Consider the following 227211-nt stretch of genomic DNA (forward strand, 5'->3'; position numbering starts at 1 on the left):
TGGGGTTATAGCTCAGCTGGGAGAGCGCTTGCATGGCATGCAAGAGGTCCGCGGTTCGATCCCGCGTAGCTCCACCATCTTTCGCAAGAAAGCACCAAGGCCACCGCATCGCGGTGGCCTTTTTGTTTGCCTGTCATTTGGATTTCCCATGATCTCGCCCTTTGCATTTGTCTGGCAAATGGCGCTTCACCCTGTCCGCGAAGGCATCAGCGGCCCTGGCCGCCGCTGACGGGGGTGAGGGGGGGGGATTGGCGCCGATGCCGCCATGGCCATGGCGCGGGCTGCACGATGCCATCCTCTGCCGCGTGGCGGTTGGCTCGTTCGGCAGCCTGCGATGGTGCTTCACCCTGTCCGCGAGGGCGTCAGCGGCCCTGGCCGCCGCTGACGGGGGGGAGGGTGGGGATTGGCGCCGATGCCGCCATGGCCATGGCGCGGGCTGCGCGATGCCATCCTCTGCCGTGCGGCGGTTGGTTCGTTCGGCAGCCTGCGGGATACGCTATCCGGCCCCTGGTGTCAGCACCGGGTTTCCCCGTCGGCAGGGTGCCAGCCCCTCGGGAAAGGGGTGAGGTGGGGCAACAGGGTATTTATTCATCCCATGATGTGGCCCTTTGCATTTGTTTTTCAAATGGCCCTGGCACAAAAAAAGCCCGCGATCATCGCGGGCTTTGCACCTGGCATCGAAGATGCCGCGTCTTAGCGACGACGCCGCCAGGCGAGCGGCAACAGGGCCAGCAGCAGGGCGCCCATGGCGCCGCCACCCCCCTTGCTCGCTTCCTTGAGCTTGAGGTCGACGATGACGGGGTCGTGGTCCGAGGCGCTGAAGGGGTTGTCCGACTTGATGAGATCGCCGGTGTAGGCGCTGCCATATTCGAACAGGTTGCTCTCGAAGGAGTTGATGTGCCAGTCGGCCACCGCCACCACCTTGTCAGCCAGCGCCGGGTTGGCGAGGGCGTAGTCCAGGGTGCCGAGCTCGGCCTCGTAGCTGTAGGAGATGGCCTTCTCCTGGTTGAACTTGACGTTCAGATCCACCAGGCCGTAACCCTTGGCCACCGTCTGGCCCATCTGTTCATAGGGCTTGTCGCCGATGTAGGTGTGGGAGGCGGAGCGGATCTGGCGCTCCCCCGCGACCGGCGCATAGTCGGTCAGCACCCGGATGGGATCCTCCTTGGCGTAGGAGTTGAAGTCCCCCACCAGCAGCACCTGGCCCGGCATCTTGCTCACCGCCTCCCCCAGCACCTTGGCGGCGCTCACCCGAAACTCGGTGCATTTGCCCTGCAGATCCGCAGGCTCCGTCTTGCCATCCCCGTTCTCATAGCAGCCCGACCCCTTGGACTTGAGGTGGTTGACCACCAGGGTCAGGGGGGCGTCGCTGCCCGCCACGGTGAAGCGCTGGACCAGGGAGTCCCGCTGACCGGCGCTCTTGGTGACGCCACCCGTGGTGTAGCGCTGCTGGGGCAGGGGGATGACGTCGGCATCCCCGCTCGGGGTGAGCAGGGCGGGGCGGTAGATCATGGCCACCATGATGGCGTCGCCGCCAAAGAAGCGATCCTCCGTGAGCAGGGCCTTGGGCAGGGTGACGAAGGCGTAGTGCTTGCTCGCCTCCTTCTGCCTGGCGTTGAGGCTCTCCACCAGATCGTGGAGGGCGGCGTGCTCGTCAAAGCCGTTGTTCTCCATCTCCATCAGGCCGAGCAGGTCGGCGTCCATCTCGGTGATGGCGTTGACGATCTTGGCGCGCTGCAACTGGAACTCCTCCAGGCTCTTGGCGCCGCGGTTGCAGCCCTTGGCGCTGTCCGCATCCGCCTGATCCGCGCAGAGCACGTTGAGGGCGCCCCCCACGCTGGAGTGGCTGGTGAAGTAGTTGAGCACGTTGAAGCTGCCGATGCGAAGGTCAGTGCCATCCAGACGGGCTGGGGCGCTCTGGCGATCGTTGTCGCTGGTGCGCAGCAGATCCCCCGCGGTGATGGTCTGATCCCGGGGCACGATCAGGCGGTACTCGTTGTAGCTGTAGCCGACCATGGCCTCCAGATTGACCGGGGCATCGCCGATGCGCAGGTAACCCTGCTCCGGCTCCCAGGCGGGCAGCCAGGGGAGCTTGCCGTCCCCCGCCTTGACGTCCGACTCGAGGAAGACGCGGTTGCTGGCGTTGGCCTCGGCCAGCGCCACGGCCTCGGGGCTGCTTGCCACATGGAGCTGGGTCGGCTTCATCAGCGGGGCGCCGTGAGCGAGCACCAGGTTGTTGCGCCGGGCGGCATAGTCGTAGCTGAAGTTGCGGCTGATCTTGAGGGCGCTGTCGGCGTCAAGGCGTACCCGCATCCCTTCGTGACGCTCCAGGGCCCGGGCCAGGGTTTCCCCCTCCAGTACCCGCAGCGCCGTGGCGGCCGGGGCGGCGCCCTGGGCCAGGGTCGTCAGGCGCGGCGTGCTGCCGTCAAACAGGGGCTTGAGCTGGGTGTGGCCGTAATACTCCTCGACCTTGGCCTCCAGACAGACCAGGGCGCCCGGCTGGATGTCCGGGTACTTGCTGGCGAAGTTCTTGTCGTTGAGGTAGACGAAAATGCCGTCCGACGTCTCGGGGTTGCCGTCCCCCTGCACATCCAGCAGGTAGAAGCCCTTGTTGAGGCTTTCCCCCAGACCCGAGACCACCGCCTTGACCGAGACGCTCTGGGCGCTTTCGAACTGATCGTCCGGGACGAGGGGGCTCTTGTCGCCGCTGCCCTGGATGGCGGGGATGGGGGTGAGGGCACTGTCGGCCGGGCAACTGAAGCCGGCGGCGTAGAGAGACGGGGACGCGAGCGCGAGCCCCACGGCCAGCGACAGCAGGGTAGGTGTTCCTTTCATGGGTATTCCTTTTTTTATTTTTGCCAGTGTTTCCATAGCCTTGGCATCGTGGCCAAGGGCGCGCATTGTCACATTTCTGGCAGCTCTGACCAGTGAACCAACGCACATTATGAGGAGACAAAGGAGCCCATCTGCCATTTTTTGACGTGGCTAACAGTTTGATATTGATGATCTATTTGTCATCAGGTGGGAGCGAAAAGTGTGAGGCGGCCAGCATTCACATATTTTCCTTCGAGAATAAAGATTGAGCAGTGGTCACTTGCTTCCTATACTCGAGCCGTTCCTCACGGAACCCAGGCAAAGGGCAAACCGGCAGTGATGCCGGGACGCAAAGCCTCCGATCTGTCCCATCCGGGCCAGACAGCGGGGTTACCCAGGGTGACTTGAGGGTTTGTGGCCCGTCCATGGCCTGTTGTCGCTCCCTTGTTCCCTGTTGCGGTTGCGCTTTTCCCGGTATTGAAGCCAAGACAAAACAAGGAAGATAACAATATGCAACAGATCTTGAGGCCCAGCAGGCTTGCCATGCTGGTCGCCCTTGCGGCCGTCCCTGCCTGGGCGCAGGCCGCTTACCCCGCCTATCAGGCCGGCACCGCCTACAAGGCTGGCGACATCGTCAGCAACGCAGGCGCCCTCTATGAATGCAAGGAATTCCCTTACTCCGGTTGGTGCGGCGCGTCCCCCTATCACTATGCCCCCGGGGTGGGTGTGGTCTGGGCCGATGCCTGGAAGCTGTATGGTGGCGAGGTGCCGCCACCGTCCCTGGTCGTCGCCATCGGCTCCCCCGCCGTGGGTGCCAGCGTCAGCGAGGGGGCCAGTGTGGCCCTGGCGGTGACGTTGAGCGGCCCGGTCACGGCGCTCGCCCGAGTGGAATACCTCATCGACGGCACCCTGGTCGCCACCGCCACGGCTTCTCCCTGGAGTGCCAGCTGGTCTGCCGCCGGTGCGGGCAATCACGCCCTCAAGGCCCGGGCGCTGGATAAAGACGGCAAGGTGCTGAGCGAGGCGGATTCGAGCTTCAAGGTCGCCGCCGTGGTGGCGCCAGAGGCGCCCAGGGTGAGCATCGCAAGCCCGGCCGCCGGTGCCAGGGTGACCCTGGGCCGCGCCCTCACCGTGAGCGGCAATGTCACCGACGCCAATGACGACGTCGCCAAGGTCGAGCTCTTCGTGAATGGCCAGAAGGTGGGCGAGGACACCAGCGCCCCCTGGCAACTGAGCTGGACGCCCCAGAACAAGGGGCTGACCGGCCTCAAGCTGGTGGCGACCGACAAGACCAACCTCTCTGGCGAGTCGGCCCAGGTGGACGTGCAGGTGGAAGAGGCGGCCCTGCCCCCCACCGGCGGCAACCTCTCCTGCGACGTGCGCCAGATCTACCGCGCCGACGGCAGCGAGTGCATGGGGGATGACCACGGCCGCCGCGTCATCGGGTATTTCACCTCCTGGCGCACCGGCAAGAACGGCTTGCCCGCCTACCTGGTGAGCGACATTCCCTGGGACAAGATCACCCACATCAACTACGCCTTCGCGGCGGTGGACGAGCAGAGTCACACCATCAAGGTGGATGACGCCGCCACCAAGCTGACCTGGAACGGGGTGCCGGGCGCCGAGATGGATCCGGAGTTTGCCTACAAGGGTCACTTCAACCTGCTGTCCAAGTACAAGAAGCAGTACCCGGACGTGAAGACCCTCATCTCCGTCGGGGGCTGGGCCGATACCCGCGGCTTCTACGCCGCCACCACCAAGGGCGACTGCTCGGTCAACACCGCCGGCATCAACGCCTTTGCCGACTCGGCCGTGGGCTTCATCCGCCAGTACGGCTTCGATGGGGTGGATATCGACTACGAGTACCCCACCTCCATGAAGGATGCGGGCAACCCCAACGATTTCCCGCTCTCCAACCAGTGTCGCGGCAAGCTCTTTGCGAACTATGAAGTGCTGATGAAGACCCTGCGCAACAAGCTCGACAGCGCCGGCACCGAGGACGGTCGCAAGTACATGCTGACCATCGCCTCGCCGGCCTCGGCCTACCTGCTGCGCGGCATGGAGAACTTCCAGGTCACCCAGTACCTCGACTACGTCAACCTGATGACCTATGACTTCCACGGTGCCTGGAACCACTTCGTCGGTCACAACGCCGCCCTGTTCGACAACAAGGCGGATCCCGAGTTGTCCCAGTGGGGTGTCTACACCCAGGCCCAGTTTGGCGGCATCGGCTATCTCAACTCCGCCTGGGCGGCCCACTACTTCCGTGGTGCCATGGCGGCGGGCAAGATCAACATAGGGGTGCCCTATTACACCCGTGGCTGGCAGGGGGTCACCGGTGGCACCCACGGTCTGGGTGGCAAGGCGGCGCTGCCGAGCCAGAGCGATTGCCAGCCGGGCACCGGTGGCAGCACCATTCCGTGCGGCAACGGGGCGGTGGGCATCGACAACATCTGGCATGACCTTGACAAGAACGGCAAGGAGATTGGCGGTGGCGCCGTGCCCATGTGGCATGCCAAGAACCTGGAGCACGCGGCCAGCCTCGGCATCACCACCCTGCCGAGCTACGGCCAGGCCTGGGGTCTGGATCCCAACAACCCGGCCCACGTGATGCAAGGCCAGTATGTGCGTTACTACGACGACAAGGCCCATGCGCCCTGGCTCTGGAACGAGCAGAAGAAGGTGTTCCTCTCCACCGAAGATGAAGAGTCCATGGGTCACAAGCTCGACTACATCGTCAAGCGGGGCCTGGGGGGCGTCATGTTCTGGGAGATGGCGGGGGACTATGACTTCGACGCGGCCAAGAACGAGTACGTGATGGGCAGCACCCTCACCAGCCTCGCCTACGAGAAGTTCAGCAAGGCCGACAAGGCTGCCCTGAAGCAGAATGATCTGCCGGCTCCGGCCGCCCAGCTCGACATCGGCGTGAGCCTCTCCGGCTTCAAGGAAGGGGACTCCAACTACCCGATCAACCCGACCCTCAAGCTCACCAACAAGTCGACCCAGACCATTCCGGGCGGCACCCGCATCGAGTTCCTGGTCCCCACCTCCACCTCAGACACCATCACCGACCAGAGCGGCATGGGGCTGAAAGTGGTGGAGAGCGGTGGCAACCAGAACTCGGACGGCATCGCCAATGAGAAGGACTTCCACAAGGTGGCTCTGACGCTGCCGGCCTGGAAAGCCTGGACGCCGGGCACCGACGTGGAAGTGGCCATGACCTACTACCTGCCGGCCGCCGGCGTGCCGAGTGGCATGCGCCTGATTGCCGGCAGCCAGACCATAGGCCTGAAGTCCGACTTCCCGGCCCTGGCCGAGGCGGTGCTGGGCAGCAGTGGCGGTGGTGACGGCGGCAGCGGTGGCACCACCTGTGCCAGCCAGAACGTCAACCCGGCGGACTACAATGCCTATCCGACCTGGCCGCGCGGGGATCACGCCAATGGCAACGACCGCATGACCAACGGCAAGGCGGTGTGGCAGGCCAACTGGTGGACCAGCAGCGAGCCCAAGGCGGGCGATGGCAGCTGGAAGCTGGTGTGCAGCTACTGAGTTGTCCCGGCTGCTGTACCAGCAGCGAACTCAGAGTGGGCGACGGCAGCTGGAAGCTGATGTGCAACTACTGAGTTGTCCCGGCTGCTGTACCAGCCGCGAGCTCAGAGCGGGCGACGGCAGCTGGAAGCTGGTGTGCAGTGACTGATGACCTGTTGAAGGGGTTGCCCCCTCCCAACGCAACGATCCAATCCGGAGCCCAGGCTCCGGATTTTTTTGTGCCTTGTATCAGGAGAAGGAGGGGGAAAAGGGCAGGGGAGTGACCATAAAAAAGACCGCTCCGAAGAGCGGCCAATTGCCACCAAGGCAATCTGCGGGGTGACCCCCTTGTCGATGTGTCGCGGCCCGGATGCCGAGTCGGGGAGATCCCCGCCCCGCCAGCCGGGCCGCGCAGCTTTATTGGGTGACGGCGCCGCCCTGCTGCTCTTTCAAGAAGCTGATCCAGGGGGAAGCGCGACCACTGACGTTGCCGTTCTGGGCGGCCTGAGTGAAGGCGGAGAGCGCCTCCTTGGGCTTTTGCTGCTCAAAATAGGCGACCCCGGTCAGGAACTTCAGGTCCGCCCGCTGCTCGCCGCTGGCGTTGGCGGCAGGTTTGGCGGCGAAGGCCACCAGATCCTGGTAGCGCTTGCTCTGGATCATCATGCGCGCCATCTTGAGCTGCAGCTCGGCATTGGGGGCCAGCTTGTAGGACTTGGCCAGGGTGTCGATGGCCGGGTCCAGCTCCTTGGCCTGATGCCAGTAGTTGGCCAGCGTCTTGTAGTTGGCCGCGGTGCTCTCGATCTGCCCCTCCTTCATGGCTTTCTCCATCACACGGGCGGCGCGGTGGGGAATGCCGGCGAAGGCGAGGTAGTTGGCGAGCCGCTGCAACTCGTTGGCTTCGGTCAGCATGCCGAGGTTGTAGGCCCCTTCCAGTGCCGCCAGGGCCTTGGCATCGTTGCCCGCCTGCATGTGCATGGCCGAGAGCTGGGTCCAGTACTTCTTCTTCTCCGGGTAGCGGTCCACCAGGGCGGTCAGCACCTCGGTGGCCGGCTTGTACTGTTTCAGCTCGTAGTGGGCCGCCATCTTCAGCAGGTACCAGGACTCCGGCGCCTTGCCTGCGGAGAGCTTGATCGCGTTGTCCACTGCCGGAATGGCTTCCCGGTACTGCTTGAGCTGCACATGGGCGTTGGCCAGGGTGATGTAGGCGTGCGGGGTCGGCTTCTCGTCCTTGCCGAGGTTTGCGAACCACTCCTTCATGGTGTTGATGGAACCCTTGAAGTTCCCCTCCGCCATGTAGAGCTGGGCCAGGTTGTAGCGCACCTGCTGGGCCACCGGGGGCGGCAGGCCGCCGGTGGCGATGGCGTCGGCGAAGTACTTGGTCGCCTGACCGTACTTCTCCTGCTGCGCCGCCACGAAGCCCAGGGTCTGCAAAATGACCCCCTTGTCGTAGACCCGCTCGCCGGCGCCGGACAGCGCCTCCTGCAGCTTGGCATTGGCCTCGCCGTATTTCTTCTCGGTGATCAACGCCTGGGCCTTGTTGACCGCGCGGTAGGCGCGGTCAGACAGGGCGGGTTGTTCGGCGGCCCAGGTGGCGGTGCTGAGCAGCACCGCCATGGCCACCGGGGCGAGGATCAGGGTATGTAACTTTTTCATCGCCACCCTCCTTAGTTGGTCGCAAACTCGATCTCTTGCTGCATGCGACTGGCCTGCGGCTTGCCGTCCACCATGGCCGGCTTGAAGGTCCACTTGGCGATGGTCTGGCGCGCCGCCTTGCCGAGGTCATAGCTGCGGGGCTCTTCCTTGACGATGCGGATGTTGCTCACGGTACCGCGCTCGGTGACGGTGAACTCCACCAGCACCTTGCCGGACGCGAGACCGGCCAGGGCCGCCTTGCGGGGCATCATGGGCTCGAAGGTCGCCATCGGGATGGCGCCGTTGTTGCCACCCATGCCGCCGCCACCGCCGCCGGTGCTGTAGGCACCGAGGGCGTTGCCGCCACCGATGTTGACCGGGATGTCGAGTTTGGGCATGTCCATGGGGGAGCTCTCCATCTGCGGCCTGTCCGTGCTCGCCACCTCCATCTCGGGCGGGGGAGGCGGGCGGTTCGGGGGCGGCGGCTTGGGCAGTTCCCGTTGTTTCTCTTGCAGGGTCTCCTGAGGCTTGAGGCGGATGAAGTCGGTCATGGTGACGTCCTCCCGCTCCGTCAGCTCCCGGTGATCCGGCGTGATGAGCTTGTTCATTCCCAGAAACAGGAAGAACACCACCACGCAGGAGACCGCCAACGATATCAGGTATCTCATAGGGCTCGCTCCGGCATCAGCTGCTCTTGCTTGCCGCGATGGAGATGTTCTGGACACCGGCCATGCGGATCTGGTCCATGACCTGCACCACCAGCCCGGAACGGGACTCGGTATCGGCCTGAATCACCACGGCGCTCTCCGGGTTCTCCGCCCGCAGCCGCTCGATGTTGGCGCGCACGGCACCCACTTCGACGACCCGTTTGTCGACCCAGACCTGACCGTTCTCGCGGACCGCGACCATGATGTTCCCCTTCTTCACCGTCTCGGCCGTGCTGGCGCTCGGGCGGTTGATCTCCACGCCGGACTCCTTGACGAACGAGGTGGTGACGATGAAGAAGATCAGCATGATGAACACGATGTCCAGCATGGGGGTCAAATCGATGGCCGCCTCGTCAGCACCGCTGTCGCTGTGACGTTTTCTCATGGCAAAAAACTCCTTGCTTGTTCTGTGCCCCGGCGGGCATGGCCCGGCCGGGGATGTGCATCCTGCATCAGCCGTGTTTCAGGTTATCTTCCAGCTTCTGCACCGCCAACTTGGCCTTGTGATCGAGCTGGTTGACAAAAAACAGGCCGGAAAGGGCGGCAATCATGCCCGCCATGGTCGGTACCGTCGCCTTGGAGATCCCCGAGGCCATCGCCCGCGGTGAGCCGGTGCCGGTAATGGCCAGGGTGTCGAACACCTGTACCATGCCCACCACGGTCCCGAGCAGCCCCATCAGCGGGCAGAGGGCGATCAGCACCTTGATGACCGGCATCCCCTTGTCCACCGCCATGGCCACCCGCGAGACCAGCTCGCGGCGGATCTGCCTGGCGGACCAGGAGAGGTGATCGCTGCGGGCCAGCCAAGTAGCCTTGGTCTGCTTCACCTGCTGGGGATAGACCGCCATGAAGTAGAACCAGCGCTCCAGCAGCAGGGCCCACATCATCAGGGTCAGGAAGAACAGGGCGACCAGCACGTCGCCCCCCAATCCCAGAAACCGGCGGACCGACTCGACTTCTTCAATCAACCAGAACCACATGGGTGACTCCTTAGGCTGCGGCTTTGGCGGCGTGCAGACGTTCCTGGTAGCGGGCGACGAAACCGGCGCTCTGCTCTTCCAGCACCTGGATCAGACGACGGCTCTGGGTCTGCACGATGGTGTAGAGGAACAGCATGGGCACGGCGACCACCAGACCCTGCATGGTGGTGACCAGGGCTTCGGAGATACCGCCCGCCATCAGCTTGGGATCGCCGGTACCGAACAGGGTGATGGCCTGGAAGGTGGCGATCATCCCGACCACGGTACCCAGCAGACCCAGCAGCGGCGCGACCGAGGCGATCAGCTTGATGATGCTGATGCCCTTCTCGAACTTGGGCACGTTGCGCAGGATGATCTCGTCGAGCTTGGACTCCAGATCCTCGATGTTGTCGCCACGATGGCTCTGGTAGGCCCCCAGCATCTCGCCGATGGGATTGCCCTTGATGATCTGATCGGATTTGAGCTGCTTGCGCATGGATCCGCCGATGAGGGAGAGGCGAGCGCCGCAGAACAGGGCCAGCAGGGTACCTAGCACGCCGAGCACCATGATGACATAGCCCACTTCACCACCCTGGTCGATCCGCTCCTTCAGGGTCGGCGACTGCACCAGCAGGGAGAGGATCACGCCGCGGGACGGGTCGACGAAGATCGGCTTGACGCCGCCGCCACCCTGTTCAAAGTCGGCGATGGGTTCCAGCACCCCTTTGTCGGGTTGGCGGGGCAGCTGCTCGAACTTGCCGGTCTCCGGCACGAAGGTGAGGTACTTGCCTTCGGAGACGGTGTTGAACTCGCCGATCTGGGTCACGGTCTTCTGGGCCTGGTTGCCCTCGCCATAGACCACGGTGGCCGGGATCTGGCTCACCTTGCCACCGTCGACCATGCGGCTGAGGGTGGTGGTCCAGAAGGCGGTCAGGTCATCGCTGGAGGGCAGCTCCTTGCTCTCGGCCAGGCGGGTCAGCAGGGCGGTCTGCTCCGGATGCTCGACCCGGCGGGCAGAGGCGTTGAAGATCCCCTTGAACTCGCCGGCGAACTGGCGCAGCACGCCAAACATCTCGCCCATGTTGCCGGAGCGCTGGCGCAGGGTTTCGGTCAGCTCGGTGAGCTGCTTGTCGTTTGCATCGAAGGTGGCCTTGAGCTTTTCGCCCCTGGCGACTTCGGCGGCGAGATCCGCCTTGGCCTTGGCGAGCAGGGCCCCTTGTTCGTTCTTGTCAGCCAGGAAGCGGGCTTCCCGCTCCTTGTTGAGCTGGGATTCGCTGGTGCTGGCGGCCTTGACCTGATTGAGCAGGGCGTTGAGATCCACCGGCTTCTCGGCGGCGGTCACCGGCAGGGTGACCAGGGTAGCGCCCGCGATCAGCGAGGCGATGGCAAGTTTGATTCCTTTCATGATGCTTTCTCCGCAGTTTGAACCGGCAGCTTGATGAGGGCGGGGGGCGCCTGCTTCTTCGCGATGCGAAGGCCTTGTTCAACCGCACTGCGATACTCCTGGGGCAGTACTTCCCACTGGCGGGTCTTCTTGTTCCACATGCCGGTCTCGTTGCCATCCGGGGACTGGTAGAGCAGGGCGATGCGCCCGACCCGCAGGAACTCGTAGGTCTTCTCGTCCCCATCCTTGTCCAGGCTCGCCTTGTAGGCTTCGATGGTGCGGCTGAAGCCCTCCTCGATCTGGTAGGCCTCGAGGATCTTGCGGTACTTCTCGGAGATGGTGACATCGGCCCGGTTCATGAGATCGGTCAGGGCCGCCACGCGGTCCTCACGCTCCACCTTCTGGAACGGCAGGTCCAGGGAGACGAACTGCTCGAGGGAGTCGATCATCTTGAGCATCAGGGGCACCACTTCGGTGCTGGTCTGGTCGATCTGGGCGATCTGCTTTTGCATGGAGGCGAGTTCGGCACTCTGGGAGTCGACCATCTTGCCCACTTGCTCGTTGTAGGTGCGCAGGCTGTCCACCTGGCGCAGGGCGGCCTTGTACTGGGCCAGGGCAGACTCGGCAGACTCGGCGTAGCTGTCGATCTTCTGCTGGGAAACTTTGGATGCATTGTCGGTGGCGGCTTGAGCGTCCACGGCCTGGCTGGCAGAGGCGGCACTCAGATTGAAGCTGGTCAGCAAGGCAGCCGAAATCAGGCTGCCGAGGAGCGCTTTCTTCATTGTAGTTGTCCTTGTTTTCATAGGATTACCCTATCTCCGTAACTTCCTTGGGACCTTGGGCAAAGCCGGCCCGAGCGGGCCGGCTTGTGGTTTGCTGGTGGATTAGAACTTCTGGCTGTAGTCGAGGTAGTAGATGCGACCGTCGATGCTGTAGAGCTCGTCGTCATAGGTGAAGCCATCGCTCTCGAGGGACGGGCCCACGTTGAACATGTTCTTCACGCCGACCTGGATCTTGCCGTTCCAGGGCGCTTCCACGCCGACGTTCAGGTTCCAGGTGGTCTGGGACGCGATGTGGCCCACTTCCTCACCGGTATCGGCGATGTAATCCTGGCTCTGGGAGTCGATGTAGTTCGCGCTCAGGTAGGTATCCATGTTCCACCATTGGGGAACGTTGACACCCACACCGGAGCTAAAGCGCATCTGGGGCAGACCGTTCTGGCCGATCTTGTCGATGATGGGACCACCGGCGTACAGACCTTCCTTGTATTTCAGGATGTAGGTACCGCCCAGGTCATAACGCACGGTGGCGTAGTTCAGGTCGTAGGTGTAATCCACCTTCAGGTCGAGGCCGGAGGTCTCGAGGGTCCCCAGGTTGACCATGGGTGCGATGGCGTTGCTGATCTTGCCCTGGCTGTTGCGGGTGATGCTGCTGGAGCTGCCGCTGTTCAGTTCGTCATAGATGAGAGACTGCAGGGAGTTCAGCTGGATCACGTCCTCGATCTTGATGGTGTAGTAGTCCAGGGAGAGGTTCAGGTCATCCACCGGGCTGTAGGCCACCCCGAAGTTCCAGGTGTCCGCGGTCTCTTCCTTCAGGTCCTCGTTGGAGGTACGGGTGGTGTCGTACTGGCGGTTCGGGCAGTCAGCCGCGGAGATGCCGTTGGCCTCGCAGTAGACGTAATCCTTCGCCCAGTCGGCAGAGAAGGAGTCAGCCGAGTAGAGATCGCTCAGGCTGGGGGCGCGGAACGAACGGGACCAGGAGGTGCGCAGCATCAGGTTGTCCAGCGGCTGGTAACGCAGGCTCGCCTTGGGGGAGAAGGCGCTGCCGAAGTCGCTGTACTTGTCGAAGCGACCGGCCACGTTCAGCTCGATCTGCTCGGTGATGGGCACCAGGGACTCGATGTAGGCGGCAGTCACGTCACGCACGCCACCGGAGGAGTTGCCGGAGGAGCCGATGATGTTGCCGGCTTCGGACTGGGCGTCGTATTTGTCGGCATAGACCCAGTCGTTGTACTCGGCACCGGCGTACCAGCTGACCGGACCGGCCGGCAGTTCACCCATGTCCCACTGGACACCTGCGTACCACTGGTAGAAGTCCATGGTGGAGCGGCGGCTGGTGTCGGCGGCCATGGAGGCCGTGGTGGAGGCGTCGAACTCGCCACCGACGAACTTGCCGTCGGCGACCGCCTGCTGGGCGGCGGACTTCAGCACGTAACCGGTGCCGTTCTCCTTGTTGTCGGTCTTGGAGTACATGTAGCCGGCGTTCCACTGCATGTCGCCGACGCTTTCGGTGGCGATGGTGCCTTCGAAGCCGAGGTTCATGCTGCCGGTGGTGTCGGTGACATAGTTGTCACGGGGACCGACGTTGCTGAAGCGGTAGTAGGCGTAGGCAGCCTCACCCAGACCCTGGGTGGCGGCGGCATCCAGGCCGTTGTCGGCGAAGAACTGGGCGTTCTTCGGGTTGGCCGGGTCAATGGTGAAGGCACCGGCGGCCGGGGCGAAGCGGCCAAAACTTTCGACTCGGGAGCCGATGATCTGCGGCACGAAGTCCACGTTGTCGTTGATGTGGTAGCGACCGTTCACGTACAGGGTGTCACGGCTGCGGGAGGCCGTGGTGGCCGCGACCTGGCCGTAGTTGAAGTTACAGCCGCCCTCGAACCCGACGAAGGGCTCCTTGCATGAACCGTCGGCATTGGTGGCGCCGGCCAGGGGGCCGTATTTCCAGATGGGGTCGCCGTTGCCGTCAAGACCCGTGATCCCTTCCACGTTGCGGCCGTAGGGGCTGGGAGAGTCGTTGCCCTGTTTGGAGAGATAGTCACGATCCCGGGCGTAGATGACGTCCTTCTTGTCGTGCTCGTAGACCGCCATCAGGGAGCCCTTCTCGCCGGCCACCCCTGCCACGATGGAGCCGCTCTTCTCGTCGCCGCCCTCTTCGCTCGGGGAGCCGATGCGGCCCTGGAAGTCCAGCCCTTCGTAGCCCTCTTTGAGCACCACGTTGATCACGCCACCGATGGCGTCGGAACCATAGATGGCGGAGCCGCCGTCCAGGTTGACCTCGACCCGCTCAACGGCGGCCATGGGGATGGTGTTGAGGTTGATGGAGGTGCCGCCCATGGTGGGGGAACCCGCTACCCGCTTGCCGTTCAGCAGAACCAGGGTACGCTCGGAACCCAGGCCGCGCAGGCCGACGGTGGATTGGGACTGGAAGGAGCTGCCGGAGGCAGGGGAGACGCCGCCAAAGGAGTTGTAGGAGGCTTGCTTGAGGTAATCGGCGACGGTCTGCTGACCGGATTGCTCGATTTTCGCCTTGGTCACGGAGACGACCGGGGTGGCGCCTTCCACATCGACCCGGGAGATCCGCGAGCCGGTGACCTTGATTTTTTGCAGTTTTTCTACGTTCTGGCCCTCTTCGGCCAGGACAGGGGTGGCCACAACTGCCGCGCTCGCCAAGGCAAACGCTATGGCAGCAGAGAGTCTGCTTTTCCTAAGCATCGCTAGTATCCTTCCTGATTGTTTATTGTTTGCTTCCATTACCGCCCTCGTTGGAGCGGTGCGTAAGGCTTATCAAGGTTTGGTGATGGACGTCAAATGGAGCGGCGGGGATGGGGGCAGTAGAGGGAATTAGATGGGAATGTGCATTTGATGGAATATTTTTGGCGTTTTATTCCACAAATGTTGCGTCAACTTATGTAAAGATGTTGTTAAGTTCGATTTTTACAATTTTATTGATTATTTTTGAACTTATCGATAAGTCGCTTGTCACTCCGGTGTCGATATCGAGAAAATGGTTTTTTGCAGTATTTTCATCTGCTTTTATGGCGAGAGCGTTTTCCGGGGAACGGATGGTGTGGGCAGCTATCCCTCTTCTTCTATAGGTAAATAAGAAAGCAGTCAGACTTATCCTTAACTTGTTGATTTTATTCTGTTTGATATGGATTAAAACACCTGTGTAATTAAATTTTTAATAATTAAAATCGAGTTGGACGGGTAGGCGTAGCAGTTTTTTATATTGAAGTTGGTTTTTTTGGAAAAAATCATCCGCGGGATATGCTGCGGGGGGACATTCCTGGTCGCAGACAGGGTTCTACTTGATTTTTGTTGCAGAGCTTTTACAGTGACCGAGCCGGATTGTCTGCCAATGCCAGTCAATTCAGTGAGTAATGCCAGGTAAGGATAGGCCCGTCACCGGATGTGACTGGCCATAAAAGAACAACAAGGACGAGGTTCCACCATGCTGTCGTATTTCCTACGTCGGATGCTTTTGATCATCCCGACGTTTCTCGGTATCACCCTGCTCGTCTTCACCATCACCCGCTTCGTGCCGGGCGGCCCGGTCGAGCGCATGCTGCTGCAGGCGCAGGTCTCGCAAAACGAGTCCGGCCGCTCCAGTGGCAGCAAGGGGGCGCAGGCACTCTCCGACGAACAGATTGAAGAGCTCAAGGCGTTCTACGGCCTCGACAAGCCCATGCTGGTCGCCTACTGGGATTGGTTGCAGAAGCTGGCGGTGCTGGATCTCGGGGAGTCGACCCGTTATTACGAGCCGGTGTGGGATCTCATCAAGGAGAGGTTGCCGGTGACCGCCTTCTTCGGGCTCGCCACCTTTCTGCTGAGTTATGCCGTCTCCATCCCGCTCGGGGTGGCCAAGGCGCTCAGGCACAACAGCCGCTTCGATTCCCTGAGCTCCATGCTCATCTACATGGCCTATGCGCTGCCCGCCTACGTGGTGGGGATCTTCCTCATCACCGTCTTTGCGTTCCATCTGGAGTGGCTGCCCATGGGGGGCTTCCCGGGGGACGAGTTTGACGGGATGGAGAGCAGCTGGGATCAGATCCGCACCGTCTTCGCCCACGCCCTGCTGCCCCTCATCGCCTACGCCATCGGGGATTTCGCCATCCTCACCATGACCATGAAGAACAGCCTGATGGAGAACCTGTCGGCGGATTATGTGCGCACCGCCGTGGCCAAGGGGTTGCCGTTTCGCAAGGCGGTGACCGATCACGCCATGCGCAACAGCCTGATCCCCATCGCGAGTCACCTGGGGTCTGTGCTCACCGTCTTCTTCGGGGGCTCCTTCCTCATCGAGACCATCTTCAACATCGACGGCATCGGCCTGCTCGGTTACGAGGCCATTGTCGAGCGGGATTACCCCACCGTCATGGGTATTCTGGCCATCACCTCCATGCTGATGCTGGTGGGCAACATTGTCTCCGACATCTGCGTTGCCCTGGTCGATCCTCGCGTGCGGTTTGGAGAGTGAGCATGAACCTGAATCCGGTAACTCTGAAAAAACTCAAGCGCTTCAAGTCGATAAAGCGCGGCTACTACTCCTTTGTCATCTTTTCGGTCCTGGTGGTCATCTCTCTGCTGGCGGAATTGCTGGTCAACAGCCGGGCCCTGGCGGTGAGCTATCAGGGGGAGCTCTATTTCCCCACCTATGGGGATGTGATCCCGGGCCAGCACTTCGGGCTCGACTACGAGTACGAGACCAACTACCGCCAGCTCAAGAGCCAATTTGCGAAGGAAGGGAAGGGGGACTGGGTGTTGCTGCCCCTGGTCCCCTGGAACCCCTATGAGCAGGACTTCAAGGAGGAGGCCTATCCGCCCTATGCCCCGAGCCTGGTGGAGCGCCACTTCCTCGGCACCGACACCAGCGGTCGCGACGTATTGGCACGGCTGGTCTACGGCTTTCGCATCGCCATCGGCTTTGCCTTCATCGCGCTGGTGGCGAGCTATGTCATCGGGGTCAGCATCGGCTGCATGATGGGGTTCCTCGGCGGTCGGTTCGATCTCCTGATGCAGCGTTTCATCGAGATCTGGTCCCAGGTGCCCTTCCTCTACGTCATCATGATCCTGGTCTCCCTGGCCAAGCCGAACTTCGGCCTGTTCGTCGGCATCAACGTGCTGTTCGGCTGGATGGGGATCACCTGGTACATGCGCACCCTCACCTACAAGGAGAGGGCGCGGGACTACGTGATGGCGGCGCGGGCCCAGGGGGCGAGCACCCGGCGCATCATCTTCAACCACATTCTGCCCAATACCCTGATGATGATCGTCACCCTGGCCCCGTTTGCCGTGGTGGGCAACATCTCCACCCTGACGGCGCTGGACTACCTGGGCTTTGGCCTGGCGCCGCCGACCCCGAGCTGGGGGGAACTGCTCTCCCAAGGGATCAACAACCTCGACGCCATCTGGATCGTGAGTTCGGTGGTGGCGGCGGTGAGCCTGGTGCTCATCATGGTCTCCTTCATCGGGGAGGCCATCCGGGAGGCGTTCGATCCGCGCAAATTTACCCGTTATCAGTGAGCGGTGGCGCCTTGCCAGGGCACATCGACAGGACCCTTAATGAAGACGCCCCCAGTGCAGGGGCATGACCAGGAAGTCAAACATGAACAATAAAATCAAATGGACAGGTGCTCTCTTTCTGCTGTTGAACGGATCCTGGGTGTGGGCGGCCAGTCTGCCCGCGGATCTGACGTGGGAGACCAACGACACCGACCCCGTGTTCGCCTCTCCCAAGGCGCTGCCCGGCGGCAACCTCAATCTCTTCGTCGACAGCTTCCCGCTGACGTTTCGCACCGTGGGGCCGGATTCCAACGGCTCGTTCCGCTCCTTCATCCTCGACAACCAGATGAGGCTCATCAGCTTCCATCCCAACACGGGCAACCCCATTCCGGCCCTGGCGAATGCCTGGGCCATCGCGCCGGACAGCCAGACCGTCTATTTCAGGCTCGACCCGCGCGCCAAGTGGTCCGACGGCAAGCCGGTCACCGCCGATGACTACACCTTTGGCTACGAGATGATGCGCTCCAAGGACATCAAGGGCCCCTGGTTCAACAACTACTACACCACCGAGGTGGTGGCGGTGGAGAAGATTGACGACCACACCATCCTGGTCAAGGCGGGCAGCCGCAAGGCCAAGCTCGATCTCCTCAACACCACCGAGCTGTGGCCCCAGCCCAAGCACTACTACAAGATGGGCCCGAACTGGGTGAAGCAGTACAACTGGGCCGTGGTACCCACCACGGGCCCCTACGTGATGAGCGACGTGAAGAAGGGCAAGTCCGTCACCTTCAGCAAGCAGAAGGAGTGGTGGGCAAAAGACGATCGCTACAACCAGCACAGGTTCAACCTCGACACCATCAAGGTGCAGGTGATCCGCGACCACAACATCGCGTTCCGCCACTTCCTCAAGGGAGAGCTGGACACCTTCGAGATGATCCTGCCCAACTGGTGGCATGAGAAGGCGGTCACCCCGGAGTACAAGCAGGGATACGTGCAGAAGGTGATGGCCATGACCGACACCAAGCAGGGGGGGCAGGGGGTTCACCTCAACGTGGCCAATCCCAAGCTGGCGGATCTCAACGTGCGGCTCGGTATCCAGCACGCCTTCAACATCGACAAGATGATAGAGACGGTGCTGCACGGCGACTATGACCGCGCTACCACCTTCGGGTCTGGCTTCGGGGCCTTCACCGACATCGCGCTGCCAGAGCGGGCCTACGACATCGCCAAGGCACGGGAGTACTTCGCCAAGGGCGGTTACGGCAAGCAGGGACCGGACGGCATCCTGCAAAACGACAAGGGAGAGCGGCTCACCCTGGCCCTCACCTACACCAGCCAGGAGCACTCCAAGCGGCTGACCGTGCTCAAGGAAGAGGCCAAGAAGGCGGGCCTGGATCTGGAGCTCAATCTGGTGGATGGCGCCACCGGCTTCAAGGTGATGCTGGAGAAGAAACACGAGGCGGCCTGGCTTGGCTGGGGGGGCGGCGGTCTCTATCCGCAATACTGGGAGTCCTTCCACTCCGACAACGCCAACAAGCCCCAGACCAACAACCTGTTCAACGTGGCTGACAAAGCGCTCGACAGCCTGATCGACGCCTACAACGTCGAGTTCGACATGGACAAGCGGGCCGCGCTTTCCCACCAGATCCAGCAGCGCATCTATGATCTCGCCATCTTCGTGCCCGGCGTCCAGCTCAACTACGTGCGAGCCAGCAGCTGGCGCTATGTGATGTTGCCGGAGGTGCCCGCCACCCGCAACACCCCGGATCTGCTCTACTGGCCCATGGATGGCTACCCCCACAGCAGTGGCGGCCTGCTCTGGATCGATCCCAAGGTGAAGGAGGAGACCCAGAAGGCCAAGGCTGACGGCAAGGCGCTGGCCCCCATCACCCTGATCGACAAGACCTATGCACACCATTGATGTGGCCCAGAAGGGAGCAGCAGTCATGCCCAACACACAGGCCACCGCCCCCGGCACCAGAGATCATGAGGGGCAGTCTCTATCCCCCATCCTCGAGGTGCGGGATCTCGAGGTGGAGTTCGCCGTCGACGACGGCAAGATCAAGGTGCTCGACGGGGTCAGCTTCCAGGTCGCCCCGGGCAAGACCCTGGGGATAGTCGGCGAGTCCGGCTGCGGCAAGAGCGTCACCTCGCTGGCCATCATGGGGTTGCTGCCAAGGCCCCACGGTCAGGTGGTGGCTGGCTCCATCCGCTTTCAGGGGGAGGAGCTGCTCAATCTGCCGCCGGAGCAGATGTACAAGGTGCGCGGCAACCGTATCTCCATGATCTTTCAGGAGCCCATGACGGCCCTCAACCCGGTGCAGACGGTTGGCGATCAGCTGATGGAGGTGTTTCGCCTCCACCGCCCCGATTACAGCAAGGCCCAGCGCCGTGACGCCGCCATCGCCATGTTGCAGAAGGTGGGGATCCCCGAGCCTGCCCAGCGTTTCGCGGCTTATCCCCACAATCTTTCCGGCGGCATGCGCCAGCGGGTGATGATCGCCATGGCGCTGGTCTGCGAACCTGCCCTGCTCATCTGCGACGAGCCGACCACGGCGCTCGATGTGACCATCCAGGCCCAGATCCTGGATCTGATGAAGGAGCTGCAAGCCCAGACCGGCATGGCCATCATCTTCATCACCCACGATCTCGGGGTGGTGGCGGAGCTGTGCGACGAGGTGGTGGTGATGTATGCCGGGCGTGCGGTGGAGCGGGCCGATATCTATGAACTGTTTGACCACCCGCGCCATCCCTATACTCATGGTCTGATGGCCTCGATCCCGCGTCTGGAAGATGTGCCAAAGAGCCTGCTCAAGACCATCAAGGGTCAGGTGCCCGCCCTGCACGAAATGCCGGCGGGGTGCCGTTTCTCCAACCGCTGCCCCCATGCCACGCCCCTTTGCGTGGAGACCATACCGGTGACCGAGCAGTTGAGCGAACGCCATGGGGTGGCCTGCCACCACTGGAAGGAGGTGAGCCTATGAACGGTCTGGTGTTACGGGGTGTCGCAGGGCAGCCTGGCGGCGGGAAGGCGACCAGGTCGTCTGCTGCCATGAATCGTCGGGGATGGAAGTCATGACCAGCTTGTTGTCGGTAAGCAATTTAAAGCAGCATTTCAAGATGGGTGGCGGTTTCTTGCGCAAGCAATACACCGTCTACGCGGTGGATGGCATCAGCTTTGATCTCAAGCAGGGGGAGACCCTTGGCCTGGTGGGAGAGTCGGGATGCGGCAAGTCCACCCTGGGGCGTTCGTTGCTCAAGCTGTTCGAGCCGAGCGCCGGTTCCATCACCTTCGAGGGGCGTGACATCACCCACCTCTCGCCCAAGGAGATGCGATCCCTGCGTCAGGAGATGCAGATCGTGTTCCAGGATCCCGCAGAATCCCTCAACAGCCGCCACACGGTGGGGCAGATCCTGGAGGAGCCCTTCATCATCCACGGCAAGGGCAACGCCGAACAGCGCCGGACATGGGTGCAGGAGCTGCTGGAGAAAGTCGGTTTGCCCGGCAGCGCGGTGGATCGCTATCCCCATGAGTTCTCTGGTGGCCAGCGCCAGCGCATCGGCATCGCCCGCGCCATCGCCCTCAAGCCCAAGCTGCTGGTGTGTGACGAGGCGGTGTCGGCGCTCGACGTGTCGGTGCAGTCCCAGATCGTGAACCTGCTGCTCAATCTGCAGCGGGAGATGAACCTCGCCATCATCTTCATCGCCCATGACCTGTCGGTGGTCAAGCACATCTCGGACCGGATTGCGGTGATGTATCTGGGCCGGATCGTCGAACTGGCCGAGGCCCAGGCACTCTACCTGGCACCACGCCATCCCTATACCCAGGCTCTCATCTCCGCCATTCCGGTGCCGGATCCACGGCGGCGCAGCCAGCGCATCCTGCTGACGGGGGATGTGCCGTCCCCCATCTCGCCGCCGAGTGGCTGCCACTTTCACCAGCGCTGCCCCCATGCAACGGATCTGTGCCGCACCCGCTCGCCCGCCCTTGAGGCGTGCGGCGGGCAGGGGCATCAGGTGGCCTGCCACTTCCCCTTACCCGTGCAGGAGGCGGTGCCGTTGGGAAAGGCGATATGATGCCGGCGCCCGCCACGTCGCGACCGGCATCGCTGCAAGGTGGCACCGAGAAGGCGCAATAGAGGCGGAAACGGGATAAAAAAATGGGGCCTGCGGGCCCCATCTTCATGGTTGGAGTTCAGGTTTGGCCGTGGGAATTCTGGCCCGGGCAGGACAGCGCCCCGATGGGGGTGGCTGCTGTGTGGATTGCTGAGTTGTTTTGTAGTTTTATTACGTTGCTAATTTCAACTTCCGGACAGGCGATATCAGGCGCCATAACGGAAGTAGTAATTGCGGGTTGCAGGCGCATAAGTGTCTTTCTCTTCAGCACCTTTCTTGCTGGTTGCACCCTTCAGGTGGAACAGCACTGCCAGATTCTCGAACATATGATGACCTCGTTTCTCTGTGGTTCATGGGTTGTGTGACCTTGGTCACGTTCTGATCCTAGGAGGATATGTGAGCTAGATCAACTTTTTGTGTTGTAAATTTACATAAATCATGGAAAAGGTTTTCAAATGCAGACCTGTTCATGGATACGATTTCAAGCCAGGGCCGCGCGTGGAATCGGGGATATGAGAGAGGTGGCCGAGGAGGGTGCACAAAAAAGATGCCCCGCACGGGGCGGGGCATCGGTATGGTCGTGAGTTGGCTTACTTGGCCGGGATATGTTCCAGCACGTGAACCAGCAGTTGCCAGAAACGCTCGACCGCCGGGATGTGTACCTTCTCCCCCGGTGCATGGGCGCCACGGATGGTCGGGCCGAAGGAGACCATGTCCCAGTCCGGGTAGGCGCTCTTGAACAGACCGCACTCGAGGCCTGCGTGGATCACCATGACGTTCGGCATCTCGCCAAACAGGGTCTGGTAGCTGCTTCGCACCAGTGCCATGACCGGTGAGTCGACGTTCGGGGCCCAACCCGGGTAGGCGCCGGTGAACTCGCAGCTGGCGCCGGCCAGGGTGAACAGGGAGCGGGTCATCTGCTCGATGTTCTCGCGACCGGAATCGATGAGGGAGCGGATCAGGCACTGCACATAGACTTCCCCCTCGAGTGTCTTGATGACACCCAGGTTGGTGGAGGTCTCGGTCACGCCCGGGATGGCGTCGCTCATGCGCATCACCCCGTTCGGGCAGGCCATCAGGGCATCCAGCAGGCGGCTTTGCAGGGACTCGCTCATGAGCTGGGCCGGTTTCTCCCGGGCGGTGAGCAGCACGGTGAGGTTGGCCTCGGTGGCGGCCAGCTCGCTCTGATAGATGCCGGCGTAGCGGTCCACCAGGGCCTTGAAGTCAGCCACGCTGGCGGCGGGCACCAGCAGGCTGGCACGGGCCTCGCGGGGGATGGCGTTGCGCAGGGTGCCGCCGCTGAGATCGCCAAGGCGCACCCCCAGCGGTTCGGCGGCCTTGAGCAGACGGACCAGCAGCTTGTTGGCGTTGCCGCGGCCGCGATGGATGTCGACCCCGGAGTGGCCGCCGCGCAGGCCCTTGACCTGCAGCTCGAAACCTTCACCCTCGGTGGCAGCGACCCGCTCCAGGGGGAAGCGGATATTGGCATCCACCCCGCCGGCGCAGCCCATGTAGACCTCGCCATCCTCTTCGGAGTCGGTATTGAGCAGGATCTCGCCCTCCAGCCAGCCCGCTTCCAGACCGAAGGCGCCGGTCATGCCGGTCTCCTCGTCGGTGGTCAGCAGCACTTCCAGCGGGCCGTGCTTGATGGTCTTGTCGGCCAGCACGGCCAGGCAACCCGCCATGCCCATGCCGTTGTCGGCACCCAGGGTGGTACCACGGGCGGTGACCCATTCGCCGTCGATGTAGGCATCGATGGGATCGGTGGTGAAGTCGTGCTGGGTGTCGGCGTTGGCCTGGGGCACCATGTCGATGTGGGCTTGCAGCACCACGGCCTTGCGGTTTTCCATCCCCGGCGTGGCCGGTTTCTTGATGATGATGTTGCCGACGGCATCTTGCTTGACCGCCAGGCCTTCTCCCTGGGCCCACGCCACGATCCAGGCGCTCAGCTGGGCTTCGTGCTTGGAGGGGTGGGGGATGGAGCAGATCTGCTCGAAGAATTGCCAAATCAACTTGGGAGACAGAGAACTGAGCTGTGCCACGTCGGGACTCCTTACCAGCATGGAAAATGTCGGGCCCCACTCTGCGGGCCGGGGAAGAGGATAACGATAATACAGTCAATCACGCAAAAATGTGAGCGATCAGCGCAAATGACGCTCTGCTTGTGCTGGGAAAGGGAGCATGGATGGCGAACTTCACTGCCTGCCTTATTCGTGTCAGCACAACATCAAATTTGTGATGCTGGTCACAAAAATATTGTCTTTTCGGCGCCGGGTGGTAAATTAGCCGCTGTGGCCAGCCCACTTGTCAGGATGACAATCAATGCCTCCAGGGAACCGAAGCAAAGCAAGTGCGCCTCCATGGAACCGAGTGTCAGTTCAAGGATGTGAACCCGCATTAAGGTACGTAACTTGTTAAGCAATCAGGAGTTTATGATGTCAGGCAGCAATTCAACCTATTGGTTTGCCCAATCTCTCTATACCCAGGGCTTCAACTACCCGAATCCCTACGCCACCCGCCGTTAAGGCTCGCAGGCGTCACAGGTAACAGCAGCAGGTGTGTGAGGAACCTCTCCTCCCCCTGCTATTTTTTTGCCCGAATGTCATGGAGTGTGTGTCAAACGGCTAACCTGTCGGTGTCGCCGGAGCCCTCCCAAAAGGGCGACAGAGCGGAAGTTGACGGACATTTCCTGTTTTTCGCATACGTTTGCCGCTCAATTTATCCATAAAGAGTGCTATCATACCGGCCCAACAGCCGGGCCGAGATCGGGAGTCCACCCGAGATGGCCGCCAGCTACACCCCATCCCTGTTCGCATTGCATCCGTTTTTGCCGCCGAGGCGTCAGCCCCGAGGCCGAAAAAGTGCAAGCAAAATTCGGGAAACGGGGTGCCAGAATTGACCTGAACCCGTCTCTTTGCCGGGTTTCGCCTCATAAGTGATTGCTTTATAACTCGTTGAGATCGATAGCATGCCAAAAAAGTTCTATGTATCGTGGGATAACCTGCAACGCGAAGCGCGCCGTCTGGCCCGTCGTCAACTGCCTGTCAGCCAGTGGAAAGGGATCATCGCCGTCAGTCGCGGTGGTCTGGTGCCTGCGGCCCTGATGGCCCGCGAACTTGGCATTCGCAATGTCGAAACCCTCTGCATCTCCAGCTATGACCACGACAACCAGCGCGAGCTGGTGGTGGTGAAGGCTGCCACCACCGCAGGTGACGGCGAAGGCTGGCTGGTGGTGGACGATCTGGTGGACACCGGCGGCACCGCCAAGGCGATCCGCGAGCTCTACCCCAGAGCCAAGTTCATCACCATCTTCGCCAAGCCCATGGGCGAACCCCTGGTGGATGACTTCGAAGTCGCCATTCCGCAGGATACCTGGATTGAACAGCCCTGGGACATGGCGCTGGAGTTCGCCAAGCCGATCTGCGACGAAGCGTAATCGCCGCACCGGTCGCGACCAGTGACTCCCCGGCATTCGGGAGCAGACTGATCCGTCGTGATGCAAGGTTGACCACATTGAGCCCCTTTTGGGGCTCAATGTGTTTCTGGTGTGGCTGCTCGATGTGAAAAGTGGTTAAGATGGGACATTGTTTGAGACAGAAGAGCCACCATTTTGGAACCAAACGACGATACCAATCTGACGGAAAAGCTGTTTACCCGGGTCAAAAAGGTATTGGAAACTTCCGAAGTCTCCAACTCGAGCCCCGTCGACGAGCAAGACAGCGTACTGTCTGACAGCTTCATCGATGGCGCCCTGTCGCCCCGCTGGTATCGCCTGCTGCGCAGACCGACCTGGGCCTGGCAGGGGGCCGATCCCGTCGAGGTGGAGCAGACCCTGGCGCACATCGCCATGGGGCAGGGGGAGCGCAGTCACGAACGCTATCTGGACACCATCAAGGGCTATGTGCCCGGCAACTGGGTCTATGAGTGGAGTCAGCTCGCCGGCCGTTATTTCAATACGGGGAGGACGCTGCTGGGGGAAGGGGATCGCGCCGCGGCGCTGAAGAGCCTGCTCAAGGCAGTGCGCTACTACTCCATCGCAAGCTACCCCCACCTCAAGCACGACGAGCTGGCGGATCAGGCCCAGTTGCTCGGCAACATGGCCTATCGCGAGGCCGGACGCCTGTTCAAGGTGCCCCTCAAGGAGTTGCAGGTCCCGTTTCGGGGCAAGACCATCCAGGGCTACCTGCATCTGCCCACCACCGAGAAACCTGTGCCCCTGGTCATCGTCAGCGGTGGCATCGATTCGCTTCAGGTGGACTTCCTCAACTTCTATTCCAAGTGTCTCGAGCCCCACGGCATCGGGATGCTCTCCCTGGACATGCCGGGCACCGGCTATGCCGAGCACTGGCCCCTGGTGCAGGACACCAGCCGCCTGCACCAGGCGGTGCTCAACTACCTCTCGGAGGTGGCCTGGGTCGATCACCAGCGCATCGCCATGGTGGGGTTCCGCCTCGCCGGCAATGTGGCGGCCCGTCTCGCCTTCGTCGAGCCATTCAAGCTTCGGACTGTGGTCTGCATCGGTGCCGGCATCAACCAGGTGTTCACCAATCAGGAGATGTTCGCCCGCTGCCCGCGCATGATGCGCGACGGGCTGGCGAACCGGCTGGGGGCGGACGCGGCCCAGTGGGATCTGCTGCGCACCAAGTGTCAGGTCTTCTCCCTCAAGACCCAGGGATTGCTGGGGAGTCGCACTTCCGTGCCGATATTGAGTATCGGGCACAAGAAAGATTTTATTTGTCCCGAGCAGGATGTCCGGGCATTGGCCGCTGCGAGTCGCAACGGCAAGGCGGTGGTGTTTGACAAGCAGCCGTTGCTCGAGGTCTATGACGAGGCACTGAAAGAGACGGTAGATTGGCTCAAAAAGCACTTATGTACATGATATAAAACTAAAAATGTAACATCACCATGTGATGGTATGGCTTGTTCAACAGGGAGGTTAGCATGTCAGAAAGAGTGACTTACAAGCGATTGCTGCGGCAGTTCGCGGCCATTGGCCCCTATTTGCGTGAAGACCTGTGCGAGGAGGGCCGCTACCGCTTTGACTGCCTGTCCGTCTGCGTCAGCGCCAAGCCTGCCCCGGACAAGCGGGAGTTCTGGGGCTGGTGGCTGGTGCTGGAGCAGGCGGATCACAGCTTCAGCTACCACTATCAGACGGGGTTCTACAACGCGGACGGGGAGTGGATCGACAAGGCGCTGCCCAAGAAGCATCAGGCGGAAGTGGAACGCACCCTGCAACATTTCTACAAGCTCATCAGCGGCAAGTTGACCCAGCTGGAGTGTACTCTCTCCCCCGCGAAGCAGGTGACTGCCGAACTGAGCGTGACGGCAGCCTGATCCCCAAGCCCCGCATCTTCCCGGTGCGGGGTACCCCGATGCTTTGTCACCGAGCCCGCAACTGCCTGGCGAGGCTTAATTGCCTTGCAGGGCAGGGGGGCCGTGGGTATAAAGGGATTCCTTACTTTTCTAACCCTTCGTTCCCATGGAAAACAGAACCATAGTCGTCAAACTGGGCACCAGCGTGCTCACCGGGGGATCTGCCCGCCTCAACCGTGCCCACATGGTCGAGCTGGTCAGACAATGTGCCGCCTTGCATCGACACGGGCACCGTGTCGTGCTGGTCACGTCGGGGGCCATCGCCGCCGGTCGTGAGCATCTGGGCCACCCTCCGCTGGCGCCTACCCTGCCGAACAAACAGATGCTGGCGGCGGTGGGTCAGACCCAGCTCATCCGGGTATGGCAGGACCTGTTCAACCTCTACGGGCTGCACATCGGCCAGATGCTGCTGACCCGCGCCGACCTGGAAGACAGGGAGCGCTACCTCAATGCCCGCGACACCCTGCGCACTCTGCTCGATCACCGCATCATCCCCGTCATCAACGAGAACGACGCCGTGGCCACCGCCGAGATCAAGGTGGGGGACAACGACAACCTCTCCGCCCGTGCCGCCATCCTGGCGGATGCGGACTTGCTGATCCTGCTCACGGATCAGAAGGGGCTCTTCACCGCCGACCCGCGCACCAACCCGGATGCCCAGCTCATCGAAGAGGTGCAGACCATAGACGACACCCTGCGCTCCCTCGCCGGTGACAGCGTGAGCGGCCTTGGCACCGGTGGCATGGCCACCAAGTTGCAGGCCGCCGACGTGGCGCGCCGCGCCGGGGTGGACGTGGTGATCGCCACCGGCCAGATCCCGGAAGTGATCGGCCGACTCGCCGCCGGGGAGCGGGTGGGGACCCTGTTCCCGGCCCTGGCATCCCCCCTGGAAGGGCGCAAGAGCTGGATCCTGGCAGGGCCCCCTCCTCACGGCGAAGTGCAGGTGGATCAGGGGGCCGTGGCCGCCATGCAGGAGAAGGGCTCCAGCCTGCTGCCCAAGGGCATCGTCGCGGTGAAGGGAGATTTCGTGCGTGGCGACGTGGTGCGTATCCTGGATCCCAAGGGAAGCGAGCTGGCTCGCGGTATTTGCCGTTACGACCATCTGGAGCTGGATCGGCTGCGGGGTGTCCACTCGGATCAGATTGAACAGGTATTGGGTTACGGCTATGGGGCCGTGGCCATCCACCGTGATGACATGGTGCTGCTCTGAACAGGGCGGCACCGCATGAACAAAAGGGAACTGTGATGAGTCTGGAGAAAATGGGGCAGGCGGCCCGTGAAGCCGCCTATCAACTGGCCACCGTCAGCACGGCACAGAAGAACCGGGCGCTGGCGGCCATCGCCGATGAACTGGAAGCACGCAGTGCCCAGATCCTGGCGGCCAACGAGAAAGACATCGCCGCCGGGCGCGAGGCGGGGCTCACTGAAGCCATGCTGGATCGCCTGCTGCTCAACCCGGCGCGCCTGGCCGGCATAGTGGCGGATGTGCGCAAGGTGATCACCCTGGACGATCCGGTCGGGGCCGAAATCGACAGCCGGGTGCTGGAGAATGGCCTGCGCCTCTCCCGTCGCCGGGTGCCCATCGGGGTCATCGGCGTCATCTACGAGGCGCGCCCCAACGTCACCATCGACATCGCCAGCCTCTGCCTCAAGACCGGCAACGCCAGCATTCTGCGCGGCGGTCGCGAGACCTTCCACTCCAATCTGGAGCTGGTGCGGGTGATCCAGCATGCCCTGGCGGCGTCCGGCCTGCCCGAGGCGGCGGTGCAGTACATCGACAACCCGGACAGGGCGCTGGTGGCCGAGTTGCTGCGCCTCGACCGCTACGTGGACATGATCATCCCCCGCGGCGGCGCGGGTCTTCACAAGATGTGCAAGGAGAACAGCTCCATCCCCGTCATCATCGGCGGGTTCGGTATCAGCCATATCTTCGTGGACGAGAGCGCCGATCTGGCGCGTTCCCTGGCGGTCATCGAGAACGCCAAGGTGCAGCGCCCCTCCGCCTGCAACGCCCTCGATACCCTGCTGGTACACGAGAAGGTGGCGGCCACCTTGCTGCCGCAACTGGTGGCTCTGATGAACGAGCGCAAGGTGACCCTGGTGGGCGCGCCCAATGCCATGGCGCTGCTGGCTGGCAGCGACAACCTGTGCGACGCGGGGCCGGAAGATTTCGACACCGAGTGGCTGGGGTTGACCCTGGGGGTCAAGGTGGTGGCGGACGTCAACGAGGCGCTCGCCCATATGCGCGAGCACAACGCCGGCCACTCCGATGCCATCCTGACCAACTCCCTCGCCAATGCCGAGCGTTTCGTCAACGGGGCCGGTTCGGCGGCGGTCTATGTCAACGCCTCCACCCGCTTCACCGACGGCGGCCAGTTTGGCCTCGGGGCCGAGGTGGCGGTCTCGACCCAGATGCTTCACGCCCGTGGCCCCATGGGGCTGACCGAACTCACCAGCTACAAGTGGGTGGGGCAGGCGGATTATCTCAGCCGTGCCTGATCCAGGCACGCTCAGCAAGCAGGACAATGCCGACTCAGGTCGGCATTTTTGTGCTTTTTTATTGCTCGCAATCAATGGCTTGCATATAACTATCCAGCAGGATGCGGTGTCACCCGGGGCATCAGGCCAGCGACAGCAAGGGGAGCAACTTCAAGGATGAAGGGACAGGATAGGAGTGCGTGGTGGGGCAGCCTCTGGCTGAGCCTGCCACTGCTGCTGGGGGCGCTCTGTTTCAGCGGCGCCAGCCACGCCAGCTGGGACCAGGATCTCTATCGTCAGCTCGGGCTGGCGGGCAAGCTCGACAGCCGCGTGTTTCGCAAGGCCCTGGACGGTTACCAGAGCGTGCGCCACAAGCGAAAACCCATTCTCACCATCATCGACTACAGCAAGCCCTCGACCATGCGCCGGCTGTTCGTCATCGACGTCAAGCGCCACAAGCTGCTCTACCACACCTGGGTCAGCCACGGCCGCAATTCGGGGGAGCTGGCCGCCCGCCAGTTCTCCAATCAGATGAATTCCCGGCAAAGTTCCCTCGGGGTCTACCGCACCGCCGAGACCTATCAGGGCAAGCACGGTTACTCCCTGCGTCTCGACGGCCTCAGTCCAGGCAAGAACAGCAATGCCCGCAAGCGCGCCATCGTGGTGCACGGGGCGGACTACGCCAGCCCCAGGCATCTGCAGAAGTTTGACAAGCTGGGGCGCAGCTGGGGATGCCCGGCCCTGCCAAGGGAGCAGTCCAGGGCGATCATCGACACCATCAAGGGAGGGAGCGTCATCTATGCCCATGGCTGAGACCCTGCTGCTAGGGCGTTACCAGGGCTGGTGGGTGGCGCTCTACCTTGCCGACGACCTCTCGTTATCCCTCGTGCACCGGTTCTGAGATGAGCATCCCATGGCAATCAACAGCAAAAAGGCCAGCATATGCTGGCCTTGGCGCATCAGGCGGGGATTATTTGCGGACCACCAGCACGGGGCAGGGGGCGTGGCGCACCACGGATTCCGCCACGCTGCCTACCAGCAGGTGGCTGATGCCGGAGCGGCCATGGCTGCCCATGACCACGAGATCCACCTTGTCTTCCTTCGCCTGGAGGACGATTTCATCGGCGGCGCGGCCAAAACGGACCTCGAATTTGGCCGGAATGGGCAGGCAGGCGACCAGTTCCTTGAGCTGGCTCTTGGCCTGACGCTCCATCTCGTGGGTGATCTCGATGGCCGTCATGTGCAGGATCTTGTAGCTGTCGAAGCCGTGCAGCTGATCCACCACGTGGACCAGTTTGAGCTCGGCCTGGTGGGTGTTGGCCATGAAGACGGCGTAGTCGAGTACCGCTCTGGACATCTCGGAGAAATCGACGGGGCAGAGCAGGGATTTGATGGTTGGCATGAGAATCTCCCCTCAAGTTGGGCTACTAATGAATCTTGTTTGCCATGATACGCTGTGGGGCGACAATAACTCTCGACCCGCTCGCAAAATGGGGAAAATGTCGGCCGGGACTCTGTTTTTCTATGCTATCTGTATGCCTGAACGGGCCGTCCGGCGGTGAGCATCTGCCGAGTGCCATATCACTGAGGATATTCATGGTTCGTCTTTTTCTGTTCTGTTGCCTGCTGATCACCTCGTTCGTGCGGGCAGACACCATACACGTCTATTGCGACGACTGGCCCGGCTTCTGTCACCGGGACGGCAAGGGGGTCTATCTGGATGTGGTTCGAGCCATCTATGAACCCCTGGGGCACGAGGTGAAGCTTCACATGGTGCCTTACAAACGGGCACTGGCGGTGGTGTCGCAAAAGGAGGGGGACATGGCGATGGGGGTCTATCGGGGAGAGGTGCCCGGGGTCCATCAGCCCGACTACCCCGACTCGGCGGACTACGTGAGCGTGGTGATGCAAAAGCGCTGGCTGCCGCACTGGGCAGGGGAGCACAGCCTCAAGGAGCAGGAGGTGCTCTGGCTGAGGGGGTGGGCCTTTGACAAGTTCATCCCGGAGCCGATGCGCTGGTTCGAGATAGACAGCCACGAGATGGCGCTGCAATTGCTGATCAAGGGGCGTTACCGCTACTACCTGACCGACGGCGCCCTCTACCCCGAAGGCTCCCTTCCCCCCGAGCTGGTACAGGTATTCCTGCGCTGGATCCCGACCTACCCCATCTTCGCCGATACCCCGAAGGGCAGGCAGTTGCACGGGCTCTGGGATCCCGGCATGCGTACCCTGATAAGGCAGGGCAAGCTGGCGGAGATCTATCGGCAGAACAAGCTCTACGACTACTACCAGGACTTTCTCAGGGAGCAGGTGGTGCGGGCGAACAAGCCACAGCCCTAGCTGTCGGGCCTGATGCCGTCATCGGGCCCCGCTTGTCCTGCCTCAGCCTTTGGCGCTGAGCGTCTTGGCCAACCGATCATAGAGGATGACGTTGACCGAGGCGGCCAGGTTCATGCAACCCTGAGTCGGCACATAGATGACCTCCTTCACCGCCGCGAAGCGGGCGGGTTCCAGGGTGCCATCCTCCGGGCCGAAGATGTAGAAGGCTCTCTCGGGGTGCACGTAATCCGGCAGGGGCGTGGCCCCCTCGATCAGATCCACCAGCACAGGGGTGCAGCCCTCGGGCACGAAGTCCAGCAGCTCCTCGACCCCGAGCAGGGGGATCTTCTCCACCATCTGCTTGGTGTCGGTGACAAAACGGCGTGCCAGCTCGAAGCGCTGCCCCGTGTAGTAGACCTCGTCCGCCCCGTAGCAGCCGGCGGCCCGCATCACGGCGCCCACGTTCTCCGGGGATTTGGGATTGACCAGCCCGATGGCGCAATAGTCCCCTCTCTCCCGGGTATCTGCCCGGTGCTGCCCGGCAGCGCCTTCATCTGACACTTTCATCTCTCTCTCCTGTGTGGCGGCGCATTATACCCCCGGTGGGCCCCTTTCCCAGCGTGCGGGGCGGATTCCCGCAAGGCGGGCCCAACAAGGGGGCGGCTGCACCGTGGCGGCGCAGCCCGACCCCCTGATGCGCAATGGCGGCGCCCCTTGCATCCTGGCGCGGGGTTTGCAGTCATTTCCCCATACAAGACGATGAGGCATCCGGACAAAGGCGTCCGTCCCCGCAGGGGGGCGGACGCTTTTTTTATGGGCCCTTCGTCAGACACATGACAAGGAGCAAGGGAATGAAGACCACCTGTGCCTATTGCGGAGTGGGGTGCGGCATCCGGCTTAGCCGGGAGGGTGACAACTGGCAGTTGCAGGGGGATGAGCAGCATCCGGCCAACGGCGGCGCCCTGTGCGTCAAGGGGGCCAGCCTGCTGGAGAGCCTGGCCTTTCCCGATCGCCTGCTCTATCCGCGCTGGATGGGGCAGCGCATCGGCTGGGAGGAGGCCCTGGACACCCTGGCGGAGCGTTTTGCCGCCATCCTGGCCGAGTCCGGGCCGGGTGCCATCGGCATCTATCTGTCCGGCCAGCTCACCACCGAGGATTACTACGTCGCCAACAAGCTGATGAAGGGGTATCTGGGCAGCGCCAACGTGGACACCAACTCCCGGCTCTGCATGTCGTCGGCGGTGGTGGCCCACCAGCGCGCCTTCGGGGAGGATCTGGTGCCCGCCTGTTACGAGGATCTGGAGCTCGCCGATCTGGTGGTGCTCACCGGTGCCAACACCGCCTGGACCCATCCCGTGCTGTTTCGCCGCCTGCAGCAGGCCAGGGCGCGGCGCCCCGAGCTCAGGCTGGTGGTGCTGGATCCCCGCCGCACCATGACGGCGGAGCAGGGGGATCTGCACCTGGCGCTCAAACCCGGCAGCGACGTGACGCTCTGGAACGGCCTGTGCCGTTACCTGCTCGATGTCGATGGCTGGGACAAGGCCTATGTGGCGCAGCACGTGAGCGGCTTCGAAGCGTTGGCGGCGGCGCTGGACGATCCGGCCTGGCAGTTGGACGAGGTGGCCCGCAGCTGCGGCCTCTCCCGCAGCGATCTGATCGGTTTCTACCAGCTCTTTGCCCGTACCCCCAAGACCGTCACCCTGTTCTGCCAGGGGATCAACCAGTCCAACCAGGGGGTGGACAAGGCCAACGCCATCATCAACGCCCACCTGATGTGCGGTCGCATCGGCAAGCCGGGGGCGGCTCCCTTCTCCATGACGGGGCAACCCAACGCCATGGGAGGGCGCGAGGTGGGAGGGCTCGCGACCCAGCTCGCCGCCCACATGGGCTTTGGCGAGGCCGAGTGCGATCGGGTACAGCGCTTCTGGGGAAGCCCGACCATGGTGCGCGGGCCGGGGCACAAGGCCGTCGAGCTGTTCGAGGCGGTGCACCGGGGGGAGATCCGCGCGCTCTGGGTGCTCGGCACCAACCCGGCGGTCTCCCTGCCGGACGGCAACCGGGTGCGCGAGGCCCTGAGCCGCTGCGAGCTGCTGGTGGTCTCCGAGGTGACGGCCAACACCGACACGGCGCGCCTCGCCCACCTGCTGTTGCCTGCCGCCGCCTGGGGGGAGAAGAGCGGCACCGTCACCAACTCCGAGCGCACCATCAGCCGCCAGCGCGCCTTCCTGCCCCTGCCGGGGGAGGCCAGGCCCGACTGGTGGGCCCTGACCCGGCTCGCCCGTCGGCTCGGCTTTGGCGAGGGGTTCGCCTATGAGCACGAGCACGAGATCTTCTGCGAGCATGCCGCCCTCTCCGGCTTTGAGAACGACGGATCCCGCCAGTTCGACATCTCGGGCCTGGCGGGTCTCACCCGCGCCGAATTCGAGGCCCTTTCTCCCCTGCGCTGGCCCGTCAACGCCCGCTGGCCCAAGGGGCGTGACCGCCTGTTCGAGGATGGGCGCTTCGCCACCCCGGATGGCCGGGCCCGCCTGCTGCCCCTGGCCCAGCGCTTCCCCGAGCAGCCAGCAACGCCCCCGCTTGCAGGGGCTGTCTCCCTGCTCCTCAACAGTGGCCGCCTGCGGGATCAGTGGCACACCATGACCCGCACCGGCCACGTGCCCCGGTTGCAGGAGGCCGAGCCCTGGCCCAGGGTGCGAATGGGGGCCGCCAGCCTGCTGGCGCTTGGCGTGAAGGAGGGGGATATGGTGCGCCTTTGCAACGGGCTCGGGGAGGCGCTGCTGCTGGTGGGGCTGGATGAGGGGCTCAGGGAGGGGGAGGCCTTCCTGCCCATGCACTGGACCGACAGCCAGTGCAGCCAGGGGGCGGTCAACCGCCTCATCGCCCCCGTGGTGGATCCCCTTTCCGGCCAGCCCATGTTCAAACAGGGGCGGGTGCAGGCCAGGGCGCAGCTCACCCGCTGGCAAGGGCTCTGGTGTGGCCGGGGTGAGTGGCGCGAGCCGGTGGACTGGTGGGCCAGGCGTCCCCTGCCCGAGGGGAACTGCACTCTGCTGGCCTCCTGGTCAGAGAGCACAGAGAGCCTGTGGCAACGGCTGGGGGCCGAGGGGCACTGGCTCAGGCTGCCCATGAAGGAGGGGTGGCTGGCCGTGGCCCTGGCAGGGGATCGCATCGAGGGCATCTTGCTGGTGGGGGTGCGGCGCCCGGACATCAAGGTCGACCTGCTGGCCAGTCTGCTCGGCACGCCGCTCCAGGCGGGGGCCCTGAGCCAGACCCTGAGCCAGGCCCTGGCCGGGGAGAGCCGGCTGGTCTGCTCCTGCCTGCGGGTCTCGGAGCAGCGCATCGTCGATGCCATCACCCGGCAGGGGGTGAGCGAGCTGGCGGGGCTGCAGGCCCTGCTCGGCTGTGGCAGCAACTGCGGCACCTGTCTGCCCGAAATCGACAAGCTGTTGATCAAACATGTTTTCCTGGCATCCGCTTAGTGCGGTGCCAGGACACAAGGAGCCTGAGATGAGCCAAATCAGTCTGGTGGGAGCGGGCCCCGGGCCCCTCGAATTGTTGACCCTGCGCGCCCTGCACCGTCTGGAGGCGGCAGAGGTCGTGGTCTATGACCGCCTGGTGGGGAGCGAGATCCTGGCCCGCATTCCCCACGGGGCGGCCCGCTTCGACGTGGGCAAGCGCTGTGGTGAGCCGAGCCCGACCCAGGAGGAGATCAACGCCCTGCTGCTGGCCCTGGCCCGCACGGGCAAGCGGGTGGTGCGCCTCAAGGGAGGGGATCCCCTGGTGTTCGGGCGCGGTGGCGAGGAGGCGCTGCACCTGGCCCGGCACGGCATCGAGGCCGAGCTGGTGCCGGGGATCACGGCGGCCCTGGGGTGCGCCGCCAGCAGCTTCATTCCCCTGACTCACAGGGGGCTGGCCCGCTCCCTGACCCTGGTGACGGGGCACCTGATGGACGAGCGCGACTATCAGGGCTGGCAGGGGCTGACCCGGGCGGGCCACACCCTGGTGTTCTACATGGGGCTGGAGCGGGCGGCCCGCATTCGGGAAGGGATGTTGAGGGCGGGGGCCCCGGGCGCGCTGCCGGTGGCCCTGGTGGTGGCTGGCTGCAGCCACCGCCAGCAGGTGCACGAGGTCACGCTCGATGGCCTGGAGCAGGCCGCCCGTGCCCTGCTGGGCCAGAGCCCGGTGCTGATCATCATGGGGGAGGTGGTGCGGCTGCGCGCCGAGCTGCATGGGCTGCTGACGGAGGCCCTGGAACGGGTCGCCTGAGGGGCGATTTCCCCTCTACCCCCACTACCTCCTGATAGATAAAAAGGAGGTAGATTCAAAGAGTTGGCCTTCATGTTGCGGCATTTTCGCCAGACAGAACGCGATCGTTGCCGGCAAGGAGCGCCATGACCACTTTTTCCACCCGGGGCCAGGGCGGCCCCGCTTCCCGGCTGTTGATCCACGCCGATGACCCGGGCCAGGCGAACCGCCTGGCCCTGCTGGTCAGTCACTACGGCCATCAGCCCGGGATCCTCGATACCCGCCAGTTGCTGACGCCGACGCAGAGGGGGGATGCCCTGCTCGTCAGCTGCCGCCAGTTCAGCGCCGAGGTACGCCTTGGCCTCTCCCTTTGGCCCGACATGCCGCGGCTCTTGTTCTGCGAGCGGCTGGGGGGCGATACCCAGCTCGCCCTGTTGCAGCAGGGGGTGTTGCTGGTGCCCCACCCTTGCGGCGAGCGTGAGCCGGTGGAGCAGTGGCTGCGCCTGGCCCGCAGTCAGCTCGCCATGGTGCAGGCCCTGATGCAGACCGAGAGCGAGCTGCGCCAGAAGCTGGAGGATAGGCGGCTCATCGAGCAAGCCAAGGGACGCTTGATGCGCCATCAGGGGCTGGACGAGGATGAGGCCTATCGCCTGATGCGCAGCACCGCCATGAGTCGTCACCTGAGCCTGGGGGAGCTGGCGCGGCAACTGCTGCAGGCTTTGCCCGCCTGAGCGCTCCCGTGGCCAACCGTTTTGGTGCAACTGCGCCTAATTGAGGCAAATTTGAGGGAGGATCTGGGCATCACAGGCCGCAAAGGGCCGCCTGATGCACCCTGGACGAGCTGGCACGGAAAGTGAATAACAAAAACACGATAGCAATGAAGTAACGATGCGCAGTGAGGGGCCGGTCAGGTCACTCACCCGCAACAGGGCAAAGAAGCCCCGCCGATCCCGGATCGGCGGGGCTTTTTTTTGGTCGCGACGCACCTTGGGTCGCAGCGCTGCAACGAGGTGGCACTGCGATTCCAGGCAGCCTGGCGCCATGGCCCTGACCCGGAACCGAGGGAGGAGATGCAATGAACGGACGACAAGGATGTGCGGGACTGCTGCTGGCGGCGTTGTCGCTGCCGGTGCTGGCACTGGGAGCCCCGGAGCAGGAGGAGCTCAGGCTCGGCTTCATCAAGCTGACCGACATGGCGCCGCTGGCGGTGGCCTACGAGCGTGGCTATTTCGAGGATGAGGGACTCTACGTCACCCTCGAAGCCCAGGCGAACTGGAAGATCCTGCTGGATCGGGTGATAGACGGCGAGCTGGACGGTGCCCAGATGCTGGCGGGCCAGCCCCTGGCGGCCCACATCGGCATCGGCACCCAGGCCGAGCTGGTGACGGCGTTTGCCATGGATCTCAACGGCAACGCCATCACGGTGGCCAATAGCGTCTGGGCCGCCATGGCGCCCCAGTTGCCCAGGCCGCAGGCGGGCCAGGTGCCGCCCCCGGTGAGCGCCGCCGCCCTCAAGGCCGTGGTGGCGGAGTATCGCCAGGGGGGTAAGCCCTTCAACATGGGGATGGTCTTCCCCGTCTCCCCCCACAACTACGAGCTGAGGTACTGGCTGGCGGCAGGCGGCCTGCACCCCGGTTTCTATGCACCCAAGCTTGGGGACAACTCGGGCCAGCGCCAGGCGGACGTGCTGCTGTCGGTGACGCCGCCCCCCCAGATGCCCGCCACCCTGGAGGCGGGCACCATAGCCGGCTACAGCGTGGGGGAGCCCTGGAACCAGCAGGCGGTCGCCAGGGGCATAGGGGTGCCCGTCATCACGGATAACGAGATCTGGCGCAACAACCCGGAGAAGGTGTTCGGCGTCACCCGGCAGTGGGCCGAGCGTCACCCCAACACCCATGTGCGGCTGGTGAAGGCGCTGCTGCGGGCGGCCTGGTGGCTGGATGCAGACGACAACGGCAACCGGCGCGCGGCGGCCAAGCTGCTGGCCAAACCCGAGTACGTGGGGGCGGACGAGCAGGTGATCGCGAACTCCATGACGGGCACCTTCGAGTACGCCAGGGGGGACAAGCGCCAGGTGCCGGATTTCAACGTCTTCTTCCGCCACCACGCCACCTATCCCTACTACTCCGACGCCATCTGGTATCTGACCCAGATGCGGCGCTGGGGCCAGATCCCCGAGGCCAAGCCGGACGCCTGGTTCGAGCAGGTGGCCAAGGCCGTCTATCAACCGGACGTCTATCGCCAGGCCGCCGAGGCGCTGATCGCCGAGGGCAAGCTCAAGGCCAGTGACTTCCCAGACTTTGCCAGCGAGCAGGGCTATCGCGGCCCCCAGGATGGCTTCATCGACGGCCTCATCTACGACGGCCGCCACCCCAACGCCTACCTGCAACAGTTCGCCATCGGCCTCAAGGGCGATGAGCGGGTGCAATGAGCAAGGAGATCCCGATGAAACGACACACATGGCCCCTCATCCATTTAAAAGCCATCAACTGGAAAATCATGGTGCAGCCCCTGCTCGGCGTGCTGCTCTTCCTCGGCCTCTGGCAGTGGGGGGCGAGCCAGGTGCAGACCAGTCTGGGCACCCTGCCGGGGCCGCTCGCCACCGCCAGCCAGCTCTGGTCCCTCGGGCAGGAGCATCTGCAGGAGCGGGAGAAGGCGGCGGCCTTCCTCGAACGCCAGCAGGTGCGCAATGCGGCAAGGCTGGCGGCGGATCCGGCGGCCGAGGTGAAGCTGCGTCCCTACACAGGGCGTCCCACCTTCTTCGATCAGATAGCCACCAGCCTGCTCACCGTGCTGTGCGGCTTCGCGCTGGCGACCCTGATCGCCATTCCGTGCGGGGTGCTGCTCGGCATGAATCAGGGGCTCTATCGCGCCGCCAACCCGGTGATCCAGCTGCTCAAGCCGGTGTCGCCGCTGGCCTGGCTGCCCCTCATCACCCTGGTGGTGAGCGCCCTCTACGCCAATCCCGCCCCCTGGCTTGCCAAGTCCTTCCTCACCTCGGCCCTGACGGTGACCCTCTGCTCCCTCTGGCCGACCCTGATCAACACGGCGGTGGGTGTGGCGGGGCTGGATGGGGATCTGCACAACGTCAGCCGGGTGCTGCGCCTCTCCTTTGTGACCCATGTGCGGCGCATCGTGCTGCCCGGGGCCCTGCCCATGATCTTCACCGGGCTGCGGCTCTCCCTGGGGGTGGCCTGGATGGTGCTGATCGCGGCGGAGATGCTGGCCCAGAACCCGGGGCTCGGCAAGTTCGTCTGGGACGAGTTCCAGAGCGGCGGCTCTGCGTCCCTGGCCCGCATCATGGTGGCGGTGATCACCATAGGCCTCATCGGCTGCGCCCTGGACAGGGGCATGCTGGCCCTGCAGCAGTGGTTGTCCTGGGACAAGCGCCAGGTGCTGCGTTAATCACATTTCTATTCAGGCAGGAGAAGAGCCAATGAAGAGTTATCTGGAGATAAGCGACGTCGGCATCTCGTTCGAGACGGAGCAGGGCAGCTTCGAGGCCTTGAGCCGGGTCAACCTGCGCATCGAGAAGGGGGAGTTTGTCTCCCTCATCGGTCACTCGGGCTGCGGCAAGAGCACCGTCCTCAACCTGGTGGCCGGGCTGCTGGAGCCGACCCTGGGGGGCATCATTCTCGATGGTCGCGAGGTGGCGGGCCCGGGGCCCGAGCGGGCCATGGTGTTCCAGAACCACGCCCTGCTGCCCTGGCTCAGCGTCCAGCAGAACGTGGCGCTGGCGGTGGCCCAGGTGGAGTCTGACAAGCGGGCGGTGGCGGAGCGGGTGGACTACTACCTCTCCCTGGTGCAGATGGATCACGCCAGCCAGAAGATGCCCCACGAGCTGTCGGGGGGGATGAAGCAGCGGGTCGGCATCGCCCGCGCCCTCTCGCTCTCCCCCAAGGTGCTGCTGATGGACGAGCCGTTCGGCGCCCTCGATGCCCTGACCCGGGCCCATCTGCAGGATGCCCTGATGGCGATCCAGGTGGAGCTTGGCAACACCGTCATCATGATCACCCACGACGTGGACGAGGCGGTGCTGCTCTCCGATCGCATCGTCATGATGACCAATGGCCCCAGCGCCACGGTCGGAGAGATCCTGACCGTCGACCTGCCAAGGCCCAGAGACAGGGTCGCCCTGGCGGACGATCCCCACTACCACAAGCTGCGCCAGCAGGTGCTGCGCTTCCTCTACGAGAAGCAGCGCAAGGTGACCCCCCTCAAGGCAGCCGGGCAGGTGCGCAGCAAGCTGCGCGCCTGAGCCCGCCGGATTCAAGGAAGAGAGACATGACTGACAAAGAGCAACAGTGGGTGACAGAGGACGGCATGGGCCTGCTCGGTCGCCAGAACAGTGGTTCCGCCGAACAGACCGCAAAGCAACGGCTGCTGGTGGTGGGCAACGGCATGGTGGGTCATCACTTCGTCGAACAGCTGGCGGCGGCCGGTGGCCTCGAGCGGTTCGACGTGACGGTGTTTGGCGCCGAGCCTGACGCCGCCTACGACAGGGTGCACCTCTCCGAGGTATTCGGCGGCAAGGCGCCCCAGGCCCTGCGCATGGCCGACCCCGCCTGGTATGAAGAGAGCGGCATAACGCTGCGGCTGGGGGCCGAGGTGGAGGTGCTCGACCGGGCCACCCGCACCCTGACGCTGGCCAACGGCGAGCAGTTCCCTTACGACCGTCTGGTGCTGGCGACCGGCTCGGTCCCCTTCGTGCCCCCCATCCCCGGTCATCAGCGGGAGGGCTGCTTCGTCTATCGCACCCTGGGGGATCTTGCCGCCATCCGCGATGCCTGCGCCCAGGCACGCAGCGGCGTGGTCATCGGCGGCGGCCTGCTGGGGCTGGAGGCGGCCAACGCCCTGCGCCTGCTCGGCCTCAAGACCCAGGTGGTGGAGTTCGCCCCCAGGCTGATGCCGGTACAGCTCGACGAAAGCGGCGGCGCCGTGCTGCGGGACAAGATCCAGGCCCTCGGGGTCGAGGTGCTGGTGGAGAAGGCCACCGAGTACATCGAGCAGGGGGAGCAGGCCCGTCATCGCCTGCGTTTCAAGGACGGCACTCACATTGAGACCGACGTGCTGCTGTTTTCGGCGGGGATCCGCCCCGCCGATACCCTGGCCCGGCAATCCGGGCTGGAGGTCGGGGAGCGCGGCGGCATCTGCATCGACGACGGCTGCCACAGTTCGGATCCCGCCATCCTCGCCATCGGCGAGTGCGCGCTCTGGCAGGGCCGCATCTTCGGCCTGGTGGCTCCCGGCTACCAGATGGCCCGGGCCGCCGTGGCCAGTCTGTGCGGCGGCGAGACCCGCTTTATCGGGGCCGACATGTCCACCAAGCTCAAGCTGATGGGGGTGGACGTGGGCTCCATCGGCGATGCCCACGCCAACACCGCCGGCGCCCAGGAGTTGCTGCTGCTGGACAGGGTCAACGGCATCTACAAGAAGCTGGTGACCGACGGCGAGGGCAATCGCCTGCTCGGCGCCATCCTGGTGGGGGACGGGGCCGATTATGAGCGGCTGCTGCAGTACTACCAGAACGGGGTGGCGCTGCCCCAGCCGCCGCTCTCCCTGCTGGTGGGGGAGGTCGGGGCCGCCCCCGCGCCCCTGGTGCTGCCGGACAGCGCCATCCTCTGCTCCTGCCACAACGTCAGCAAGGGGGACGTGGTGGCCGCCGTTCGGGCGGGCAATCACGAGCTGTCGGCGGTGAAGAGCTGCACCAAGGCCGGCACCGGCTGCGGCGGTTGCAGCAACCTGCTCAAGCAGGTGGTGGATCAGACCCTGGCGGACCTTGGCGTCGAGGCGGACAAGGGGTTGTGCGAGCACTTCGCCTACGGCCGTCAGGAGCTCTATCACCTGGCACGGGTGGGCGAGCTGAAGAGCTTCGAGGCGCTGCGGGACAAGCATGGCCAGGGGCTGGGGTGCGACATCTGCAAGCCGACGGTGGCCTCCATCCTGGCGTCGCTGTGGAACGAGCACGTGCTGGAGAAGCCCCACCGCGCGTTGCAGGATACCAACGACGCCTTCCTTGCGAACCTGCAAAAGGACGGCACCTATTCGGTGGTGCCGCGCATCCCGGGGGGGGAGATCACCCCGGAGGGGCTCATCACCATCGGCGAAGTGGCGCGCAAGTACGGCCTCTACACCAAGATCACCGGCGGCCAGCGCATCGATCTCTTCGGCGCCCGGGTCGACCAGCTGCCCGCCATCTGGGGCGAGCTGGTGGCGGCGGGCTTCGAGACCGGTCAGGCCTACGGCAAGTCGGTGCGCACCGTGAAGTCCTGCGTGGGCTCCACCTGGTGTCGTTACGGGGTGCAGGACTCCATGACCCTGACCCAGACCCTGGAGCACCGCTACAAGGGGCTGCGGGCACCACACAAGCTGAAGTTTGCGGTCTCAGGCTGCACCCGGGAGTGCGCCGAGGCCCAGAGCAAGGACATCGGCGTCATCGCCACCGAGCGGGGCTGGAACCTCTATGTGTGCGGCAACGGCGGGATGCGGCCGCGCCACGCCGACCTGTTCGCCACGGATCTCGACGAGCAGACCCTGATCCGCTACATCGACCGGCTGCTGATGTTCTATGTGCGCACCGGGGACAGGCTGCAACGCACCTCGGTCTGGATGGAGAACATGGAAGGGGGGCTCGACTATCTCAGGTCGGTGATCATCGAGGACAGGCTCGGCATCGGTGCCGAGCTGGAGGCCATGATGGAGGGGATAGTCGGCACCTGGCAGTGCGAGTGGAAGAGCACATTGGCGGATCCTGACAAGCTCAAGCTGTTCGAGGCCTTCGTCAACCGGCCCGAGGACGAGACGCCGCCGCGCCGTGAGGAGCGGGGGCAATGGGTGCCGGATATCGCTATCAAGGAGGTGGTATGAGCGACATAAAAGAAGAGACCTTACAGTCAGAACCTGGAGCCTGGCATAGGGTATGCGAGCTGGCGGCGCTGCCGGAGCAGGCCGGGCGCAGCGCCTGGCTGGAGGGGCGGGTACTGGCGCTGTTTCGCCTCGGGGAGCATGTCTATGCCCTGGACGGGGTGGACCCCCTGGCCGGCGTTGCGGTGCTGGGGCGTGGCCTGGTGGGGGATGCCGGTGGGGAGCCCGTGGTCGCCTCGCCGCTGTACAAGCAGCGCTACGCCCTGATGGACGGTCGCTGTCTGGACGATCCTGCCCTGAGCGTCGCCTGCTGGCCGGTGCGACTGGAGGGGAGCGAGGTCTGGGTACAGCTGGGGTGAGTGGCCCATCTGAAAACCATGTTGTGATCGCCGGGCACTGCCCGGTGATTTTTTGTGCGCGACCCGACATTTCTTGTACGAGAGGATGGCGGGAAAACGTTTTTCGGAAATAATGGACAAACGTTTGTAACTGGATGTTTGTCTATGACGGAACGTGAGCAAGAGATCCTCGCCCTGCTGCGCCAGGATCCCATGATTGCCCAGCAGGAGCTGGCGGACAGGCTCGGCATCAGCCGCTCCGCGCTGGCGAGCCACATCTCCAGCCTGATGCGCCAGGGCTATGTGCAGGGGCGCGGCTATGTGCTGCGCGAAGGCCCCTACGCCGTGGTGATAGGCGGCGCCAACATGGATATCTGTGGCAGCAGCCACGACAACCTGCGCATCGGGGATTCCAACCCGGGCCGGGTACGCACCTCCGCCGGCGGGGTGGGGCGCAACATCGCCGAGAACCTGGCGCGCCTTGGCACCGATACTCGCCTGCTGACTGCGGTGGGCAACGATCAATACGGCCACCACCTGCTGGAGGTGAGCCAGCGCGCCGGGGTCGATGTGCGCCAGGTGCTGGTACTGGAGGGTCAATCGACCTCCTGCTATCTCAGCCTGCACGATGGCTGCGGCGAGATGAGCTGCGCCGTCAACGACATGGGGATCATCGAGCAGCTCACCCCGGCCCGGCTCACCCCCCTGAGCGGTTTTCTTGGCGCGGCCCGGCTCTGGGTGCTCGACACCAACCTCGCCACCCACACCCTGGACTGGCTGTTCGAGCGCCAGGGGGAGCACATCATCTTCGTGGACACCGTGTCGGTGGCCAAGGTGGAGAAGATCCGCCCCTGGCTGCACCGCATCCACACCCTCAAACCCAATCGCACCGAGGCGGAGCAGCTGTGCGGCTTCACCATCGGCGGGCCCGACACCTGGCCCATGGCGGCGGCCTGGTTCCACCGCGCCGGGGTGCAGCGGCTCTTCCTGAGCCTCGGCGATCAGGGGATCTTCTATAGCGACGGGGCCTGCCAGGGCCATCTGCCCGTGCTCGGCAGCCCGGTCGTCAACGTGACCGGCGGCGGCGATGCCTTCATGGCAGGGCTGGCCCACGCCTGGTTGCAGGATCAGGGCATCATGGAGACAACCCGGTTCGCCCTCGGTTGCGCCGCCCTCACCGTCAATTGTTCCGATACCGTCTTTTCCGGCCTATCCAAGGCCGCCGTTGAACGCATGCTGGAGGAGTACCCATGTTGAACGCTTACCTCGATATCCAACCTGAAGTTGCCGCCGCCCTGGCCGCCGGCAAGCCGGTGGTGGCCCTGGAGTCCACCATCATCTCCCACGGCATGCCCTATCCCCAGAACGTGGAGACGGCGCGCCAGGTGGAGCAGGTGGTGCGGGACAACGGCGCCGTGCCGGCCACCATCGCCATCATCGATGGCCGCCTCAAGGTGGGTCTGGATGCGGGGGCCCTGGAGGCGCTGGGCCGTGCCGGGCACGCCGCCACCAAGTGCAGCCGTCGCGACATCCCCTTCGTGCTGGCCAACAAGGGGCTGGGGGCGACCACGGTGGCCTCCACCATGATAGTGGCCGCCATGGCCGGGATCCGGGTGTTCGCCACCGGCGGCATCGGCGGCGTGCATCGCGGCGCCCAGGAGACCTTCGACATCTCGGCGGATCTGCAGGAATTTGCCCAGACCCCGGTGGCCGTGGTCTGCGCCGGTGCCAAGTCGATCCTCGACATCGGCCTGACCCTGGAGTACCTGGAGACCCAGGGGGTGCCGGTGATCGGCTACCAGACCGAGGAGCTGCCCGCCTTCTACACCCGTGAGAGCGGCTTCAAGGTGGATTACCGCCTCGACACCCCGGCGGCCATCGCCGAGGCGCTGCGCCTCAAGTGGGAGCTGGGCCTGGCCGGTGGCGCCGTGGTCACCAACCCGATCCCGACCCAGTTTGCCATGCCCAAGGCCGACATCGACGCCGCCATTGCCCAGGCACTGCGAGAGGCGGACGAGCAGGGGGTGAAGGGCAAGGCGTCCACCCCCTTCCTGCTGGCCCGGGTGTGCGAGCTGACCGGTGGCAACTCCCTGGCGGCCAATATCCAGTTGGTGCTCAACAACGCCGCGCTGGGGGCGCGCATCGCTGCCAGCCTGTAAACACCTTTGCGAAAGATGCAAAAGAGGGCCAGCAGGCCCTCTTTTTATTGCGCGAATCGGTGAGATAACCTCCTTATTCCAGCACCAGTCGCCCGTTGAGAGGTTGGACGGGGCGGTTGTTGGGGTGGTGCATCACCGCCTTGAAGGCATCGATCTGGGCCTGGCTGGCCTGGACCGGCTCCTTCATCACCAGCCAGCGCACTCCTTCCGAGCAGGGTGGGGTGGTCAGGGACCCGCTGAAGCGGTAGTAGTCGTGCTGGGCGGGCAGCAGTTGCTCTGCCGAGATGGGTTCCTTGAAGGCATGGATCTCCCCCGCCTTGGCTGGCAACACCTGCCAGGCCTGGCTCAGGGCCCCATTGGCCTGGCCCGGCTCGAACATCACGGCGACCACCGCCAGCTCCCCCTTGTCATTGGCATGGACCAGGTGACCCTCCAGGGGGTAGGACCTGCCTTCGATGAGGTTTTCGCTGGGGGCGTGGAAGTGGAACTGCTTGAGCTCGAAGTGCATGCCGTCGAGCTCAAGGGTGCTGCCGGGGGCATAGTTGACCTGCACCGTGTGGCCGTTGTTGACCAGCGTCTTGCCACCCGCCTGATAGTGGAACTGCAGGGGGGCCAGATCGGCCTTCACCAGACCCGAGAGGTTGACCGGCGACTGGTTGCTGCCGGCACACTGGCCATATTCCGGGGTCAGGCTGGCCCATTTCGCCGGGCCGGCCTCGCCGCTGTATTCCCAGTGTGTGGTGGCGGCAAAGGCGGCAGGGCAGAGCAGCAGGGCGCCAGCCAGCAGGGACTTTTTCATCATGCATCCTTATCCTGATTGAAAAGCACGGCCATTCCTGGCCTTCCGGCAGGAAGGCCTCATCAATGGCATCGTTGGAAACGCAGGGTACGCGGTGCCAGACCGGATTAATTGTTATGAAAGGTCTGTCGTCATCGTTATTTGAAGCGTGGCATGAGGCGGCGCCATGATGTATTCCGGCAACGGGGCTCGCTTATTCATGAAGGAGAAATCCTGCGGGCATTTTCGCAATGAACGGCCCCCTTTCATGGCGCCCCAAATAGATGACGGGCTGATTCTAGAGGGCTTTTCATGGCTCCGTTTGATCTCGAGCAAACAAGCGGGGACTAATTATCGGGCTTGAGGATCCCTTATTTCGCTGGGATTTGTTCGATATTCCCTGACCCGGTCAGGGGCGTGCGTGGGGGGAGCCGGGCGCTGTGCTGACAGAGTGCCTCGGTGTTGACCCCTTATCCCTCTGATAGTGCTGGAGAAATTCCCCCCTCAGCACAGTGACGGCGGGATGACAATCCCCCGGTTGGCGGCGCCTTGTTTGCGGTTTTGCCGTCCTCTTCACATTTCCGGATTGCTCGCTATTTGTGCGATTGCCTTGCTCATCCGACCTGGTGTCAAATCACTCCGCCTAACACAAGGAGTGGCATAATAATGAATAATATCAATAAATTAGTTCTGGCTATCGGATTCACTCTCACCACTTTCCCGAGCCTGGCAGCGGGATTCCAGTGTGGGGAGCACGTCACCCTGGGGGTACCCGGTCAATCCAGTCAGCTGTTGTGCCGGGAGGGCTATGCCGCCGGGTACAACTACGACACCAAGGTCTCTGACTGGGTCTCTTACCGGATGACGGCCGCCAGCGCCCAGGGCCAGGTGCCGCGCAAGGATGCCTTCGCCGAGGACAAGGAGGTGCCGGTGCAGTTTCGCGCCACCCTGTCGGACTACAAGGGCTCGGGCTATGACCGCGGCCACCAGGCACCGGCGGCGGACATGCGCTCCACCGCCACCACCATGAAGCAGAGCTTCCTGCTCACCAACATGACCCCGCAACTGCCGGCGCTCAACCAGGGGGCCTGGCGCATCCTGGAGGAGAAGACCCGGCAGTGGGCCATCACCTACAAGAGCGTGCAGGTGATCACCGGCCCCATCTTCACCCACTCCGATGGCGCCATCGGCAACGGCGTGACCGTGCCCCACGCCTACTACCGGGTGGTGATGGATCTGGCGGGCAAGCGGGCCATCGCCTTCATCCTGCCGCAAGAGAACGTCTCGGCCAGTCGGCTGGCGGACTATGTGGTGACGGTGGATGAGGTGGAGGAGCAGACCGGGCTCGACTTCTTCACCGAGCTGCCGGATGAGCAGGAAGAGGCCATGGAGTCGCGGCTGTCGGCCATGTGGGGCGGTTAGCGCGTCCGGCAGGGGTAACGGGGGCCCAGGCCCCCGTTACCCACACGGGCCTCCGGCCATTGTCATGGCCTCTGGTACAGGGCCAGTACAGCTTGGGTCTGGCATCGGGTCCTTATCATGACTCCTTTTTTCAGGAGGCATCATGTCAGCGCTGTTTTCCCTTCACTCCTCGTCCACTCTTGCCCGCGCGTTGCGCATCTGCGTACCCATGGCGCTGCTGGGGGCTGCTGTTCCCCCGGCCATGGCCGACGAGGATATCCGCTTGGGGCAGACCATTCTGCTCGGGGTCGGCGATCATCCCGCCATCATTCCCATGCTCGCCTGCCGGCCGACCAAATCCATCATGGTCAAGGCAGGGCGGGAGTTGACCCTGGAGCGGGTCAAGGTGTTCTACGGCAACGATCGCAGCAAGACCCTCTATTTCGACAAGGTGTTGAAAGAGGATCAGGAGTCGGGGTGGCAATCACTCGGCAGCCGGCTCTGCATCAAGCGCATCGAGGTGTACGGCAATTCGGAAGGGAGCAGGGCAGGGGTCAAGGTGTACGGGCGCAAATGAGCGAAGGGCGGGGGAAATCCCCGCCCAGTGCTTATTTCTTCGGGCGGAACGGCTTGATGATGGCCTCGTCGCACTCGAGATAGGGCCCTTCCATCAGGTCGATGCAGTAGGGAATGGCGGGGAAGACCGCATCCAGGCACTCGCGGATCGATTTGGGCTTGCCCGGCAGGTTGACGATGAGCGAGCTGCCGCGCAGGCCGGCGGTCTGGCGCGACAGGATGGCGGTCGGCACGAACTTGAGGGACTCGGCCCGCATCAGCTCGCCAAAGCCCGGCATCATGCGATCGCACACCGCCTCGGTGGCCTCCGGGGTCACATCCCGCCTGGCCGGCCCTGTGCCCCCCGTGGTAACGACAAGGCAGCACTGCTCCTCGTCCACCAGCCGAACCAGGGTCGCCTCAATCTGATCCTGCTCGTCGGGGATCACCTGATAGACGGGCTCCCATTCCGAGGTCAGGTAGGCGTTCAGGGTGTCGATGATGGCCTTGCCGGAGAGATCTTCGTAGATGCCTGCACTGGCGCGATCGCTGACGGTGACGATACCGATTCTTGCCTTGCTCATGGTCTGCCCTTGGTTGCCGCAATAAAGTGGTAAATAAAATAACATAATCAGTGAGATATGTTAAACCGCAGGATGAGGCAAGGGGAGGGCATCGAGTCAGGGAGAGAGTCGAATGAAAAACAATTTTGAGAAAAGTCCGTTAATAAGGAATAAGGCCGAGAAAAATGACGCTGAAATTTTATAAAAAAACTGACGCAGGCCGGATTCGGTTAATTTCATGAATCATAAGGAATAAATGATTTTTTCCGCCAACGATGCGCAATTCGTGCCAAAAACCGGACTCCTGTGGCTCGGCGGTGAATGACCCAAAATCGCCACCATCCTATATAACCTTCCCTAGGGACAGTGAAATAGTGATGTGCCCGGCGTCGTTCCATTCCATGGGCGAGGTCCGGCCAGGAGGGTATATGGAGCTGCCTGATTTCGATACCCTGAAGTACTGGGCGCTGGCCGAGCCGGAGCGACTCGACGCGCTGCTGCACCAGCAGATAGAGACCCTGATCGCCCAGGTGGGGCCAGAGCGGCAACGTCGGTTGCGAGGTCTGCAATTTCGCATCGACTGCCAGCGCCGCCTGGCAAGAAACAACCTCGACAGCTGCATCCGGATAGCCAACATGATGCATGACTCCGTCTACGCCATGCGCCAGCACATTCTGGATCTGCAGAACGAATCCTGTCAGGAAATGGCAGAGCCCCCGCTGCCGGATAATGTGATAGCGTTTTCCAGTTATCTGAAACGGAAATAATTAAAGGCCCTGTTCAAGATATAAAAAACAGGGTGTTTATTAATTTGTCTCACCCCTTCTCAAACAAGTTGTTAAGCAAGTTGGGTGAATTGTTTTTTATTTGCTGCAAATATTCCCCTGGCGGCTGAATAATAGTGACCAGTGCCCGCAGTCCGATAGAGATGGATGAAGGTGTATTTATTTTGGGGTAATATCCAGACACATTTCATCTTGCTATGACTCAAAGGGATCATGAGAAGCATCACACCAGGAAGGGTGCTGTCGCGAGAGCAGCAGACGGAGATCACCCGGATCATCGTCAAGGCGGGCCAGATGCTGGCCCAGTTTGGGGCGGAGAGCCGCATCATAGAGCAGACCACGGTCCGCCTGGGGATGGCGCTCGGGCTGGAGAGCGTCGAGATGGCCATCTCTTCCAGCGCCATCGTCCTCACCAGTCTCTACCAAGGCAGTTGCGTCACCACCACCCGCCGGGTGCGGGAGCACGGCATCAACATGCAGGTGGTGTGCGAGATCCAGCGCATCTGCATCATGACGGAAAAGTCGCTTATCGGCGCGCGCGAGGTACGTCAGCGCCTCGAGGCCATCACGCCGTTCCACTATCACCCCTGGCTGGTGGTGCCCATGGTGGGGCTCTCCTGCGGTGCCTTCAGCCTGCTGTTTGGCGGTGACTGGCCCATCTTCCTGGTGACCTGCTGCTCGGCCTCGGTCGCCATGCGGGTGCGCCAGCTCATTGCCCGCCATCACCACAGCCCCCTCATCAACTTTGCCGCCACCGGGTTTATCGCCACCCTGCTCGCCTCCAGCGCCACCTTCTTCGGCTGGGGCGAACAACCCTATCTCGCCATGGCCGCCAGCGTGTTGCTGCTGGTGCCGGGGTTCCCGCTCATCAATGCGGTCTCCGACATGGTGAAGGGTTACTTCAACATGGGGCTGGCCCGCTGGGGCACGGCGACACTGCTGACCATCAGCGCGGCCATAGGGATCATTCTCGCCATGTCGGTCACCGGGATCTGGGGGTGGAAGGTATGAAGATCTTTGACGTTGTATCGACCCTGTTGATCGGGGCAAACCGGCTATCCATCAGCGCGTGGAACCATATCGGGATCATGCTCGCCATGTCGGTGACCGGTATCTGGGGGTGGAAGGTATGATGGAACTGATCTGGCTGCTGGCCAAGGATGCCTTCTGGTCGGCCATTCCGGCGGTGGGCTTTGCCATGCTGTTCAACGTGCCGCCACGGATGCTCAAATATTGCGCCATGGGGGGCGCGTTGGCCCATAGCCTGCGTACCCTGCTCATCCACTACGGCATGCCCATCGAGTGGGCCACCCTGGCAGCGGCGACCACGGTCGGCTTTGTCTGTGTCTACTGGTCGCGCCGCCTGCTGGCACCACGCCCGGTGTTCAGCGTCGCCTCCATCATCCCCATGATCCCGGGCAGCTACGCGTTCAAGACCATGATCGCCATCGTCGAGCTCAATATCTCCGGGGTGACCATGGAGCTGCTTCAGAGCGCGGTGGAGAACGGCCTCAAGGCGCTCTTTATCGTGGGGGCCCTGAGTTTCGGTTTGGCGATCCCCTCTCTGGTCGTGTACCGTAACCGCCCCATTATCTGACGACGGTGCGAGAGGTTGACCCCATGATGATTTCCATGATTGCCGCCATGGCCCACGATCGGGTGATAGGGCTGGACAACCAGATGCCCTGGTACCTGCCGGCGGATCTGGCCCACTTCAAGCGGGTCACCCTGGGCAAGCCGGTGCTGATGGGGCGCAAGACCTTCGAGTCCATCGGACGACCGCTGCCCGGGCGCCGCAATCTGGTGATCAGCCGCAACCCCGACTACCGGGCCGACGGCGTGGAGGTCATCGACTCGGTGGAGGCCGCACTGGCGCTGCTGGCGGGCAGCGACGTGGCCGAGCTGATGGTGATCGGGGGGGGGCATCTCTACGGCCAGCTGCTGCCACGGGCCGACAGGCTCTATCTGACCCGCATCGATCTGGCGGTGGAGGGGGATACCCGTTTCCCGGCCTTTGACGAGGGCGACTGGTCCTGCATCGAGCGCGAGTCCCATCAGCCTGACGAGAAGAACCCCCATCCCTACTGTTTCGAGACCTGGCAGCGGCGCTGAGCCCTCTGATGCCATGAAGAGCCCCTTGCGACAGCCGGGGGCTTTTTTGTGCCCTGTTACTGCAAAGAGAAGGGGGCTGAACCGGCATGGCTGAAGGTGCCTGAAGCAATATCCGGAATGCGTGACATTAAAATGATTAGTTATGTAATGAATAAGCCATTCATCGCCCCGATGGGCGCCGTCGTCCCCACCCTCTCTTTTCGCCTGCTGCTAACGCCCTTTAATCATTAACAAAATCTGCTGCAAGTGCATCGCTACTGTGGCGACCCTGTCTGTTATAGGCGTTTTTATCGTGATTTAATGGATTTTTATGAATAAAAATAACCAATAAAAATCAATAATTTAAATTTAATCCTTTTGGGGTGGCTTCAATTGGTTCTTTTGTTTGGGTGTGATATTGCTTAGTGTTAAAAGTAATTGGCTCACGTTCGACGGTTTGCCAGGCAAACCGTCGGCCAAGAAAAAAGGACAATATGACAGTCAAACTCGAGGTCAAATCCCTCTACAAAATCTTCGGCGATCAGCCGGATAAAGCGTTCAAATTGCTGGCGAAAGGGCATGATCGCGCCAGTATCCTGAAAAAGACCGGACAGACCCTGGGGGTCCAGGATGTCAATCTGGCCATCAACGAAGGGGAGATCTTCGTGGTGATGGGCCTCTCCGGTTCGGGCAAATCCACCCTGGTGCGTCTTTTCAACCGGCTGATCGAGCCGACCCGCGGCCAGGTGCTGATCGATGGCGAGGACATCGCCGCCATCTCGGAGCGCGAGCTGCGCCAGGTGCGTCGCAAGAAGATCAGCATGGTATTCCAGTCCTTCGCCCTGATGCCGCACCTGAGTGTGCTGGAAAATACCGCCTTCGGGCTGGAGCTGGCCGGTGTACCGCTGGCGGAGCGCCAGCAGAGCGCCCGTCAGGCGCTCCATCAGGTGGGGCTGGGGCAGTGGATAGAGGCTTATCCGGATGCCCTCTCCGGCGGCATGAAGCAGCGGGTCGGGCTGGCCCGGGCCCTTGCCAATGACCCCGACATTCTGCTGATGGACGAAGCTTTCTCCGCGCTGGATCCCCTGATCCGCACCGAGATGCAGGACGAGCTGCTCAAGCTGCAGGCCAGTCAGCAGCGCACCATCGTCTTCATCTCCCACGATCTGGACGAGGCGATGCGCATCGGCGATCGCATCGCCATCATGCAGGATGGCCAGCTGGTGCAAGTGGGCACCCCGGACGAGATCCTGAACCAGCCCGCCAACGACTATGTGCGCGCCTTCTTTCGCGGGGTGGATCTGGCCCATGTGTTCAGCGCCCGCGACGTGGCCAGCCGCAAGCAGGTGCCCCTCATCAAGAAACACACCACCGACGGGCCGGGCAACGCCCTGCGCCAGCTCAAGGAGCTTGAGCGGGAGTTCGGTTACGTGGTGGATCGCAGCCGTCGCTTCCTCGGGGTCGTCTCGGTGGAGTCGCTCGGTCAGGCGGTAAGGGCCAAAGGCAGCCTGGAGCAGGCGTTGCTGGCGGACATCCAGCCCATTCTGGCGGACACCGCCCTCAATGAACTGATCAGCCAGGTGGCGGCCGCTCCCTGTCAGGTGCCCGTGGTCGAGGAGGATGGCACTTACCTCGGCCTCATCTCCAAGGCCAATCTGCTCAACACCCTGGACAGGAGTACCCCGGCATGAAGCTGATGAATCCCCATTTCTTGCTGAGCGGGCTGCTGGCCCTGGTGCTGCTGGCGAGCCCTTCCCTGCGGGCCGATGAGGTGGCGGCAGATCCCTGGAGCGCACCTGCGTCCACCGAGGTGTCCGATCCCTGGGGCAGTACCGACACCCAGGCCACCGACTGGCAGAACCAGATCGAAGCCGCCGACACCACAACCGCCATCGACTGGCTGGATCCTTTCCAGCAGGCGCTGGTGCCGCTGGATACCTGGGTGGAAGGGGGCATCGGCTGGCTGGTGGAGAACCTGCGGCCGCTGTTCCAGCTGATCCGCGCACCGGTGGAGCTGACCCTGAACGCCATGACCCATCTGCTGCAGACGGTGCCCTCCACCCTGATGATGGGGCTCCTGGCCCTGCTTGCCTGGCAACTGGTGAACGGCCGCATGGCGCTCGGCACGCTCGTATCTCTTGTGGGGATCGGGCTCATCGGGGCCTGGTCCGATGCCATGGTGACCCTGTCCCTGGTGCTGACCTCGCTGTTCTTCTGTGTGCTGCTGGGGTTGCCCACCGGCATCCTGCTGGCCCGCAGCGAGCGGCTCTCCACCTGGACCCGGCCGCTGCTGGATGCCATGCAGACCACCCCGGCGTTCGTCTACCTCATCCCCATCGTCATGCTGTTTGGCATAGGCAACGTGCCCGGGGTGGTGGTGACCGTCATCTTCGCCCTGCCGCCCATGATCCGGCTCACCATGCTGGGTATTCGCCAGGTGCCCACGGATCTGGTGGAGGCGGCCCACTCGTTCGGTGCCAGCCCCTCCCAGTTGCTATTCAAGGTACAACTGCCGCTCGCCATGCCCACCATCATGGCCGGGGTCAACCAGACCCTGATGCTGGCGCTCTCCATGGTGGTGATCGCCTCCATGATCGCGGTGGGGGGCCTCGGCCAGATGGTGCTGCGCGGCATCGGCCGGCTCGACATGGGGCTCGCCTCCATCGGCGGCCTCGGCATCGTGCTGCTGGCCATCGTGCTCGACCGCCTCACCCAGGCGATGGGGCAACCGGATCGCACCCGTACCGGCCGCTGGTATCAGCACGGCCCCGCCGCCCTGCTGCTGCGCCTGGCCGGCCGTGACAAGAAAATCGATTACAAAGGAGTAAACGCATGAGACCGATCACCAAAGGATTGACCCTGGGCACATTGCTGCTGAGTGCCCAACTGCTGAGCCCGCTCGCCATGGCCAGCGCCGAGTTGCCGGGGGAGGGGGTTCGCGTTCAGCCCCTGCAGAGCTCCTTGCCGGAAGAGGCCTTCCAGAGCCTGCTGGTGAGCAAGCTGATGGCGCGTCTGGGTTACGATGTCCAGCCCGCCCAGGAGGTGGACTACAACGTGGCTTATGCCTCGGTGGCCCAGGGAGACGGCACCTTCCTCGCGTTCAACTGGGTGCCGCTGCAGGACAACAAGTACGAGCAGGCGGGGGGCGACAAGGTGTTCTTCCGTGAGGGCACCTATGTGGCCGGTGCCGCCCAGGGGTACCTCATCGACAAGAAGACCGCGACCCAATACGGCATCACCAACCTGGGCCAGCTCAAGGATCCCGAGGTGGCGGCGCTGTTTGACGGGGATGGCGACGGCAAGGCCGACCTCATCGGCTGCAACCCCGGCTGGGGCTGCGAGGGGGCGATCAACCATCACCTCGACGCCTTTGGCCTGACCCCCACGGTGGCCCACAAACAGGGCAACTACGCGGCGCTGATCGCCGATACCCTGGCTCGCTACCAGGCCGGCAAGCCGGTGCTCTATTACACCTGGACCCCCTACTGGCTCAGCAGCGAACTGGTGCCGGGCAAGGATGTGGTGTGGCTGGAAGTCCCCGCCGACGCCCCGGATGCGGCCAAGACCCGTTTGCCGAACGGCAAGAACTACGGCTTTGCGGTGAACACCATGCACATCGTTGCCAACAAGCGGTTTGCCGAGGCCAATCCGGCCGCCGCCAAGCTCTTCTCCATCGTCAAGCTGCCGCTCAATGACATCAACGTGCAGAACGGCCTGATGAACAAGGGGCAGAACAAGCCGGCGGACGTGGAGCGTCATGCCGACGCCTGGCTCAAGGGTCACGAGGCGCTGGTGAACGACTGGCTGAATCAGGCGCGCGCCGCCGCCATGTAATGAAGGGCGGTACATCACCCTTTTGCGCAAAGAAAAACGCCCGGCAGTTGCCGGGCGTTTTTTTGTGGGCGGGCGCAGCACATGGCCGGGCCGGGGGATCAGATGCCGGAGCCGTCGCTCTCGCCACCTTCCTCATGCAGGCCGCACTCGCGCTTGAGGCCGAAGAAGCGGGTCTGCTCCTCGCTCATGCCGGGCTCCCACTTGGCGGTGGTGTGCACGTCGCCGACCGACAGGTAGCCCTGCTCCCACAAGGGGTGGTAGGGGAGGTCGAACTCCTTGAAGTAGTAGAAGACGTCCTTGTTGCTCCAGTCGATCACCGGCAGGAACTTGAAGCGACCGCGCTGGATGGCCAGCACCGGCAGCTTGCCCCGGCTGCCAGACTGCTCACGGCGCAGGCCCGAGAACCAGGTGCGGGCACCCAGCTCGTTCAGGGCGCGGTCCATGGGCTCCACCTTGTTGAGCTGGTTGTAGCGGGTGATCCCCTCCACCCCCTGCTCCCACAGGAGGCCGAAGCGGGCCTCCTGCCAGGCCGGGCTGAGTTCGGCCCGGTAGATCTTGAGGTTGAGCGCGAGACGCTCGGTCAGTTCGTCGATGAAACGGTAGGTTTCGGGGAAGAGGTACCCGGTGTCGGTCAGCACCACGGGCACGTCGGCCCGCTCGCGGCTCACCAGGTGCAGCATGAGCGCCGCCTGGATGCCGAAACTCGACGACAGCACATGCTCCCCCGGCAGGTTGGCCAGGGCCCAGCGCACCCGCTCGGGGGCGCTCATGGCGTCCAGCTCCCGGTTGAGGGGGGCCAGCGCCTCGACCTGCTCCTCCCGGCCCAGGGCCAGCAGGGCGTCGAGGTCGAGCCGGCCGTCGGCGGTGCGCGCCAGCCGGGCTGTATCAGTCTGTTCAGGCTGCATAGAAGTCCCTCGCGGAGTCGATAACCGGGGCGATGATCCCGGCGCGAATGACAAAATCGCCGAAGCACTCGTTCGGGTTGCGCTCGCTCGCCCAGCGGCCGATCAGGGCGTCCAGTTCGGCCAGGATCTGCGGCTCGGTGATGTTCTCCAGGTGCAGGCGCGGGATGCGGGTCCCCTCGAGGTTGCCCCCCAGGTGCAGGTTGTAGCGACCCGGCGCCTTGCCCACCAGACCCACTTCCGCCAGCATGGCGCGGCCGCAGCCGTTGGGGCAGCCGGTGACCCGGAAGATGATGGCGTCATCCGCCAGGCCGTGCTTGGCCAGCAGCCCCTCGATGTCGGTGACGAAGGCAGGCAGCATGCGCTCGGCCTCGGCCATTGCCAGGGGGCAGGTGGGCAGGGCCACACAGGCCATGGACTGCTTGCGCTGCTCGCTCACGCCGTCATCCAGCAGACCGTACTGGCGCGCCAGCGCCTCAATGCGTGCCTTCTCGCCGGCAGGCACGCCCGCGATGATGAGGTTCTGGTTGGCGGTGAGGCGGAAGTCCCCCTGATGCACCTTGGCGATCTCCAGCATGCCGGTCTTGAGGGGCTTGCCCGGGAAGTCCAGCAGGCGGCCGTTCTCGATAAACAGGGTCAGGTGGTGCTTGCCGTCGATCCCCTCCACCCAGCCGAAGCGATCGCCACGGCTGGTGAATTCATAGGGGTGAACCGGCCCGAACTGGATGCCGGCGCGGTTCTCCACCTCGGCCTTGAAGGCCTCGACCCCCACCCGTTCAAGGGTGTACTTGGTCTTGGCGTTCTTGCGGTTGACCCGGTTGCCCCAGTCGCGCTGGGTGCTGACCACGGCGGCCGCCACCTCCAGCACGTGGGAGAGCGGAATGAAGCCAAAGTCGCTCGCCTTGCGCGGGTAGGTGGTGGTGTCGCCGTGGGTCATGGCCAGACCGCCCCCCACCAGCACGTTGAAGCCCACCAGCTTGCCGTGTTCGGCAATGGCCACGAAGTTGAGATCGTTGGCGTGGATGTCCACATCGTTGTGGGGCGGGATGACCACGGTCGTTTTGAATTTGCGCGGCAGGTAGTTGGAGCCCAGGATCGGCTCCTCGTCACCCCCCAGCTTCTCGCCATCCAGCCAGATCTCCACGTAGGCGCGGGTCTTGGGCAGCAGGTGCTCGGAGATCTTCTTGGCCCACTCGTAGGCCTCCTGGTGCAACTCGGACTCCACCGGGTTGCTGGTGCAGAGTACGTTGCGGTTCACGTCCCCCGCGGTGGCGATGGAGTCGATACCGGTGCTGTTGAGGGTCTGGTGCATCAGCTTGATGTCGCGCTTCAGTACCCCGTGGAACTGGAAGGTCTGGCGGGTGGTCAGGCGGATGCTGCCGTACATGCTGTGTTCTTCGGCGAACTTGTCGATCACCTGCCACTGGGCCGGGGTGATGATGCCGCCGGGCAGGCGGGCGCGCAGCATGACGTTGTGCAGGGGCTCCAGCTTCTGGGCGGCGCGCTCCGGGCGGATGTCGCGGTCATCCTGCTGATACATGCCGTGGAAGCGGATCAGCTGGAAGTTGTCGCCGTTGAAGCCGCCGGTGAGCGGGTCCTGCAGATCTTCGGCGATGGTGCCGCGCAGGAAGTTGCTCTCGCGCTTGAGGCGTTCGTTGTCAGCCAGCGGCCCTTCGACCGGTCCCGGAATAAGTTGTTTGCTCATCAATAGACATCCCTTTGATAACGTTTGGCACGACGCAATTCGCTCAGATACTCTTCTGCTTCCTCACGGCTCTTGTGGCCGTGTTCCGCAATCACTTCCAGCAGGGCTTCCTGCACATCCTTCGCCATGTGGTTGGCGTCGCCACACACATAGAAGTGAGCGCCTGCTTCCAGCCACTGGTAGAGCTCAAGCCCTGCCTCGCGCAGGCGGTCCTGCACATAAATCTTGTTGGCCTGATCCCGGCTGAAGGCTAGGGAGATTTTGGACAGCAGTCCCGATTTCACATAACGCTGCCACTCCACCTGATAGAGGAAGTCCTGAGTGAAGTGGGGGTTGCCGAAGAAGAGCCAGTTCTTGCCCTCTGCCCCCTGTGCTTCCCGCTCCTGCAGGAAGGCGCGGAACGGGGCAATGCCGGTGCCCGGCCCCACCATGATGACGGGGGTGTCGGGATTGGCGGGCAGGCGGAAGTTGTCGTTGTGCTCCACGAACACCCGGACCTCGGCATCTTCCGGCAGACGGTCCGCCAGATAGGAGGAGGCGCCGCCGCTTCGCACTGTGCCATCTTCTTGGAGGTAGCGCACCACGCCGACGGTCAGGTGCACCTCTTCTTCCACCTCGCTCTGGGCGGAGGCGATGGAGTAGAGGCGGGGGGTGAGGGGGCGCAGCAGTGCGATCAGTTGATCGGCACTCAAGGAAGCCGGGAAGCGTTTCAGTACGTCCACCACCTGGGCGCTGGCCACCAGGGCGTTGACCTGGGCCTTGTCACCGGCCAGATCTTTGAGCGCCGCGTTGTCCGTGATCTCGGCGAGGCCAGTGATCAGGCCCCCGTGCAACCGGGTCAGCTCGTAGTGACGGGTCAGCGCCTCGCGCAGGCTGCCATGGGGGGTGGCCTCCTCACCGGTCAGACCGGTCAGGGCCAGCACTTCCCCCACGAGATCGGCGTCGTTGTCGAACCAGATACCGAGCGCATCCCCCGGTTGATAGGTGATGCCGGACTCTTCCAGGTTGATCTCGATGTGACGGATGTCCTTGGTGGAGTCGCGGCCAGTGATCTTCTGGTTCACCGAGAGTCTGGCGGGGAAGGGGTTCTCCTTGTTGTACTGGCTGTGGCCGACGGCGGCCTGCACCGAGCCCGCCACGCTGGCTGTCGCGGCGCCGGCAGAGAGGGTGGCGGCGACCGCCGAAACGGCCTGCTCGCCCCAGGTCTTGGCGGCATCCTGATAATCCACATCGAGGCTAGCTAGCTCATGGATGCGCTCGGCCCCTGCCTTGGCGAGGAAACCATCGAAATCCTTGCCGGTCTGGCAGAAGAACTCATAGGAGCTGTCACCCAGCCCCAGCACGGCAAATTTGAGGCCCTCGAGTTTGCCAATCTTGCCTTTTTTAAGCTGCTCGAACAGATCGACGGCGCTCTCGGGGGGCTCCCCCTCCCCGTAAGTGCTCACTACCACCAGCAGGTGGCTCTCTTTCTTGAGCTGCTTGGGTTTGTAGTCCGCCATGGAGGTGAGGGTCACCGGCAGGCCGCGGGCCTTTGCCTGTGCCTTGATGGCGCTGGCCACGCCCTTGGCATTCCCGGTCTGGGAGCCGTAGAGAATGGTCAGGCTGCCGCCGGGAGCCGCGGCTTCTGCGCCTGCGCTCGCCACGGGCTGGACGCCCGCCTGGGAGAGGCCGTAGAGATAACCGCTGACCCAGGCCAGTTGCTGGGTATTGAGGGTGGTGAGAACTTGGTTGAGCTGGCGCTGCTGTTCGTCAGAGAGCGGGCTCAGGATGGGGGCTGTCAATGGCATCACACATGTCTTCCATGGTCTGATTTTTGGTCAGGGTAAGGGGTGTAATGAATAACAACAAAGAATAAAAATATCTTCTTTATGCGATTTATGAATTTATAAAGCCAAAATCCATCTCAGCCCCGGAGCGCCCGTGATATAAAAATGGCCTTGCCGAGCCCCCTGTCCCGGTGATCTCTCATGCCCCAAGGAGCAACCATGTCCCGTCTCTATCATGTCAACGCCTTCAGCCATCACCCCTTCGGAGGCAACCCCGCCGTGGTGGTTCTGGGGGAAGCGCGGTCCGACGCCGAGCTGCAGGCCATGGCGGCGGAGTTCAACCTCTCTGAGAGCGCCTTTCTGACCCAACTGGGAGAGGGGCATTACGGGTTGCGCTGGTTCACCCCGCAAGTGGAGGTGGACTTGTGCGGTCATGGTACCCTGGCGGCGGCCCATGTGCTGTGGCAGACGGGGGCGGTGTCGGGGGAGCTCCCCATCCGCTTCGCGACCCGCAGCGGTGAGTTGGTGGCCCGGCGGGAAGGGGAGTGGATCTGGCTCGATTTTCCGCGCATTGCCCTGGCGCCCCTCGAGCTGGACCCTGCCTATGGGGCTGCGGTCGGTTGCCGGCCGCTGCAAACCCTGGCGGCCGGGGCCAAGTTCCTGCTTGAGCTCGCCAGCGAGGAAGAGGTCCGCGCGCTCACCCCCGATTTTCACGCCCTGCGGGCGCTGCCGGGCCGGGGGATCATGGTGACGGCGCCGTCGAGCCGGAAGGAGGACGACTTCGTCTCCCGCTATTTCGCCCCCTGGGTCGGAGTGGACGAGGATCCGGTGACCGGCTCCAACCACTGTGCCCTGGTGCCCTTCTGGGCCGAACGGCTCGGCAAGCTGCAATTGCGGGCCCGCCAGATCTCGGCCCGGGGTGGGGATCTCAGGCTGGAACTGCAGGAGGGGCGGGTGCTGATGGCGGGCCGGGCACTGACCCTGTGGCAGGGGGAGTGGCTGCTGCCGCCTAGCGTACCAGCGGACCGATGACCGCTCGTCACGGTGTGAGTTCTGCATAAAAAAACGCCCCGCAATTGCGGGGCGTTTTGATTGCCATGGACGGCAGCGTTTTGCTGCGGCCCTGTTTCTGCGGCGCTTACTTTTGTGGACGCAAGGCCGGGAACAGGATGACGTCGCGGATGGTGTGGCTGTTGGTGAACAGCATCACCAGACGGTCGATACCGATACCCTGACCGGCGGTCGGCGGCAGACCGTGCTCCAGCGCGGTGACGAAGTCGGCGTCGTAGAACATGGCTTCGTCGTCCCCTGCGGCTTTCTGGTCAACCTGGGCCTGGAAGCGCTCGGCCTGATCTTCCGCATCGTTCAGCTCGGAGAAGCCGTTGGCCAGCTCGCGGCCGCCGATGAAGAACTCGAAGCGGTCGGTGACGTCCGGGTTCTGGTCGTTGCGACGAGCCAGCGGGGAGACGGCGGCCGGGTACTCGGTGATGAAGGTCGGTTGCAGCAGCATGTGTTCCACGGTCTCTTCGAAGATCGCGGTGATCACGTGGCCCAGCTCCCAGCTCTTCATCAGCTCGATCTTCAGACCCTTGGCGACGGCGGTGGCCTTCTCCAGAGTGGCCAGATCGTCACGGGTGACATCCGGGTTGTACTTCAGGATGGAGTCAACCATGGAGAGGCGCTGGAACGGCTGACCGAAATCGATGGTCAGACCCTCTTCACCCTCTTTGGCGTAACGGATCCTGGTGTCGCCCAGAATGTCCTGTGCCAGAGTGCGCAGCATCTCTTCGGTCAGGTCCATCAGGTCGATGTAGTCGGCGTAGGCCATATAGAACTCGAGCATGGTGAACTCGGGGTTATGGCGAACGGAGATACCTTCGTTACGGAAGTTGCGGTTGATCTCGTAGACACGCTCGAAACCACCAACCACCAGACGCTTCAGATAGAGCTCCGGAGCGATACGCAGGTACATGTCGATGTCCAGCGCATTGTGGTGAGTGATGAACGGACGTGCGGAGGCGCCACCCGGGATGACTTGCATCATGGGGGTTTCCACTTCCATGAAACGCTTGTCGTTCAGGAACTTGCGGATACCGGCCACCACCTTGGTGCGGGTTACGAAGGTCTTGCGGGACTCTTCGTTGGCGATCAGGTCCAGATAACGCTGACGGCAGCGAGCTTCCTGGTCGGTCAGACCCTTGTGCTTCTCGGGCAGCGGGCGCAGGGCCTTGGTCAGCAGGCGGATGGTGGAGACGTGTACGGAGAGCTCACCTGCGTTGGTGCGGAACAGGGTGCCCTCGACACCGACGATGTCACCCAGATCCCACTTCTTGAACTGCTCGTTGTAGAAGCCTTCCGGCAGGTCGTCACGGGTCACGTAGATCTGGATCTTGCCAGCCATGTCCTGCAGGGTCGCGAAAGACGCCTTGCCCATGATCCGGCGGGTCATGATGCGACCGGCAATCTTCACCTGTTTACCCAGGGCGACCAGCTCGTCATTGCTCTTGTCGCCGAATTCGGCGTGCAGATCGCCGGAGAGGCTGTCACGACGGAAATCGTTGGGGAAGGGGTTGCCCTGGGCGCGCAAGGCGGCCAGCTTGGAGCGACGCTCAAGCATCTCGTTGTTCAGTTCGAGAGTCTGGTCGACTTCCGGGGTGGTGGTTTGTTCAGACATGGTGATTCCTGCTGCTCTGTTTACAGGCCTGATTTCAGGCTGGCTTCGATAAACTTGTCCAAGTCGCCGTCGAGTACCGATTGGGTATTGCGGGTTTCGACGCCGGTGCGCAGATCCTTGATACGGGAATCATCCAGTACGTAGGAGCGGATCTGGCTGCCCCAGCCGATGTCGGACTTGGTCTCTTCGAGGGCTTGCTTCTCAGCGTTCTGCTTTTGAATTTCCAGCTCGTAGAGCTTGGCCTTCAACTGCTTCATACACTGATCTTTGTTCTTGTGCTGGGAACGGTCGTTCTGGCACTGCACCACCACGCCGGTCGGCACGTGGGTGATACGCACCGCGGACTCGGTCCGGTTGACGTGCTGACCACCGGCACCGGAGGCGCGGTAGACGTCGATGCGAAGATCAGCCGGGTTGATCTCGATCTCGATGTCATCATCGATCTCGGGGTAGACGAACACGGAGCAGAACGAGGTGTGGCGACGGCCGCCGGAATCGAACGGCGACTTGCGTACCAGACGGTGCACGCCGGTCTCGGTGCGCAGCCAGCCGAAGGCATACTCGCCGGTGAACTTGATGGTGGCGGACTTGATGCCGGCCACGTCGCCCTCGGAGCATTCGATGAGCTCGGGCTTGTAGCCGTGGGCATCGCCCCAGCGCAGGTACATGCGCAGCACCATGTTGGCCCAGTCCTGGGCCTCGGTGCCACCGGAACCGGACTGGATGTCGATGTAGCAGTCGGAACCGTCGTGCTGACCGGAGAACATGCGACGGAACTCGAGATCCACCAGCTTGGCCTCCAGCTCGTCCGCTTCGACCACGGCTTCGTTGAAGGTCTCTTCGTCTTCGCCTTCGACGGCCAGGCTGACCAGCATCTCGACGTCATCGACGCCCTGGGTCAGGGTATCGATGGTGCTGACGACGTTCTCCAGGGAGACGCGCTCCTTGCCCAGCGCCTGTGCGCGCTCGGGTTCGTTCCAGACATCCGGCTGTTCCAGCTCGGCATTGACCTCTTCTAGACGCTCTTTCTTGGCGTCATAGTCAAAGGTACCCCCTAAGCAGCTCGGTCCTCTCAGACAGCTCCTTAAGCTTGTTTAATACAGGATTGACTTCAAACATCGTGAAAACTCTCGGGGTCGATGTGATTTAAAAACGGGATATTCTAGCCAATTGCAGAAGGAATAAACAGGGTTGGCTGGCCCCGCTCTTTTTCCTGCTCCAATTTTCCGCAGCATTTTTAAAATTTCCGCGTAAAATATCGTCACTCACGCCATTCTCCGCTTCAGTTTTGCGCAGATTGGCCGCTAACAACACACAGTGCCACGCACTCCCGATTGATCCTGTTCCCGACCCCCACAAGAAGAAAACACGATGAAAAACCTATCACTCAAGCAGAAGATACTGTTGTCTGTGGTCATCGCCTTGTCACTGGTGATCCTGCTGCTCTCCTGGCAGAGCTACACCAGCCAGAAGTCCATGCTGCTGCAAGGCAGTCAGGAACAGGTGCAGCGCCTTGGCAGCCAGCAGGCCGCCAGCGTCAGCGACTGGCTTGCCGCCCGTCGTGACGTCATCCAGGCCCTTGGCAACAAGGCCGATGCCGAGCCCCTCAACGCCCTGCAACAGGCCCAGGTGTCCGGCCGTTTCCAGCTCACCTATTTCGGTGAGGGCAGCGGCAAGATGCACGACTCCGACCCCTCCATCAACCGCGACGGTTACGATCCCCGCTCCCGTGGCTGGTATCAGGAAGCCATGGCCAAGGGCGGCATGATCGTCACCAAACCCTACCTCGACGTGGCCTACAACATTCTGGTGGTGACCCTGGCCCAGCCGGCCCAGGGCGGCGTGGTGGGGGGGGATCTCTCCATCGCCTCCCTGGTGGATGACATCACCAAGATGAAGCTGCCTGCGGACGGCTTCGCCATCCTGATGCACAAGGATGGCACCGTCATCGCCTACAAGGATGCGGCCAAGGCGATGAAGCCAGCCAGCGAGATCGACAACGATCTGACCAATGCCCTGATCGAGCAGAGCAAGGCGAGCAACAGCCTGGTGCCTGCTTTCTTCGACAACGAGGGGCGTGACAAGCTGCTGTGGGCGACGGACATTCCGGACACCGACTGGGAGCTGGTGCTGGTACTGGACAAGAGCACCCTGGAGGCGCCGCTCTCCTCCCTGCTGATGACCCAGCTCGGCCTGGCCCTGCTGGTGCTGGTGGGCAGCATTCTCGCCATCTCCTGGCTGGTCAGCCTGCTGCTCGGTCCCCTCACCAAGGTGTCCCAGGCCCTGGCCCGCATCGCCGACGGTAACGGCGATCTGACCCAGCGCATCAAGATCGACGCCAATGACGAAGTGGGCCAGCTCGCCGGCAGCTTCAACCGCTTCGTGGGCAGCCAGCATCAGCTCATCGCCAACATCCGTCAGCTTGCCAACGAGCTGAACGCCGATGCCGAACGCAGTCTGGTGACCAACCAGGCCGCGGTGGAAGAGCTGCAACGCCAGCAACAGGAGGTGACCATGGTCGCCACCGCCGTCACCGAGATGGCGAGTGCCACCATGGAGATCGCGGGCAACGCCGAGAACACCGCTGCCGCCGCCCAGCAATCCGCCCAGAGCAGTGAACAGGGCAAGATCCTGGTGAACCAGACTCGCCAATCCATCAACAACCTGGCCGAGGAAGTGGGGCAGGCGACCGGCGTCATCGGCGAGCTGAGCCGTCACGCTCAGGCCATCTCCGGCATCCTCTCCACCATCCAGGGCATCGCCGAGCAGACCAACCTGCTGGCGCTGAACGCGGCCATCGAAGCGGCCCGTGCCGGCGAACAGGGTCGCGGTTTCGCCGTGGTGGCGGACGAGGTGCGGGTGCTGTCGCGCCGTACCCAGGATTCCACCCAGGAGATCCAGTCCACCATCGAAACCCTGCAACAGACCACGGCCCGCGCGGTGAGCCTGATGCAGACCAGCCAGGGGTTGGCGGACAACAGCGTGAAGGATGCCGACGCTGCCGCTGCGGCCCTGGAGGAGATCACCCAGGCCGTCAGCCTCATCTCCGACATGGCGGGCCAGATCGCCACCGCCGCCGAGGAGCAGACCCAGGTGACCGGTGAAATCACCCAGAACACCACCGCCATCAAGGATGTGAGCGACGAGATCACCGCTTCCGCCATGCGCGACCTGGATCAGGCGCACAACCTCAAGGGGCGTGCCACCAATCTGAACCAGCAGGTGTCGACCTTTATTTTGTAAGGAAGGTCAGGCGACAATTTGAACCAGCAGGTATCGACCATCCTCCTGTAAGTTCTGACACGCGGCGAAGGCCGCCATGACAAAGCCCCGCACTCTGCCGAGTGCGGGGCTTTTTGTTTAGGTGTTTCCCAGCGGGCACCCATGAAGGATGGGATTCAGTGCTGCTGGCGAGCAGAAATGACAGAGCCCACCGCAAGGTGGGCTCTGTCATACGGGGCCTGCGTCCGGGATCACAGGAAGGGCAGGGCCAGGAACAGCTTGATCACCACTGCGTTGATGATGTCGATGAAGAAGGCACCGACCATGGGCACCACCAGGAAGGCCAGGTGGGAGGGGCCAAAGCGCTGGGTGATGGCCTGCATGTTGGCAATGGCAGTGGGGGTGGCGCCGAGGCCGAAGCCGCAGTGACCCGCCGCCAGCACGGCCGCATCATAGTTGCGCCCCATGACCCGGAAGGTGACGAAGATGGCGTAGAGCGCCATCGCTACCGTCTGCACGGCCAGCAGGATGAAGATGGGCAGGGCCAGGCTTGCCAGCTCCCACAGCTTGAGGCTCATCAGCGCCATGGCGAGGAAGAGCGACAGGCTGACGTTGCCGAGCAGGGAGACCTCACGGTCGCTCACTTCGTGCCAGTTGAGCAGGGTGAGCAGGTTGCGCAGCAGCACGCCGACGAACAGCACGCAGACGAAGATCGGCAACTCGAAGACGCCGCCCTTGAGGTAGAGGGCCAGCATTTCGCCCCCTTTCAGGCTGATGGCGATGAGTGCCAGGGTCTCGATCAGGCTGAAGGTGGTGAGCGGGCGCTCCATGTCCGGCATCTCGAAGCCCTGGGGGGCGCCGTCACGGTTGTGCTCCTCACCGGGCACCTGCACTTTCTTCACCAGATAACGGGCCACCGGGCCGCCGATGAGGCCCCCCAGCACCAGGCCGAAGGTGGCACAGGCAATCGCCAGCTCGGCGGCGGATTGCACGCCGTATTTCTCGGTGAAGATGGAGCCCCAGGCCGCCCCGGTGCCGTGGCCGCCGGAGAGGGTGATGGAGCCGGCCAGCAGCCCCATGTGGGGATCCAGCCCCAGCAGGGTGGCCAGACCCACCCCCAGGGTGTTCTGCACCAGCAGCAGGCCGGTGACCACCAGCAGGAAGGTGGCCACCGCCTTGCCGCCGCGCTTGAGGCTGCCCAGATCGGCGGAGAGGCCGATGGAGGCGAAGAAGGTCAGCATCAGGGCCGTCTGCAGGCTGGTATCAAATTGCAGTTCGATCTGCAGGGTGGAACGCAGCACCAGCAGCACCAGGGCAACCACCAGGCCACCGGCCACGGGTTTGGGGATGTTGAAAGTGCGCAGGGGTCCTATCTTGTTGACCAGCAGGCGGCCAAGCAGCAGCACCAGGGTCGCGGCGACCAGGGTGGCGTAGGCATCAAGTTGTAGCATTCAGTGCTCCCATGTTGATCGGCTGTGTCTTTGGCGAGAAAGACTCACGGATCCAGCCGGGATGAAACAGAGTGGCGAACGCGCCAGTGACAGAGGGGCCGCAGCCCCGTCCCTCTGCAAAAGAGGGGGTCGACACGAGCCCGTGTTCGTCGGGCGTCCAGATGAGATTTGTGAAAAATCCGCCGGATAATAGCAAAAAACACCAAGTACATCCACATATGTCACATTAATGATTAAAACATGGTGTTAACATGGCATTTAAAACTGCCTCGCCGAGTGTGCTCCGGATCGCAACAATGCTGCTGCCGCTGTCATTTGCAGCGGCACTCTTTATAATTCGCCCGGTTCCGCCCCCACGGGAGGACACAGACCCTCAAGAGGTCTGCGGATGACCGATATTGAGCCCGCCCGCACCATCTGAAGGACGGGGGCTGTATCGGTTGAGCCCTGTTTGATTTGCCGGTTTCCAGTCCAGAGAGAGGAGAGGGTGTGAAGAAGTCCATCTACATTGCCTACACAGGCGGCACCATAGGGATGCAGCGTTCCGACCACGGTTATGTACCGATGGCGGGCTTCATGGAGGACTGTCTGGCACGGATGCCCGAGTTCCATCGACCGGAAATGCCCGATTACCATATCCACGAATATGCCCCCCTCATCGACTCTTCCGACATGACGCCGGCAGACTGGCAGCGCATCGCCGAGGATATCAAGGGCAACTACGACAAGTACGACGGTTTCGTCATTCTGCACGGCACCGACACCATGTCGTTCACCGCGTCTGCGCTCTCCTTCATGCTCGAAGATCTGCACAAGCCGGTCATCATCACCGGCTCCCAGATCCCCCTGGCCGAGCTGCGCTCGGACGGTCAGCAGAACCTGCTCAACGCCCTCTATATCGCGGCCAACTACCCGATCCACGAGGTGACGCTCTTCTTCAACAACCAGCTCTATCGCGGCAACCGCAGCAAGAAGGTGCATGCCGACGGCTTCCACGCCTTCGACTCGCCCAACTACCCGCCCCTGCTCAATGCCGGTATTGCCATCTCCCTGGAGGCAGGTGAGCTGGGCGTGCCGTGCGATCGCCCCCTGGTGCTGCACGACATCACCCCCCAGCCCATCGGGGTGGTGACCCTCTACCCGGGGATCTCGGCGGAGGTGATAGCGAACATCCTGCAACAGCCGGTGCGTGCGCTGATCCTGCTCTCCTTCGGGGTGGGCAATGCGCCCCAGAACCCGGCCATGCTGGCGCTGCTCTCCGAGGCATCTGCCCGAGGCGTCATCATCGTCAACCTGAGCCAGTGCCTGCACGGCAAGGTCAACATGGGGGGCTATGCCACCGGTAACGCCCTCTCCCGTGCGGGAGTCATCTCGGGCTTTGACATGACCGCCGAGGCTGCGCTCACCAAGCTGCACTTCCTGCTGAGCCAGGATCTGCCGGCGCCGCGCATCCGCGAGCTGATGCAGCAGTCCCTGCGGGGTGAACTGACCCCCTGAGAAACTGTCCACGACCTTACTGCGAAGCCGTGATCAAGGCTTATGTGCTGCTCGCGTGTTTGTGAACCAGAGGCTTACGTATATCTATACGCTCCGGTTCCTGCGCTGCTCTTCACCTTGCTGACGTCTTCTCGCGACAGGTCGTGAACAGCTGCTGACCTCCCTACCATGGGGGAGAGGGGAAAAGAGAGGGGAGCCATATTGGCTCCCCTTTTTAGTTGTGGCGGGCGGGTCAGTCTCAGTGGCTAAGGTCTACCCGTACTATCTCTTCCTCATCGCGATACTGACGCTTGAGCTCGCTCTTGCTCTTCATCACGATCTCGCCGTCACGGCCGATGTTCATGTGCTCGGGGTTCTCAAGGTGCATCGCCTGCCAGGCCATCACGGCCTGCAGGGAAGTGGCCTTCTGCTCCTCTGTGAGGGGCTTGCCATCCGGCCATTTGCCGAGCTCGACCGCAGTCTTGAGCCGCTCGTACACCTCTTTGGGCATCTGCGCTATCGCTTGTTGAAACGTCACTTGCTGAGACGACATCCGGCCTCTCCTTGAAAATTGAGCCATGAACGTGGGGTCAGGCGGGCAGATCCTGTCGGACTATACCGGCAGATCCTGGCGGACTACGCCAGCCATCTGCTCCATCACCCGCACGACCTGACAACTGTACCCGAACTCGTTGTCATACCACACGTAGAGCACGCAGTGATCCCCCTCGGCGATGGTGGCCTGGGAGTCGACGATGCCCGCAAAACGGGAGCCCACCATGTCGGAGGAGACCAGCTCGGTGCTGGCGCTGAAGTCGATCTGGCGATGCAGGGCCGAGCTCAGTGCCATCTGCTGCAGATAGGCGTTGAGGCTCTCCCGATCGGTGGTCTGTTCCAGCGAGAGGTTGATGATGGCCAGGGACACGTTGGGTGTGGGCACCCGGATGGCGTTGCCGGTCAACTTGCCCTTGAGCTCCGGCAGCGCCTTGGCCACCGCCTTGGCGGCGCCGGTGCTGGTCATCACCATGTTGAGGGCTGCGCTGCGACCGCGGCGCTCGCCCTTGTGATAGTTGTCGATGAGGTTCTGATCGTTGGTGTAGGAGTGGACCGTCTCCACGTGGCCGTGGCGGATGCCGTACTTGTCCTGCATCACCTTGAGCACCGGGGTGATGGCGTTGGTGGTGCAAGAGGCGGCGGAGACTATCTTGTCATCCGGACCTATCACCTCGTGGTTGACCCCGAACACCACGTTCTTCATCTCCCCCTTGCCGGGGGCGGTCAGCAGCACCCGGGCGGCGCCGCGGGCCTTGAGGTGCTCGGACAGGCCCGCCTCGTCACGCCAGACGCCGGTGTTGTCGACGATCAGCGCATTGTCGATGCCGTAGGCGGTGTAGTCGATGTCGGCCGGGCTGTTGGCGTAGATCACCTGGATGAAGGTGCCATTGGCGATGATGGCGCTGCGATCACTATCCACTTCGATGGAGCCGTTGAAGGGGCCGTGCACCGAATCGCGGCGCAGCAGGCTGGCACGCTTCTCCAGATCCCCGTCGCGACCGCCGCGTACCACGATGGCGCGCAGGCGCAGGGAGTTGGCGGCGCCGGTGCGCTCGATGAGCAGACGGGCCAGCAGGCGGCCGATGCGGCCGAAGCCGTAGAGCACCACGTCGGTCGGGGCGGGCACGGCACTGCGGTTCAGGGCCGGTGCCAGCTTGGCGCGCAGATAGTCCTCGATGCCGGCTTCATCCTGGTGATCCTGCCAGTAGCCCACGGCCAGTTTGCCGAGATCGATTTCGGCGGCGGTGGGGTTCAGGGCGACGATGGCGCGCAGGAGAGGGAAGCTTTGCTGGATGGGCAGCGGGGTGCCCTGGTGGCGGCGAACGACCCGGTGGGCCTTGAGGATATCGATGGTGGAGGCGTTTTGCAGCGGGCGTCCGTAGAGGGTGATCTCTATCCCTTGTTGTCGGTAGAGGCGACCTATCAAGGGTTGCATGGCTTCGGCGAGCTCCTGGCTCTCCTGCCACGCCTGCAAGTAGTGCTCGTGGGTCATTAACCAGATCCTTTTATTTCACGTTGTTGAAGCAAGTTGCCTGGGCAAATTGAAATTCGTCGAAGGCAGATCAGTGTAGGGCTGATGGTTTCGTTATATTATTCTGCAATCGCGGCCTTATACGGCGCGCGCATTGTAATGGATATGTAGCCTGTTTGCTAGTTGGCGGTGGCCGGTGCGGGTTGCGATTGTTATCAACCAGATGTGAACCATGACCCTATTCTCACAGCGTCCGTTACTGCTTTCTCTCGCTTGTTGCCTGACGTTGACGGCCTGCGACGACGACAGGATCCACAACATCTGCTCCCAATATCCCGCCCTGTGCGCGGACCTGGTGGACGACGGCTGGTGTCGCTATGAGCGCAGCGACGTCATTCGCGGTCGTTACTATCTCCAGGAAGAGGGGACGGACAGGCGCAAGTACGATCTGATGCGCGGCCTGGAGCGGTATCTGCAGTGCGCCGAGCACTCCACCAATATCGAGTACAAGCGTGCCAGGGAGCAGAAGAGCCCCAGAGTGGAAGGGATGCTGGCCGCCGGCCGTCAACTGGAGCAACTGGACGCTCAGACCCGGGGTTCCCGGGATCCCTACCTGCTGCTCTGGCACTGGACCAACAACACCAGCCCCGATGCCCGCGCCAGCTTCCTTGCGCAGGAGGGGACGCCGAGCCTCGAGGAGCCCGAGCTGCAACTGGCGCTCGGCGGCATTTATGCCAAGAGCGAGCCCGAGAAGGCCATCAGGCTGATGCACCATGCGCTCTCCCTCTATCGGGAGGGGGACAAGGTCAACAGCCGGATCCTCACCGCCCTCAGCACCCTCTACATGGGGCAGAAGCGATTTGATCAGGCCTATCTGTGGGGCAAGGTGAGCGAGTCATTCCAGGAGAGCCCCGAGGTCTCCGCCACCCGGCTCGGCATTTACCATGCCATCGGCAAGGAGGAGCAGGAGACGCTGGACGACCAGGCGGCCACCATCGTCGATGCACTCAGGCAGGGGAGCTACCGCACACCATGAATCCGACCCTGTCAGAAGCCCGGGAGTGGGCCCATCCCTTCGATATCCGTCTCGTGCACGGCCAGATCCGCGGCGAGGACAGGGTGCTTGAACGGGCCACGGTGAGGGCCGTGGTGATGCGTGGTGATCGACTGCTGCTGGTGCACTCCCGCGTCAACGGGGATCTCATGTTCCCCGGTGGCGGCATCGAGCACGGGGAGGCGCACGATGCGGCCCTTGCCCGGGAGCTGCGGGAAGAGTGTGGCGCCGAGCTGGTGGCCGTGGGCCCCCTGTTGGGAGAGACCCGGGAGTATCGTGCCGCGCGCGAGCCGGATTACGATGCCTACTGCATTCGATCGTCCTATTACCTCTGCCGGGTCGGGGAGGACTGGAGTGCACCGCGCCCCCAGCCCTACGAGATCCGCCTCGGCTTCACGCCGGGCTGGTTCCCCCTGGCCGAGGCACTGCAAACCAACAAGACCCAGCTGGCGGGTCCCTGTCCCCAGTGGACGGCGCGAGAGACCCGGGTGCTGGCAGAGTTGCACCGCTGGCAAGCGTCCGGCTTGCTGACCTGACAAGGCCGCTTGCCCCATAAAAAAACCGCCTGTCGGCGGTTTTTTTATGGCTGTCCCCGGCGTCAGGGGAGACAGACCGGGCAGAAGGCGTAGGTGCCCTGGGGATCGTTGAAGCGGGTCAGCGGGTCCAGAGTGCGGTTCATCTCCAGCAGCGCCTTGCCAAGCCCGGCGGGCAGCCAGCTTTGCAGGTGCGGGGCCAGCGCCTGGGCGCTGCTGTCAAACAGCTCGCGCAGGAACTTGTCCCTGGCAGACTCTTCCGGTGCGATGGGGGTGACCTGCCAGCTCTTGAGGTTGGCGAGATCGGCGGCCGCCTTGAGGGCGTCATCCAGATTGCCAAACTCGTCCACCAGCCCCAGTGCCTTGGCATCCTGCCCGGTCCAGACCCGGCCTTCGGCGGCTTTTTCCGCCTCTTCCGGGCTAAGGCCCCGGCCCTTGCCCACCAGGCCGACAAAGCGCTGATAGGTGTCTTCCACACTCAGTTGAATGGCTTCACCCACGTGATCCGGCAGGGCACGGGTCAGCCCGACCCCCACGAAGTCGGTGGTGCCGACGCCGTCGGTGTGTACCCCGTACTGGGAGAGCGCCTTGTCGATGGTGGCGAACATGCCGAACACCCCGATGGAACCGGTGAGGGTGGTGGGGGAGGCGAAGATCTTGTCTGCATCGGCGGAGATCCAGTAGCCACCGGAGGCGGCGTAGCTGCCCATGGAGATGACCACCGGCTTGCCCGCCTGTTTCAGGGCCAGCAGTTCGGCGCGGATCTGCTCGGCGGCGAAGGCGCTGCCGCCGGGGCTGTCCACTCGCAGCACCACGGCTTTCACCTGATCGTCACGGCGGGCCTCGGCCAGCAGATCGGCAAGGCTGTCGCCGCCGATGGTGCCGGCAGGCTGGACGCCATCCATGATGGCGCCGCTGGCGGTGATGAGGCCAACCTCATCCTTGCCGCTCTGGGGGTACTGTTCCGGGATGGCGGCCAGATACTCTTTCAGGCCCACGCCCTTCCAGCCGTGATCATCGGCCTCGCCCACTTCCTTGATCACCGCCTGGGTCATCTCGTCGCGGGTGGCGAGCTGATCCACCAGACCGTTGTCGAGGGCGTAGCTGGCCGCATTGCCGCCGGCCTTGCGCAGCAGTTCGAGGAAGTGATCCTTGTTCGGTGCGACGGCATCCGGCTCGATCTCCCGCTGCTCCGCCACGTCGGCCACATAGGATTGCCACAGCTGATCCAGCCAGCGCTGGTTCGCCTCCTTGCTCTCGGGGGACATTTCGTCCCGGGTGTAGGGCTCGACGAAGGACTTGTAGGTGCCGACCTTGAAGACGTGCGGGGTGATGTTGAGCTTCTCCAGTGCCGACTTGAAGTAGGTCTGGTAGACACCCAGCCCCTCGATCAGCACGGCACCACTCTGGTTGAGCAGCACGTGGTCGGCGTGGGCGGCGAGCAGATAGGCCCCCTGGCTGTAGTAGTCCGCCATGGCGATGACCGGCTTGCCGCTCTCCTTGAAGGCGTCGATGGCGGCCGTCACCTCCTGCAGTTTGGAGAGGCTGGCCCCTTGCAGACCCTGGGGCTTGATCACCAGCGCCTTGATGCGATCGTCATTCCCCGCGCTCTTGATGGCCCACAGCAGATCGGAGAGGACGATTTCGCTTGGCTGCTCGTCCCCCTTGTCCATCTGCCTGAGCAGTTGCACCGTGGGATCGGTCTGGGTGCGCTGTTCTACCAGCACACCGGAGAGATTGAGGGTGAGCGCCCCCTCGATGGGGGTGCTTGGGGTCTCGCTCTGGCTGACGCTGAAGACAATGACCAGCACGACGAGAAGAAACAGCAGGTTGACCAGCATCAAGCGGGTAAAGTTGAGCAGGCGCCAGAGGCTGCGAAAGAGCCATCCCAGACCTTTGAAAATAGACATAGCTGCGTTGTCGCCCTGTTAATGGGTTGAGAGCAGCCATTATTAACCAGTTGCGCAGCCAATTGCCATTTCCCCTTGAGTCGACTGCCTCCCCGCCACTTCGGAACACGGCTGTTCGCTGAAAAAATGTCCAAACATTTGTTTGAAAAAGAGTTTTCGATTCTTTACTCTAGCTCCAGTTTGATAACAAAAAATTAACTGAAAGGCCCGATGAGCCGGCCCCACCTCCACCTACCCCTTCTTTTTACTGCCCGTCACCCGAGGCAGCCAGGAAGGCTGGAGCATGACCCCGTGCACATCGACCTCGACAAGGAGTGCATCATGAGCCGTTATCCCACGCTGCTGACCCCCCTCGATCTGGGTTTTACCCAGTTGCGCAACCGCGTACTGATGGGGTCCATGCACACCGGCCTCGAGGAGGAAAAGGGGGGCTTTGACAAGCTGGCCGCCTTCTATGGTGAGCGGGCCCGTGGCGGGGTCGGTCTCATCGTGACCGGCGGTATCGCCCCCAATTTGCGGGGGCGGCTGGTGCCCCACGGCTCCCAGCTGAGCTTTCCCTGGCAGGTAGCCAAACACCGCAAGGTGACCGAGGCAGTGCACCGGGAAGGGGGCAAGATAGCGCTGCAGATCCTTCATGCGGGCCGCTACGCCTACCATCCGTTCAGCCTGGCGCCGAGCGCCCTCAAGGCTCCCATCTCCCCGTTCAAGCCGCGGGCCATGAGCGAGCGGCAGATCCGCGGCACCATTCGCGACTTCGCCGCCACTGCGGCACTGGCCAAGGCGGCCGGTTATGACGGGGTCGAGGTGATGGGCTCGGAAGGCTATCTCATCAACCAGTTCATCTGCGAACGCACCAACAAGCGCACCGATGGCTGGGGCGGCAGCAGCGAAAACCGCATGCGCTTCCCGGTGGAGATTGTCCGCGCCATCCGTGAGCGGGTGGGCACGGATTTCATCATCATCTTCCGCCTCTCCATGCTGGACCTGGTGGAGCAGGGCTCCTCCCTTGAGGAAGTGATCGCACTTGGCCGGGCACTGGAGCAGGTGGGGGTGACCCTCATCAACACCGGTATCGGCTGGCACGAGGCGCGCATTCCCACCATCGCCACCAGCGTGCCGCGCGGTGCCTTCAGCTGGGTGACCGCCGAGCTGAAAAAGCACCTCAAGGTGCCCCTCATCACCACCAACCGCATCAACACCCCCGAGGTGGCGGAGCGCATCCTGGCGGGGGGGGAGGCGGACATGGTCTCCATGGCGCGCCCCTTCCTGGCGGACCCCGAGTTCGTCATCAAGGCGGCTGAAGACAGGGCGGACGAGATCAACACCTGCATCGCCTGCAACCAGGCCTGCCTCGACCACGTGTTCAAGCAAAAGCGTGCCTCCTGCCTGGTCAATCCCCGCGCCTGTTTCGAGACCGAGTTGACGTTTGGCCGGGTGCCCCAGCCCAAGAAGCTGGCGGTGGTGGGGGCGGGTCCTGCGGGGCTGGCGTTTGCCTGCTATGCCGCCGAGCGGGGCCATCAGGTGAGCCTGTTCGATCAGGCGAGCGAAATCGGCGGCCAGTTCAACTTTGCCAAGCAGATCCCGGGCAAAGAGGAGTTTCAAGAAACCCTGCGCTACTTCGCCAAGCGGCTGGAGAAGTGCGGCGTAGAGCTCTATCTGGGCCAGCGCCAGAGTGCCGAGAGCCTGCTGGGCGGCGGTTTTGACGAGGTGATCCTCGCCACCGGCATCCGCCCGCGCACTCCCAACATTCCGGGTATCGAGCACCCCAAGGTGTTGAGCTACCTCGATGTCTTGCGTGATCACAAGCCGGTGGGCGAGAAGGTGGCGGTGATCGGCGCCGGCGGTATCGGCTTTGACGTGGCCGAATACCTGGTGGAGAAGAGAGGATCGCCGGATGCCGCAAGCCATCGCGATCACTGGCTCAAGGAGTGGGGCATCGACAAGCAACTGGGTGAGCGCGGCGGCCTGACTACCCCCGAGATCGATGCCCCCGAGCGCCAGATCTGGTTGCTCCAGCGCAAGGAGAGCAAGGTGGGCGACGGCCTTGGCAAGACCACCGGCTGGATCCATCGCACCGTGCTCAAGAATCGCAAGGTGCAGATGCTCTCCGGCGTCCAGTACCTGCGTATCGACGATGCCGGGCTTCACATCCAGGTGGGCGACCAGCAGCAGTGCCTGCCGGTGGATCAGGTGATCATCTGTGCCGGACAGGAGCCCCTCAAGGAGTTGCAGGCCGGTCTGCAGGCTGCTGGCAAGCCGGTGCACATCATCGGCGGGGCCGACGTGGCCGCCGAGCTGGATGCCAAACGCGCCATCCGGCAAGGGGCGGAGCTGGCTGCCGTCATCTAGCCTCCCGGACCTTTCGTATCCTGACAAACCCCTGAACCCCAGGGGTTTTCTTCATCCGGTGCTGTGCTAAGGTAGCGCCATCATCGCCTTTGACAAGGAACTGCCCCATGGATGCCCTCCATCTGTTACTCAATCGCCACTCCTGTGGTCGTCTGGCCGAGCCTGCCCCGAGTGGCGAAGTGCTCGACAATATCCTCAAGGCCGGGCTGCGGGCGCCGGATCACGGCACTCTGACCCCCTGGCAGTTCATTCTGTTTGAAGGGGAGGGGCGTGAGCGCCTGGGGGCATTGCTGGCCGATGCCGCCCATGCCCGTGGCGAGGATGCGGACAGTGTCGAGAAGTGCCGCGCCGCGCCACTGCGTGCTCCCCTGGTGATCGCGGTGGCGACCCGTTATCAGGCGCACCCCAAGGTACCGAAACTGGAGCAGGAGCTCTCTGCCGGTTGCGCCCTGATGGCGATGCAGATGGCGGCCCAGGCCCAGGGCTTCAACGGCATCTGGCGCTCCGGCTGGTTCATCTTCGACGAGCAGATCCATGGTGCACTGGGGCTGGCACCGGAGGATCAACTGGTGGGCTTCCTCTACCTTGGCACCCCCATGCTGGAGGCCCGCAAGCTGCGCGAGTTGCCCATCCAGGACTTCGTGCGCAGCTTCTGAAGCACAGAACGCCAAAAGCCCTGATTATTCAGGGCTTTTTTGTTTTCTGACAAAGCCGTCAGGCTGTACTGATAAATGCGCACTTGCCAAGAGGGTAGAAGGGGGTTGGCCGGACATTTTTTGAATTGTGAGAGATTCTTCTCACTCCTGGTTTATTACGCTATGTAAAACGTTTGCGCCACGTTATTATCCCACTGCCAGTTTAGAAGGTGACCCCTTCTAATTTTCTGCGATGAGAGTCGCAATTCCGTAGCACCTTTTTAGAGCCCAACGTCTTGATGACATTGGGCTTCATTTTTGCGGGATCGGCACGTCAGCGTTCTTTCTCCTCTGCCTCTCTTCTGCCTCTTCTCTACCTCACCTTGTCTCTTTCCGGCGATCTTTTGCACAGCCATTGATGTGGTCTCGATTGGAATCAGGATCAGGGTCAAATATCCTGCATTTGCAGGTGAAATCCGGCCCGGGATCCGCCAGCATCGGCAGAGACAAGAGAGCCAGAGGCTTCCCTTCAATGTCGACTGCCCGCACCTTTGCCATCCGGAGGCCATATGTGGTTCAACCGCAAGCTTGAAAAAGAGAATCAACAGCTCAGGGAGACGATGCTTCTCAAAGAGCAGCAGCACCAGAGCGAACTGGCCGAATTGCGCGCCACCATCGGTGAATACGAGCACATGCAGCGCACCAGCCGGGAGCGTGGCGATCTCTTCAATCAGGTGATCTCCTGCCAGAACCAGGGAGGTGAGATGCTGCAGAGCGTGCGGGAAGCGCTGGCCGGCAGTGCCGAGCACCTGATGGCGGAAAAGGGAGCGCTCTGCGAGCTGGATCAGCTCTTTGCCCAGACCCGGGGCGCCATCACCCGTCTCTCCAATCGCGCCCATGCCATCACGGATGAGGCGGCTCGCAGCCTCGTAGCCGTCCATCAGCTCGATGCCAGCACATCCGCCATCAACCAGTTCGTGACCGCCATCCAGGGCATTTCGGATCAGACCAACCTGCTGGCACTCAATGCGGCCATTGAGGCGGCCAGGGCCGGTGAGGCTGGCCGTGGATTCGCCGTGGTCGCCGATGAGGTGCGTCAGCTGGCGAGCAAGGCTCATGAAGCCAGCAGCCAGATAGAGGTGCTGGTCAGACAGATAGTGGCCCAGGCGCAGGAGATCAAGTCCATCATCGATGACAACCAGGCCAGTGCCGCCGAGGTGGCGACCTCTTCCTCCCAGATCGATGTGGTGGTGACCCAGGTGCTGGCACAATCAGGCCGGATGCAGCAGGTGATCCACAGTGCTGCCTCCACCTCCTTCCTCAATACCACCAAGCTGGATCACGCCGTCTGGAAGAACACCATCTATCGGCTCATCGATCAGCAGCATTTTCACGAGCCGGTGAGCGACCACGCTCAGTGCAGGCTGGGCAAATGGTATTTCGAGGGGCCGGGTGCGGAGCTCTTCGCCCACAAGCCGGGCTTTCGTGAACTGGACGGGCCCCACAAGCGGGTCCACGAGAGCGGCAAGGCCGCCCTGCACGCGCGCGAGCAGGGGGATATCAAAAGCGTGGTCGAGCAGCTCAAGACCATGGAAAACGCCAGCATGCAGGTGGTGCACTGCATCGACCGCTTGCTGGAAAGCGCCTGAGCGAGCCTCGGGCCTTCCGCTCAACCTTTGACTGGCAGCAGCCGTGCCGGGTTGCCTGCCACCCTGGCACCGGCCGGTACATCTCTGGTCACGACCGAGCCCGCACCCACGACGGCTTCCCGCCCTATGGTGACGCCGGGCAGCAGGATGGCGCCGCCGCCTATCCAGACCCTGTCTTCGATGGTGACCGGCAGTGCCGTCTCAACCCCCTGAATGCGCTCATCGGCGTCCAGCGCATGGGCGGCGGTGTAGATCTGCACGTTCGGCCCTATCATCACCTCGGCGCCGATGCGAATGGGGGCATTGTCCAGCAGGGTGGCCCCCATGTTGATGTAGCTGCCCTTGCCAAGGTAGATGTGGCGGCCATAGGTGCAGTAGAGGGGTGGGCAGATGAAGGCGCCCTGGGCCAACTCGCCGACGATCTGCTGCAGCAGCGCCAGTTGTTCATCCTCCTCGTCGCTGCGATTGAAGCGGCGGTACAGGCGAGCCGTCTCCCGGCGTAACAGATCCAGCTCTGGTGCCATGCAGTTGTAAGGCTGGCTGGCGATCATCTTCTCGTATTCGGTCATGACTGGGCCTCGATGGGGTGGAGGAAGAGAGGATAAGCCATCGGGGGGCAGAGAAGCGTGAGGCTCTCCCCAGAGTGGGCAGAAGGAGAATGGGCGTCCGGAAACGACAAGGGCACCCTGGGGTGCCCTTGTCGTTCAGCGACCTAAGTGTTGCCGCCATGGCCTGTTGCTTGTCAGCCGAGTGTGCGGCTGATGGGTTGGCAACTGCCGTGGCTTGTTGTTTATCAGCCGAGTTTGCGGCCGATGGGTTGGCAGCCACCGTGGCTTGTTGCTTATCAGCCGAGTGTGCGGCTGATGGGTTGGCAACTGCCGTGGCTTGTTGCTTATCAGCCGAGTTTACGGCCGATGGGTTGGCAGCCACCGTGGCTTGTTGTTTATCAGCCGAGTGTGCGGCTGATGGGTTGGCAACTGCCGTGGCTTGTTGTTTATCAGCCGAGTTTGCGACCGGAGAGGCGGCACCACTCTTCCTTCACCGCAGTCGGGTCCATTTCGAACCACTGGCCATAGATGGTCTCCAGCTCTGGCGCCTGGCTTTCCAGCACGCCGGAGAGGGCCATCAGGCTGCCCGCCTTGCCGTGACCGGCGATCAGCGGCGCCAGCTCCCGCAGCGGGCCGGCCAGAATGTTGGCGACCACCACGTCCGCTTCGACGTCTTGCGGCTGATCCGCCGGCAGGTAGAGTTCGATCTGGTCGGCAACGCCATTTCGCTCGGCGTTGTCACGGCTGGCTTGGATGGCCTGAGGATCGATGTCGATGCCGATGACCCGGGCTGCCCCCAGTTTCAGGGCGGCGATGCCGAGGATGCCGGAGCCGCAACCAAAGTCGACGACGGTTTTGCCGGCCAGATCCAGCCCGTCCAGCCACTGCAGGCAGAGTGCCGTGGTGGGGTGGGTACCGGTGCCGAAGGCCAGGCCCGGGTCCAGCATGACGTTGACCGCATCGGGGTTCGGCACGTCGCGCCAGCTCGGGCAGATCCAGAGCCGCTCGCCGAACTGCATGGGGTGGAAGTGATCCATCCACTCGCGCACCCAGTCCTTGTCTTCCAGCTGTTCGACCTTGTAGCCCACGTCTTCGCCGAAGATCTGCTGGAAGAAGGCGATGGTGGGAGCCGGATCGGTTTCGGCGTCGAACAGTCCCATTACTTCGGTCTCTCCCCAGAGCGGGGTTTCACCGGGCATGGGCTCATAGACGGGCACATCCTTGGCATCCATAAAGGTCACCGCCTGGGCCCCACGCCCCAGCAGCATGTTGCTCACCTTGTCTGCGGTCTTGGCAGTGGCGTTGATTCGAATTTGTATCCAGGGCATGGCGTCGGCTCTTCATAAATGTGAAACCGCGGGATTCTATCATCATGGGCCCGTGCTGTCGTGGTTTGACCATGGCCTCATGGGGAAGGGAGGTAACTCTGCCAAGTTGGCACGGTTAATGTATTCCTTCATGGGTGACGGGAAGCAACTTGTTCCCGCTGAATGCTTTGCTCTATGAAGTTCCGTCATCTTTTTTCAGCCACCTTCGGGTGGCTTTTTTTATGCCGGTGCGCTGAAAGCGGTTAATTGGGAGGGAAAAGCAGATATTGGCACGCTATCTGCAAAGTTACAGATGTCCTGCATAAGGATATGTGTGTGATTGTTACCCCAACGTTCAGGTTTTTAGGGCCATCCCGACGGGATGGCCTCTTTTTTATGGTTTTTTCGGGGGAGATGCCCCGTCAGGGACAAAGGTCACCTGCGGGGCTGTGCACTCTTGGGGCTTGTCACTGGTGATTTCACCCCATGATGGTGCATTTATTTACCTATAAGGGAATAGTCAGGACGACGATACCCGCTCTGGCGGCGCCTCAGCGATGGAAACCGCTCATGTCGATCACCAGCTTGCCCACCATGCGACCCGCTTCCAGCTCGGCATGAGCCCGGGCCAGGGTGAGGGGCGTCAGTTCGGGCACCACCTTGCTGAGGGTGGTCTTGAGCACCCCTTCATCGATCAGGGCCGCGACCCGGCCGAGCAGGTTGTGCTGCTCTATCATGTCCGGGGTCTGGAACAGGGAGCGGGTAAACATGAACTCCTGGCTGAAGGTGACGCTCTTGGGTTTGAGCAGACCCAGATCCCAGGGGTCACTGGACTCGGCGATGGTGCAGATGTGGCCAAACGGACGGATGAGGCTGGCCATGGTGTTCCAGTGCTGCTCGGTGGCGTTGGTGCAGAAGATGGCATCCACCTCGCTGATGCCGAGCGCCTTGAGCTCCGCCTGCAGATGGTGATGGCTCACCACCTGGTGGGCCCCCATGTCCAGGCACCACTCCCGTGTTTCGGGGCGCGATGCGGTGGCGATCACCTCCATGCCGGTGAGCTGGCGGGCGAGCTGGATGGCGATGGAACCGACTCCACCGGCGCCCCCGATGATCAACAGTCGCCCGGTGCTTTCGCGGGTGAGGCTCATGCGCTCGAACAGGGTTTCCCAGGCGGTGATGGCGGTGAGCGGCAGGGCGGCAGCTTCCAGATCGGTCAGGGTGACTGGGGCGATGGCGGCAATGCGCTCGTCCACCAGTTGCAGGGCGCTGTTGCTGCCCGGGCGGCTGATGTCGCCGGCATACCAGACCCTGTCACCGGCCTTGAACAGGGTGACGTCGCTACCGACGGCGATCACCTCGCCCACGGCGTCCCAGCCCAGCACGCGAGGGCTGCTTTCGACCTTGTCCTTGGGGGCGCGTACCTTGGTGTCGACCGGATTGATGGAGGTGGCGTTGACCCGTACCAGCAGATCCCGCGGGCCCGGTGTCGGATCGGGCAGATCGCTCTCGATGAAGCAGTGGGGGTGGTTGCTTGGCAGATAGTGAGTCAGGGCGATGGCTTTCATGGCTTTTCCTTTCAAATAGCAGTGTTCGGGATTGCCACTCACTCTAGTCTGGATAATTATCAAGATTAAGATGGGTAATTAGTAAAGACTGTTTGAATATATGAACAATGTCGAACTGGAGTTGATGGGGCTGTTCGCCACCGTGGTGGAGCAGGGGAGCTTCACCGGGGCGGCCGAGGTGCTCGGCATGCCCAAGTCCTCGGTGAGCCAGAAGATCTCGCGCCTCGAATCCCGGCTCGGGGTGAGGTTGCTGCAACGCACCACCCGCAGGCTCAGCCTGACGCCCCAGGGGGAGGTCTATGTGACCCATTGTCAGGAGCTGCTGGCACTGGCGCGCAGCGCCAACCTGGCGATGGCGCGGTTGCGCGCGGCTCCTGGAGGGCGGGTGCGGATCACTGCTCCCGAAGCCACGGGAACCTTGCTGCTTGGCCGGATACTGGCCGAATTTCGCGCCCTCTACCCCGAGGTGGTGCTGGAGCTGACCCTTTGCGATGAACAGCTTGATCTGGTGGGGGAAGGTTACGATCTGGCGCTGCGGGCGGCGCCGCTGAAAGATTCCAGCCTCATCTGCCGGCGCATCGGCCAGGTGGCGCGCCATCTGGTGGCATCTCCCGGTTACCTGGCTGCCAACGGGACGCCGCTCCAGCTCTCAGAGCTGGCCGGACACGCCTGCCTGGTACATGGCTCCTTGCCGGTGTGGCCATTGCAGGAAGGGGGCTGGCGCCCTCGCGGGGCCTGCCAGAGCAATAGCCTGCTGGCGCTGCGGGAGCTGGCACTCCATGACGGGGGGATTGCCCTGCTGCCGGCCCATGTCTGCGGCGACGATCTGGCGGCGGGGCGACTGCTCAAGGTGCTGCCGGAGCTCCTGGTCCCGGTGAACCCCTTCTATCTCATCTACCCGAGCCGGGAACACCTGGCCCCTGCCCTTCGCAGCCTGATGGACTTCGTGGCCGAACGTCTTCCCTTCGCCTGATCACTGGTGCTGGCCAAGGGGAGCCTGAGCCGGTTCGAGACCGAGCGGGACCGACTGGCGTTCCGCCAGCATGCGGATCTGCCCTTCGATGAGGCCGGCATGGGGGCCGAGCACCAGCACCAGCTGATGTTCGTTGAGCACGACCCAGGAGAGGCAGCCCAGTCTGGCCAGGCAGGATTGATCCACCAGGGCCATGTCGCGAACCCGCAGGCTGAGGCGGGTCAGGCAGACGCTCATGGCCTGCAGGTTGTCCATGCCCCCCAGCATCTTGAGGTACTGGATAGCCAGCATCTGGGGATCGGTGGGGGCCACGGTCGCGAGCCGGGAGAGATCCTCGGCGATGGGCTTGCCCGGCAGACTGAGGGGAGCGTGTTCCAGCAGCCGGTAGAAGAGCAGGGCATAGACGACGAAGAAGAGGATGCCCAGGGGGATGAGCCAGAAGCTGTGCAGACCGGCGTGGTAGCTCAGCACCAGGTCCAGCAATCCGGCAGAAAAGTAGCTGCCCACCTGGATGTCGAGCCCGCTGCAGATGGCCAGCGACAGCCCGGTCAGCAGGGCATGGGCCAGAAATAGCCAGGGAGCGGTGAAGGCAAACAGGAACTCGATGGGCTCCGTGATGCCCACCAGTGCCGAGGTGAGCGCCAGGGTGAGCAGCAGCCCTCCCTGGGGCAGTTGCTGCATCCGCTGGCGATGGATCCAGATGGCAAAACAGGCACCGGGCAGGCCGAACATGATGACCGGATAGAGCCCGGCCACATAGCCTTCATGCAGTGGCTGGGCGGTCGAGAGGGCTTGCAGGTTGCTCTCCCCGAGCCCGATGAGGCTGCCCAGCACCTGGTGCAGACCGAGGGGGATCAGCAGCCGGTTCAGCACGCCGTAGCAGAAGGCGCCAAAGGGCGTGGTGAGCAGATCGGAGGCGAGCAGGGTGAGCCCCTGTTCCAGCAGCGGCCAGAGGATGGAGAGGGGGATCACCAGCAGCAGGCAGGCCAGCGCCGAGAGCAACATGCCCGGCAGATCTTCCTGCAGGGGGCGCAACCAGCCCGGTAGCCGCAGAGCGCGGGCCCGGGAGCAGACCATGGCGGTGACGAGCCCGGCCAGCAGGCCGCAGATCATGTCCGCATGCAGCCCGGGCACCAGGGTGCCCAGCGCCGAGCTCAGCAGCAGGAAGTTGACCGCACCGGCGAGCGCCTGAGCTCCTTGCCCCTGGCGACTCAACCCGAAGGCGATGGCCACCGCATAGATGAGCGGCATCTGGCTGAACAGGGCGCGACCGGCGAGGGAGAGCACGGCGAGATCCAGCACGTCCGGTTGGCCGAGCCGGTGGAGCAGGGCGGCCAGGGGCAGGATGGAGACGGGCAGCAACAGGGCATAGCCGAGGCGCTGCAGGGACTGGGTCAGGATCTTTCTGGCGTTCTGGACTGGCATGGGGGCACGGTATTTGTGACGTGGCGCACATTTTACCCGTGAGCCCCCATTTGGGAATAGGCGAGCCTTCCTTTATTGATCCTTTTCTTAATTTTGATCAAACAATCGACGGACACGCTGATCCGGGGCAGGAGTGAGCAGGCTGACCAGGACAAAGGCCGCCAGGCCAAGGGCCAGGCTCGGGACGATGGCGTGCAGGCCGGCCAGCTTGATCCCCCACTGGCTCAAGGTGCCGTAACAGAGGATGCCGCAGACCATGCTGGCCAGGGCTCCCGGGCCGTTGGCCCTGGACCAGTAGAGGCCGAGCACCAGGGGCCAGAGGAAGACCGCCTGCAGGCCGCCGAAGGCGAGCAGGTTGAGCCAGATGATCATCTCGGGGGGCTGGAGCGCCGCCAGCAGCACCAGGGTACCCAGGATCAGGGTGCAGAGCAGGGAGAGGCGCGGCACCCGGACCTCCAGCTTCTCCTGCCTGGGGTTGAGGTAATTGAGGTAGAGATCTTTCACCAGGGTGGCGGAGGCCTGGATCAGCTGGGAGTCGATGGTGGACATGATGGCCGCCATGGGGGCCGCCAGGAAGACCCCGGCCAGCCAGGGGGGGAGCACCTCCATCATCAGGGAGGGCATGATCTTGTCCGGGCTGTCCATGCCGGGCAGGATGGCGCGGCCCAGCGCCCCGGCCAGGTGCATGCCGAACATCAGCAGGGCGCAGACGATGGTGCCGATGAGGATGCCCCGGTGCAGCGCCTTGCTGTCCCGGTAGCCAAAGCAGCGCAGCGCCGAGTGGGGCAAGCCCACCACCCCGATGCAGACCAGCACCCAGAAGCTCAGCATGAAGGGTTGGGTCAGCATGTCGCCGGCCCCCTGGGGGCTCACCAGCTTGGGATCTATCTCCTTGAGCTGGTGGACAAGATTCGGCAACCCGTCACCGGCGATGAGGATGCCCGCCAGCAGGGCGCCAGTGCCGATGAGCATGACGATGCCCTGCAGGGCATCCGTCATCACCACGGCGCGAAAGCCGCCGATCACCGTGTAGAGCAGCACGCAACTGGCAAACAGGAAGAGCCCCTGCTGATAGCTGAGGCCGGTCGCCGTTTCCAGCAGGCGGGCGCCGCCGATGAACTGCACCACCATGGTGGCGATGAAGGCGAGGATGATGGTGACCGAGCCCAGCATGACCACCGCCCTGCTCTGGTAGCGGGCCCACAGCATGTCGTTGATGGTCACCGCGTTGACCCGGCGGGCGATGATGGCGAACTTCTTGCCAAGCACCCCCAGAGTGAGCCAGACGGTGGGCAGCTGGATCATCGCCAGCAATACCCAGCCGAGGCCGACCTTGTAGGCGGCTCCCGGCCCGCCGATGAAGGACGATGCAGAGGTATAAGTGGCCACCAGGGTCATGGCGAGCACCAGCCCCCCCATGCTGCGGTTGCCGATGAAGTACTCCTGCATGAAGTTGCCGCCGGTCCGGTGGCGACTGGCCCAGAAACCGACCCCCAGTACCAGCACAAGATAGATGCAGAGCGGCAGCATCAGTTCAAGATTCATGGGGTGGTACCTCGCTATCCAGGGGAATATCGACGAACAGGCGATCCACCATGAGGGCGCAGAGGCCGATGAACAGCAAGGGCATCAGGATGCAACTGAGCAGGAACCAGAGGGGCAGGTCCCACAGCTCGAGATCCTCGGGGATGAAATAAGCCGAGCCATACCAGGCGACAAAGTAGAGCAGGGTCAGCAGCAGGCAGAAGGCTGCTTCCCGACGGGCGAGTGCGAAACGGTTCACTGTGGCCTCCGACGAGTGAGCGGGGCGCAAGAATAACAAAAAAGGGCCATGTCGCCATGGCCCTTTTTTACGTTGGCGATCCGGGTGGATCGCGCAATTTCCCGATGAAAGGGGTCTTTGCAGACCCGACTTCTTGTGCAGGTAGTGGCCGCTCTGTGCTGCCACCGTGCTCAATGGGTCGGGTCTCAAGCCATTACAGACCCAACTTCTTGTGCAGGTGGTGGCTGCTCTGTGCTGCCACCGTGCTCAATGGGTCGGGCCTCAAGCCATTACAGACCCAACTTCTTGTGCAGGTAGTGGATGTTAGTGCCACCGTGCTGGAAGTTTTCGTCCTTCATGATCTCTTTTTGCAGGGCGATGTTGGTCTTGATCCCTTCCACCACCAGCTCGTCGAGGGAGTGACGCATGCGGGCGATGGCCACGTCACGGTTCTCCCCGTAGCAGATCAGCTTGCCGATCATGGAGTCGTAGTAGGGGGGGACCTTGTAACCCGCATAGATGTGGGATTCCCAGCGCACGCCCAGGCCGCCCGGCGCGTGGAAGCGCTGGATGAGACCGGGAGAGGGCAGGAAGGTGGCCGGATCTTCGGCATTGATCCGGCACTCGATGGCGTGGCCACGAATGCGGATGTCCTGCTGGGTGATCGACAGGGGCTGACCGGCGGCAATGCGCAGCTGCTCCTTGATGAGGTCGACGCCGGTGACCATCTCGGTGACCGGATGCTCCACCTGGATACGGGTGTTCATCTCGATGAAATAGAACTCGCCGTTCTCGTATAGGAACTCGAAGGTACCCGCACCGCGGTAGCCGATCTCGAGACAGGCGCGCACGCAGCGCTCACCGATGAACTTGCGCATCTCGTCGGTGATGCCGGGGGCCGGCGCCTCTTCCACGACCTTCTGGTGACGGCGCTGCATGGAGCAGTCCCGCTCACCCAGATAGAGGGCGGTACCCTGACCGTCAGCCAGCACCTGGATCTCGATGTGGCGCGGGTTCTCCAGGTACTTCTCCATGTAGACCATGTCGTTCTTGAAGAACTGGCCCGCTTCGGATTTGGTCAGCGCGATGGCGGAGGCCAGTTCGGCCTCGTTGCGCACCACGCGCATGCCGCGACCACCACCGCCACCGGCGGCCTTGATGATCACCGGATACCCGATCCGCTTGGCGATGGCAGCGTTGCGCTTGGCATCGTTGTCCACCGGGCCGTCGGAGCCGGGTACGCAGGGCACGCCCGCCTTCTTCATCGCCTCGATGGCGGAGACCTTGTCACCCATCAGGCGAATGGTCTCGGCGCGCGGGCCGATGAAGATGAAGCCGGATTTCTCGACCACTTCGGCGAAGTCGGCATTCTCGGAGAGGAAGCCGTAGCCCGGGTGGATGGCGACGGCACCGGTCACCTCGGCGGCGGCGATGATGGCCGGCACATTGAGGTAGGACTCACCGCTGGCAGGCTTGCCGATGCAGATGGTTTCGTCCGCCAGGAGCACATGCTTGAGCTCCCGATCGGCAGTGGAGTGAACGGCCACTGTCTTGATCCCGAGCTCTTTGCAGGCGCGCAGGATCCGCAGGGCAATTTCACCGCGGTTGGCGATGACTACTTTGTCCAACATGGGTGGCATTTTCCCTTATTCGATGATGAACAGCGGCTCGTCAAACTCGACGGCCTGACCATTTTCAACCAGGATCGCTTTGATCACGCCGGCCTTGTCAGACTCGATTTGGTTCATCATTTTCATGGCTTCGACGATGCACAGGGTGTCGCCGACATTGACGTGCTGACCGACTTCCACGAACGGCTTGGCTTCCGGGCTGGAGGAGCGGTAGAAGGAGCCCACCATGGGGGAGCGCATCAGATGACCGCTCGGGGCGGCATCGGCAGCAGGTGCAGCGGCTGCTGCCGGAGCAGCGGCAACCGGTGCGGCAACCTGAGCTGCGGCCTGGGGCATGATCATCTGCGGGGCAACGCTAACCTGGCCGGAGAAATTACGGCTGATGCGAACGGACTCTTCCCCTTCGGAGATTTCCAGCTCGGCGATGCCGGACTCTTCAACCAGTTCAATCAGCTTCTTGATTTTGCGGATATCCATTAGCATTCTCTTTCTTCTTTATCTGATCAGTGATTATCAAGCCGCGCGCAACTGATGCACGGCCGCGGTTAAAGCGAATTGGTAACCATCGGCACCCAACCCGCAGATCACCCCCTTGGCGACATCAGACAGATAGGAGTGATGACGGAAGGGCTCCCTGGCATGAACGTTTGACAGGTGAACCTCGATAAAGGGGATGGCCACACCCAGCAGGGCATCGCGCAGGGCAACGCTGGTATGGGTGAAGGCGGCGGGATTGATGATGATGAAATCCACCTGGCCCATGGCCTGATGGATGCGGCCGATCAGCTCGTGCTCGGCGTTGGATTGCAGATGTTCCAGGGTGACACCGAGTTCGCTGGCGCTGCGCGTCAGATCGGCGACGATCTCATCGAGCGTCTTGCTGCCGTAGATTCCCGGTTCCCGCTTGCCCAGCAGATTCAGATTGGGGCCGTTAAGCAGGAGGATTCGGTGATGTTGCGACATATTGAGTACATCCTCGATGATTATGCTGCTATCTATCAGCTATCTTTGGACTACCAAAAATCTAGCCAATTTTTGCACAAATCGGTGTGCCCTGACACACAGATTTCGCAATTATATTGATTTCGTGAAAATTAGCAGCATTTTACTGGTCTAATCTCTACATCTGGCTATTTATTGGCCTGGTTTGCCCGCAAGCCCTGCCTGCCACCGAACTCTGCTCTGTCCGGATCCCGAAGACAACAAAGCCGGCACGTGGCCGGCTCTGTTGACATGGGGAAGAGACTCACGCCGCTTCCGACTTCTCGCGGATCAGCTTGTCCACGACCCCCGGATCCGCCAGGGTGGAGATATCCCCCAGGCTGTCGGTTTCGCCGGTGGCGATCTTGCGCAAGATACGCCGCATGATCTTGCCGGAACGGGTCTTGGGCAGCCCCTCGGCCCAGTGAATCACGTCCGGGGTCGCGATGGCGCCAATCTCCTTGCGCACCCACTCCTTCACTTCCTTGTGCAGCTCGCGGCTCGGCTCTTCCCCGGCGATCAGGGTGACATAGGCGTAGATGCCCTGTCCCTTGATCTCGTGGGGAACGCCCACCACCGCCGCTTCGGCGATTTTCGGATGGGCCACCAGAGCGGACTCGATTTCGGCGGTACCCATGCGGTGGCCGGAGACGTTGAGTACATCATCCACCCGGCCGGTGATCCAGTAGTAGCCGTCCTCGTCGCGACGGGCACCGTCGCCGGTGAAGTAGCGACCCGGGAAGGTGGAGAAGTAGGTCTGCTCGAAGCGCTCGTGATCGCCGAACACGGTACGCATCTGGCCGGGCCAGGAGTCGGTGATCACCAGGTTGCCCTCGGTGGCGCCTTCCAGCGGCTCACCCAGGTTGTCCACCAGAGCAGGCTGTACTCCGAAGAAGGGACGAGTGGCCGAGCCGGGCTTGAGCGCGGTGACGCCGGGCAGCGGAGTGATGAGGATGCCGCCGGTCTCGGTCTGCCACCAGGTATCGACGATGGGGCAGCGCTCGTCGCCGATGGTGCGGTAGTACCACTCCCAGGCTTCCGGGTTGATGGGTTCACCCACCGACCCCATGATGCGCAGGCTGGTGCGGGAAGTGCCCTCGACAGCCTCCTTGCCCTTGGCCATCAGTGCGCGAATGGCGGTGGGGGCGGTATAGAGGATGGTGACCTGGTGTTTGTCCACCACCTGACTCATGCGGTTGGTGGCCGGGTAATTGGGCACCCCTTCGAACATGACGGTGGTGGCGCCGTTGGCCAGTGGCCCGTAGACCAGATAGGAGTGACCGGTGACCCAGCCCACGTCGGCGGTACACCAGTAGATGTCCTCTTCGTGGTAATCGAACACGTATTTGAAGGTGAGGGCGGCATAGACCAGATAGCCGCCCGTGGTGTGCAGCACACCCTTGGGTTTGCCGGTGGAGCCGGAGGTGTAGAGCACGAACAGGGGATCTTCGGCGCCCATGGCTTCGGGCGGACAATCCGGGCTGGCGGCGTTGACCGCATCATGCCACCAGATGTCTCTGTGCTCGTGCCAGGCCACGTTGCCACCGGTGCGCTTGAGGACGATCACCTTGCTGACCTTGGTATCCGGGTGGGTAAGGGCCTCATCCACGTTCTTCTTGAGGGGGATGGGGCGACCGCCTCGCAACCCCTCATCGGCGGTGATGACGACGGAGGCGCCGGAGTCGATGATGCGGCCCGAGAGCGCCTCCGGCGAGAAGCCGCCGAAGACGATGCTGTGCACGGCCCCGATGCGGGTACAGGCCAGCATGGCGATGGCCGCCTCCGGCACCATGGGCATATAAAGGCAGACCATGTGGCCACGCTTGACCCCCTGGGCTTTGAGCACGTTGGCAAACTTGCTCACTTCGGCGTGCAGTTCGCGATAGGTGATCTTGCGATCTTCAGCTGGGTTGTCCCCTTCCCAGATGATGGCGACCTTGTCGCCGCGCTCGCTCAGATGACGATCCAGGCAGTTGGCCGAGACGTTGAGCAGACCATCCTCATACCACTTGATGGAGACGTGGCCCGGATCGTAGGAGGTGTTCTTGACGCGGGTGTAGGGGGTCATCCAGTCAAGGATCTTGCCCTGCTCCCCCCAGAAGGCGTCCGGATCCTGCACCGACGCTTGATACATGGCTTCATAACCTTCCTTGTCCAGCAGGGCGCCGTTGCCGATGTGGGCCTTGACCGGGTAGACCTTGCTCTCGCTCATCTCTCACTCCTGTGAATACATTTTCTTAATGATTGAGTAACAACTTATACCTTTGGTTCCCGAGGGCAATTAGACTTTTGGATAGCGACGAAGTTAGCGGCCCGGAAGGCCATGATGAGGAAGGAGAAGGGAGCCATGGGCTCCCTTCTTTGCTTGCGTGGTGGCGCGGCCAAGGCTCAATGGCGGAGGGGGAGCAGGGAAGGCAGCTGGGGTTCTGGCAGGGGATGGCTGAACAGGTAGCCCTGTCCCTCCTCGCAACGCAGGGATTGCAGGAACTGGCGCTGGGGCTGGGTTTCTATCCCTTCCGCCGTGACGGCCATGCCGAGGGAGCTGGCCAGCTGGACTATGGTACGGCACAGCTCGCGGCTGTGCTTGTCGTCGGGCAACGCCTGGACGAAGGCCCTGTCTATCTTGATGCGATCGATGGGCAGGCTCCTGAGCAGGCTCAGGGAGGAGAAACCGGTGCCGAAGTCGTCGATGGCGATCTGCACCCCCAGCGCCTTGAGACGGGTGAAGAGCCGCAGACTGTGATCCACGCTCTGGATGATGCTCTCGGTCACCTCGATCTCCAGCCGTTCGGCAGGAAAACCGGTCTCGGCCAGAATGGCTGTCACCCGCTCCACGTAGTCGTGGGAACGCATCTCCCTGACCGACACATTGACCGAGAGCCGGGGCACGGCGAGCCCTTCGGCCAGCCACTGCTGCCCTTGCCGGCAGGCGGTGCGCATCACCCATTCGCCCAGTGGTTCGATGAGACCGCACTCCTCTGCCACCGGAATGAAACGGTCCGGGGATATCATGCCAAGGCTGGGATGCTGCCAGCGGATCAGGGCCTCCAGGCCGCTGAGATGACCATCCGCCAGATCCGTCATGGGTTGGTAGAGCAGGCGAAACTCTTGCTGCTCAATGGCCTTAAGCAGTCCCTGCTCCAGCAGCATCCGCTCCCTGGTCTGTGTCGTCATGTCGGGGGAGTGGAACAGATAGCCGTTGCGGCCACGGCGCTTGGCTTCATGCATGGCGTTGTCCGCCGCGCTGATAAGGCTGTCCGGGGTCTGGCCATGCTCCGGATAGAGGGAGACGCCGATGCTGGCGGAGAGCCTCACCCGCTCCTGGGCGATGTCGGCGGGATCGTGCAGCCTGCGTTGCAACCCCTCGATGAGACCCAGCAGATCCTGGGTGTCTCTGATGGCGGGCAGCAACACCAGAAATTCGTCTGCCCCCAGCCGGATGGCGATGTCTCCGGGGCGCAGGCAGTGGCGAATGCGGTCTGCCGACAGCTTGAGCAGCAGATCGCCGGCACTGTGCCCCAGGTTGTCGTTGATGAGCTTGAAGCCGTCGAGATCGATGAACAGCAGCGCCAGGACGTGGTGGTTCACCCTGGCCGTCTCTATCTCCAGAGTGAGGCGCTCTTGCAGCAGATGGCGATTGCCGAGATCGGTGAGAGGATCGTAATAGGAGAGGTGCTGCAAGCGGGCTTCGGCCTGATAGAGACGCAGTGCATGAAGGTGGGTCATCTCCTGCAGGCCGGGTGACACGGGCGCGTCGAGGTGGGTGCTTGTCTGTACGGACTCCCTCATCACGAGGAAGATGCCGCTGAAGGTGCCCTCCTCATCCAGCACGGAGCTGACGCTCACTTGCCAGCGTGCGGGGGAGGCCGCGCGGGAGAGACCGACCATCTCCACCTCAAATGTGCATCGGGGGGGACCTTGCCGCAGTTGCTGAAACAGCGGGAGCAGCTGGGGAGTCTGGGCAGGGACAATGTCGAACAGCGTCTTGCCCGGGTGCTCTGCCCGCGCGAGGCCGGTCAGTTCGGCAAAGTGTCCGTTGACGTCGCGGCACCTGAATTCGTGATCGAAGACCCCAATCCCGACGGGCGCCTGGGCGAACAGCTGTTGCAACTCGTAGGGAGAGAGCGGGCCTGACAAATGCCGTGTCGGAACCGATTCGGGCAGCACTTTTTCCATGGGGGCTCCTGAATTGATTGCTTTGTCATTTGGACGACTGTGTCAGTATGGCAGGAAGTGTCAGGAGAGAAAGAAAGTGTGAGAAGGGTGTGAAATCAACGAGATGTCAGCCTTTCTGGCGGCCAAACGCCTGGATCCCGCGAACAAATACCAGCCAGCCCACCAGATGAAACGGCAACGCCATGGCGTAGAGCACCAGCCAGTGGCTCTCGGTGCCGCTGCTGTTGATGAAATCTGCCCAGGCGGCGAGCAGGGCCAGCATGCCCGCTATCTGGAAGCGGCGACGCAGCACCACTTCCACCCCGAGATTGGCGAGGTAGAGGGTCAGCAGGATGCCGGCAAAGCCGGTGAGCTGGGCGGTGCCGTAGAGCGCGCGGTCCGGGTTGAACAGCAGCGTCACGAGGGGAGTGAGACCCTGATCCAGCGGGATCAGGGTCAGCAGCCAGCATGCGATAAGAAGCAGGGCTGTCTTCATGCCGGGCTCAGTCGGCGGACGGTGCCGGTTTGACCAAGGAGAGGTAGTTGGCGTCCATCTTGAGGAAGACTCCCAGCAGGCGGGCACTGGCACCGTAGAAGCCAAACGTGTCGGCGGCCCGGCAGGCCTGCTCGAAGCGTTCGAACCAGCCCAGCAGGTGACCGTGCAGCAGGGACTCCTGCTCGCCAAGCCACGCCTCGCGCTGGTCGGCGGTGGTCGACTCGGCGGCGCGGATGATGAGGCTGCCCATCAGATCCAGCTCGATGGCCAGATGATCGGCAGGCTCATTGTACTTGTCGCTGACATTGATGCCGAGGCGATCGAGGCGTGCCTGCATCTCGGTCATGGGGGCCTGCATCAGCTGCTTGCCTTCGCCCCGGTAGAGGGATTCGTAGGGCAGGGCACCCTGCCCGGGAGCGCTCAGGAACAGGCTGGCGAAGTCGGCGGCCAGCGCCGTCTGGCGCTCGGGGCGCACCAGCAGGCGGGCGATGGCGTCGTTGAGCTCGGCCACGGCTTCGCGCATGGGGTCGAGAGTAGAGAGGCTCTTCAAGAAGCTGCGCACGTCATAGGTGTCGTATTCAGCGATCTGTGCATCACTGAGTTCGGCAGCAAACAGGGTGGAGAACCACCAGTAAAGCTCGGCCCGGCGTTCGCTGGTCGCCATGAATTCCTGCATTTTTCCTCCGTGGATGACAATCGGGAGCCTTGATGGCCCCCGATTCTAACGACTTTAAAAATAAAGGAAACTCATGGGGCCCTTTGGCCGGATAGCGCTAGGTGAGAGGGGCGCTATTGCGGGATCGCCGTGGGCGACGAGGAGGCCGACCTACTCCTCGACGCGATAGAGCACCTGCTTGCAACGGGGGCAGATGTGCTGGCGGCGGTAATCCATCTGGTGCACCAGGCCGACCTCCCGCTGCTGATGGTGACCGCAATGGATGCAGAAGATGAGATCCCCGTCGGCGGCGCCGGGATGGGCCGCCAGGTACTGCTCCCGGGTGGGAAGTGTCTCCCAGTTGGCGGTGCAGGCACCCTTGCGGCTGGCGGTGTAGTAGACCCAGTAGAAGAGAGCGAAGACCGCGACAATCACGAACAGCATCAGATGATCCATCATGGCGTTTCCCCTTGTGTTCCGGGATGGCAGGGAGCGACACCCGCTCGTGCAGATGTCCCATGGCCTAAAGATGTTATCTGTTAGTAAATGCTATATCCATGATCTGGCTCTGGTTTCTATCGCCTTGCCCGGGAAGCGGGGACGATCGCTGGAGCCGGATTGCTGGTGTGGGGAGGTCGGGGGGATGAGCGAAGCCAGGGGGCGGGATTCGAAATTTGCGACGTATTTTACATTTTATAAACAATTTTTTGGGTGGTTGGACTGTCTCTTTGATCCAGCTCACGTTACAATGCGCGGGCCCACTTCACCTATCGCGCAAACGATTTTCAGGAGATAAACGGATGTTGAAACGTGACATGACCATCGCCGGCTATGATCCAGAGCTGTGGCAGGCCATCACAGACGAGACCCGTCGTCAGGAAGAGCACATCGAGCTGATTGCGTCCGAGAACTACACCAGCCCCCGCGTCATGGAAGCCCAGGGCTCCCAGTTGACCAACAAGTACGCCGAAGGCTACCCGGCCAAGCGTTACTACGGCGGTTGCGAGTATGTGGATGTGGTTGAAACCCTGGCCATCGAGCGCGCCAAAGAGCTGTTCGGTGCCACCTACGCCAACGTGCAGCCGCACTCCGGCTCCCAGGCCAACAGCGCCGTCTACATGGCCCTGCTGCAACCGGGCGACACCGTGCTCGGCATGAACCTGGCCCACGGCGGTCACTTGACCCACGGCTCCCCCGTCAACTTCTCCGGCAAGCTGTACAACATCATCCCCTACGGCATCGACGAGTCCGGCAAGATCGACTACGACGAGATGGAGCGCCTGGCCGTTGAGCACAAGCCGAAGATGATGATCGGCGGCTTCTCCGCCTACTCCGGCATCGTCGACTGGGCCCGCATGCGCGAAATCGCCGACAAGATCGGTGCTTACCTGTTCGTGGACATGGCCCACGTGGCCGGTCTGATTGCCGCCGGCGTCTACCCGAACCCGGTGCCCCACGCTCACGTGGTCACCTCCACCACCCACAAGACCCTGGCCGGTCCGCGCGGTGGTCTGATCCTCTCCGCCGCCGACGACGAAGATCTGTACAAGAAGCTGAACTCCGCCGTCTTCCCGGGTGGTCAGGGTGGCCCGCTGATGCACGTCATCGCCGGCAAGGCCGTGGCCTTCAAGGAGGCGCTGGAGCCCGAGTTCAAGACCTACCAGGCCCAGGTCGTGAAGAACGCCAAGGCCATGGCGGCGACCTTTATCGAGCGCGGCTACAAGATCGTCTCCGGTGGTACCGACAACCATCTGATGCTGGTTGACCTGATCGGTCGCGAGCTGACCGGCAAAGATGCCGATGCAGCCCTCGGCAAGGCCAACATCACCGTCAACAAGAACTCCGTACCGAACGACCCGCGTTCCCCGTTCGTGACCTCCGGCGTGCGTATCGGCACCCCGGCCATCACCCGCCGCGGCTTCAAGGAAGCCGAGTCCATCCAGTTGGCCAACTGGATCTGCGACGTGCTGGACAGCCACGACAACGAAGAAGTGCTGGCGACCGTGCGCGAGAAGGTGCTGGACATCTGCCGCCGCTTCCCGGTCTACGCATAATCAGCCTGACCTTCAGGTTGAAGACCAATGCCACCCTCGGGTGGCATTGTTTTTTGCAGCGCCTGGCAAGATGAGACAGAGGTGACCATGTGCGATGACATGGAAGAGGACGTGCTGGAGGCGTCACTGCGGCAGACGGTTCGCGCCCAGTACCACTTTCGCACCAGCGAACAGGGGCTGCTGGCCTGGGATGTGCGCCGCTTGATCCGGCTGAGCCGCAACCTGCCGGTGCAGGCGGTGGCACTCGGCGAGATTGCCGAGCTTGACCGCGACCACTGGTACGGCCATGGCGACGCCACGCCCACGGTGCGCAGCGTGGTGGCGCATTGCCAGCTCATGATGGCGGCGGATCTCGCCTATCCCATCCTGCTCGACAGCGCCGGTCGGGTGATGGATGGCATGCACCGGGTGGGCAAGGCGCTGATGCTGGGTCACAGCCATGTGGCTGCTCGCCGGTTCGCGGCGGATCCTGCCCCCGATTACCAGGATTGCGACCCCGAGGCGTTGCCCTATGACGACTGAGTCCTGCCCGAAGGTCTGGCTGGTTGTCCCTTGTTTTCATGGGCTTTTACCGGTTCTGGATGGCCGTGTTACACTGGCCGGCCTAGCGCAAGCCCCCGGGGCCCGCGCCCATTTTCATCCACGCCGGAGGTCAGATGCATTGCCCTTTCTGTAGTGCCGTTGATACCAAGGTGATCGATTCCCGTCTGGTGGCCGAGGGCCATCAGGTGCGCCGCCGTCGCGAATGCCTGCTCTGTCACGAGCGTTTTACCACCTTCGAAATGGCCGAACTGGTCATGCCCCGCGTCATCAAGTCCAACGGCTCCCGCGAGCCCTTCAACGAAGACAAACTGCGGGCCGGCATTCTGCGGGCGCTGGAGAAGCGGCCGGTGAGCATGGAGGCCATCGAGAAGGCGGTCAACCACATCAAGTCCCGCCTGCGGGCCACCGGCGAGCGGGAGGTGGCCTCCCAATTGGTGGGCAATCTGGTGATGGATGAGCTCAAGAGCCTGGACAAGGTGGCCTACATCCGCTTTGCCTCCGTCTACCGCAGCTTTGAAGACATTCGCGAATTCGGGGAAGAGATCGCCAAGCTGGAGAAGTAACGCCGGCCTGCGGCTCCCTATGTGAATAAGAGAGGGCCTGCCGTTGCGGCAGCGCCAGTTGTTACACCAGTGAGACATCTAGATAGCGCATCGTTGCACTGGTGAAAAAGTATGAGGGCGTGCGGCCGCATCCTGCGATGTGTGTGCCCGTCGCCATGGCGTCAGATGCCATGGCCGATCTGCCCGAGAAGGCGTGCGGCAAGCGCGTACACCCTATTTTCTTGTCCCATCGGATGGCCGTGCCACCGGGGACAGGTTGCTGGACACAGGAGCCCGGATGTTTAGTCAAGACGATTACCAATGGATGAGCCGGGCCCTCGAACTGGCCCGGCGCGGCCGTTACACCACGGCCCCCAACCCCTGCGTCGGCGCCGTGCTGGTGAAGGCCGGCGTGGTGGTGGGGGAGGGCTGGCACAAGCGGGCCGGTGAGCCCCATGCCGAGGTCTATGCTCTGCACGCGGCAGGGGAAGAGGCCCGCGGTGCCACCGCCTATGTGACCCTGGAGCCCTGCTCCCATCATGGTCGCACGCCCCCCTGCGCCGATGCGCTCATCAAGGCCGGGGTGACCCGGGTGGTGGCTGCCATGGTGGATCCCAATCCCCAGGTGGGCGGGCGTGGCCTGCGGATGCTCTCCGAGGCGGGGATCAAGACCGATTTCGGCCTGCTGGCCGCAGAAGCCGAGGCCCTCAATCCCGGTTTCTTCAAGCGGATGCGCACCGCGTTTCCGCTGGTGACGGTCAAGCTGGGGGCGAGCCTGGATGGTCGCACCGCCATGGCGAGTGGCGAGAGCCAGTGGATCACCTCTCCGGAGGCGCGCCGGGACGTGCAGCGGCTGCGGGCACGTCACGATGCGGTCCTCTCCAGCGCCGAGACCGTGCTGGCAGATGGCGCCTCCCTCACCGTGCGCTGGGACGAGCTGCCCCCCTCGGTCAAGGCGGTCTATCCCAAAGAGACCCTGCGCCAGCCACTGCGGGTCATCGTGGATTCGCAAAACCGGCTCACCCCGGATCTGCCCCTGTTCCAGAGCGAGAGCCCGGTACTGCTGGCCCGCCACAAGGCATCCGGTGAGTGGCCCGCCTGGGTGCAGCAGCTGGAGGTGCCGCTGCTGGATGGCAAGCTGGATCTGGTCAGCCTCTTCATGCTGCTGGCCAAACAGAACGTCAACTCGGTACTGGTGGAGGCGGGGCCGCGGCTGTGCGGCGCCCTGCTGGAGAAGGGGCTGGTGGACGAGCTGGTGCTCTATCAGGCGCCCAAACTGATGGGGGATGAGGGGCGCGGCCTGTTCCATCTGCCGGGGCTGACCCGGCTGTTCCAGGCCCCCAAACTCAACCTCAAGGATGTGCGCATGCTTGGCCAGGATATTCGCATCACTGCGAAAATAGCCTGATTTTTCAATGTTCACGGGAGCATCCGTCGCCCCCGTCATCAGCAAGGTGATCTGCATGTTTACCGGAATTATCGAAGCGGTGGGAACCCTGGCCGAGCTGCGTCGCCAGGGGGAGGACATGGCCCTCACCGTGCACGCGCCTACCCTGGACTTCAGTGACGTCAAGCTGGGCGACTCCATCGCCACCAACGGCGTCTGCCTCACCGTGGTGGCGCTCGGGGATCACAGCTATACCGCCGACGTCTCCCTGGAGACCCTCTCCCGCACCGGTTTTTCTGCCGCCAAGGTGGGGGATCCGGTCAACCTAGAAAAGGCGTTGATGCCCACTTCCCGCCTCGGCGGCCACCTGGTCTCCGGCCACGTGGACGGCATCGGCGAGGTGAAGAGCAAATCGTCCAGCGGCCGCGCCATCGAATACTGGATCAAGGCGCCGGGGGAGCTCTCCCGCTACATCGCCGAGAAGGGGTCGATTGCGGTGGATGGCATCAGCCTCACCGTCAATGCGGTTCAGGGGGATCTGTTCCGGCTGACCATAGTGCCCCACACCGCCCAGGAGACCACCATCGCCCGCTGGAAACCCGGCTACCGGGTCAACCTCGAGGTGGACCAGATAGCCCGCTATCTGGAGCGGCTGATGACGGGCAAGCGCGAGCAGAGCAGTGCCTCTACCCTGACCCTGGAAAAGCTGGCCCAGTCCGGATTCTTGTGAGCCGTTTTGACGGGAAAACGCGGTTCTGTGATCCCGCGCGGATTGAAACGGGGCCGCGTGCCCCCATCTAGAGCACAATACGCAGTATCAAGTCGAGCCGACTGGCTCAATCCCCAAGCATGTTGATGGAGTAGCCCATGGCGCTGAGCACGACCCAGGAAATCATTGCCGATATCAAGGCTGGCAAGATGGTGATCCTGATGGATGACGAAGACAGGGAGAACGAAGGGGACCTGATCATGGCCGCCTCCTGTGTCCGCCCGGAAGACATCAACTTCATGGCGCGCTACGGTCGTGGCCTCATCTGCCTGACCCTGACCCGGGATCGCTGCAAGCAGCTGGCGCTGCCGCTGATGGTCGATCGCAACAATGCCCAGTTCTCCACCGCCTTCACCGTCTCCATCGAGGCGGCGGAAGGGGTGACCACCGGCATCTCCGCCGCCGACCGCGCCGTCACCGTGCAGGCCGCGGTGGCGCCCCATGCCAAGGCCGCCGATCTGGTGCAGCCCGGCCACATCTTCCCGCTGATGGCGCAGGATGGCGGTGTGCTGACCCGCGCCGGCCACACGGAAGCGGGCTGTGATCTGGCCCGGCTGGCCGGCTTCGAGCCAGCCTCCGTCATCGTCGAGATCCTCAACGAAGACGGCACCATGGCCCGGCGCCCGGATCTCGAGATTTTTGCCGAGCAGCACGGCATCAAGCTCGGCACCATTGCCGACCTTATCGAATACCGCAACCAGCACGAGACCACGGTAGAGAAGGTGGCCGAGTGCAAGTTGCCCACCGAATACGGCGAGTTCGACCTCGTCACCTTCCGCGACACCATCGACAACCAGGTGCACTTCGCCCTGAAGAAAGGGGACGTGAAGGCCGACCAGCCGACCCTGGTACGGGTGCACCTGCACGACGTGCTGAGCGATCTGCTGCTCACCGACCGCCACAGCGCCCGCAGCTGGCCGCTGCCCAAATCCATGGCCCGCATCGCCGACGAGGGCGGGGTGCTGGTGATCCTGGGGGCGGAAGCCCATGGCGCCGAGCTGCTGGCCAGGGTCAAGGGTTTTGAAGCCGCCGACAAGGGGCTGGCACCGGAAGGGGCCAAGTGGCAGGGCACCTCGCGCCGGGTCGGCGTCGGCTCCCAGATCCTCAAGGCGCTGGGGGTCGGCAAGATGCGCCTGTTGAGCTCCCCCAAGAAGTACCATGCCCTCGGTGGCTTTGGTCTGGAAGTGGTGGAGTACGTCGGCGAGTAAGCGCTGCGTACGGTTGAATTCATCACCATGGCCGCCCGTTGCGGCCATGGTTTTTTGTCGCGGCTCTGTTGTGCTAGAATGCGTGCACTTTTGAGCCCGGCCCCTAATTGATTGCACAGAGACAGGATTTCCAATGAAGATTATCGAAGGAAATATCGCCGCTCCCGAGGCGCGTGTTGCTATTGTCGTTGCCCGTTTCAACAGCTTCATCAATGACAGCCTGGTGAACGGCGCGCTGGACGTGCTGAAGCGTCAAGGTCAGGTCCAGGAGAGCAATCTGACCCTGGTGCGCGTACCGGGGGCCGTCGAAATTCCCCTGGCGGCCAAGAAGCTGGCCAAGAGCGGTCAATACGACGCCATCGTCGCACTCGGCACCGTCATCCGCGGCGGTACCTACCACTTCGAACTGGTAGCGAGCGAGAACGGCAAGGGTCTGGCCCAGGTAATGATGGAATACGACATTCCCGTTGCCTTCGGCGTGCTGACCACCGAAAACATTGAACAAGCCATCGAACGCGCCGGTACCAAGGCGGGTAACAAGGGTGCAGAGGCTGCACTGAGCGCGCTCGAAATGATCAACGTCCTGAAACAACTGGACGTGTAACGAGGAGAAATGCATTGAAACCGTCCGAGCGCCGTAAGGCCCGCCATTGCGCCACCCAGGCCATCTACCAGTGGCAGATGACCCAGGCCAACGTGGGCGACATCGAAGAGCAGTTCAAGATCGATCAGGACACCAAGGGTGTGGACCTGAACTATTTCCGCGATCTGCTGTTCGGGGTTGCGGTCCACTGCAACGAGCTGGACAAGGTGTTCGCGCCTTTCCTCTCCCGTCCGCTGGAAGAAGTGGACATGGTGGACAAGGCGATCCTGCGTCTGGCGACCTACGAGCTGACCCGTCGTGAAGATGTGCCGCCGCGCGTGGTGATCAACGAAGCGATCGAGCTGGCCAAAGCCTTCGCCGCCGATGACAGCCACAAGTTTGTCAACGGCGTCCTGGACAAGGTGATCAAGACGCTGCCCAAGCGCTGATCCTGCTGTCCGTCAGCAATTAAGAGAGGAGCCAGCTTATTGCTGGCTTTTTACTGTATGGGTGAATTTGAGCTGATTGAGAAGTACTTCAAGGTCCCCCACGCCCGCAAGGACGTGGTGATGGGCCCTGGAGATGACTGTGCCCTGCTGACCCTGCCCCCCGACGCCCAGTTGGCGGTGAGCACGGACACCCTGGTGAGCGGCGTGCACTTCTTCCCCGACATGGATCCGGTGGATCTCGGCTACAAGGCGTTGGCGGTCAATCTCTCCGATCTGGCCGCCATGGGTGCCGAGCCGCGCTGGGTCTCCCTGGCCCTGACCCTGCCCGCCATCAACGAGCGCTGGGTCGCCGGTTTCGCCGAAGGGTTCCTCGAGCTCGCCGAGTACTACAACGTGGCGCTGGTGGGGGGAGACATGACCCGCGGGCCCCTCTCCATCACCGTCTCGGTGAAAGGATCGGTCCCGGCAGGTCGCGCCCTGATGCGCAGCGGCGCCAAGGCCGGTGACGGGGTCTACGTGACCGGTACCCTGGGAGATGCCGCCCTGGCGCTCTCCCACCTGCTGGGCAAGCGCACCCTCAACGAGAACCAGCTGGCGGCCGTGTTGCCGCGCCTCGACCATCCCCATCCCCGCATCCTGGCCGGTCAGGCCCTGCGCGGGCTGGCCAGCAGCGCCCTGGATCTCTCCGACGGCCTGGCGTCCGATCTCGGCCACATCCTCAAGGCGTCCGGCGTGCGGGCCCAGATCGATCTCAACCTGCTGCCCCTCTCCCCCGTGTTGCAGGATGCGGTGCCGGCCATGGATGCCTGGCAGCTGGCCCTGGCCGGGGGCGACGACTACGAGCTCTGCTTCACCGTCCCCCAGGAGCATCACGGCGCCCTGGACACGGCGCTGGCCAATTGTGGCGTGAAGTTCACCCGCATCGGTCGCATCCTGGCCGGGGAGCCTGGCATCGACTACCTGCAGGACGAACAACCCGTCGAACTGCACCTCAAGGGCTGGGATCACTTCGCATGATGTCTTTCAAGATAAAGCCCGAGCTGACGCGGCTGAGCCTTAAAAACCCGCTCCACTTCCTGGCGGTGGGGTTTGGCTCCGGCCTCTCCCCCAAGGCGCCGGGCACCATGGGGACCCTGGCAGCCATCCCGCTCTATCTCTTGGTGAGCGGGCTGCCGACCTCCTGGTTCATCGCCCTGCTGGTGGTGGGTTTCGTGGCGGGCATCCGCATCTGCCAGAGCGCCACCGACGCCATCGGGATGCCGGATCACGGGGCTATCGTCTGGGACGAGGTCATCGGATTCGGGGTCACCATGATTGCGGCCCCGGCCGGCTGGGAGTGGGTGCTGGCGGGCTTCGTGCTGTTTCGCCTGTTCGACGTGCTCAAGCCCTGGCCCATCTCCTGGTTCGATCGCCGCATTCACGGCGGGCTTGGCATCATGCTGGACGATCTCATCGCCGGCCTGTTCGCCCTGGCCTGCATGCAACTGCTTGCCCACTGGTGAGGGGAGGCGGCTCCCGAACGCCCTCTCGCTGTTTTTTCACTGCTCTCCTCTTGCAAAGAGGCCGGATGTACCGCACACGCAGGCCCTGAGGGGCCTGCGTTTTTTTGTATGCAATCCCTCCCGGCTTGCCGTGCCGGCGGGTCTGTGGCCCAGGTTGATCCTTCTGCATTGTCCCTATTTAGCTCTGCCTATTTTTCCTTACTCAAGATATGCTGCCGTCAAAAAATCATTTCACATAAATATTCACTACTCATTCGAAGCTGGTCAGCATAATGCTGATAGTGAATAAGATGGTTTGTTGCTATTTTGTTGAAACATAATTGGTTGATGGTCTCGCATTGCCAGCGTAATCTCTGGTAATGTGACTTTTATCGACATTTTAACCCCAGGGTGTCGGCATTCTCTGGGCAAAGTATTGCGAAATTGTATAACTGGATCATTTACACCCGCGGGCAAACCGACTAACTTACTCGCGGGTTATTCCAAAAAAATGCAAAAAACCCGCCCGGATCGCTGGTTTGGCTGCCTCATGGATTGAGCGTTAATTACACAACAACGGCTCTCGAGCAGTACCAAGGCACAACCAGCATCTGCGGCTGATTTACGGACGAATTATTTGGGACGGATGTCCCCCGCAGAGGTAACCATGTCCTTGCTTGAAGTCAAAAACTTGCGGATCGAGTACCCCTCCCGCTACGGGGTGCTTGCCGCGGTCAAGGATCTCTCTTTTTCTGTTGAAAAGGGCGAGATCGTCGGCGTCGTCGGTGAGTCCGGCGCTGGCAAATCCACCATCGGCAACGCCGTCATCGATCTGTTGAGCCCGCCCGGTCGCATCGCCCGTGGTGACATCTACCTCAACGGCGAGCTCATCTCCGGGAAGAGCCAGAACGAGATGCGGGCCATTCGCGGCTCGCGCATCGGTTTCATCTTCCAGGATCCCATGACCTCCCTCAATCCGCTGTTCACCGTGGAGCAGCAGCTGGTGGAGACCATCCTCGCCAACACCGACCTGTCCCGCGAGGCGGCCTTTGCCAAGGCCCTCGAGCTGATGGGGGCGGTGGGGATCCCGAACCCGGATGTGCGCATCAAGCAGTATCCTCACCAGTTCTCCGGTGGCATGCGCCAGCGGGTGGTGATCGCCATCGCCCTCTCCGGGGATCCCGAGCTCATCATCGCCGATGAGCCGACCACGGCGCTGGACGTCTCCATCCAGGATCAGATCCTCCAGCTCATCCGCAACCTGTGCAAAGAGCGCCAGGTAGGCTGCATGCTGGTGACCCATGACATGGGGGTGGTCTCCAACGTCACCGACAAGGTGGCGGTGATGTACCGCGGCGATCTGGTGGAGTTCGGCACCACGGAACAGGTGCTGGGCCGCCCCAATCACCCCTATACCCGCAGCCTCATCTCGGCGGTGCCCCGCTCGGATGTGAAGCTGGTGCGCTTCCCCCTGGTCTCCTATATCGAGGATGCCGGTGCGGCGGATACCAGCATCGATCTCAAGACCCACTGGCTCGGCCAGAGTCAGGACGAGCGCACCTATGAAGGCGCGCTGCTGCGGGTGGAGAACGTGGATCTGAAGTTCGTCACCAAGGATTCCATCTTCCCGAGCCGCCGCCAGTACGTGCGCGCCTGCAACAACATCAGCTTCGAAATCTTCGAGGGTGAGACCTTCGGTCTGGTGGGGGAGTCGGGCTCCGGCAAATCCACCATCGCCCGTGCCATCACCGGGCTCTATCCGCCTGATACCGGCAAGATTGTCTTCGAGGGGATCGATCTCACCGCCCTGAAAGGGGAGCACGAGCGTCGCCCCCTGCGCCGCCAGATGCAGATGGTGTTCCAGAATCCGTACTCTTCGATGAACCCGCGCATGAAGGTGCGTGACATCATCGCCGAGCCGATCCGCTTCCACCGCCTCGCCGAGAGCGAGCGGCAGATAGAGCAGATCGTCGGGGACCTGCTGGATCACGTGGGCCTGGGCCGCGGTGCCGGGGTCAAGTATCCCCACGAGTTCTCCGGTGGTCAGCGCCAGCGCATCTCCATTGCCCGCGCCCTGGCGACCCGCCCGCGCTTCCTCATCTGCGACGAGCCGACCTCGGCGCTGGATGTCTCGGTGCAGGCCCAGATCCTCAACCTGCTCAAAGACTTGCAACAGGAGCTTGGGCTCACCATGCTGTTCATCAGTCACGATCTGCCGGTCATCCGCCAGATGTGCGACCGCATCGGTGTGATGCAGCACGGTCACCTGGTGGAAGTGGCCGAGACCGAGAAACTGTTCACCAATGCCGAGCATGAGTACAGCCGCAAGCTGATCTCCCTCATGCCGGAATTCAAGGGAATGTCCCGCGAGGGGCTGGAAATCGCAAGCTAGGAAAGCACCGGTTCGCCGGTTTGTCTGTCAATAAAAAGCCAAAAGCATGGAGAAAGACATGAAGAAAGGATTATCCAAGATCGCCATGGCGCTGTTCGCCGCTGGTCTCGCGTTCAACGTTTCTGCTGCCGACATCAAGGTCGCCGTCGCGTCCGACGCCACCTCGCTGGACCCGCAGGAGCAGCTCTCCGGTCAGACCCTGGAGATGTCTCACCTGGTGTTCGACCCCCTGATGCGTTACACCCAGGATCTGCAGTTCGAGCCGCGTCTGGCCGAGAAGTATGAGCGCATCGACGACAAGACCGTCCGTTTCCACCTGCGCAAGGGTGTGAAGTTCCACTCCGGCAACGACTTCACCGCCGATGACGTGGTATGGACCGTCAACCGTCTGAAGGCCTCCCCGGACTTCAAGGCGATCTTCGACCCCATCGCCGAAGCCAAGAAGGTGGATGATTTCACCGTGGATCTCGTCACCGCCAAGCCGTTCCCGCTGGTGCTGCAGACCGTCACCTACATCTTCCCGATGGACTCCAAGTTCTATAGCGGCAAGACCGAGGCGGGCAAGGACAAGGCCGAGATCGTGAAGAACGGTGACTCCTTCGCCTCCACCAATGTCTCCGGTACCGGTCCGTTCAGCGTCAAGTTCCGCGAGCAGGGCGTGAAGCTGGAATACGTGCGCAACGCCAACTACTGGGACAAGGCCTCCAAGGGCAACGTCGAAAACCTGACCGTGGTACCGATCAAGGAAGACGCCACCCGTGTTGCAGCCCTGCTGGGCGGCGACGTGGACATGATCTACCCGGTTGCCCCGAACGATCTGGAGCGCGTGAAGAACGGCAAGGATTCCCAGCTGGTCACCCTGTCCGGTACCCGTGCCATCATCATCGAGCTGAACCAGAACACCAACCCGGCGCTGAAAGACAAGCGCGTGCGTCAGGCGATCAACTACGCCATCAACCAGGTGGGCATCGTCGACAAGATCAACAAGGGCTTCGGTACCCCGGCCGGCCAGCTGAGCCCGAAAGGCTATGCAGGCTACAACGAGGCGCTCAAGCCCCAGTATGATCTGGCCAAGGCCAAGGAGCTGATGAAGGAAGCCGGTTACGAGAAGGGCTTCAAGATGAGCTTCATCTCCCCGGCTGCCCGCTACGTCAACGACGTCAAGATTGCCCAGGCCGTCTCCGCCATGCTGTCCAAGATCAACATCAAGGTGGATCTGAAGACCATGCCGGTGGCCCAGTACTGGCCGGAGTTTGACAAGTGCGCCGCTGACATGCAGCTGATCGGCTGGCACTCCGACACCGAAGACAGTGCGAACTTCTTCGAGTTCCTGACCTTCACCAAGGATGCCAAGACCGGTATGGGTCAGTACAACTGCGGCGGTTATGCCAACGCGGAAGCTGACAAGATGGTGATGGAAGCCAACACCGAGACCGATCCTGCCAAGCGTGCCGCTATCCTGCAGAAGGTGGAAGCCATGCTGATCGACGACGCCGCCTATGTGCCGCTGCACTGGGAAGACCTGGCCTATGGCGCCAAGAAGAACGTCGACATCAAGCCGGTGGTCAACGTGATGAACTTCCCTTACCTGGGTGACCTGGTGGTCAACAAGTAAGCGAAGCGCTTAAGGAAGGACCCGGCGGGGCACCCATGGTTGCCCCGCCATTAACAGAAGCCTGTGCCAAGACACAGGCCACGTAGAAGGACAAGCATGTTTACATTCCTGCTGAAACGGTTCTATCAGGCCGTGATAGTGATGTTCGTCATCAGCCTGGTCGCCTTCTCCATCCAGGACAACCTGGGGGATCCGCTGCGCGAGCTGGTGGGACAATCCGTCTCCGAGTCCGTGCGCCAGGAGCTGCGCGACAAGATGGGACTCAATGATCCCTTCCTCGTGAAATACAGCCGCTTCTTGAAGAACGCGGTACACGGGGATCTGGGCACTTCCTATTTCTTCAAGCGACCAGCCCTCGAGGTTATCCTCGACAAGCTGGTGGCTACCCTTGAGCTGGTGTTTGCCGCCGCGCTCATCATCGTCGTGGTCTCCATTCCGCTGGGGGTTTATTCGGCGATAAGACCGCGCAGCATCCTCACCAAGGTCATCATGGCGGTGAGCAGCATCGGCATCTCGATCCCGGTCTTCCTGACCGCCATCATGCTGATGTACCTCTTCTCCATCCAGCTGGGCTGGCTGCCGGCCTATGGCCGTGGCGAGACCTACAACCTGCTGGGCTGGGAGTCGGGCTTCTTCACCTGGGACGGTATCCTGCACCTGGTGCTGCCAGCTGTCTCCCTCTCCTCCATCATGCTGCCGCTGTTCATCCGGCTGGTGCGCTCGGAGATGCTGGAGCAGCTCTCCTCCGAGTACGTCAAGTTTGCCCGTGCCAAGGGGCTGGACAACAACAAGGTCTACTACCAGCATGCCCTGAAGAACACCATGCTGCCGGTCATCACGGTGGGCGGTGTGCAGATCGGGACCATGGTGGCCTACACCATCCTGACCGAAAGCGTGTTCCAGTGGCCGGGGACCGGCTTCCTCTTCCTTGAGGCGATCCACCGGGTCGATACGCCGCTGATCACCGCCTACGTCATCTTCGTCGGCCTCATTTTCGTGGTGACCAATACCCTGGTCGACCTGCTCTACGGGTTGATCAACCCGACCGTCAACCTGACCGCCAAGGGGTAACAGATGACTAATGCTGTAACTGCAAGCCCAAGCCGTTGGGCACGCTTCAAAAATTCCGACATCGTCTACTACTTCCTGCGGGACAAGGTAGCCATGTTCAGCTTTGCGGTGTTCGTGGTCTTCGTGCTGGCGGCTCTGCTGGCACCCTGGATCGCACCGCACAACGTCTATGACCAGACCAGCTTCGATCTGATGGATGCGGAGCTGCCCCCCTCCTGGCTGGAAGGGGGCGAGGCCCGCTTCTGGCTCGGGACCGACAACCAGGGACGCGACATCTGGAGCACCATCCTCTATGGCGCCCGCATCTCGCTGACCATTGGTCTGTTCGCGGTGGGGCTGCAGCTGGTGCTCGGTATCGTCATCGGTCTGATGGCCGGGTACTTCGGTGGTCGCATCGACAACCTGCTGATGCGCTTTGCCGATGTGCAGCTGTCGTTCTCCACCATGATGGTGGCCATCATCATCTCCGCCATCTTCCAGGCGACCTTTGGCTCTGAGTTCTACTCGAAGTTCGCCATCCTGATGCTGGTGGTGATCATCGGTATCGCCGAGTGGCCCCAGTATGCCCGGACGGTGCGCGCCTCCGTGCTGGCGGAGAAGAAGAAGGAGTATGTGGAAGCGGCTCAGGTGATGGGGTTCCGCGCCCCGCGCATCATGTTCCGCCACATTCTGCCGAACTGCCTGTCACCCATCCTGGTCATCTCCACCGTGCAGGTGGCGAACGCCATCATGAGCGAGGCGGCCCTCTCCTTCCTGGGTCTGGGGATGCCGGTTGATCAACCGTCCCTGGGGTCGCTCATCAGCGTGGGCTTCAACTACATCTTCTCCGGATCCTGGTGGATCACCGCCTTCCCGGGCCTCTGCCTGGTGGTGCTGGTGCTGGTGATCAACCTGCTGGGTGACTGGCTGCGGGATGTATTCAACCCGAAGATCTACAAGGGCTGATAAACCTCTCCACGAACTGGCTGCGAGGCCGTGATCAAGGTTCATGTGCTGCTCGCTTATGTGGAATCAAGGAGTGCTCATGTATGTCTCGGTTCCTGAGCGGCTTGTAACCTTGTTGACGGCCTTCTCGCGACAGTGTGTGAACAGGGTTGGTCCGGCACAGTGAATAACAAAAAAGGGCGCCATAAGGCGCCCTTTTTATTGCTTGCGATAACCCTTGTCAGGCCTGCAGCCAGCTCTCGATACGGGTCTGAATGCCCACGCTGTCCAGCCCCAGCAGGGCGTAGATCTCATCCTGGGTGCCCTGCTCGATGAAGCGGTCCGGCAGGCCGAGGTTGAGCACGGGTTTGCACTGCTTGCTGCCCATCAGCAGCTCGTTCACCGCAGAGCCTGCACCGCCCATGACGGCGTTGTCCTCGAGGGTGACGAACTGATCGTGGGAGGCGGCCAGGGAGAGCACCAGCGCCTCGTCCATGGGTTTGACGAAGCGCATGTCCACCAGGGTGGCATCCAGCGCCTCGGCGGCCGTTCTGGCCTGTTGCAGCAGGGTGCCGAACGCCAGGATGGCGGTCCCCTTGCCCTCGCGAACGACACGTCCCTTGCCGAGGGGCAGGGCCTGCATCTCGCTCTCGGCCTGGATACCGGTGCCGCTGCCACGGGGGTAGCGCACCGCCGCTGGCCCGTTGCACAGATAGCCGGTGTAGAGCATCTGGCGGCACTCGTTCTCGTCGGACGGGGTCATCACCACCATGTTGGGCACGGTGCGCAGGAAGCTGATGTCGAACGCCCCCTGATGGGTCGGGCCGTCGGCCCCCACCAGACCGGCCCGGTCGATGGCGAACAGCACCGGCAGGTTCTGCAGCGCCACATCGTGGATCAGCTGGTCATAGGCCCGCTGCAGGAAGCTCGAATAGATGGCGACCACGGGTTTCTGGTCGGCGATGGCGAGACCGGCGGCGAAGGTGACCGCATGTTGCTCGGCGATGGCCACATCGAAGTAGCGATCCGGATATTGTTGGCTGAATTTCACCAGACCGGAGCCTTCGCGCATGGCGGGGGTGATACCGACCACGCGCTCGTCCTTGGCGGCGATATCGCACAGCCACTGACCGAAGATGGCGGAGAAGGTGGGTTTGCCACCGGCGCTCTTGGGCAGGGCACAGTCATCCGGGTTGAATTTGGGGACGGCGTGATAGCCAATGGGATCTTTTTCCGCTGGCTCGTAGCCCTTGCCCTTCTTGGTCTTGACGTGCAGCAGCTGGGGACCCTTGAGATTGCGCATGTTGCGCAGGGTTTCGACCAGGGCATGGATGTCGTGACCGTCGATGGGGCCGATGTAGTTGAAGCCGAACTCCTCGAACAAGGTACCCGGTACCACCATGCCCTTGAGGTGCTCCTCGGCCCGCTTGGCGAGCTCCTTGACCGGCGGCAGCCCCGCCAGCACCTTCTTGCCCCCCTCGCGAATGGTGGTGTAGAGCTTGCCGGACATCAGCCTGGCAAGGTGATTGTTCAGGGCCCCCACGTTCTCGGAGATGGACATCTCGTTGTCGTTGAGCACCACCAGCATGTCCTTGTGGACGTCGCCGGCGTGATTGAGGGCCTCGAAGGCCATGCCGGCGGTGATGGCGCCATCACCGATGACCGCGACCACCTTGCGGCCAAGCCCTTCGCTCTCGGCCGCCACCGCCATGCCGAGCGCCGCTCCGATGGAGGTGCTGGAGTGGCCCACGCTGAGCACGTCGTACTCGCTCTCTTCCCGCCAGGGGAAGGGGTGCAGGCCATCTTTCTGGCGAATGGTGTGAATGCGCTCCCGTCGTCCGGTCAGGATCTTGTGGGGATAGGCCTGGTGGCCCACGTCCCACACCAGCCGATCGAAGGGGGTGTTGTAGACATAGTGCAGGGCGACCGTCAGCTCGACGGTGCCAAGGCCGGAGGCGAAGTGGCCGCTGGAGCGGCTCACCGAGCGCAGCAGATACTCGCGCAGCTCGTTGCACACCACGGGCAGCCGCTCGAAGGGGAGGGATCGCAAATCGACCGGCGTGTCCGCGAGGGCCAGGTTGGGGAAATCGCTAATATCAACGCTCATATTGTTACTGTTATCCAGCGTTTAGTGGGTTCGCTCGATGATGTAATCGGCAAACGCTTCCAGAATGTCGGTATTGTAGGGCAAGGATTGCAGGGCTGTTAAGGCCTTGTCATGCAGTTCGCGAGCCAGCTCACGGGCATTGTCGAGTCCGAGCAGGGCCGGATAGGTACTCTTTTCCAGCGCCAGATCCGAGCCTTGCGGCTTGCCCAGGGTGGCGGTATCGCCCGTGATGTCGAGGATGTCGTCCTGCACCTGGAAGGCGAGTCCGATGGCGGCGGCATAGGTTTGCAGGGCGGTGAGGGTGGCGGGTTCCACGTCAGCCTTGCACAGGGCGCCGAGGGTCACGGCGCACTCGATGAGGGCCCCGGTCTTGTGGCGGTGCACCTGCTCCAGCTCGGCGAGGCTGATCCGGCGCCCTTCGGCGTCCAGATCCAGTGCCTGACCGCCGCACATGCCGAGATAGCCGGACGCGCGGGCCAGGGCACTCAGCATCCGCACCCGGTTGGCCATCAATGTATCGGGCATGGGGTGGTCGGCCAGAATGGAAAACGCCAGGGTCTGCAGGGCATCGCCCGCCAGGATGGCTGTGCCTTCATCGAAGGCCTTGTGTACGGTGGGCTGGCCACGACGCAGGTCGTCGTCGTCCATGGCGGGCAAGTCGTCGTGCAGGAGGGAGTATGCGTGAATGCACTCCACGGCGGCGGCGGGGCCATCCAGCAGTTCGCTCTTGACGCCCAGCATCTCGCCAACGGCATAGACCAGGAAGGGGCGCACCCGTTTTCCACCGAGCAGCAGGCCGTATTTCATCGCGTCCCGCAAACGTGGCGCCATGGCGGGCAGGGCGTCAAGCTGTGCCGAGAGGCAATCGTCGATGCGGCGCCGATGCAGGCGGGAGAAATCGTCCAGGGTCACTCACTCCTCTCCTTGTTCTGCTCGAAAGGGGACCGCTTGCTCGCTGCCATCGGCCTGGGTCAGGAGGATCTGGATCTTCTGTTCGGCCTGTTCCAGCTTCTGCTGGCCGGCACGCACCAGATGGATGCCCTGTTCGAATTGTTTGAGTGCCTCCTCGAGGGGGAGCGAGCCCTGTTCGAGTTGATGCACTATGGTTTCCAGCTCTTCCAGGGTGGCATCAAAACTCAGACGGTCGATTTTTTTACTGGCCATGTCCATCCTCGGGTTTGAAAAAAACGGCTCATCTTAACATCGACCGGCCACAGGGGGGAGGCAGAAAAACGCGGCGTCCTCAAACTATCCTGACCCTGGCCGATAAGAATGGGCATGCAACCACGCATTGCCGATCGGCGATTGCGGTGTACCGGGCTTGCTGCCGGGGACGCAATAGCAGAAAATTCAACGCAATATAATGAGACGGCACGTTCGGCGACAGGAGTAGGGATGTGGATTTAGGGAGTCTGATAGGCTTGGTGCTGGGGTTCGGGGTCGTGGTGTACGGCATGTTGCTGGGCGGCCCCATGAGCATGTATGTGGACATGCCATCGGTCTACATCACCATACTGGGGTCCGTGTTCATCTGCATGATGAAATTCAACCTCGGCCAGTTTCTGATGGCCTTCAAGGTCGCGGGCAAGGCCTTCATGTACAAGGGGGACAAGCTCGACGATCTCATCACCAAGGCGGTGGAACTGGCGGATGCGGCCCGCAAGGGGGGCTTTCTGGCCCTGGAGGCGGCGGAGATCCCCAATACCTTCATGAAGAAGGGCATCGACATGCTGGTGGACGGCCATGATGCCGACGTGGTGCGTGCGGTGATGGAGAAGGACATCGAACTGACGTCCGAGCGTCACGCCACAGCCATCAAGGTGTTCCGCTCCCTGGGGGATCTCGGTCCGGCCATGGGCATGATCGGTACCCTGGTGGGGTTGGTGGCCATGCTGGCCAACATGAGCGACCCCAAATCCATCGGTCCGGCCATGGCGGTGGCCTTGCTGACGACCCTGTATGGCGCCATCGAGGCCAACATGATTGCCATCCCCATCGCGGACAAGCTGGAACTGCGCAGTGGCGAGGAACAGTTGAGCCGCACCCTGATCCTCGACGCCATCATGGGGATCCAGGATGGACAGAACCCGAGGGTGATCCAGGCCATGTTGCAGAACTACCTGAATCAGTCCAAACGCAACAACGGGACCGAATAGGAGCGCACAGATGGCAAAGTGCAAGTGCCCGCCTCCCGGATTGCCCGGTTACATGGGAACCTTCGCGGATCTCATGTCTCTGCTGATGTGCTTCTTCGTGCTCTTGCTCTCCTTTGCCGAGATGGATGTGCAGAAGTTCAAGCAGATCGCCGGTTCCATGGAGAAGGCGTTCGGGGTGCAGAACATCCTGGAGGTCAAGGATATCCCCAAGGGAACCTCCGTCATCGCCCAGGAGTTTCGTCCTGGTCGCCCCGAGCCGACGCCTATTGACACCATCATGCAGCAGACCATCGACATGACCCAGACCGAGCTGGATTTCCAGCCTGGGGATGCGGACAAGGCGGGCGGACATGACAAGACCGAAGGCCAGCAGAGCGGTGGCGATACCGCCCAGGAGGCCCAGAAGGCGCAGGAACAGTCCAACACCCTGGCCAAGGCACTGGCGGAGCAGATGCAGGCCCAGATCCAGGATGGGGCCATCGAGATAGAGGCGCTGGGTCAGCAGATCATCATTCGCATTCGCGAGAAAGCGGCGTTCCCGGCGGGATCCGCCTTCCTGCAACCCCAGTTCTGGCCGGTGATCCGCAAGGTGGCTGCGCTGCTCAAGGATGTGCCGGGGGAGATCACCGTCTCCGGCCACACCGACAATGTGGCCACCGAGGACGAGTTGTTCCAGTCCAACTGGGAGCTTTCATCCCAGCGGGCGGTAGCGGTTGCCCACCAGATGATCAAGGTGCCCGGTTTTGACGGCAATCGTCTGGTGGTGCAAGGGATGGCGGATTCCCAGCCGCTGGTGCCCAACAACAGCCCGGAGAATCGGCGCATGAACCGACGTGTCGAGATTGCCATCATGCAGGGCAAACCGACGGTGTCGGCTCCGCTTGGCGTCTCGGAATCCAAGTAACGCTGGCCCAAAGCGGGATCCCGCTCGCAGGGGCTGACATGGATTTTGTGGCGGCTTCATATTAAGATGCCCCATCCGAACCGACAGCTGCGGCTCTCTTTTGATTGCCGCAGCTTCTCTTTATAAAGCAACCCAGGTTTCGACTATGAATCATACTCCGATGACTGTTCGCGGCGCTGAAAAGCTGCGTCAAGAGCTCGATTATCTCAAGACCGAGCTGCGTCCCCAGATTATCGAAGCGATTGCTGATGCCCGTGAACATGGCGATCTGAAAGAAAATGCCGAATACCATGCCGCCCGCGAGCAGCAGGGTTTCTGTGAAGGCCGCATTCAGGAAATCGAAGGCAAGCTCTCCAATGCCCAGATTATCGATGTCACCAAGATTGCCAACAATGGCCGCGTCATCTTCGGCGCAACCGTGACCCTGCTCAAAAGTGAAACGGAAGAGGAAGTGGTCTACCGCATCGTGGGAGACGACGAGGCGGACATCAAGCAGAACATGATCTCCGTGAACTCCCCCATTGCCCGCGCCCTGATCGGCAAGGAAGTGGATGACGTTGCCATCGTCAAGACGCCGGGTGGCGATGTGGAGTACGAGATCCTGGAAGTTGTCTATCTCTGATTGAACGTCGGGGAAAGAGACAGGGGAGCCGGGCTCCCCTGTTGTCTTTAGTCACCCTGATAGGCCTGGACGAAGGCGTCCTGGTGGCGCTGGAAGAGCCAGTCCCGCAATTGTTCCTGATCCTCCTTGCCCAGTCGGAACTGGACGGCCCAGTCATGGCGATGTGGATTGGCATCCACGTGCCTGATGAGGGTGCCGGTCATGGCCAGGGGAGGGAGATCCTCGATGCGAAGGTATCCGCCAAGTGGATCTCCCTTGGCAGAGGAGTCCGGCAAGCCGGCCACGATAAGACCGCCAAGGGAGAGGCTGTATACCTCGTACTCCGCGTCTTCGGTGCAGAGCACGGCCTTTTCGTCGAGTCGCCAGGCGCGCAGATGGGGCGAACCCAGCTCGGTAATGGTCGGCGCGGCGATGCGCAGCTCGGTGTGGCCCTCCTCTGCCTGGGTGCAGTGGAGCGGGAAACGCAATTGGTAGCCGGCGATGCGGGCTTCGAGTGTCAGAGGCTTGGCTCGCTGCAACAGGCTTTGGAGAGGAAGGGGCAGGGTGCCGCGCAGGTATTGGCTGGTGGCAATGTCTTCATCGTTTCCCAGGTCCCGCAGCATGGCCAGTTCTTCATCGGTGAGGAGCTGATGCTTGTCCATAGTGGGTGTCCGCGACTATTCATCGCAGGTTAAGGGCCTGACCACTATTTTGGCAAGCGACTTGGGAAGAAGGGAAATGAAGGAAAGAGCGAATGCTCTTTCCTGTTACTTGCGCGGCAACTGGATCTTGGGCTCTTTGGCCTGACGGTAGATGGTCAGTACATGGCCCATGCTCTGTACCTTGATGGCGCCGGTCTCGCGAACGATGGCATCCATCACCAGCTGTTTCATCTCACGATCTTCAGACGCAACCTTAACCTTGATCAGCTCGTGGTGGTTCAGGGCCAGATCGATCTCGGCCAGCACCCCTTCGGTCAGACCGTGTTGTCCCAGCAGGACGACCGGCTTCAGACTGTGGGCCAAGCCCTTGAGATACTGTTTCTGTTTATTGTTGAGAATCATGGCAATTTCTTCATAAGTCAGGGTTGAAAGGGGCGTATTCTACCCCCACTTAGCCCTTAATACTAATAACCCTTGTGGTTTTTTAAAGTCGACAATCATGACCCAGAAAAAACGTTCCCCCAGTTCAACCCGCTGGTTAAAAGAACATTTCGACGACCAATACGTCAAGAAAGCCCAGAAGTTGGGACTGCGCTCTCGCGCCGTTTTCAAGATCGATGAGATCCAGGGCAAAGACCGGCTGCTGAAGCCGGGGATGACGGTAGTGGACCTGGGGGCTGCTCCCGGTGGCTGGTCCCAATTTGCCATCGACCAGGTTGGTGACAAGGGGCGCGTCATTGCGTGCGATATTTTGCCGATGGATTCCATTGCCGGTGTCGATTTCCTGCAAGGGGACTTTCGGGAGGAAACTGTACTCGGCGCCTTGCTGGAGCGAGTCGGCCCCGACAAGGTGGATGTCGTCATGTCGGACATGGCACCCAACATGAGCGGCACCCAGCAGGTGGATCAGGCCCGTGCCATGTACCTGGTGGAACTGGCGCTGGACATGTGCAATCAGGTCCTGAGCAGTAATGGCAGTTTTGTAGTCAAGGTGTTCCAGGGGGAGGGGTTTGATGCCTATCTCAATGAAATACGTAGACTTTTCTCTGTCGTCAAGATTCGAAAACCAGACTCGTCCCGTGCCCGTTCACGAGAAGTCTACATTGTGGCTACCGGTTTTAAACTGTAGTACCCTAACCCTCATCGTTAACTGTCAGTCTGCGAGGTCATTGATTTGAGTGACATGGCGAAAAACCTAATCCTGTGGCTGGTCATCGCCGTCGTGCTGATGTCGGTGTTCAATAGCTTCAGCCCCAGCGATACCACCAGTCGCCAGCTGGACTATTCCAGCTTCGTGAAAGAAGTGACCCAGGAGCAGATCCGTGAAGTGCGGATGGATGGCAAGGTCATCAATGGCGTCAAGCGCACCGGTGAACGTTTCACCACCATCATTCCTGCGCCGGATCCCCAACTGCTCAACGACATGCTCAACCATAACGTCAAGGTGATGGGTGAGAAGCCGGAAGAACCGTCCCTGATCACGTCCATCTTCATCTCCTGGTTCCCGATGCTGTTGTTGATCGGTGTCTGGGTCTTCTTCATGCGTCAGATGCAGGGCGGTGGCGGTAAGGGTGCCATGTCGTTCGGCAAGAGCAAGGCTCGCCTGATGAGCGAAGATCAGATCAAGACTACCTTCGCCGACGTAGCCGGTTGTGACGAGGCAAAGGAAGAGGTCAAAGAGCTGGTCGACTATCTGCGTGACCCGACCAAATTCCAGAAGCTGGGTGGCAAGATCCCGACCGGCGTCCTGTTGGTAGGTCCTCCCGGTACTGGTAAGACCCTGCTGGCCAAAGCCATTGCAGGCGAGGCCAAGGTGCCGTTCTTTACCATCTCGGGTTCCGATTTCGTGGAAATGTTCGTGGGTGTCGGTGCCTCCCGGGTGCGTGACATGTTCGAACAGGCCAAGAAATCCTCCCCCTGCATCATCTTCATCGATGAGATCGATGCGGTCGGTCGCCAGCGTGGCGCCGGTCTGGGTGGTGGTCACGATGAACGTGAGCAGACCCTGAACCAGATGCTGGTTGAAATGGATGGTTTCGAAGGCAATGAAGGCATCATCGTCATTGCCGCCACCAACCGTCCCGACGTACTGGATCCTGCGCTGCTGCGTCCGGGTCGTTTCGACCGCCAGGTCGTGGTCGGCTTGCCGGATGTTCGCGGTCGTGAGCAGATCCTGAAAGTGCATATGCGCAAGGTGCCGCTGGCGGATGACGTTAATCCGGCGCTGATTGCCCGTGGTACCCCTGGTTTCTCCGGTGCCGATCTGGCCAACCTGGTGAACGAGGCTGCCCTCTTCTCTGCTCGCGAGAGCCGCCGAGTGGTCTCCATGCTGGAGTTCGAAAAGGCGAAGGACAAGATCATGATGGGGGCAGAACGTCGCTCCATGGTGATGAAAGAGTCCGAGAAGGAGATGACGGCCTATCACGAAGCGGGTCACGCCATCATTGGTCGCGTGGTGCCGGATCATGATCCTGTCTACAAGGTCTCCATCATTCCGCGCGGCCGTGCGCTGGGTGTGACCATGTACCTGCCGGAGCAGGACCGCTGGAGCCACTCCAAGCAGCATCTGGAGTCCATGATCTCCAGCCTGTATGGCGGTCGTCTGGCGGAAGAGCTGATCTACGGTGCCGAGAAGGTATCGACCGGTGCATCCAACGACATCGAACGTGCCACCGACATCGCCCGCAAGATGGTCACCCAGTGGGGCATGTCCGAGCGTCTCGGCCCCATGCTTTACGCAGAAGAGGACGGTGAAGTCTTCCTCGGCCGCAGCATGGCCAAGGCCAAGCACATGTCTGACGATACCGCCCGCATCATCGATGCAGAGGTCAAGCAGGTCATCGATCGCAACTACGATCGTGCCAAGCAGATCCTGCTGGACAACATGGATGTGCTGCACACCATGAAAGATGCATTGATGAAGTACGAGACCATCGATGCCAAGCAGATCGATGATCTGATGGCGCGTCGCGAGGTCCGTGCTCCCAGCAACTGGCATGATGAGCACGGTGACACCCCGCAAGGTGGTGCCAGCGTGAACAACGGGCCGGAGGCCAAGGCGCCGGCTGAAGAGGGCAGTGCACCTCTGAGTGACATCGACAAGGCGAACGATGTCCCGGCCAAATAAGTTGTCATGATACAAACCCCGGGCTTGCCCGGGGTTTTTCTTTGCACGAAGAGTTTGCCGCTCTTGTTGGAGGTAGTTGAAGCAATGCAGTTAATCAGCAAGGGACGTACCCTTTCTCTCGACCGTCCCCATGTCATGGGCATTCTCAATGTGACGCCGGACTCCTTTTCAGATGGTGGCCGCTTCAAGCAGATCGATCTGGCGTTGGGTCATGCCCGCGACATGGTGGCCGATGGGGCCACCCTTATCGATATAGGTGGCGAGTCGACCCGCCCGGGCGCCCCCGACGTGAGCGAGCAGGAGGAGCTGGACAGGGTCATCCCCGTGGTGGAGCGCATGGTCTCCGAGCTGGATGTGATGATCTCCCTCGATACCTCCAAGGCGATTGTCATGCGGGAGGGTTGTGCTGCTGGTGGTCACCTCATCAATGATGTCCGCGCCCTGCAAGAGCCGGGAGCGCTGGGCGCGGCGGCCGAGGCTGGCGTACCGGTATGCCTCATGCACATGCAGGGGCAGCCCCGTACCATGCAGGTGGAGCCGCACTATGACGATCTGGTGGGGGAGGTGAGAGCCTTCTTTGACGAGCGGATTGCCGCTTGTCTGGGGGCCGGTATCCCGCGTGAGCATCTGGTACTGGATCCAGGCTATGGCTTTGGCAAGACGCTGGTGCACAACTATCAGCTGCTGGCACAGCAGGCGTCACTGCTCGATTACCAACTTCCGCTCTTGGTGGGCATGTCACGAAAGTCTATGATAGGCAACCTGCTTGACCGCCCGGTAGCCGAGCGGTTGGCTGGTAGTCTGGCCTGTGCCCTGATCGGGTTGCAACATGGCGCCAGGATCATCCGGGTGCACGACGTGCGGGCCACCATGGATGTCTTGCGTACAGGCTGGATGACCATGACGGGACAAGATTTCATATCCAAATAGAAAAACGAGAAACAGACAATGACCAGAAAGTACTTCGGCACCGACGGCGTGCGCGGCAAGGTGGGTGAATACCCGATCACCCCGGATTTCGTCATGAAACTGGGCTGGGCCGCCGGCAAGGTGCTCTCCAAGAAAGGGACCAAGAAGGTGCTGATCGGCAAGGATACCCGTATCTCCGGTTACATGCTGGAGTCGGCACTGGAGGCGGGGCTCTCCGCCGCCGGTCTCAAAGCCATATTGATGGGACCCATGCCCACCCCGGCGGTTGCCTACCTGACTCGCACCTTCCGTGCCGAAGCCGGTATCGTCATCAGTGCATCCCACAACCCCTATTACGACAACGGCATCAAGTTCTTCTCCGCCGACGGCACCAAGCTGCCCGATGATGTCGAGCTGGCCATCGAAGCCGAGCTCGACAACGAACTCAAGTGCGTGGAGTCCGCGGAGCTTGGCAAGGCGCTGCGCATCGATGATGCGGCTGGTCGCTACATCGAATTCTGCAAGAGCACCTTCCCCTCCAATCTGAGCCTGGAAGGGCTGAAAATGGTGGTGGATTGCGGTCATGGTGCCACCTACCACATCGCCCCTTCCGTCTTCCGCGAACTGGGTGCCGAAGTCATCGCCATCGGCTGCAGCCCGGATGGGCTCAACATCAATGACGGCGTCGGTTCCACCGCACCGGAGGCGCTGGCCGCCAAGGTCCAGGAATGCAAAGCCGATCTCGGCGTCGCCTTCGACGGTGACGGCGACCGTCTGGTGATGGTGGACAGCACAGGTTACATCATCGACGGAGATGAGATCCTCTACATCATCGCCCGGGATGCCCTGCGCCATGGCCGTCTCAAGGGCGGTGTGGTGGGCACCCTGATGGCCAACATGGGGCTGGAGCTGGCGCTTCAGACCCTGGGCATCCCCTTTGCCCGTGCCAAGGTAGGTGACCGCTACGTGCTTGAAATGATGAACGAGAAGGGCTGGCGCATCGGGGGCGAAAACTCCGGTCACATCATCTGCCTGGATCAGACCACCACGGGGGATGGTATCGTCGCCGCCCTGCAGGTGCTGACGGCCATGCGCAGTGCCGAGATGCCGCTGGCCAAATTGCGTTCGGGCATGAGCAAGTTCCCGCAAGTGCTGGTCAATGTGCGCTTCGCCGAAGGCAAGGATCCGCTGACCTCCAGTGCCGTTCAGCAGGAAGTGGCGGCAGTGGAGCTGGAACTGGCCGGCCGTGGCCGGGTGCTGTTGCGCAAATCTGGCACCGAGCCCCTGATCCGGGTCATGGTCGAAGGTGAACACGAACAGCAGGTGCGCGATATGGCAGAGCGCATCGCCAAACAGGTCGAGTCGGCGTTTTAATGAACAACCAAGGCGACTTTTTAGTCGCCTTGGTTGTATCTTGTTCAAACGATTCGAAAATTTGAAAATAGCACTTGTCAGCTGAGCATCCTCTGGATATTATCAGCCCCGCTTTCGCAAGGGAGTTGCCGATGGGACATCGCAAGCCGTTTGTAGCAGCCAACTGGAAGTTACACGGTAGTAGGTCGCAGTTAGAGCAGTTTACGAGTCAGTGCACAGAACGCATTGATGAAGACGTAGATGTGGTCTTGTGTCCATCCCATGTGCATCTCGGTTTCACCGCCGAACTGCTCGGTGAGCAGGTAAGAGTGAAGCTGGGGGCTCAGAACGTGAGCCAGCACAGACAGGGCGCTTATACGGGTGAAATCTCGTGTGAGATGCTGGTCGAGGCAGGTTGCCGATATGTACTTGTTGGCCACTCCGAGCGCAGGCGTCTCTTTGGTGAGACCAGTTTTATCGTCGCAGAGAAGTTTGCGGCAGTCAGAGCAGCAGGTCTGATACCCATACTTTGTCTGGGTGAGTCAGGAGCAGCGAGGCAGGCAAGAAGAACCTTCGAGGTGATTGCCGAGGAACTGGACATCGTCATAGAGAAAAATGGCGCGATGGCTTTCGATAATGCTATCATCGCCTACGAGCCAATCTGGGCTGTAGGTACAGGTAAATGCGCCACACCCGAGCAGGCACAAGAGGTTCATTCCTTTATTCGCGGTCGCTTGGCGGAGGATACTCCGGTAATAGGTGAGAAAGTCAGAATCATCTATGGTGGGAGCGTGACACCGGCCAATGCACAAGATTTGTTTGCGCAGTCCGATATTGATGGCGGTCTGATAGGCAGGGCAAGTCTTGATGGCGAGGCGTTTTTAGGAATAGTTGAAGCGGCAAAGGGTGCAAGTTAAATGTACGAGATTCTTTTGGTCGTTTATCTGCTGGTATCGCTGGCTCTGATTGGTCTGGTGATGATTCAGCAAGGTAAAGGGGCTGATATGGGCGCCTCCTTCGGCGCAGGGGCATCGAATACTGTATTCGGCTCCGGTGGTTCAGGCAGCTTCCTGACCCGCACAACAGCGATTTTGGCTACTCTGTTTTTCTTGATTAGTCTGGTTCTGGGTTCCATGTCCAGCAACAAGGTCAAGCAGGGTAGTGAATGGGAAAATCTGCAACAGACTCAACAAGTTGAGCAGAGCAAAGCGCCAGTGAAGAAAGATACTGACGTTCCCGAATAAGAGTTTTGCCGTGGTGGTGGAATTGGTAGACACGCTATCTTGAGGGGGTAGTGCTCTAGGGTGTGCGGGTTCGAGTCCCGCCCACGGCACCAATTAAGCAGTGAACCCGGGTAACCGGGATGTTATAGCCGCTGAGTCTTGTCTCACGAGAGTGAAGTGGCTATAATCTCGCACGATTTCGGACGCGGGGTGGAGCAGCATGGTAGCTCGTCGGGCTCATAACCCGAAGGTCGTCGGTTCAAATCCGGCCCCCGCAACCAAATTTCACGCATTTCCTACGCTCAGGAAGGCGGTCGCTGCGAGGCGACAATCAGGGTAAAGCGCCAAGCCCCGATTTGACATCGGGGCTTTTTGTTATGTGCAATTTACTCTGAATCTATTTCTATCTGGGCTATATGCCCTTTTTTCGTTTTTCGGAGGGTGACTTTGGCTACGTTGGAACAACGTTTGACCGATCTGCTCGAGGCTCCGGTCGTTGCCTTGGGTTTTGAACTGTGGGGTATCGAGTTTATCCGTGCGGGTAAGCACTCGACCTTGCGCGTTTTCATCGACTCGGAGCAAGGCGTGACGGTGGAAGACTGTGCCGAGGTGAGCCGCCAGGTCGGCGCCATCATGGATGTCGAAGATCCCATCACCGAGGAGTACTACCTTGAGGTGTCTTCCCCGGGTTTGGATCGTCCACTGTTCAAGGTCGCCCAGTTCGAAAAATACGTTGGCCAGGAGGCGGCGGTAACGCTTCGGATGGCAACAAACAACCGCCGCAAGTTCAAAGGCGTAATCAAAGCCGTGCAGGGGGACATGATCACTCTGACGGTAGATGGTAAGGACGAGGTGTTGGCTTTCACCAATATCCAAAAAGCGAACATAGTGCCGAACTTTGGTTAACGAGGCTATCGGATATGAATAAAGAGATTTTGCTGGTCGTTGACGCTGTGTCCAACGAGAAGGCTGTCCCCCGCGAGAAGATTTTCCAGGCTCTGGAGACTGCGCTGGCGACTGCGACCAAGAAAAAATACGAAGGCGAGATTGAAGTGCGTGTCGAGATCGATCGCAAGACCGGTGACTATGACACCTATCGCCGTTGGGTCGTGGTGGCCGATCAGGCTTCCATGGAGAACCCGTACGGGGAAATCACTCTCGAAGCCGCTCAGATCGAGCAGCCGGATATCCAGATCGGCGACTATGTTGAAGACCAGATTGACTCTGTGACCTTCGACCGTATCACCACCCAGACCGCCAAGCAGGTCATCGTGCAGAAAGTGCGCGAGGCCGAGCGTTCCCAGGTCGTTGACCAGTTCAAGGACAAGGAAGGCACCATCATCAGCGGCGTGGTCAAGAAGAGCAACCGCGACAACGTGATCCTGGATCTGGGCAGCAATGCCGAAGCCGTGATCTTCCGTGACGACATGTTGCCCCGTGAGACCTTCCGTCCCGGCGACCGCATCCGTGGCCTGCTCTACGCCGTGCGTCCGGAAGCCCGTGGTTCCCAGCTGTTCGTCAGCCGCTCCAGCCCGGACTTCCTGAAAGAGCTGTTCCGCATCGAAGTGCCGGAAATCGGCGAAGAGATGATTGAAATCATGGGCGCCGCCCGTGATCCGGGTTCCCGCGCCAAGATCGCGGTCAAGACCAACGATCGTCGTATCGACCCGATCGGTGCCTGTATCGGCATGCGTGGTGCCCGCGTTCAGGCCGTCTCCGCCGAGCTGAGCGGTGAGCGTGCCGACATCGTGCTGTACGATGACAACCCGGCCCAATACGTGATCAACGCCATGGCGCCAGCCGATGTGGCCTCCATCATCGTCGATGAAGACAACCACACCATGGACATCGCCGTGGAAGCCGCCAACCTGGCCCAGGCCATCGGCCGCAACGGTCAGAACGTGCGTCTGGCCTCCCAGCTGACCGGTTGGGAACTGAACGTGATGACCGTCGAGGACATGCGTGCCAAGCACCAGGCCGAGAACGACCGCATCATGAACCTGTTCACCAGCACCCTCGACATCGACGACGATTTCGCCGGCCTGCTGATGGAAGAGGGCTTCTCCACCCTGGAAGAGATCGCCTTCGTCCCGGTCAACGAGCTGCTGGCCATCGACGGTCTGGATGAAGACATGGTCGAAGAGCTGCGCAAGCGTGCCAAGGATGCCCTGACCACCAAGGCCCTGGCCAAAGAAGAATCCTTTGAAGGCGTCGAGCCTTCCGAAGAACTGCTCAATCTCTCCGGCCTCGGTCGTGAAATGGCCTATGCCCTGGCCGCTCGCGGCGTCGGCACCCTGGAAGATTTGGCAGAGCAAGGTATCGATGACCTTGCCGACATCGAAGAGTTGACCGCCGAGAAGGCAGGTGAGCTCATTATGGCTGCTCGCAATATCTGTTGGTTCGGAGAAGAGCAGTCTGAATAAGGTCAAACGGAGGAAAATGAATGGCAGAAGTATCAGTTAAGCAACTTGCCACTGACATCGACACGCCGGTTGATCGTCTTCTCCAGCAGTTTGTCGATGCCGGCATCGTGAAGAGCAAGGCCGACGACATGGTCAGCGAGTCTGAGAAACAGACTCTGCTGGCACATCTGAAGAAACAGCATGGAGGTGACGAGGTCACCGCACCTGCTCGCATGACCTTGCAGCGCAAGACCAAGAGCACCCTGAGTGTTCAGGGGACTGGTGGCAAGAACAAGGAAGTGCAGGTAGAAGTGCGCAAGTCTCGCACCTATGTAAGACGCTCGGCGCTGGAAGATGAACAGCGCCAGGCGGAAGCCGAGGAAACAGCGCGTTTGGAAGCAGAAGAAAAAGCTCGTCGCGAGGCCGAAGAGAAGGCCCGCCTCGACGCTGAAGAGAAGGCTCGCCGTGAGGCTGAGCAGGCTCGTCGTGAAGCTGAGGAAAAGGCGCGGATCGAGGCACAACAGAAGGCTCGACAGGCTCAACAGCCCGCCAAAGCAGCCGTTAGCACAGCTCAGCAAGAGGCAGAAAAGATGGCCAAGCGCGAAGCAGAAGAACTGAAGCGCCAACAGGAACAGACAGCTTTGCAAAAAGCTGAAGAACTCGCCGCGAAGAAAGCCGAAGAGGCTCGCATCATGGCGGAACAGAATGCGGCCCGCTGGGCTGAAGAAGAAGCGGCTCGCGCCAAAGAGAGCAGCGATTACCATCTGACCACCAACAAGCACGCGCAAGCGGCCGAAGATGAGTTGGATCGTAAGGAAGAGACCAGCCGTCGCACGGCTGCCGCTGCCAAGGCGCCGAAGAAGGTCGGCCGTCGCGAAGACGACCGCAATGACCGCAACTCCCGCGATCCCCGTGCCCGCAAAGGCAAGCGTGGCAAGATGGCCATGCCGAACGCCATGAAACACGGCTTCAACAAGCCGGCTGCCGTGGTCAACCGTGACGTCGTCATCGGCGAGACCATCACAGTGGCGGAGCTCGCCAACAAGATGGCCGTCAAGGGCGTTGAAGTCATCAAGGTGATGATGAAGATGGGTGCCATGGCCACCATCAACCAGGTGATCGACCAGGAGACCGCTCAGCTGGTCGCCGAGGAGATGGGTCACAAGGTAGTGCTGCGCCGTGAGAACGAGCTGGAAGAGGCGGTACTTAGCGATCGTGACGAGACCTCCGAAGCCAAGCCGCGTGCGCCGGTCGTGACCATCATGGGTCACGTCGACCACGGCAAGACCTCGCTGCTGGACTATATCCGTAAAGCCAAGGTCGCCGCAGGCGAAGCCGGTGGCATTACCCAGCACATCGGTGCGTACCACGTACAGACCGACAGCGGCATGATCACCTTCCTGGATACCCCGGGTCACGCGGCGTTTACCTCCATGCGTGCTCGTGGTGCCAAGGCGACCGACATCGTTGTGCTGGTTGTTGCAGCTGACGACGGCGTGATGCCGCAAACCATCGAAGCTATCCAGCACGCCAAGGCGGCCGGTGTGCCGCTGGTTGTTGCGGTGAACAAGATCGACAAGCCTGAAGCGGATCCGGATCGCGTCAAGACCGAGCTGGCCCGTTACAACGTCATGTCCGAAGAGTGGGGTGGCGATTGCCAGTTCGTGCACGTCTCCGCCAAGTCTGGCGAAGGCATCGACGACCTGCTGGAAGCCATCCTGATCCAGGCCGAAGTCCTGGAGCTGAAAGCGGTGGTTGACGGCATGGCCAACGGCGTCGTGATCGAATCCTTCCTGGATAAAGGTCGTGGTCCGGTTGCCACCGTGCTGGTACAGGAAGGCACTCTGCGTCAGGGCGACATTGTGCTGTGTGGTCTTGAGTACGGCCGGGTTCGCGCCATGCGTGACGAACTGGGTCGCGAGATCAAGGAAGCAGGTCCCTCTCTGCCAGTGGAAATTCTGGGTCTGTCCGGCGTTCCCTCTGCCGGTGACGAAGCCACGGTCGTGCGTGACGAGAAGAAAGCCCGTGAAGTGGCGCTCTACCGTCAGGGCAAGTTCCGCGAAGTCAAGCTGGCTCGCCAGCAGAAGGCCAAGCTGGAAAACATGTTTGCCAACATGACTGAGGGCGAAGTGTCCGAAGTGAACGTGGTGATCAAGGCCGATGTACAAGGCTCTGTGGAAGCGATCTGCGATGCGCTGGTCAAACTCTCCACCGACGAAGTGAAGGTGAAGATCGTGGGTTCCGGCGTAGGTGGCATCACCGAAACCGACGCGACCCTGGCCGCGGCTTCCAGCGCCATCCTGGTGGGCTTCAACGTCCGTGCCGACGCTTCTGCGCGCAAGGTCATCGAATCCGAGAGCCTGGATCTGCGTTACTACTCCGTCATCTATGACCTGATCGACGAAGTGAAGCAGGCCATGAGCGGCAAGCTGGCTCCTGAGTATCGTCAGGAGATCATCGGTCTGGCTGAAGTGCGTAGCGTCTTCAAGTCGCCGAAGTTCGGCGCCGTTGCCGGCTGTATGGTTACCGAAGGTGTGGTCAAGCGTTCCAACCGCATTCGCGTTCTGCGTGACAACGTGGTTATCTATGAAGGCGAGCTGGAATCCCTGCGCCGCTTCAAGGATGACGTCAACGAAGTTCGCAACGGCTACGAGTGTGGTATCGCGGTCAAGAACTACAACGACGTGCGTGAAGGCGACCAGATCGAGGTGTACGAGACCGTTGAAATCCAGCGGACTCTGTAAGCCGAGCGTTAGACAAAATAGGGGGCCGCGGCCCCCTTTTATCGCAGGATAGAATATGGCCAGAGAATTCAGCCGGACCCGTCGGGTCGGGCAGCAGATCCAGCGTGAAATCGCGCTGATCCTGCAGCGCGAGGTGAAAGACCCGCGCATCGGCATGGTGACCGTCTCCGACGTGGAGGTCTCCAAGGACCTCAACTATGCCAAGGTTTATGTCACCTTCTTGCAACTGGAGAATGACGCCGAGCGCATCAAGGAAGGGCTCAAGGGCCTGACCGAGGCTGCCGGTTACATCCGCAGCCTGCTGGGCAGCGCCATGCGTCTGCGGGTGGTGCCCGAGCTGCGTTTCTACTACGACCAGACCCTGGTCGAGGGGATGCGCCTCTCCAACCTGGTGACCAACACTGTGCGTGAAGACAAGCGTCGCATGACTGAAGCCGGTCGTGACGAAGAGCAATCCGCACCGGATGACACGACTGAGGATAACGCCTGAGATGTCTCGTAGACGTCGTTTCAAAGGCCGTGACGTACACGGCATCCTGCTGCTGGACAAACCGACCGGCCTGACTTCCAACGATGTGTTGCAGAAGGTCAAGCGGATCTACAACGCCGCCAAGGCTGGCCATACCGGCGCCCTGGACCCCCTGGCCACCGGCATGTTGCCGATCTGCCTCGGGGAGGCCACCAAGTTCTCCCAGTATCTGCTGGAAGCGGACAAGCGCTATGAGGTGACCGCCAAGCTGGGCGAGCGCACCAATACCAGTGACTCCGACGGCGAGGTGGTTTCCACCCGCCCGGTGAACGTGGCGGTGGGCACCCTGATCGAGGCGCTGGACCAGTTCCGCGGCCCCATCATGCAGGTGCCGTCCATGTACTCCGCCCTCAAGCACAACGGCCGCCCGCTCTACGAATATGCCCGTGAAGGGATCGAGATCGAGCGGGAAGCCCGTCCCATCACCATCTTCGAACTCAAGCTGCTCGGCTTCGAGGGGGACGAGGTGAAGCTGGAAGTGCATTGCAGCAAGGGTACCTATATCCGCTCCCTGGTGGACGATCTGGGGGAAGTGCTGGGCTGTGGCGCTCACGTCACCCAGCTGCGTCGCACCCAGGTGGCGAGCTACCCCTACGAGCGGATGCTGACCCTGGAGCAGCTCGAGTGTATCTTCGAGCAGGCCAAGGCCGAAAGCATTCCGCCACGGGAGCAGCTGGATCCCCTGTTGCTGCCGATGGACACTGCCGTGGCCTCTCTGCCCGAGGTGAACATGCTGGTCGCCGTGGCCGCCTATGTGAACCAGGGTCAGGCCGTGCAGGTGGCAGGTAGCCCCCAAAGTGGCCAGGTCCGCATGACGGTCGGTCCGGAGCGCGAATTCATCGGAGTTGGCGAGATCGATGACGAGGGGCGCGTGGCGCCCAAGCGTCTGGTTCGCTACCACGACGAGGAGTGATCCTCAGGCGGTATCGGTCTGTCACGCGTCTTTCCCGTTGCGAAAAGGGGCGGGGACGATTATGATACCGCCCTCATTTCACGGCTGAATTAGAGATTGGCTGTGAACCTTTAAACACTCTACTGGAGTAATACCATGTCTCTAAATGCTGAGATCAAAGCTCAAATCGTTGCCGACAACGCTCGTGGCGCCAACGACACCGGTTCCCCCGAAGTGCAAGTTGCCCTGCTGACTGCCCAGATCAACCATCTGCAAGGTCACTTCAAGGAGCACGCCAAGGATCACCACGGTCGTCGCGGTCTGCTGCGCATGGTTTCCCAGCGTCGTAAGCTGCTGGACTACCTGAAGCGTAAAGACGTTCAGCGTTACGCTGCTCTGATCGCCAAGCTGGGTCTGCGTCGTTAATCGACCATCAGATTTCGCAAAAAAGGGGAACCGCGAGGTTCCCCTTTTTTATTGCCCGTTTCAAACAGGATGCAGGCCGTTGCCTGCCTCACAGAATTGACGTCCGCGCTTACCTTTTGATGCGAATCAAGTATACTTGCACGCGAATTTAAAGCGCCAAATTGTTAAAAGGAAATTCACGTGAATCCTATTGTAAAGTCATTCCAGTACGGTCAACACACCGTCACACTGGAAACCGGTGTGATGGCCCGTCAAGCCACTGCGGCCGTCATGGTCAGCATGGACGATACCTGTGTCTTCGTGACTGTCGTTGGCAAGAAAGAGGCCGATCACGGCCGTGATTTCTTCCCGCTGACCGTCAACTATCAGGAGCGTACCTATGCTGCTGGTCGTATCCCGGGTGGTTTCTTCCGTCGTGAAGGCCGTCCGAGCGAGGGTGAGACCCTCATCTCCCGTCTGATCGACCGTCCCATCCGTCCGCTGTTCCCGGAAGGCTTCCTCAATGAGGTTCAGGTGGTTGCCACCGTCATGTCCGTGAACCCGGCCGTTTCTCCCGACATCGTTGCCATGATCGGTGCCTCCGCGGCCCTGGCCATATCCGGCATCCCGTTCGGCGGCCCGATCGGTGCAGCCCGCGTGGGTTACATGAACGGCCAGTACGTACTGAACCCGACCACCACCGAACTGCCCCAGAGCGATCTGGATCTGGTGGTTGCCGGTACTGCCAATGCGGTGCTGATGGTGGAGTCCGAAGCGGCCATCCTCTCCGAGGAGGTGATGCTGGGCGCCGTGGTCTACGGTCACGAGCAGATGCAGACCGTGATCAACGCCATCAATGAATTCGCTGCCGACGTCGGTACCAAGCCCTGGGACTGGACCCCGCCTGCCGTCAACGAAGCGCTGAAAGCCAAAGTTGCCGAACTGGCCACAGCTGAGCTGGGTGAAGCCTACCGTATCACCGAGAAGGCTGTTCGCTACGAAACCATCGCTGCCATCAAGGGCCGCGTGGTCGAGCAAGTCATCGCATCCGGCGTGGAAGAAGATGCCAAGAAGATCGGCGAAGAGTTCCACAGCCTGGAGAGCCGCATCGTCCGTGGTCGCGTCGTACGTGGTGAGCCGCGTATCGACGGTCGCGATCCGGAAATGATCCGCGCCCTCTCCGTCGGTACCGGCATCCTGCCCCGTGCCCACGGTTCTGCCCTGTTCACCCGTGGTGAAACTCAGGCCATCGTGGTGGCCACGCTGGGTACCGAGCGTGACGCCCAGAACATCGACGAGCTGACCGGCAATCGCGCCGATCGCTTCATGCTGCACTACAACTTCCCGCCCTACTGCGTCGGCGAGACCGGCATGATGGGCAGCCCGAAGCGTCGTGAAATCGGTCACGGCCGTCTGGCCAAGCGCGGCGTTGCTGCCGTGATGCCGAGCGCCGCCGAGTTCCCGTACGTGGTGCGCGTGGTCTCTGAAATCACCGAATCCAACGGCTCCTCCTCCATGGCGTCTGTCTGTGGTTCCTCCCTGGCGCTGATGGATGCCGGTGTGCCGATCAAGGCCTCTGTTGCCGGTATCGCCATGGGTCTGGTGAAGGAAGAAGAAGGTTTCGTCGTGCTGTCCGACATCCTGGGTGACGAAGATCACCTGGGCGACATGGACTTCAAGGTAGCCGGTACCAGCGAAGGTGTGACCGCGCTGCAGATGGACATCAAGATCGAAGGCATCACCAAAGAGATCATGGAGATTGCGCTGAAGCAAGCTCGTGGCGCTCGTCTGCACATCCTGAAAGTGATGGACGAAGCTATCCAGGCTCCCCGTGCTCAGATCTCCGATTTCGCACCGCGCATCCACACCATCAAGATCAATCCTGAGAAGATCAAGGATGTGATCGGCAAGGGTGGTTCCGTGATCCGTGCACTGACCGAAGAGACCGGCACCAACATCGAGCTGGATGATGACGGTACCGTTCGCATCTCCGCCGTGGCCAACGAAGCCGCCATGGAAGCGATCCGCCGCATCGAGGCCATCACCGCCGAGATCGAAGTGAACCGCATCTACGAAGGCAAGGTCGTGCGCCTGGCTGACTTCGGCGCCTTCGTCAACATCCTGCCGGGTAAAGACGGTCTGGTGCACATCTCCCAGATCACCGATGCCCGCGTACAGAACGTGGCCGACTTCCTGAAAATCGGTGACGTGGTGAAGGTGAAGGTACTGGAAGTGGACCGTCAGGGCCGTGTGCGTCTCTCCATCAAGGAAGCGAACGCACCGACCGAAGCGGCTGCTGCTCCTGCTGCCGTTGCCGTCGAAGAGCCGACTGCCGAATAAGGCTGCCGTATGTGAAAGAGCCGACCCTTGGGTCGGCTTTTTTGTGCCTGTCGCCCGGCATGGCGCAGATTGTCTCCTTGTTCCTTTTGGCGCCCCTTGATATAAGGGACGACCCCGCTTCGTTGGCAAAAGGAATTGCAGCATGTCATGGGCCTACCTCAGGCAGTTTCCTTCCCTGGTCTGGATCGTCATCCTGGGCACTTTCATGGTGCGTACCACCTTCTTCATGGTCTGGCCCTTTCTCTCCATCCTGCTCTACCGTGACTACGGACTTTCGGCGACCCTGATAGGCGCCATCCTGGGGGCCACGGCGGCGCTTTCCACTCTCGTCAGCTTCTATGGCGGCTGGCTCTCGGACAAATGGGGGCGGCGCAACATCCTGCTGTTCGGCTGCCTGGTTTCCGCCGCCAGCGTGGCCCTGCTCGGCCTCTCCCACCAGGTGGGCTGGCTGGCACTCGGGGTGATCGGCAGCGGACTCTCCTACGGGCTCATCGACGCACCGGGCAAGGCACTGATGGCCGACAATCTGGCCGAGCCCAAAGCCCGTGAGCTGGCGCTGCACCTGCGTTATTTCCTGCTCAACCTGGGGGCGGCCATCGGTCCTCTGCTCGGCGTCACCTATGGCCTGAGCGCGCGTCAGGAGACCTTCCTGTTGCTCAGTGCCAGCTATCTGCTGCTTGGTATCGTCTTTGTCATCGGGTTCAGGCTGGCAGGTTGCCACACCAGCCAGGCGGCCGGGCCTGGCATGCGTGCTGTGCTGCGGGTGCTCTGGCAGGACAGGGGGTTTCTGCTGCTGATCATGGCCAATCTGCTGCTGATGCTGGTCTACGCCCAGTTCGAGTCGCCCCTCATCCAGTATCTGACCCGCGCGGGGACGCCGGAGGTGGAGCGGCTCATCGGCTGGCTGGTGACGACCAACGCGCTGACCATAGTGATGCTGCAGTTCCCCCTGCTGCACCTGACTGCCCGCTGGTCCACGCGGCGCAAGCTGCAACTCGGGGTGGCGCTCTTTCTCGGCGCCCAGTTGCAGTTTGCGCTGGGGGATACCGCCATCTGGTGGCACTGGATAGTGGCGGTGATCCTCCTGAGCGTCGGGGAGTGCATCCTCTTCCCCTTGCTCAATGTGCTGATCGATCAGATGGCGCCTGGTCATTTGAAGGGGAGCTATTTCGGGGCGGCCTCCATCTCCGGACTCGGGGTGGCCATGGGGGCCTTGCTGGGAGGCTGGGTGCTGGCCCACTGGGGCGGGAGCTGGCTTTACGCCCTGATGGCGCTGCTCTGCCTGGTGATCCTGATGCTCTATGGTCTGAGTACCCGGACCTCGCGCCCTGCGCTGGTCCGGGCCGGGCCCTGACGGCTAGAAGGTCAGCACCTTGTCGGCGGCCAGAGTCCATTGGGCCAGCAAGGGGAGGGTGCCTATCTCTATGCCCTCGACAAGGGGTAGCGGGGTGATGCCGCGCGCATCGGTGCAGCTCTTGCAAAGCCGGATCCGGGTGCCCTGAGCCAGCAGTATCTCCAGCATCTGGCGCAGGTTGTAGCCCTCGGCCGGAGCCTGCCCGGCGAGGGCAGCAGTGACGGCATCCGACATCAGGAAGAGGTTGAGGTCTACCTTTCCCTCCTCTTTGAGGGCGATGCCGAGGCGCAGGGCATTGAACAGGGACTCGCTGCCATAGGGGGCGCCGTTGGCAATGATGAGAATGTGTTGGGTCATGTGGCTCTCCTGATTGAAAGGGCCATTGTAGCCTCGGCGAAAGCGGCCCGGCATGATGCAGAGCACACTCTGTCGTAGCCCGGCCCCGTGTGTCTTGACCTCACACAGGGAGTCAGGTTTCATGAACGGCCATCCAATATGACAGAACAAAGAGGTTGTTATGTGGAAGATCGCCGGAATAGGCTTATTGTTGTTGGCCGGACAAGCCTATGGTAGTGAAAACATCGGCTGCAAGGCCAGAGAGCAGGCCGTGACGGATCAGCTTGCGTTCGCCAGGGCGCACAACAACCAGGAGCAGGTAGCCGGCCTTGAGCGGGCACTGCGCAACCTGGAGGCCCATTGTACCGATGCCGGGCTCCTTGAGGAGCAGCAACGCAAGGTGGTCAAGCAGAGGGAAGAAGTGGAAGAGCGGCTGGCCGAGTTGCAGAGCGCACGGGTATCGGGCAAGCCGGACAAGATTGCCAAGAAGCAGTCCAAGCTGGAGGAGTCCCAGGCCGAGTTGCTGGAAGCCCAGCGCGAACTCGAGGCGCTGCAAAAACTGGTCAAACCCTGAGGGAAGGGCAGCGCAATAGAAAAAGCCGGGCATGCCCGGCTTTTTCTATTTCTGGATAATGCACACCACGAGTGTCAGACCCTGACTGCCTGTGCATCCGCACGAACTTCTCCATCAGCTGATCTTCGGTTTCCACCCTATGGACGGGATCCCGGAGGATGCCGTCCATGGGGCGCAGATGCTGATGCAGGTGCTACAGCTACTGCCTGTGCATCCGCACGAACTTCTCCATCAGCTGATCTTCGGTCTCCACATGGGCGGGATCCCAGATGATGCAATCGATGGGGCAGACGCTGATGCAGGTCGGCTTCTCATAGTGGCCGACGCATTCGGTGCAGCGATCCGGGTCTATCTCGTAGATCTTGCTCCCCAGGGTGATGGCCTGGTTAGGACACTCCGGATCGCACATGTCACAGTTGATGCACTTGTCGGTGATGAGCAGTGCCATCTCAGGCCGCCGAGTGAGGTTGACGGGTATCCTCGCGCTCGCCGAGGTTGCGCAGCAGGATGCCGTAATTCACGTCGATCTCCTTGGGTACCGGCACGTAGACCACGTGGCCGTTGCCCGGTGCGGTGTCGATGAGCTCGCCCTTGCGGTTCTGCATCTGCTCCAGGTTGAAGCTGAGGTTGCCCTGGGGGGTCATCAGCTCCAGGCTGTTGCCCAGCAGGAACTTGTTCTTCACCTCGACTTCGACCATGTCACCGTTGCGACCGGTGATCTCGCCGACGAACTGCTGGGTGTCGGAGACGGAGTAACCGTAGTCGTAGTTCTGGTATTCGCTGTGGTTGTGACGGCGCAGGAAGCCCTCGGTGTAGCCGCGGTGGGCCAGGTTCTCGAGGGTGCCCATCAGGGTCGGATCGAACGGACGGCCAGCCACCGCATCGTCGATGGCCTTGCGATAGACCTGGGCGGTACGGGCGCAATAGTAGAAGGACTTGGTACGGCCTTCGATTTTCAGGGAATGAACGCCCATTTTGGTCAGGCGCTCGACGTGCTCGACGGCGCGCAGATCCTTGGAGTTCATGATGTAGGTGCCGTGCTCGTCTTCAAACGCAGTCATGAACTCGCCCGGGCGGTTGGACTCTTCCAGCAGCACCAGGGCATCGGTTGGCTTGCCTGCGCCCAGGGTCGGATCCACCTTTTGCACGGCGATGGGCTCCTGGCGGTGGACGATCTGGCCCACGTCATCTTCCTTGCCCTCGTGCACCTTGTACTCCCAGCGGCAGGAGTTGGTGCAGGTACCCTGGTTGGGGTCACGCTTGTTGATGTAGCCGGAGAGCAGGCAGCGGCCGGAGTAGGCCATGCACAGCGCCCCGTGGACGAAGACTTCCAGTTCCATCTCCGGCACCTGCATGCGGATCTCCTCGATCTCGTCGAGAGACAGCTCGCGGGAGAGGATGGCACGGGTCAGGCCCATCTGATGCCAGAACTTCACCGTGGCCCAGTTGACCGCGTTGGCCTGCACCGAGAGGTGGATAGGCATGTCGGGGAAGGCTTCGCGCATCATCATGATGAGGCCGGGGTCGGACATGATGAGTGCATCCGGCTTCATATCCACCACAGGGCGCATGTCGCGGATGAAGGTCTTGAGCTTGGAGTTGTGGGGCTGGATGTTGGCCACCACATAGAACTGCTTGCCGAGGGCATGGGCCTCGTTGATGCCGAGCTGCAGATTCTCGTGATCGAATTCGTTGTTGCGTACCCGCAGGCTGTAGCGCGGCTGGCCCGCATAGACGGCGTCTGCGCCATAGGCATAGGCGTAGCGCATGTTCTTGAGGGTCCCGGCAGGGGAGAGCAATTCTGGTCTGAACATGTTGGACTCTTTTATCTGATTGCAAATCAGGACGGCGCCACCTGATGGCGTCGTGTGGGTTCATCGGTGGCGCGACCGTCTTCGACGCACGGCCATCCGATGGGGGTACATCGGAGCAGGAGGTGACTCAATACTCCGGATATACGGGGTGCGAGATTGTACTCGTGACCGCCTCGTCATGCAATTTGGAACGACCCTGGCATACCTGCGCCATGTTCATTTTACGCTCAGACTGGGGTTGCTAGAGTGCAAGGGGTGAAAGAGGCCCCGAGTTGGCGGTGAAATGGATCTTTTCGGCGAAAAAGACCATCTCCAAGTTGAAATTTTGCCCTGCTCGGGAAAGAATGCGCGCTCGGTTGTTGGTCCCCGGTGACGGGTCCACAAGAGACCGATGATGAGCAGGGCAAAGGCCCACAGGAACAGGAAACCATACAGGAATTTTATGAATCCCCTTCGCATTGCCGCTTCGGCTCTTTTATGTACGCTGGCGCTGGTCAGCCAGCAGGCCGCCGCCGTTGAATACCAGCTGCCTGCAGCCAACAGCCGCCTGATCGGTGAGAACCAGGAATACGTGGTGCCCGCAGACAACCGTCCGCTGGAGCAGATCGCCTCCGACTTCCAGCTGGGTCTGACCAACATCATGGAAGCCAACCCGGGCGTCGACCCCTACCTGCCCAAGGCGGGCAGCACGCTGATCATTCCCCATCAGCTGATCCTGCCCAACGCTCCCCGCGAAGGGATCGTCATCAACGTGGCGGAGATGCGTCTCTACTACTACCCGAAGGGCAAGAACGTGGTGCATGTGCTGCCCATCGGCATCGGCCAGCTCGGGGTCAACACCCCTGAGAACTGGATCACCAAGGTTGAGCGCAAGCGTGCCAACCCGACCTGGACCCCGACCGAGAATATCCGTCGCCGCTACGCCGCCCAGGGCAAGACCCTGCCCGCGGTCTGGCCGGCCGGCCCGGACAACCCCATGGGCCTGCATGCGCTCTACATCGGCAACCTGTACGCCATCCACGGCACCAACGCCACCTTCGGCATCGGTCTGCGGGTGAGCAGCGGCTGCGTGCGCCTGCGCGCCGACGACATCAAGTACCTGTTCGATCACGTGCCGGTCGGCACCCGCGTCCAGTTCGTCAACCAGCCGGTCAAGACCACGGTCGAGCCGGATGGCGGTCGCTACATGGAAGTGCACGAGCCGCTGTCGCGCACCGAGGAAGAGTTCAACTCCACCGCCTCCGTGCCGCTGCCCATGACCCCGGCTACCACCCGCTTCATCGCCCACGCTGACAGCGATTCCAACGTGGTCAAGCAGGTGCTGGAACAGCGTACCGGCATCCCGACCCGCCTCAATCCAGAGGCGTAATGGCCGGCAAGTGCAGTTAAACAACAACGGCGACCATCAGGTCGCCGTTGTTGTTTGTGCGTATCCGGACGTCAGCTGGCTGGTGGGGCATAGAGGGCCAGCCAGTTGCCTTCGGTATCCTCGATGATGACCCTGGACCCATGACCACTGCCGATGCTGTGCAGAGGCTCCAGCACCCGCCCGCCGAGCCGTGGGACCAGCAGCTCCGCCTCCTGCAGCCTGTCACCGAGGGAGAGATAGATGAGGGGACCGGCGCCGCCGGGCTGGTGATATTTGTCCATGGGGCCGAGACAGGCCGCCGCGTTGCTGCCGTCGTGGCGCAGCATGGCAAAGCGCATGGTCTCTTCCTGGATGGGGGTGACCTGCACATCGAGCAGGGCCGAGTAGAAGTCCATGGCGCGATCCAGATCCCGTGTCGGAATATCGGCCCAGACCAGGGTGTTGTCCATCGTCGTATCCTCCAGAGTTCCCGGCCAACGCGGTCGGTGGCTCTTTGAGGTTAGAAGTGGCTGTCGGGGGGCGCCATGGATAAAAAAAGCGGCGCCTGATAGCGCCGCTTGAAGGGGGAGGAGCCGAGTAAGGCTCCCCTTCTTATTTGCCGGCAATGCTGAGCCCGCCAAAGCGGATCAGCGGGGCATAGAAGTCCTTGCCATCGTCGTGGTGCAGCTGGTTGCCGACCGCTTCCAGTTCCCCGAGCAGACGATAGAAGTTGCCCGCCACCGTGATGCCGCGTACCGGCGCCACGCGCTCGCCATTGCGGCAGAGGAAGCCGGAGGCGCCGAACGAGAAGTCGCCGCTCACCGCATCGGCCCCGGAGTGCAGGCCGTCCAGCTTGACCAGCTCCAGGTACTCACCGCTTTGTACCTCGGCCTCGCCGTGGGGGCCGAGCCCGAACACCAGGTGACGAGGGGCCACGTCCAGGGCACTGCGGGCACTGCGGGCGGCTGCACCGTTGCTCGTCACGCCGAAGTGGCGGGCGGTGGCGCTGTTGTGCAGCAGGGTCTTGAGCTCCCCCTCGCCGATGAGCAGGAGATCCGAGGTGGCGGCTCCTTCGCCGTCAAACGCCTTGATCTTCATGCCCCCCGGCATATAGGCACGGCTCTCCAGGGTGAGCCAGCGAGACGCCACGCTTTGGCCCAGCTTGTCGCGCCAGGGGTTGATCCCCTGCTGGGCCCACTTGCCAGACAGGGCGGACTGGAAGCAGCCAAACAGGCTGGCAAAGCAGGGGGTGCTGAAGATGACGCTGTAGCGACCGCTCGGCACCGCCTCCCCCATCAGCAGGCCATCGGCCACGGCGTGGATCTGGCGGATGAGAGGCTGGCTCTCCAACTCGTCGAAGCGCCGTGCGTACTGTCCCTGGTAGTGCATGGACTGGCGGCCCTCTCGCTCGATGAGAGCGGAGCTGTGGCAGCCGACGCTGAATTCCTGATGTTCGCAGAGGCTGCCCTGGCTGTTGGCAAGCCAGAGGCGGCTCTCCCCCTCGAAGAAGCCGTTGTAGGGGGCGCCGGTCACGTCCGGCAGGGCCAGCATGTCGGACTCGAGGCGCAGGGTCAGGGCGATCTTCTCTTCCACCGCCGTGGTGTCGGCCTGATGTATCTCGGCGCAGTCGGTGATGAGCCTGCTCTGCTGCACTGTGATGCGCTGATCCGGGTCAACCTTGGCGAAGCGGCTCGCATCGAGCGCATCCTGCACCATGGCGTCCAGGGCCGACGCGTCGAGGGACTCGGAATAGGCGATGCCGACCCGGCCTTCCTTGATGAGGCGAATGCCGATCTGCTGGCTGCTGGTGACCTTGTATTCACTGAGTTCGCCCTTGTCGGCCTTGAGGGAGAAGGCCTTCTCCTGATTGGCGATGACGTCTGCCTCGGCACCCAGATCGGCGACCTGGTCCAGCAGACGGACAAGCAGTTGGTTCATGTCGAGTTGGCTCATCAGGCGTTCCCTCCGACCAGGATATTGTCAACCTTGAGCGGCGGCTGGCCGACTGAAACGCGAATGAGGCGGAAGATGGAACCGCACAGAGTGTCATGGATGTTCATCAGGCGTTCCCTCCGACCAGAATGCTGTCAACCTTGAGCGGCGGCTGGCCGACCGAGGCGGGAATGGATCCGGAGACCGAGCCGCACATGCCGGCGGAGAGGGCCAGATCGCGCCCCACCATGGAGATCTCCTTCAATACCTGCGGGCCGGTGCCGATCAGGGTGGCCGACTTGAGGGGCCGGGTGATCCTGCCCCCCTCGATGAGGTAGGCCTCCTGCACGTTGAAGTTGAACTCGCCGGTACCTGGCTGCACAGAGCCACCCCCCATCCGCTTGGCATAGATGCCGTGCTCCACGGTTGCCAGCATGTCGTCGAGGCTGTAGTTGCCCGGTTCGATATAGGTGTTGCGCATGCGGGAGGCGGGGGCGAACTTGTAGGATTCCCGGCGCCCGGAACCGGTGCGGGCGTAGCCGGTGCGAAGGGCCCCCATTCTGTCCACCAGGAAGCCGGTCAGCACGCCGTCCTTGATGAGCTGGGTGTGCTGGGTCGCCATCCCCTCGTCATCGACGTTGATGGAGCCCCAGGCGTTGCCCTGCAAGCCCTCGTCCACCGCACTGACCGCCGGATTGGCGATGAGCTGGCCCATCTTGTCGTGGAACACGGAGGCCTTCTTGGCCACCGAGGTGGTCTCCAGCAGGTGACCGCACGCCTCGTGGAAGATGACGCCGCCAAAGCCGCTCTCCATGATGACCGGCAGCTTGCCGCTCGGGCAGGGGGCGGCACCCAGCTTCACCAGTGCCTGGCGGGTGGCGGTGAGAGCCAGCTCGCGGGGATCGATGCTCTCGGCATGCTCCCATCCCTTCATGGCACCGGGGGCTTCATAACCTACGCTCTGCTCGCCCCCGTCCAGGGCGATGGTCTGGGCCATGATGCGGTTGTAGTGGCGGCGATCGCTCACCTGCACCCCTTCGCTGTTGAAGATCTCCACCTCCTGCTCCCAGCCGAGCACGTTGCCCGAGAACTGGCTCACCTTGTCGCTCTCGGCGCGGGCCGCAGCGTCCATGGCATGCAGGTAGGCGATCTTCTGTTCCAGCAGCTTGTCGGCCGACAGCGGCAGGGCTATGGGGTTGCGGTCGGTCAGGCGGGTGAAGTCAAAGGCGGTGGCGGTGACCACGGGGTCACGCCTGTCCTTGGCCGCCAGCAGGGTAACGATGCGCAAGAGCTCGTTGCGATCGGCCAGATTGGTGTAGCCGTAGAGCACCTTGTGGCCGTAGCACAGGCGAACGCCGATACCGAAGTCGAGACCACCGCTGATGTTCTCTATCTGGCTGGAGAGCAGGCTGAGCTGGCTGCGGCGCTTGCGCTCCACAAACAGCTCGGCGAAGTCGGCCCCGAGTGCCAGCGCGTGATCGAGCACGTCGCGGGCGATGGCGGGGGCCAACAGGGAGAATGAAGTCATAGAATATCCTTTTCTGGTCTGTCCGTTTGCTTCCGACACCCGGCGTTGTGTTGTTATGGGGTGTCGACCTCATTGTTGCAGACCAGAAGCAAAAAGTCGCTATAGCGTCAGGCGATGATACCGAACGAGAAAATCGGTGCGATTTATGCGCCCGGCAGCCCGAGCGCAGGCTACCGACAGGGGAGGTTGGCGCCGCTCATGGCGTTCGCTTGATATGAGGTCGACCAACTGCTCGATACGGGGTCGGTCTGGTCGTCCATTGGCTGGCGTCGTCGAACATCCAGGCGATCAGGGTCAGAGCAGTTCGTGGATCTCGCTCAGGATCTGGTCGACCCACTGTTCGATACGGGGTCGATCTGGTCGCCCATTGGCCGGCGTCGTTGAACATCCAGGCGGCCAGGATCAGAGCAGTTCGTGGATCTCGCTCAGGATCTGGTCGACCCACTGCTCGATACGGGGTCGGTCTGGTCGTCCATTGGCTGGCGTCGTCGAACATCCAGGCGATCAAGGTCAGAGCAGTTCGTGGATCTCGCTCAGGATCTGGTCGACCCACTGCTCGATACGGGATTCGGTCTGGTCGTACTGGTTGGCGTCATCGAGGGCCAGCCCGACGAAGTGACGGCCATCGTCGATGAGCGCCTTGGAGGCGTCAAACTCGTACCCCTCGTTGGGCCAGTAGCCCACCAGCTTGACTCCCTTGGGGACCAGCTGATCGTGCAGCAGGCCGAGGGCATCCTGATACCACTCCCCATAGCCCAGCTGATCGCCCATGCCAAACAGGGCGATGATGCGTCCCTCCAGATGCAGGTCGGCGATGTCTTCCCAGCGGGATTCCCAGTCCTCCTGCAGCTCGCCGAAGTCCCAGGTGGAGATGCCCAGGATCAGGATGTCGTACTCCTGCATGCGGGCGAGGGGCACATCCTTGATGTTGTGGAGATCGACCAGCTCGGGGCCGATGAGGGCGCGGATCTTCTCGGCGGCCATCTCGGTGTAGCAGGTGGTGGAGCCATAAAACAAACCTATCTTCATCGCTCTTCTCTTGATCGCAGTCGGCAAGGGGCGTGACCGGCACAGCGGCGCCCGGGGGGAGGGCGCCAGTCTAGCAGATTGCGCCGGGCTCTTCACCGCCTGAGGGGATGTGCAGCCTTGCCTTGCGGCCCGGGTGGGTCGGCACGTTACAATGGCGACCTGTTTCCCTGAGCGCGGCCCACCATGAGCAAAGCAGAATCCCATCCCCTGATCGAGCCGTTTCTCGACGCCCTCTGGCTGGAGCGGGGGCTCTCCGACAACACGGTCAGCTCCTATCGCACCGACCTGGAAAAATTTGCCCTCTGGCTCGATGAGCAAGGCGGTTCCCTGCTGCTGGCGGGGCTGGACGACATCCAGCACTACCTCGCCTGGCGGGTGGACCACCAGTTCGCGGCCAGCAGCACGGCCCGTTTCCTCTCGGCCCTGCGCCGCTTCTACCAGTACCTCAATCGCGAGAAGCTGCGCAGCGACGATCCCACCGTGCTGCTGGAGGGGCCAAAGCTCCCCAAAAAGCTGCCATCGGATCTGAGCGAAGCCGAGGTGGAGGCGCTGCTGCAAGCCCCCCTGGTGGACGATCCGCTGGAGCTGCGGGACAAGGCAATGCTCGAGCTGCTCTACGCCACCGGGCTGCGGGTGTCCGAGCTGGTGGGGCTGACCGCCGAACACGTCAGCCTGCGCCAGGGGCTGGTGCGGGTGGTGGGCAAGGGCAACAAGGAGCGCCTGGTCCCCATGGGGGAGGAGGCGGTGCACTGGCTGGAGCGCTACTACCGGGAGGGGCGCCCCCTGCTGCTGGGTGGCACCAGCTCGGACGTGGTGTTCCCCTCCAAGCGGGCCCGGATGATGACCCGCCAGACCTTCTGGCACCGCATCAAGCTCTATGCCCTGAGAGCCGGCATCAGGGGGGAACTCTCCCCCCACACCCTGCGTCACGCCTTCGCCACCCACCTGCTCAATCACGGCGCCGATCTGCGAGTGGTGCAGATGCTGCTGGGCCACGCGGATCTCTCCACCACCCAGATCTATACCCACGTGGCCAACGAGCGGCTCAAGGCTCTGCACGGCCAGCACCACCCCAGAGCCTGATCGCCTCACCGGCCTTGCAACAAAAAACCGCCCGAAGGCGGTTTTTTTCAGCACACGACAGGGAGGAAACGGTTATTTCCCCTGCTGGGATTTCAGCAAGTCGCGGATCTCGGTCAGCAGCTCCTGATCCTTGGTGGGGCCGGCCGGGGCGGCGGCTTCCTCTTCCTGCTTCTTCTTCAGGGTGTTGATGGCCTTGAGCCCCATGAAGATGGCGAAGGAGATGATCAGGAAGTCGATACAGGTCTGGATGAACTTGCCGTAGGCGATGACCACGGCAGGGGCATCCCCTTCGGCGGCCTTCAGGGTCACGGCGAGATCGCTGAAATCCACGCCCCCCAGGATCAGCCCGATGGGGGGCATGATCACGTCTCCCACGAAGGAGGAGACAATCTTGCCAAAGGCGGCACCTATGATGATACCGACCGCCATGTCGATCACATTGCCCCTGGATGCAAAGGCCTTGAACTCTTGAATCAGACTCATTTTTCCCCCTAGAAATGGACGACATGCCACCTGAGCGCACGTCGATTTGAATAATAAAACATCAGCAAAACAGAGGGATGACTAAAGATGTCTCCCGTCGTCCTGATTAGCTTGCGGGGCTCAAGCCCGATTGGCAACCTGTCATCCCGTGATTTTTTCTTGCGGACGTTATTAATCGATCACTAATTAAGGTCTTTGGGAGAGGGAATTGTCTGGGTTACCTTATGAGGCCCTTCAATCATGCCAAGTGAATGAGCTAATGCGATATTTACTGCTGGGAATGATGCTGCTGTGCGCTTTTGCGGCCAGCGCGGGGATGGACCCCCATGTGTTGAAACAGACCATAGAGCAGCGCCTCGGTGTGCAGGTCTACCTGGTGGACGAGACCCCCATGCCGGGCCTCTATCTGCTGGGCACGGCCCAGGGACTGCTCTACAGCGATGCCAGGGGAGACTATGTGCTGCAGGGCTCCATGCTGGATCTGGCCCACGACATGAGAAACCTCACCCGGCTCAGCCAGCAGCAGCAACGCAGGCTGGCGCTCTCCCAGATAGGGGAGGCCCGGCTCTGGCTCAAGGCCACCCCTGAACGCCACCGCCTCACCCTGTTTACCGATCTCGCCTGCGGTCCTTGCCGCATCGCGCTGGAGGAGTTGCCCCGCTTGCAGGCGAGGGGCGTGAGCGTGCAACTGCTGCCTGCACCTGTCGCCGCCTCGGATCAGGCTAGTTGGTGCGATCCCGGGCTGCTGCGCGAACTCAACTTCAGCGATCGTTTGCCTGAGAGCGGCTGTAATGCGATCCTTGCCCATCATATCGGCCTGAGCCAATGGCTCGGGATCAAGGCGTCACCGAGCTGGGTCCTGCCCAATGGCGACCTGGTGCGCGGTTATCAGAGCCCTGAACAACTGCTCAAGATACTGGATCACATCAATGCCCCTGCAAATCCGTCGTCGTCCGCGAGTTGATGATTCCCATCTGCCCGCCACCCTGCACCCGCTGCTTCGCCAGATCTTCGCCAGCCGCGGGGTAGAAGACCCTGCCCTGCTGGAGCGCAGCGCCAACCAGCTGCTGCCGCCCCAGCGTCTGTTCGGCATGGCGCAGGCGGTGCCGCTGCTGGCCGAGGCGCTGACGGCGCAAAGACGCATTCTCATCGTCGGTGACTTCGACTGCGACGGCGCCACCAGCTCGGCCCTGTGCGTGCTGGCCTTGCGCGCCATGGGTGGTCGTCACATCGATTTTCTGGTGCCCAACCGCTTCGAGTTCGGCTATGGCCTCACCCCGGAGATCGTCGAGCTGGCGGTGGCCCGCGGCGCCGAGTTCCTGATCACGGTGGACAACGGCATCTCCAGCATCGCCGGGGTGGCGGCGGCCAAGGCGGCCGGCATGCAGGTACTGGTTACCGATCACCATTTGCCGGGTCAGGAGCTGCCTGACGCCGACGCGATAGTGAACCCCAACCAGCATGGCTGCGACTTCCCCTCCAAGTCCCTGGCCGGGGTCGGGGTCGCCTTCTATCTGATGGCGGCCCTCAACACCCATCTGCGCCAGAGCGGCTGGTATGAGCGCCAGGGGCTGCGCGCCCCCAACGTGGCAGATTACCTGGATCTGGTGGCCCTCGGCACTGTGGCCGACGTGGTGGCGCTCGATGGCAACAACCGCATCCTGGTTCATCAGGGTTTGCAGCGGATCCGGGCCGGCCGTTGTCGCCCCGGCATCCAGGCGTTGGTGGACGTGTCGGGCCGCGACGGGCGTCGCCTGTGCGCCGCCGATCTCGGCTTTGCGCTGGGGCCGCGCCTCAACGCGGTGGGCCGGCTCGATGACATGTCCCTCGGGGTCGCCTGCCTGCTGAGCGAGGACATCAACCTGGCGCGCCAGCTCGCTTCCGAAATGGACAGCCTCAACCAGGAGCGCAAGGAGATCGAGCAGGGGATGCAGCAGGAGGCGCTCGCCACTTTGGAGCAGATCCGTTTTCGTGACGGCGAGGTGCCCTCCGGCATCGTGCTGCACCGAAACGAGTGGCATCAGGGGGTGGTAGGGCTGGTGGCCTCCAAGGTGAAGGAGAAGTACTACCGCCCGGTCATCGCCTTTGCCGAGAGCAGCGAGACCGAGCTCAAGGGCTCCGGGCGCTCCATCCCGGGGGTGCACCTGCGCGATGCGCTGGAACTGCTCGATACCCGCCACCCCGGCTTGATGGGCAAGTTTGGCGGCCACGCCATGGCGGCCGGGTTGACCCTGCCCAAGGCCAATATCGAGGCCTTCGGCCGGGCTTTTGAGGCGGTCATCGGCGAGCTGGTGACCCCTGAGCTCTTGACCGGGGTGCTGCTCACCGACGGCGAACTGCTGCCGGACGAGCTCACCCTCGAGCTGGCGGAGCTGATCCGCGCCTCCGGCCCCTGGGGTCAGGCCTTCCCCGAGCCGCTGTTTGACGGGGAATTCGTGCTGGTGCAGCAGCGGCTGGTGGGGGAGAAGCACCTCAAGATGATGCTGACCACGGATTCCGGCCACGCGGTGGATGCCATCGCCTTTGGCGTCGACTTGCAGCGCTGGCCCGATGCCTCGGTGAAGCGGGTGCGGCTGGTCTACCGGCTCGACGTCAACGAGTGGCGTGGCAACCGCAGCGTGCAGCTGCTGGTGGAGCATCTGGAAGCCGCCGGCCTCTGATCCCGCGAGTCTCTCTTGCTGTCGATGACGGCCACCTCAGGGTGGCCGTTTTTTTATGGTGTGAACCCGGATGTTGTCGTTGACCCGTCTATTGCTTCACAGTTTAAGCTTCCCTTCATCGGGTCACGGACCCCTCAGCGAGTGGTTGTCATGAAAATATCCGAACTGGCCCGGCGCTGCGGCCTGGCCCGCTCCACCCTGCTCTATTACGAGAAGCTGGGGGTGATTGCGGGCACGAGGGGCGCCAACGGCTATCGCCACTACGACGATGACGATCTGCAGCGGCTGCGGATGGTACAGGCCCTGCAGGCCGGCGGGCTCAGCCTCAAGCAGTGCCTCGCCTGTCTGGCGGGCGAGCTGGAGCAGGCGACACTGGAAGCCCGGGTCAGGGAGCTGGATGAAGAGCTGGCGCGGATGCAACGCGCCCGGGATCTGCTGGCGGATCTCGCCGGTTTGCGTGCGCACTCCGGCGACGAGTTCAAGGTCTGGCAGCAGCAACTGCAGCATCAAGCCCCGCAGGCTTACTTTGCCTGGGTGATGAAGCAGGGATTCAGTGAAAAAGCGCGTTACCACCTGCAGTGGCTCAGCAAAGACATGAATGAACATGAACGTTACATCCGGGATTTCAAGCTGCTGCTGGATGGCATGAGCTATTGGGGGCCGGGCGATAGCCTCTTCACCCAGCAGCAATTTGCCGCGCTGCCCAGCCAGCCTCGCCGGATCCTCGACATGGGCTGTGGGCGCGGCGCCGCCACCCTGGCGCTGGCACAGGTGACGGACGCCCCCATCGTAGCCATCGATCTGGACGAGGAGGCGCTGGCCGCCGTGGCGAGATCGGCCAGTGCGGCGGGGCTGAGTCAGGTCACTACTCTGTGCGCCAACATGGCGGCGCTGCCGGCAGACCTGGCCCCCGCCGATCTCATCTGGGCCGAGGGGAGCGCCTACACCATAGGGGTGGCCAATGCGCTCAAAGCCTGGCGGGCACACCTTGCCGGCCCTGCTGCCTGCCTGGTGCTGAGCGACTTGGTGTGGCTGACGGACACGCCCCAGAGGAGGCGCTGGCGTTCTGGCAGCGGGATTATCCCGCCATGCAGACCCTGGCGGGCCTGCTCAAAACGGTGAAGGAGGCGGGTTATCGCTGCCTGTGGCACACCCCGTTGCCGCAAAGGGCCTGGCACAACTACCTGGATCCCATCGAGCGCAATCTGGCGCGCCACAGTGCCGAGCTAGGGGATAGCCCCGCCTGGCAGGACTTGAGCCGGGAAGTGGCCATCCACCGCCAACACCTGGGCAGCTACGGCTATGTGATCTGCTGCCTGCAGGCAGTCTGATCAGGCCATCCATTGCAAGATAACAAACGGAGAAAACCTTATGAGCATCATCATTCGGCCCGAAACAGGCGCCGATCACGACGCCATTGAAGCGCTGACCGTGGCCGCGTTCCTCAATGCCCCCCATACCGATCACAACGAGCAGCTGATCGTGCGCGCCTTGCGCCAGGCCGGGGCACTCAGCCTGTCGCTGGTGGCGGAGCTGGAGGGGCAAGTGGTCGGCCACCTCTGCTTCTCGCCGGTGACCATCAGTGATGGCAGCCCGCACTGGTATGGTCTTGGTCCCATTTCGGTCTCCCCTGCGCTGCACGGCAAGGGGCTGGGGTCACGGCTGATGGAGGCGGGTCTGGCCGAGCTCAGGGGGATGAGTGCGGCCGGCTGCGTGGTGCTGGGGGAGCCCGGTTTCTACGGCCGTTTCGGTTTCGTGCCCGAGCCGGGGTTGACGCTGCCCGGCGTGCCGCCCGAGTACTTCATGACCCGCTCGTTCGGCGCTGCCATGCCCAGTGGTGAAGTGCGCTACCACCAGGCCTTTGTGCAGGAGTGAGGGTCACCGTGAGGGAAAAGAGAGGGCTCCTTGCGCTCATTGTGGTTTTTAATTGCCCTCTTTATTTATAAAGAGGGTTTTTAGTATCAATTCGTGGGTGTTTGCAGGGTTTAAAATTCAATAAAAAGATGAATTGTGATATATTCGGCCTAGCTGAATTCTCTTTTAAAGAAGGGACTCCCCGCTTGTCACCCTCTGGCCGACGCTCTACCTGGCCGATGGCGCTCGCCATCGCCTGCCTTCTGTGGCTTGCCGCCTTCGCCGCGGCAGAGGTCGGTGCAGCCGTACGTCAGGCCGCGGTCGGCCAGGACGCCTCGATGCAGTTGCATGAGCCGGCCGATCCTGGGCTTGTCAACAGCGTCAGCCTGCCGCCGGGCGGCCAGTGGCGGCTCAGCTTCGAGCAGGGTCGACGGTTGGAAGGGGCCGCTCAAGCCGAGCTCTATGAGGTGCTGCTGGCCTGGTTCCAGCACGATATCCTCGGCCTGCTCTGCGGCCTGCTGTTTTTCCTGCCCCTCATCTACCTCAGGCAGCGGCCCGACTACTTCGGCGCTCTGCACACACGGCTGCTTCGCTGCCACCACCTGCAATATCGCTTCTGCCAGGGCGACTAGGTTCACCAGCCGGGCGCCCGCCCGTTTGATCCCCGTCATTGAGTACCGCTGACCGGGCTGCTCGGCAGTCTGGCGGCTGCCGTGGTCATTACCGGGTGCTGCGCCAGCTCTCTCTGTAAACGTCATCTTCGCGACTGGCCGTTGGCCGGGCGCGGACATGCTCTTATTGCAACCAAGTGGTGAACTCATTCATGGACTATTACGTCAATCTCTTCATCCAGTCGATCTTTGTGGAAAACCTGGCGCTGGCCTTCTTCCTTGGCATGTGCACCTTCCTGGCCGTCTCGAAAAACATCAACACGGCCTTCGGTTTGGGCATGACGGTGCTGGTGGTCATGGTGATCGCCATCCCCCTCAACAACCTGATCTACCGCCATATCCTGCGTCCCGAGAGTACCTTCCTCGGGGAGTTTGATCTGGGCTTTCTCGATTTCATCGTCTACATCGGGGTGCTGGCGGCGCTGGTGCAGGTGATGGAGATGGTGCTCGACAAACATTTCCCGGCGCTCCATCACGCGCTCGGTATCTATCTGCCGCTGCTGACGGTGCACTGCGCCATCTTCGGCGGGGTGATGTTCATGGCCCAGCGGGATTACGACTTCATCGAATCCGTGGTCTACGGGGCGGGCTCAGGGCTGGGCTGGCTGCTGGCCATCGTCGCCATTGCGGGGTTGCGCCAGAAGATGAAGTATTCGGATGTGCCCGAGGGGCTGCGGGGGATCGGCATTACCTTCATCGTGGCCGGGCTGATGTCCCTCGGCTTCATGTCTTTTTCCGGCATCTCGCTCTGAGCCATGGGCCGGGTGGTGGCCCAATGAAGGTGCTCAATCCAGACGCTTTGCCATGTTGTAGCCCGTGATGGTAAAGCCCAGCGCCTGATAGAGCGCCAGTGCCCTCGGGTTGTCATGGGCCACCCTCAGCTTGATCTGGCGGATGCCTAGGGGGGCGAGCTGCGCTTCCAGGGCGGCCATGGCTGCCTTGCCGAGGCCGCGACCACGATGGGGCGGTGTCACATAGAAGTCGTAGATGAAGGTGGTGCTGGCGTCGGCGTCGATGGCGTGCCAGAGATAGCCCAGAGGCTCGCCCGGCGCGTTCGAGGCTTCAGGTACCATGGCGAGCAGGTGATGACCCGGGGTGGCGACACCCAGTGGCAGGAGCTGCTGCAACGAGGCGTCGGCCTGACGGTGGGCGTCAGGCTGCGCCATCCCGTGGTTGCTGGCAAGATCCTGGGCGTAATCCTCGATGAAGTAGTCGCGATAGGCGGGAAAGTCTGCGTCACGCAGGGGGATCAGGCGAACGGTGAGAGTCGGCATCCGGCACAGCACTCCAGAGAAGGGGAGTGGCCACGTTACGCCAGAACGGCGCCAATCACAAAGGGACAACCGCTGCCTGCGAGGTGACGGCGATAAAAAAAGAGCGCCCAGAGGCGCTCTTTTTTCTGCCAGCAGGAAAAGAGGCTTATTTGACCTCTTCCCCCTTGGCTTGCAGGTCTGCGTGGTAGGAGGAACGCACGAAGGGACCGCAAGCGGCGTGGCTGAAGCCGAGATCCATGGCCACATCCTTGAGTTCGTCGAACTCTGCGGGCGGCACATAACGCTTCACCGGCAGGTGGTGGCGGCTCGGTTGCAGGTACTGGCCCAGGGTCAGCATGTTGACGCCGTGCTCGCGCAGATCCTTGAGCACCTCGACGATCTCCTCGTTGGTCTCGCCAAGGCCCATCATCAGACCGGACTTGGTCGGCACGTGGGGGTGCATCTCCTTGATGCGGCGCAGCAGCTCCAGGGACCACTTGTAGTCGGCGCCCGGACGGGCAACCCGGTACATGCGCGGGGCGGTTTCCAGGTTGTGGTTGAAGACGTCAGGCGGGGTCTCGCGGAACACCTCCAGCGCCTGCTCCATCCGGCCACGGAAGTCCGGGGTCAGGATCTCGATACGGGTCTGGGGGCTGTGCTCGCGGATCTCGCGGATGCAGTCGGCGAAGTGCTGGGCACCGCCGTCCCGCAGATCGTCGCGGTCCACCGAGGTGATCACCACGTACTTGAGGTTCATCTCCTTGATGGTGAGTGCCAGCTTCTTCGGCTCCTCCGGATCCAGCGGCAACGGACGGCCGTGGGCCACGTCGCAGAAGGGGCAGCGGCGGGTACAGATGGCGCCCATGATCATGAAGGTCGCGGTGCCGTGGTTGAAGCACTCCGCCAGGTTGGGGCAGGAAGCCTCTTCACACACAGAGTGCAGCTTGTTTTTGCGCAGGGTGCTCTTGATGTGCTCGATCTTCTGGCTCGACGGCGGCAGCTTGATCCGCATCCACTCCGGCTTGCGCAGCACTTCCTCGTTGGGATCCGGCATGAATTTCACCGGGATCAGGGCCATCTTGTCGCCATCGCGCAGCTTGACGCCCGGCTCCATACGAACGGGTTTGCTCATGATTCACTCTCGGTGTTTGTTATTGTCTGGTTGACGGTCACCAGGGGCCTTGCGGCTCCCTCGTGACCACGGGGCATGGGGTTGCTCATGCCGCCTCTTCGGTATTCGTGATCTCTTGGTAGCCAATCAGGCGGGCCAGCTCCGTCACCAGCAGGGACTGTGCCTCGGCGACGCTCTGCGGGCCTCCCAGGGTGCTGGTCTGGGTCATGGCCATGCCCGCATAGCCGCACGGATTGATGCGCAGGAAGGGAGTCATGTCCATGTTGACGTTGAGGGCCAACCCGTGGAACGAGCACCCCTTGCGAATGCGCAAACCCAGGGACGCCAGTTTGGCTTCCATACCCAGATCGCTCTTCACGTAGACGCCCGGGGCATCGGCCTTGGCGTAGGCCTCGATATTGCTTTTGGCGAGCGTGTTGATGATGGCGGTTTCGAGGCAGGTCACCAGCTCCCGTACAGAGAGCTTGCTGCGGCGCACATCCACCAGAACGTAGAGCACCAGCTGGCCCGGGCCGTGATAGGTCACCTGGCCGCCGCGATCACTCTGCACCACCGGGATGTTGCCCGGGGCGAGCAGGTGTTCGGCCTTGCCGGCCTGGCCCTGGGTGTAGACGGGGTCATGCTCCACCACCCAGAACTCGTCCGGGGTGTCGGGGGTGCGATTGTCGGTGAACGCCTTCATGGCGTCCCACACCGGCTGGTAGGGGCGACGGCCCAGCTGTCTGACGAGCAGTTGGCCGGCTGACGGTTGTGGCTCGGCGGGCGTTTCGAGTGACATCTTTCCTCACTGGCGGCGCGGTGTCGGTACGGTCGCCGCTGCGACCGGGCGGCAAATAATCAGTCGCCCCGGTGGCGGGGCGAGAGAGGCAACTTACAGGACGTAACGAACCAGCTCGATCTTGCCAAGGGCGGTATACATGGCCTCGATGTGTTCCTTGCTCTGGGCGGTGACCGTCACCCGTACCGAGTGATAGTTGCCCTTGGAGCTCGGTTGAACGGTCGGGCTGTAGGTGCCGGGAGCATGTTGCTGCAGCACTTCCACCACCATGTCGGGCAGGGCGGGATCGGCCACGCCAAGCACCTTGAACGGGAACTTGCAGGGGAACTCCAGCAGTTCATCAAACTTGGTATTCATCTACTTCACCTTTCTGGGTCGCCGGGAAGCGACGTCATCTTTACGTCTTTGAAGGCCGCCGAAACGGTCCCATCATCTGCCCCCAGGGGACAGTTCCCAGTCTATATGGGCATGAGCCGCCTCGGGATCAAGACCCGGCGGTGCGGCAAGACGTGGAAATGCTGCTTTTTACCACAAATCGTCAGTCGGCGGAACCTGCAGATTACAGGGTTATTGACTGGACAGACCGCAAAAGACAGCAGCGGCGCCTGTTGGCGCCGCTGCTTGAGGAAGGGTCTGTTACTTGAACCAGCTGGAGACCAGCATCACCAGGTAATCCCACAGGCGGCTCATCAGGCCACCTTCCTGCACCTCTTCCAGGGCAACCAGGGGAACCTGCTTGATCTCCTTGTCCCCTTGCTTGAGGTACACGGTACCGACGCGCTGGCCCTTGGCCAGGGGCGCCTTCAGCTCGCTTTCCAGCTGGAAGTCCGCCTTGAGGTTGTTGCCCTGGCCACGGGTGACCAGCACGGAGACGTCCTTGTCGACCCCCAGCTTCACTTCAGACTTGTCGCCCATCCAGATCTTCTGGGTGACCAGTTCGGTGCCCGCCTTGTAGGGGGTCAGGCTCTGGAAGAAGCGGAAGCCGTAGGTGAGCAGCTTCTTGCTCTCGGCGGCGCGGGAAGCCTCGCTGTTGGCCCCCATGACCACGGCGATCAGGCGCATGCCTTCGTTGTTGGTGGCGGAAGAGACCAAGTTGTAGCCGACCTGGCTGACGTGGCCTGTCTTGATGCCGTCAACCTGCAGGGATTGGTCCCACAGCAGGCGGTTGCGGTTGTGCTGGGTGATGCCGTTGAACACGAAGGACTTCTGGGAGTAGATCTTGTACTCCTCCGGCTGATCGTGGATCAGAGCCTGACCCAGGCGGGCCATGTCGCGGGCGGTACTGTAGTGGCCCTCTTCATCCAGGCCGTGGGGGTTCTTGAACTGGGAGTCCTTCATGCCGAGCTTGGCGGCCCAGGCGTTCATCAGGCTGGCGAAGGAGTCGGTGCTGCCCGCCAGGTGCTCGGCCATGGCGACGCAGGCGTCGTTGCCGGACTGGATGATGATGCCCTTGTTGAGATCATCGACGGAGACCTGCTTGCCCACCTCGATGAACATCTTGGAGGAGTCGGAGTAGTTCTTGGACCAGGCGTTCTGGCTGATGGTCACCATGTCGGTGCCCTTGATGTTCCCCTTGTGCAGCTCGTCGCCGACGATGTAGGAGGTCATCATCTTGGTCAGGCTGGCGGGGGGCAGACGCTCGTCGGCGTTCTGCTCGGCCAGCACCTGTCCGGAGAAGTAGTCGATCAGAATATGGGCCTTGGCGGAGATCTCGGGCGCGGCAGGCACCACCATGGGGGCGCTGTTCAAAGTGGGGACCGGCTGGGCACTCGGCAGGGCCGAATCCGGGGTCGGAACAGGCTGGTTGGCCTGAGCGGTGGCGCTTAACAGGGAGGCCAGAATAACGGAGCGGGCAAATTTGGACATCTTGAAATTCCTGGTGCCTGGATGGGATGTACCCAAGTTGAAAAAAAGCGGGCCCCACTATACCAGATGTGCGTGTCGGTCATAGTCCGAGATGCGACCTGGACGGGATTTTATGGGATGGTCCCCGACCTCGCGTCGTATCCCGGCGCGAGGTCGGGGCGGGTATCAGGGCACGATGAAGGCCTGCTCCAACCCACCCTGGCGGATCTGCTCGAGCAGGGGGGCCTGCTTGTCGCTGGCCACGGGGCCGAGCAGGACGCGGAAGACGGCGCCATGTGCCACCACCTGGTACGGCACGCCATAGCGCTGGGTCATCACCTTGCCCATGGCCTCGGCCCGCGCCTGCGAGCCGCTGGCGAGCACCTGGATCATCTTGCCCTGGGTCGCACCAGCCTTGGGAGGGGAGACGGTGGTGGTTGCCGTGGCGGCAGGAGCAGGAGCAGGAGCAGGAGCAGGAGCAGGGGCGGCCTTGGCCGGTGCCGTGGGGGCCGGCGTCTCGTTGACGAAGGAATTGGCTGCTGGCGCCGCAGGCTCCATGGGCGTCATCGGGGTCATGGGCACCATCTCTACCATCTGATCCGGCTGATCGGTGATGAGTTCGAGGCGCACCCGGGCCTCACCCCCTTCCACCATCTCCAGCTGCGCGGCGGCGGCGTGGGAGAGATCGATGAGGCGATCGCTGCCGAAGGGACCGCGATCATTGACGCGTACTATGGTCTCCAGACCGTTGTCCAGATTGGTGACCCGCACGTAGCTTGGCAGGGGCAGGTTGCGGTGGGCGGCGCTGAACAGGGTGCTGTCCTGCACGTCGCCGTTGGCAGTCTTGTTGCCGTCCAGATCCCGGGAGAGCCAACTGGCAGTGCCTTCCTCGCTGTAGTGCTTGATGTCGCGCCACACCTCAAACTTCTGCTTGCCGATCCAGTAGTCCCGGTTGCCGCTCTCGCTCATGGGTTCGGGGCGGGGAATGGCGCCGGTCGCCTGGGGGATCTCGATGACCTGGGGCTTCTCCTGGGGGACGGGCTCCGGGGGCTGCGGCTGGGGTTCGGGTTGGCTGCTACAGGCGGCCAGCAACAAGGCCAGGCTGAGGGGAAGAAGTTTGTGGCTGTAATGCATAAGCGTCCTGGATTGCTTGACTGAGTTGATGCACCGCCATCGCATAGAGAGGGCTGCGATTGTAGCGGGTGATCACGTAAAAATTGTGGCGCGCGACCCAGTATTCCGGTCCTTCGGCCTGCTCCATCGCCAGCAGTTTTACCGGCGTCTCGGGTGACGGCGGTGTGGCGACTTCAATGCCCGCAGCGGCCAGCTCTGCCCAGCGGTGTCTTAGCTCGGGCTCGGGTGCAAGCAGGGTACCTACTGGCGCCAATCCGATCAAGGCGGGCTCCACCACCGGCTCGCCCCAGCGCCAGTGGTGCAGGGCGAAGTAGTTGGCCACGCTGCCGATGGCATCTGCCGGGTTGGCGAAGAGATCCCGCTTGCCGTCTCCGTCGAAGTCGACCGCGTAGTGGCGGTAGCTGGAGGGCATGAACTGGCCCATGCCCATGGCGCCGGCATAGGAGCCCTTGAGGGTGGTGAGCGGCCACTTCTCTTCCCGGGCAAGCAGCACCAGCTGGGCAAACTCCTTGGCGAAGAAATCCGCCCGTTCGGGGTAGTGGAATCCCAGGGTGTAAAGGCTGTCGAGCACCGGATGGCGGCCCATCTGTCGACCGTAAAAGGTCTCGATGCCGATGATGGCGACGATGAGGGAGGCGGGGACCTGGTAGGTCTGCTCGGCCCGTGCCAGGGTGGCGGCATGGCGCTGCCAGAATCCCACTCCGTCCCGGATGCGCTCCGGGGTGACGAACAGCGGCCTGTAGCGGTGCCAGGGCTTGGCTTCCCAGGGGCGGCGGATGGTGTCCAGCACCTCCTGGCGCAGGCTGGCCTGGGCGGCGGCGGCCTGCAACTCTGCCAGCGGCACCTGCTGCTGCTCGGCCAGCAGGCTGAGCCGGGCCGGCGAGACGGCAGCACCCGCCGTCAGGGTGCACAGAGATAGAGCCAGCCAGCCGAGCCGCATCAGGCGAGCAGCCGCCTGTGGGTCTGGATGGACATCAGAACGCCGAAGCCCGCCATCAGGGTCACCATGGAGGTGCCGCCGTAGCTCACCAGTGGCAGGGGAACTCCTACCACCGGCAGGATGCCGCTTACCATGCCCATGTTGACGAACACATAGACGAAGAAGGTCAGGGTCAGGGCGCCCCCCAGCAGGCGTTCGAAGCTGTTCTGGGCCTGCATGGAGATAAACAGGCAGCGGCTGATGATGTAGAGGTAGATGACCAGCAAGAGGGCCACTCCCACCAGACCGAACTCCTCGCTGAAGACGGCGAAGATGAAGTCGGTGTGGCGCTCTGGCAGGAATTCGAGCTGGGACTGGGTGCCTTGCAGCCACCCCTTGCCGAACACGCCGCCGGAGCCGATCGCAATCTTGGACTGGATGATGTGATAGCCGCGACCGAGCGGGTCCTTCTCCGGGTCCAGCAGCATCAGCACCCGCTGGCGCTGGTAGTCGTGCATCAGGAAGAACCAGAGTACCGGCATGAAGGCGCAGATGAGCAAGACCGCGAGCCCGATGAGCCACCAGCTGATCCCCGCCAGGAAGATGACGAAGAAGCCGGAAGCGGCCACCAGGATGGAGGTGCCGAGATCGGGTTGGGCCGCGATAAGCAGGGTGGGCAGCAGCACCATCACCAGGGCGATCATCACATGGCTGAACTTTGGCGGCAGGGAGTGCCGGCTGAGCCAGGCGGCCACCATGATGGGCATGGAGAGTTTCATCACCTCGGAGGGCTGGAACTTCATGAAGCCGAGATCGAGCCAGCGCTGGGCCCCCTTGCCGATATGGCCGAACACGTCCACCGCGATGAGCAGCAGCACCACCACCGCAAACAGGGGCACCGACCAGCGGGCATAGAGGGAGGGCGGCAGCTGGGCTATGCCGATCATCAGACCGAAGGCCAGGGCGCCGCGCACCAGCTGGCGCACGATGGAGTCGAGATCCTGGCCCGAGGCGGAGTAGAGCACCACCATGGAGAGGGCCATCAGGGTCAGCAGGCCGAGCAGCAGCGGCAGGTCGATGTGCAGCTTGTACCAGATGCTCTGCTGGCGGGCAGAATTACTCATTGGGAAACGACCTCACTCGGTTGGGACGGCTTTTCCGGTGCCGGTGGCAACTGGGGTTCCGGCGGGAGCAGATAGGCATCCAGCATGTGGCGGGCGACCGGTGCCGCCATGGCGCTGCCGCCCCCGGCGTTCTCCAGCACCAGGGCGACGACCGCCTTGGGTGCCTCGAAGGGGGCGAAGGCGACGAACAGGGCGTTGTCGCGGTGCTCCACCTTGGTGGTGGCCGCGTTGTAGACCTGGTTCTCTTTCAGGCCCACCACCTGGGCGGTGCCGGACTTGCCCGCCGCCTTGTAGGGGGTATTGGCGAAGGCGCGGCGCCCCGTCCCTTCGTGGCCGTTGATGACGCGCCACATGCCGTCCTTGGCCACCTGCCAGTAGGTATCGCTCTTGGCGGCGATGGCCACGTTCGGGTTGATGGGGGCGTTGACCACGCCATCGGAGGAGGCGGTGCTCTTGAGCAGGTGCGGCGTCACGTCGTGACCGTTCTGGGTCAGGATGCTGATGGCCTTGGCGAGCTGGATCGGGGTGGCGCTCCAGTAGCCCTGGCCGATGCCGATGGAGATGGTGTCCCCCTGGTACCAGGGTTGACGCCAGCGGGCCATCTTCCAGTCCCGGGAGGGCATGACGCCCCGGGTCTCTTCATAGAGGTCCACGCCGCTGTACTGGCCGAAGCCGAACTTGGTCATGTAGCTGTTGATCTTGTCGATGCCGACCCGGTAGGCGAGATCGTAGAAATAAGTATCCGCCGACACCTCGATGGCGCGATAGACGTCGAGCCAGCCGTGGCCCCAGCGGCGCCAGTCCCGGAACTTCTTGGTGGTGCCCGGGATGGAGAAGCTGGGCCCGCCGAAGTAGCGGTAATTGGGGGTGATCGCCCCCTCGTTGAGCCCCATCACCGCCATCATGGGCTTGACGGTGGAGGCGGGGGCATAGATGCCCTGGGTGGTGCGGTTGACCAGCGGCCGGGCGGGATCGTTGAGCAGCGCCGAGTAGTTGGCGCTGGAGATGCCGGTCACGAACAGGTTGGGGTCGTAGCTTGGGCTCGACTCCATGGCCAGGATGGCGCCGGTGTTGGGTTCCATCATCACGATGGCGCCCCGGCGGCCGGCCAGCAGCTCCTGGGCCTTCAACTGCAAGCGGATGTCGATGTTGAGGTAGATGTCCTTGCCGGGCTCGGGGGGCTGGAATTTCAGGGTGCGCACCACCCGGCCGCGGTTGTTCACCTCGACCTCCTGATAACCTGCCACGCCGTGCAGCTGATCCTCGTAGTACTTCTCCACCCCCTGTTTGCCGATGTCCTTGGTGGCGGCATAGTTGGCGAGCTTCTCCTCCTTCTCGAGGCGCTCCACGTCACGGGTGTTGATCTTGGCCACGTAGCCCAGGGCATGGGTGAGGGTATCGCCGAACGGGTAGTAGCGCTTGAGGTAGGCCTCGATGCTGGCCCCCGGGTAGTTGTGCTGGTTGACCGAGAAGAGGGCGACCTGGTATTCGGTCAGCTTCTCGAACAGGGGCACGGGCTTGAAGCGGCGCTGACGTTTGACCTCGGCCAGGAACTTCTCCTTGGTCCCCTCCGGCAGGGCCAGCAGGGTGATGAGGTCGTCCGCGGTCTTCTCCAGGTTCTCGGTCTCTTCGGGCACGATCTCCAGGCTGTAGACAGGGCGGTTTTCCGCCAGCAGGACACCGTTGGCGTCGTAGATGAGGCCACGGGGCGGCGCCACCGGCACCACACGGATGCGGTTGTCGTTGGATCGTGTCTGATAAGTTTCGTAAGACTCTACTTGCAGGTAGTAGAGGTTAGCCAGCAGCACCAGCATGAGGGTGACCATGCCGATGTAGGCGACCAGGGTGCGCCGGAAGAACAGACGTCCCTCGGCACTGTGATCGCGCATTTCAATGCGATTCTTCAGCATGCCGTTACCTTGTGGCTGACGTGCGGGTGAGAGAGGAGAAATGCATGCTCAGGGTCGGCATGGGTCACTCTCTGTGATAAGGGTGATTGGTGGTGATGCTCCAGGCGCGGTAGAGGCTCTCGGCCACCAGTACCCGCACCAGGGGATGGGGCAGGGTCAGGGGCGAGAGCGACCAGCTCTGCTCCGCAGCAGCCTTGCACTCGGGGGAGAGCCCCTCCGGGCCACCCACCAGCAGCGCCACATCCCGGCCATCCAGCTTCCAGGCTTCCAGTTGCACGGCGAGCTGCTCCGTGGTCCAGGGCTTGCCCGGAATGTCCAGGGTCACGATACGAGAGCGGCCGGCGGCGGCCAGCATGGCTTCCCCTTCCTTTTGCAGGATGCGGGGAATGTCGGCATTCTTGCCGCGCTTGCCTGCGCCGATCTCGACCAGCTCGAACGGCATGTCTTTGGGGAAGCGGCGACGGTACTCTTCGAAGCCATGCTCTACCCAGGCAGGCATCTTGGTGCCCACGGCAATCAACTGGATCTTCATCTTTGGTTACGCTGTCGCCCTTTATTGCGAATTGACCTGGGCGGCGCCGCTCCAGAGTTTTTCCAGCTGGTAGAAGTCGCGATGCTCATCCTGCATCACGTGGACGATGACCGACCCCATGTCCACCAGCACCCACTCACCGGTGAGTTCCCCTTCCACGCTCAGCAGGTCGAGCCCCGCATGACGGGCCTCGCTGGCGAGGTTGTGGGCGATGGCACTGACGTGACGATTGGAGTTGCCGGAGCAGATGATCATGGTGTCCGTGATGCTGGATTTGCCGCGCACATCGAGGGTGATGATGTCGCGGCCTTTCATGTCATCGATCTTGTCGACGATAAAGGCGAGCAATTCTTGGCCTTGCAATGTCTTCTCCTATCTTCCGGCGCCAGAGGGCGGCGGATTATATCATGGTCACTCCCGTTTCCCAGCCTGGCAAAGGGAGCATCGCCCGGGGAGCCGTCCCGTGGGGGAGGGGCCCCTTGACGATCACTATAGTGTGCAACCCGGCCTGGCAATAGTCAGGGCCGGGCCCGGTGCGCCCGGACGTGTCGGCTGATCCGCCTGCGTGGCGCCGTTTACTGCGTTGCCGATGAGCGGTAGAGCCCGTGGCGCCGGATATAGTCGGCGACCGGGTTGGGCAGCAGGTATTTGGGATCCTGGCCTGCCGCGAGCAGGGCACGCAGGCGTGTGGCCGACAGCTCGACGGGCAGGTTGTCACAAAGCCAGACATGACCGTGGCGCTGGCGATGGAGATCCTGAATGTCCCGGGTCTGGTGGCGGGCCAGCAGCTCGGCCACCTGGACGGGATAATCCGGTTGCCAGCCTGGGCGGCAGCTCACCACCAGGTGGGCGTAATCGAGCAGCTCCTGCCAGCGGTGCCAGCCCGGCAGGCCGAGCAGGGAATCCATCCCCATCAAAAAGCAGAGCGGGGTGTCCGGCAGCTCGCTCCTCAACTCGACAAGGGTGTCGATGGTCCAGGAGGGGGTGTCGCGCCTGAGCTCCCGCTCATCCACCACGAATCCCGGGTTGTCCGCCGCAGCGAGCCGGACCATGGCGAGCCGCTGCTCGCTGGAGCAGAGCGGATTGGCCCGGTGGGGCGGGATATGGTTCGGGAGCAGGCGCACCTCGGCCAGACCCAGGGCCTCCCGGGCCTCGATGGCGGGTCTCAGGTGGCCGATGTGAATGGGATCGAAGGTGCCGCCGAGGATCCCGATGGGCGGTGTCAGCATGATTCCGTCTCCAGCAGGGGGAGCGGGGTTCCGTCACGAAAGCCGAGGGCGATGGTTTGCAGCATCAGCCAGGCCTGCTCGGTGTCGAAATGGCGCTGGGCATGGTCCAGCTGAGCCATCAGTTGCCAGAGCTGCCGGATCTTGGGGAAGGGAAGCCGGGTCAGCGCCTGCTGGATGAGCTGCTGGCGACTCTGCCAGATGCGCAGGCGGCTGAAATGCTCCACCAGGGGCTGTCCGGCGCGGGCGGCCAGCGCCAGCTCGGTGAGCTGCTCCAGTTCGCGGCACAGGGTCCAGGCCAGCATGCCGGGTTCGGTGCCCTCGGCGCGCAGGGCCAGCAGGATGCGCTGGGCCCGGTTCACCTTTCCTTCCAGCAGGGTATCGACGAGCTGGAAGGGAGTGAAGTGGGCGTGGCGGATGATGGTCTCCTGCAGATAGGCGACGCTGATGGGCTGGGGCGGGGAGAGCAGGGTCAGCTTCTCGATCTCCTGGCTCGCGGCCAGCAGGTTGCCCTCGTAGGCGTGGCACATGAAGTTGACCGCATCCGGCAGTGCCTTGAGGCCGAAGCGCTGAAAACGGGCGCTCATCCAGCGCGGGAAGAAGCGGGGCTCGGGGTGGTTGACCGGCACATAGGTGCCGTTCTGGCTCAGCTTGTCGAACCAGGCTGCCTTCATCTGGGTCTGGTTGAGGCGGGGGCCCGAGAGCACCAGCAGCAGGTCGGGGTGGAGCTGCTTGCCAATGTCGCTGATGCGGGCGGCGAGATCCTTGTCGATCTTGGCGGGCAGCTCCAGCTCGATGATCTGGCGGGCCGAGAACAGGCTCATGGCCTGGCAGGCATCGTAGACCTGGTTCCAGTCCAGCCCCTGTTCCACCACGAAGCTGTGGCGTTCATCGAAGCCTTGTTTGCGTGCCACCTGACGCACGGCGTCGATGGCTTCCAGCTTGAGCAGGGGCTCGTCCCCAAAAATGAGATAGCAGGGCTTGAGCCCTGCCTTGAGATGATCCGCAAACTGCTCGGGATAGACTCTCATCAACACCCTCTCATCAAGATACGCCCATCAGAACTTGACCTGACTGAGCTGGCGAATAACCAGGTTGGCGGCCTGCTCCTGCATTTCCTTGCCCAGCTGCTCCTGCTCGCGGGAGGAGGCGAGTGCCGCATCCGGCTTGTTCAGGAAGCTGCGGTTGAAGGTGATGGGGAAGACCTGGGTCGGTTTTCCCGGCATGACCACGGTGAACTGGGTGCTGTAACTCAGCAGGTATTCGCGGTCCTGGCCGATGGAGTCGACCGAGGCGACCTGGCTGCGGCTACGTACCCCGGCCAGGGTCAGCACCGGGATGCCCTCCTTGTCGGCGAGCTGCACGCCAGCGGCCTTGAGACGGGTGGTGACCAGTCGGTAGAAGTCGCTCTTGTTGTCACCGACCACTTTCATGGTCATCAGTTCGGGGGGAATGGCGGTGCCCCGCATCTGAAAACCGCAGGCCTGCAGCAACAGTCCTGCCAGCACGATGGCCATCCAGCGCGTGAAGATGGTGCCCATAAAAAATCCTCTTTGCATGAAGGGAAGAGCGGCGGGCGCAGGGCCCGCCGTCATCATCCGTGTGTCGTCAGCCCCTGGCCCAGACCGTCGGCCGCCGCCAGGGGAGGCGTCATCAGTTGGCCACGATGTTGAGCAGTTTGCCCGGCACGTACACGACTTTGCGCACGGTCAGACCGTCGGTGAACTTCTGTACGGACGCATCGGCCATGGCCAGCTTCTCGACGTCGGCCTGGCTTATCTCGGCCGGCACGGTCAGCTTGCCGCGCATCTTGCCGTTGATCTGTACCACCACCAGCTTCTCGGTCTCGACCATGGCCGCTTCGTCAGCCACCGGCCAGGCCGCGACATCGATGTCCCCTTCCTTGCCCAGCATTTTCCACAGCTCGAAGCCGATGTGCGGGGTGATGGGGTAGAGCATGACCACGACCGCTTCCAGCGCTTCCTGCATCAGGGCGCGATCCTGAGCGTCACTGCCCAGTTTGGCCAGGTTGTTCATCAGCTCCATGATGGCGGCGATGGCGGTGTTGAAGGTCTGACGGCGACCCACGTCGTCGCTCACCTTGGCGATGGTCTTGTGCAGCTCGCGGCGCACGGCTTTCTGGTCGCTGGTGAGGGCGGCGACGTCCAGTGCGGCAACGGCGCCACCGGATACGTGCTCGAAGGTGATGCGCCACAGGCGACGCAGGAAGCGCTGGGCACCTTCCACGCCGGAGTCGGACCATTCCAGGGTCATCTCGGCCGGGGAGGCGAACATCATGAACAGACGGACGGTATCGGCGCCGTAACGCTCCACCATCAGCTGCGGGTCGATGCCGTTGTTCTTGGACTTGGACATCTTGGTCATGCCGGAGTGGATCACTTCACGACCCTCAAGGTCGACCGCCTTGGTGATGCGGCCCTTGTCATCACGTTCCACCTTGACGTCGAGGGGGCTGACCCAGACGTTGCCGCCCTTCTCATCCTTGTAGTAGAAGGCGTCGGCCAGCACCATGCCCTGGCAGAGCAGGCGCTTGAACGGCTCGTCGCTGTTCACCAGGCCCGCATCGCGCAGCAGCTTGTGGAAGAACCGGGCGTAGAGCAGGTGCATACAGGCGTGCTCGATGCCGCCGATGTACTGATCCACCGGCAGCCAGTGGTTGGCGGCCGCCGGATCCAGCATGCCCTTGTCGTAGTCCGGGGAGCAGTAGCGGGCGTAGTACCAGGAGGACTCCATGAAGGTGTCGAAGGTATCGGTCTCGCGGAACGCTTCCTGGCCGTTGTAGGTGGTCTTGGCCCACTCTGCGTCGGCCTTGATGGGGCTCTGGATGCCATCCATCACCACGTCTTCCGGCAGCAGTACCGGCAGCTGATCTTCCGGGGTCGGCACCACGGTACCATCCACCAGGGTCAGCATCGGGATGGGGGCGCCCCAGTAGCGCTGACGGGAAACCCCCCAGTCGCGCAGACGGTAGTTGACGGTGCGCTTGCCCTTGCCGAGCCCTTCCAGCTTGTTGGCGATGGCATCGAAGGCACCCTGGAAGTCGAGGCCGTCGAACTCGCCGGAGTTGAACAGCACGCCCTTCTCGGTATAAGCCGCTTCGCTCACGTCGACGTCACCATCAACCGGCTTGATGACAGGCTTGATCTCGAGGCCGTACTTGGTGGCGAATTCGTGGTCACGCAGGTCGTGACCCGGTACCGCCATCACGGCGCCGGTGCCGTAGTTCATCAGCACGAAGTTGGCGACCCAGACGGGCACCTTGCGGCCATCCAGCGGGTGAATGGCGTAGAGGCCGGTTGCCATGCCCTTCTTCTCCATGGTGGCCAGTTCAGCTTCGGCTACCTTGGTGTTCTTGCACTCTTCGATGAAGGCGGCCAGCTCCGGATTGTTCTGGGCTGCTTGCAGCGCCAGCGGGTGACCGGCGGCGATGCCCACATAGGTCACACCCATGAAGGTGTCCGGACGGGTGGTGTAGACCTCGAGGTGCTCGGCCTGACCGTCGATATTGAAGCTGATGTTGACCCCTTCGGAGCGGCCAATCCAGTTGCGCTGCATGGTCTTGACCATTTCCGGCCAGCCTTCCAGATTGTCGATGTCGTTCAGCAGCTCTTCGGCGTAGTCGGTGATCTTGATGAACCACTGGGGGATCTCTTTCTGCTCCACCGGGGTATCACAGCGCCAGCAGCAGTTGTCAACAACCTGCTCGTTGGCCAGCACCGTCATGTCGTTCGGGCACCAGTTGACGGAGGAGGTCTTCTTGTAGACCAGGCCCTTCTCGTAGAGCTTGGTGAAGAACCACTGCTCCCAGCGGTAGTAGTCCGGCTTGCAGGTGGCCAGCTCCCGATCCCAGTCATAGCCCAGCCCCAGCATCTTCAGTTGGTTCTTCATGTATTCGATGTTTTCGTAGGTCCAGGGGGCCGGCGCCGTGTTGTTCTTGATGGCGGCGTTTTCTGCCGGCAGGCCGAAGGCGTCCCAACCGATGGGTTGCAGCACGTTCTTGCCATTGAGCCGTTGATAACGGGAGATCACATCACCTATGGTGTAGTTGCGAACGTGCCCCATGTGTAGACGACCAGACGGATAGGGGAACATGGAGAGGCAGTAGAACTTTTCCTTGTCTACTTTCTCCACCGCCTTGAAGGTTTTCTTGGCATCCCAGTGCTTCTGCACTGCTGGTTCTATGGATTGGGGAACGTATTGCTCTTGCATTGGTGACATCCGGATCTGTGAAATGAATAGATAAAACGGCTGGGAAATCCCGATAGAATACCCATATCCTGCGGCGGCAACAACCGCCAGCATCCGCCCGGTCTCGGGCCAGGTCCGGTACCCGCGAGGATTTGCAGAGCCGCAAGAGTCGCAACGAAGTGAGAATGGCAACCGCCGCCCGTATCCGCCGAGCCCGAGGTCAGGGTCTGGCTCGATCGGGATTCAGCAGAGGAGTGATGGCCATGGACAAACGTCGACAAGGGTATGAAGCCTTTATCGCCCAGCTCAAGAAGCAGTGGGAAGAGACGGAAGCGTTTCAGGGAGAGCGCCTCAACCGGATGATCGCCAAGGTGCAGGCCTATCTGGAGGCGGCTGGGGATCTGACCCAGGACGAGCTGGCGCTGATCGCCGAGTATGTGAAGCGGGATCTGGGCAACTATGACGAAGGGCGCAAGGATGAGCAGGTGGAGGAGTCTGCCTTCATGCTGGCGCTCAAGGACACCGCCTGGTCCTGGCTGGCAGACGTGACCGACCGCACCCAGGTGGAGTGGCAGGAGTTGGCGGACGAGCTGGAGCACAAGGGGGTCTACCGGGCGGGGGACTGGGTGGGACTCGGGGTGCTGGTGTGCGATCACTGCGAGTGGCGCCATACCGTGCTGCACCCGGAGCAGCTTGGCACCTGCCCCGAGTGCGGGGCCGATGAGTATCATCGCGAGCCGCTGTCTCCTTGAGCCGCCAGACTGTGCCAAGCCATAAGCCAAACCATAAAAAGAGGCGCCCAAGGGCGCCTCTTTTGTTTATCGGGGTTATGTGGTCTTAGCCCTTGCGCGCCCAGGGGTGGGCGCGGGGGCGCAGCCACAGGGCCAGCCCCAGCAGGGCGGCGGCCAGGCCATACATGGGCCAGCTGCCAAAACGCAGATAGGGGGTCTGGCCGTGGGCGGGGCGTACCTCGGCACGCAATACTCCAGCCTCGAACTGCGGGATCTGGGCGATGATGCTGCCGTCTATCTCGGTGACGATGGTGATGCCGGTGTTGGTGTCGCGCAGCAGCGGGCGGGCCAGCTCCAGGGCGCGCATGCGGGCGATCTCCATGTGCTGCCAGGGGCCGATGCTGGTACCGAACCAGGCGTCGTTGGAGACGGTCAGCAGAAAGTCGGTATCCGGCTGCACGTTGCGGCGCACCTCGTCCGGGAAGATGATCTCGTAACAGATGGCGGCAGCAAACTTGAGCCCCTTGGCGATCAGGTTCGGCTGCACCTCGTCACCCCGGCTGAAGGAGGACATGGGCAGGTTGAAGAAGGGGGCGATGGGACGCAGCAGATCTTCAAAGGGTACGAACTCGCCGATGGGCAGCAGGTGGTACTTGTAGTAGCGGTTCTTGTGCTCGTAGTAGTAGGACTCCTTGCCTTCTGCATCCTGCACCCCCATGCCGAGCACGGTATTGAAGAAGCGCTGCTGTTTCAGATCGTAATGGATGATCCCCGCCAGCAGGCCGGTGTCGTTCACCTTCATCGCCTTGTCCAGGCTCTCCAGATAGGTACCCATCTCCTTCTCGATGGCCGGGATGGCGGACTCCGGCCAGACGATGATGTCGGCATCCTGGTTCTCGCGGCTGAGATCCTGATACTTGCGCACGGTCGGCACCAGGGCCTCTGGATCCCACTTGAGGGACTGCTCGATGTTGCCCTGCACCAGCGCGACCTTGACCGGTTCACCCCGGGTCACCCAGTTGAGCTGCATCAGCCCCTGGGCGGCGCCCACCAGGGCGACGGGGAGCAGCAGCCAGGCCGGCTTGCGGCTCTGCCAGGTGAGCCAGAGGGCAGAGGTGGTGAGCAACAGGGCGAGGGTGATGCCCTGCACCCCGAGGATGGGAGCGAATCCCTTGAGGGGGCCGTCTATCTGGGTGTAGCCGAACCAGAGCCAGGGATAGCCTGTCATCACCCAGCCCCGCAGCCAGTCGGCCATCAGCCAGAGCGCCGGGAAGGCGAGCAGCCAGCGGCTCCAGTGGCGGCCGGCAAAGAAGCGGGCGAAGAGCCAGCAGGCCAGGGTCGGGTAGAGAGAAAGATAGGCGCAGAGCCCGGCCAGCAGCACGAAGGCGGCCGGCAGCGGAATGCCGCCAAACTCCGTCATGCTGACGTGGATCCACCACTGCCCGGGCAGGAACAGACCCATGGCGTAGCCGAAGCCGCGCCAGGCTGCCTGTTTGGGGGTGGCCTTGTCCAGCAGGGCGTAAAGGCCGAGCAGGGAGGGGATCACCAGGGGCCAGTAGCCGAAAGGGGAGAAGGCCAGCACGGCGATGGCGCCGCTGGCAATGGCAAACAGGCTGGTCAGGAGTTTCGATTTCACGGGGGATCGGGGCTCGAATTGGACTGAATGGAAACACAATGGCCGACATCTTAACCGCAAACCGGGTCAACGGCGAGCCTCGCGGTCGGCGTGGGCCAAGTGGCGGTCGCGCGGCGGGAGGGAGGCAAAAAAAGCGCCCCTGACGAGAGGGGCGCGGGATGTGCGTGGTGCTGGGCGGGATCAGGACTCCGGCTGCGCCGCCGCATGATGCTCGGGGATCTTCACCTGCAACTGTTGCAGGCGACGGCGATCGGCGTGCATCACCTTGAACAGGTAGCCGTCGAGTTCGATCTCTTCACCCTTCTTGGGCAGGTGGCTGAAGGCGTGCATCACCAGACCGCCGACGGTGTCCACCTCTTCATCGCTGAACTGGGTGCCGAAGAAGTCGTTGAAGTCCTCGATCTCGGTCAGCGCGCTCACTGAGAAGACCCGCTTGCTGATGCGGCGGATCTCTTCCGGCTCGTCCTCGATGTCGTCGAACTCGTCGTCAATCTCGCCGACGATGAGCTCCAGAATGTCCTCGATGGTCACGAGGCCAGAGACACCGCCAAATTCGTCCACCACGATGGCCATGTGGTAGCGCTCTTCCCGGAACTCCTTGAGCAGGCGATCGACCCGCTTGCTCTCCGGCACGATCACCGTGGGACGCAGGATCTTCTCCAGCTGGAGCGGCTCGCTGGCATGCTGGCCGCCAAAACCGAACGGCAGCAGATCCTTGGCGAGCAAGATGCCCTCCACGTGATCCTTGTCTTCGTTGATCACCGGGAAGCGGGAGTGGCCGGATTCGATGATGACCGGCAGGAACTCGTCCACCGGCTGGGACTTCTCGATGGTCACCATCTGGGAGCGGGGGATCATGATGTCACGCACGCGCAGCTCGGCAATTTCGAGCACGCCCTCGATCATGTCCTTGGTGTCCTGATCGATGAGGTCCCGCTCTTCGGCATCGGCGATGACCTCTACCAGATCGTTGCGGTCTTTTGGCTCGCCCTGGAAGAGTTGGCTGAGTTTGTCGAGCCAGGTTTTCTTCGGCGAGCCGGTACTAGGGTGATCGTCGGTCATTTTCTCTCTTGGTTACTCGTATGAACACACTTGAAATCGTTGTGGCTATATGAGGATGGGCATCGGCTGTTTCAAGACGATGACCATCCGGTTCGTTACTCTTCGTCGTTCAGATAAGGATCGGCGAAGCCCAGTTCCTGCATGATGTCGCGCTCGAGCTGCTCCATCTCTTCGGCTTCCTCGTCCTCGATATGGTCATAACCTAGCAGATGCAGACTGCCATGCACAACCATGTGAGCCCAGTGGGCCATCAGGGGCTTGCCCTGTTCGACGGCTTCGGCCTCGACCACCTGGCGGCAGATCACCAGATCCCCGAGCAGGGGCAGCTCGAGACCCGGCGGCGCCTCGAAGGGGAAGGAGAGCACGTTGGTGGGCTTGTCCTTGCCGCGATAGGTGTGGTTGAGCTCGCGGCTCTCCGCCTCGTCCACCAGGCGCACCGTCACCTCGGCCTCGGGCTGGAAGCCCAGAATGGTGCCGTCGAGCCAGCCTTGCAGCTGGGCCTCGGTCGGCAGGCCGTCCGGGCTGGCGCAGGCCAGTTGCAGATCCAGGGTCACGCTCATTGGGCACTCTCTTTGCTGGTGTTCTCGTTGCGGGGAGTGGCTGCGCTCTTCTCGGCCGCCTGCTGGGCATCGAATGCCTCGTAGGCCTGCACAATGCGGGCCACCACGGGATGGCGCACCACGTCCTTGGACTCGAAGAAGTTGAAGGATAGGCCATCGACCCCCTGCAACACCTCCAGGGCGTGGCGCAGACCGGATTTGGTGCTGCGAGGCAAGTCCACCTGGGTGATGTCGCCGGTCACCACTGCCTTGGAGTTGAAGCCGATGCGGGTCAGGAACATCTTCATCTGTTCCGTGGTGGTGTTCTGGGCCTCGTCCAGGATGATGAAGGCGTCGTTGAGGGTGCGGCCGCGCATGTAGGCAAGCGGCGCCACCTCGATGACGTTGCGCTCCATCAGCTTCTCCACCCGCTCGAAGCCCAGCATCTCGAACAGGGCGTCGTAGAGGGGGCGCAGGTAGGGGTCCACCTTCTGGGAAAGATCGCCGGGCAGAAAGCCGAGCTTCTCACCGGCTTCCACCGCCGGGCGGGTCAGCAGGATGCGGCGGATCTCTTGGCGCTCCAGGGCATCCACGGCGGCGGCCACGGCGAGATAGGTCTTGCCGGTCCCGGCGGGCCCGATGCCGAAGCTGATGTCGTGGCGCACGATATTGGCGATGTACTGGGCCTGGTTCGGGCTGCGGGGCTTGATGAGACCGCGCTTGGTCTTGACCGTGACCTCCTTGCCATACGGCAGGGAAGGGGCGGGTTCGTCGTCCTGCTCCAGCACGCGGGACTCCTGCACCGCCAGGTGCACCATCTCGGGGGTGATGTCGCTCACCTTGCTCCCCTTGAGGGGCTGGGTTTCCACATAGAGGTGCTTGAGGATGACGGCAGCCGCCTCCACCTGGGCCTGCTTGCCGATCACTTGGAAGTGGTTGTCCCGGTAGCTTATCTCGATGCCGAGACGGCGCTCCAGCTGCTTGAGGTTGTCGTCAAAGGGTCCGCACAGGCTGGCGAGGCGCTGGTTGTCGGCGGGTTCAAGGTGCAGATTCAGGGTGGAGATGTGTCGGCTCAAGGTGTCCTCTTATCGGTTGTTCCCCCGCCAGGGTGCGGGGGAGAGAGTCATCAATGGGGTCTGAAGGCCGCAACGCCCAGATCATCGGGCACGTTGTCAGGACGACGGGCGAGGATCTCGCTCGGGGCCGTGGCGATGCGCAGGTTCATTTCGTCCTCGCCGCGGATGAAGCGGCCGCGCAGGGAGTAGGGGCGTACGTCGGTGATCTCCACGTCGGCGAAGCCGCCGATGAGGCGGTGCGGCCCCTCGAAGTTGACCACCCGGTTGTTCTCGGTGCGGCCACTGAGCTGCATGGGATCCATCTTGGAGGGCCCCTCCACCAGGATGCGCTGCACCGAGCCCAGCATGGCGCGGCCGATGAGCATGGACTGGTGATTGATGCGGTTTTGCAGTCGAGTCAGGCGGGCCTTCTTCACTTCCATGTCGACGTCATCGGGCAGGTCTGCGGCCGGGGTGCCGGGGCGCGGGCTGTAGATGAAGCTGAAGCTCATGTCGAAGTTGATCTCCTCGATGAGTTTCATGGTGGCCTCGAAGTCTTCGTCCGTCTCGTTCGGGAAGCCGACGATGAAGTCGGAGCTCATGGTGATGTCGGGACGCACGGCGCGCAGGCGGCGGATCTTGGACTTGTACTCCAGCACGGTGTGCGGGCGCTTCATCATGGTCAGGATGCGATCCGAGCCGCTCTGGATGGGCAAGTGCAGGAAGCTGACCACCTCGGGGGTATCACGATAGACCTCGATGATGTCGTCGGTGAACTCGACCGGGTGGCTGGTGGTGTAGCGAATGCGGTCGATGCCGTCGATGGCAGCCACCAGGCGCAGCAGTTCGGCGAAGGTGCAGACCTCCCCGTCGAAGGTCGGCCCCCGGTAGGCGTTGACGTTCTGGCCGAGCAGGTTCACTTCGCGCACCCCTTGCTGGGCGAGCTGGGCGATTTCATAGAGCACGTCATCCAGCGGCCGGCTCACCTCCTCGCCACGGGTGTAGGGCACCACGCAGAAGGAGCAGTACTTGGAGCAGCCTTCCATGATGGAAACGAAGGCGGTCGCCCCCTCGGCACGGGGTTCGGGCAGGTTGTCGAACTTCTCGATCTCGGGGAAGGCGATGTCCACCTGGGCACCGCGCCCCTCCTGCACCTGCTTGATCATGGTCGGCAGGCGGTGCAGGGTCTGGGGTCCGAAGACGATGTCCACATAGGGCGCCCGGCTGCGCAGGTTCTCCCCTTCCTGGGAGGCGACGCAGCCGCCCACCCCGATCACCAGCCCCGGTTTTTTCGCCTTGAGCTTCTTCCAGCGACCGAGCTGGTGGAACACCTTCTCCTGGGCCTTCTCGCGGATGGAACAGGTGTTGAGCAGCAGCACATCTGCCTCTTCCGGCTCCTCGGTAAGCGTGTAGCCATTGCTGGCATCCAGCAGGTCCGCCATCTTGGACGAGTCGTACTCGTTCATCTGGCAGCCCCAGGTCTTGATATGAAGTTTCTTGCTCATTGCTTCTCGTGACTGGTTTTGAAATCGGCAGGGTCAAAGGACCGGCCATTTTACTCCGCAATCCCGGTGCTGACCAGTCTGGGGCCGCCCGTCGCCATCAGGGCCGGCTTGTCGTCGGCAATTGCGCATCCCCCTCACTGTTTCTGCCGCCTCCTTGCGTTATCATGCCCCATTCGGTTCGGCCCTTGCCCCTCATCGCGGGGACTCCTTGCAGGAATCAAGTTATGGAACAGTGTGATATCGCCATCGTCGGCGCCGGCATGGTGGGCGCCGCCACCGCCTGCCTGCTGGCGGCAGAGGGGCTCTCGGTACGGGTCATCGAGACCCGGTTGCCCGAGCCCTATGCCCCCGAGCAGCCGCTGGATCTGCGGGTTTCCGCCATCAGTCAGGCCTCGGTGGCGCTGCTGACCCGGGCCGGTGCCTGGCAATATCTGCAGCAGATGCGGCTGTGTCCCTATCGCCGGCTGGAGACCTGGGAGCTGGACGGCTTCGCTACCCGCTTCGACGCGGTGGATCTCGGGCTGCCCCAGCTCGGCTACATCATCGAAAACCGGCTGATCCAGCTCGCCCTGCTGAAAAGGATGGAGGATTTCCCGACCATCCAGACCCATACCCCGGCGGCGGTGACGAGTCTGCGCCAGGGTGCGGATGACGCCGTGCTGACCCTGGATGACGGCACCGAGCTGCAGGCGCGCTGGGTGTTGGCCTGCGATGGTGCCGAATCCCACACCCGGCGATTGGCCGGCATCGGGGTGTCGCGTTTCGAGTACCGCCAGCACTGCATGCTGATCAACATCGACACCGATTTTGCCCAGGAAGACATCACCTGGCAGCAGTTCACCCCGAGCGGCCCGCGCGCCTTCCTGCCGCTGCCGGGCCGCCATGGCTCCCTGGTCTGGTATGACAGCCCGGCCCGCATCCGGGCGCTGGCCGCCATGAGCAACGAGGCCCTGGCCGTCGAGGTGCGCCGCCACTTCCCGAGCCGCCTTGGCGGTTTCACCGTGACGGACAAGGGGAGCTTCCCCCTGGTGCGCCGCCACGCCAACGACTATCACGCCGGGCGAGTGGTGCTGCTCGGGGATGCGGCCCACACCATCAATCCGCTGGCGGGGCAGGGGGTGAACCTCGGTTTCAAGGACGTGGCCTGCTGGGCCGGGTTGCTCGGCAAGGCGGGGGCGCAGTGGCACGAGCTGGCGCTGGCCGGGCGTTACGAGGGGCGACGTCGCCCTGACAACCTGCTGATGCAGTCGGGGATGGATCTCTTCTACGGGGTCTTCAGCAACGAGATAGGCCCCCTCAGGCTTGCCCGCAACCTGGCGCTGAATCTGGCGGACAAGGCGGGCCCCCTCAAGGAGATGGCGCTACGCTATGCGCTTGGGCTGGTATGAGGCAGTGCGTGGCACTGCCAGGTGCCAATCGGGTGGCATATCAATCCGTGTGATGGTGCCAGCCGGTTTTTTATATGGCCGCGAGGAGTGATCCTGGCGGCGCAGGGGCAAAACGGCCTCAGGCAAGGGGGGAGTACACCATGAACAAGGCATTGCTGGTGATCGATTTCATCAACGACATCGCCCACCCGGACGGGCGCATCGCCGCCTCGGCGGCCCAGGTGATCGAGCAGGACGCCATTGCGCACGCCAACCAGGCGCTCGCTCATGCCCGCGCTCACGGCTGGCTGGTGGTGCTCATCAAGGTGGGGTTTGACGAGGGCTATCTGCTGCAACCCAGGGGCTCCCCCATGTTTGGCCGTGCCCGGCAGTTCGGGGCCCTCTCCCTGGCCGACAGCGGCACCGACTTTCACCCGGAGCTCGATGTGCAACCCGGGGATCTGGTGCTGACCAAACCCAGAGTCAGCCCCTTCTACGGCACGGCGCTGGAGCCTGCGCTACGGGCCAATCGCATCGAACATCTCTATGTGTGCGGCGTGAGCACCAGCTGGGCCATTCAGGGGGCGGTGCGAGATGGCCACGATCGGGACTACGCCATCACCATCCTGGAGGATGCCTGCGCGGCGGCGGATGCTGCAGAACACCAGGCTTCCCTGCGCATGCTCGGTCGCATTGCCGAGATCATCAAGGTCGCGGAGCTGGCGGAGCGGGACTGAGCCCGGCCATCCTCTCCTGCAGGCTTATCATGCACCTCATGCGGGCTCGGGGTGCGTCTCTCTCACCATGGCGAGGAAGCGATCCCGGATGGGATCGGCAAATTCCGGGTTCCACACCAGGCTGATTTCCCATTCCGACCAGGGGCCGGAAAGGGGGTAGAGGGTCACCTCCTTGCCCGCGATGAACCCCACGCTGCGCGGCAGGATGGCGTTGCCGATACCGGCGGCCACCAGGGCCACCAGGGTCTGGATGTCTTCCGCCTCCTGGATGAGACCGGTCAGCCGGTTGGCGCCGAGAAAGCGGGCGATCTGCTGGCTGAGACCCGGGCAGCGATGGCCCACCATCTGCAGCAAGGGATCGCGGATCAGCGCCCGCTCCAGGTCGAAGTCCGGCCCTGCCACCCGGGTGGGGACGGCCAGCACCAGTCTGTCCGTCAGCAACCTGTGTTCCCTCAGTTGTGGCGCATCAGGCCGTCGCATGAAGCCCAGTTGCAGCCGACCCGCCAGCAAGTGCTCCTGCTGGATGGCGGAGGTGGTGTCCCGCAGGTGAACCAGCACGTCGGGGGCCTGCTGTTTGAAACGGGCCACCAGGGAGGGGGCCAGTGCAAAGCTGGAGAGCCCGAACCCGATATTGAGGCGTCCGGCGGCACCGCTTGCCAGCGCCAGGGCATGCCGCTCGAATCCCTTGCCGTGATCCACCAGAGCCTTGGCCTGGGGCAGCAACTGTAGGCCGATGGCTGTCAGCTCGGCCCCGTGGCGGCCCCGGTTGAACAGGGTGCTGCCGAGGGCCTGCTCCAGCCCCTGGATCTGCTTGGTCAGGGCCGGTTGCGTCACATAAAGCCGGCTGGCCGCCTCCCGGTAGTTGGCACTCTCGGCCAGCATGACGAAGGCCTGCAATTGTCTCAGGTCGAATCTCATTCCATTTGGTTATCCAATGTGGCGATTTATTGATTATAAATTATCTAATCTCCTTGTTCTAATGGTCTCGAAACGGGCCTGCTTGCCCGCTGTTCAGCCACAAGGAGTCATGTCATGTCGAGCGAACGCTATCTGTTCTTGATCAAGGGGAGCCTGGTGATGGCTCAGCCGCTGGCCGCACCGGAGACCGGGGAGCTGCTGACCAGCCTGTTGCAGCAGGGGTTCGTCGTCGCCCCCTTGCCGGTGTGGGCCAGTAATGCGGAGCAGGCGCTCGCCTGTTACGAGGCCGCTGCCCAGCGGCAGGTCTTCGCCGATGCGCTGGCGGGGAGAGCCCTGTGAGCGCGGTGCGCGTGAGGGCCGCGTCCCTGCTGCTGGACATGGACGGGACCTTGGTCCACTCCACCGGCGACGTGGAAGTCGTGTGGCGGCGCTGGTGTCAGCACCATGGGCTGGATCCCGCTCCCGTGCTCGCCATGTGCCACGGCGTGCGCTCACGGGAGGTGATAGGGGCCCTGGCTCCCCAGCTGGACATGGCGGTGGAGGTGGCCCTGCTCGACGATCTGGAGATGGCATACGCTGCGGCGCCGATGCCCCTGGACGGTGCCCGGCGACTGCTCGAACAGCTGCCATCGACGCGCTGGGCGCTGGTGACCTCCGCAAGCCGGAGGGTGGCAGAGCACCGGCTGCTGCACGCCGGATTGCCGCTGCCCCGTCTCCTGGTGTGCGCCGGGGATGTGGTACGGGGCAAGCCGGATCCCGAGCCTTATTTGCTGGCTGCCAGCCGGTTGGGACTGGCTCCGGCCGATTGCCTGGTGTTCGAGGATGCGCCAGCGGGCATCGCCAGCGCCCTGCAGGCGGGTTGCCAGGTGGTGCAGATGGGGGGAACAAGGCGGTATGACGACAGGCTCAAGGGCTGGCTGCGGGACTGGCGCGGGATCGAGATCGAGGTGGCATCGGACGGGCTCCATCTTCATCTGCCCGCCCCGCAGCCGGCAGAGGCCGGATGATGACGACAAGAGCCACGCCATTCAGGTGCCGCAAGATTGCCCGACGCTGGGGGAAGCCTGCTCAGGCGAGTAGCGTTCCACCCGGTTGCGGCCATTGTGCTTGGCCAGATAGAGCGCCTGATCGGCGCGAGAGAGCAGCTCGTCCAGATTGAAGGGGCCCTCTCTCTGGGAGGCGATACCGATGCTGACCGTGATGCAGACGGCGGGCTCGGCTCCCTTTTCTTCCCCTGGCTGCGCGACGATTTTTCGCAGCCGCTCGGCCACCGCCATGGCCTGCTCCTCGCTGAGGCCGGGCAAGATGGCCACGAACTCCTCTCCCCCCAGGCGACAGAAGAGATCCCCCGGTCGAAGCTGGTCGCGCACCCGGGCCGCGAAGCCGCTCAACTGGTTGTCCCCCTCTTCGTGACCGTGACGATCATTGATGCGTTTGAAATGATCGATGTCCAGCATGCAGACCGCCACAGGGTAGCGCTGCACCGTGAGGTGCTGGAGCAGTTCGTGGGCGGCCGACCAGAAGCCGGCCCGGTTCAGCGCACCGGTCAGGTGATCGTGGTGGGCCAGGTGTTTCATCTCCCGCAGCAGGCTGTTGCGGGCCGCCATGATGCTGGCGGCGGTCAGGGGGGTGAGAGCGATCAGCATGACCCCTATCCGGACGGAGAACATCCAGTACTGGGTCTGGACATCGTGATTGATGACGAGGTGGCCGTTTGAGAGGGCGATCAGGATCAGGGTGCTGTAACCCAGGGTCAGCAGGCTGGTGGCGAAGACGGAGTAGGTGACTGCGCACCAGAGCAGTGCCGGTACCGGGAAGGCGATGGATCCCGGCCCCTCGATGAGCAGGGTGAGCAGCAGGGAGGCCACCAGGCTCAGCAACGGCATCAATCCGGCCCAGGAGAACTCGGTGCGGTAGAGGAGGGTACGCCAGGGGGGCATGCTGTCATGGGGAGGCAGTGTCAGGAGCACCGGCAGTATGGTCATGTAGTTCACCAGCTCGCTGGCAAACCAGAAGCCCAGCCCGTAGAGCGGGGGGCCCAGAGACAGGATGGGATTGATGGTGGCGCCGACCACGCCGGCGGCGAGGGAGGCGGCCAGGGTGTTTCGCAGCAGGAGCACGAGGGAGGTGGGGCGCCTGAGGAGCTTGTCGGCAGGCGCGAGCCGATGCATCAGCAGATACCCGACGCCGATGCCGGCCAGGTTGCCGCAGGTCAGCAGGATGGTTTTGAACAGGGGCTCGCCGGTGAAGAGGGCGGCGAGAAAAAAGCCCAGTATGCCGCCGGCCCAGCCCGCCGGGGTGGCCAGGCGTGGATAGCGCACCATGCAGCCGAGCAGGACCGCATTGGCAGGCCAGAAGGCCGCCAGCAGGTTGGGGGGGCGGGTGAAGATGCCGATCAGCGAGAACAGCAGTATCAGGGCGGCGACACACAACAGAGCGGACAAGGGCGTCAATGTGCATGAGGTACGTTGGCGTGCGATGTCCCCCATGGGGACCTCCTGACAAGAGAGGGTTTGCTCAGAGTATGGCTGGCACGTGACAAGGGTGAACGAGTGCGAGATGAAAACGCCCCCTGGTGGAGGGGGCGTGAAGGCTTACTTGAAGACCCGGAAACGCACGTCGTCGTCGATGAAGGTCTTGTCGCCGGCAGGTTGCTCTATGCTGCCAAAAGGCATCTGGGCACGGAGCAGCCAGCTGGCGGGCAGGTCCCACTCCTTGCGGACCGCATCGTCGATGAGCGGGTTGTAGTGTTGCAGGGAGGCGCCGATGCCCTCCTGGGCCAGGGTGGTCCAGACCGCGAACTGGGCGATCCCGGTGGCATGTTCGGACCAGATGGGGAAGTTGTCGGCATAGAGAGCGAATTTCTGCTGAAGATCCTCGATGACGGCGGTGTCTTCGAAGAAGAGCACGGTGCCAGCCCCGGCGCGGAAGCTGCCGTTGATCTTGGCTTCACTCTGGGGATAGGCCTCCGGCGGCACTATCTTCTTGAGCTCCGCCTTGACGATGTCCCACAGCTTGTGGTGCTGCTCGCCGAACAGGATGACGGCGCGGGAACTCTGGGAGTTGAACGAAGAGGGGCTGTGCTTGACGGCATCCTTGATGAGGGCGGTCAGCTGGGCCTCGGAGTGGGTCACCCGGTTGCCCAGGGCATAGATGGTACGACGTGCTTTGATCTGTTCGATAAACGGACTGCTCATAACATCTCCTTGGTTGATGAATCATCACCGCCAGCGTTGCCGACAAAGGTCATCTGGCTCCGATTTCTCGAGTCATCGACTATAACACCTTGCGGGCAATAAACCGTCAACGACGAGTAATGACTGTTTCTACTTTTTATGGATATTCACATGACGGATGTGAATATGGCCGCGAGACACCTTGATATCTTTTTTATCATTAGTGGTGGATGTTAATGACTTCAATCAATATCTTTTGCAGATTTTTAATCTATAAAATTCATAAAATATGACATTTTATAGAGGGTGGCATGACGGCGGCGCTGATCAAGGAACGCTATTACATACTGACTCCGCTGTCGCTTCTCCTGGGAGGGCTGGTGCTGATCGCCACCCTGTTGCTGGCGGCAGCCAGCTACCTGAGCAGCATCGACAAGACGGTGGCGGGTTACGGTCACATGCTGGCCGCCCTCGACGCCACCCTGTTCCAGGACATGGCGCAGGACAACCGCCGCCAGCTTGGCGTGCTGGAGGCGTCCCTGGACAAGCAGGCCATCGCTGCCGGGGCATCGGCCATCAATCCCATCTGGCCCATTGCCCATCAGTTCAAGTACGACGCCCACTTCCTCTATTTCTACAATGCGCGCACCCATCGGCTCGACGGCTATCCCGACTGGCAGCAACCGGAGGGCTACCGGGCACAGGCGCGGCCCTGGTACCAGACCCTGTCCGGCGAGGGTGATGATCTCGTCTGGTTCGGTCCCTACCCGGCGTTCGATTCGGCCGGAGAGGTACTGACCCTCATCAAGCGGGTCAAGGATGATGAGGGGCAACTGCTTGGGCTGCTGATGGTGGACATGTCGTTCAGCGCCTTGCAGGGGGCGTTGCACCGGGCGGTGGGTGAGGATCCGGTGGCCCTCTACATCACCGAGCGCAAGGGCGGCAAGCTGGTGGTGGGGCACAATTTGTCGCTGTTGCCGCTCCGTCTCGAGCGGGAGACGCAGGCGGTCGGCCTGGACGGGTTCTGGGAAGGACGCCACCTGCAACACGCTCTGGAGGGGATGGAGTGGGATCTCAACGTCTATCTCCCCCCCTCCCATTTTCATGAAAACCTGCAAGACACCCTGCTGATGGTGGTGCTGCCCGCCCTGGCATTGCTCTGCATCTGGCTGTGCAGCCTGTGGTTTCTGGTGCGGATCTTTCGCCAGGAGCAGGCGCTGGTGCAGGGCTCGCTCAGCGGCCTCATCCGGGATGAGGCGAGAAAGGAGATCCAGCGGCGTCAGCGAACCTGGTTCGTGCACGGCAGCCTGGGAGAGATAGAACAGGTGCGAAACAGCCTGCTGCAAGGGCAGGATGCCCTGCTCCACGACCCTCTCACCGGCATCCTGAACCGGCGAGCCTTCGATCAGCAGCGGGCGGGGCTGGAGCAGGCGGGGAGGCCCTATTGGCTGGTGCTGTTCGATGTGGACAACTTCAAGCGCGTCAACGACAGCTGGGGACACGGTGTGGGGGATGCGGTGCTGTTTCGGGTAGCCACCATCATGGCGAGAACCCTGGGGGATGAGCGGGTCTACCGCATCGGGGGCGATGAATTTGCGGCCTTGCTGCCCTGGGAGCAGGCGGAGGTGGAATGTCGCCTGACCCACCTGCTCGGTCGGGTGAAGGCCCTGAAATGGCGGGAGTTCGCCGACGCCATCACCCTGAGCGCCGGCGGCGCGCGCTATCCGGATGATGCCCTGACGCTGCTAGAGCGGGCGGATGCCTGCCTGTACGAGAGCAAGCACCAGGGGCGGGATTGCTGGCATCTGGCGGCGTCGTCGCCCGTTGACGGGGAGGTTGTGACAGTATCTGTCTGACGGTGAACGCTGCAAAAAAGGGCCTTTGGGCCTAGAAAAGGGTCATGACGGGGATAATTTCTCGTGTGACCTTTTTTTTTGATGTGGTTTCAGGTGGTTAGCCTGCTTTCTTGCATCGTGTCGCGAACCGGAGACAGGGAGGGCTGGCGGTGAGGTGCCCCTTGCGGCAGTGGCGCAGGTCAGGGGGCTTTGTATAGTGCAGGGAAAAATAATCAATCATCAGGTTTGACAGGAGTACCCCATGAAAATGAAACCGTTTGGCATGAGCGCACTGGCGCTGCTGGGGGCGTTGCTGTTGGGCACAGGACAGGTGCAGGCATCCGAGACCCTCAATACCATTCTCGGCGGCGGAGCCGGCGGGGTGGCGGGCACCATGATCGGCAAGGAGCTGGGTGGCGACACCGGCGCCCTGGTGGGGGCAGCCCTGGGGGGCGCGGCCGGTGGTGCGGCCACGGCCAATAGGGGCAACAAGAACGAAGCTGCGCTCGGCGGCGCCGTTGGTGCCCTGGGCGGGGCTGCCATCGGCAAGAGCGTCGGTGGCAGCACGGGCCAGCTGATCGGCGCCGGTATCGGTGGTGCCGGTGGCTCCGCCATCGGAGCCAGGACCGGGGATGGTCACGAGAGCCGCGGCGATCGCTATTACGATGACAGGCGCTATCACAAGCACCACAAGAAACACAAAAAGCACCGCAAGCACAGATGGCATGACGACTGATGCCGCGGCAAGCTGATCGACAAAAAGGGGCCTTTGGCCCCTTTTTTTGATCCCGCTGCCGGCCCGTAAGGGGCGGCGAGCGGCCTCTTACACCAGCCGGTGCTGGCGCCTGCCAAGGGAGAAGGCGTTGATGTTGTCGATGAGCTGATCCGCGAGGCGCTGCATCGACTCTTCGCTGGCCCAGGCCACGTGGGGAGTCAGGATGAAATTGGGGTAACGCAGGGCCTGCATCAGGGGGTGATCCGGAGGCGGCGGCTCGACGCTTGCCACATCGAAGCCGGCGCCCCCCAGACGGCCGTTGCCGAGGGCTTCGAGCAGCGCCTGCTCGTCCACCAGGCCGCCACGGCCCACGTTGATGAGCAGGGCACCCGGTTTCATCAGGGCCAACTCCCGCTCCCCGATGAGATGGCGGGTGTAGGGGGTGAGCGGGCAGTGCAGGCTGATCACATCCGAACTTTGCAGCAGGGCATCCAGGGGCAGCCTGTCGTCATCCCCCGGGGAGCCGACCTGGCTCTGGGCATAGTAAACCTCCATCCCGATGGCGCTTGCCCGCTGTCCCAGCGCCTGTCCCAGGGTTCCCTTGCCGATGATCCCGAGGCGCTTGCCATGCAGATCCGTGATGGGGTGGTCGAAGAAGCAGAACTGGCCGCTTTGTTGCCAGCGCCCCTCCAGCAGGGACTGGCGCCAGGCGAACAGGTTGCGCGACAGGGCGAGCATCAGGGCCATGGCGTGCTCGGGGACGGAAGGGCCCGAGTAGTTGCGGATATTGCACACGGCGACATTGGCGGCGCGGCACGCCTCCAGATCCAGGTTGTCGCTGCCGGTGGCGGCCAGGGCGATCAGGCGCAGTTCGGGCAGCTGGGCCAGTTCATCGGCCCCGATGCGCACCTTGTTGATGATGGCGATGCTGGCGCACTTGAGCCGCTCCACCACCTGATCCGGCGCCGTGGTCGGGTAGCTTTGCCAGTGATGGGGAAAATCGGGGCGGCGCAGATTGATGCCGGTGTCCAGGGTGTCGCTGTCGAGAAACACGATTTGCTGCATGAAGCCTCCTGCCATTGGTTCGGACATGATGCCAAACATGGAGGGCGGCTGACCAGCGCGGTGGCATCGGGTCAAGTCCGATGGGGAAGGCAAAAGGCGGGTGGCTGTGCCTCGGAGGGACTCAGATCCAGCCCAGGTGCGTCAGCCAGCCCTGGATGCGCCCCGGCGTCTCCTCCAGATCCATCAGGGCATAGGGGCGGTAGTTGAGCTTGTGGCTGCGGCGGCTCTCGCTTCTGCGGGCTTCGGCCGCCAGCAGGGGCCAGCGTCCTCCCTCCTCCTGATAGAGATCCAGGGTAGGGATGCTGCCCTGGGCTATCTGCTTGGCGAGGGTCTGGTTGCTCAGCTGGTTGGGGAAGAAGCCGTCGAGCAGCACCAGGGCATCGGGGGCGGGCAACTGTTCGCTGGCGATGAGGTTGGCGGCCCAGGCGGCGCTGGTACCCTGGGCCAGCAGCAGCTTGAAGCCCCCCTCCTGCAGCTTGGCATCCCCCAGCTTGCTGATGCGGGAGGCAAACTGCTTGCGAAAATCGTCGATGACCTGCTGTTTCTTCTCGGCGGCGGGGTCGAGCTCGGTCTGCTGCGGCGAGGGGAGCAGCAGCAGGGTATCGAAACCGAGGCGCCCCAGCTCCCGGGTCAGTTGCCACAGCTGGCCGCTGCGCTGCCAGTCGGGCAGCAGGATGACCAGACCCACGTAGTTGTCGCTGTCGTGCTTGGCAAACAGTACCTGTTGCTTGTCCACCCTGGTGCTGTCGGGTATTCCCTGCCAGTCGCTGCTCTGCCAGTAGTCGGGGGGAACCAGGGGGGCTGGATCCGGGGCGGCGCCTGACGGTGCCTGCCCGGCGCCGTGGGCGGCAAAAGCAAGCAGGGTCAGCAGCAGATAGGGGCGAAATGTCATGGGGGATCCTCCAGCACTCCCTCATAGCGGCCTCGCCGGGGGTTTCTTTAGGGCAAGGGGGCACATCGGCATCGGCGGTGGCGAAGAGGGTCTGACCGGCGGGCCGGACACGGGGCCGGGATTGTTCCAAATGGCAAAGCATTCCCGGTTTTGATTGTTCCATCCTGTGACCCATACATGGTTCAGTAAGGGCAGGCAGACAGGGGGCCGGGGCATGTCGTCACTGGCCGCAGGCGGAGAATTCTCCCCCCTGTCTCGTCAGAACGAGAGGTTCACCCTCACTTTCCATCGACAGGGAGCGTTATCGCCATGAGCACCTTGGTTCACTTGCCCATCCTCGACCTGAGGCAGCTGGATGCCTCGCCCGACGCCCGGGCCGATTTTCTGGCATCGTTGCGCGATGCCGCGAGAGAGACGGGATTTTTCTACCTGACCGGCCACGGCATCGATCCCGAGCTGCAGCAGGAGGTGCAGCAGCTGTCGCGGGCCTTCTTTGCGCTGCCTCTGGCGGCCAAGCAGCAGGTCGCCATGATCCACTCTCCCCATTTTCGTGGCTACAACCGACCGGGGGCGGAGCTGACCCGGGGTCAACCCGACTGGCGAGAGCAGTTTGATATCGGTGCCGATCGCCCTGCCTTGCCGCGCGCGGCGGGCGACCCGCCCTGGTGGCGGTTGCAGGGGCCGAATCAGTGGCCGGAGGCGCTGCCGACACTGCAACCCGTGCTGACGCGCTGGCGTGGGCAGATGACCCGCATGTCCCGTACCCTGCTCGGGGCTTTTGCCGAGGCGCTCGCACTGTCGCCAGATGCCTTCGATGCCCTGCATGGAGAGCGTCCGAACGAACATATCAAGCTGATCCGCTATCCCGGTGAGCGGGGCGCCACCCAGGGGGTCGGTCCCCACAAGGATTCGGGCTTCCTGAGCTTCCTGCTGCAGGATGACCAGCCCGGCCTGCAGGTGGAGGTGGCGCCGGATCACTGGATCGATGCGCTCCCGCTCCCAGGCACCTTCGTGGTCAACATCGGTGAGCTGCTGGAGCTCGCCAGCAACGGCTACCTGCGGGCGACCGTGCATCGGGTGGTGCCGTCGGCACCGGGGCAGGAGCGTCTCTCCATCGCCTTCTTCCTGGGGGCCCAGCTCGACGCCGTGGTGCCCGTCTATCCGCTGCCCGAGGCACTGGCCCGTGAAGCCAGGGGGCCTGCCACCGACCCGCACAATCCGCTGCTGCGGGAGGTGGGCTGGAACTACCTCAAGGGGCGGCTGCGTTCCCACCCTGATGTGGCATTGCGCCACCATGCCGATCTGTTGCCGGCGCCCCGGGCGCTGGCGGTCGGCGAAACCACCCATTGATTGCATGGCAAGGAGCACAAGATGAACAAGCACGGACTGTTTTCCCTGAGCGGCCTGGTATTGGCCCTCGGACTCTCTCTCTCCGCCCAGGCAGCCCAGGCGCTGCGGGTTGCCGCGGATCCACTGCCCCATGCGGATATCCTCGGCGAGGTGAAACGCCAGGACCCTTCGCTGGATCTGCAGGTGATCGAGCTCAGCGGCGGCATCAATGCCAATGCCCTGTTGGTGGCGGGTGATGTGGATGCCAACTATTTCCAGCACGTCCCTTACCTGCGGGATCAGGAGAAGGCGCTCGGCACTGAGCTGGTGGTGGCCGCGACCGTACACGTGGAGCCTCTTGGCATCTATTCGAAGAAGTTCAAGCACCTGAGGGAGGTACCGGAAAAGGCGGTGATCGCCCTGCCCAACAATGTCACCAACCTGAGCCGGGCCCTCTATCTGTTGCAGCACGAGGGGCTCATCACCCTCAAGGCCGGCCATGAAGATCCGGCGCGGGATCTGGCGACGGTGCACGACATCGCCACCAACCCCAAGGCGCTCAAGATCCTGGAGATCGAGGCGCCGCAGCTGCCGCGCTCCCTCGACGACGTGGATCTGGCGGTGATCAATGGCAACTATGCCCTGGAGGCGGGGTTGGAGCCTGCTCGCGATGCCCTGGGGCTGGAGAGCGCCCAGAACAATCCCTACGCCAACATCCTGGTGACCACCCCGGCGCTCAAGGATGATCCGCGGATCCGCCAGTTGGCGCGGGATCTGGAGTCCAGGGCGATCGCCGACTTCATTCGCAAGAGCTACAAGGGGTCGGTGATCCCGGTGGCCGGGCGGCAGTCATGATAGTGCTGGAGGGGCTCGGCAAGCAGTACCCGGGGCACGGGCAACCCGCTCTGGAGGGGGTGTCGCTCGAGATTCCGGATGGGGCCATCTACGGCATTCTCGGGCGCAGCGGTGCGGGCAAGAGCACCCTCATTCGTTGCCTCAATCTGCTGGAGCGGCCAAGCCGGGGCCGCATCCTGTTCGATGGCCGCGACATCACGGCCCTGGAGGGGGCGGCCTTGCGCCGCCACCGTCAGGGGACCGGCATGATTTTCCAGCACTTCAATCTGCTGCACGCCCGCAGCGTGGAGGAGAACGTGGCGGTCCCGCTGGAAATCGCCGGAGTGGCGCGCGGGGAGCTGGCGGCCCGGGTCAGCGAGCTGTTGGAACTGGTGGGGCTTGGCGAGCACCGTCGCGCCTTTCCCTCCCAGTTGTCGGGGGGGCAGAAGCAACGAGTGGGCATCGCCCGCGCCCTGGCCGCCAATCCGCGCCACTTGCTCTGTGACGAGGCGACCAGTGCCCTGGATCCGGAGACCACGGAGTCGGTGCTGGCGCTGCTTGCCGACATCAACCGCCGCCTCGGGATCACCATAGTGCTCATCACCCACGAGCTGGAGGTGGTCAGGGCCATCTGCGATCACGCGGCGTTGCTTGAACGGGGTCAGCTGGTGGAAAGCGGCGCTCTGGGCACCCTGCTGGCCAACCCCGACTCCCGCGTGCGGCAGGCCCTGTTGCCGGATCCCGAGATCCTGCGGCGTTTCATGGCACGTCACGGGGTCACAGAGGAGGTGCGTTTATGCAGAGTCGCCTGAGTGCAGAAGCCTTGCTCGAACTGATGTATCAGGGGTCGCTCGAAACGCTCTACATGGTGGGAGTGGCGGCCGTGTTCACCCTGTTGCTGGGGCTGCCGACCGGGGTGCTGTTGGTGGTGACCCGTCCCGGGGGCGTGCTGCCCTTGCCCCGTCTCAACATGGTGCTGGGAATCGGTATCAACATCGGGCGGTCGCTCCCCTTCGTGGTGCTCCTGATCGCCCTGATCCCCCTGACCCGGCTGGTAGTCGGCACCTCACTGGGCAGCACCGCCGCCATCGTTCCCATTACCCTGGGGGCCTTCCCCTTCTTTGCCCGGGTGGTGGAGAGCGCCCTTGATGAGGTGGACAAGGGGCGCGTCGAAGCCGTGCTCGCCATGGGGGGCAGCGGCTGGCACGTGGTCGTCAAGGCGCTGCTGCCCGAGGCCTTGCCGGCGCTGCTGGCCGGGCTCACCCTGACGGTGGTGATGCTCATTGGCTTCTCCTCCATGGCGGGGGTGGTCGGTGGCGGCGGGCTCGGGGATCTGGCGATCCGCTACGGCTACCAGCGCTTTGATGACAAGGTGATGGCAGGGACAGTGGTCATGTTGCTACTGCTGGTGCAACTGGTACAGGGGGTGGGGGACAGGCTGGTGCGGGCACTGGCCCATCGCCGCTAGGGGCACGGCTTCTCATCAGGTCGGCCGTGAGGTGCCAGCCAATAAAAAAGCGAGCCTGGGCTCGCTTTTTTTGCAATCACATCAAGGGGTCAACTTAGTTGACGCGACGCTTGAATTCACCGGTACGGGTGTCGATTTCGATCTTGTCACCGATCTCCACGAAGGCGGCAACGGCCAGCTCGTAGGAGGTGCCCTTCAGGCGGGCAGGCTTGGTCACTTTACCGGAGGTGTCGCCACGGGCGGCCGGCTCGGTGTACTCGACTTCACGCACGATGGTGGTCGGCAGTTCTACGGAGATGGCTTTCTCGTTGTAGAAAGTCACTTCGCAGAGGTCTTCCATGCCGTCTACCAGGTAGTTCAGGGCATCACCCAGGTTGTCTTTCTCGACGTCGTACTGGTTGTACTCGGTGTCCATGAAGACATACAGCGGGTCGGAGTAGTAGGAGTAGGTGCACTCTTTACGCTCCAGCTGAACGACTTCCAGCTTGTCGTCGGCCTTGAAGACGGTCTCGGTGGCGCTGCCGTTCAGCAGACCCTTCAGCTTCATCTTGACCACGGCGGAGTTACGGCCGGATTTGTTGAATTCAGCCTTCTGGACCACCATCGGCTCGGTGCCGATCATGACTACGTTACCAGCGCGGATTTCCTGTGCGGTTTTCATGTAAAAAATTCCTGTTCGTGAAACGGACGGATAAAAACTGCCAGATTATATACGGCTTTCTAAAAATTTCACCAACCTCGTGACGAGATCCCCGTCCGCCAGCAGCCTCTGTGGCCAGGTGCGCCCATGTTGCTGCCATATGGCCGCGTATTGCGGCCATTGTGCCCAGAGTTCACCGGTGTGTTTCCCCCGGTTGAGGGCATGGTTGAAGCGGCGCAGCCACTGACCGGCCGGCGCTGGCAAGGGGGAGAGGTAGTGGTCAAGAAAACCGTCCAACTTGACCATGTGGGCATCCTCTTCCTGCTGGTAGATATGCCAGAGGAAGGGGCGCCCTGCCCACTGGGCCCGCACGAAGGAGTCCTCCCCGCGCACCAGGTTGAGATCGCAGCTCCACAGCAGGCGATCGTAGCCCCTCTGATCGGTCATCGGCAGCAGCTTGATGGTGAGGTTGCCCGCCTGGAGCAGATCTCCGGCCCGGGCTCCGGGAATGGCCGCTGCCAGCCCTGCGCCGATGAGCACGTCGTCGAGGGAGCGCCCCAGCGGCAGCAGCAGGGTGACGGGGGTGACGCTCTGGCGCCAGCACTCGACCAGGCTCCTGAGCGCCTCGCTCTCGTAGGTAAAGAGGCTGACCCGCAGCTCGTCTTCTCGTTGGGGTGGCAGGCCTAGGCTGGCCCAGTAGGCAGTCAGTCCCGCTTCATCCTGTTGCCAGCGCTCGCGCTCGACGATAAGGCCGTGCTCGCACAAGAGGCCGCCCGTTTTCTGCGTGAAACCCGGGAAGAAGAAGTATTTGTCGAGGCGCCGGCTGCCGACCTGCTGGGGCGAGGCGAGGCCATGGCAATCCTCGACCCAGCTCTCGGCCGAGAGGTATTCGAGGTTGATCCAGCAGGGGGGCATGGTCTGCTCGGCCATGCGTTCGATAAAGGGGGCGGGCAGCTCGCAGGCAAACGCCTCGATGACCACCCTGGCCGGGGTCATGTCGGCGGGGAGGCGCTCGTGCCAGTGCTGGACATAGATGCCATTGACCCACTGACCGTCCTGTGAGGGGTCGAGCGCTGGGCAGATGCGGGCGAAGCTAGCCAGATCGTCCACCCAGAGCCGCACCTGCACCTCACTCTTCTGCGCCGGGAGCGCGCCTTCCTGTTTGAGCTGGCGGGCGAGTCGCCAGGTGACGCCGATGTCACCGAAGTTGTCGACGACGCAGCAGAAGATGTCCCAGTCGAACGGGGGGAGAGGGCTTGTCATGGCGCGGGATCCCAGATGCAAAAAAACCGGTGCGCAGGGTAGCACACCGGTTGGCTGGCTTCTAACGGTCGGCTCGGGGCCGAAGGAGGGACTTACTCCTTGCCGTAGACGTTGTTCTCCTGCTCGCGCACCCGGATGAAGGTGGTGCGTTTGGTGAGCTCTTTCAACTGGCTGGCCCCCACATAGGTGCAGGTGGATCGCACCCCGCCCAGGATGTCGCGCACCGTGTTCTCCACCGGGCCGCGGTAGGGCAGCAGCACGGTTTTGCCTTCGGAGGCGCGATACTCGGCGACGCCGCCGGCGTGCTTGTCCATGGCGCTGGCCGAGCTCATGCCGTAGAACTTCATGAAGGGCTCGCCATCGACCTCGACGATTTCACCGCCGCACTCTTCGTGAGCGGCCAGCATGCCCCCCAGCATCACGAAGTCGGCGCCGCCGCCAAATGCCTTGGCCACATCCCCCGGGCAGGTGCAGCCGCCGTCACCGACGATCTGGCCACCCAGGCCGTGGGCCGCATCGGCACACTCGATGATGGCGGAGAGCTGCGGGTAGCCGACCCCGGTCTTGACCCGGGTGGTGCAGACCGAGCCCGGGCCTATGCCCACCTTGACGATGTCGGCGCCGGAGAGGATCAGCTCCTCCACCATCTCGCCGGTCACCACGTTGCCCGCCAGGATGACGTGGTTCGGGCAGGCCTCGCGGATCTTGCGCAAAAACTCGACGAAGTGCTGGGAGTAGCCGTTGGCCACGTCCACGCAGATGAAGCGCAGGGCGCTGGACATCGCGAGGATCTGGCGGGTCTTGGTGAAGTCCTCCTCCGAGGTGCCGGTGGAGACCATTACGTGGCCCAGCAGGGCCGGGTCGGTCTCATTGACGAAGGTTTGCCACTGCGCAAGGCTGTAGTGCTTGTGCACCGCCGTCATCATCTCGAAGCTGGCCAGGGTACGCGCCATGGCGAAGCTGCCGACGGTATCCATGTTGGCGGCGATGACGGGCACGCCCTGCCATTGGGTCTGGGTGTGCTTGAAGGTGAACTGGCGGGTCAGGCTGACTTGGGAACGGCTCTTGAGAGTAGAGCGCTTGGGGCGAAACAGGACATCCTTGAAACCGAGCTTCAAGTCTTCTTCGATACGCATTGCGAATTCCTTATTGAGCCTTGTGTGAGAGCTCACTTTGCAGTGGCAACTTTTCGGCAGGCGCAAAAAAACCGGTGGTTTTCAGGCCCTCCGGTTTACAGCAGTGTAGGCAAAAATCCCGTCAGAACAAGACTGATAATTCACGCACCGCTGTGGTAGCCTTTGGCGTCACAACCTGAGGATGGCCGCCAGCGTCATCCAGCACCCTGTTCTCCCCTCGTTTTCCTGCTGCATTCCCCACTCACGCGCCGTGCCCGGCATGGATTGTCGCCTGTTGGCACCGCGTCCAGAGCCCGCTCCCCTGCACGCCAGAATCCGGTTGACCCGGCAGTTGGCTGTGATACATCTGGGCGCAAGACTGACAAGGCGGAGAGCAAAATGGGCAAGAGAATGGTGGCGGCGGCCATGATGTGGGCGCTGTGCGGCAGCGCGATGGCGGCCCAGACCAGCTATGGCTGGATCGAGAAGGGGGTGCTGATGCCCTACGGAGTGGCGGTCAAGATGAAGCTCGATACCGGTGCCCTCACTTCGTCGCTGGATGCCCGCGACCTGAAGCATTTCAAGAAGGATGGCAAGCCCTGGGTGCGCTTCAACCTGGTGCTGACCGATGCCAATACCGACAAGGTGGTGCGCCGGAGCGTGGAGCGACCTGTGGAGCGCAGCGTGACGGTGCGAGGGGCGGGCGGCATGGAGGAGCGCCCGACGGTGACCATGTCCGTCTGCGTCGGGGACCAGGTCTACAAGGAGTGGTTCACCCTGCGGGATCGCAGCAAGATGATCTACCCGGTGCTGCTGGGGCGCCGTCTGCTGGCGGAGCTGGGACCGGTGGATTCGAGCCGGACCTTCACGGTACAGCCCACCTGCGACTAGGGTGGTGCAGCCATGAAAAACGGGGGCCTGGCCCCCGTTTTTCATGGCGTGCGCAAAGGCGGACCCCTCATGCCTGGCGCGAGGCGGGCAGCAGCACGCTCACTTCGAGCCCCCCTTCAGGCCGGTTGTGGATGTCGAGATCCGCTCCGTGAAGCTGGGCGATGCGCGAGACGATAGCCATGCCAAGGCCCACGCCATCCCCCTGCTGGGGATTGACCCGGAAGAAGCGCTCGCACAGCCGGGAGAGGGCGGCGGTGGGGATGCCGGGGCCGTTGTCCCGCACATCCACCCGGATCCGGTTGCCCACCTGGCTCACCACCACGGCGACCTCGCCGCCCACCTGGGTGTAGCGCAGCGCATTGTCGATGAGGTTGCCGAACATCAGCTCCAGCAACATCGCCTGTCCCATTACCTGCACCTGTTCGGCGCCCTCCAGGGACAGCTGTTGATCCTTTTTCAGGGCGATGGGGGCCAGGGTCGCCAGGGTGCCCTGCAACAAGGGGAACAAGGGAAGGGCGGTGAGGGCCGGGCTCTGCTGGTTGTCGATGCGGGCCTGGGTCAGCAACTGGCGGATAAGCCGGTCGCTGCGATCGAGGGCCAAGAGCATCTTGCGCAGGGCCTGCTCCCGGCTCTGATCATCCTCGGCCGTCATGGCGTTCTCGCTGTGGATGCGCAGTACCGCGAGGGGGGTGCGCAGCTCGTGGGCGGCCTCGTTGGTGAACTGTTTCTCCCGATCCAGGGTGTCAGCGAGGGCGTGCATCAGCCGGTTGATCTCCCCCACCAGCGGCGTCAGCTCCTCGGCCTTGATGGCGAGATTGAGGGGGCTCAGGTTGGCGGGATGACGCTCGCCGATGGCTTGCGCCAGCTGGTGCAGCGGTGACAGCCCCCGGGTGATCAGCCACCACAGCAGACCGAGCAGGAAGGGCAGGGTGATGAAGAGGGGCAGCATGGTGAGGGTGGCCATCTTGCTGGCCAGCTCGCTGCGTTCGTCATCCCGCTCCGCCACGATGAGCCAGGTCTGTTCATCTTCGTTGTAGAGGGTAAAGGTGCGCCACTCGTGGTGATCCTTGGTTTCGCTGTTGAAGCCCCGCTCCAGGGTGGTCAACGGTTGGGCCGGGGCATTGGGCGAGCGCAGCAGCACGGCGCCCTGCTCGCTCAGCAACTGGAAGTAGAGGTTGTGCTCGAATTCATGGCCATAGGGGGTGAACTCGTTGTCCTGGCCGAACTGGAAGAAGCCGCCCTTCTCGATGTGGGGCGTCTCGGGGACGGCCTGCACCCACTCCTGGTACACGGTGCCGTTGCGCGGCAGCTCGCCGCTCTGCTTGAGATAGCGGCTGAGCAACTGGTTGGTGATGCGGGCGGACTGGGCGAGACGGGCATCAAACAGCTCTTCCATTTCGTGGTTGGCCTGCAGGTAGCCGATAAGGCCGCTGATGGCGAGGCTGAGGCTGACCAGGGCCAGGATGCCGGAGAGCAGGAAACGGCGGATGGAACGGACACGGCTCATGGAGCGGAGGCTCCTCTTGCGCCCTGGACGTCGAGCTGGGGCACGATGTAACCGACACCGCGAATGTTGCGGATGAGCTCGGGGAAAAATTTCTTGCGCAGATGGTGAATGTGCACCTCCACCGCGTTGCTCTCTGCCCCCTCGTCCCAGCCGTAGAGGCTCTGTTGCAGTTGATCCCGGCTCAATACCCGGCCGCTCTGGGTGATGAGCTCCTGCAACAGCTTGTACTCATGGGGGGTGAGCTTGACCGGCTCGCCCCGATAGGTGACCTGTTGTGACGCGGGGAAGAGCTGCAGCTCCCCGTACTCCAGCACCGCCTGGGCCTGCCCCTTGCTGCGCCGCACCAGGGCGCGCAGCCGGGCGTTGAGCTCCTGCAGGGCGAAGGGTTTGACCATGTAGTCGTCGGAGCCAGCATCCAGCCCCAGTACCCGGTCGTCCAGGGCATCACGGGCGGTCAGGATGAGCACGGGAAGGGTCTGCCCCTCCCGGCGCAACTTGCGCAGCAGGCTGATGCCGTCGATGTCCGGCAGGTTGAGATCCAGGACAAGGGCGGCAAACTCCTCGCTCTTGAGCGCCGAGAGGGCCGGCATCCCCTGCTGGAGCCAGTCCACCGTGTAGCCGCTGCTGCGCAGGGCATCCACCATGCCGTCTCCCAGCATCACATCATCTTCCACCAACAGGATCCGCATTGTTCTCTCCCTCAAACGACACTGCCCACCAGTATGCAAGCTGGTGGGCAGAGTTGAAATAGCGCACTGTGCTGCTTGTGTTTACAGCTTGGCGAGACGCTCGCGAATTTCCATTCTGCGGCCCTCGTCCGCCACCTCGCGGCCAGGGCGCGCCGGGGCGGCCAGGGCCTTGTCCAGATAGACCTTCGCCTGTGCCTTGTCACCCTGATCCAGCAGGAAGTCGCCGTAGAAGAAGTTGGGGTCGATGCCGGTGGGATTGATGGCCAGCGCCTGCTTGAGCAGCTTCTCCGCCTTCTCGTCGTCACCAAAGCCCACCGGCCAGCCCGGCACCTGGTAGTAGAGGGAGCCCAGGCTGGTGTAGGCCGAGCCTTCCAGCGCCTTGGGATCCTGCTTGATGGCGATCTCGAGCTTGGCCTTGGCCTCCTTCACCAGACCAAGGGCGCCGAGGCCGCCTTTGGCCCCCGCCCAGGTGCTCTTGACGATGGCGGACCAGATCAGCAGATCGGTGCGAAATGCCTCCTTGGCGCTCGCCTCATCGGCCTTGGCACTCAGGCTCTCCAGGCAGCTCTCCTTGGCTTTTCCGGTCTGCTGGTACTGGCAGTGGGCCCACTCCTGCTGAATGGTGGGCAGGGCATCGGCGGCCTGGGCCAGACCGCTTGCCAGCAGGCCTCCCAGGGCAAGCAACAGGGGGCCGTGACCAAATCGGGGACGGAAAGTGGTGTGCTTCATCTCAAAGTTCCTTCTCGTTTGTCGCACAGGCGGGATCGCTCCTGTGATCGGGGGCTGGGGAGGCGGTGCGGCGGGCGTGGCGCTCGATGATCGGGCGCTGCTTGGCCAGGGCCATGTCCACCAAGGCGGGCAGCAGGCCGTTGAGCCGCACAAAGAGCTTTTCCGGCCAGCCGAGCCAGCGGCGGCGTGTCTCGTTGCACAGGGCGATGACGGCCTCCTCGGCCACGTCCTGTGGGCTGTCGGTCCGGGTGCCGAGCTCGGCATTCATGGCATAGGCCGCCTCGGAGTTGAGGTGGGTGCGGGTGGCACGGGGGGCAAAGTGCAGCACCTTGATGCCGGTTCCCTCCAGCTCCCGCCCCAGGGACTCGCTGAAGCCGCGCATGGCGAACTTGCTGGCGCAATAGACGCTGTAGCCGGCAAAACCGATGGCCCCGAGGCTGGAGCCGATGTTCATGATGATGGCGGGCTTGCGCAGCCGGGGCAGCAGGGCCCGGGTGAGCTGGATGGGCGCCTCGACGTTGAGCAGCAACTGGCGTGTCACCTGCTCGCTGCTCTGATCTTCCAGCCAGGCGAACTGGTTGCAGCCCGCACTGTTGATGAGCACGTCCAGCCCCTCGTCCAGGGCCGGATGTTGCAGCAGCTGCGCCCGCTCATGGGGAGAGCCAAGATCGGCCGTCACCGTCTGGTGGCGATCCGGATGAGGCAGCTCCCGGCGCAGGCGCTCCAGGGCGCTGGCCCGACGACCGTGCAGCAGCAGATGGGCACCCTGGGCCGCCAGTTCATGGGCCAGGGCTTCACCAATGCCGCCACTGGCGCCAGTCAGCAGTATGCGTTTGCCTTCAAGCTTCATTGGCAGGATCCCGTGAGCTGATAGAGCATGTCGCCATAGAGGCGGTAGACCACCTTGGCGGCGTGAATGATGGCGGCCTGATCGGCGGCATCTTCCACCCGGTTCATCAGGGATTCGAAGAATTTGAGGTGCTCCTGGTCCAGGGCCCCGTGGGAGCTCAGGTAGCTCATGGCTTGGGGCGGCAGACCCAGACCGCTCTTGAGCTGGTCGGCGACGGTCAGGGCGATGGCGACGCTGGTGCCTTCCAGCACCTGCACCATGCCGAAGAAGCCCATGGGGTTGCCGCGCTGGATCTGGTCGTAGAGGAAGGCCACCATCAGCTCGATGGGCAGGCCCGGCTGGCCGTGGCGCACCGCCTCGGCATCACCGCCGCAGGCACGGATGTCGTTCAGGATCCACTCCTGATGGCCGTACTCTTCGTCGATGTACTCCCTGATGGCGCCACGCACCCATTCGTACTCCTGCCCCAGCTTGCCGCCGGTGGCCATCAGGAGCGGCACCGTGTGGCGCACGTGGTAGTAGGCCTGTGCTAGGAAGGCGAGGTAGGTGTCACGGCTGATGTCGCCGCGGCGGCAGGCCTCGATGATGGGGGCGTTGAACAGGCGTTCGCGCTCGCAGGCGGTGGCTTGTTGCAGGGTCTGGTAGAAGCTCATGAGGTCTCTCCTGTGAGGCATTGGCTGATCTGCCGGGAAAAATGGTGATAAATCTCGTTGCGACGGGGGCGCCCGTTGGCCGTCAGCAGGCCGGGGAGCTGATCCAGGGCGACCGGCAACCAGTGATGGATGCGGGCGTAATCGGGCAACTGCTGGTTGAGCCGGGCAATCTGCTCTGGCAATTGGGACTGGCTGCCCGGCAGCGGCTGGATAAGGGCCACGTTGGCGGGCTGACCGTCACCGAAGATGACGATGCGGGCGATGGCCGGGCAGAGCTGGGCCTGGGCTTCCACCCACTCCGGGGAGAAGTTGCGGCCAAAGGCGGTGATCTGCACGTTCTTCTTGCGCCCCGTGATATGGAGATAACCCTCCTCGTCGATCCGACCCAGATCCCCTGTGGCGATCTGGCTGCCCGTCTCGCCCTCTTCCCCCAGGTAGCCCAGCATGGCGCTGCCGCTGACCATGACTTCGCCGTCTGCGGCGATCGTCACCTGGCAGTGGGGCAGGGGCAGGCCGACGCTGCCGGGACGATCCCCGTGTGGGCCGTTCAGGGCGACCACGGAGCCGCATTCGGAGAGACCGTATCCCTCGTAGACCGGCAGCCCCGCCGCACGGGCGTGAGCGATGAGTTCGGGGGCGACCTTGCCGCCGCCCACGGCGACGAAGCGCAGGGTGCCGAGCTGTGTCGCCAGGGCAGGGGTATTGAGGCACAGGGCCAGCAGCAGGCGCAGCAACTCGGGTACTAGCACCAGGCTGTGGCTGGGCCAGCGCAGCAGTGCCTGGGCCAGGGCCGCAGGATCCAGCTTGCTGGAGCCCGAGAAGCCGAGTTCCCCCAGGGAGGGGATGCGGCTGCAGGCGCCGGTCAGCAGCGGTACATACAAGCCGGTCAGGTTCTCCAGCAAGGTGGTGAGGGGCAGCAGGGTCAGGTGTTTCTCAACCCGGGCAGGGGCCACCCGCAGGGCAAGGGATCCGCAGACCGCCGTCATCTGTTCCAGCGACAGGCAGACGCCCTTGGGTTGCCCCGTGGTGCCCGAGGTATAGGTGATCTTGGCGGTGCCTGCAGGCAGCTCGGGGAGGCGGGCCGGGATGCGGCGCCACAGGGGCACGGCCTGTTCATCGGGCCTGCCTGCCATGAGCACGAGGGGCGAGGCGGACTGCCACCCCTGGTGCTCCGGGCCGACCAGGGCGTCTGCTCCGCTGCTTTCAAGCAGCCACGTCTGCTGCGCCGGACTGAAGAAGTGGGGAACCGGGATGACCACGATGCCGGCCCAGGTGCAGGCGAGATCGATCAGCGCCCAGGGCAGGCCGTTGTCGAGTTGCAGGGCCAGGCGGCGGATGCCGGCCCCTAGCAGCACTCCAGCCAGTTGCTGGATCTGCTGCCACAGGCTCTGGTAATCCAGCTCACCCTGGCTGCCTAGCAGCGCAGGCTGGCGCGGGGTCTGGCTGGCATGGTGGGCGATGGTGTCGAACAGCGTCATTGCGCGCACCTCCTGTCGATGTCGGCATGGTTAAAAAGGCGGGGCATGGGCCCCAGCAGGTTGAGCAGCAGGCTGCTCTGTGCGAGCACCTCGCGCCCCTGGTTGATGTCGCCTGCCATCACCTTGGGCTGGCAGCGGTAGTATTCGCCCCAGGCGCTGGCATCCTCTCCCACCTGATGGGCCTCTGCGAGTGCCAGCTCCACCGGGTTGAGACGCAGGCGGGTAAAGCTGTTGCGCAGCTTGGCGGTGCCGGTGAACACCACGTAGTCCAGGGCGTTGTCACACAGCAGACGGCACAGCGCGGCAAACATCAGGCGGGCGTGACCCGGTTCGCTGCAGGCAAGATTGCCCACTTCGATGATGCGGTGGCGGGCCGGACGGACCCCGAGACGGGTCTCGATGGCGACCTCGACAGGCTGCTCCAGATATTGCTCCAGATAGAGCGGTTGCTCGTGCTCGCCATGGCAGGCCTGGTTGAGGCCGCAGGCACCGACCAGCACGCCATCTGCCCGGTAGAGCCCGAGCAGGCAGGGCAGGAAATGGGGAATGCGGGCGTTGAACTCGAGGGTATAGGCGGCCTGGATATAGGTTTGCAGCGCCATGACCTGCTGCGGGGATTCGGCCAGGATCAACCGGTAGGGGGCTTGGATCTCGATGGTCATGGTTGGCTCCTTCTCTTGCGATGGGATGAGAGTAAAAGGGCAAACTTAAGAAACCCTTAAGGCGCAAAAAAAGACGAACAAAACTGGCGGGGGGTGAACGGGGGGCGATGGGGGCACCAGACAAAACAGTTGCCAGCAGCGGGCGTGGCAGGCAATCTGCCCCGCTGTCGCCACCCGAGGAGCTGCCATGTCATCCCCTGTTCACTGTCCCCTGTGTCTCTCCCCTCGGCACCATGCCCTGCCGGTGGCGGGCAAGGGCTATTACCGCTGCCTGGCGTGCGAGCTGGTCTGGATGGACGAGGCGGACCACCTGGACGAGGGGGCCGAGAAGGCGGTCTATGACGGGCACGACAACCGGGTGGACGATCCCCGCTATCGGGCCTTTCTGATGCGTGCCTTTGGCGAGGTGCTGGCCCGGGTGTCGCCTCCTGCCAGCGGCCTCGATTTTGGCTGCGGCCCCGGGCCTGCCCTCATCGCCATGGGGCGGGAGGCGGGCTTCGAGATGGCGGGCTACGACAAGTTCTATGCCGACGACCCAGAGTGCCTGACAAGGCAATACGACTTCATCACCAGCACCGAGGTGATCGAGCACATCGCCACCCCCCGCGCCGTGCTGGACACGCTCTGGGGCTGCCTCAAGCCCGGCGGGGTGCTGGTGTTGCAGACCCAGCGGGTACTGGGGGACGATCGCTTCAAGACCTGGCGCTATCGCCACGATCCCACCCACATCGTCTTCTTCGCCGAGGCCTCGTTCCGTGCCCTGGCGGCCCGCTGGCAGGCAGAGGTCGAGTTTCCTCATGCCGATGTGGCGGTGTTCACCAAACCCTGAGCCGGGCGTTTTCATTTGGCCATGAGTTGGGCATGCTGGTGGCCTGATACCCAGGAACGGATGCCCCTATCTCCATGTCGATCCCCCACCTCTCATTGCAAGACGCTCGCCACCTGCAACTGGCGGCCCAGGGGCTGCTGACCCCGCGCCGCGCCAGAGCAACCCCCGCCGACCTGCTCGCCTGCATTCGCCGCATGGCGTTGCTGCAGATAGACACCATCTCCGTGGTGGCCCGCAGCCCCTATCTGGTGCTGTTCAGCCGTCTCGGCCACTACGATCCGCGCTGGCTGGAACAACTGCTGGCCGATGGTGACCTCTTCGAATACTGGGCCCACGAGGCCTGTTTCGTCCCCCGGGAAGATTACCGGCTGCTGCGCCATCGCATGCTGGATCCCGCAGCCATGGGCTGGAAGTTCTCCGCCCAGTGGCTCAAGACCCACGGCGGCGAGATAGCGCAGATAGTGGAGCGCATACGCCAGGATGGCCCGGTGCGGGCGGCAGACTTCGAGCGCAAGGGGGACAAGGGCAACGGCTGGTGGGACTGGAAGCCCGAAAAGCGCCACCTGGAGGTGCTGTTTACCGCAGGCCAGCTGATGGTGCGCGAACGGCGCAATTTCCAGCGGGTCTACGATCTCGCCGAGCGGGTCATGCCGGAGTGGAATGACGAGCGGGATCTGCCGAGTCCTGATCTCGCCCGGCGGGACATGGTGCGAGCCAGTTGCCGGGCGCTGGGGCTGGTCAAGACCGGCTGGGTGGCGGATTACTATCGCCTTAAACGGGGGAAATACGACGCCCTGCTCCACCAGCTGGCGGATGAGGGGGAGCTGTTGCCGGTACGAGTGGAGGGGTGGCAGCACGGAGCCTTCGTTCACGCCTCCCTGGCCGATGAACTGGTCCGGGCCCAGGCGGGCTCCCTCAAGGCGAGCCACACCGCCGTGCTCTCGCCCTTTGACCCGCTGGTGTGGGATCGCAAGCGGGCCAGCGAGTTGTTTGGCTTTGACTATCGCATCGAGTGCTATACCCCGGCCCCCAAGCGCCAGTACGGTTATTTCGTGCTGCCGTTGCTGCATCGCGGCAAGCTGGTGGGCAGGATGGACGCCAAGGCCCATCGCAAGGAGGGGGTGTTTGAGGTCAAGAGCCTCTATCTGGAAGACGGGGTCAGGGTGACCCGGACCCTGGCCCAGGATCTGGGCAAGGCCATCCAGAAGCTGGCGGAGTGGCACCAGACCCCGACCCTGCGCTACGGCGCCATCCCTGCTCCCTTGTTGGCTCAATGGCAGGAGGTGGCACGCTGAGGAAGGACGCCTACCCTCGCATCAAGCCGGGCAGCACCAGCGCAACGGCCGCGGTGATGCGCTCGCGAATGTCGCTGCCCGGCGCCAGCAAGCCGAGCGCCATCTGGCGCAGCGGCTCCGCCATGGTCATCGCCAGCAGCAGATCGCTGGTCTGGGCGGCGTCCAGCTCGCGCAGCCAGCCCAGTTGTTGCTGGCGCTGCAACCACGCCGCCAGGGTCGCCCTGCCGCGGGCAATGCCGTTCTCCTGATAGGCCGCCAGCAGGGCATCGCGCCCCGCGAACTCATGCTGCAGCAGCCGGAACATGCCTACCGCCTGCGCGCTCAACACCTGTCCCGCTATGGCCTGCAAGCCCTGCTCCAGCATCTCCCCCAGCGCGCCTGGGTGGGCGGCATCCTGCTCGAAGGCCGGTTGAAAGGCATCGGTCCAGCTGCGCACCGCCTGCGCCACCAGCTCGTCACGGTTGGCGGCGAAGCGGTAGAGGGTCTTCTTGGCGACCCCCGCCTGTTTGGCCACCGCATCCACGGTCGCGGCGCCGTAACCCCCCTTGAGCAACAAGGTCAGCGTCGCTTCGGCAAGGGCGGCGCGCAGGTCGGCTTCCGGGGTGACCGGACGGCCTCGTGAGCGTGTTTCTTCATCGTTCGGGTGCGACATATGGGCTCCTGGAAAGCATTGACAGACCCAGCATACAGGCATAGCGTAATTTAAGAAACAAACTTCGTTTCCTAAATTTATGGGAGTCATATCATGCATCTTTCTGCCCTGTTTGCCCCTTGGGGCGTCAATGACATCAACGAGTTGCTCAGCCCGCAACCCCTTCGCCTGGAAATGGGTCTGACCCGCAGCACCGACGGCCTGCTGACGGTCGCCATCCGCACCGATCTGCACGGCTGCAAGGGGCGCATGCTGGATTGGTGGTTCACCTTCTTCGAGACGACCCAGCACATCAGGTGGTGGCACCCCCACGACCACGTCGAGCACCGGGGCTGGGATCATCACTGGAAAAAAGGTGAGCGCTATGTGGGAGCCAGCATAGAGGCGGTGGAGTGGCTTGCCGAGCTGCCGCCGGTGGCAGCTCGCCTCAAGTTCCACGGCGCCGAAGAGGTGTTCGCCCCGCAATCGCTACACGAGGCGCGAGAGACGCAGGCTCTCTCTGCCGCCATCTGCGCCCGTATCGGCTTTGGCGATGAGGTGGCGCTGGATGAGCAGGGGGCGCCGCTGGATGGCGAGATGCTGCACCTGGCGCGTGATACCCCATACGGCTGTGTGCTGCGCAGCCGCTTCCTGCTGGGCAAGGCCTGCACCAATCCGCTTGACGAGGTGCCGGACGAGATAGGCTTCAACCTGATGCGCCACTGCTACAGCGAGTTCAGCTATCTGGCGCAGTTTCTGCCGTCGCTCTACTACGCGGAAAACGGTTGTGAGCCGGCACCGAGGCTCTGGTGACGGATGCCGAACGAGTGCGCAGGCCAGCTGCCGGATAGAGATGAGCCGCCGAGGGGCCATAAAAAAACCGGGCACTGGGCCCGGTTTGTTATGCAGTCAGGATGTGCTTACTGGAGCACCAGCACCATCAGCAGGCCGACGGTGATGGCGGACACCAGGAAGGCGAAGCCATAGAACACATAGTGGTGCAGCTTGGTGGTGTGGATCCCCAGATCGTGCAGGCCGTGGTAGATGCGGTGCATGCCGTGCCAGACGGGCAGGGCGATGATCACCAGCAGGATGCAGGCCCCCCACCAGGAGCTGGCGAATGCCAGCACGCGCTCGTAGCTCATGGTCTCCACATCCATGATGCCCATGGGCACCAGCAGACCTGTGATGAGGACAATGACCGGCAGCAGCATGGCAACCACCATGCCACCCGCACCAAACAGACCCCAGTAAATTGGCTCGTCAGAACGTCTCATATTTTTTCCTCAAATCATGATTGAGTGATCGTGGCCAACGTTTCTGAGTGAGAGCCCGGTACCAAACAGACACCAATAACCGGGTTCGTCAGAACGTCTTATGGTTTTCTCCTCAGGCCACGATGATCAGGACAAGCAGGGATACCGCCGCCAGCGCCACATACTGGGCGATGACGATCGGCTTCTCCGGCACCAGGTCTTCACCACGGAAGATGCGCATGGCTTTCGGTGCCAGGGCGAACCAGGTCTTGGCGTGGAACAGGCAGGCTGCCAGGGCGATGACGTGGAACAGGATGGCAATGGGGCTCTGCAGGGATTCCAGCCAGCCGTTGAATGCCTCCTGACCCTGTACCAGGCGCAGCAGACCCCACATCAGCACGACGGCGTAGATGGAGACGAAGATGCTGGTGCCTTCGCGGATCATGTAACCGGTGTAGAAGGCATTCTTCAGCCACCAGTCTTTTTTCATCTCGCGCACGTAAGGCTTACGTTTGCTCTCAGTGTTGTTCATGGTCTCACTCCTGGTCTCAATCCGGCTTGAACATGGCGATCATGTAGTCCTTGGCGCTCTCGACCTTGCCAAGCTGGATGGCGGCGGCCGGATCCACGCCTTTCGGGCACACTTCGGAGCAGTAGCCCACGAAGGTACAGCCCCAGACGCCCTCGTCCTGGCTGATGATCTTCATCCGCTCCCTGGACGCGCTGTCGCGGTTGTCGGCGTTGTAGCGATAGGCCAGTGCCAGGGCCGCCGGACCGGTGAACTTCTTGTTGATGCCATATTGCGGGCAGGCCGCGTAGCACAGACCGCAGTTGATGCACATGGAGAACTGGTGATACTTCGCCATGTCAGCCGGCGTCTGGGTGTACTCGCCATCGCACAGGTTGCGCGGCTCGGACGGGATGATGTAGGGCTTGATGCTCTCCAGCTTCTCGATGAAGTCGGACATGTCGACCACCAGATCGCGCTCGATGGGGAAGTTGTTGAGCGGTTCGATAGTCATCTTGCCCGGCAGGTAGTCGCGCAGGAAGGTCTTGCAACCGAGTTTCGGAATGCCGTTGACCATCATGCCGCAGGAGCCGCAGATCGCCATCCGGCAGGACCAGCGGAAGCTCAAGGTAGAGTCCAGATGATCCTTGATGTATTGCAGCGCATCCAGCAGGGACATCTCTTTGAGGTAGGGCACCTGGAAGGTCTGCATCCAGGGCTCGTTATCCTGCTCGGGACGGTAGCGCAGGATTTCAATTTCGATCATCTCAGCCATTCTTCTTAGCCTCGTCTTGTTTCTCACCCTCGGAACCGTACACGCGCTTGGCCGGTTGGGATTTAGTGATCTTCACATCGGAATAGTCGATGGTCGGGGCCCCTTCGCCGTTGTAGAAGGAGAGAGTGTGCTTGAGGAAGTTGACGTCATCGCGCTCCTCGTAACCGTCCAGACGCTGGTGGGAACCGCGGGACTCTTTGCGGTTGATGGCGGAGTGCGCCATGGCTTCCGCCACGTCCAGCATGTAGCCCAGCTCGATGGCGTACAGCAGGTCGGTGTTGAAGACCGAGGACTTGTCGTTGATCTTGATCTTCTTGTAGCGGGCTTTCAGCTCGTTGATCTTGTCGATGGTGCCCTGCATCAGCTCTTCGGTACGGTAGATACCGACACCGGCTTCCATGGACATGCCCAGTTCGTTGCGGATATCCGCCGGGTTTTCGGTGCCGTCGATGTCCAGCAGAGAGAGGTGCTGCTTGATGAGCGCCTCGGCCTTGGCGACCAGCGCCTGGGTGTTGCCGTGTTGCTGGGTGGCGGCAAACTCGGCTGCCTGCTCACCGGCCACCTTGCCGAAGACCACGATCTCGGACAGGGAGTTGGAGCCCAGACGGTTGGCGCCGTGCAGACCGACGGAGGCACATTCGCCAGCGGCATAGAGACCGGCCAGACGAGTGGCGCACTTGCCGTCGGTTTCGATGCCACCCATGGTGTAGTGGGCGGTCGGACGTACCGGAATCGGCTCTTTTACCGGATCCACACCCACATAGGCCTTGGCCAGTTCGCAGATGAAGGGCAGACGCTCTTTCAGGTACTTCTCGCCAAGGTGGCGCAGGTCGAGGTGAACCACGTCGCCCATGGGGCCCTGGATCACGCGGCCTTTTTGCTGCTCCTGCCAGAAGGCCTGGGAGAGACGGTCGCGCGGACCCAGCTCCATGTGCTTGTTCTTCGGCTGGCCGACCGGGGTTTCCGGGCCCAGACCGTAATCTTGCAGGTAGCGATAGCCATCCTTGTTGAGCAGGATGCCACCCTCACCACGACAACCTTCGGTCATCAGGATGCCGGTGCCCGGCAGACCGGTCGGGTGATACTGGACGAACTCCATGTCCCGCAGCGGTACGCCGTGGCGGTAGGCCAGGGCCATGCCGTCCCCGGTGACGATGCCACCGTTGGTGTTGTAGCGATAGACACGACCTGCGCCGCCGGTGGCCAGCACCACGGACTTGGCCTGGATGAAGCGGGTGATGCCGTTCTGGATGTCAAAGGTGACGACACCCTGGACACGGCCATCTTCCACGATGAGATCCAGACAGAAGTGCTCGTCGAAGCGCTTGATGGTCGGGTACTTGATGGAGGTCTGGAACAGGGTGTGCAGGATGTGGAAGCCGGACTTGTCGGCGGCGAACCAGGTGCGGGGGATCTTCATCCCGCCGAAACGGCGCACGTTGGCCTTGCCGTCCGGTTTGCGGCTCCAGGGGCAACCCCAGTGCTCCAGCTGGATCATCTCGTTGGTGGCGTTGTTGACGAAGTACTCGACTACGTCCTGCTCACACAACCAGTCACCACCGGAGACGGTGTCGTTGAAGTGGTTTTCCAGGGAGTCGTCATCACGAACGACGCCTGCGGCGCCACCTTCGGCGGCCACGGTGTGGCTGCGCATCGGATAGACCTTGGAAATCAGGGCGATCTCCAGCTCCGGGTGGGCTTCTGCAATGGCGATTGCGGCACGCAGGCCACCGCCACCGGCACCGATGATGGCAACATCGGTCTTGATAATATCCACATCTGCCTCCTTAGGGATAGATTTGCTGGGCACGATTTTGCTCTATGAAAAAAATTCAGGCTTGATGCAAGTCAAACTGCTTTGTTTTAGTGCTTGGCAACGGTGATTTTTATTACAACCACCCCATTCCTTGGATGAAAATGCCGTCATTATCGCCATCCATCAGTGATCTGGATCAGCCGTACTCGCTACTCTGGTGATTTTAACTCCAAGATTATACGTAGTTTTCTTTCAAAAAAATGAGAAATGCCTCTCTTTTTGGGTATTACCCATAAAGTTTTTAAGTTTTTTATCAAAACAGTTTAATGATAACTATTATCACGATGACATATCGAGATTAGGCATCAAAAAAGTAATGCGAATATAGCCATGACAGACTGCGCCCGTCTCCCACACATGGGCAAAAGGAGATGTCGATCACAGGGTTGAGGGTCTCGAAAGGGGATTATAACCGTTGAAACAAAAAGGGTTTATAAAAAAAGGGGCCTGAACGGCCCCTTTCTTCCCATGGTCGATCAGATGCGGAACATGCCGACCTGATTATTCAATTCACCTGAAATATTTTTAAGCTGGGCCGACAGATTGCGGGAGCTGTCCGCATCCACTGCCAGCTCGTCCGAGACATCCTTGACCGCCTGGATGTTGCGGCTCACTTCGTCGGTGACGGCACGCTGTTCCTCGGCGGCGCTGGAGATCTGGGTCGCCATGTCGGAGATCTGGTTGATGGAGGTGGTGATCTGCTCCAGGGCCTGGGTTGCATCGTTGGCATCTTCCACGCTGTTCTGGGCCAGCAACTGACCCTCGTGCATGGTACTGACGGCGCCCTGGGTGTTGCGCTGCAGGGTCTCGATCATGCTGCGGATCTCGACGGTGGAGCTGTGGGTGCGCTGGGAAAGCACCCGCACCTCGTCGGCCACCACGGCAAAGCCGCGTCCCTGCTCGCCAGCCCGGGCGGCCTCGATGGCGGCGTTGAGCGCCAGCAGGTTGGTCTGCTCGGCGATGCCCTGGATGGTGGAGAGGATGGTGTTGATCTCCTGGGCGTTCTTCTCCAGTTCCTGAATGATGCCGGAGGCCTGCTTGACCTGGGTGGCGAGATCCGTGATGGAGCGCTGGTTGCGGGCAATCACCTGCTTGCCGTGCTCGCAACTGCTGGAGGAGCTGCGGGCCGCTTCCGCGGTCTGCTCGGCGTTGCTGGCCACTTCGACGGCGGTGGCGGACATCTCGTGCACTGCGGTCGCAATCTGGGAGATCTCGTTTTGCTGGCGGGCCAGCCCCTGGTTGGATTTCTCCGCCATGTCGTGGGAAGACCTGGCCTGCTGGTTGAGCTGGGTGGAGGAGTTGGAGATGTCCTGCACCATGACGTGGATGCGCTCGATGAAGGTGTTGACGTGCTTGGCGACGGTACCGACCTCGTCTTCACGCTCGATCTTGATGCGACGGGTGAGATCGCCGTTGCCGCGGGAGAGATCAGCAATTGCCTCGCCCAGGGTTTTCAGCGGCGCCAGGGAGCCGTTGATGGCGACATAGGAGAAGCCCGCCACGATGAGGATGGTCAGCAATCCCTGAATGAGGGCGGAGGTGACCATGCGGGAGACGGACTGGTAGGCGACCGCTTCGTCCACCACGATGCCGAAATACCAGTTGGTGTTGGGGATCTCGGTGAGGTCGAACACGCTCGCCTTGCCGCTGATATCCATCTCGGAGATGGTGTTGTCATGGGCCAGCTCGTTGACCTTGGCTGCCGTCAGTTCCGGGGAGATGGCGGTGGCGGGTTTGAGGGTCAGATCCTTGTCCGGGTGGGCGATGATGGTGCCGTTGCTGTCCACCAGAATGGCATAGGTGCCTTCCGAGTTCATGGCAAGCACGTCTTTCACCAAGCCGTCGATGGAGACGTCACCGGCGATGACGCCGTCGGTGTTGCCGCGACTGAAGGGCTCGGCGATGGTGATGATGAGCTGGCCGGTGGTGATGTCGGCATAGGGGGCCGTGATGGCGAGCTTGCCGGCGGCCATGGCGTCCTTGTACCAGGGGCGCTGGCGCGGATCATAGCCGGCCGGCAGATCGGTCGGCTTGCTCTGGATCATCCGGCCATCCTTGGTGCCCACGTAGACGAGATCGAAGTTGCCCGCATTCATGGACTGGGCCAGGTGGCTGAGGGGCTCGTCTTCCTTGGCGAAGGCTTCCTTGGTGGCGGTGACGAGATTGATGCGGGCGTCGAGCCAGCGGGAGATCCCCTTGACGTTGGCGACCGAGCTGTCGTCGATGAAGCTCCAGATCAGCCGCTGGGTTTCACTGCGCAACTGGGAGGTGTTGTACCAGACCTGCAGGCCGGTGATGACCAGAATGATGGCCCCGATGGAGAGGACCAGCTTGTTCTTGATGGATAGGTTCATGTTTACATCCTTGTGAGCGTCAGTCAGAGATCCATGGTGTTTGTTATTGTTATGAGCCAACTCTGTATCGGCTGGCTATGGACTTTATGTATCCCGGTGCACCGCATTTTTTCAATTCTTTTCACCTCCTTGTGGCCTGCCAAGCCGCGCCGATACTCAGCTGAATCGATCTGGCCGGTTGGTGAAGATGCCATCGACACCCATGCTGGCGAGGGCGCTCCCATCACTCACTTCGTCGACCGTGTAGACCAGGATCTTGAGCCCCCGGCGATGGGCATCCGCCACCAGGGTCTCGTCGACGAAATCCACGTCGCAGTTCAGTGACCAGGCCCCCAGCGTCTCGGCGAAGGCGGCGCCGTCGAGGGGCAGGCTGGCCGTGAGGGCGCCGATCCTTATTTCCGGTCGCAGTCCCTTGAAGCGTAACAGCTCGGGATGATGAAAGGAGGAAACGATCCAGTGCGCCTGGGTAAAGCCAAGCTCGGCCTCGGCCCGCCTGGTCAGGGCGGCCACCGGCTTGGCGGTGTGGGCGCCCTTTAGCTCGATGTGCAGTTCGCAGCGCCCCGCCACCAGTGCCATCACCTGCCACAGGGTCGGGATCCGCTCCCCGTCCCCTGCATCCAGGCTCGCCAGGTACTCCCGGGATTGCCCGGTCAGCACACCCTGGCCGTTGGTGCAGCGCTCCAGCCGCCGGTCGTGGAAGACCCAGAGCTCTCCGTCGGCCCACTGCACGTCCAGCTCGATGGCTTTGGCACCCAGATCCAGCGCCAGGCTCATCGCCTTGAGGGTATTCTCCGGAGCCAGGCCGCTGGCACCGCGATGGGCAATGATCTGCATGATGGCTCCTGTTGTCGTCTTTGGGGGCTTCATCCCCGGCTCATCCGGATGTCGATCTGCTGATGTGGCAGATGCATGCCGACCTGGCCGAGTTTCTCCAGGATCAGGGAATGTACCTCGTGCGTAATGGGCATCCGGTGATCCATGTTGTTGACGTAGAGCCGGATCTCGTAGATGAGGGCCGAGTCGGTGAACTCGATGAGGAACACCTCCGGGGCGGGCGTATCCAGCACCAGGGTGGATTCGCGCACGCTCTGCTCCAGCAGTTGCTGTACCTGCTTGGGATTCTGGGTCAGGCCGATGCGAATGCGCAAGCGGACCCGGGTGATGGCATCGGACAGGGACCAGTTGATGAACTGCTCGGTGATGAAGGCCTTGTTGGGGACGATGATCTCCTTCCTGTCCCAGTCCACTATGGTGGTGGCGCGGGTCTTGATCTTGGTGACGGTGCCGGTGAGATCACGGATGGTGACGGTGTCACCCAGGCGGATCGGTTTTTCGAACAGGATGATGAGGCCGGAGACGAAGTTGGCGAAGATCTCCTGCAAGCCGAAGCCCAGCCCCACGGAGAGTGCCGCCACCAGCCACTGGGTCTTGGACCAGTCGATGCCGAGCATGGAGAAGCCGGTGAGAGCGCCAATCAGCAGTACCAGGTACTTGCTCACCGTGGTGAGGGCGAAGCCGGTGCCGGGGGAGAGGCTCAGGTGCTGGAGCAGGGTGAGCTCCATCAACCCTGGCAGGTTGCGGGCGGTGACCACCGTCAGGATGAAGGCGAAGACGGTCAGCATCAGATCCTGCAGGGTGATGGCGGAGAGCTGCTCGATGCCGGCCACCTTGCTGCTCACCTGCCACACCTCGATGCTGCTGAGGAAGCTGAATGCCGAGTTGAGATCCGACCATTGCACCACCACCAGCATGGTGAAGCCCAGCATCAGCAGGGTGCGCACCAGGCCGAGGGACTGGGCGCTGATAGTATCCAGATCCAGCTCGGGCTCCTCCACCACATCGGGGATTTCGGAGCTGAGATCGTCCTCTTCCCGCTCCCGCTGCGCCAGGATCTCGGCCCGCTTCTGCTTGGCGCGATCGAAGGCGAGTCGGCGGCGCTGGATCAGCATCCAGCGGTGAGCCAGATAGTAGACGAGCAGGCAGCCGAGCCCCGCCAGCAGGCTCAGCTCCAGCTGACGCAGCAGGGTGCGGGAGGTGTAGAAGTAGCCGAACAGGGCGCCCAGCACCGCCAGCAGCGGGGCCAGCATCAGGCTGTTCCAGATGAAGTGGTGCAGCAGATGGGGCTTGGTCATGTCTGCCTGACCCCAGGTGAGGGGCAGTTTTTCCCGGTTGAGGCGGGCAAAGAAGAGCAGCAGCCAGAGGGCCCCGATGATGAAGGCGAGGCGTCCCAGGGAGTCGTAGAAGGCGTGCTCCTGATAGCTGCTCGCCATGCCCTGCACGAAGAAGCTCGGGATCAGCACCAGCAGCAGGGTACGAAATTGTCCCCACACTCGCTGCACCCGCTCCTTTTGCCAGCGGAAGTGGAGGATGAGGATTCCCTTCTCCAGAGTGAGGTGGCGCGCCACCAGAAGGGCCAGCAGCAGGAACCAGATTTCACCCAGGCCCCGGGCCACCGCCACCGCGAAGGGATATTGCCAGGCGCCGTCCAGCAGGCCGTGCACCATGAGCACCATGGCGGGCAGCGGCAGGGCGGCGAGCACGGAGCGCACCAGCAACCGGCTGGTGAGGCTGAACTTGTCCTGGGTTACCTTGCCGATGCGCGGGGCAATGTACTGGCTGTATTGAAGGAGGTGGCGGGCCAGTTTCAGCCAGCACCAGGCCAGCCCCAGCAGCCCGAGGCCAGCCAGGGTCAGGCTCAGGGGGTTGTTCTCGGCGATGGCCCTGGGCAGTTGCAGCCAGTTGGCCGGGTTGAAGGCAAGGCCGAGGGCGGCCGGGACGCCGAGCAGCACCGCCGGGCTCAGGGGGCGCACGTCCGGCATCCAGAACAGATGGCTGGCGCTGAGTTCGCGGATCTCGTCGATCTTGCTGTTCTGGCGGCTGTAGAGCAGCTTGAGGCGGGTCTGCTCCTGAATGAGGGTGTCGGAGGCATCGTTGAGCCGGGTCAGCAGTTGCCGTCTCGCCTTGAGCAGGTTGTCCAGCACGGCGCGCTGGGCCCTGTCCAGGGTGATGCCGTCTCCACTGAGCAGGCTGTTGCGCAGTTGCACCGGATCCTTCAGGGCATCCTGCTCGGTCTCGTACTGGTATTTGGCCATGCGCGCCTTGACGATGGCGGACTCCAGCCGCTCCAGCGGGAAGTAGGCGGGCAGATCGGCCAGCTTGCTGCGCAGGTTCTCGCCGTAGGCGTTGCTTATCTGCAACCACTCCAGCTGTTCGCGCACCGAATTGACCAGCTCGTTGAGCCCGGAGAGGGAGGTGTCCACCCCCCGTTGCTCGTCCTGCACCCGTTCAATCTGGTCCTCGAGGGCCCCCAGTTGCAGGGAGAGGGCCTGGTTTTGCTGCTGTTGCTCCTGCAAGAGGGGGAGGTCAGAGGTGAGCTGGCGGCGCAGGCGTTCGCTCTCGGCCAGGGCCTGCTCGGTCTTGTCCCGGCGCAGCTGGTTCTGCTGGGCAAGCAGACTGGTCTGCCACTCATCCTCGTCGGTGATGGCGAGGTTGAGCTCCTGCAGCTTGAGCTTGCCCAAATCGTTGCGCTGCTGGGCGGAGAGCTGCTCCAGCTCCAGCATCTGGATCCGGTCGGAGAGGCTCTGTTCCTTGAGTCGGGTGGCCAGTTGCTGGGCCTCCTGCAACCTGTCCGACTCGTTGCTGAAGCTCAGGCGATCGAGCAGGGAGCGGGTCTGGAGCAACTGCTTGCGCAACTCGTCGACCCGCAGGTGATATTCCTGGCCCGTGCTCTCAAGCTGGTTGAGGCTGTCGGTCACCGCCTGACGCTCCTTGCGCAGGTTGAGCTGGCGGTTGCTGCTCAGGCTGATGGCCTGGCGAAGGGCATCCTCCTTGAGGGAGGAGAGGGACGGGCGGGACTGGGGCTGATAGTTGTGCAGCCCCTCCTTGAGACGGGCGGACTCCTTGGGGTAGTCGATGAGGATCTGCTGGTAGGCCTTGCCCTGTTCCCGGTAGCGCTGGGCATCCCGGGCATATTGCAGGGCCTGCTGGTAGCTCTCCCGCAGTTGCTGGTTTTCCGGGGTATCCGTCTTGGGGATGCTTTGCAGCAGCTCCTCTACCTGAGTGATGGCATCATCGGCCTGGACAGCGGAGAAGGGGAACAGGCTGAGACAGAGCATCAGACAGAGCAGGCGTTGCAACATGGCGCACGTTTCCGTTCAGGAGAAGTCGCCCTAGCCTAAAGCAGGGGCCGGGGCGGGTAAAGCCCTCAAGATGAATGATCCACGGCACAAATAACGGGTGATCCGGGTCTTGTTTGGCTATTATTCTGGCCGTTCCCCTTCATTGAGCAATTTATGTCCTCCGTCGATCTGGGCACGGCCCCCCTTTCCCGCCTCTTCTTGCGTTACGTCACCCCCACGGTGGCCGCCATGCTGGTCACCGGCATCTATGTCACCATAGACGGCATCTTCGTCGGCCATATCCTGGGCCAGGACGGGCTGGCCGGCATGATGCTGGCGTACCCCATCTGCGCCGTGCTCTACGCGGTGGGGGCCCTGATCGGCATGGGATCCTCGTCGCTGGCCTCCTTCTATCTGGGCAAGGGGGAGCAGGCCAGGGCGCGCCACATCGTCGGCAATGCCCTGGTGATGGTGCTCATCGCCTCCGCGCTGCTCGCCTTCATTGGCATTCGTTACGGCGAGGCCATGCTTGTCTGGATGGGGGCGCAGGGGGTCATCTTCGACGCAGGCTTTGCCTATCTGCAGTGGTACGCCTGGCTCGGTGTATTCGCGGTGCTCTCCATGGCCTTTACCGCCCTGCTGCGCAACGACGGGCGACCCGGCCTCACCACCTGGATCCTGGTGGGGGGCGGCGTACTCAACGTGCTGCTCGACTACCTGCTGATGGCGGTGATCCCCTGGGGGCTGGCGGGGGCCGCCATCGCGACCATGCTCTCCCAGGCGGTCACCGGGGGCCTGTGCCTGTGGCACTTCTTTACCCCCCGCAGCCAGTTGCGCATTCGCTGGGATACCCTGGTGCCCGACTGGCGGCTGATGGGGGAGACATTGCGACTCGGGGTGTCGAGTTTTCTGATGTACCTCTACCTCTCGGTGGTGCTGGCGCTGCACAACAAGGCGCTGCTCTCGGTGGGCACTTCGCTGCACGTGGCCGCCTATGGGGTCATCAGCTACAGCGAGGCCTTCTTCTATCTCATCTTCGAGGGGATCGCCATGGGCATCCAGCCTATCGCCAGCTTCAATGCCGGGGCGGGCAACTGGGCACGGGTGCTGCGGGTGCGCAACCTGGCATTGGGAGTGACCATGGCGGTGGCACTGTGCGGGATGATCCCGCTGTATCTGTGGCCAGAAGCAGTGGTTTATCTGTTTGCGGGGGACAATGCTGCCCTGTTGCCGGTGGCGACCCTCGGTATCTGGCTCTACTTCTGGGGGCTGCCCATGGAAGGCTTGCTGCTGGTGGGGGCCACCTATTTCCAGGCCATCAACCGGGCCCGCATCGCTTCCCTGCTCACCGGCGGCAAGCTGGTGCTGATCGGCGGTTTCCTGTGGGGTTTCTCCTCCCTGTGGGGAGTGGCCGGTGTCTGGCTGGCGCTGCCCACTTGCAGCACTCTGCTGGTCCTGGTGATGTGGCGGGCGATGAGCAGGGAGGGGCGCCAGCACAGCGCTGCCTGAGATGTGGTCATGCGTCCATGAAAAAGGCAGCCTCGGCTGCCTTTTTCATTTTGAGTGCCCCTGCCTGTGGGCTGCAGGTCGCCGGCCTCAGGGCTTGAAGGCGCCGATAAAGATGGCGGGGTCGACGCGGGCGTCGTTGAGGCTGACGTTCCAGTGCATGTGGGGGCCGGTGGCGCGACCGGTGGCGCCGACCCGGCCGACGATGCCGCCGCGGGGCAGGCTCTGGCCCAGCTTTACGTCCACCTTCGACATGTGACAGAACATGCTGATGAGGCCCTGGCCGTGGTCGACGAACACCGTATTGCCGTTGAAGAAGTAGTTGCCGATGAGGATGACCTTGCCAGCGGCTGGTGCCTTGATGGGAGTGCCGGCTCCGACCGCGAAGTCGAGGCCGGAGTGGGGGTTGCGCTCCTCGCCGTTGAAGAAGCGGCGCAGCCCGAAGGGACTGGAGAGCGGGCCCTGGACCGGCTTGTCAAACAGCAGGTTGCTCGGCTGAGCCGGACTGAAGGTCTGGTAGGCGCGGGTCTGTTCGGCAAGCTCCCGGTTGATGCGGGTCATGTCTTCGGCCAGCGGATTGACCTGGCGGCTGTTCTTGAGCTTGATGTGCTGCTCACGGTAGTGCTTGGTGCCGACCGTGAAGCTCAAGGTGCGGCCATCGCTGGTGGTCACCTGATGGGGGCCGGGCGCGCTCTTGAGCGGGATGCCGACGATGGCGATCCACGTCTTCCCGTCTTCCTGTACCACCAGCACAGGTTTGTCCTGATAGCGCACTGCGGGCGCCTTGGCCCCGCTTCCCAGTGGTACCACGGCCACGCCCCCCGGCACCGGGTGGTTGAGCAGGCGGCTGATAAACCCCGGTTCGGCGTGAAGCGCAGGGCTGCCGAGCAGCAGGAGAAGAAAGAAGAGGCGGCGCATGATGGCTCCATCGGATCAGGGGGAAAGCAAGAGGGGGGAGATAATGCCACATTCTGGCGGTGCTGTCCGTCAACCGTGACCATGGGGTGCATCAGAGGTTGCCTTGTAGAGGGCGGAAATGAGAATTTCATGCTATTTACTAGAGTGTCACTAATGGTGTCTTTGAATGACACCTACAGTGACAAGGCTGTGAAGCTCTGGCAGGGGTACCGTAGTCGCCAGCGACATCCAGGGATAGAGGAGGTTGTGATGAAGACGAAAGCGCTCTCGATATTCGGACTCGCATTGGCGATCGTGACGATGCCCGCCGTTGCCTTCAACGGGGTCATTACCATCAACGGGGAAGTGACCGCAGGTACCTGTGCCATCGCGGTCAACGGGGGTACAGCATCGGCGACCGTCACCCTGCCCACCGTCAGTACCAATGCCCTCGGCAGCATAGGGCAGACCGCAGGGGCGACCGGTTTCAACCTCGCCCTCACCAGTTGCCCGACCACGGGCTCGGTGCGCGCCTACTTCGAAAACATCGGCGTGGAGCAGACCTCGGGCAATCTCAGCAACAAGGCCGTCGCGTCGGGAGGCAAGAATCCGGCGCAAAACGTGGAAGTGCAGATCCTCTCTGCCAACAGCACGCCCATCGACCTGAGGACCAATACAGGCAACAACGTGCTGGTGAACTTCAGTGCTACCGGCGGGGCAACGCTTTACTACAGCGCCCAGTACATTGCCACCGGGGCCGTTGGTGCGGGTCTGGTCTCGGCAGACCTCATCTACTCTCTGGATTATCACTGAGTCATGCGCCATGAGCTCTTTACTTGCCCACGTTTTCGCCAGGACAAGGAGTGGCTGGTGGTGCTGGTGCCTGCTGCTCCTGCCCTGGTTTAGCTGGGGACATGTGCAGATCTCGGGGACCAGGGTCATCTATCCAGCCAGTGCGCGGGAGGTCACGCTGGAGCTGACCAACAAGGGAAGCGCTCCCTCGTTGGTGCAGGTGTGGCTGGACGCCGGTGATCGTCGCATCCGGCCCGGCGCCGAGGCGCTCCCCTTCCTCATCACACCCCCTATCACCCGCATCGAAGCCCGTCGTGGCCAATCCTTGCGCCTCGCCTATGTGGGAACGGGGCTGCCCCAGGATCGTGAATCCGTGTTCTGGCTCAACGTTCTGGAGGTGCCGCCGAGCGTGAAATCGACCCAGCGGGGCCAGAACATGGTGCAACTCGCCTTTCGTTCCCGGATAAAGCTGTTCTATCGGCCAACTGGGCTGCCGGGCAACGTGGAGCGTGCCGCCCATCAGCTCAGCTGGCGCCTGATCCGCCAGGGGCAAGGCTATGCACTGCAGGCTCACAATCCAAGCCTCTATCACGTCAGCATCAGCAATCTTGAACTGCTGACAGCCCAGTCGAAACGCTACAGCAATCTGAGCGGCGGCATGGTGGTACCGGGTGGCAGCTTCGACTTTCCCGTGGAGCACCTTTCCGGAGCCGTCAATGTCAAGAAGGTGACCTTCCATTGGCTCAACGATTACGGTGCTCGCGAGGTGGGCCAATTCGTCTTCCATTGAGCTCGGTGGATGGCGGCGCTTGCCTGCTCATGAATCTGGTACGCGGCAGCCCTGTCGCGACGTTCAAGATGCCTATCTCATGCCATTTCCCCCCGGGTTTATGCTTCCCTGTATCGATTTGTTGGTTGCTTGTGCTGGAGGGATGGGGAGGGATGGTCATGGCCGATGAACCCGTCGCAGAGGTCCCCCCCTCCGCAGAGGTCGAATTTGACAACAGCTTGCTGGACAGTCTGGGGATCAACATCGATCTGGCCCGCTTCTCCCGCGCCGATTTCATTCCTCCCGGTCGCTATTCTCTCGAGATTACCCTCAATGGCCGGGAGCGCCTGAATCAGCAGGTGGAGGTGAGAGCAGGGGCGGACCCCGGTACTCCCAGATTCTGTTTTCAGCCCGATCAGTTGACGCAATGGGGTTTGCTCCTCGACAAGCTGCCCGATCAGCCGTCAGTGAAGGCGCAACTGGCACAGGATTGCATCGAGGTCAATGCCCTGGTGCCGGGAGCCGGCTTTACCTTCGACCTTGCCAGCCTGAGCGGTGATCTCAGCCTGCCCCAGGCCTACCTTGGCCGGGTCAGGCGCGATTATGTCGGGCCGGATCAATGGGTACAGGGGATCAATGCCGCCTTCGTCAGTTACAACGCCAATCTGTACTACAACGACCAGGATGACGGGGGCGATCCGGTCAGCAGCAGCGTCAATCTCAACACGGGTCTCAACCTGGGGGCCTGGCGCCTGCGCCACAACGGTTCCTGGCAAGGCACATCTGGCGGGGGGTATCTGCCCCTCAACAGCTATGTGCAGCGGGATGTCACCTCCCGCACGGCCCAGCTCACCCTGGGAGAATATTTCACACCGGGGGACAGCTTCGACAGTGTGCCTTTCACCGGTGTGCAGATCGCCAGCGACGACGCCATGCTGCCCGACTTCGAGCGGGGTTTTGCTCCCGTGGTGCGCGGGGTGGCCCAGAGCAATGCCAGGGTCACCATACGCCAGGGCGATGCCCTCATCTATGAAACCCAGGTGGCGCCGGGGGCCTTCGCCATCGACGACCTCTATGCCACCAGTTTCGCCGGCGACCTGGATGTGACGGTCACGGAGGCAGATGGTAGCGTGCAGCGCTTCACCCTGCCGTTTTCCTCCGTGGTGCAGATGCTGCGACACGACACCTCCCGCTTCAGCCTGACTCTGGGACGTTATCGCAATGATGCCGGACCAGACGGGCCTGATTTTCTGCAAGGCACCTATCGACACGGCCTGTCGGACACCCTGACTCTCTACGGGGGAACCATAGCCGCAAAACAGTATGCCGCTCTGCTGGGGGGGGCGGCCATGGGGTCCGATTACGGCGCCCTGGCCCTCGATGTCACCGGTTCCTGGGCGAGTGATTTACCCTCGGGCGCGGATCTGCCTCCCTCCCTGTCCGGCCAGAGCTATCGCCTTACCTACAGCAAGCAGATGGATTTGACCCGAACCTACTTCACCCTGGCAGCCTACCGCTTCTCCAGCGAAGGCTATCTCGACCTGAGCGATGTGGCGGCGATGCAGGCTGGCGCACTGGATCGTCTGCAGCATGAGCGCAATCGCTTCCAGCTCAACATCAACCAGCCCGTGGGGGAGTGGGGTGATTTCTATTTCAATGGCATCCGCCGGGATTACTGGAGCGGTCAGGGGGAGAGCAGCAGCCTTCAGTTCGGTTACAGCCGGGGATTTGACTGGGGCAGTTTGACCTTGTCGGCCAGCCACTCTCTGGAAGAGGGGACTGGCGATCAGTACGTACTGAGCCTGAGTATCCCCATCGGTGACAAGCTGGGGGCACCTCGCCTTGGCAGTACCCTCTCCTATCAGAAGGGAGTGGGGACCAGCACCAGACTGGATCTCAGCGGAGGCTCCGGGGATGGGCGCTTCTACTACGGGGTCTATGGGAGCCAGGGGCCTGGGGGAGCTGACAGCACCCGGGGGTATGGGGCCAATGTGCAGTATCAGACGGCGTTCGCCCAGTTGGGACTCAGTACCAGCCAGGGGGAGGGGTATGGCCAGTACGTGGCCTCGGCCAAAGGGACCTTGCTGGTGCATGAAGAGGGCTGGGTGATGGGGCAAACCCAGGGAGAGACCATGGCGCTGGTGGAGGCCAAAGGTGCCCAGGGGGCCAGGGTGAGCCACGGCATCGGCAGCGAGGTGGATGGAGATGGCTATGCGGTGCTGGCCGGGCTAAATCCCTATCGCACCAACGTCATCGGGCTGGACCCGACCGGTTTGCCACTGGATGTGGAGATCGACGGCAGCGCCCGTATGGTGGCCCCCCGCCGGGGCGCCATCGTGAAACTCGCTTATGAGACTCATGTCGGGCAACCACTGCTCATCAAGGCCGAGCGACACGATGGCAGCGCCCCTCCTTTCGGGGCCGACGTGGTCGATGACCGGGGGGGATCGGTGGCCGTGGTCGGGCAGGGAGGGCTTATCTTCGTGCGTGGCGAGCAGGGGACGCTCTACGTCCAGTGGGGGGAGTCAAGCGATGAAGGGTGTCGCCTCGACTATCGGATGCCCCCGCCGGATCCGGCCATGCCCTACCAGCAGGTGGCGGCGCGCTGCATCGACATGGAGACGGGACCATGAACGGCATCCGTGATGACCTGCACTCGCGCGGACGTGGGAGCAGGGTAGGGGTGACAAGCTGTTTTGTTCTGTTCGGGGCCCTCTTGTGGACCCAGGGGGGGGAGGCCGCGATTCGGCTGATGCAGACCCGTCTCGTCCATCAGGGGGGCGAGGCCGCCCTGATGGTTCGCAACGACGGCACCGGACCCAGCCTGATGCAGGCCTGGGTTGACCTGGGAGACGAGCGCCTGGGGCCTGGTGAGGTGGCGACTCCCTTTCTGGTGCTGCCGCCCGTGATGCGACTCGGACCAGGCAGGGGGCAGACACTGAGGGTGATCGGAGGAGAGCAGAACCGGTTGCCCCAGGACAGGGAGTCCCTGTTCTGGCTCAACGTGCTTGGCCTGCCCCCCAAGGTCCATGCCACCGAGGGGAGTGTCCAGCTGGCCTATCGCACCCGTATCAAGCTTTTCTACCGCCCCCCCGGCCTTTCGGGCTCCGTGGCTGGGATGGTCCGCCAGCTGAAGTGGCAGATCCTCTCCGAAGGCGGGCTCGGTGTCACCAATCCGGGCCCCTTCCACATCAGTCTGAGCGAAGTGTTGCTGACGATGGGGGACTGGCAGCTTGCCTGGCGGGAGGGGGGCGTACTGCCACCCTACGGCACTCTGCACCTGCCCATGGGGGTTGTCCCGGCGGGGGCGAGTGGCCGGCTGCGCTGGATAGACGATGAGGGCAGCTATCGTGAGGAGCCCTTCATGCCGCTCAGAAGCCAAGGAGGTCACCATGAGTGATGCAACCGGTCGTCATGGCCCCGACTCCCTGTTGATGGGGGCGCTGTTGCTGGGGGCCGGACTCTGGCCCGGGGAAGGGAACGCGGTGAACGGCCAGTGCACCAGCCCCTTCGTGGCCACCTTGCCGCTCACCGTCAGCGATCTCTATCAGCCAGGTGATACCCGCAGTGCGACCTTCGCCACCACGGGCACGGCCAGTTGTGATTGCATCGGTATCTCTGTCGGGTTGCTGGTGACGGCCTACTACCAGGGCACCACCAGCCTGCCCACCGTCTCCGATCCCCTCGGTACCCTCATCAAGCTCAATTCCTATCTCGGTCTCAAGGTGGAGTTCAATGCGGCGGGGGGATACCAGAGCGTCCCCTTCAACACCACTACCACTGGGCTTCTGAGTGCCTGTGTGGGCGGGCTACTCAATGTCTCTCTGCTGGGGGGGATCAGCGTGAACGGGGGACGAGCAACCCTGAAGCTGCTCAAGGGGATCACGGGCACCCAGACCTTCAGTGGCACCGTGGCCCAGCTGTTCGTGCGACGTGGCAGCCTGCCCGATACCAGTCCGGCCAATGCGTTCAGCACCCTGGCGATGAACATCACAGTCACCTCGACCCCCAGTTGCCAGTTCCCCGCCGGTACCAGCATTCCCATCGATCTGGGCGCCGTGGCCCAGAGCGCCTTCATCGAAGGGGAGATCCCCAGGGGCTATGCGCCGCGCAGCGTCAATGTGAGCGTGACCTGCAGCCAGATCCCGAGCGACTACGTGGTGCCGCTGCGCTACAGCTTCTCGGGGGTGCTCGCGAGCGACAACCGCTTCATCACCACCAGCCTGGCCGGTGTCGGGGTGGGCATGGTCGAGCAGGGGGCCCTGACCCCTATTCCATTCGATACCGCCATCGCGGTACCCTACTCGGCGGCGACCCAGGCCACCGACTACAAGGTGAGGCTCTACCCGACCCGGCTGCCGGGCCAGGTAGTGCGCACCGGCCCCTACACCGGCACCATCATGGTCACGGTGAGCGTGCCCTGAGGAGACGCCGCTTCGCCCCTATTTTTCGACGAGGTCAATGATGAACAGTGACAGGGCCCTGCGCCACGAACCCAAACGCCATGGCATAGGACAGGGCTGGATCTGGATCCGCACCGGATTCGACATCTTCAACAAGGGGATGGGTGCCAGCGTGGCCATGATAGTGCTCTGGTTTGTGGTGGGCATCGTGCTGGATCAACTGCCGGCGGGGGGCTTGATCTCCCAGTTGCTCTACATGGTGTGGGGGGCTGGCTGGGTGGCGGTGGCGCGGCGGGGTCACCAAGGCGAGGCGCTGCAATTTGGCGACTTCTTTGCCGGTTTCCGCCATCGGTTGACCCCCTTGATGCTGGGGGGCCTGATGGTGCTCGGCCTCATCATGGGGATCCTGATGATCTGCGTGTTCCTGCTGCACCAGTGGGGACTCACCGGCCTGTTGTCCGCTGATCCGGGCTCCCTGGCGCTGACCCCGGAGCAGGCACAGGGCTTCCTCGTCTGCGCCCTGGTGGGATTGGCACTGTTCGTTCCCGTGCTGATGGCCATCACCTTCGCCCCCGCCCTTATCCTCTTCCATCAGGTCGGGGTCTGGCAGGCAGCCCGGCTCAGCTTCAAGGGATGTCTGCGCAACATGTGGCCCTTCCTCTGGTGGGGGCTGCTCGGGGCCGTGCTGATCTTCTTTGGCGCACTCCTGATGCTGGTGGGCCTGCTGGTGGTGCTGCCTGCCATCAACTACTCCATTTATGCCGCCTATCACGACATCTATTTGGAGGATCAGGAGGCCGAGGAGGGAGAGACCCCGGTCAAGGCATTCGGTTTCGAAGCCTGACCGGCACAGGATGGAGCAAAGAGGGGCCGCGAGGCCCCTTTTTTGTGGCGGCTCGCAGGGATCAGAGAGAGGGAGGGGCTTCCTGCCACAGGGGATCGTCCGCCATCCGCTCCACGAGAAAGTCGAGGAAGCTGCGCAGCAGGGGGGACATCTGTTTGCGGGTGCCATAAACGGCATAGACGCCGAGGCGCTTGGGCTGCCACGGGGTGAGCAGGGGGACCAGGGCGCCGCTTGCCAGATGGGGGTGAACCGAGTAGGCGGGTTGCAGGCTGATCCCCGCCCCGTCCAGGGTGGCGGCCAGCAGCAGGTTGGAGATGTTGGCGCTGAGGTTGCCGCTCACCGGGACGGATTCGGGACCATCGGGCCCCAGAAACTCCCACAGGCTCTTGCCGAAATAGGTGTAGGTGAGGCAGTTGTGCAGTGCCAGATCCTGCACCTGCTGCGGCGGAGCATGGCGGGCCAGGTAGGCGGGGCTGGCGCACACCACCGAGTGGCAGGTGCCGAGCCTGCGGGCCACCAGGTTGGGATCGAGGTCGTTGGTGATGCGCAGGGCGAGATCGATTCGCTCCTCCACCAGATTGACCGTCCGGTCCAACAGCAGGATGTCGATCGCCGTGCCGGGGTAATGGGCCAGGTAGTCGTTCGCCGCCCCGACCAGCAGGGCTTCGGAGAGAGAGTAGCTGCTGGTGATGCGCAGTTGCCCCTTGGGGGCCTCGTCATGGCGGATGGCCAGGTGTTCCATCTCTTCCCCCAGGGCCAGCATGGCTCTGGCCCGGTTCAGCGCCTCTTCTCCCGGCCCGGTCAGGCTCAGCCGGCGGGTGGTGCGGTGCAGCAATCTGGCCCCCATCCAGCGTTCCAGCTCGGCCAGGTAGCGCGACACCATGGCGCGGGACATCTCCAGTTTCTCCCCAGCGCCGCTCAGGCTGCCCTGTTCCACGACGCAGACAAAGACCCGCAATGCGGTCAGCCTATCCATCTTGTGCCCCTATATGCTCGATTTGTGCAACAGTGATGCGCCTATTATGCGGTATTTGTATCGATGGTGATGCAATAAACTGCGCTCATTCCATTAATCCACACCGATGAGCGTTATCTGATGAACAACACACTGCGTACCCTGACCCTGACCAGCCTCCTGATGACGGGTTCCGCCCTGGCGGCCCCCCTGACCGTGACCGTCTACAACCCCGGCGAGAAGGCGATCTTCCCCGTCTCCTCCTCACTGGTAACCGGTGACAAAGAGGCCATCCTGATCGATGCCCAGTTCGACGTGCAACATGGTCAGGCGCTGGTGGACATGATCAAGAAGAGCGGCAAGAAGCTGACCACTGTCTATATCAGTGCCGGTGATCCCGACTTCTACTTCGGTCTGGAACCCGTCATGGCGGCGTTCCCGGATGTCAAAGTGCTGGCCGACCAGCATGTGGTCGACCATATCAAGCAGACCAAGGATGCCAAGCTGAGCTACTGGGGCCCGATCCTGGGCAAGGATGCACCCAAGAGCCTGACCGTGCCGCAAGTGATGACGGCCAGCCACCTGACCCTAGATGGCGAGAAGATTGAAATCAAAGAGATGAACACCCCGAATGCCTACCTCTGGGCCCCTTCCATCAAGACGGCCTTTGGGGGTGTGCCGGTCTACAGCGGCGTGCACGTCTGGATGGCGGACAGCCAGTCCAAGGCCGCTCGCAGCAACTGGGTCAAGGCGCTGAACAACCTGCTGGCGCTGAAACCCGAGCGTGTGGTGCCGGGTCACTTCCTGGGGACTGCGCCCAAGGGTACCGAAGCCGTGACCTTCACCCGTGACTACGTGCAGCGCTTTGAGCAAGAGCTGGCCAAAGCCAAGCACTCCGGCCAGCTGATTGAAGCGCTGAAGAAGGCTTACCCCTCCCTGCCGGTCGACGATGGCCTGGCCATCGGTGCCAAGGTCAATACCGGCGAGATGAAGTGGTAACTCCCTGACGCCTACTTCCCTGTGTTTTTTTACCGGGCCCGAGTGCCCGGTTTTTTATCCAGCCTTGAAGCGAGAATGATGATGAACGAAGCGCAAACAACCCTCCATTATGTCTATGACCCCCTCTGTGGCTGGTGCTATGGCGCCGCCCCCCTGCTGAAAGCCGCTGCCGAGATCCCGGGCCTTCGCATCGAACTGCATGGGGGGGGGCTCTGGATGGGCGCCAGGCGCCAGACCATGGGCCAGCCCCTGCGGGACTATGTGCGCCCCCATGACGAGCGCATCCACGCCCTCACCGGACAGCGCTTTGGTGAGCGCTACTTCAACGAGCTCCTGCTCAACGAGTCACTGCTCCTTGACTCCGAGCCGCCCATTCGCGCCGTTCTGGCGGTGAGCGAGCTTGGCGGCGACGGCCTTGCCTTGTTGCACCGCATTCAGGAGACCCACTACCGGGATGGGGAATGGGTCGGTTCCCCGACGCGGCTGGCGGCGCTCGCGCGGGAGCAGGGGGTGACACCGGAAGCATTCGCCCTGGCCTTTGGTCGGGTCGATCTTGTGGGCCATCTGGCCACAAGCCAGGCGTGGCTGCGCCGGCTCGGCGGGCAGGGGTTCCCGACCCTGGGATTGATGCAAGGGGAGCGCGTCGTTGCGCTGCCTGTCTCCTCCTATCTGGGAGAGCCATCGGCGTTCGCGGATCACATCGTGTCACTGATGGGGTGAGTCTCTCGCCCATCGCCTTCGGCTTGTCAAAGGAGAGGGAGAGGGCAGACCCGTCTGTGCGCCTCCCTTGTCCCCCGCACCGTTCTTGTGCATGCTATCGGCCTCATTGAACGGCAGGATGCAGTACCTATGAACCTTCGCGATCTCGAATATCTGGTAGCGCTGGAAGAGGAGAAACACTTTCGCAAGGCGGCGGAGCGCTGCTTTGTCAGCCAGCCGACCCTGAGTGGCCAGCTGCGCAAGCTGGAAGATGAACTGGGAGTGATCCTCATCGAGCGCACCTCCCGCAAGGTGCTGTTCACGCCCGCCGGCGATGCCATGGCCCGTCAGGCGCGCAAGGTGCTCAAAGAGGCGCGAGAGCTCAAGAGCATAGGCCAGCACTTCGCCGAGCCCATGTCCGGCGAGATCCACATCGGTTTCATTCCCACCGTGGGCCCCTACCTGCTGCCCCACATCATCCAGGATCTGCGTGAACACTTCCCCAAGCTGGAGTTCTACCTCTACGAAGATCAGACCCAGGTGCTGCTCAAGCGGCTGGAGGAGGGGGAGCTGGATTGCCTCGTGCTGGCGGAGCTGGAAGGGATGGAGGGGTTTGGCGCCATCCCCCTCTATCAGGAGCCCATGTGGCTGGCCGTGCCCCAGCATCATCCGGAGGCGAGCGCCAAGGCGGTGCCCCTGCACAATCTCAAGGGCAAGAAATTGCTGATGCTGGCCGACGGTCACTGCCTGCGGGATCAGGCGATGGGTTTCTGTTTTGCCGCGGGCATCGGTGAGGATCAGCGCTTCAAGGGCACCAGTCTGGAGACCTTGCGCAACATGGTCGCCGCCGGCAGCGGCATGACGCTGGTGCCCAGGCTCGCCGTGCCCGCCAACCCGGAGGAGGGGGGCGTCAGCTATCGCCCGGTGATCAACCCCGTGCCGGGGCGCACCATCTCCCTGCTCTATCGTCACTACTCGGTTCGCCGCCCCTGCTTCAATGAGCTGGCGGCCCGCATCTCGAGTCTGATGAAAGCCCTGCTGGGCTGACGCAGCCCGCTCGTCATCCCGAAACAAAAACCGGCGCCTGGGCGCCGGTTTTTGTTGTTTCCAGGGGGACCTAGAAGATGTCGTCGGTGGAAACGGGACCGTCTGTGGTCGCATCGTCACCGCCATACACCTGGTTGCCATCGGAGATCTGGCTCGCGTAGCGGGTGGGCTCTGTGCCCTCCTTGAAGAACTCCTCCGTGGTACTGCCATCGGCGCGATTGGTCAGCAGACCGGTTTCACGATCGATGCGGACCTGCATGATCCCTTCGGGGACCGGCATCTTGCGTTCGGGCACCTGGTGCAGAGCCGTCTTCATGAAGTCAATCCAGATGGGCTGGGCGGCGCCGCCGCCAAACTCGGCCCGGCCCAGACCGCGCTGGTGATTGTCAAAACCGATCCAGGAGGTGGCCACCAGATTCGGGGTATAGCCGGAGAACCAGGCATCCCGGGATTCGTTGGTGGTCCCCGTCTTGCCCGAGATGTCGTGACGCTTGAGGTCACGGGCTGCCCGCCAGCCGGTACCACGCCAGCCATTGCCACCCCAGATGGCGGTGGTCAGGGTGTCGGTGATGAGGAAGGCGCTCTGGGCGCTGATGGTCTGCGGTGCCATGTTGTTGGGCACGACAGGATCGATGGGGCACTGGGCCTTCCAGTCTGCCGTGGTATTGGCATAGGCATCCGCGCTGTCGAGACCGGCGGCGGCCAGCACGCCGCAGTCGCGGCAGGCGGCGGCCGGGTTGGCCTCAAACAGGGGGGTGCCGAAGCTGTCAGTCACTTCGGTGATGAAGTAGGGGGTGACCTGGAAGCCGCCATTGGCCAGCACCGAGTAGCCGCGCACCACTTCCAGCGGGGTGAACTCCGCCGCACCCAGCGCCAGGGATTCGTTGGCAGAAATGTGATCACGGGCGAAGCCGAAGCGGGTCAGGCCGTCGATATAGGTATCCAGCCCGATGGCGCGCATCAGGCGGACCGACATCACGTTCTTGGACTTGGCAAGGCCGAGGCGCAAGGTGGTCGGCCCTTCATAGATGGCGGGCGAGTTCTTGGGCTGCCACATGGGGCCCTTGGCAGGATCCCACTGGTTGATCGGTGCATCGTTGATGAGGGACGCCAGGGTATAGCCCTGCTCCAGCGCGGTGGCATAGAGGAAAGGCTTGATGTTGGAGCCGACCTGACGACGGGCCTGATCGACCCGGTTGAACTTGGAGAGCTCGAAGCTGAAGCCGCCGACCAGGGCCTCGATGGCGCCGTCTTGCGGGTTCATGGCCACCAGGGCGGCGTTGACGTCGGGGATCTGGGAGAGCAGCAACTCTTCCCCTTTTTCCCTGACCCAGATCTGGGCGCCGACTTTGAGTACATCCCGCGCCGATTTCGGGGCAAAGCCCTGGCGATCGTCGGTGATGAAGGCGCGCGCCCACTTGATGCCATTCCAGCCCAGTTCGGCCTGTTTGCCATTCTTGAGCACCAGGGTGGCGCTCTTGTCGCCGAGCTGGGTGACCACGGCGGCCATCAGGGGCTGATAGGTCGGCTGCTTGGCCAGATGGGCCATGATCTGCTCGTAGTCCCAGGCCGTTTCACCGGCCTTCCACAGCAAGGCGGTCGGGCCACGGTAGCCGTGGCGGGTGTCGTAGTCGAAGACACCGTCCAGCAGCGCCTGATGGGCGGCGCGCTGACGCTTGGCGGTGACGGTGGTGTAGACGTGCAGCCCCATGGTGTAGGCATCTTCACCAAACTGCTCCACCATCTTCTGGCGTACCATCTCGCTCAGATAAGGGGCGTTCAGCGTAGTTTCGGCACCGTGAAAACGGGCCTTGATCGGCATCTTGGAGGCTTCGTCATACTGGGCCTGGGTGATTTTGCCGGTTTCCAGCATGCGACCCAGTACCACGTTGCGGCGGGCGAAGGCGCGCTCCGGGGAACGGATCGGGTTCAGCATGGAAGGTGCCTTGGGGAGACCCGCGATGATGGCGATCTCGTCCAGGGTCAGATCTTTGACCTCCTTGCCGAAGTAGACCTGGGCGGCCGCGCCGACCCCGAATGCCCGGTAGCCGAGGGGGATCTTGTTGAGATAGAGGGTGAGGATCTCGTCCTTGGAGAGGTTCTGCTCGATGCGCCAGGCGAGGAACACTTCCTTGATCTTGCGTACCAGGGTCTTCTCGTTGCTCAGGAAGAAGTTGCGAGCCACCTGCTGGGTAATGGTACTGGCGCCCTGGCGCGCCTGGCCGGAGACGGCCCAGACGGTGGCGGCACGGATGATGCCGATGGGGTCTATGCCCGGGTGCTCATAGAAGCGGGCATCTTCGGTGGCGAGTACGGCATCGATCATGGACTGGGGAATTTCGTCCAGCCGCAGGGGGATGCGACGAATTTCGCCAAACTGGGAGATCAATTCCCCGTCCCGGCTGTAGACCTTCATGGGGGTAGCCAGTTTGACATCGCGCAAGGCGCTGACATCCGGCAACTGGGGCTTGATGTAGAAGTAGATGCCGATGAGGCTGGCAACGCCCAGCACAGCACCCAGCATCATGACAATAAACAGGCGAACGAGCCATTTCAGCATGGAAGAACTACCAATCGTCTTAAAATTAGCCAACGGGCGCAGAGTATAGCCTTTTTACCCTCGCGGATTCGAGGTTTTCCTGTCCGCAAACAGGCGACCCCGAGAAGAGGCGGGAGGGTAGCACTCCAGGGCACAATTACCAAGGGGGCCGCAATCAAGGCCGAAAGGAGAGGGGCGTCAACTTTTGACATAAACTTTATGACATTGATAGATAGAGCATTATATTGAGTTAAGCCGTCACATCATGACGCGCTGTCCTACAATAAGTCCGAAAACCCAATAACGCATGGATGTGTATATGTTTGGGCTATTAAGTAAGGGATCCCTCGTCTCCTTGGCGGGCATTGATTTTGGCAGTCAAACCATCAAGGCCGTCACCATCAGCGGACGTCCCGGCAAGGTGCACCTCGGTTCGGTTGCCGAGATCCCCATGCCAAGGGGGACGCTGGTCGACTATCAACTTCAGGACATTGAACGGGTCAGTCAGTCCCTCAAGTCGCTCAAGCGGCTCGTGCAAGGGGATTGCCAGAACGTGGCCACGGCCGTGACCGGTTCCAATGTCATCACCAAGATCATTCAGGTCGATACCAACATCAACGAGAGCGAGCTGGAGAACCAGGTTCACCTGGAGGCAGAGCAGCTCATCCCCTTTCCCCTCGATGAAGTGAGCCTGGATTTTGAAATCCTCGGCATGGCGGGCGAGAACGGGCGTCAGGAGGTCCTGCTCAGTGCCGCGCGGACCGAGAGCGTCAGTGGCCGGGTCAGTGCCCTGACGGAGGCAGGCATGACGACCATGGTGGTGGATGTGGGGGCCCATGCGCTCGGACGCGCCGTGCTGGCCTGCCTGCCTGACCTGCAAACCTCGGAGAAACCGGTTGGCATCGTCGACATCGGTGCCAGCGCCCTGACTTTCGCCGCCCTGCTACGGGGCCAGGTCATCTATTCCCGGTTGCAGAATTTTGGTGGTGATCAATACAGCCAGGCATTGGCCTCTTTTTACAGCATGAGTATGGAAGAAGCGGAACTGGCCAAGCTCCAGGGCTCCCTGCCTGCGGATCATGAGGTAGATGTCCTGTTGCCTCACCTCAGCACCCTGGTGTTGCAGATACGGCGCAACGTGCAGCTGTTTTGCAGCTCTTCGGGGAACAAGGAGCTCTCCAGGCTGGTGCTGACCGGAGGGGGGAGCCTGCTGCCGGGGCTGGCCGGACAAATCGGCAGCGAGCTCAACTGCGAGGTGCTGCATCCCGATCCCTTTGCACTCTTTGGCAAGCCGCAGGGAGAGGGGGGGCTGACTCATGGGGCCAAGTACATGACGGCGCTCGGGCTGGCACTGAGGAGCTTCACACCATGTCAAATATAAACCTTCTGCCCTGGCGGCAGGCTCGGGCGCAGCGTCAGAAGAAACAATTCGGCATCCTGTTCGGTCTGTTCCTGGCGGGGACGGCAGCCATCGCCTTTGCCGCAGACTGGCTGGTGCAGCAGCAGATCGGTTACCAGCAGCAGCGCAATCAGCGGTTGCAGCAGGAGATGGCAACCCTGGACACCCAGCTTGGGGAGATCAGGCTTCTCAAGGAACGGCGCAAGGAGTTGATTGACCGCATGCAACTCATCGAGCAGTTGCAGATGCGCCGCAACATCCCTGTGCGTCTGTTCAATCAGCTGCCGGTGCTGGTCCCCAACGGGGTGTATCTTGATAGCCTTGCTCTGCAAAACAACAAGATAGACGTGAAGGGAAAGACTGAAGCCTATGGCAGGGTAGCCAGCATGATGCGCCGAATCGACGGTTCCGGCTGGCTGACACAATCCCAGCTCAGCACCATCTTCACGGCCGAGGTGGCCCCCATCGCCCTGAGCCAGTTCTCCATGATGTTCCAGATTGCCACGGCGCTACCCAACGTGGCTAAGGGGCAAAAATGAACCTGCAACAACTCAACGACCTGGATCTCAATGACATTGCCCGCTGGCCGCCGATCGCCAAGGGCATCTTTGTCTTCTTCTGCTGTGCTCTGCTTGGCGGGGCACTCTATTACTACGTGATTGCCAATTCCCTGGCGGCTCTGGGTCGTGAAGCCGCAAAAGAGACCGAGCTCAAGGGACAATTCGAGAGCAAGGCCATGCTGGCCGCGAACCTGGAAGCATACAGAAAGCAGATGGTCCAGCTGGAACATCTGGTCGACACCCAGCTCAAACAGCTGCCCAACACCCACGAAGTCGCCGGTTTGCTGGATGACATCAGCTTCATTGCCACCGATAACGGTTTGACATTGAACAGGATCAACTGGGAGCCAGAGGTGAAACACGAGTTCTCCACCGAGCTGCCCATGCGCATCGAGGTCGTGGGCACCTATCACGAACTTGGCAAGTTCACGGCGGACATGGCTGCTTTACCGCGCATCGTGATCCTGGATTCTTTCCAGCTCAGCCAGGGGAAGGGTGGTGAGCTGATCGGTATGTCCATGCAGGCCAAGACCTACAAGTACAACGGCAAAACCGTGGAGAAAAAGCCATGAGCATGAGAGCGGGCGTACTTCTCTTGTCGGCGCTGCTGTTGACGGCCTGTGGGGGACAGGAGGACATGGATGAGTATGTCAAACAGACCAAGGCCAGAAAGCCGGTACCGATCGAATCTTTGCCGGAGATAAAGCCCTTCTCTCCCATGGTCT

The 227211-nt window shown here is 62.6% G+C and carries 206 protein-coding genes, 3 tRNA genes, 1 pseudogene and 1 riboswitch (1 of these 211 only partly in view); of the genes and pseudogenes, 114 read left to right on the top strand and 96 right to left on the bottom strand.

Annotation, left to right across the window (positions count from 1 at the left end):
* The first annotated feature begins 1 nt into the window (after position 1).
* A tRNA-Ala gene (locus ACVDHI_RS09275) sits at positions 2 to 77 on the top strand.
* Positions 78 to 693: 616 nt separating this feature from the next.
* Here the strand turns inward: ACVDHI_RS09275 and ACVDHI_RS09280 are convergent.
* Entirely contained in the window at positions 694 to 2835 is a 2142-nt protein-coding gene (locus ACVDHI_RS09280; RefSeq protein WP_103858182.1) for an ExeM/NucH family extracellular endonuclease, read from the bottom strand.
* Positions 2836 to 3128: 293 nt separating this feature from the next.
* Positions 3129 to 3212, top strand: a riboswitch (cyclic di-GMP riboswitch).
* Positions 3213 to 3324: 112 nt separating this feature from the next.
* Here ACVDHI_RS09280 and ACVDHI_RS09285 point away from each other — a divergent pair.
* Positions 3325 to 6363, top strand: coding sequence for a glycosyl hydrolase family 18 protein (locus ACVDHI_RS09285; RefSeq protein WP_447212018.1), 3039 nt, complete (start codon positions 3325 to 3327; stop codon positions 6361 to 6363).
* A 396-nt stretch (positions 6364 to 6759) separates the two neighbouring features.
* Here ACVDHI_RS09285 and ACVDHI_RS09290 read toward each other — a convergent pair whose 3' ends face one another.
* The 7 genes from ACVDHI_RS09290 to ACVDHI_RS09320 form a co-directional block, all read right to left on the bottom strand.
* Positions 6760 to 7995, bottom strand: a complete 1236-nt coding sequence (locus tag ACVDHI_RS09290; RefSeq protein ID WP_042014300.1) for a tetratricopeptide repeat protein — start codon at positions 7993 to 7995, stop codon at positions 6760 to 6762.
* 11 nt (positions 7996 to 8006) lie between these two features.
* A complete protein-coding gene (locus ACVDHI_RS09295) occupies positions 8007 to 8642 on the bottom strand; it encodes an energy transducer TonB (RefSeq protein WP_039040356.1) in 636 nt (211 codons plus the stop codon).
* A 16-nt stretch (positions 8643 to 8658) separates the two neighbouring features.
* A complete protein-coding gene (locus ACVDHI_RS09300) occupies positions 8659 to 9066 on the bottom strand; it encodes an ExbD/TolR family protein (protein WP_005327075.1) in 408 nt (135 codons plus the stop codon).
* 67 nt (positions 9067 to 9133) lie between these two features.
* A complete protein-coding gene (locus tag ACVDHI_RS09305; protein ID WP_324062801.1) occupies positions 9134 to 9661 on the bottom strand; it encodes a MotA/TolQ/ExbB proton channel family protein in 528 nt (175 codons plus the stop codon).
* Positions 9662 to 9671: 10 nt separating this feature from the next.
* Entirely contained in the window at positions 9672 to 11045 is a 1374-nt protein-coding gene (locus tag ACVDHI_RS09310) for a MotA/TolQ/ExbB proton channel family protein (protein ID WP_223955720.1), read from the bottom strand.
* The gene (locus ACVDHI_RS09315; RefSeq protein WP_041212457.1) at positions 11042 to 11806 is read right to left on the bottom strand and encodes a DUF3450 domain-containing protein; all 765 of its coding nucleotides are present in this window, start codon (positions 11804 to 11806) and stop codon (positions 11042 to 11044) included. The genes ACVDHI_RS09310 and ACVDHI_RS09315 overlap by 4 nt, the downstream gene beginning before the upstream one ends.
* A 102-nt stretch (positions 11807 to 11908) precedes the next feature.
* Positions 11909 to 14515: a TonB-dependent receptor plug domain-containing protein gene (locus ACVDHI_RS09320; protein ID WP_324062805.1), complete on the bottom strand. Its 2607-nt coding sequence runs from the start codon at positions 14513 to 14515 to the stop codon at positions 11909 to 11911.
* Positions 14516 to 15254: 739 nt separating this feature from the next.
* Here ACVDHI_RS09320 and ACVDHI_RS09325 point away from each other — a divergent pair.
* The 5 genes from ACVDHI_RS09325 to ACVDHI_RS09345 all read left to right on the top strand — a co-directional run bounded on the left by ACVDHI_RS09325 (position 15255) and on the right by ACVDHI_RS09345 (position 21382).
* Positions 15255 to 16280, top strand: coding sequence for an ABC transporter permease subunit (locus tag ACVDHI_RS09325; protein WP_010675471.1), 1026 nt, complete (start codon positions 15255 to 15257; stop codon positions 16278 to 16280).
* 2 nt (positions 16281 to 16282) lie between these two features.
* Positions 16283 to 17326 (top strand): ABC transporter permease, encoded by a 1044-nt coding sequence (locus ACVDHI_RS09330; protein ID WP_042865049.1) that lies wholly within the window; start codon positions 16283 to 16285, stop codon positions 17324 to 17326.
* An 82-nt stretch (positions 17327 to 17408) separates the two neighbouring features.
* Complete coding sequence (locus ACVDHI_RS09335; RefSeq protein ID WP_039040350.1) at positions 17409 to 19226, top strand: extracellular solute-binding protein; 1818 nt, start codon at positions 17409 to 17411, stop codon at positions 19224 to 19226.
* Positions 19227 to 19251: 25 nt separating this feature from the next.
* Entirely contained in the window at positions 19252 to 20289 is a 1038-nt protein-coding gene (locus ACVDHI_RS09340; protein WP_447212019.1) for an ABC transporter ATP-binding protein, read from the top strand.
* A gap of 91 nt (positions 20290 to 20380) precedes the next feature.
* The gene (locus tag ACVDHI_RS09345) at positions 20381 to 21382 is read left to right on the top strand and encodes an ABC transporter ATP-binding protein (RefSeq protein ID WP_039040364.1); all 1002 of its coding nucleotides are present in this window, start codon (positions 20381 to 20383) and stop codon (positions 21380 to 21382) included.
* 629 nt (positions 21383 to 22011) lie between these two features.
* Here the strand turns inward: ACVDHI_RS09345 and ACVDHI_RS09350 are convergent.
* On the bottom strand, positions 22012 to 23463 hold the full coding sequence (locus ACVDHI_RS09350; protein ID WP_039040348.1) for an aminoacyl-histidine dipeptidase: 1452 nt from the start codon (positions 23461 to 23463) through the stop codon (positions 22012 to 22014).
* A gap of 926 nt (positions 23464 to 24389) precedes the next feature.
* On the opposite strand from ACVDHI_RS09350, the gene gpt reads away from it, so the two are divergent.
* The 6 genes from gpt to ACVDHI_RS09380 all read left to right on the top strand — a co-directional run bounded on the left by gpt (position 24390) and on the right by ACVDHI_RS09380 (position 30085).
* Positions 24390 to 24857: a xanthine phosphoribosyltransferase gene (gene gpt, locus ACVDHI_RS09355; RefSeq protein ID WP_039040347.1), complete on the top strand. Its 468-nt coding sequence runs from the start codon at positions 24390 to 24392 to the stop codon at positions 24855 to 24857.
* 174 nt (positions 24858 to 25031) lie between these two features.
* On the top strand, positions 25032 to 26300 hold the full coding sequence (gene frsA, locus ACVDHI_RS09360) for an esterase FrsA (RefSeq protein ID WP_447212020.1): 1269 nt from the start codon (positions 25032 to 25034) through the stop codon (positions 26298 to 26300).
* A 62-nt stretch (positions 26301 to 26362) separates the two neighbouring features.
* Positions 26363 to 26755, top strand: coding sequence for a sigma factor-binding protein Crl (crl, locus tag ACVDHI_RS09365; protein WP_039040346.1), 393 nt, complete (start codon positions 26363 to 26365; stop codon positions 26753 to 26755).
* A gap of 145 nt (positions 26756 to 26900) precedes the next feature.
* Complete coding sequence (gene proB / locus ACVDHI_RS09370; protein ID WP_010675460.1) at positions 26901 to 28004, top strand: glutamate 5-kinase; 1104 nt, start codon at positions 26901 to 26903, stop codon at positions 28002 to 28004.
* A 32-nt stretch (positions 28005 to 28036) separates the two neighbouring features.
* Positions 28037 to 29293 (top strand): glutamate-5-semialdehyde dehydrogenase, encoded by a 1257-nt coding sequence (locus ACVDHI_RS09375; protein ID WP_262512438.1) that lies wholly within the window; start codon positions 28037 to 28039, stop codon positions 29291 to 29293.
* Between the two features lie 156 nt (positions 29294 to 29449).
* Entirely contained in the window at positions 29450 to 30085 is a 636-nt protein-coding gene (locus tag ACVDHI_RS09380) for a murein L,D-transpeptidase catalytic domain family protein (protein ID WP_042016892.1), read from the top strand.
* A gap of 157 nt (positions 30086 to 30242) precedes the next feature.
* Here ACVDHI_RS09380 and ACVDHI_RS09385 read toward each other — a convergent pair whose 3' ends face one another.
* Positions 30243 to 30674, bottom strand: a complete 432-nt coding sequence (locus tag ACVDHI_RS09385) for a universal stress protein (protein ID WP_010675457.1) — start codon at positions 30672 to 30674, stop codon at positions 30243 to 30245.
* Between the two features lie 194 nt (positions 30675 to 30868).
* Between ACVDHI_RS09385 and ACVDHI_RS09390 the strand changes: the two genes are divergently transcribed.
* A complete protein-coding gene (locus ACVDHI_RS09390) occupies positions 30869 to 31612 on the top strand; it encodes a hypothetical protein (protein ID WP_042865053.1) in 744 nt (247 codons plus the stop codon).
* Between the two features lie 42 nt (positions 31613 to 31654).
* Here ACVDHI_RS09390 and ACVDHI_RS09395 read toward each other — a convergent pair whose 3' ends face one another.
* Entirely contained in the window at positions 31655 to 32158 is a 504-nt protein-coding gene (locus tag ACVDHI_RS09395; RefSeq protein ID WP_039040342.1) for an RNA methyltransferase, read from the bottom strand.
* A gap of 284 nt (positions 32159 to 32442) precedes the next feature.
* Here ACVDHI_RS09395 and ACVDHI_RS09400 point away from each other — a divergent pair, with 284 nt between their 5' ends.
* From ACVDHI_RS09400 to ACVDHI_RS09445, 10 genes are all read left to right on the top strand, one after another.
* On the top strand, positions 32443 to 35067 hold the full coding sequence (locus ACVDHI_RS09400) for a nitrate reductase (RefSeq protein WP_447212021.1): 2625 nt from the start codon (positions 32443 to 32445) through the stop codon (positions 35065 to 35067).
* A 28-nt stretch (positions 35068 to 35095) separates the two neighbouring features.
* Positions 35096 to 35854, top strand: a complete 759-nt coding sequence (gene cobA / locus ACVDHI_RS09405; RefSeq protein ID WP_447212022.1) for a uroporphyrinogen-III C-methyltransferase — start codon at positions 35096 to 35098, stop codon at positions 35852 to 35854.
* 125 nt (positions 35855 to 35979) lie between these two features.
* Positions 35980 to 36564, top strand: a complete 585-nt coding sequence (locus tag ACVDHI_RS09410) for an ANTAR domain-containing response regulator (protein WP_447212023.1) — start codon at positions 35980 to 35982, stop codon at positions 36562 to 36564.
* Positions 36565 to 36908: 344 nt separating this feature from the next.
* On the top strand, positions 36909 to 38264 hold the full coding sequence (locus ACVDHI_RS09415) for a CmpA/NrtA family ABC transporter substrate-binding protein (protein ID WP_447212024.1): 1356 nt from the start codon (positions 36909 to 36911) through the stop codon (positions 38262 to 38264).
* A 14-nt stretch (positions 38265 to 38278) separates the two neighbouring features.
* Positions 38279 to 39238: an ABC transporter permease gene (locus tag ACVDHI_RS09420; protein WP_052815472.1), complete on the top strand. Its 960-nt coding sequence runs from the start codon at positions 38279 to 38281 to the stop codon at positions 39236 to 39238.
* Positions 39239 to 39269: 31 nt separating this feature from the next.
* Positions 39270 to 40091 carry an ABC transporter ATP-binding protein gene (locus ACVDHI_RS09425; protein ID WP_447212025.1) on the top strand — a complete coding sequence of 274 codons (822 nt, stop codon included), beginning with the start codon at positions 39270 to 39272 and terminating at the stop codon, positions 40089 to 40091.
* 26 nt (positions 40092 to 40117) lie between these two features.
* The gene (nirB, locus tag ACVDHI_RS09430; protein WP_447212026.1) at positions 40118 to 42700 is read left to right on the top strand and encodes a nitrite reductase large subunit NirB; all 2583 of its coding nucleotides are present in this window, start codon (positions 40118 to 40120) and stop codon (positions 42698 to 42700) included.
* Positions 42697 to 43056 carry a nitrite reductase small subunit NirD gene (gene nirD / locus ACVDHI_RS09435; protein WP_010675447.1) on the top strand — a complete coding sequence of 120 codons (360 nt, stop codon included), beginning with the start codon at positions 42697 to 42699 and terminating at the stop codon, positions 43054 to 43056. Before nirB ends, nirD begins: the two co-directional genes overlap by 4 nt.
* Positions 43057 to 43200: 144 nt before the next feature.
* Positions 43201 to 44292 carry a PfkB family carbohydrate kinase gene (locus tag ACVDHI_RS09440; RefSeq protein WP_447212027.1) on the top strand — a complete coding sequence of 364 codons (1092 nt, stop codon included), beginning with the start codon at positions 43201 to 43203 and terminating at the stop codon, positions 44290 to 44292.
* Positions 44286 to 45194: a pseudouridine-5'-phosphate glycosidase gene (locus ACVDHI_RS09445; protein WP_447212028.1), complete on the top strand. Its 909-nt coding sequence runs from the start codon at positions 44286 to 44288 to the stop codon at positions 45192 to 45194. The genes ACVDHI_RS09440 and ACVDHI_RS09445 overlap by 7 nt, the downstream gene beginning before the upstream one ends.
* A gap of 73 nt (positions 45195 to 45267) precedes the next feature.
* Here the strand turns inward: ACVDHI_RS09445 and ACVDHI_RS09450 are convergent, their stop codons facing one another.
* Complete coding sequence (locus ACVDHI_RS09450; RefSeq protein WP_039040335.1) at positions 45268 to 45993, bottom strand: carbonic anhydrase; 726 nt, start codon at positions 45991 to 45993, stop codon at positions 45268 to 45270.
* Positions 45994 to 46638: 645 nt separating this feature from the next.
* Here ACVDHI_RS09450 and ACVDHI_RS09455 point away from each other — a divergent pair.
* Positions 46639 to 47394, top strand: a complete 756-nt coding sequence (locus tag ACVDHI_RS09455) for a DNA/RNA non-specific endonuclease (protein ID WP_167824672.1) — start codon at positions 46639 to 46641, stop codon at positions 47392 to 47394.
* A 208-nt stretch (positions 47395 to 47602) separates the two neighbouring features.
* On the top strand, positions 47603 to 47950 hold the full coding sequence (locus ACVDHI_RS09460; protein ID WP_103255340.1) for a DUF2541 family protein: 348 nt from the start codon (positions 47603 to 47605) through the stop codon (positions 47948 to 47950).
* A gap of 31 nt (positions 47951 to 47981) precedes the next feature.
* Here ACVDHI_RS09460 and mog read toward each other — a convergent pair whose 3' ends face one another.
* Entirely contained in the window at positions 47982 to 48512 is a 531-nt protein-coding gene (gene mog / locus ACVDHI_RS09465; RefSeq protein ID WP_039040332.1) for a molybdopterin adenylyltransferase, read from the bottom strand.
* 407 nt (positions 48513 to 48919) lie between these two features.
* Between mog and ACVDHI_RS09470 the strand changes: the two genes are divergently transcribed.
* The 8 genes from ACVDHI_RS09470 (at position 48920) to proX (ending at position 55201) form a co-directional block, all read left to right on the top strand.
* Positions 48920 to 49258, top strand: a complete 339-nt coding sequence (locus ACVDHI_RS09470) for a DUF3135 domain-containing protein (RefSeq protein WP_010675440.1) — start codon at positions 48920 to 48922, stop codon at positions 49256 to 49258.
* Between the two features lie 231 nt (positions 49259 to 49489).
* On the top strand, positions 49490 to 50287 hold the full coding sequence (locus ACVDHI_RS09475) for a threonine/serine exporter family protein (protein ID WP_042014428.1): 798 nt from the start codon (positions 49490 to 49492) through the stop codon (positions 50285 to 50287).
* Complete coding sequence (locus tag ACVDHI_RS09480) at positions 50284 to 50409, top strand: hypothetical protein (RefSeq protein ID WP_263639559.1); 126 nt, start codon at positions 50284 to 50286, stop codon at positions 50407 to 50409. The genes ACVDHI_RS09475 and ACVDHI_RS09480 overlap by 4 nt, the downstream gene beginning before the upstream one ends.
* Positions 50406 to 50873, top strand: coding sequence for a threonine/serine exporter family protein (locus ACVDHI_RS09485; protein ID WP_323940425.1), 468 nt, complete (start codon positions 50406 to 50408; stop codon positions 50871 to 50873). Before ACVDHI_RS09480 ends, ACVDHI_RS09485 begins: the two co-directional genes overlap by 4 nt.
* Before the next feature lie 23 nt (positions 50874 to 50896).
* The gene (gene folA / locus ACVDHI_RS09490; RefSeq protein WP_447212029.1) at positions 50897 to 51388 is read left to right on the top strand and encodes a type 3 dihydrofolate reductase; all 492 of its coding nucleotides are present in this window, start codon (positions 50897 to 50899) and stop codon (positions 51386 to 51388) included.
* A 473-nt stretch (positions 51389 to 51861) separates the two neighbouring features.
* Positions 51862 to 53058, top strand: a complete 1197-nt coding sequence (gene proV, locus ACVDHI_RS09495) for a glycine betaine/L-proline ABC transporter ATP-binding protein ProV (protein WP_041212476.1) — start codon at positions 51862 to 51864, stop codon at positions 53056 to 53058.
* Positions 53055 to 54203, top strand: a complete 1149-nt coding sequence (gene proW, locus ACVDHI_RS09500) for a glycine betaine/L-proline ABC transporter permease ProW (RefSeq protein ID WP_042014434.1) — start codon at positions 53055 to 53057, stop codon at positions 54201 to 54203. The genes proV and proW overlap by 4 nt, the downstream gene beginning before the upstream one ends.
* Entirely contained in the window at positions 54200 to 55201 is a 1002-nt protein-coding gene (gene proX / locus ACVDHI_RS09505) for a glycine betaine/L-proline ABC transporter substrate-binding protein ProX (protein ID WP_039040327.1), read from the top strand. Before proW ends, proX begins: the two co-directional genes overlap by 4 nt.
* A 98-nt stretch (positions 55202 to 55299) precedes the next feature.
* On the opposite strand, the gene ACVDHI_RS09510 is transcribed toward proX, so the two are convergent.
* From ACVDHI_RS09510 to ACVDHI_RS09520, 3 genes are read right to left on the bottom strand one after another with little or no spacing between them, the layout of a single operon-like run.
* Positions 55300 to 56106 carry a phosphoadenylyl-sulfate reductase gene (locus tag ACVDHI_RS09510; RefSeq protein ID WP_010675432.1) on the bottom strand — a complete coding sequence of 269 codons (807 nt, stop codon included), beginning with the start codon at positions 56104 to 56106 and terminating at the stop codon, positions 55300 to 55302.
* Entirely contained in the window at positions 56096 to 57808 is a 1713-nt protein-coding gene (cysI, locus tag ACVDHI_RS09515; protein WP_201925270.1) for an assimilatory sulfite reductase (NADPH) hemoprotein subunit, read from the bottom strand. Before cysI ends, ACVDHI_RS09510 begins: the two co-directional genes overlap by 11 nt.
* A complete protein-coding gene (locus tag ACVDHI_RS09520) occupies positions 57808 to 59595 on the bottom strand; it encodes an assimilatory sulfite reductase (NADPH) flavoprotein subunit (RefSeq protein ID WP_447212063.1) in 1788 nt (595 codons plus the stop codon). The genes cysI and ACVDHI_RS09520 overlap by 1 nt, the downstream gene beginning before the upstream one ends.
* Positions 59596 to 59793: 198 nt before the next feature.
* On the opposite strand from ACVDHI_RS09520, the gene ACVDHI_RS09525 reads away from it, so the two are divergent.
* On the top strand, positions 59794 to 60606 hold the full coding sequence (locus tag ACVDHI_RS09525; protein WP_447212030.1) for a PhzF family phenazine biosynthesis protein: 813 nt from the start codon (positions 59794 to 59796) through the stop codon (positions 60604 to 60606).
* Between the two features lie 106 nt (positions 60607 to 60712).
* Here ACVDHI_RS09525 and lysS read toward each other — a convergent pair whose 3' ends face one another.
* Together lysS and prfB are read right to left on the bottom strand one after the other, a co-directional pair.
* The gene (gene lysS, locus ACVDHI_RS09530) at positions 60713 to 62248 is read right to left on the bottom strand and encodes a lysine--tRNA ligase (RefSeq protein ID WP_042881160.1); all 1536 of its coding nucleotides are present in this window, start codon (positions 62246 to 62248) and stop codon (positions 60713 to 60715) included.
* A 20-nt stretch (positions 62249 to 62268) separates the two neighbouring features.
* A protein-coding gene (prfB, locus tag ACVDHI_RS09535) for a peptide chain release factor 2 (protein WP_102948437.1) occupies positions 62269 to 63367 on the bottom strand; the annotation gives its coding sequence in 2 pieces (ribosomal slippage) (positions 62269 to 63291 and positions 63293 to 63367; 1098 coding nt in all).
* 252 nt (positions 63368 to 63619) lie between these two features.
* Between prfB and ACVDHI_RS09540 the strand changes: the two genes are divergently transcribed.
* Complete coding sequence (locus ACVDHI_RS09540; RefSeq protein WP_447212031.1) at positions 63620 to 65491, top strand: methyl-accepting chemotaxis protein; 1872 nt, start codon at positions 63620 to 63622, stop codon at positions 65489 to 65491.
* A 230-nt stretch (positions 65492 to 65721) separates the two neighbouring features.
* Here the strand turns inward: ACVDHI_RS09540 and gltS are convergent, their stop codons facing one another.
* Positions 65722 to 66921: a sodium/glutamate symporter gene (gene gltS / locus ACVDHI_RS09545; RefSeq protein WP_041215692.1), complete on the bottom strand. Its 1200-nt coding sequence runs from the start codon at positions 66919 to 66921 to the stop codon at positions 65722 to 65724.
* Positions 66922 to 67410: 489 nt separating this feature from the next.
* Between gltS and ansA the strand changes: the two genes are divergently transcribed.
* Entirely contained in the window at positions 67411 to 68418 is a 1008-nt protein-coding gene (ansA, locus tag ACVDHI_RS09550; RefSeq protein ID WP_010675424.1) for an asparaginase, read from the top strand.
* Between the two features lie 238 nt (positions 68419 to 68656).
* Here the strand turns inward: ansA and ACVDHI_RS09555 are convergent, their stop codons facing one another.
* Both ACVDHI_RS09555 and ACVDHI_RS09560 read right to left on the bottom strand, forming a co-directional pair.
* Positions 68657 to 68950 (bottom strand): YeaC family protein, encoded by a 294-nt coding sequence (locus ACVDHI_RS09555; protein ID WP_010675423.1) that lies wholly within the window; start codon positions 68948 to 68950, stop codon positions 68657 to 68659.
* Positions 68951 to 69010: 60 nt separating this feature from the next.
* Entirely contained in the window at positions 69011 to 70444 is a 1434-nt protein-coding gene (locus tag ACVDHI_RS09560) for a glyceraldehyde-3-phosphate dehydrogenase (protein WP_323919832.1), read from the bottom strand.
* Positions 70445 to 70655: 211 nt separating this feature from the next.
* Here ACVDHI_RS09560 and ACVDHI_RS09565 point away from each other — a divergent pair, with 211 nt between their 5' ends.
* Together ACVDHI_RS09565 and ACVDHI_RS09570 are read left to right on the top strand one after the other, a co-directional pair.
* Positions 70656 to 71459, top strand: coding sequence for a DUF2989 domain-containing protein (locus tag ACVDHI_RS09565; protein WP_128272957.1), 804 nt, complete (start codon positions 70656 to 70658; stop codon positions 71457 to 71459).
* Entirely contained in the window at positions 71456 to 72013 is a 558-nt protein-coding gene (locus tag ACVDHI_RS09570) for an NUDIX domain-containing protein (protein WP_048207040.1), read from the top strand. Before ACVDHI_RS09565 ends, ACVDHI_RS09570 begins: the two co-directional genes overlap by 4 nt.
* A 62-nt stretch (positions 72014 to 72075) precedes the next feature.
* Here ACVDHI_RS09570 and sppA read toward each other — a convergent pair whose 3' ends face one another.
* Positions 72076 to 73920: a signal peptide peptidase SppA gene (sppA, locus tag ACVDHI_RS09575; protein WP_045525758.1), complete on the bottom strand. Its 1845-nt coding sequence runs from the start codon at positions 73918 to 73920 to the stop codon at positions 72076 to 72078.
* Between the two features lie 321 nt (positions 73921 to 74241).
* Between sppA and ACVDHI_RS09580 the strand changes: the two genes are divergently transcribed.
* From ACVDHI_RS09580 to ACVDHI_RS09590, 3 genes are all read left to right on the top strand, one after another.
* Positions 74242 to 76269 carry an oxidoreductase gene (locus ACVDHI_RS09580; RefSeq protein WP_447212032.1) on the top strand — a complete coding sequence of 676 codons (2028 nt, stop codon included), beginning with the start codon at positions 74242 to 74244 and terminating at the stop codon, positions 76267 to 76269.
* Positions 76270 to 76376: 107 nt separating this feature from the next.
* Positions 76377 to 76925, top strand: a complete 549-nt coding sequence (locus tag ACVDHI_RS09585) for an NAD(P)H nitroreductase (protein WP_069784400.1) — start codon at positions 76377 to 76379, stop codon at positions 76923 to 76925.
* A 548-nt stretch (positions 76926 to 77473) separates the two neighbouring features.
* Complete coding sequence (locus ACVDHI_RS09590; protein WP_447212033.1) at positions 77474 to 78553, top strand: methyl-accepting chemotaxis protein; 1080 nt, start codon at positions 77474 to 77476, stop codon at positions 78551 to 78553.
* Between the two features lie 20 nt (positions 78554 to 78573).
* Here the strand turns inward: ACVDHI_RS09590 and ACVDHI_RS09595 are convergent, their stop codons facing one another.
* The 3 genes from ACVDHI_RS09595 to ACVDHI_RS09605 form a co-directional block, all read right to left on the bottom strand.
* Positions 78574 to 79122: a sugar O-acetyltransferase gene (locus ACVDHI_RS09595; protein ID WP_041215687.1), complete on the bottom strand. Its 549-nt coding sequence runs from the start codon at positions 79120 to 79122 to the stop codon at positions 78574 to 78576.
* Between the two features lie 428 nt (positions 79123 to 79550).
* The gene (gene prmA, locus ACVDHI_RS09600) at positions 79551 to 80429 is read right to left on the bottom strand and encodes a 50S ribosomal protein L11 methyltransferase (RefSeq protein ID WP_010675412.1); all 879 of its coding nucleotides are present in this window, start codon (positions 80427 to 80429) and stop codon (positions 79551 to 79553) included.
* A 530-nt stretch (positions 80430 to 80959) separates the two neighbouring features.
* Complete coding sequence (locus tag ACVDHI_RS09605) at positions 80960 to 81976, bottom strand: zinc-binding alcohol dehydrogenase family protein (protein WP_010675411.1); 1017 nt, start codon at positions 81974 to 81976, stop codon at positions 80960 to 80962.
* A gap of 100 nt (positions 81977 to 82076) precedes the next feature.
* Between ACVDHI_RS09605 and ACVDHI_RS09610 the strand changes: the two genes are divergently transcribed.
* Complete coding sequence (locus ACVDHI_RS09610; RefSeq protein ID WP_439827696.1) at positions 82077 to 82949, top strand: LysR substrate-binding domain-containing protein; 873 nt, start codon at positions 82077 to 82079, stop codon at positions 82947 to 82949.
* On the opposite strand, the gene ACVDHI_RS09615 is transcribed toward ACVDHI_RS09610, so the two are convergent.
* From ACVDHI_RS09615 to ACVDHI_RS09665, 11 genes are all read right to left on the bottom strand, one after another.
* The gene (locus ACVDHI_RS09615) at positions 82950 to 84374 is read right to left on the bottom strand and encodes a PTS transporter subunit EIIC (protein ID WP_113068883.1); all 1425 of its coding nucleotides are present in this window, start codon (positions 84372 to 84374) and stop codon (positions 82950 to 82952) included. It lies immediately after the preceding gene.
* A gap of 87 nt (positions 84375 to 84461) precedes the next feature.
* Positions 84462 to 85919, bottom strand: coding sequence for a sodium/pantothenate symporter (gene panF, locus ACVDHI_RS09620; RefSeq protein WP_323888741.1), 1458 nt, complete (start codon positions 85917 to 85919; stop codon positions 84462 to 84464).
* A complete protein-coding gene (locus ACVDHI_RS09625) occupies positions 85909 to 86157 on the bottom strand; it encodes a YhdT family protein (RefSeq protein WP_039040309.1) in 249 nt (82 codons plus the stop codon). Before ACVDHI_RS09625 ends, panF begins: the two co-directional genes overlap by 11 nt.
* Before the next feature lie 269 nt (positions 86158 to 86426).
* On the bottom strand, positions 86427 to 87767 hold the full coding sequence (gene accC, locus ACVDHI_RS09630; RefSeq protein ID WP_010675406.1) for an acetyl-CoA carboxylase biotin carboxylase subunit: 1341 nt from the start codon (positions 87765 to 87767) through the stop codon (positions 86427 to 86429).
* A 15-nt stretch (positions 87768 to 87782) separates the two neighbouring features.
* Positions 87783 to 88244, bottom strand: coding sequence for an acetyl-CoA carboxylase biotin carboxyl carrier protein (gene accB, locus ACVDHI_RS09635; RefSeq protein WP_010675405.1), 462 nt, complete (start codon positions 88242 to 88244; stop codon positions 87783 to 87785).
* Between the two features lie 36 nt (positions 88245 to 88280).
* Positions 88281 to 88730: a type II 3-dehydroquinate dehydratase gene (aroQ, locus tag ACVDHI_RS09640; protein WP_039040307.1), complete on the bottom strand. Its 450-nt coding sequence runs from the start codon at positions 88728 to 88730 to the stop codon at positions 88281 to 88283.
* A gap of 283 nt (positions 88731 to 89013) precedes the next feature.
* Entirely contained in the window at positions 89014 to 90960 is a 1947-nt protein-coding gene (acs, locus tag ACVDHI_RS09645) for an acetate--CoA ligase (protein ID WP_447212034.1), read from the bottom strand.
* A 176-nt stretch (positions 90961 to 91136) separates the two neighbouring features.
* Positions 91137 to 92924, bottom strand: a complete 1788-nt coding sequence (locus tag ACVDHI_RS09650) for a sensor domain-containing protein (RefSeq protein ID WP_324062835.1) — start codon at positions 92922 to 92924, stop codon at positions 91137 to 91139.
* Positions 92925 to 93030: 106 nt separating this feature from the next.
* A complete protein-coding gene (locus tag ACVDHI_RS09655; RefSeq protein WP_408805676.1) occupies positions 93031 to 93399 on the bottom strand; it encodes a hypothetical protein in 369 nt (122 codons plus the stop codon).
* A 7-nt stretch (positions 93400 to 93406) separates the two neighbouring features.
* Positions 93407 to 94075, bottom strand: coding sequence for a molecular chaperone TorD (gene torD / locus ACVDHI_RS09660; protein ID WP_323898096.1), 669 nt, complete (start codon positions 94073 to 94075; stop codon positions 93407 to 93409).
* A gap of 150 nt (positions 94076 to 94225) precedes the next feature.
* Positions 94226 to 94513 (bottom strand): hypothetical protein, encoded by a 288-nt coding sequence (locus ACVDHI_RS09665; protein WP_010675399.1) that lies wholly within the window; start codon positions 94511 to 94513, stop codon positions 94226 to 94228.
* Between the two features lie 341 nt (positions 94514 to 94854).
* Between ACVDHI_RS09665 and glyA the strand changes: the two genes are divergently transcribed.
* From glyA to ACVDHI_RS09735, 14 genes are all read left to right on the top strand, one after another.
* Complete coding sequence (glyA, locus tag ACVDHI_RS09670; RefSeq protein ID WP_010675397.1) at positions 94855 to 96108, top strand: serine hydroxymethyltransferase; 1254 nt, start codon at positions 94855 to 94857, stop codon at positions 96106 to 96108.
* Between the two features lie 87 nt (positions 96109 to 96195).
* Positions 96196 to 96630, top strand: coding sequence for a hypothetical protein (locus tag ACVDHI_RS09675; protein ID WP_319887832.1), 435 nt, complete (start codon positions 96196 to 96198; stop codon positions 96628 to 96630).
* 134 nt (positions 96631 to 96764) lie between these two features.
* Positions 96765 to 97214 (top strand): transcriptional regulator NrdR, encoded by a 450-nt coding sequence (gene nrdR / locus ACVDHI_RS09680; protein WP_010675395.1) that lies wholly within the window; start codon positions 96765 to 96767, stop codon positions 97212 to 97214.
* Positions 97215 to 97491: 277 nt separating this feature from the next.
* A complete protein-coding gene (gene ribD, locus ACVDHI_RS09685) occupies positions 97492 to 98601 on the top strand; it encodes a bifunctional diaminohydroxyphosphoribosylaminopyrimidine deaminase/5-amino-6-(5-phosphoribosylamino)uracil reductase RibD (RefSeq protein ID WP_324033227.1) in 1110 nt (369 codons plus the stop codon).
* A gap of 55 nt (positions 98602 to 98656) precedes the next feature.
* Entirely contained in the window at positions 98657 to 99310 is a 654-nt protein-coding gene (locus ACVDHI_RS09690) for a riboflavin synthase (RefSeq protein ID WP_041212973.1), read from the top strand.
* A 137-nt stretch (positions 99311 to 99447) separates the two neighbouring features.
* Positions 99448 to 100557: a bifunctional 3,4-dihydroxy-2-butanone-4-phosphate synthase/GTP cyclohydrolase II gene (gene ribBA / locus ACVDHI_RS09695; RefSeq protein WP_039040299.1), complete on the top strand. Its 1110-nt coding sequence runs from the start codon at positions 99448 to 99450 to the stop codon at positions 100555 to 100557.
* Between the two features lie 133 nt (positions 100558 to 100690).
* Positions 100691 to 101161, top strand: coding sequence for a 6,7-dimethyl-8-ribityllumazine synthase (gene ribH, locus ACVDHI_RS09700; protein ID WP_010675391.1), 471 nt, complete (start codon positions 100691 to 100693; stop codon positions 101159 to 101161).
* 14 nt (positions 101162 to 101175) lie between these two features.
* On the top strand, positions 101176 to 101589 hold the full coding sequence (gene nusB / locus ACVDHI_RS09705) for a transcription antitermination factor NusB (protein WP_010675390.1): 414 nt from the start codon (positions 101176 to 101178) through the stop codon (positions 101587 to 101589).
* Between the two features lie 57 nt (positions 101590 to 101646).
* On the top strand, positions 101647 to 102606 hold the full coding sequence (thiL, locus tag ACVDHI_RS09710; protein ID WP_039040298.1) for a thiamine-phosphate kinase: 960 nt from the start codon (positions 101647 to 101649) through the stop codon (positions 102604 to 102606).
* Entirely contained in the window at positions 102603 to 103091 is a 489-nt protein-coding gene (locus ACVDHI_RS09715) for a phosphatidylglycerophosphatase A family protein (protein WP_128313240.1), read from the top strand. The genes thiL and ACVDHI_RS09715 overlap by 4 nt, the downstream gene beginning before the upstream one ends.
* A gap of 646 nt (positions 103092 to 103737) precedes the next feature.
* On the top strand, positions 103738 to 105462 hold the full coding sequence (locus tag ACVDHI_RS09720; protein ID WP_010675387.1) for a dipeptide ABC transporter ATP-binding protein: 1725 nt from the start codon (positions 103738 to 103740) through the stop codon (positions 105460 to 105462).
* Between the two features lie 58 nt (positions 105463 to 105520).
* Entirely contained in the window at positions 105521 to 107077 is a 1557-nt protein-coding gene (locus ACVDHI_RS09725; protein WP_010675386.1) for an ABC transporter substrate-binding protein, read from the top strand.
* Positions 107078 to 107173: 96 nt separating this feature from the next.
* Complete coding sequence (locus ACVDHI_RS09730) at positions 107174 to 108148, top strand: ABC transporter permease (protein ID WP_039040297.1); 975 nt, start codon at positions 107174 to 107176, stop codon at positions 108146 to 108148.
* A 3-nt stretch (positions 108149 to 108151) separates the two neighbouring features.
* On the top strand, positions 108152 to 109093 hold the full coding sequence (locus ACVDHI_RS09735; protein WP_029314771.1) for an ABC transporter permease: 942 nt from the start codon (positions 108152 to 108154) through the stop codon (positions 109091 to 109093).
* 220 nt (positions 109094 to 109313) lie between these two features.
* Here the strand turns inward: ACVDHI_RS09735 and dxs are convergent, their stop codons facing one another.
* From dxs to xseB, 3 genes are read right to left on the bottom strand one after another with little or no spacing between them, the layout of a single operon-like run.
* Entirely contained in the window at positions 109314 to 111179 is a 1866-nt protein-coding gene (gene dxs, locus ACVDHI_RS09740) for a 1-deoxy-D-xylulose-5-phosphate synthase (RefSeq protein ID WP_042865080.1), read from the bottom strand.
* A gap of 21 nt (positions 111180 to 111200) precedes the next feature.
* Positions 111201 to 112091 carry a (2E,6E)-farnesyl diphosphate synthase gene (gene ispA, locus ACVDHI_RS09745; RefSeq protein WP_041215676.1) on the bottom strand — a complete coding sequence of 297 codons (891 nt, stop codon included), beginning with the start codon at positions 112089 to 112091 and terminating at the stop codon, positions 111201 to 111203.
* Positions 112092 to 112343 carry an exodeoxyribonuclease VII small subunit gene (xseB, locus tag ACVDHI_RS09750; RefSeq protein WP_010675381.1) on the bottom strand — a complete coding sequence of 84 codons (252 nt, stop codon included), beginning with the start codon at positions 112341 to 112343 and terminating at the stop codon, positions 112092 to 112094.
* Between the two features lie 233 nt (positions 112344 to 112576).
* Between xseB and pomA the strand changes: the two genes are divergently transcribed.
* The 3 genes from pomA (at position 112577) to greA (ending at position 114861) form a co-directional block, all read left to right on the top strand.
* Positions 112577 to 113335: a flagellar motor protein PomA gene (gene pomA, locus ACVDHI_RS09755; RefSeq protein WP_029314770.1), complete on the top strand. Its 759-nt coding sequence runs from the start codon at positions 112577 to 112579 to the stop codon at positions 113333 to 113335.
* A 10-nt stretch (positions 113336 to 113345) separates the two neighbouring features.
* A complete protein-coding gene (locus ACVDHI_RS09760) occupies positions 113346 to 114239 on the top strand; it encodes a flagellar motor protein MotB (protein WP_042878323.1) in 894 nt (297 codons plus the stop codon).
* 145 nt (positions 114240 to 114384) lie between these two features.
* Positions 114385 to 114861, top strand: coding sequence for a transcription elongation factor GreA (greA, locus tag ACVDHI_RS09765; protein ID WP_213319648.1), 477 nt, complete (start codon positions 114385 to 114387; stop codon positions 114859 to 114861).
* A gap of 47 nt (positions 114862 to 114908) precedes the next feature.
* Here the strand turns inward: greA and ACVDHI_RS09770 are convergent, their stop codons facing one another.
* Both ACVDHI_RS09770 and yhbY read right to left on the bottom strand, forming a co-directional pair.
* Positions 114909 to 115502 carry a PilZ domain-containing protein gene (locus ACVDHI_RS09770; protein ID WP_447212035.1) on the bottom strand — a complete coding sequence of 198 codons (594 nt, stop codon included), beginning with the start codon at positions 115500 to 115502 and terminating at the stop codon, positions 114909 to 114911.
* A 105-nt stretch (positions 115503 to 115607) separates the two neighbouring features.
* A complete protein-coding gene (gene yhbY, locus ACVDHI_RS09775; RefSeq protein ID WP_010675376.1) occupies positions 115608 to 115904 on the bottom strand; it encodes a ribosome assembly RNA-binding protein YhbY in 297 nt (98 codons plus the stop codon).
* A 97-nt stretch (positions 115905 to 116001) separates the two neighbouring features.
* Here yhbY and rlmE point away from each other — a divergent pair, with 97 nt between their 5' ends.
* From rlmE to ACVDHI_RS09855, 16 genes are all read left to right on the top strand, one after another.
* Positions 116002 to 116631 (top strand): 23S rRNA (uridine(2552)-2'-O)-methyltransferase RlmE, encoded by a 630-nt coding sequence (gene rlmE / locus ACVDHI_RS09780; protein WP_010675375.1) that lies wholly within the window; start codon positions 116002 to 116004, stop codon positions 116629 to 116631.
* A gap of 45 nt (positions 116632 to 116676) precedes the next feature.
* Positions 116677 to 118629, top strand: coding sequence for an ATP-dependent zinc metalloprotease FtsH (gene ftsH, locus ACVDHI_RS09785; RefSeq protein ID WP_041212504.1), 1953 nt, complete (start codon positions 116677 to 116679; stop codon positions 118627 to 118629).
* Positions 118630 to 118713: 84 nt separating this feature from the next.
* On the top strand, positions 118714 to 119559 hold the full coding sequence (folP, locus tag ACVDHI_RS09790) for a dihydropteroate synthase (RefSeq protein WP_182935329.1): 846 nt from the start codon (positions 118714 to 118716) through the stop codon (positions 119557 to 119559).
* Between the two features lie 18 nt (positions 119560 to 119577).
* Positions 119578 to 120912 carry a phosphoglucosamine mutase gene (glmM, locus tag ACVDHI_RS09795; RefSeq protein ID WP_368203596.1) on the top strand — a complete coding sequence of 445 codons (1335 nt, stop codon included), beginning with the start codon at positions 119578 to 119580 and terminating at the stop codon, positions 120910 to 120912.
* A gap of 131 nt (positions 120913 to 121043) precedes the next feature.
* A complete protein-coding gene (gene tpiA / locus ACVDHI_RS09800) occupies positions 121044 to 121808 on the top strand; it encodes a triose-phosphate isomerase (protein WP_447212036.1) in 765 nt (254 codons plus the stop codon).
* The gene (gene secG, locus ACVDHI_RS09805) at positions 121809 to 122135 is read left to right on the top strand and encodes a preprotein translocase subunit SecG (protein ID WP_010633113.1); all 327 of its coding nucleotides are present in this window, start codon (positions 121809 to 121811) and stop codon (positions 122133 to 122135) included.
* Between the two features lie 7 nt (positions 122136 to 122142).
* Positions 122143 to 122227, top strand: a tRNA-Leu gene (locus tag ACVDHI_RS09810).
* A 91-nt stretch (positions 122228 to 122318) separates the two neighbouring features.
* Positions 122319 to 122395: transfer RNA gene (locus ACVDHI_RS09815), tRNA-Met, on the top strand.
* Positions 122396 to 122561: 166 nt separating this feature from the next.
* Positions 122562 to 123020 (top strand): ribosome maturation factor RimP, encoded by a 459-nt coding sequence (gene rimP / locus ACVDHI_RS09820; protein ID WP_010675370.1) that lies wholly within the window; start codon positions 122562 to 122564, stop codon positions 123018 to 123020.
* Positions 123021 to 123034: 14 nt separating this feature from the next.
* Positions 123035 to 124537 (top strand): transcription termination factor NusA, encoded by a 1503-nt coding sequence (gene nusA / locus ACVDHI_RS09825; RefSeq protein ID WP_010675369.1) that lies wholly within the window; start codon positions 123035 to 123037, stop codon positions 124535 to 124537.
* A 20-nt stretch (positions 124538 to 124557) separates the two neighbouring features.
* On the top strand, positions 124558 to 127260 hold the full coding sequence (gene infB, locus ACVDHI_RS09830; protein WP_029314767.1) for a translation initiation factor IF-2: 2703 nt from the start codon (positions 124558 to 124560) through the stop codon (positions 127258 to 127260).
* 55 nt (positions 127261 to 127315) lie between these two features.
* Positions 127316 to 127750, top strand: coding sequence for a 30S ribosome-binding factor RbfA (gene rbfA, locus ACVDHI_RS09835; protein ID WP_010675366.1), 435 nt, complete (start codon positions 127316 to 127318; stop codon positions 127748 to 127750).
* Between the two features lies 1 nt (position 127751).
* On the top strand, positions 127752 to 128702 hold the full coding sequence (truB, locus tag ACVDHI_RS09840; RefSeq protein ID WP_010675365.1) for a tRNA pseudouridine(55) synthase TruB: 951 nt from the start codon (positions 127752 to 127754) through the stop codon (positions 128700 to 128702).
* Positions 128703 to 128837: 135 nt separating this feature from the next.
* Positions 128838 to 129107, top strand: coding sequence for a 30S ribosomal protein S15 (gene rpsO / locus ACVDHI_RS09845; RefSeq protein WP_010675364.1), 270 nt, complete (start codon positions 128838 to 128840; stop codon positions 129105 to 129107).
* A gap of 180 nt (positions 129108 to 129287) precedes the next feature.
* On the top strand, positions 129288 to 131426 hold the full coding sequence (gene pnp / locus ACVDHI_RS09850) for a polyribonucleotide nucleotidyltransferase (protein ID WP_447212037.1): 2139 nt from the start codon (positions 129288 to 129290) through the stop codon (positions 131424 to 131426).
* 142 nt (positions 131427 to 131568) lie between these two features.
* Positions 131569 to 132780, top strand: a complete 1212-nt coding sequence (locus ACVDHI_RS09855; RefSeq protein WP_323907308.1) for an MDR family MFS transporter — start codon at positions 131569 to 131571, stop codon at positions 132778 to 132780.
* Positions 132781 to 132783: 3 nt separating this feature from the next.
* Here the strand turns inward: ACVDHI_RS09855 and ACVDHI_RS09860 are convergent, their stop codons facing one another.
* Positions 132784 to 133137 carry a DsrE/DsrF/TusD sulfur relay family protein gene (locus tag ACVDHI_RS09860; RefSeq protein ID WP_010675361.1) on the bottom strand — a complete coding sequence of 118 codons (354 nt, stop codon included), beginning with the start codon at positions 133135 to 133137 and terminating at the stop codon, positions 132784 to 132786.
* Positions 133138 to 133297: 160 nt separating this feature from the next.
* Between ACVDHI_RS09860 and ACVDHI_RS09865 the strand changes: the two genes are divergently transcribed.
* On the top strand, positions 133298 to 133690 hold the full coding sequence (locus ACVDHI_RS09865) for a DUF1090 domain-containing protein (RefSeq protein WP_214004396.1): 393 nt from the start codon (positions 133298 to 133300) through the stop codon (positions 133688 to 133690).
* 199 nt (positions 133691 to 133889) lie between these two features.
* On the opposite strand, the gene ACVDHI_RS09870 is transcribed toward ACVDHI_RS09865, so the two are convergent.
* Both ACVDHI_RS09870 and trhP read right to left on the bottom strand, forming a co-directional pair.
* Entirely contained in the window at positions 133890 to 134138 is a 249-nt protein-coding gene (locus ACVDHI_RS09870; protein ID WP_010675358.1) for a YfhL family 4Fe-4S dicluster ferredoxin, read from the bottom strand.
* Position 134139: 1 nt separating this feature from the next.
* Positions 134140 to 135504, bottom strand: a complete 1365-nt coding sequence (gene trhP, locus ACVDHI_RS09875) for a prephenate-dependent tRNA uridine(34) hydroxylase TrhP (protein WP_010675357.1) — start codon at positions 135502 to 135504, stop codon at positions 134140 to 134142.
* A 442-nt stretch (positions 135505 to 135946) separates the two neighbouring features.
* Between trhP and ACVDHI_RS09880 the strand changes: the two genes are divergently transcribed.
* Complete coding sequence (locus ACVDHI_RS09880) at positions 135947 to 136873, top strand: L,D-transpeptidase family protein (protein WP_041212511.1); 927 nt, start codon at positions 135947 to 135949, stop codon at positions 136871 to 136873.
* A 71-nt stretch (positions 136874 to 136944) separates the two neighbouring features.
* Here the strand turns inward: ACVDHI_RS09880 and ACVDHI_RS09885 are convergent, their stop codons facing one another.
* The 5 genes from ACVDHI_RS09885 to fldB form a co-directional block, all read right to left on the bottom strand.
* Positions 136945 to 137322, bottom strand: a complete 378-nt coding sequence (locus tag ACVDHI_RS09885; RefSeq protein WP_010673739.1) for a VOC family protein — start codon at positions 137320 to 137322, stop codon at positions 136945 to 136947.
* 142 nt (positions 137323 to 137464) lie between these two features.
* On the bottom strand, positions 137465 to 138805 hold the full coding sequence (locus tag ACVDHI_RS09890) for a TldD/PmbA family protein (RefSeq protein WP_447212038.1): 1341 nt from the start codon (positions 138803 to 138805) through the stop codon (positions 137465 to 137467).
* Positions 138805 to 138912: a TldD protein gene (locus ACVDHI_RS09895; protein ID WP_324022249.1), complete on the bottom strand. Its 108-nt coding sequence runs from the start codon at positions 138910 to 138912 to the stop codon at positions 138805 to 138807. Before ACVDHI_RS09895 ends, ACVDHI_RS09890 begins: the two co-directional genes overlap by 1 nt.
* A complete protein-coding gene (locus ACVDHI_RS09900) occupies positions 138912 to 140312 on the bottom strand; it encodes a TldD/PmbA family protein (RefSeq protein ID WP_045525639.1) in 1401 nt (466 codons plus the stop codon). Before ACVDHI_RS09900 ends, ACVDHI_RS09895 begins: the two co-directional genes overlap by 1 nt.
* Positions 140313 to 140822: 510 nt before the next feature.
* Positions 140823 to 141341 carry a flavodoxin FldB gene (fldB, locus tag ACVDHI_RS09905; RefSeq protein WP_041212516.1) on the bottom strand — a complete coding sequence of 173 codons (519 nt, stop codon included), beginning with the start codon at positions 141339 to 141341 and terminating at the stop codon, positions 140823 to 140825.
* A 183-nt stretch (positions 141342 to 141524) separates the two neighbouring features.
* Here fldB and xerD point away from each other — a divergent pair, with 183 nt between their 5' ends.
* On the top strand, positions 141525 to 142424 hold the full coding sequence (gene xerD / locus ACVDHI_RS09910; RefSeq protein WP_279986646.1) for a site-specific tyrosine recombinase XerD: 900 nt from the start codon (positions 141525 to 141527) through the stop codon (positions 142422 to 142424).
* 72 nt (positions 142425 to 142496) lie between these two features.
* On the opposite strand, the gene mscL is transcribed toward xerD, so the two are convergent.
* Positions 142497 to 142907, bottom strand: coding sequence for a large-conductance mechanosensitive channel protein MscL (gene mscL, locus ACVDHI_RS09915; protein ID WP_010673746.1), 411 nt, complete (start codon positions 142905 to 142907; stop codon positions 142497 to 142499).
* A 259-nt stretch (positions 142908 to 143166) separates the two neighbouring features.
* Here mscL and ACVDHI_RS09920 point away from each other — a divergent pair, with 259 nt between their 5' ends.
* From ACVDHI_RS09920 to nqrE, 6 genes and pseudogenes are all read left to right on the top strand, one after another.
* Complete coding sequence (locus tag ACVDHI_RS09920; protein WP_039041117.1) at positions 143167 to 143871, top strand: disulfide isomerase DsbC N-terminal domain-containing protein; 705 nt, start codon at positions 143167 to 143169, stop codon at positions 143869 to 143871.
* Positions 143837 to 145567 carry a single-stranded-DNA-specific exonuclease RecJ gene (gene recJ / locus ACVDHI_RS09925; protein ID WP_324063125.1) on the top strand — a complete coding sequence of 577 codons (1731 nt, stop codon included), beginning with the start codon at positions 143837 to 143839 and terminating at the stop codon, positions 145565 to 145567. The genes ACVDHI_RS09920 and recJ overlap by 35 nt, the downstream gene beginning before the upstream one ends.
* Positions 145568 to 145717: 150 nt before the next feature.
* A pseudogene (locus ACVDHI_RS09930) lies at positions 145718 to 146898 on the top strand (MerR family transcriptional regulator).
* 40 nt (positions 146899 to 146938) lie between these two features.
* The gene (locus ACVDHI_RS09935) at positions 146939 to 147442 is read left to right on the top strand and encodes a GNAT family N-acetyltransferase (protein ID WP_324063131.1); all 504 of its coding nucleotides are present in this window, start codon (positions 146939 to 146941) and stop codon (positions 147440 to 147442) included.
* Positions 147443 to 147627: 185 nt separating this feature from the next.
* Positions 147628 to 148053, top strand: coding sequence for a hypothetical protein (locus ACVDHI_RS09940; RefSeq protein ID WP_447212039.1), 426 nt, complete (start codon positions 147628 to 147630; stop codon positions 148051 to 148053).
* Positions 148054 to 148244: 191 nt separating this feature from the next.
* A complete protein-coding gene (nqrE, locus tag ACVDHI_RS09945) occupies positions 148245 to 148844 on the top strand; it encodes an NADH:ubiquinone reductase (Na(+)-transporting) subunit E (protein ID WP_010673752.1) in 600 nt (199 codons plus the stop codon).
* Between the two features lie 33 nt (positions 148845 to 148877).
* Here the strand turns inward: nqrE and ACVDHI_RS09950 are convergent, their stop codons facing one another.
* From ACVDHI_RS09950 to leuS, 15 genes are all read right to left on the bottom strand, one after another.
* Positions 148878 to 149366 (bottom strand): GNAT family N-acetyltransferase, encoded by a 489-nt coding sequence (locus ACVDHI_RS09950; RefSeq protein ID WP_447212040.1) that lies wholly within the window; start codon positions 149364 to 149366, stop codon positions 148878 to 148880.
* A 145-nt stretch (positions 149367 to 149511) separates the two neighbouring features.
* The gene (lipA, locus tag ACVDHI_RS09955; RefSeq protein ID WP_039041111.1) at positions 149512 to 150477 is read right to left on the bottom strand and encodes a lipoyl synthase; all 966 of its coding nucleotides are present in this window, start codon (positions 150475 to 150477) and stop codon (positions 149512 to 149514) included.
* Between the two features lie 85 nt (positions 150478 to 150562).
* A complete protein-coding gene (gene lipB / locus ACVDHI_RS09960) occupies positions 150563 to 151255 on the bottom strand; it encodes a lipoyl(octanoyl) transferase LipB (RefSeq protein WP_041215660.1) in 693 nt (230 codons plus the stop codon).
* A gap of 93 nt (positions 151256 to 151348) precedes the next feature.
* Positions 151349 to 151612 carry a DUF493 family protein YbeD gene (gene ybeD, locus ACVDHI_RS09965; protein ID WP_010673756.1) on the bottom strand — a complete coding sequence of 88 codons (264 nt, stop codon included), beginning with the start codon at positions 151610 to 151612 and terminating at the stop codon, positions 151349 to 151351.
* A gap of 279 nt (positions 151613 to 151891) precedes the next feature.
* Positions 151892 to 153121, bottom strand: coding sequence for a D-alanyl-D-alanine carboxypeptidase family protein (locus tag ACVDHI_RS09970; protein WP_039041110.1), 1230 nt, complete (start codon positions 153119 to 153121; stop codon positions 151892 to 151894).
* A 165-nt stretch (positions 153122 to 153286) separates the two neighbouring features.
* Complete coding sequence (locus ACVDHI_RS09975; protein ID WP_447212041.1) at positions 153287 to 154234, bottom strand: septal ring lytic transglycosylase RlpA family protein; 948 nt, start codon at positions 154232 to 154234, stop codon at positions 153287 to 153289.
* The gene (mltB, locus tag ACVDHI_RS09980; protein ID WP_167824708.1) at positions 154176 to 155174 is read right to left on the bottom strand and encodes a lytic murein transglycosylase B; all 999 of its coding nucleotides are present in this window, start codon (positions 155172 to 155174) and stop codon (positions 154176 to 154178) included. Before mltB ends, ACVDHI_RS09975 begins: the two co-directional genes overlap by 59 nt.
* On the bottom strand, positions 155174 to 156277 hold the full coding sequence (rodA, locus tag ACVDHI_RS09985; protein WP_039041107.1) for a rod shape-determining protein RodA: 1104 nt from the start codon (positions 156275 to 156277) through the stop codon (positions 155174 to 155176). Before rodA ends, mltB begins: the two co-directional genes overlap by 1 nt.
* A complete protein-coding gene (gene mrdA / locus ACVDHI_RS09990) occupies positions 156274 to 158187 on the bottom strand; it encodes a penicillin-binding protein 2 (protein WP_010673761.1) in 1914 nt (637 codons plus the stop codon). Before mrdA ends, rodA begins: the two co-directional genes overlap by 4 nt.
* Positions 158188 to 158251: 64 nt before the next feature.
* Entirely contained in the window at positions 158252 to 158719 is a 468-nt protein-coding gene (gene rlmH / locus ACVDHI_RS09995) for a 23S rRNA (pseudouridine(1915)-N(3))-methyltransferase RlmH (protein WP_005298242.1), read from the bottom strand.
* Between the two features lie 21 nt (positions 158720 to 158740).
* On the bottom strand, positions 158741 to 159082 hold the full coding sequence (gene rsfS / locus ACVDHI_RS10000) for a ribosome silencing factor (protein ID WP_261999825.1): 342 nt from the start codon (positions 159080 to 159082) through the stop codon (positions 158741 to 158743).
* 212 nt (positions 159083 to 159294) lie between these two features.
* Positions 159295 to 159948 (bottom strand): nicotinate-nucleotide adenylyltransferase, encoded by a 654-nt coding sequence (nadD, locus tag ACVDHI_RS10005; RefSeq protein ID WP_128314040.1) that lies wholly within the window; start codon positions 159946 to 159948, stop codon positions 159295 to 159297.
* Positions 159942 to 160976 (bottom strand): DNA polymerase III subunit delta, encoded by a 1035-nt coding sequence (holA, locus tag ACVDHI_RS10010; RefSeq protein WP_439831712.1) that lies wholly within the window; start codon positions 160974 to 160976, stop codon positions 159942 to 159944. The genes nadD and holA overlap by 7 nt, the downstream gene beginning before the upstream one ends.
* A 27-nt stretch (positions 160977 to 161003) precedes the next feature.
* Positions 161004 to 161486, bottom strand: coding sequence for an LPS-assembly lipoprotein LptE (locus ACVDHI_RS10015; RefSeq protein ID WP_010673765.1), 483 nt, complete (start codon positions 161484 to 161486; stop codon positions 161004 to 161006).
* Positions 161487 to 161598: 112 nt separating this feature from the next.
* Entirely contained in the window at positions 161599 to 164175 is a 2577-nt protein-coding gene (gene leuS / locus ACVDHI_RS10020) for a leucine--tRNA ligase (RefSeq protein ID WP_447212042.1), read from the bottom strand.
* Positions 164176 to 164417: 242 nt separating this feature from the next.
* On the opposite strand from leuS, the gene ACVDHI_RS10025 reads away from it, so the two are divergent.
* The gene (locus ACVDHI_RS10025; RefSeq protein WP_041215952.1) at positions 164418 to 164906 is read left to right on the top strand and encodes a zinc ribbon-containing protein; all 489 of its coding nucleotides are present in this window, start codon (positions 164418 to 164420) and stop codon (positions 164904 to 164906) included.
* A gap of 85 nt (positions 164907 to 164991) precedes the next feature.
* On the opposite strand, the gene lnt is transcribed toward ACVDHI_RS10025, so the two are convergent.
* From lnt to miaB, 5 genes are all read right to left on the bottom strand, one after another.
* On the bottom strand, positions 164992 to 166521 hold the full coding sequence (gene lnt, locus ACVDHI_RS10030) for an apolipoprotein N-acyltransferase (RefSeq protein ID WP_447212043.1): 1530 nt from the start codon (positions 166519 to 166521) through the stop codon (positions 164992 to 164994).
* Positions 166522 to 166701: 180 nt separating this feature from the next.
* Entirely contained in the window at positions 166702 to 167583 is an 882-nt protein-coding gene (gene corC / locus ACVDHI_RS10035) for a CNNM family magnesium/cobalt transport protein CorC (protein WP_010673769.1), read from the bottom strand.
* A 95-nt stretch (positions 167584 to 167678) separates the two neighbouring features.
* Entirely contained in the window at positions 167679 to 168143 is a 465-nt protein-coding gene (gene ybeY / locus ACVDHI_RS10040) for an rRNA maturation RNase YbeY (RefSeq protein WP_039041101.1), read from the bottom strand.
* Positions 168140 to 169198: a PhoH family protein gene (locus ACVDHI_RS10045; RefSeq protein WP_010673771.1), complete on the bottom strand. Its 1059-nt coding sequence runs from the start codon at positions 169196 to 169198 to the stop codon at positions 168140 to 168142. Before ACVDHI_RS10045 ends, ybeY begins: the two co-directional genes overlap by 4 nt.
* A gap of 50 nt (positions 169199 to 169248) precedes the next feature.
* Positions 169249 to 170682, bottom strand: coding sequence for a tRNA (N6-isopentenyl adenosine(37)-C2)-methylthiotransferase MiaB (gene miaB, locus ACVDHI_RS10050; RefSeq protein ID WP_010673772.1), 1434 nt, complete (start codon positions 170680 to 170682; stop codon positions 169249 to 169251).
* A 224-nt stretch (positions 170683 to 170906) separates the two neighbouring features.
* Between miaB and ACVDHI_RS10055 the strand changes: the two genes are divergently transcribed.
* Positions 170907 to 172070 (top strand): FAD-dependent monooxygenase, encoded by a 1164-nt coding sequence (locus ACVDHI_RS10055; RefSeq protein ID WP_182935346.1) that lies wholly within the window; start codon positions 170907 to 170909, stop codon positions 172068 to 172070.
* Positions 172071 to 172210: 140 nt separating this feature from the next.
* The gene (locus tag ACVDHI_RS10060) at positions 172211 to 172786 is read left to right on the top strand and encodes a cysteine hydrolase family protein (protein WP_319894131.1); all 576 of its coding nucleotides are present in this window, start codon (positions 172211 to 172213) and stop codon (positions 172784 to 172786) included.
* Positions 172787 to 172822: 36 nt separating this feature from the next.
* Here ACVDHI_RS10060 and ACVDHI_RS10065 read toward each other — a convergent pair whose 3' ends face one another.
* Positions 172823 to 173704 (bottom strand): LysR family transcriptional regulator, encoded by an 882-nt coding sequence (locus ACVDHI_RS10065; RefSeq protein ID WP_447212044.1) that lies wholly within the window; start codon positions 173702 to 173704, stop codon positions 172823 to 172825.
* A gap of 114 nt (positions 173705 to 173818) precedes the next feature.
* Here ACVDHI_RS10065 and ACVDHI_RS10070 point away from each other — a divergent pair, with 114 nt between their 5' ends.
* Positions 173819 to 174043 carry a hypothetical protein gene (locus ACVDHI_RS10070; protein WP_010673776.1) on the top strand — a complete coding sequence of 75 codons (225 nt, stop codon included), beginning with the start codon at positions 173819 to 173821 and terminating at the stop codon, positions 174041 to 174043.
* Complete coding sequence (locus ACVDHI_RS10075) at positions 174040 to 174711, top strand: HAD-IA family hydrolase (protein ID WP_447212045.1); 672 nt, start codon at positions 174040 to 174042, stop codon at positions 174709 to 174711. The genes ACVDHI_RS10070 and ACVDHI_RS10075 overlap by 4 nt, the downstream gene beginning before the upstream one ends.
* A 21-nt stretch (positions 174712 to 174732) precedes the next feature.
* Here ACVDHI_RS10075 and ACVDHI_RS10080 read toward each other — a convergent pair whose 3' ends face one another.
* Both ACVDHI_RS10080 and ACVDHI_RS10085 read right to left on the bottom strand, forming a co-directional pair.
* Positions 174733 to 176193, bottom strand: a complete 1461-nt coding sequence (locus ACVDHI_RS10080) for a sensor domain-containing diguanylate cyclase (protein WP_447212046.1) — start codon at positions 176191 to 176193, stop codon at positions 174733 to 174735.
* A gap of 105 nt (positions 176194 to 176298) precedes the next feature.
* On the bottom strand, positions 176299 to 176901 hold the full coding sequence (locus ACVDHI_RS10085) for a nitroreductase family protein (RefSeq protein ID WP_010673779.1): 603 nt from the start codon (positions 176899 to 176901) through the stop codon (positions 176299 to 176301).
* A gap of 290 nt (positions 176902 to 177191) precedes the next feature.
* Here ACVDHI_RS10085 and ACVDHI_RS10090 point away from each other — a divergent pair, with 290 nt between their 5' ends.
* Positions 177192 to 178736 carry a diguanylate cyclase domain-containing protein gene (locus ACVDHI_RS10090; RefSeq protein ID WP_447212047.1) on the top strand — a complete coding sequence of 515 codons (1545 nt, stop codon included), beginning with the start codon at positions 177192 to 177194 and terminating at the stop codon, positions 178734 to 178736.
* A gap of 241 nt (positions 178737 to 178977) precedes the next feature.
* Positions 178978 to 179451 carry a YMGG-like glycine zipper-containing protein gene (locus tag ACVDHI_RS10095; RefSeq protein ID WP_039041096.1) on the top strand — a complete coding sequence of 158 codons (474 nt, stop codon included), beginning with the start codon at positions 178978 to 178980 and terminating at the stop codon, positions 179449 to 179451.
* Between the two features lie 87 nt (positions 179452 to 179538).
* Here ACVDHI_RS10095 and ACVDHI_RS10100 read toward each other — a convergent pair whose 3' ends face one another.
* Complete coding sequence (locus ACVDHI_RS10100) at positions 179539 to 180495, bottom strand: D-2-hydroxyacid dehydrogenase (RefSeq protein WP_039041095.1); 957 nt, start codon at positions 180493 to 180495, stop codon at positions 179539 to 179541.
* A 121-nt stretch (positions 180496 to 180616) separates the two neighbouring features.
* The gene (locus ACVDHI_RS10105; RefSeq protein WP_039041094.1) at positions 180617 to 181387 is read right to left on the bottom strand and encodes a DUF3530 family protein; all 771 of its coding nucleotides are present in this window, start codon (positions 181385 to 181387) and stop codon (positions 180617 to 180619) included.
* Positions 181388 to 181696: 309 nt separating this feature from the next.
* On the opposite strand from ACVDHI_RS10105, the gene ACVDHI_RS10110 reads away from it, so the two are divergent.
* Genes ACVDHI_RS10110 through ACVDHI_RS10125 form a run of 4 tightly spaced genes read left to right on the top strand, consistent with a single transcriptional unit; the run spans position 181697 to position 185018 of the window.
* On the top strand, positions 181697 to 182737 hold the full coding sequence (locus ACVDHI_RS10110) for an isopenicillin N synthase family dioxygenase (RefSeq protein WP_039041093.1): 1041 nt from the start codon (positions 181697 to 181699) through the stop codon (positions 182735 to 182737).
* 21 nt (positions 182738 to 182758) lie between these two features.
* Entirely contained in the window at positions 182759 to 183571 is an 813-nt protein-coding gene (locus ACVDHI_RS10115) for a MetQ/NlpA family ABC transporter substrate-binding protein (protein WP_010673785.1), read from the top strand.
* Positions 183568 to 184362: a methionine ABC transporter ATP-binding protein gene (locus ACVDHI_RS10120; protein ID WP_447212048.1), complete on the top strand. Its 795-nt coding sequence runs from the start codon at positions 183568 to 183570 to the stop codon at positions 184360 to 184362. The genes ACVDHI_RS10115 and ACVDHI_RS10120 overlap by 4 nt, the downstream gene beginning before the upstream one ends.
* Positions 184347 to 185018 (top strand): methionine ABC transporter permease, encoded by a 672-nt coding sequence (locus tag ACVDHI_RS10125; RefSeq protein WP_324033244.1) that lies wholly within the window; start codon positions 184347 to 184349, stop codon positions 185016 to 185018. Before ACVDHI_RS10120 ends, ACVDHI_RS10125 begins: the two co-directional genes overlap by 16 nt.
* A gap of 94 nt (positions 185019 to 185112) precedes the next feature.
* On the opposite strand, the gene efp is transcribed toward ACVDHI_RS10125, so the two are convergent.
* From efp to ACVDHI_RS10140, 3 genes are all read right to left on the bottom strand, one after another.
* Positions 185113 to 185679, bottom strand: coding sequence for an elongation factor P (efp, locus tag ACVDHI_RS10130; RefSeq protein WP_010673788.1), 567 nt, complete (start codon positions 185677 to 185679; stop codon positions 185113 to 185115).
* 45 nt (positions 185680 to 185724) lie between these two features.
* Positions 185725 to 186921 carry an elongation factor P maturation arginine rhamnosyltransferase EarP gene (earP, locus tag ACVDHI_RS10135; RefSeq protein ID WP_447212049.1) on the bottom strand — a complete coding sequence of 399 codons (1197 nt, stop codon included), beginning with the start codon at positions 186919 to 186921 and terminating at the stop codon, positions 185725 to 185727.
* A gap of 92 nt (positions 186922 to 187013) precedes the next feature.
* A complete protein-coding gene (locus tag ACVDHI_RS10140; protein WP_039041089.1) occupies positions 187014 to 188057 on the bottom strand; it encodes a GMP reductase in 1044 nt (347 codons plus the stop codon).
* A gap of 390 nt (positions 188058 to 188447) precedes the next feature.
* Here ACVDHI_RS10140 and rloA3 point away from each other — a divergent pair, with 390 nt between their 5' ends.
* Positions 188448 to 188927 carry a retropepsin-like aspartic peptidase RloA3 gene (gene rloA3, locus ACVDHI_RS10145; protein ID WP_041212542.1) on the top strand — a complete coding sequence of 160 codons (480 nt, stop codon included), beginning with the start codon at positions 188448 to 188450 and terminating at the stop codon, positions 188925 to 188927.
* Between the two features lie 67 nt (positions 188928 to 188994).
* On the opposite strand, the gene ACVDHI_RS10150 is transcribed toward rloA3, so the two are convergent.
* The 7 genes from ACVDHI_RS10150 to ACVDHI_RS10180 form a co-directional block, all read right to left on the bottom strand.
* A complete protein-coding gene (locus tag ACVDHI_RS10150; RefSeq protein ID WP_039039559.1) occupies positions 188995 to 190434 on the bottom strand; it encodes an ATP-binding protein in 1440 nt (479 codons plus the stop codon).
* The gene (locus tag ACVDHI_RS10155; RefSeq protein ID WP_041215642.1) at positions 190431 to 191123 is read right to left on the bottom strand and encodes a response regulator; all 693 of its coding nucleotides are present in this window, start codon (positions 191121 to 191123) and stop codon (positions 190431 to 190433) included. Before ACVDHI_RS10155 ends, ACVDHI_RS10150 begins: the two co-directional genes overlap by 4 nt.
* 81 nt (positions 191124 to 191204) lie before the next feature.
* A complete protein-coding gene (locus ACVDHI_RS10160) occupies positions 191205 to 191852 on the bottom strand; it encodes a tetratricopeptide repeat protein (RefSeq protein WP_113068846.1) in 648 nt (215 codons plus the stop codon).
* A gap of 1 nt (position 191853) precedes the next feature.
* The gene (locus tag ACVDHI_RS10165; RefSeq protein WP_447212050.1) at positions 191854 to 192702 is read right to left on the bottom strand and encodes an SDR family oxidoreductase; all 849 of its coding nucleotides are present in this window, start codon (positions 192700 to 192702) and stop codon (positions 191854 to 191856) included.
* Entirely contained in the window at positions 192699 to 193355 is a 657-nt protein-coding gene (locus ACVDHI_RS10170; RefSeq protein WP_039039563.1) for a TenA family transcriptional regulator, read from the bottom strand. Before ACVDHI_RS10170 ends, ACVDHI_RS10165 begins: the two co-directional genes overlap by 4 nt.
* The gene (locus ACVDHI_RS10175) at positions 193352 to 194833 is read right to left on the bottom strand and encodes an AMP-binding protein (protein ID WP_447212051.1); all 1482 of its coding nucleotides are present in this window, start codon (positions 194831 to 194833) and stop codon (positions 193352 to 193354) included. Before ACVDHI_RS10175 ends, ACVDHI_RS10170 begins: the two co-directional genes overlap by 4 nt.
* The gene (locus ACVDHI_RS10180; protein ID WP_408827805.1) at positions 194830 to 195495 is read right to left on the bottom strand and encodes a thermostable hemolysin; all 666 of its coding nucleotides are present in this window, start codon (positions 195493 to 195495) and stop codon (positions 194830 to 194832) included. Before ACVDHI_RS10180 ends, ACVDHI_RS10175 begins: the two co-directional genes overlap by 4 nt.
* A gap of 187 nt (positions 195496 to 195682) precedes the next feature.
* On the opposite strand from ACVDHI_RS10180, the gene ACVDHI_RS10185 reads away from it, so the two are divergent.
* Both ACVDHI_RS10185 and ACVDHI_RS10190 read left to right on the top strand, forming a co-directional pair.
* A complete protein-coding gene (locus ACVDHI_RS10185) occupies positions 195683 to 196324 on the top strand; it encodes a class I SAM-dependent methyltransferase (RefSeq protein ID WP_039039566.1) in 642 nt (213 codons plus the stop codon).
* 74 nt (positions 196325 to 196398) lie between these two features.
* Positions 196399 to 197619, top strand: coding sequence for a winged helix-turn-helix domain-containing protein (locus ACVDHI_RS10190; RefSeq protein WP_447212052.1), 1221 nt, complete (start codon positions 196399 to 196401; stop codon positions 197617 to 197619).
* 10 nt (positions 197620 to 197629) lie between these two features.
* Here the strand turns inward: ACVDHI_RS10190 and ACVDHI_RS10195 are convergent, their stop codons facing one another.
* Entirely contained in the window at positions 197630 to 198271 is a 642-nt protein-coding gene (locus tag ACVDHI_RS10195; RefSeq protein ID WP_447212053.1) for a TetR family transcriptional regulator, read from the bottom strand.
* Positions 198272 to 198364: 93 nt separating this feature from the next.
* Here ACVDHI_RS10195 and ACVDHI_RS10200 point away from each other — a divergent pair, with 93 nt between their 5' ends.
* Positions 198365 to 199063, top strand: a complete 699-nt coding sequence (locus ACVDHI_RS10200; RefSeq protein ID WP_447212054.1) for a DAPG hydrolase family protein — start codon at positions 198365 to 198367, stop codon at positions 199061 to 199063.
* Positions 199064 to 199170: 107 nt separating this feature from the next.
* Here ACVDHI_RS10200 and frdD read toward each other — a convergent pair whose 3' ends face one another.
* From frdD to mscM, 7 genes are all read right to left on the bottom strand, one after another.
* Positions 199171 to 199527, bottom strand: coding sequence for a fumarate reductase subunit FrdD (frdD, locus tag ACVDHI_RS10205; protein ID WP_010673803.1), 357 nt, complete (start codon positions 199525 to 199527; stop codon positions 199171 to 199173).
* Positions 199528 to 199639: 112 nt separating this feature from the next.
* On the bottom strand, positions 199640 to 200038 hold the full coding sequence (locus ACVDHI_RS10210) for a hypothetical protein (RefSeq protein WP_010673804.1): 399 nt from the start codon (positions 200036 to 200038) through the stop codon (positions 199640 to 199642).
* A gap of 16 nt (positions 200039 to 200054) precedes the next feature.
* Positions 200055 to 200789, bottom strand: a complete 735-nt coding sequence (locus ACVDHI_RS10215) for a succinate dehydrogenase/fumarate reductase iron-sulfur subunit (RefSeq protein ID WP_010673805.1) — start codon at positions 200787 to 200789, stop codon at positions 200055 to 200057.
* The gene (gene frdA, locus ACVDHI_RS10220) at positions 200782 to 202566 is read right to left on the bottom strand and encodes a fumarate reductase (quinol) flavoprotein subunit (protein ID WP_010673806.1); all 1785 of its coding nucleotides are present in this window, start codon (positions 202564 to 202566) and stop codon (positions 200782 to 200784) included. The genes ACVDHI_RS10215 and frdA overlap by 8 nt, the downstream gene beginning before the upstream one ends.
* Positions 202567 to 203081: 515 nt before the next feature.
* Positions 203082 to 204959 carry a methyl-accepting chemotaxis protein gene (locus ACVDHI_RS10225; protein WP_010673807.1) on the bottom strand — a complete coding sequence of 626 codons (1878 nt, stop codon included), beginning with the start codon at positions 204957 to 204959 and terminating at the stop codon, positions 203082 to 203084.
* A gap of 156 nt (positions 204960 to 205115) precedes the next feature.
* Positions 205116 to 205793: a glycerophosphodiester phosphodiesterase gene (locus ACVDHI_RS10230; protein WP_103255228.1), complete on the bottom strand. Its 678-nt coding sequence runs from the start codon at positions 205791 to 205793 to the stop codon at positions 205116 to 205118.
* A gap of 29 nt (positions 205794 to 205822) precedes the next feature.
* Entirely contained in the window at positions 205823 to 209098 is a 3276-nt protein-coding gene (gene mscM / locus ACVDHI_RS10235) for a miniconductance mechanosensitive channel MscM (RefSeq protein ID WP_042014534.1), read from the bottom strand.
* Positions 209099 to 209251: 153 nt separating this feature from the next.
* Here mscM and ACVDHI_RS10240 point away from each other — a divergent pair, with 153 nt between their 5' ends.
* Positions 209252 to 210586: an MATE family efflux transporter gene (locus ACVDHI_RS10240; RefSeq protein WP_048207137.1), complete on the top strand. Its 1335-nt coding sequence runs from the start codon at positions 209252 to 209254 to the stop codon at positions 210584 to 210586.
* 87 nt (positions 210587 to 210673) lie between these two features.
* Here the strand turns inward: ACVDHI_RS10240 and ACVDHI_RS10245 are convergent, their stop codons facing one another.
* On the bottom strand, positions 210674 to 211501 hold the full coding sequence (locus ACVDHI_RS10245; protein ID WP_039039573.1) for a M23 family metallopeptidase: 828 nt from the start codon (positions 211499 to 211501) through the stop codon (positions 210674 to 210676).
* 249 nt (positions 211502 to 211750) lie between these two features.
* Between ACVDHI_RS10245 and ACVDHI_RS10250 the strand changes: the two genes are divergently transcribed.
* The 6 genes from ACVDHI_RS10250 to ACVDHI_RS10275 all read left to right on the top strand — a co-directional run bounded on the left by ACVDHI_RS10250 (position 211751) and on the right by ACVDHI_RS10275 (position 218288).
* Positions 211751 to 212293, top strand: a complete 543-nt coding sequence (locus ACVDHI_RS10250) for a fimbrial protein (protein WP_041215630.1) — start codon at positions 211751 to 211753, stop codon at positions 212291 to 212293.
* Positions 212294 to 212303: 10 nt separating this feature from the next.
* Positions 212304 to 213062: a fimbria/pilus periplasmic chaperone gene (locus tag ACVDHI_RS10255; protein WP_324063173.1), complete on the top strand. Its 759-nt coding sequence runs from the start codon at positions 212304 to 212306 to the stop codon at positions 213060 to 213062.
* Between the two features lie 158 nt (positions 213063 to 213220).
* On the top strand, positions 213221 to 215674 hold the full coding sequence (locus ACVDHI_RS10260) for a fimbria/pilus outer membrane usher protein (protein ID WP_447212055.1): 2454 nt from the start codon (positions 213221 to 213223) through the stop codon (positions 215672 to 215674).
* Positions 215675 to 215793: 119 nt separating this feature from the next.
* A complete protein-coding gene (locus ACVDHI_RS10265; protein ID WP_301479643.1) occupies positions 215794 to 216441 on the top strand; it encodes a fimbrial biogenesis chaperone in 648 nt (215 codons plus the stop codon).
* Entirely contained in the window at positions 216434 to 217465 is a 1032-nt protein-coding gene (locus ACVDHI_RS10270; RefSeq protein ID WP_223955674.1) for a fimbrial protein, read from the top strand. The genes ACVDHI_RS10265 and ACVDHI_RS10270 overlap by 8 nt, the downstream gene beginning before the upstream one ends.
* Positions 217466 to 217505: 40 nt before the next feature.
* Positions 217506 to 218288, top strand: a complete 783-nt coding sequence (locus tag ACVDHI_RS10275; RefSeq protein WP_048208643.1) for a BPSS1780 family membrane protein — start codon at positions 217506 to 217508, stop codon at positions 218286 to 218288.
* Positions 218289 to 218349: 61 nt separating this feature from the next.
* Here the strand turns inward: ACVDHI_RS10275 and ACVDHI_RS10280 are convergent, their stop codons facing one another.
* Positions 218350 to 219264, bottom strand: a complete 915-nt coding sequence (locus ACVDHI_RS10280) for a LysR family transcriptional regulator (RefSeq protein WP_447212056.1) — start codon at positions 219262 to 219264, stop codon at positions 218350 to 218352.
* A 120-nt stretch (positions 219265 to 219384) separates the two neighbouring features.
* Between ACVDHI_RS10280 and ACVDHI_RS10285 the strand changes: the two genes are divergently transcribed.
* The 3 genes from ACVDHI_RS10285 (at position 219385) to oxyR (ending at position 221988) form a co-directional block, all read left to right on the top strand.
* A complete protein-coding gene (locus tag ACVDHI_RS10285) occupies positions 219385 to 220242 on the top strand; it encodes a Vmh family MBL fold metallo-hydrolase (protein ID WP_124244328.1) in 858 nt (285 codons plus the stop codon).
* A gap of 75 nt (positions 220243 to 220317) precedes the next feature.
* Positions 220318 to 220962, top strand: a complete 645-nt coding sequence (locus tag ACVDHI_RS10290; protein ID WP_447212057.1) for a DsbA family protein — start codon at positions 220318 to 220320, stop codon at positions 220960 to 220962.
* A gap of 129 nt (positions 220963 to 221091) precedes the next feature.
* Entirely contained in the window at positions 221092 to 221988 is an 897-nt protein-coding gene (oxyR, locus tag ACVDHI_RS10295) for a DNA-binding transcriptional regulator OxyR (protein WP_010673817.1), read from the top strand.
* 70 nt (positions 221989 to 222058) lie between these two features.
* Here the strand turns inward: oxyR and ACVDHI_RS10300 are convergent, their stop codons facing one another.
* A complete protein-coding gene (locus tag ACVDHI_RS10300) occupies positions 222059 to 224548 on the bottom strand; it encodes a penicillin-binding protein 1A (RefSeq protein ID WP_124244331.1) in 2490 nt (829 codons plus the stop codon).
* A gap of 298 nt (positions 224549 to 224846) precedes the next feature.
* Between ACVDHI_RS10300 and tapM the strand changes: the two genes are divergently transcribed.
* The 4 genes in view from tapM to ACVDHI_RS10320 are tightly spaced (at most 2 nt apart) and all read left to right on the top strand, a layout consistent with a single transcriptional unit that may run on beyond the window.
* Complete coding sequence (gene tapM, locus ACVDHI_RS10305; RefSeq protein ID WP_323944273.1) at positions 224847 to 225908, top strand: PilM family type IVa pilus assembly protein TapM; 1062 nt, start codon at positions 224847 to 224849, stop codon at positions 225906 to 225908.
* A complete protein-coding gene (gene tapN / locus ACVDHI_RS10310) occupies positions 225896 to 226465 on the top strand; it encodes a PilN family type IV pilus biogenesis protein TapN (RefSeq protein WP_039039579.1) in 570 nt (189 codons plus the stop codon). The genes tapM and tapN overlap by 13 nt, the downstream gene beginning before the upstream one ends.
* Positions 226462 to 227058, top strand: coding sequence for a PilO family type IV pilus biogenesis protein TapO (gene tapO, locus ACVDHI_RS10315; RefSeq protein WP_041212566.1), 597 nt, complete (start codon positions 226462 to 226464; stop codon positions 227056 to 227058). The genes tapN and tapO overlap by 4 nt, the downstream gene beginning before the upstream one ends.
* Before the next feature lie 2 nt (positions 227059 to 227060).
* On the top strand, positions 227061 to 227211 hold the 5' portion of the coding sequence (locus tag ACVDHI_RS10320) for a pilus assembly protein PilP (protein ID WP_029314119.1). Its footprint extends 377 nt past the window's final position; only the first 151 of its 528 coding nucleotides appear in the window; it begins with the start codon at positions 227061 to 227063; its stop codon lies beyond the right edge, outside the window.

The organism is Aeromonas sp. 25-248 (genome assembly GCF_053005425.1).

Coding starts and splice junctions, on each gene's coding strand:
- ACVDHI_RS10250 (WP_041215630.1), top strand. CDS start 211,751: ATGAAGACGAAAGCGCTCTCGATATTCGGACTCGCATTGGCGATCGTG.
- ribH (WP_010675391.1), top strand. CDS start 100,691: ATGAAGATTATCGAAGGAAATATCGCCGCTCCCGAGGCGCGTGTTGCT.
- sppA (WP_045525758.1), bottom strand. CDS start 73,920: ATGTCTATTTTCAAAGGTCTGGGATGGCTCTTTCGCAGCCTCTGGCGC.
- ACVDHI_RS09285 (WP_447212018.1), top strand. CDS start 3,325: ATGCAACAGATCTTGAGGCCCAGCAGGCTTGCCATGCTGGTCGCCCTT.
- ACVDHI_RS10230 (WP_103255228.1), bottom strand. CDS start 205,793: ATGCAGATCATTGCCCATCGCGGTGCCAGCGGCCTGGCTCCGGAGAAT.
- ACVDHI_RS10160 (WP_113068846.1), bottom strand. CDS start 191,852: ATGAAGCACACCACTTTCCGTCCCCGATTTGGTCACGGCCCCCTGTTG.
- cobA (WP_447212022.1), top strand. CDS start 35,096: ATGAGCCAAATCAGTCTGGTGGGAGCGGGCCCCGGGCCCCTCGAATTG.
- rpsO (WP_010675364.1), top strand. CDS start 128,838: ATGTCTCTAAATGCTGAGATCAAAGCTCAAATCGTTGCCGACAACGCT.
- proW (WP_042014434.1), top strand. CDS start 53,055: ATGAAGCTGATGAATCCCCATTTCTTGCTGAGCGGGCTGCTGGCCCTG.
- ACVDHI_RS09520 (WP_447212063.1), bottom strand. CDS start 59,595: ATGCCATTGACAGCCCCCATCCTGAGCCCGCTCTCTGACGAACAGCAG.
- tpiA (WP_447212036.1), top strand. CDS start 121,044: ATGGGACATCGCAAGCCGTTTGTAGCAGCCAACTGGAAGTTACACGGT.
- ACVDHI_RS09290 (WP_042014300.1), bottom strand. CDS start 7,995: ATGAAAAAGTTACATACCCTGATCCTCGCCCCGGTGGCCATGGCGGTG.
- ribBA (WP_039040299.1), top strand. CDS start 99,448: ATGGCGCTGAGCACGACCCAGGAAATCATTGCCGATATCAAGGCTGGC.
- ACVDHI_RS09895 (WP_324022249.1), bottom strand. CDS start 138,912: ATGAACATCCATGACACTCTGTGCGGTTCCATCTTCCGCCTCATTCGC.
- mltB (WP_167824708.1), bottom strand. CDS start 155,174: ATGCGGCTCGGCTGGCTGGCTCTATCTCTGTGCACCCTGACGGCGGGT.
- ACVDHI_RS09460 (WP_103255340.1), top strand. CDS start 47,603: ATGGCGCTGCTGGGGGCTGCTGTTCCCCCGGCCATGGCCGACGAGGAT.
- ribD (WP_324033227.1), top strand. CDS start 97,492: ATGTTTAGTCAAGACGATTACCAATGGATGAGCCGGGCCCTCGAACTG.
- ACVDHI_RS10285 (WP_124244328.1), top strand. CDS start 219,385: ATGAACAACACACTGCGTACCCTGACCCTGACCAGCCTCCTGATGACG.
- cysI (WP_201925270.1), bottom strand. CDS start 57,808: ATGAGCAAACAACTTATTCCGGGACCGGTCGAAGGGCCGCTGGCTGAC.
- lipB (WP_041215660.1), bottom strand. CDS start 151,255: ATGTCACTCGAAACGCCCGCCGAGCCACAACCGTCAGCCGGCCAACTG.
- ybeY (WP_039041101.1), bottom strand. CDS start 168,143: ATGAGCGTGACCCTGGATCTGCAACTGGCCTGCGCCAGCCCGGACGGC.
- ACVDHI_RS10055 (WP_182935346.1), top strand. CDS start 170,907: ATGGAACAGTGTGATATCGCCATCGTCGGCGCCGGCATGGTGGGCGCC.
- ACVDHI_RS09880 (WP_041212511.1), top strand. CDS start 135,947: ATGAATCCCCTTCGCATTGCCGCTTCGGCTCTTTTATGTACGCTGGCG.
- tapM (WP_323944273.1), top strand. CDS start 224,847: ATGTTTGGGCTATTAAGTAAGGGATCCCTCGTCTCCTTGGCGGGCATT.
- ACVDHI_RS09720 (WP_010675387.1), top strand. CDS start 103,738: ATGTCCTTGCTTGAAGTCAAAAACTTGCGGATCGAGTACCCCTCCCGC.
- torD (WP_323898096.1), bottom strand. CDS start 94,075: ATGCAGGAATTCATGGCGACCAGCGAACGCCGGGCCGAGCTTTACTGG.
- ACVDHI_RS09415 (WP_447212024.1), top strand. CDS start 36,909: ATGAACGGACGACAAGGATGTGCGGGACTGCTGCTGGCGGCGTTGTCG.
- leuS (WP_447212042.1), bottom strand. CDS start 164,175: ATGCAAGAGCAATACGTTCCCCAATCCATAGAACCAGCAGTGCAGAAG.
- ACVDHI_RS09615 (WP_113068883.1), bottom strand. CDS start 84,374: ATGCCAGTCCAGAACGCCAGAAAGATCCTGACCCAGTCCCTGCAGCGC.
- dxs (WP_042865080.1), bottom strand. CDS start 111,179: ATGAGCGTTGATATTAGCGATTTCCCCAACCTGGCCCTCGCGGACACG.
- ACVDHI_RS09655 (WP_408805676.1), bottom strand. CDS start 93,399: ATGAAGACAGCCCTGCTTCTTATCGCATGCTGGCTGCTGACCCTGATC.
- ACVDHI_RS09935 (WP_324063131.1), top strand. CDS start 146,939: ATGAGCATCATCATTCGGCCCGAAACAGGCGCCGATCACGACGCCATT.
- ACVDHI_RS09420 (WP_052815472.1), top strand. CDS start 38,279: ATGAAACGACACACATGGCCCCTCATCCATTTAAAAGCCATCAACTGG.
- ACVDHI_RS09560 (WP_323919832.1), bottom strand. CDS start 70,444: ATGACCCACGAGCACTACTTGCAGGCGTGGCAGGAGAGCCAGGAGCTC.
- miaB (WP_010673772.1), bottom strand. CDS start 170,682: ATGAGCAAGAAACTTCATATCAAGACCTGGGGCTGCCAGATGAACGAG.
- aroQ (WP_039040307.1), bottom strand. CDS start 88,730: ATGTCGCAACATCACCGAATCCTCCTGCTTAACGGCCCCAATCTGAAT.
- panF (WP_323888741.1), bottom strand. CDS start 85,919: ATGAATCTTGAACTGATGCTGCCGCTCTGCATCTATCTTGTGCTGGTA.
- ACVDHI_RS10090 (WP_447212047.1), top strand. CDS start 177,192: ATGACGGCGGCGCTGATCAAGGAACGCTATTACATACTGACTCCGCTG.
- gpt (WP_039040347.1), top strand. CDS start 24,390: ATGCCAAAAAAGTTCTATGTATCGTGGGATAACCTGCAACGCGAAGCG.
- ACVDHI_RS10190 (WP_447212052.1), top strand. CDS start 196,399: ATGTCGATCCCCCACCTCTCATTGCAAGACGCTCGCCACCTGCAACTG.
- ACVDHI_RS09330 (WP_042865049.1), top strand. CDS start 16,283: ATGAACCTGAATCCGGTAACTCTGAAAAAACTCAAGCGCTTCAAGTCG.
- nqrE (WP_010673752.1), top strand. CDS start 148,245: ATGGACTATTACGTCAATCTCTTCATCCAGTCGATCTTTGTGGAAAAC.
- ACVDHI_RS09855 (WP_323907308.1), top strand. CDS start 131,569: ATGTCATGGGCCTACCTCAGGCAGTTTCCTTCCCTGGTCTGGATCGTC.
- ACVDHI_RS09865 (WP_214004396.1), top strand. CDS start 133,298: ATGTGGAAGATCGCCGGAATAGGCTTATTGTTGTTGGCCGGACAAGCC.
- ACVDHI_RS09975 (WP_447212041.1), bottom strand. CDS start 154,234: ATGCATTACAGCCACAAACTTCTTCCCCTCAGCCTGGCCTTGTTGCTG.
- ACVDHI_RS10290 (WP_447212057.1), top strand. CDS start 220,318: ATGATGATGAACGAAGCGCAAACAACCCTCCATTATGTCTATGACCCC.
- ACVDHI_RS09455 (WP_167824672.1), top strand. CDS start 46,639: ATGAATAATATCAATAAATTAGTTCTGGCTATCGGATTCACTCTCACC.
- ACVDHI_RS09665 (WP_010675399.1), bottom strand. CDS start 94,513: ATGATGGATCATCTGATGCTGTTCGTGATTGTCGCGGTCTTCGCTCTC.
- nusA (WP_010675369.1), top strand. CDS start 123,035: ATGAATAAAGAGATTTTGCTGGTCGTTGACGCTGTGTCCAACGAGAAG.
- proB (WP_010675460.1), top strand. CDS start 26,901: ATGGAAAACAGAACCATAGTCGTCAAACTGGGCACCAGCGTGCTCACC.
- ACVDHI_RS09540 (WP_447212031.1), top strand. CDS start 63,620: ATGAAAAACCTATCACTCAAGCAGAAGATACTGTTGTCTGTGGTCATC.
- frdD (WP_010673803.1), bottom strand. CDS start 199,527: ATGAGACGTTCTGACGAGCCAATTTACTGGGGTCTGTTTGGTGCGGGT.
- ACVDHI_RS09555 (WP_010675423.1), bottom strand. CDS start 68,950: ATGTCGTCTCAGCAAGTGACGTTTCAACAAGCGATAGCGCAGATGCCC.
- ACVDHI_RS09605 (WP_010675411.1), bottom strand. CDS start 81,976: ATGAAAGCCATCGCCCTGACTCACTATCTGCCAAGCAACCACCCCCAC.
- ACVDHI_RS09400 (WP_447212021.1), top strand. CDS start 32,443: ATGAAGACCACCTGTGCCTATTGCGGAGTGGGGTGCGGCATCCGGCTT.
- ACVDHI_RS10065 (WP_447212044.1), bottom strand. CDS start 173,704: ATGAGATTCGACCTGAGACAATTGCAGGCCTTCGTCATGCTGGCCGAG.
- ACVDHI_RS10060 (WP_319894131.1), top strand. CDS start 172,211: ATGAACAAGGCATTGCTGGTGATCGATTTCATCAACGACATCGCCCAC.
- rlmH (WP_005298242.1), bottom strand. CDS start 158,719: ATGAAGATCCAGTTGATTGCCGTGGGCACCAAGATGCCTGCCTGGGTA.
- ACVDHI_RS09900 (WP_045525639.1), bottom strand. CDS start 140,312: ATGACTTCATTCTCCCTGTTGGCCCCCGCCATCGCCCGCGACGTGCTC.
- ACVDHI_RS09475 (WP_042014428.1), top strand. CDS start 49,490: ATGAGAAGCATCACACCAGGAAGGGTGCTGTCGCGAGAGCAGCAGACG.
- ACVDHI_RS10210 (WP_010673804.1), bottom strand. CDS start 200,038: ATGAACAACACTGAGAGCAAACGTAAGCCTTACGTGCGCGAGATGAAA.
- truB (WP_010675365.1), top strand. CDS start 127,752: ATGTCTCGTAGACGTCGTTTCAAAGGCCGTGACGTACACGGCATCCTG.
- ACVDHI_RS09390 (WP_042865053.1), top strand. CDS start 30,869: ATGGTTCGTCTTTTTCTGTTCTGTTGCCTGCTGATCACCTCGTTCGTG.
- ACVDHI_RS10085 (WP_010673779.1), bottom strand. CDS start 176,901: ATGAGCAGTCCGTTTATCGAACAGATCAAAGCACGTCGTACCATCTAT.
- glyA (WP_010675397.1), top strand. CDS start 94,855: ATGTTGAAACGTGACATGACCATCGCCGGCTATGATCCAGAGCTGTGG.
- corC (WP_010673769.1), bottom strand. CDS start 167,583: ATGACCGACGATCACCCTAGTACCGGCTCGCCGAAGAAAACCTGGCTC.
- ACVDHI_RS09395 (WP_039040342.1), bottom strand. CDS start 32,158: ATGAAAGTGTCAGATGAAGGCGCTGCCGGGCAGCACCGGGCAGATACC.
- ACVDHI_RS09470 (WP_010675440.1), top strand. CDS start 48,920: ATGGAGCTGCCTGATTTCGATACCCTGAAGTACTGGGCGCTGGCCGAG.
- mrdA (WP_010673761.1), bottom strand. CDS start 158,187: ATGCTGAAGAATCGCATTGAAATGCGCGATCACAGTGCCGAGGGACGT.
- ACVDHI_RS10265 (WP_301479643.1), top strand. CDS start 215,794: ATGCAGACCCGTCTCGTCCATCAGGGGGGCGAGGCCGCCCTGATGGTT.
- ACVDHI_RS09585 (WP_069784400.1), top strand. CDS start 76,377: ATGGATGCCCTCCATCTGTTACTCAATCGCCACTCCTGTGGTCGTCTG.
- folP (WP_182935329.1), top strand. CDS start 118,714: ATGCAGTTAATCAGCAAGGGACGTACCCTTTCTCTCGACCGTCCCCAT.
- rbfA (WP_010675366.1), top strand. CDS start 127,316: ATGGCCAGAGAATTCAGCCGGACCCGTCGGGTCGGGCAGCAGATCCAG.
- ACVDHI_RS09525 (WP_447212030.1), top strand. CDS start 59,794: ATGTCCCGTCTCTATCATGTCAACGCCTTCAGCCATCACCCCTTCGGA.
- ACVDHI_RS10240 (WP_048207137.1), top strand. CDS start 209,252: ATGTCCTCCGTCGATCTGGGCACGGCCCCCCTTTCCCGCCTCTTCTTG.
- recJ (WP_324063125.1), top strand. CDS start 143,837: ATGCCCCTGCAAATCCGTCGTCGTCCGCGAGTTGATGATTCCCATCTG.
- ACVDHI_RS10150 (WP_039039559.1), bottom strand. CDS start 190,434: ATGAGCCGTGTCCGTTCCATCCGCCGTTTCCTGCTCTCCGGCATCCTG.
- accC (WP_010675406.1), bottom strand. CDS start 87,767: ATGTTGGACAAAGTAGTCATCGCCAACCGCGGTGAAATTGCCCTGCGG.
- ACVDHI_RS10180 (WP_408827805.1), bottom strand. CDS start 195,495: ATGACCATCGAGATCCAAGCCCCCTACCGGTTGATCCTGGCCGAATCC.
- nrdR (WP_010675395.1), top strand. CDS start 96,765: ATGCATTGCCCTTTCTGTAGTGCCGTTGATACCAAGGTGATCGATTCC.
- ACVDHI_RS10070 (WP_010673776.1), top strand. CDS start 173,819: ATGTCGAGCGAACGCTATCTGTTCTTGATCAAGGGGAGCCTGGTGATG.
- ACVDHI_RS10195 (WP_447212053.1), bottom strand. CDS start 198,271: ATGTCGCACCCGAACGATGAAGAAACACGCTCACGAGGCCGTCCGGTC.
- trhP (WP_010675357.1), bottom strand. CDS start 135,504: ATGTTCAGACCAGAATTGCTCTCCCCTGCCGGGACCCTCAAGAACATG.
- ACVDHI_RS10120 (WP_447212048.1), top strand. CDS start 183,568: ATGATAGTGCTGGAGGGGCTCGGCAAGCAGTACCCGGGGCACGGGCAA.
- ACVDHI_RS09595 (WP_041215687.1), bottom strand. CDS start 79,122: ATGACCGAATACGAGAAGATGATCGCCAGCCAGCCTTACAACTGCATG.
- ACVDHI_RS10255 (WP_324063173.1), top strand. CDS start 212,304: ATGAGCTCTTTACTTGCCCACGTTTTCGCCAGGACAAGGAGTGGCTGG.
- ACVDHI_RS09320 (WP_324062805.1), bottom strand. CDS start 14,515: ATGCTTAGGAAAAGCAGACTCTCTGCTGCCATAGCGTTTGCCTTGGCG.
- ACVDHI_RS09860 (WP_010675361.1), bottom strand. CDS start 133,137: ATGACCCAACACATTCTCATCATTGCCAACGGCGCCCCCTATGGCAGC.
- nirD (WP_010675447.1), top strand. CDS start 42,697: ATGAGCGACATAAAAGAAGAGACCTTACAGTCAGAACCTGGAGCCTGG.
- lipA (WP_039041111.1), bottom strand. CDS start 150,477: ATGAGCAAACCCGTTCGTATGGAGCCGGGCGTCAAGCTGCGCGATGGC.
- ACVDHI_RS10270 (WP_223955674.1), top strand. CDS start 216,434: ATGAGTGATGCAACCGGTCGTCATGGCCCCGACTCCCTGTTGATGGGG.
- ACVDHI_RS10215 (WP_010673805.1), bottom strand. CDS start 200,789: ATGGCTGAGATGATCGAAATTGAAATCCTGCGCTACCGTCCCGAGCAG.
- ACVDHI_RS10280 (WP_447212056.1), bottom strand. CDS start 219,264: ATGGATAGGCTGACCGCATTGCGGGTCTTTGTCTGCGTCGTGGAACAG.
- ACVDHI_RS09485 (WP_323940425.1), top strand. CDS start 50,406: ATGATGGAACTGATCTGGCTGCTGGCCAAGGATGCCTTCTGGTCGGCC.
- accB (WP_010675405.1), bottom strand. CDS start 88,244: ATGGATATCCGCAAAATCAAGAAGCTGATTGAACTGGTTGAAGAGTCC.
- thiL (WP_039040298.1), top strand. CDS start 101,647: ATGGGTGAATTTGAGCTGATTGAGAAGTACTTCAAGGTCCCCCACGCC.
- xseB (WP_010675381.1), bottom strand. CDS start 112,343: ATGGCCAGTAAAAAAATCGACCGTCTGAGTTTTGATGCCACCCTGGAA.
- ACVDHI_RS09570 (WP_048207040.1), top strand. CDS start 71,456: ATGAATCCGACCCTGTCAGAAGCCCGGGAGTGGGCCCATCCCTTCGAT.
- ACVDHI_RS10105 (WP_039041094.1), bottom strand. CDS start 181,387: ATGACATTTCGCCCCTATCTGCTGCTGACCCTGCTTGCTTTTGCCGCC.
- rodA (WP_039041107.1), bottom strand. CDS start 156,277: ATGAGTAATTCTGCCCGCCAGCAGAGCATCTGGTACAAGCTGCACATC.
- ACVDHI_RS10260 (WP_447212055.1), top strand. CDS start 213,221: ATGGCCGATGAACCCGTCGCAGAGGTCCCCCCCTCCGCAGAGGTCGAA.
- ACVDHI_RS09310 (WP_223955720.1), bottom strand. CDS start 11,045: ATGAAAGGAATCAAACTTGCCATCGCCTCGCTGATCGCGGGCGCTACC.
- ACVDHI_RS09315 (WP_041212457.1), bottom strand. CDS start 11,806: ATGAAGAAAGCGCTCCTCGGCAGCCTGATTTCGGCTGCCTTGCTGACC.
- oxyR (WP_010673817.1), top strand. CDS start 221,092: ATGAACCTTCGCGATCTCGAATATCTGGTAGCGCTGGAAGAGGAGAAA.
- ACVDHI_RS09440 (WP_447212027.1), top strand. CDS start 43,201: ATGACGGAACGTGAGCAAGAGATCCTCGCCCTGCTGCGCCAGGATCCC.
- ACVDHI_RS09870 (WP_010675358.1), bottom strand. CDS start 134,138: ATGGCACTGCTCATCACCGACAAGTGCATCAACTGTGACATGTGCGAT.
- ACVDHI_RS09760 (WP_042878323.1), top strand. CDS start 113,346: ATGGCAAAGTGCAAGTGCCCGCCTCCCGGATTGCCCGGTTACATGGGA.
- ACVDHI_RS09300 (WP_005327075.1), bottom strand. CDS start 9,066: ATGAGAAAACGTCACAGCGACAGCGGTGCTGACGAGGCGGCCATCGAT.
- ACVDHI_RS09510 (WP_010675432.1), bottom strand. CDS start 56,106: ATGCAGCCTGAACAGACTGATACAGCCCGGCTGGCGCGCACCGCCGAC.
- ACVDHI_RS10170 (WP_039039563.1), bottom strand. CDS start 193,355: ATGAGCTTCTACCAGACCCTGCAACAAGCCACCGCCTGCGAGCGCGAA.
- ybeD (WP_010673756.1), bottom strand. CDS start 151,612: ATGAATACCAAGTTTGATGAACTGCTGGAGTTCCCCTGCAAGTTCCCG.
- ACVDHI_RS09675 (WP_319887832.1), top strand. CDS start 96,196: ATGTGCGATGACATGGAAGAGGACGTGCTGGAGGCGTCACTGCGGCAG.
- rloA3 (WP_041212542.1), top strand. CDS start 188,448: ATGGTGGCGGCGGCCATGATGTGGGCGCTGTGCGGCAGCGCGATGGCG.
- nirB (WP_447212026.1), top strand. CDS start 40,118: ATGACTGACAAAGAGCAACAGTGGGTGACAGAGGACGGCATGGGCCTG.
- infB (WP_029314767.1), top strand. CDS start 124,558: ATGGCAGAAGTATCAGTTAAGCAACTTGCCACTGACATCGACACGCCG.
- ACVDHI_RS09770 (WP_447212035.1), bottom strand. CDS start 115,502: ATGGACAAGCATCAGCTCCTCACCGATGAAGAACTGGCCATGCTGCGG.
- proX (WP_039040327.1), top strand. CDS start 54,200: ATGAGACCGATCACCAAAGGATTGACCCTGGGCACATTGCTGCTGAGT.
- acs (WP_447212034.1), bottom strand. CDS start 90,960: ATGAGCGAGAGCAAGGTCTACCCGGTCAAGGCCCACATCGGCAACGGC.
- earP (WP_447212049.1), bottom strand. CDS start 186,921: ATGACAAGCCCTCTCCCCCCGTTCGACTGGGACATCTTCTGCTGCGTC.
- lysS (WP_042881160.1), bottom strand. CDS start 62,248: ATGTCTGAACAAACCACCACCCCGGAAGTCGACCAGACTCTCGAACTG.
- mscL (WP_010673746.1), bottom strand. CDS start 142,907: ATGAGTCTGATTCAAGAGTTCAAGGCCTTTGCATCCAGGGGCAATGTG.
- ACVDHI_RS10200 (WP_447212054.1), top strand. CDS start 198,365: ATGCATCTTTCTGCCCTGTTTGCCCCTTGGGGCGTCAATGACATCAAC.
- ACVDHI_RS09590 (WP_447212033.1), top strand. CDS start 77,474: ATGTGGTTCAACCGCAAGCTTGAAAAAGAGAATCAACAGCTCAGGGAG.
- ACVDHI_RS09445 (WP_447212028.1), top strand. CDS start 44,286: ATGTTGAACGCTTACCTCGATATCCAACCTGAAGTTGCCGCCGCCCTG.
- ACVDHI_RS10080 (WP_447212046.1), bottom strand. CDS start 176,193: ATGGGGGACATCGCACGCCAACGTACCTCATGCACATTGACGCCCTTG.
- holA (WP_439831712.1), bottom strand. CDS start 160,976: ATGAGAGTCTATCCCGAGCAGTTTGCGGATCATCTCAAGGCAGGGCTC.
- secG (WP_010633113.1), top strand. CDS start 121,809: ATGTACGAGATTCTTTTGGTCGTTTATCTGCTGGTATCGCTGGCTCTG.
- ACVDHI_RS09725 (WP_010675386.1), top strand. CDS start 105,521: ATGAAGAAAGGATTATCCAAGATCGCCATGGCGCTGTTCGCCGCTGGT.
- ACVDHI_RS09650 (WP_324062835.1), bottom strand. CDS start 92,924: ATGGAAAAAGTGCTGCCCGAATCGGTTCCGACACGGCATTTGTCAGGC.
- ACVDHI_RS09690 (WP_041212973.1), top strand. CDS start 98,657: ATGTTTACCGGAATTATCGAAGCGGTGGGAACCCTGGCCGAGCTGCGT.
- tapN (WP_039039579.1), top strand. CDS start 225,896: ATGTCAAATATAAACCTTCTGCCCTGGCGGCAGGCTCGGGCGCAGCGT.
- ACVDHI_RS10175 (WP_447212051.1), bottom strand. CDS start 194,833: ATGACGCTGTTCGACACCATCGCCCACCATGCCAGCCAGACCCCGCGC.
- ACVDHI_RS09885 (WP_010673739.1), bottom strand. CDS start 137,322: ATGGACAACACCCTGGTCTGGGCCGATATTCCGACACGGGATCTGGAT.
- ACVDHI_RS09950 (WP_447212040.1), bottom strand. CDS start 149,366: ATGCCGACTCTCACCGTTCGCCTGATCCCCCTGCGTGACGCAGACTTT.
- ACVDHI_RS09425 (WP_447212025.1), top strand. CDS start 39,270: ATGAAGAGTTATCTGGAGATAAGCGACGTCGGCATCTCGTTCGAGACG.
- folA (WP_447212029.1), top strand. CDS start 50,897: ATGATGATTTCCATGATTGCCGCCATGGCCCACGATCGGGTGATAGGG.
- ACVDHI_RS09385 (WP_010675457.1), bottom strand. CDS start 30,674: ATGCCAACCATCAAATCCCTGCTCTGCCCCGTCGATTTCTCCGAGATG.
- ACVDHI_RS09295 (WP_039040356.1), bottom strand. CDS start 8,642: ATGAGATACCTGATATCGTTGGCGGTCTCCTGCGTGGTGGTGTTCTTC.
- ACVDHI_RS10100 (WP_039041095.1), bottom strand. CDS start 180,495: ATGCAGCAAATCGTGTTTCTCGACAGCGACACCCTGGACACCGGCATC.
- ACVDHI_RS10275 (WP_048208643.1), top strand. CDS start 217,506: ATGAACAGTGACAGGGCCCTGCGCCACGAACCCAAACGCCATGGCATA.
- ACVDHI_RS09380 (WP_042016892.1), top strand. CDS start 29,450: ATGAAGGGACAGGATAGGAGTGCGTGGTGGGGCAGCCTCTGGCTGAGC.
- ACVDHI_RS10015 (WP_010673765.1), bottom strand. CDS start 161,486: ATGGGCACCATCTTCACGCGCTGGATGGCCATCGTGCTGGCAGGACTG.
- prmA (WP_010675412.1), bottom strand. CDS start 80,429: ATGCCCTGGATACAAATTCGAATCAACGCCACTGCCAAGACCGCAGAC.
- ACVDHI_RS10165 (WP_447212050.1), bottom strand. CDS start 192,702: ATGAAGCTTGAAGGCAAACGCATACTGCTGACTGGCGCCAGTGGCGGC.
- crl (WP_039040346.1), top strand. CDS start 26,363: ATGTCAGAAAGAGTGACTTACAAGCGATTGCTGCGGCAGTTCGCGGCC.
- ACVDHI_RS09335 (WP_039040350.1), top strand. CDS start 17,409: ATGAACAATAAAATCAAATGGACAGGTGCTCTCTTTCTGCTGTTGAAC.
- ACVDHI_RS09715 (WP_128313240.1), top strand. CDS start 102,603: ATGATGTCTTTCAAGATAAAGCCCGAGCTGACGCGGCTGAGCCTTAAA.
- xerD (WP_279986646.1), top strand. CDS start 141,525: ATGAGCAAAGCAGAATCCCATCCCCTGATCGAGCCGTTTCTCGACGCC.
- ACVDHI_RS10115 (WP_010673785.1), top strand. CDS start 182,759: ATGAACAAGCACGGACTGTTTTCCCTGAGCGGCCTGGTATTGGCCCTC.
- ACVDHI_RS09410 (WP_447212023.1), top strand. CDS start 35,980: ATGACCACTTTTTCCACCCGGGGCCAGGGCGGCCCCGCTTCCCGGCTG.
- rlmE (WP_010675375.1), top strand. CDS start 116,002: ATGACCCAGAAAAAACGTTCCCCCAGTTCAACCCGCTGGTTAAAAGAA.
- ACVDHI_RS09730 (WP_039040297.1), top strand. CDS start 107,174: ATGTTTACATTCCTGCTGAAACGGTTCTATCAGGCCGTGATAGTGATG.
- fldB (WP_041212516.1), bottom strand. CDS start 141,341: ATGAAGATAGGTTTGTTTTATGGCTCCACCACCTGCTACACCGAGATG.
- ACVDHI_RS10300 (WP_124244331.1), bottom strand. CDS start 224,548: ATGCTGAAATGGCTCGTTCGCCTGTTTATTGTCATGATGCTGGGTGCT.
- ACVDHI_RS09340 (WP_447212019.1), top strand. CDS start 19,252: ATGCCCAACACACAGGCCACCGCCCCCGGCACCAGAGATCATGAGGGG.
- tapO (WP_041212566.1), top strand. CDS start 226,462: ATGAACCTGCAACAACTCAACGACCTGGATCTCAATGACATTGCCCGC.
- ACVDHI_RS10025 (WP_041215952.1), top strand. CDS start 164,418: ATGGACAAACGTCGACAAGGGTATGAAGCCTTTATCGCCCAGCTCAAG.
- gltS (WP_041215692.1), bottom strand. CDS start 66,921: ATGCTACAACTTGATGCCTACGCCACCCTGGTCGCCGCGACCCTGGTG.
- ACVDHI_RS09305 (WP_324062801.1), bottom strand. CDS start 9,661: ATGTGGTTCTGGTTGATTGAAGAAGTCGAGTCGGTCCGCCGGTTTCTG.
- ACVDHI_RS10095 (WP_039041096.1), top strand. CDS start 178,978: ATGAAAATGAAACCGTTTGGCATGAGCGCACTGGCGCTGCTGGGGGCG.
- ACVDHI_RS09480 (WP_263639559.1), top strand. CDS start 50,284: ATGAAGATCTTTGACGTTGTATCGACCCTGTTGATCGGGGCAAACCGG.
- ACVDHI_RS10245 (WP_039039573.1), bottom strand. CDS start 211,501: ATGCGCCGCCTCTTCTTTCTTCTCCTGCTGCTCGGCAGCCCTGCGCTT.
- greA (WP_213319648.1), top strand. CDS start 114,385: ATGAATCATACTCCGATGACTGTTCGCGGCGCTGAAAAGCTGCGTCAA.
- ACVDHI_RS10225 (WP_010673807.1), bottom strand. CDS start 204,959: ATGAACCTATCCATCAAGAACAAGCTGGTCCTCTCCATCGGGGCCATC.
- ACVDHI_RS09280 (WP_103858182.1), bottom strand. CDS start 2,835: ATGAAAGGAACACCTACCCTGCTGTCGCTGGCCGTGGGGCTCGCGCTC.
- ACVDHI_RS10185 (WP_039039566.1), top strand. CDS start 195,683: ATGTCATCCCCTGTTCACTGTCCCCTGTGTCTCTCCCCTCGGCACCAT.
- ACVDHI_RS09325 (WP_010675471.1), top strand. CDS start 15,255: ATGCTGTCGTATTTCCTACGTCGGATGCTTTTGATCATCCCGACGTTT.
- ACVDHI_RS09735 (WP_029314771.1), top strand. CDS start 108,152: ATGACTAATGCTGTAACTGCAAGCCCAAGCCGTTGGGCACGCTTCAAA.
- ACVDHI_RS09450 (WP_039040335.1), bottom strand. CDS start 45,993: ATGAAAAAGTCCCTGCTGGCTGGCGCCCTGCTGCTCTGCCCTGCCGCC.
- efp (WP_010673788.1), bottom strand. CDS start 185,679: ATGAAAACCGCACAGGAAATCCGCGCTGGTAACGTAGTCATGATCGGC.
- ACVDHI_RS10140 (WP_039041089.1), bottom strand. CDS start 188,057: ATGCGTATCGAAGAAGACTTGAAGCTCGGTTTCAAGGATGTCCTGTTT.
- ACVDHI_RS10110 (WP_039041093.1), top strand. CDS start 181,697: ATGAGCACCTTGGTTCACTTGCCCATCCTCGACCTGAGGCAGCTGGAT.
- ACVDHI_RS10155 (WP_041215642.1), bottom strand. CDS start 191,123: ATGCGGATCCTGTTGGTGGAAGATGATGTGATGCTGGGAGACGGCATG.
- ACVDHI_RS09610 (WP_439827696.1), top strand. CDS start 82,077: ATGAACAATGTCGAACTGGAGTTGATGGGGCTGTTCGCCACCGTGGTG.
- ACVDHI_RS10125 (WP_324033244.1), top strand. CDS start 184,347: ATGCAGAGTCGCCTGAGTGCAGAAGCCTTGCTCGAACTGATGTATCAG.
- proV (WP_041212476.1), top strand. CDS start 51,862: ATGACAGTCAAACTCGAGGTCAAATCCCTCTACAAAATCTTCGGCGAT.
- ACVDHI_RS09345 (WP_039040364.1), top strand. CDS start 20,381: ATGACCAGCTTGTTGTCGGTAAGCAATTTAAAGCAGCATTTCAAGATG.
- ACVDHI_RS09565 (WP_128272957.1), top strand. CDS start 70,656: ATGACCCTATTCTCACAGCGTCCGTTACTGCTTTCTCTCGCTTGTTGC.
- yhbY (WP_010675376.1), bottom strand. CDS start 115,904: ATGATTCTCAACAATAAACAGAAACAGTATCTCAAGGGCTTGGCCCAC.
- mog (WP_039040332.1), bottom strand. CDS start 48,512: ATGAGCAAGGCAAGAATCGGTATCGTCACCGTCAGCGATCGCGCCAGT.
- nadD (WP_128314040.1), bottom strand. CDS start 159,948: ATGCTGACACCGCCCATCGGGATCCTCGGCGGCACCTTCGATCCCATT.
- ACVDHI_RS09580 (WP_447212032.1), top strand. CDS start 74,242: ATGAGCCGTTATCCCACGCTGCTGACCCCCCTCGATCTGGGTTTTACC.
- ACVDHI_RS09890 (WP_447212038.1), bottom strand. CDS start 138,805: ATGAGCCAACTCGACATGAACCAACTGCTTGTCCGTCTGCTGGACCAG.
- mscM (WP_042014534.1), bottom strand. CDS start 209,098: ATGTTGCAACGCCTGCTCTGTCTGATGCTCTGTCTCAGCCTGTTCCCC.
- ACVDHI_RS09970 (WP_039041110.1), bottom strand. CDS start 153,121: ATGTCCAAATTTGCCCGCTCCGTTATTCTGGCCTCCCTGTTAAGCGCC.
- ACVDHI_RS09920 (WP_039041117.1), top strand. CDS start 143,167: ATGCGATATTTACTGCTGGGAATGATGCTGCTGTGCGCTTTTGCGGCC.
- glmM (WP_368203596.1), top strand. CDS start 119,578: ATGACCAGAAAGTACTTCGGCACCGACGGCGTGCGCGGCAAGGTGGGT.